Source organism: Ruegeria sp. BG6 (genome assembly GCF_056538465.1).
This window is the reverse complement of the sequence record NZ_JBQFTB010000007.1, coordinates 1-230,686: the sequence shown is the minus strand read 5'-3', so window position 1 is coordinate 230,686 and position 230,686 is coordinate 1. Positions and strand designations below refer to the sequence as shown.

The 230,686-nt window shown below is 57.3% G+C and carries 214 protein-coding genes, 2 tRNA genes and 1 pseudogene; 108 read left to right on the top strand and 109 right to left on the bottom strand.

Annotated elements, in window-relative coordinates; translation table 11 throughout:
* Positions 1 to 166: 166 nt before the first annotated feature.
* Both ACR0JW_RS14495 and ACR0JW_RS14490 read left to right on the top strand, forming a co-directional pair.
* Positions 167 to 457, top strand: coding sequence for a hypothetical protein (locus ACR0JW_RS14495; RefSeq protein WP_170681515.1), 291 nt, complete (start codon positions 167 to 169; stop codon positions 455 to 457).
* Positions 458 to 490: 33 nt separating this feature from the next.
* Entirely contained in the window at positions 491 to 1,033 is a 543-nt protein-coding gene (locus ACR0JW_RS14490; protein ID WP_321251002.1) for a hypothetical protein, read from the top strand.
* A gap of 4 nt (positions 1,034 to 1,037) precedes the next feature.
* Here the strand turns inward: ACR0JW_RS14490 and ACR0JW_RS14485 are convergent, their stop codons facing one another.
* On the bottom strand, positions 1,038 to 1,802 hold the full coding sequence (locus tag ACR0JW_RS14485; RefSeq protein ID WP_480714108.1) for a sulfite exporter TauE/SafE family protein: 765 nt from the start codon (positions 1,800 to 1,802) through the stop codon (positions 1,038 to 1,040).
* Positions 1,803 to 1,946: 144 nt separating this feature from the next.
* On the opposite strand from ACR0JW_RS14485, the gene ACR0JW_RS14480 reads away from it, so the two are divergent.
* The 3 genes from ACR0JW_RS14480 to ACR0JW_RS14470 all read left to right on the top strand — a co-directional run bounded on the left by ACR0JW_RS14480 (position 1,947) and on the right by ACR0JW_RS14470 (position 4,890).
* Positions 1,947 to 3,638: an acyl-CoA dehydrogenase family protein gene (locus tag ACR0JW_RS14480; protein ID WP_170681517.1), complete on the top strand. Its 1,692-nt coding sequence runs from the start codon at positions 1,947 to 1,949 to the stop codon at positions 3,636 to 3,638.
* A 254-nt stretch (positions 3,639 to 3,892) separates the two neighbouring features.
* Positions 3,893 to 4,447: a hypothetical protein gene (locus tag ACR0JW_RS14475; RefSeq protein WP_170681518.1), complete on the top strand. Its 555-nt coding sequence runs from the start codon at positions 3,893 to 3,895 to the stop codon at positions 4,445 to 4,447.
* Between the two features lie 50 nt (positions 4,448 to 4,497).
* Positions 4,498 to 4,890 carry an META domain-containing protein gene (locus tag ACR0JW_RS14470; RefSeq protein WP_170681519.1) on the top strand — a complete coding sequence of 131 codons (393 nt, stop codon included), beginning with the start codon at positions 4,498 to 4,500 and terminating at the stop codon, positions 4,888 to 4,890.
* Here the strand turns inward: ACR0JW_RS14470 and recO are convergent.
* A complete protein-coding gene (recO, locus tag ACR0JW_RS14465) occupies positions 4,874 to 5,599 on the bottom strand; it encodes a DNA repair protein RecO (RefSeq protein ID WP_170681791.1) in 726 nt (241 codons plus the stop codon). The genes ACR0JW_RS14470 and recO overlap by 17 nt on opposite strands.
* Before the next feature lie 126 nt (positions 5,600 to 5,725).
* Here recO and ACR0JW_RS14460 point away from each other — a divergent pair, with 126 nt between their 5' ends.
* A complete protein-coding gene (locus ACR0JW_RS14460) occupies positions 5,726 to 6,031 on the top strand; it encodes an antibiotic biosynthesis monooxygenase family protein (RefSeq protein WP_170681520.1) in 306 nt (101 codons plus the stop codon).
* Positions 6,032 to 6,059: 28 nt separating this feature from the next.
* Here the strand turns inward: ACR0JW_RS14460 and ACR0JW_RS14455 are convergent, their stop codons facing one another.
* The 3 genes from ACR0JW_RS14455 to era all read right to left on the bottom strand — a co-directional run bounded on the left by ACR0JW_RS14455 (position 6,060) and on the right by era (position 7,731).
* A complete protein-coding gene (locus ACR0JW_RS14455) occupies positions 6,060 to 6,383 on the bottom strand; it encodes a SemiSWEET transporter (protein WP_170611911.1) in 324 nt (107 codons plus the stop codon).
* 113 nt (positions 6,384 to 6,496) lie between these two features.
* Positions 6,497 to 6,826, bottom strand: coding sequence for a DUF1491 family protein (locus tag ACR0JW_RS14450; RefSeq protein ID WP_170611913.1), 330 nt, complete (start codon positions 6,824 to 6,826; stop codon positions 6,497 to 6,499).
* Positions 6,823 to 7,731 (bottom strand): GTPase Era, encoded by a 909-nt coding sequence (gene era / locus ACR0JW_RS14445; protein WP_170681521.1) that lies wholly within the window; start codon positions 7,729 to 7,731, stop codon positions 6,823 to 6,825. Before era ends, ACR0JW_RS14450 begins: the two co-directional genes overlap by 4 nt.
* A 158-nt stretch (positions 7,732 to 7,889) precedes the next feature.
* Here era and ACR0JW_RS14440 point away from each other — a divergent pair, with 158 nt between their 5' ends.
* The gene (locus tag ACR0JW_RS14440) at positions 7,890 to 9,266 is read left to right on the top strand and encodes a multicopper oxidase family protein (RefSeq protein WP_480714107.1); all 1,377 of its coding nucleotides are present in this window, start codon (positions 7,890 to 7,892) and stop codon (positions 9,264 to 9,266) included.
* A 114-nt stretch (positions 9,267 to 9,380) separates the two neighbouring features.
* Here ACR0JW_RS14440 and rnc read toward each other — a convergent pair whose 3' ends face one another.
* The 10 genes from rnc to folK all read right to left on the bottom strand — a co-directional run bounded on the left by rnc (position 9,381) and on the right by folK (position 17,112).
* Positions 9,381 to 10,061, bottom strand: a complete 681-nt coding sequence (rnc, locus tag ACR0JW_RS14435; protein ID WP_170681524.1) for a ribonuclease III — start codon at positions 10,059 to 10,061, stop codon at positions 9,381 to 9,383.
* Positions 10,058 to 10,897 (bottom strand): signal peptidase I, encoded by an 840-nt coding sequence (gene lepB, locus ACR0JW_RS14430; protein WP_480714106.1) that lies wholly within the window; start codon positions 10,895 to 10,897, stop codon positions 10,058 to 10,060. Before lepB ends, rnc begins: the two co-directional genes overlap by 4 nt.
* Before the next feature lie 57 nt (positions 10,898 to 10,954).
* Positions 10,955 to 11,374 (bottom strand): holo-ACP synthase, encoded by a 420-nt coding sequence (gene acpS / locus ACR0JW_RS14425; protein WP_170681528.1) that lies wholly within the window; start codon positions 11,372 to 11,374, stop codon positions 10,955 to 10,957.
* Complete coding sequence (locus tag ACR0JW_RS14420) at positions 11,371 to 11,862, bottom strand: hypothetical protein (protein ID WP_170825210.1); 492 nt, start codon at positions 11,860 to 11,862, stop codon at positions 11,371 to 11,373. The genes acpS and ACR0JW_RS14420 overlap by 4 nt, the downstream gene beginning before the upstream one ends.
* Positions 11,862 to 12,485 carry a LysE family translocator gene (locus tag ACR0JW_RS14415; RefSeq protein ID WP_170681532.1) on the bottom strand — a complete coding sequence of 208 codons (624 nt, stop codon included), beginning with the start codon at positions 12,483 to 12,485 and terminating at the stop codon, positions 11,862 to 11,864. The genes ACR0JW_RS14420 and ACR0JW_RS14415 overlap by 1 nt, the downstream gene beginning before the upstream one ends.
* The gene (locus ACR0JW_RS14410; protein WP_170681534.1) at positions 12,482 to 13,228 is read right to left on the bottom strand and encodes a pyridoxine 5'-phosphate synthase; all 747 of its coding nucleotides are present in this window, start codon (positions 13,226 to 13,228) and stop codon (positions 12,482 to 12,484) included. Before ACR0JW_RS14410 ends, ACR0JW_RS14415 begins: the two co-directional genes overlap by 4 nt.
* A complete protein-coding gene (locus tag ACR0JW_RS14405; protein ID WP_170681536.1) occupies positions 13,221 to 13,919 on the bottom strand; it encodes a DUF2062 domain-containing protein in 699 nt (232 codons plus the stop codon). Before ACR0JW_RS14405 ends, ACR0JW_RS14410 begins: the two co-directional genes overlap by 8 nt.
* A gap of 16 nt (positions 13,920 to 13,935) precedes the next feature.
* Complete coding sequence (locus ACR0JW_RS14400; protein WP_480714105.1) at positions 13,936 to 16,068, bottom strand: RelA/SpoT family protein; 2,133 nt, start codon at positions 16,066 to 16,068, stop codon at positions 13,936 to 13,938.
* Positions 16,069 to 16,094: 26 nt separating this feature from the next.
* On the bottom strand, positions 16,095 to 16,448 hold the full coding sequence (gene rpoZ / locus ACR0JW_RS14395; RefSeq protein WP_170611935.1) for a DNA-directed RNA polymerase subunit omega: 354 nt from the start codon (positions 16,446 to 16,448) through the stop codon (positions 16,095 to 16,097).
* Positions 16,449 to 16,542: 94 nt separating this feature from the next.
* A complete protein-coding gene (folK, locus tag ACR0JW_RS14390) occupies positions 16,543 to 17,112 on the bottom strand; it encodes a 2-amino-4-hydroxy-6-hydroxymethyldihydropteridine diphosphokinase (protein ID WP_170681539.1) in 570 nt (189 codons plus the stop codon).
* 144 nt (positions 17,113 to 17,256) lie between these two features.
* On the opposite strand from folK, the gene ACR0JW_RS14385 reads away from it, so the two are divergent.
* The 5 genes from ACR0JW_RS14385 to ACR0JW_RS14365 all read left to right on the top strand — a co-directional run bounded on the left by ACR0JW_RS14385 (position 17,257) and on the right by ACR0JW_RS14365 (position 20,701).
* Positions 17,257 to 17,832, top strand: a complete 576-nt coding sequence (locus ACR0JW_RS14385) for a LabA-like NYN domain-containing protein (protein WP_170611939.1) — start codon at positions 17,257 to 17,259, stop codon at positions 17,830 to 17,832.
* A gap of 191 nt (positions 17,833 to 18,023) precedes the next feature.
* Positions 18,024 to 18,974: a 4-hydroxy-3-methylbut-2-enyl diphosphate reductase gene (gene ispH, locus ACR0JW_RS14380; protein ID WP_170619192.1), complete on the top strand. Its 951-nt coding sequence runs from the start codon at positions 18,024 to 18,026 to the stop codon at positions 18,972 to 18,974.
* Complete coding sequence (locus ACR0JW_RS14375; RefSeq protein WP_170681543.1) at positions 18,974 to 19,561, top strand: class I SAM-dependent methyltransferase; 588 nt, start codon at positions 18,974 to 18,976, stop codon at positions 19,559 to 19,561. Before ispH ends, ACR0JW_RS14375 begins: the two co-directional genes overlap by 1 nt.
* Positions 19,554 to 20,021 (top strand): ribonuclease HI, encoded by a 468-nt coding sequence (rnhA, locus tag ACR0JW_RS14370; protein ID WP_170681545.1) that lies wholly within the window; start codon positions 19,554 to 19,556, stop codon positions 20,019 to 20,021. The genes ACR0JW_RS14375 and rnhA overlap by 8 nt, the downstream gene beginning before the upstream one ends.
* Positions 20,022 to 20,098: 77 nt before the next feature.
* The gene (locus ACR0JW_RS14365; protein ID WP_170681547.1) at positions 20,099 to 20,701 is read left to right on the top strand and encodes a Clp protease/crotonase-like domain-containing protein; all 603 of its coding nucleotides are present in this window, start codon (positions 20,099 to 20,101) and stop codon (positions 20,699 to 20,701) included.
* On the opposite strand, the gene speB (ACR0JW_RS14360) is transcribed toward ACR0JW_RS14365, so the two are convergent.
* The 6 genes from speB (ACR0JW_RS14360) to def (ACR0JW_RS14335) all read right to left on the bottom strand — a co-directional run bounded on the left by speB (ACR0JW_RS14360) (position 20,698) and on the right by def (ACR0JW_RS14335) (position 24,029).
* Positions 20,698 to 21,519 carry an agmatinase gene (gene speB / locus ACR0JW_RS14360; protein ID WP_480714104.1) on the bottom strand — a complete coding sequence of 274 codons (822 nt, stop codon included), beginning with the start codon at positions 21,517 to 21,519 and terminating at the stop codon, positions 20,698 to 20,700. The genes ACR0JW_RS14365 and speB (ACR0JW_RS14360) overlap by 4 nt on opposite strands.
* Positions 21,520 to 21,582: 63 nt before the next feature.
* Positions 21,583 to 21,819: a GlsB/YeaQ/YmgE family stress response membrane protein gene (locus ACR0JW_RS14355; RefSeq protein WP_170611951.1), complete on the bottom strand. Its 237-nt coding sequence runs from the start codon at positions 21,817 to 21,819 to the stop codon at positions 21,583 to 21,585.
* 1 nt (position 21,820) lies between these two features.
* Positions 21,821 to 22,057, bottom strand: coding sequence for a hypothetical protein (locus tag ACR0JW_RS14350; protein ID WP_170681551.1), 237 nt, complete (start codon positions 22,055 to 22,057; stop codon positions 21,821 to 21,823).
* Between the two features lie 5 nt (positions 22,058 to 22,062).
* Positions 22,063 to 22,977 carry a methionyl-tRNA formyltransferase gene (fmt, locus tag ACR0JW_RS14345; protein ID WP_480714103.1) on the bottom strand — a complete coding sequence of 305 codons (915 nt, stop codon included), beginning with the start codon at positions 22,975 to 22,977 and terminating at the stop codon, positions 22,063 to 22,065.
* Positions 22,978 to 23,019: 42 nt separating this feature from the next.
* Entirely contained in the window at positions 23,020 to 23,514 is a 495-nt protein-coding gene (def, locus tag ACR0JW_RS14340) for a peptide deformylase (RefSeq protein ID WP_170611957.1), read from the bottom strand.
* Positions 23,511 to 24,029, bottom strand: coding sequence for a peptide deformylase (gene def / locus ACR0JW_RS14335; protein ID WP_170681554.1), 519 nt, complete (start codon positions 24,027 to 24,029; stop codon positions 23,511 to 23,513). Before def (ACR0JW_RS14335) ends, def (ACR0JW_RS14340) begins: the two co-directional genes overlap by 4 nt.
* Before the next feature lie 94 nt (positions 24,030 to 24,123).
* Here def (ACR0JW_RS14335) and ACR0JW_RS14330 point away from each other — a divergent pair, with 94 nt between their 5' ends.
* Together ACR0JW_RS14330 and ACR0JW_RS14325 are read left to right on the top strand one after the other, a co-directional pair.
* Entirely contained in the window at positions 24,124 to 25,296 is a 1,173-nt protein-coding gene (locus tag ACR0JW_RS14330; RefSeq protein WP_170681556.1) for a PatB family C-S lyase, read from the top strand.
* Between the two features lie 17 nt (positions 25,297 to 25,313).
* Positions 25,314 to 25,544 carry a L,D-transpeptidase family protein gene (locus ACR0JW_RS14325; protein WP_170681558.1) on the top strand — a complete coding sequence of 77 codons (231 nt, stop codon included), beginning with the start codon at positions 25,314 to 25,316 and terminating at the stop codon, positions 25,542 to 25,544.
* 163 nt (positions 25,545 to 25,707) lie between these two features.
* Here the strand turns inward: ACR0JW_RS14325 and ACR0JW_RS14320 are convergent, their stop codons facing one another.
* Positions 25,708 to 26,061 carry a hypothetical protein gene (locus ACR0JW_RS14320; RefSeq protein WP_170681560.1) on the bottom strand — a complete coding sequence of 118 codons (354 nt, stop codon included), beginning with the start codon at positions 26,059 to 26,061 and terminating at the stop codon, positions 25,708 to 25,710.
* Positions 26,062 to 26,271: 210 nt separating this feature from the next.
* On the opposite strand from ACR0JW_RS14320, the gene ACR0JW_RS14315 reads away from it, so the two are divergent.
* The gene (locus ACR0JW_RS14315; RefSeq protein WP_170681563.1) at positions 26,272 to 27,261 is read left to right on the top strand and encodes a glutathione S-transferase family protein; all 990 of its coding nucleotides are present in this window, start codon (positions 26,272 to 26,274) and stop codon (positions 27,259 to 27,261) included.
* Here ACR0JW_RS14315 and ACR0JW_RS14310 read toward each other — a convergent pair.
* Positions 27,243 to 27,605: a response regulator transcription factor gene (locus tag ACR0JW_RS14310; protein WP_170611970.1), complete on the bottom strand. Its 363-nt coding sequence runs from the start codon at positions 27,603 to 27,605 to the stop codon at positions 27,243 to 27,245. The genes ACR0JW_RS14315 and ACR0JW_RS14310 overlap by 19 nt on opposite strands.
* Before the next feature lie 183 nt (positions 27,606 to 27,788).
* On the opposite strand from ACR0JW_RS14310, the gene ACR0JW_RS14305 reads away from it, so the two are divergent.
* The 4 genes from ACR0JW_RS14305 to ACR0JW_RS14290 are packed head-to-tail and all read left to right on the top strand — an operon-like array spanning position 27,789 to position 31,676.
* Positions 27,789 to 28,754 (top strand): threonine-phosphate decarboxylase, encoded by a 966-nt coding sequence (locus ACR0JW_RS14305; protein WP_170681565.1) that lies wholly within the window; start codon positions 27,789 to 27,791, stop codon positions 28,752 to 28,754.
* Positions 28,751 to 29,671: an adenosylcobinamide-phosphate synthase CbiB gene (cbiB, locus tag ACR0JW_RS14300; RefSeq protein ID WP_170681567.1), complete on the top strand. Its 921-nt coding sequence runs from the start codon at positions 28,751 to 28,753 to the stop codon at positions 29,669 to 29,671. Before ACR0JW_RS14305 ends, cbiB begins: the two co-directional genes overlap by 4 nt.
* Positions 29,672 to 29,682: 11 nt before the next feature.
* On the top strand, positions 29,683 to 30,846 hold the full coding sequence (locus tag ACR0JW_RS14295; protein ID WP_170681568.1) for a lytic murein transglycosylase: 1,164 nt from the start codon (positions 29,683 to 29,685) through the stop codon (positions 30,844 to 30,846).
* Between the two features lie 44 nt (positions 30,847 to 30,890).
* Positions 30,891 to 31,676 carry a DUF1194 domain-containing protein gene (locus ACR0JW_RS14290; RefSeq protein WP_480714102.1) on the top strand — a complete coding sequence of 262 codons (786 nt, stop codon included), beginning with the start codon at positions 30,891 to 30,893 and terminating at the stop codon, positions 31,674 to 31,676.
* Positions 31,677 to 31,749: 73 nt separating this feature from the next.
* Here the strand turns inward: ACR0JW_RS14290 and ACR0JW_RS14285 are convergent, their stop codons facing one another.
* From ACR0JW_RS14285 to ACR0JW_RS14270, 4 genes are all read right to left on the bottom strand, one after another.
* Positions 31,750 to 32,100, bottom strand: coding sequence for a hypothetical protein (locus ACR0JW_RS14285; RefSeq protein ID WP_170681570.1), 351 nt, complete (start codon positions 32,098 to 32,100; stop codon positions 31,750 to 31,752).
* Between the two features lie 53 nt (positions 32,101 to 32,153).
* Complete coding sequence (locus ACR0JW_RS14280; RefSeq protein WP_170681572.1) at positions 32,154 to 35,609, bottom strand: AAA family ATPase; 3,456 nt, start codon at positions 35,607 to 35,609, stop codon at positions 32,154 to 32,156.
* Between the two features lie 141 nt (positions 35,610 to 35,750).
* A complete protein-coding gene (locus tag ACR0JW_RS14275; protein ID WP_480714101.1) occupies positions 35,751 to 36,137 on the bottom strand; it encodes a hypothetical protein in 387 nt (128 codons plus the stop codon).
* A gap of 42 nt (positions 36,138 to 36,179) precedes the next feature.
* Positions 36,180 to 37,373 carry an aminotransferase-like domain-containing protein gene (locus ACR0JW_RS14270; RefSeq protein ID WP_170681576.1) on the bottom strand — a complete coding sequence of 398 codons (1,194 nt, stop codon included), beginning with the start codon at positions 37,371 to 37,373 and terminating at the stop codon, positions 36,180 to 36,182.
* A 157-nt stretch (positions 37,374 to 37,530) separates the two neighbouring features.
* Here ACR0JW_RS14270 and ACR0JW_RS14265 point away from each other — a divergent pair, with 157 nt between their 5' ends.
* The gene (locus tag ACR0JW_RS14265) at positions 37,531 to 38,301 is read left to right on the top strand and encodes an FCD domain-containing protein (RefSeq protein ID WP_170611988.1); all 771 of its coding nucleotides are present in this window, start codon (positions 37,531 to 37,533) and stop codon (positions 38,299 to 38,301) included.
* Positions 38,302 to 38,383: 82 nt separating this feature from the next.
* Here the strand turns inward: ACR0JW_RS14265 and ACR0JW_RS14260 are convergent, their stop codons facing one another.
* The 6 genes from ACR0JW_RS14260 to ACR0JW_RS14235 form a co-directional block, all read right to left on the bottom strand.
* Complete coding sequence (locus tag ACR0JW_RS14260; protein ID WP_170611989.1) at positions 38,384 to 38,944, bottom strand: F0F1 ATP synthase subunit B; 561 nt, start codon at positions 38,942 to 38,944, stop codon at positions 38,384 to 38,386.
* A gap of 5 nt (positions 38,945 to 38,949) precedes the next feature.
* A complete protein-coding gene (locus ACR0JW_RS14255; protein WP_170611991.1) occupies positions 38,950 to 39,501 on the bottom strand; it encodes a F0F1 ATP synthase subunit B' in 552 nt (183 codons plus the stop codon).
* Positions 39,502 to 39,587: 86 nt separating this feature from the next.
* Positions 39,588 to 39,812, bottom strand: coding sequence for a F0F1 ATP synthase subunit C (locus ACR0JW_RS14250; RefSeq protein ID WP_005981269.1), 225 nt, complete (start codon positions 39,810 to 39,812; stop codon positions 39,588 to 39,590).
* A gap of 48 nt (positions 39,813 to 39,860) precedes the next feature.
* Complete coding sequence (locus ACR0JW_RS14245) at positions 39,861 to 40,619, bottom strand: F0F1 ATP synthase subunit A (protein ID WP_170611993.1); 759 nt, start codon at positions 40,617 to 40,619, stop codon at positions 39,861 to 39,863.
* Positions 40,620 to 40,621: 2 nt separating this feature from the next.
* Complete coding sequence (locus ACR0JW_RS14240) at positions 40,622 to 40,954, bottom strand: AtpZ/AtpI family protein (RefSeq protein WP_170611995.1); 333 nt, start codon at positions 40,952 to 40,954, stop codon at positions 40,622 to 40,624.
* Between the two features lie 184 nt (positions 40,955 to 41,138).
* The gene (locus tag ACR0JW_RS14235; RefSeq protein WP_480714100.1) at positions 41,139 to 42,050 is read right to left on the bottom strand and encodes a DMT family transporter; all 912 of its coding nucleotides are present in this window, start codon (positions 42,048 to 42,050) and stop codon (positions 41,139 to 41,141) included.
* A gap of 83 nt (positions 42,051 to 42,133) precedes the next feature.
* Here ACR0JW_RS14235 and ACR0JW_RS14230 point away from each other — a divergent pair, with 83 nt between their 5' ends.
* The gene (locus tag ACR0JW_RS14230) at positions 42,134 to 42,466 is read left to right on the top strand and encodes an ArsR/SmtB family transcription factor (protein ID WP_170619201.1); all 333 of its coding nucleotides are present in this window, start codon (positions 42,134 to 42,136) and stop codon (positions 42,464 to 42,466) included.
* A 6-nt stretch (positions 42,467 to 42,472) separates the two neighbouring features.
* On the opposite strand, the gene ACR0JW_RS14225 is transcribed toward ACR0JW_RS14230, so the two are convergent.
* From ACR0JW_RS14225 to ACR0JW_RS14215, 3 genes are read right to left on the bottom strand one after another with little or no spacing between them, the layout of a single operon-like run.
* Complete coding sequence (locus ACR0JW_RS14225; protein ID WP_170612001.1) at positions 42,473 to 42,886, bottom strand: universal stress protein; 414 nt, start codon at positions 42,884 to 42,886, stop codon at positions 42,473 to 42,475.
* Positions 42,887 to 42,946: 60 nt separating this feature from the next.
* Positions 42,947 to 43,885 (bottom strand): DMT family transporter, encoded by a 939-nt coding sequence (locus tag ACR0JW_RS14220; RefSeq protein ID WP_480440581.1) that lies wholly within the window; start codon positions 43,883 to 43,885, stop codon positions 42,947 to 42,949.
* On the bottom strand, positions 43,882 to 44,760 hold the full coding sequence (locus tag ACR0JW_RS14215; protein ID WP_170825216.1) for a LysR family transcriptional regulator: 879 nt from the start codon (positions 44,758 to 44,760) through the stop codon (positions 43,882 to 43,884). Before ACR0JW_RS14215 ends, ACR0JW_RS14220 begins: the two co-directional genes overlap by 4 nt.
* 119 nt (positions 44,761 to 44,879) lie before the next feature.
* Here ACR0JW_RS14215 and ACR0JW_RS14210 point away from each other — a divergent pair, with 119 nt between their 5' ends.
* Positions 44,880 to 45,461, top strand: a complete 582-nt coding sequence (locus ACR0JW_RS14210) for an FMN-dependent NADH-azoreductase (protein WP_170825217.1) — start codon at positions 44,880 to 44,882, stop codon at positions 45,459 to 45,461.
* A 160-nt stretch (positions 45,462 to 45,621) separates the two neighbouring features.
* Here the strand turns inward: ACR0JW_RS14210 and ACR0JW_RS14205 are convergent, their stop codons facing one another.
* Positions 45,622 to 46,152, bottom strand: coding sequence for a prolyl-tRNA synthetase associated domain-containing protein (locus ACR0JW_RS14205; protein ID WP_480714099.1), 531 nt, complete (start codon positions 46,150 to 46,152; stop codon positions 45,622 to 45,624).
* A gap of 86 nt (positions 46,153 to 46,238) precedes the next feature.
* On the opposite strand from ACR0JW_RS14205, the gene ACR0JW_RS14200 reads away from it, so the two are divergent.
* The 13 genes from ACR0JW_RS14200 to trmD all read left to right on the top strand — a co-directional run bounded on the left by ACR0JW_RS14200 (position 46,239) and on the right by trmD (position 54,269).
* Positions 46,239 to 46,757, top strand: a complete 519-nt coding sequence (locus tag ACR0JW_RS14200) for a hypothetical protein (RefSeq protein WP_170681586.1) — start codon at positions 46,239 to 46,241, stop codon at positions 46,755 to 46,757.
* A 160-nt stretch (positions 46,758 to 46,917) separates the two neighbouring features.
* Positions 46,918 to 48,423, top strand: a complete 1,506-nt coding sequence (gene ffh / locus ACR0JW_RS14195) for a signal recognition particle protein (RefSeq protein ID WP_170681588.1) — start codon at positions 46,918 to 46,920, stop codon at positions 48,421 to 48,423.
* Complete coding sequence (locus tag ACR0JW_RS14190) at positions 48,420 to 48,977, top strand: GNAT family N-acetyltransferase (RefSeq protein WP_170681590.1); 558 nt, start codon at positions 48,420 to 48,422, stop codon at positions 48,975 to 48,977. The genes ffh and ACR0JW_RS14190 overlap by 4 nt, the downstream gene beginning before the upstream one ends.
* Positions 48,974 to 49,525: a GNAT family N-acetyltransferase gene (locus ACR0JW_RS14185; RefSeq protein WP_480714098.1), complete on the top strand. Its 552-nt coding sequence runs from the start codon at positions 48,974 to 48,976 to the stop codon at positions 49,523 to 49,525. Before ACR0JW_RS14190 ends, ACR0JW_RS14185 begins: the two co-directional genes overlap by 4 nt.
* Positions 49,522 to 50,058: a GNAT family N-acetyltransferase gene (locus tag ACR0JW_RS14180; RefSeq protein WP_170681594.1), complete on the top strand. Its 537-nt coding sequence runs from the start codon at positions 49,522 to 49,524 to the stop codon at positions 50,056 to 50,058. Before ACR0JW_RS14185 ends, ACR0JW_RS14180 begins: the two co-directional genes overlap by 4 nt.
* Complete coding sequence (locus ACR0JW_RS14175) at positions 50,055 to 50,594, top strand: GNAT family N-acetyltransferase (protein WP_170681596.1); 540 nt, start codon at positions 50,055 to 50,057, stop codon at positions 50,592 to 50,594. Before ACR0JW_RS14180 ends, ACR0JW_RS14175 begins: the two co-directional genes overlap by 4 nt.
* Complete coding sequence (locus ACR0JW_RS14170; protein WP_039541590.1) at positions 50,591 to 50,887, top strand: chorismate mutase; 297 nt, start codon at positions 50,591 to 50,593, stop codon at positions 50,885 to 50,887. The genes ACR0JW_RS14175 and ACR0JW_RS14170 overlap by 4 nt, the downstream gene beginning before the upstream one ends.
* A gap of 66 nt (positions 50,888 to 50,953) precedes the next feature.
* Positions 50,954 to 51,343 carry a 30S ribosomal protein S16 gene (rpsP, locus tag ACR0JW_RS14165; RefSeq protein WP_170681598.1) on the top strand — a complete coding sequence of 130 codons (390 nt, stop codon included), beginning with the start codon at positions 50,954 to 50,956 and terminating at the stop codon, positions 51,341 to 51,343.
* Between the two features lie 13 nt (positions 51,344 to 51,356).
* Positions 51,357 to 51,992, top strand: coding sequence for a 5,6-dimethylbenzimidazole synthase (gene bluB / locus ACR0JW_RS14160; protein WP_170681609.1), 636 nt, complete (start codon positions 51,357 to 51,359; stop codon positions 51,990 to 51,992).
* A gap of 16 nt (positions 51,993 to 52,008) precedes the next feature.
* Complete coding sequence (locus ACR0JW_RS14155; protein ID WP_170805713.1) at positions 52,009 to 52,146, top strand: hypothetical protein; 138 nt, start codon at positions 52,009 to 52,011, stop codon at positions 52,144 to 52,146.
* Positions 52,139 to 52,642 (top strand): ribosome maturation factor RimM, encoded by a 504-nt coding sequence (gene rimM, locus ACR0JW_RS14150; RefSeq protein WP_480714097.1) that lies wholly within the window; start codon positions 52,139 to 52,141, stop codon positions 52,640 to 52,642. Before ACR0JW_RS14155 ends, rimM begins: the two co-directional genes overlap by 8 nt.
* Positions 52,642 to 53,457, top strand: coding sequence for a hypothetical protein (locus ACR0JW_RS14145; RefSeq protein ID WP_170681613.1), 816 nt, complete (start codon positions 52,642 to 52,644; stop codon positions 53,455 to 53,457). Before rimM ends, ACR0JW_RS14145 begins: the two co-directional genes overlap by 1 nt.
* Positions 53,454 to 54,269, top strand: coding sequence for a tRNA (guanosine(37)-N1)-methyltransferase TrmD (gene trmD / locus ACR0JW_RS14140; protein ID WP_170681615.1), 816 nt, complete (start codon positions 53,454 to 53,456; stop codon positions 54,267 to 54,269). Before ACR0JW_RS14145 ends, trmD begins: the two co-directional genes overlap by 4 nt.
* 322 nt (positions 54,270 to 54,591) lie before the next feature.
* Here trmD and ACR0JW_RS14135 read toward each other — a convergent pair whose 3' ends face one another.
* On the bottom strand, positions 54,592 to 55,542 hold the full coding sequence (locus ACR0JW_RS14135) for a GlxA family transcriptional regulator (protein WP_170681793.1): 951 nt from the start codon (positions 55,540 to 55,542) through the stop codon (positions 54,592 to 54,594).
* Between the two features lie 172 nt (positions 55,543 to 55,714).
* Here ACR0JW_RS14135 and ACR0JW_RS14130 point away from each other — a divergent pair, with 172 nt between their 5' ends.
* From ACR0JW_RS14130 to ACR0JW_RS14115, 4 genes are read left to right on the top strand one after another with little or no spacing between them, the layout of a single operon-like run.
* Positions 55,715 to 56,425 (top strand): GntR family transcriptional regulator, encoded by a 711-nt coding sequence (locus ACR0JW_RS14130; RefSeq protein WP_170681617.1) that lies wholly within the window; start codon positions 55,715 to 55,717, stop codon positions 56,423 to 56,425.
* Positions 56,426 to 56,432: 7 nt separating this feature from the next.
* A complete protein-coding gene (locus tag ACR0JW_RS14125; RefSeq protein WP_480714096.1) occupies positions 56,433 to 57,350 on the top strand; it encodes a dihydrodipicolinate synthase family protein in 918 nt (305 codons plus the stop codon).
* Positions 57,351 to 57,353: 3 nt separating this feature from the next.
* On the top strand, positions 57,354 to 58,850 hold the full coding sequence (locus ACR0JW_RS14120; RefSeq protein WP_480714095.1) for an aldehyde dehydrogenase: 1,497 nt from the start codon (positions 57,354 to 57,356) through the stop codon (positions 58,848 to 58,850).
* A complete protein-coding gene (locus ACR0JW_RS14115) occupies positions 58,847 to 60,187 on the top strand; it encodes an NAD(P)/FAD-dependent oxidoreductase (protein WP_480714094.1) in 1,341 nt (446 codons plus the stop codon). The genes ACR0JW_RS14120 and ACR0JW_RS14115 overlap by 4 nt, the downstream gene beginning before the upstream one ends.
* A gap of 6 nt (positions 60,188 to 60,193) precedes the next feature.
* On the opposite strand, the gene ACR0JW_RS14110 is transcribed toward ACR0JW_RS14115, so the two are convergent.
* The 4 genes from ACR0JW_RS14110 to ACR0JW_RS14095 all read right to left on the bottom strand — a co-directional run bounded on the left by ACR0JW_RS14110 (position 60,194) and on the right by ACR0JW_RS14095 (position 65,247).
* Positions 60,194 to 60,931, bottom strand: a complete 738-nt coding sequence (locus tag ACR0JW_RS14110; RefSeq protein ID WP_170681626.1) for an SDR family oxidoreductase — start codon at positions 60,929 to 60,931, stop codon at positions 60,194 to 60,196.
* A complete protein-coding gene (locus ACR0JW_RS14105; protein WP_480714093.1) occupies positions 60,928 to 61,659 on the bottom strand; it encodes an SDR family NAD(P)-dependent oxidoreductase in 732 nt (243 codons plus the stop codon). The genes ACR0JW_RS14110 and ACR0JW_RS14105 overlap by 4 nt, the downstream gene beginning before the upstream one ends.
* A 62-nt stretch (positions 61,660 to 61,721) precedes the next feature.
* On the bottom strand, positions 61,722 to 63,269 hold the full coding sequence (locus ACR0JW_RS14100) for a trimethylamine methyltransferase family protein (protein WP_480714092.1): 1,548 nt from the start codon (positions 63,267 to 63,269) through the stop codon (positions 61,722 to 61,724).
* Positions 63,270 to 63,423: 154 nt separating this feature from the next.
* Entirely contained in the window at positions 63,424 to 65,247 is a 1,824-nt protein-coding gene (locus tag ACR0JW_RS14095; RefSeq protein WP_480714091.1) for a BCCT family transporter, read from the bottom strand.
* 499 nt (positions 65,248 to 65,746) lie between these two features.
* Between ACR0JW_RS14095 and ACR0JW_RS14090 the strand changes: the two genes are divergently transcribed.
* From ACR0JW_RS14090 to ACR0JW_RS14050, 9 genes are all read left to right on the top strand, one after another.
* Positions 65,747 to 66,652 carry a LysR substrate-binding domain-containing protein gene (locus ACR0JW_RS14090; protein ID WP_170681634.1) on the top strand — a complete coding sequence of 302 codons (906 nt, stop codon included), beginning with the start codon at positions 65,747 to 65,749 and terminating at the stop codon, positions 66,650 to 66,652.
* A 99-nt stretch (positions 66,653 to 66,751) separates the two neighbouring features.
* Positions 66,752 to 67,906 (top strand): aromatic ring-hydroxylating oxygenase subunit alpha, encoded by a 1,155-nt coding sequence (locus tag ACR0JW_RS14085; RefSeq protein ID WP_480714090.1) that lies wholly within the window; start codon positions 66,752 to 66,754, stop codon positions 67,904 to 67,906.
* 11 nt (positions 67,907 to 67,917) lie between these two features.
* Complete coding sequence (locus tag ACR0JW_RS14080) at positions 67,918 to 68,178, top strand: hypothetical protein (RefSeq protein WP_170681638.1); 261 nt, start codon at positions 67,918 to 67,920, stop codon at positions 68,176 to 68,178.
* A 131-nt stretch (positions 68,179 to 68,309) separates the two neighbouring features.
* A complete protein-coding gene (locus ACR0JW_RS14075) occupies positions 68,310 to 69,773 on the top strand; it encodes a flavin-containing monooxygenase (RefSeq protein WP_480714113.1) in 1,464 nt (487 codons plus the stop codon).
* Positions 69,774 to 70,754, top strand: a complete 981-nt coding sequence (locus tag ACR0JW_RS14070) for an alpha/beta fold hydrolase (RefSeq protein ID WP_170681642.1) — start codon at positions 69,774 to 69,776, stop codon at positions 70,752 to 70,754.
* A gap of 72 nt (positions 70,755 to 70,826) precedes the next feature.
* Positions 70,827 to 70,903, top strand: a tRNA-Met gene (locus ACR0JW_RS14065).
* Positions 70,904 to 71,143: 240 nt separating this feature from the next.
* Positions 71,144 to 71,986 carry a cation efflux transmembrane domain-containing protein gene (locus ACR0JW_RS14060; RefSeq protein ID WP_480490423.1) on the top strand — a complete coding sequence of 281 codons (843 nt, stop codon included), beginning with the start codon at positions 71,144 to 71,146 and terminating at the stop codon, positions 71,984 to 71,986.
* 360 nt (positions 71,987 to 72,346) lie between these two features.
* Entirely contained in the window at positions 72,347 to 72,760 is a 414-nt protein-coding gene (locus ACR0JW_RS14055; RefSeq protein ID WP_480714089.1) for a c-type cytochrome, read from the top strand.
* A 62-nt stretch (positions 72,761 to 72,822) separates the two neighbouring features.
* Positions 72,823 to 73,278 (top strand): thioredoxin family protein, encoded by a 456-nt coding sequence (locus tag ACR0JW_RS14050; RefSeq protein ID WP_480714088.1) that lies wholly within the window; start codon positions 72,823 to 72,825, stop codon positions 73,276 to 73,278.
* A 60-nt stretch (positions 73,279 to 73,338) separates the two neighbouring features.
* Here the strand turns inward: ACR0JW_RS14050 and ACR0JW_RS14045 are convergent, their stop codons facing one another.
* Positions 73,339 to 74,184, bottom strand: a complete 846-nt coding sequence (locus ACR0JW_RS14045) for a universal stress protein (RefSeq protein WP_480714087.1) — start codon at positions 74,182 to 74,184, stop codon at positions 73,339 to 73,341.
* A 218-nt stretch (positions 74,185 to 74,402) separates the two neighbouring features.
* On the opposite strand from ACR0JW_RS14045, the gene ACR0JW_RS14040 reads away from it, so the two are divergent.
* From ACR0JW_RS14040 to ACR0JW_RS14025, 4 genes are all read left to right on the top strand, one after another.
* Positions 74,403 to 74,546 (top strand): hypothetical protein, encoded by a 144-nt coding sequence (locus ACR0JW_RS14040; protein WP_480714086.1) that lies wholly within the window; start codon positions 74,403 to 74,405, stop codon positions 74,544 to 74,546.
* Positions 74,547 to 74,665: 119 nt separating this feature from the next.
* Entirely contained in the window at positions 74,666 to 76,291 is a 1,626-nt protein-coding gene (locus ACR0JW_RS14035) for a winged helix-turn-helix domain-containing tetratricopeptide repeat protein (RefSeq protein ID WP_480714085.1), read from the top strand.
* 192 nt (positions 76,292 to 76,483) lie between these two features.
* Entirely contained in the window at positions 76,484 to 76,990 is a 507-nt protein-coding gene (locus ACR0JW_RS14030; protein ID WP_480714112.1) for a DUF6647 family protein, read from the top strand.
* A 310-nt stretch (positions 76,991 to 77,300) separates the two neighbouring features.
* Positions 77,301 to 79,496, top strand: coding sequence for an adenylate/guanylate cyclase domain-containing protein (locus ACR0JW_RS14025; protein WP_480714084.1), 2,196 nt, complete (start codon positions 77,301 to 77,303; stop codon positions 79,494 to 79,496).
* Between the two features lie 290 nt (positions 79,497 to 79,786).
* Here the strand turns inward: ACR0JW_RS14025 and ACR0JW_RS14020 are convergent, their stop codons facing one another.
* Together ACR0JW_RS14020 and ACR0JW_RS14015 are read right to left on the bottom strand one after the other, a co-directional pair.
* Positions 79,787 to 80,152, bottom strand: coding sequence for a DoxX family protein (locus tag ACR0JW_RS14020; protein WP_170777084.1), 366 nt, complete (start codon positions 80,150 to 80,152; stop codon positions 79,787 to 79,789).
* Between the two features lie 2 nt (positions 80,153 to 80,154).
* On the bottom strand, positions 80,155 to 81,180 hold the full coding sequence (locus ACR0JW_RS14015) for an AraC family transcriptional regulator (RefSeq protein ID WP_170777056.1): 1,026 nt from the start codon (positions 81,178 to 81,180) through the stop codon (positions 80,155 to 80,157).
* Between the two features lie 180 nt (positions 81,181 to 81,360).
* On the opposite strand from ACR0JW_RS14015, the gene ACR0JW_RS14010 reads away from it, so the two are divergent.
* The 11 genes from ACR0JW_RS14010 (at position 81,361) to ACR0JW_RS13960 (ending at position 91,730) form a co-directional block, all read left to right on the top strand.
* On the top strand, positions 81,361 to 82,752 hold the full coding sequence (locus ACR0JW_RS14010) for an amidohydrolase family protein (RefSeq protein WP_170777057.1): 1,392 nt from the start codon (positions 81,361 to 81,363) through the stop codon (positions 82,750 to 82,752).
* A 62-nt stretch (positions 82,753 to 82,814) separates the two neighbouring features.
* Positions 82,815 to 84,206 (top strand): amidohydrolase family protein, encoded by a 1,392-nt coding sequence (locus ACR0JW_RS14005; protein ID WP_170777059.1) that lies wholly within the window; start codon positions 82,815 to 82,817, stop codon positions 84,204 to 84,206.
* A 71-nt stretch (positions 84,207 to 84,277) separates the two neighbouring features.
* Positions 84,278 to 84,679, top strand: coding sequence for a hypothetical protein (locus ACR0JW_RS14000; RefSeq protein ID WP_010438197.1), 402 nt, complete (start codon positions 84,278 to 84,280; stop codon positions 84,677 to 84,679).
* 62 nt (positions 84,680 to 84,741) lie between these two features.
* Positions 84,742 to 85,965 (top strand): carbohydrate porin, encoded by a 1,224-nt coding sequence (locus ACR0JW_RS13995; protein WP_480714083.1) that lies wholly within the window; start codon positions 84,742 to 84,744, stop codon positions 85,963 to 85,965.
* A gap of 551 nt (positions 85,966 to 86,516) precedes the next feature.
* Positions 86,517 to 87,710: a site-specific integrase gene (locus tag ACR0JW_RS13990; protein WP_170777063.1), complete on the top strand. Its 1,194-nt coding sequence runs from the start codon at positions 86,517 to 86,519 to the stop codon at positions 87,708 to 87,710.
* Positions 87,620 to 88,372 (top strand): hypothetical protein, encoded by a 753-nt coding sequence (locus tag ACR0JW_RS13985; RefSeq protein ID WP_170777065.1) that lies wholly within the window; start codon positions 87,620 to 87,622, stop codon positions 88,370 to 88,372. Before ACR0JW_RS13990 ends, ACR0JW_RS13985 begins: the two co-directional genes overlap by 91 nt.
* An 11-nt stretch (positions 88,373 to 88,383) precedes the next feature.
* On the top strand, positions 88,384 to 88,644 hold the full coding sequence (locus ACR0JW_RS13980) for a helix-turn-helix transcriptional regulator (RefSeq protein WP_480714082.1): 261 nt from the start codon (positions 88,384 to 88,386) through the stop codon (positions 88,642 to 88,644).
* Positions 88,645 to 88,648: 4 nt separating this feature from the next.
* Complete coding sequence (locus tag ACR0JW_RS13975; protein WP_170777067.1) at positions 88,649 to 89,182, top strand: DNA-primase RepB domain-containing protein; 534 nt, start codon at positions 88,649 to 88,651, stop codon at positions 89,180 to 89,182.
* Entirely contained in the window at positions 89,169 to 90,728 is a 1,560-nt protein-coding gene (locus ACR0JW_RS13970) for an AAA family ATPase (protein WP_170777068.1), read from the top strand. The genes ACR0JW_RS13975 and ACR0JW_RS13970 overlap by 14 nt, the downstream gene beginning before the upstream one ends.
* Positions 90,729 to 91,050: 322 nt before the next feature.
* On the top strand, positions 91,051 to 91,428 hold the full coding sequence (locus tag ACR0JW_RS13965) for a hypothetical protein (RefSeq protein WP_170777070.1): 378 nt from the start codon (positions 91,051 to 91,053) through the stop codon (positions 91,426 to 91,428).
* 2 nt (positions 91,429 to 91,430) lie between these two features.
* Positions 91,431 to 91,730, top strand: a complete 300-nt coding sequence (locus ACR0JW_RS13960; protein ID WP_480714081.1) for a hypothetical protein — start codon at positions 91,431 to 91,433, stop codon at positions 91,728 to 91,730.
* Positions 91,731 to 92,054: 324 nt separating this feature from the next.
* Here the strand turns inward: ACR0JW_RS13960 and ACR0JW_RS13955 are convergent, their stop codons facing one another.
* The 3 genes from ACR0JW_RS13955 to ACR0JW_RS13945 all read right to left on the bottom strand — a co-directional run bounded on the left by ACR0JW_RS13955 (position 92,055) and on the right by ACR0JW_RS13945 (position 94,247).
* Positions 92,055 to 92,474: a DUF3010 family protein gene (locus tag ACR0JW_RS13955; protein WP_170777074.1), complete on the bottom strand. Its 420-nt coding sequence runs from the start codon at positions 92,472 to 92,474 to the stop codon at positions 92,055 to 92,057.
* Positions 92,475 to 93,045: 571 nt separating this feature from the next.
* Positions 93,046 to 94,044, bottom strand: coding sequence for an AraC family transcriptional regulator (locus ACR0JW_RS13950; RefSeq protein ID WP_170666162.1), 999 nt, complete (start codon positions 94,042 to 94,044; stop codon positions 93,046 to 93,048).
* Positions 94,041 to 94,247, bottom strand: a complete 207-nt coding sequence (locus tag ACR0JW_RS13945; RefSeq protein WP_170817140.1) for a hypothetical protein — start codon at positions 94,245 to 94,247, stop codon at positions 94,041 to 94,043. The genes ACR0JW_RS13950 and ACR0JW_RS13945 overlap by 4 nt, the downstream gene beginning before the upstream one ends.
* Positions 94,248 to 94,276: 29 nt before the next feature.
* Here ACR0JW_RS13945 and ACR0JW_RS13940 point away from each other — a divergent pair, with 29 nt between their 5' ends.
* Together ACR0JW_RS13940 and ACR0JW_RS13935 are read left to right on the top strand one after the other, a co-directional pair.
* Complete coding sequence (locus ACR0JW_RS13940; protein ID WP_170537956.1) at positions 94,277 to 95,341, top strand: aspartate/glutamate racemase family protein; 1,065 nt, start codon at positions 94,277 to 94,279, stop codon at positions 95,339 to 95,341.
* Positions 95,342 to 95,401: 60 nt separating this feature from the next.
* On the top strand, positions 95,402 to 96,712 hold the full coding sequence (locus ACR0JW_RS13935; protein ID WP_170623498.1) for a carbohydrate porin: 1,311 nt from the start codon (positions 95,402 to 95,404) through the stop codon (positions 96,710 to 96,712).
* A 455-nt stretch (positions 96,713 to 97,167) separates the two neighbouring features.
* Here ACR0JW_RS13935 and ACR0JW_RS13930 read toward each other — a convergent pair whose 3' ends face one another.
* The 14 genes from ACR0JW_RS13930 to ACR0JW_RS13865 all read right to left on the bottom strand — a co-directional run bounded on the left by ACR0JW_RS13930 (position 97,168) and on the right by ACR0JW_RS13865 (position 112,958).
* On the bottom strand, positions 97,168 to 97,695 hold the full coding sequence (locus tag ACR0JW_RS13930; protein ID WP_170825220.1) for a hypothetical protein: 528 nt from the start codon (positions 97,693 to 97,695) through the stop codon (positions 97,168 to 97,170).
* 125 nt (positions 97,696 to 97,820) lie between these two features.
* Positions 97,821 to 99,602 (bottom strand): thiamine pyrophosphate-binding protein, encoded by a 1,782-nt coding sequence (locus ACR0JW_RS13925; RefSeq protein ID WP_170602883.1) that lies wholly within the window; start codon positions 99,600 to 99,602, stop codon positions 97,821 to 97,823.
* Positions 99,602 to 101,011 (bottom strand): aldehyde dehydrogenase family protein, encoded by a 1,410-nt coding sequence (locus tag ACR0JW_RS13920; RefSeq protein ID WP_170681646.1) that lies wholly within the window; start codon positions 101,009 to 101,011, stop codon positions 99,602 to 99,604. Before ACR0JW_RS13920 ends, ACR0JW_RS13925 begins: the two co-directional genes overlap by 1 nt.
* The gene (locus tag ACR0JW_RS13915; protein WP_480714080.1) at positions 100,992 to 101,921 is read right to left on the bottom strand and encodes a sugar phosphate isomerase/epimerase family protein; all 930 of its coding nucleotides are present in this window, start codon (positions 101,919 to 101,921) and stop codon (positions 100,992 to 100,994) included. Before ACR0JW_RS13915 ends, ACR0JW_RS13920 begins: the two co-directional genes overlap by 20 nt.
* Before the next feature lie 139 nt (positions 101,922 to 102,060).
* Positions 102,061 to 103,251, bottom strand: a complete 1,191-nt coding sequence (locus ACR0JW_RS13910) for a Gfo/Idh/MocA family protein (protein WP_480714079.1) — start codon at positions 103,249 to 103,251, stop codon at positions 102,061 to 102,063.
* Complete coding sequence (locus ACR0JW_RS13905; protein ID WP_170681649.1) at positions 103,244 to 103,918, bottom strand: hypothetical protein; 675 nt, start codon at positions 103,916 to 103,918, stop codon at positions 103,244 to 103,246. The genes ACR0JW_RS13910 and ACR0JW_RS13905 overlap by 8 nt, the downstream gene beginning before the upstream one ends.
* On the bottom strand, positions 103,908 to 105,095 hold the full coding sequence (locus tag ACR0JW_RS13900) for a Gfo/Idh/MocA family protein (protein ID WP_480714078.1): 1,188 nt from the start codon (positions 105,093 to 105,095) through the stop codon (positions 103,908 to 103,910). Before ACR0JW_RS13900 ends, ACR0JW_RS13905 begins: the two co-directional genes overlap by 11 nt.
* Positions 105,085 to 105,900, bottom strand: coding sequence for a citryl-CoA lyase (locus tag ACR0JW_RS13895; protein WP_170681653.1), 816 nt, complete (start codon positions 105,898 to 105,900; stop codon positions 105,085 to 105,087). The genes ACR0JW_RS13900 and ACR0JW_RS13895 overlap by 11 nt, the downstream gene beginning before the upstream one ends.
* The gene (locus ACR0JW_RS13890; RefSeq protein WP_170681655.1) at positions 105,897 to 106,769 is read right to left on the bottom strand and encodes a shikimate dehydrogenase; all 873 of its coding nucleotides are present in this window, start codon (positions 106,767 to 106,769) and stop codon (positions 105,897 to 105,899) included. The genes ACR0JW_RS13895 and ACR0JW_RS13890 overlap by 4 nt, the downstream gene beginning before the upstream one ends.
* Before the next feature lies 1 nt (position 106,770).
* Positions 106,771 to 108,657 carry a TIM barrel protein gene (locus ACR0JW_RS13885; RefSeq protein WP_170681657.1) on the bottom strand — a complete coding sequence of 629 codons (1,887 nt, stop codon included), beginning with the start codon at positions 108,655 to 108,657 and terminating at the stop codon, positions 106,771 to 106,773.
* Positions 108,657 to 109,952: a TRAP transporter large permease gene (locus tag ACR0JW_RS13880; RefSeq protein ID WP_170328647.1), complete on the bottom strand. Its 1,296-nt coding sequence runs from the start codon at positions 109,950 to 109,952 to the stop codon at positions 108,657 to 108,659. The genes ACR0JW_RS13885 and ACR0JW_RS13880 overlap by 1 nt, the downstream gene beginning before the upstream one ends.
* A complete protein-coding gene (locus tag ACR0JW_RS13875; RefSeq protein ID WP_170429693.1) occupies positions 109,949 to 110,524 on the bottom strand; it encodes a TRAP transporter small permease in 576 nt (191 codons plus the stop codon). Before ACR0JW_RS13875 ends, ACR0JW_RS13880 begins: the two co-directional genes overlap by 4 nt.
* Positions 110,525 to 110,554: 30 nt before the next feature.
* Complete coding sequence (locus tag ACR0JW_RS13870; RefSeq protein ID WP_170681659.1) at positions 110,555 to 111,565, bottom strand: sialic acid TRAP transporter substrate-binding protein SiaP; 1,011 nt, start codon at positions 111,563 to 111,565, stop codon at positions 110,555 to 110,557.
* A 100-nt stretch (positions 111,566 to 111,665) separates the two neighbouring features.
* Positions 111,666 to 112,958 carry a Gfo/Idh/MocA family protein gene (locus ACR0JW_RS13865; protein ID WP_480714077.1) on the bottom strand — a complete coding sequence of 431 codons (1,293 nt, stop codon included), beginning with the start codon at positions 112,956 to 112,958 and terminating at the stop codon, positions 111,666 to 111,668.
* Here ACR0JW_RS13865 and ACR0JW_RS13860 point away from each other — a divergent pair.
* On the top strand, positions 112,957 to 113,610 hold the full coding sequence (locus ACR0JW_RS13860; RefSeq protein ID WP_170612103.1) for a GntR family transcriptional regulator: 654 nt from the start codon (positions 112,957 to 112,959) through the stop codon (positions 113,608 to 113,610). The genes ACR0JW_RS13865 and ACR0JW_RS13860 overlap by 2 nt on opposite strands.
* 335 nt (positions 113,611 to 113,945) lie before the next feature.
* Here ACR0JW_RS13860 and ACR0JW_RS13855 read toward each other — a convergent pair whose 3' ends face one another.
* Positions 113,946 to 114,068 (bottom strand): hypothetical protein, encoded by a 123-nt coding sequence (locus ACR0JW_RS13855; RefSeq protein WP_480714076.1) that lies wholly within the window; start codon positions 114,066 to 114,068, stop codon positions 113,946 to 113,948.
* A 451-nt stretch (positions 114,069 to 114,519) separates the two neighbouring features.
* Between ACR0JW_RS13855 and ACR0JW_RS13850 the strand changes: the two genes are divergently transcribed.
* From ACR0JW_RS13850 to ACR0JW_RS13825, 6 genes are all read left to right on the top strand, one after another.
* Positions 114,520 to 115,275 (top strand): DeoR/GlpR family DNA-binding transcription regulator, encoded by a 756-nt coding sequence (locus ACR0JW_RS13850; protein WP_480714075.1) that lies wholly within the window; start codon positions 114,520 to 114,522, stop codon positions 115,273 to 115,275.
* Between the two features lie 86 nt (positions 115,276 to 115,361).
* Positions 115,362 to 117,824: a GcvT family protein gene (locus ACR0JW_RS13845; protein ID WP_480714074.1), complete on the top strand. Its 2,463-nt coding sequence runs from the start codon at positions 115,362 to 115,364 to the stop codon at positions 117,822 to 117,824.
* Between the two features lie 267 nt (positions 117,825 to 118,091).
* Complete coding sequence (locus tag ACR0JW_RS13840; protein ID WP_170681667.1) at positions 118,092 to 118,931, top strand: DMT family transporter; 840 nt, start codon at positions 118,092 to 118,094, stop codon at positions 118,929 to 118,931.
* Between the two features lie 400 nt (positions 118,932 to 119,331).
* Positions 119,332 to 120,351, top strand: a complete 1,020-nt coding sequence (locus tag ACR0JW_RS13835) for a putative 2-aminoethylphosphonate ABC transporter substrate-binding protein (protein WP_170681669.1) — start codon at positions 119,332 to 119,334, stop codon at positions 120,349 to 120,351.
* A gap of 132 nt (positions 120,352 to 120,483) precedes the next feature.
* Positions 120,484 to 121,617, top strand: coding sequence for a putative 2-aminoethylphosphonate ABC transporter ATP-binding protein (locus ACR0JW_RS13830; protein ID WP_480714073.1), 1,134 nt, complete (start codon positions 120,484 to 120,486; stop codon positions 121,615 to 121,617).
* Positions 121,614 to 123,635, top strand: a complete 2,022-nt coding sequence (locus ACR0JW_RS13825; RefSeq protein WP_170681671.1) for a putative 2-aminoethylphosphonate ABC transporter permease subunit — start codon at positions 121,614 to 121,616, stop codon at positions 123,633 to 123,635. Before ACR0JW_RS13830 ends, ACR0JW_RS13825 begins: the two co-directional genes overlap by 4 nt.
* A gap of 29 nt (positions 123,636 to 123,664) precedes the next feature.
* Here the strand turns inward: ACR0JW_RS13825 and ACR0JW_RS13820 are convergent, their stop codons facing one another.
* Positions 123,665 to 124,549, bottom strand: coding sequence for a LysR substrate-binding domain-containing protein (locus ACR0JW_RS13820; RefSeq protein WP_170612114.1), 885 nt, complete (start codon positions 124,547 to 124,549; stop codon positions 123,665 to 123,667).
* Between the two features lie 120 nt (positions 124,550 to 124,669).
* On the opposite strand from ACR0JW_RS13820, the gene ACR0JW_RS13815 reads away from it, so the two are divergent.
* The 5 genes from ACR0JW_RS13815 (at position 124,670) to ACR0JW_RS13795 (ending at position 131,922) form a co-directional block, all read left to right on the top strand.
* Entirely contained in the window at positions 124,670 to 125,857 is a 1,188-nt protein-coding gene (locus ACR0JW_RS13815) for a 2-aminoethylphosphonate--pyruvate transaminase (RefSeq protein WP_480714072.1), read from the top strand.
* 20 nt (positions 125,858 to 125,877) lie between these two features.
* Positions 125,878 to 127,122, top strand: a complete 1,245-nt coding sequence (gene phnA / locus ACR0JW_RS13810) for a phosphonoacetate hydrolase (RefSeq protein ID WP_170681675.1) — start codon at positions 125,878 to 125,880, stop codon at positions 127,120 to 127,122.
* 3 nt (positions 127,123 to 127,125) lie between these two features.
* On the top strand, positions 127,126 to 128,589 hold the full coding sequence (gene phnY / locus ACR0JW_RS13805; protein ID WP_480714071.1) for a phosphonoacetaldehyde dehydrogenase: 1,464 nt from the start codon (positions 127,126 to 127,128) through the stop codon (positions 128,587 to 128,589).
* A gap of 106 nt (positions 128,590 to 128,695) precedes the next feature.
* On the top strand, positions 128,696 to 130,048 hold the full coding sequence (pbfA, locus tag ACR0JW_RS13800; protein WP_480714070.1) for a (R)-1-hydroxy-2-aminoethylphosphonate ammonia-lyase: 1,353 nt from the start codon (positions 128,696 to 128,698) through the stop codon (positions 130,046 to 130,048).
* A gap of 194 nt (positions 130,049 to 130,242) precedes the next feature.
* On the top strand, positions 130,243 to 131,922 hold the full coding sequence (locus ACR0JW_RS13795; protein ID WP_480714069.1) for a Na/Pi cotransporter family protein: 1,680 nt from the start codon (positions 130,243 to 130,245) through the stop codon (positions 131,920 to 131,922).
* A gap of 226 nt (positions 131,923 to 132,148) precedes the next feature.
* Here ACR0JW_RS13795 and ACR0JW_RS13790 read toward each other — a convergent pair whose 3' ends face one another.
* The 3 genes from ACR0JW_RS13790 to ACR0JW_RS13780 are packed head-to-tail and all read right to left on the bottom strand — an operon-like array spanning position 132,149 to position 138,212.
* Positions 132,149 to 133,474, bottom strand: coding sequence for an aspartate aminotransferase family protein (locus ACR0JW_RS13790; protein WP_170681681.1), 1,326 nt, complete (start codon positions 133,472 to 133,474; stop codon positions 132,149 to 132,151).
* On the bottom strand, positions 133,471 to 135,849 hold the full coding sequence (locus ACR0JW_RS13785; RefSeq protein ID WP_170681683.1) for an FAD-dependent oxidoreductase: 2,379 nt from the start codon (positions 135,847 to 135,849) through the stop codon (positions 133,471 to 133,473). Before ACR0JW_RS13785 ends, ACR0JW_RS13790 begins: the two co-directional genes overlap by 4 nt.
* Positions 135,846 to 138,212 (bottom strand): GcvT family protein, encoded by a 2,367-nt coding sequence (locus ACR0JW_RS13780; protein WP_480714068.1) that lies wholly within the window; start codon positions 138,210 to 138,212, stop codon positions 135,846 to 135,848. The genes ACR0JW_RS13785 and ACR0JW_RS13780 overlap by 4 nt, the downstream gene beginning before the upstream one ends.
* A 47-nt stretch (positions 138,213 to 138,259) precedes the next feature.
* On the opposite strand from ACR0JW_RS13780, the gene ACR0JW_RS13775 reads away from it, so the two are divergent.
* The gene (locus ACR0JW_RS13775) at positions 138,260 to 139,006 is read left to right on the top strand and encodes a sulfotransferase-like domain-containing protein (RefSeq protein ID WP_170681687.1); all 747 of its coding nucleotides are present in this window, start codon (positions 138,260 to 138,262) and stop codon (positions 139,004 to 139,006) included.
* On the opposite strand, the gene ACR0JW_RS13770 is transcribed toward ACR0JW_RS13775, so the two are convergent.
* Positions 138,997 to 140,526: a trimethylamine methyltransferase family protein gene (locus ACR0JW_RS13770; RefSeq protein ID WP_170681689.1), complete on the bottom strand. Its 1,530-nt coding sequence runs from the start codon at positions 140,524 to 140,526 to the stop codon at positions 138,997 to 138,999. The two genes, ACR0JW_RS13775 and ACR0JW_RS13770, sit on opposite strands and share 10 nt — an antisense overlap.
* Positions 140,527 to 140,606: 80 nt before the next feature.
* Between ACR0JW_RS13770 and ACR0JW_RS13765 the strand changes: the two genes are divergently transcribed.
* Positions 140,607 to 141,608, top strand: a complete 1,002-nt coding sequence (locus tag ACR0JW_RS13765) for a LysR family transcriptional regulator (protein WP_480714067.1) — start codon at positions 140,607 to 140,609, stop codon at positions 141,606 to 141,608.
* 114 nt (positions 141,609 to 141,722) lie between these two features.
* Positions 141,723 to 142,166 (top strand): hypothetical protein, encoded by a 444-nt coding sequence (locus tag ACR0JW_RS13760; protein ID WP_480714066.1) that lies wholly within the window; start codon positions 141,723 to 141,725, stop codon positions 142,164 to 142,166.
* On the opposite strand, the gene ACR0JW_RS13755 is transcribed toward ACR0JW_RS13760, so the two are convergent.
* A complete protein-coding gene (locus ACR0JW_RS13755) occupies positions 142,160 to 144,661 on the bottom strand; it encodes an adenylate/guanylate cyclase domain-containing protein (protein ID WP_170681693.1) in 2,502 nt (833 codons plus the stop codon). The genes ACR0JW_RS13760 and ACR0JW_RS13755 overlap by 7 nt on opposite strands.
* A gap of 38 nt (positions 144,662 to 144,699) precedes the next feature.
* Between ACR0JW_RS13755 and ACR0JW_RS13750 the strand changes: the two genes are divergently transcribed.
* The 3 genes from ACR0JW_RS13750 (at position 144,700) to ACR0JW_RS13740 (ending at position 150,344) form a co-directional block, all read left to right on the top strand.
* Positions 144,700 to 145,887 (top strand): YcaO-like family protein, encoded by a 1,188-nt coding sequence (locus ACR0JW_RS13750; RefSeq protein ID WP_170825232.1) that lies wholly within the window; start codon positions 144,700 to 144,702, stop codon positions 145,885 to 145,887.
* Between the two features lie 195 nt (positions 145,888 to 146,082).
* Positions 146,083 to 147,006 carry an SMP-30/gluconolactonase/LRE family protein gene (locus ACR0JW_RS13745; protein WP_170681697.1) on the top strand — a complete coding sequence of 308 codons (924 nt, stop codon included), beginning with the start codon at positions 146,083 to 146,085 and terminating at the stop codon, positions 147,004 to 147,006.
* 152 nt (positions 147,007 to 147,158) lie between these two features.
* Positions 147,159 to 150,344 carry an ATP-binding protein gene (locus tag ACR0JW_RS13740; protein ID WP_480714065.1) on the top strand — a complete coding sequence of 1,062 codons (3,186 nt, stop codon included), beginning with the start codon at positions 147,159 to 147,161 and terminating at the stop codon, positions 150,342 to 150,344.
* A 6-nt stretch (positions 150,345 to 150,350) separates the two neighbouring features.
* Here ACR0JW_RS13740 and ACR0JW_RS13735 read toward each other — a convergent pair whose 3' ends face one another.
* From ACR0JW_RS13735 to ACR0JW_RS13710, 6 genes are all read right to left on the bottom strand, one after another.
* Positions 150,351 to 151,748: a Dyp-type peroxidase gene (locus ACR0JW_RS13735; RefSeq protein WP_170681701.1), complete on the bottom strand. Its 1,398-nt coding sequence runs from the start codon at positions 151,746 to 151,748 to the stop codon at positions 150,351 to 150,353.
* Positions 151,745 to 152,461, bottom strand: a complete 717-nt coding sequence (locus ACR0JW_RS13730; protein ID WP_480714064.1) for a hypothetical protein — start codon at positions 152,459 to 152,461, stop codon at positions 151,745 to 151,747. The genes ACR0JW_RS13735 and ACR0JW_RS13730 overlap by 4 nt, the downstream gene beginning before the upstream one ends.
* Positions 152,451 to 153,479 carry a catalase gene (locus ACR0JW_RS13725; protein WP_170681705.1) on the bottom strand — a complete coding sequence of 343 codons (1,029 nt, stop codon included), beginning with the start codon at positions 153,477 to 153,479 and terminating at the stop codon, positions 152,451 to 152,453. Before ACR0JW_RS13725 ends, ACR0JW_RS13730 begins: the two co-directional genes overlap by 11 nt.
* A 137-nt stretch (positions 153,480 to 153,616) precedes the next feature.
* Positions 153,617 to 154,666 (bottom strand): patatin-like phospholipase family protein, encoded by a 1,050-nt coding sequence (locus tag ACR0JW_RS13720; protein ID WP_480714063.1) that lies wholly within the window; start codon positions 154,664 to 154,666, stop codon positions 153,617 to 153,619.
* Between the two features lie 162 nt (positions 154,667 to 154,828).
* A complete protein-coding gene (locus ACR0JW_RS13715) occupies positions 154,829 to 157,048 on the bottom strand; it encodes a CHASE2 domain-containing protein (RefSeq protein WP_480714062.1) in 2,220 nt (739 codons plus the stop codon).
* A gap of 69 nt (positions 157,049 to 157,117) precedes the next feature.
* A complete protein-coding gene (locus tag ACR0JW_RS13710; protein WP_480714061.1) occupies positions 157,118 to 158,017 on the bottom strand; it encodes a FecR family protein in 900 nt (299 codons plus the stop codon).
* Positions 158,018 to 158,416: 399 nt separating this feature from the next.
* Between ACR0JW_RS13710 and ACR0JW_RS13705 the strand changes: the two genes are divergently transcribed.
* Together ACR0JW_RS13705 and ACR0JW_RS13700 are read left to right on the top strand one after the other, a co-directional pair.
* Positions 158,417 to 158,506: transfer RNA gene (locus tag ACR0JW_RS13705), tRNA-Ser, on the top strand.
* Between the two features lie 401 nt (positions 158,507 to 158,907).
* Positions 158,908 to 159,078, top strand: a pseudogene (locus tag ACR0JW_RS13700) (IS6 family transposase); the annotation flags it as partial.
* A gap of 109 nt (positions 159,079 to 159,187) precedes the next feature.
* Here ACR0JW_RS13700 and ACR0JW_RS13695 read toward each other — a convergent pair.
* A complete protein-coding gene (locus tag ACR0JW_RS13695; protein WP_480714060.1) occupies positions 159,188 to 160,345 on the bottom strand; it encodes a M24 family metallopeptidase in 1,158 nt (385 codons plus the stop codon).
* Between the two features lie 595 nt (positions 160,346 to 160,940).
* Between ACR0JW_RS13695 and ACR0JW_RS13690 the strand changes: the two genes are divergently transcribed.
* Genes ACR0JW_RS13690 through ACR0JW_RS13675 form a run of 4 tightly spaced genes read left to right on the top strand, consistent with a single transcriptional unit; the run spans position 160,941 to position 165,393 of the window.
* Positions 160,941 to 162,776: an amidohydrolase gene (locus ACR0JW_RS13690; protein ID WP_170482704.1), complete on the top strand. Its 1,836-nt coding sequence runs from the start codon at positions 160,941 to 160,943 to the stop codon at positions 162,774 to 162,776.
* Positions 162,773 to 163,567 carry a DUF3299 domain-containing protein gene (locus tag ACR0JW_RS13685; protein WP_217352127.1) on the top strand — a complete coding sequence of 265 codons (795 nt, stop codon included), beginning with the start codon at positions 162,773 to 162,775 and terminating at the stop codon, positions 163,565 to 163,567. Before ACR0JW_RS13690 ends, ACR0JW_RS13685 begins: the two co-directional genes overlap by 4 nt.
* Before the next feature lie 55 nt (positions 163,568 to 163,622).
* Positions 163,623 to 164,513 carry an amidohydrolase family protein gene (locus ACR0JW_RS13680; RefSeq protein ID WP_170482701.1) on the top strand — a complete coding sequence of 297 codons (891 nt, stop codon included), beginning with the start codon at positions 163,623 to 163,625 and terminating at the stop codon, positions 164,511 to 164,513.
* Positions 164,443 to 165,393, top strand: coding sequence for an amidohydrolase family protein (locus tag ACR0JW_RS13675; protein ID WP_480714059.1), 951 nt, complete (start codon positions 164,443 to 164,445; stop codon positions 165,391 to 165,393). The genes ACR0JW_RS13680 and ACR0JW_RS13675 overlap by 71 nt, the downstream gene beginning before the upstream one ends.
* An 8-nt stretch (positions 165,394 to 165,401) precedes the next feature.
* On the opposite strand, the gene speB (ACR0JW_RS13670) is transcribed toward ACR0JW_RS13675, so the two are convergent.
* Complete coding sequence (gene speB, locus ACR0JW_RS13670) at positions 165,402 to 166,379, bottom strand: agmatinase (protein WP_170629990.1); 978 nt, start codon at positions 166,377 to 166,379, stop codon at positions 165,402 to 165,404.
* 112 nt (positions 166,380 to 166,491) lie between these two features.
* On the opposite strand from speB (ACR0JW_RS13670), the gene ACR0JW_RS13665 reads away from it, so the two are divergent.
* On the top strand, positions 166,492 to 166,992 hold the full coding sequence (locus tag ACR0JW_RS13665; protein WP_170482691.1) for a nuclear transport factor 2 family protein: 501 nt from the start codon (positions 166,492 to 166,494) through the stop codon (positions 166,990 to 166,992).
* Between the two features lie 17 nt (positions 166,993 to 167,009).
* Here the strand turns inward: ACR0JW_RS13665 and ACR0JW_RS13660 are convergent, their stop codons facing one another.
* Positions 167,010 to 167,462 (bottom strand): GNAT family N-acetyltransferase, encoded by a 453-nt coding sequence (locus tag ACR0JW_RS13660; protein WP_170482689.1) that lies wholly within the window; start codon positions 167,460 to 167,462, stop codon positions 167,010 to 167,012.
* Between the two features lie 834 nt (positions 167,463 to 168,296).
* Positions 168,297 to 170,093: a tetratricopeptide repeat protein gene (locus ACR0JW_RS13655; protein ID WP_480714058.1), complete on the bottom strand. Its 1,797-nt coding sequence runs from the start codon at positions 170,091 to 170,093 to the stop codon at positions 168,297 to 168,299.
* A gap of 218 nt (positions 170,094 to 170,311) precedes the next feature.
* Here ACR0JW_RS13655 and ACR0JW_RS13650 point away from each other — a divergent pair, with 218 nt between their 5' ends.
* The 4 genes from ACR0JW_RS13650 (at position 170,312) to ACR0JW_RS13635 (ending at position 173,862) form a co-directional block, all read left to right on the top strand.
* On the top strand, positions 170,312 to 170,590 hold the full coding sequence (locus tag ACR0JW_RS13650) for a hypothetical protein (RefSeq protein WP_170482717.1): 279 nt from the start codon (positions 170,312 to 170,314) through the stop codon (positions 170,588 to 170,590).
* A 75-nt stretch (positions 170,591 to 170,665) separates the two neighbouring features.
* Complete coding sequence (locus tag ACR0JW_RS13645; protein WP_170482715.1) at positions 170,666 to 171,259, top strand: hypothetical protein; 594 nt, start codon at positions 170,666 to 170,668, stop codon at positions 171,257 to 171,259.
* 98 nt (positions 171,260 to 171,357) lie between these two features.
* Positions 171,358 to 172,518, top strand: a complete 1,161-nt coding sequence (locus ACR0JW_RS13640) for an MBL fold metallo-hydrolase (RefSeq protein WP_170482712.1) — start codon at positions 171,358 to 171,360, stop codon at positions 172,516 to 172,518.
* A gap of 522 nt (positions 172,519 to 173,040) precedes the next feature.
* Positions 173,041 to 173,862, top strand: coding sequence for an ankyrin repeat domain-containing protein (locus tag ACR0JW_RS13635; protein WP_480442430.1), 822 nt, complete (start codon positions 173,041 to 173,043; stop codon positions 173,860 to 173,862).
* A 386-nt stretch (positions 173,863 to 174,248) separates the two neighbouring features.
* Here ACR0JW_RS13635 and ACR0JW_RS13630 read toward each other — a convergent pair whose 3' ends face one another.
* The 12 genes from ACR0JW_RS13630 to ACR0JW_RS13575 form a co-directional block, all read right to left on the bottom strand.
* Positions 174,249 to 174,563 carry a hypothetical protein gene (locus ACR0JW_RS13630; RefSeq protein ID WP_480714057.1) on the bottom strand — a complete coding sequence of 105 codons (315 nt, stop codon included), beginning with the start codon at positions 174,561 to 174,563 and terminating at the stop codon, positions 174,249 to 174,251.
* A gap of 230 nt (positions 174,564 to 174,793) precedes the next feature.
* Positions 174,794 to 176,701: a bifunctional DNA primase/polymerase gene (locus ACR0JW_RS13625; RefSeq protein ID WP_480714056.1), complete on the bottom strand. Its 1,908-nt coding sequence runs from the start codon at positions 176,699 to 176,701 to the stop codon at positions 174,794 to 174,796.
* Between the two features lie 192 nt (positions 176,702 to 176,893).
* Entirely contained in the window at positions 176,894 to 177,352 is a 459-nt protein-coding gene (locus ACR0JW_RS13620; protein ID WP_480714055.1) for a hypothetical protein, read from the bottom strand.
* Positions 177,349 to 177,543: a helix-turn-helix transcriptional regulator gene (locus tag ACR0JW_RS13615; RefSeq protein ID WP_480714054.1), complete on the bottom strand. Its 195-nt coding sequence runs from the start codon at positions 177,541 to 177,543 to the stop codon at positions 177,349 to 177,351. Before ACR0JW_RS13615 ends, ACR0JW_RS13620 begins: the two co-directional genes overlap by 4 nt.
* A gap of 83 nt (positions 177,544 to 177,626) precedes the next feature.
* Positions 177,627 to 178,352: a hypothetical protein gene (locus ACR0JW_RS13610; protein ID WP_480714053.1), complete on the bottom strand. Its 726-nt coding sequence runs from the start codon at positions 178,350 to 178,352 to the stop codon at positions 177,627 to 177,629.
* Entirely contained in the window at positions 178,353 to 179,471 is a 1,119-nt protein-coding gene (locus ACR0JW_RS13605; RefSeq protein WP_480714052.1) for a tyrosine-type recombinase/integrase, read from the bottom strand.
* 496 nt (positions 179,472 to 179,967) lie between these two features.
* Positions 179,968 to 180,096 carry a hypothetical protein gene (locus ACR0JW_RS13600; RefSeq protein ID WP_480714051.1) on the bottom strand — a complete coding sequence of 43 codons (129 nt, stop codon included), beginning with the start codon at positions 180,094 to 180,096 and terminating at the stop codon, positions 179,968 to 179,970.
* A gap of 172 nt (positions 180,097 to 180,268) precedes the next feature.
* Entirely contained in the window at positions 180,269 to 181,348 is a 1,080-nt protein-coding gene (locus ACR0JW_RS13595; RefSeq protein ID WP_170681733.1) for a sn-glycerol-3-phosphate ABC transporter ATP-binding protein UgpC, read from the bottom strand.
* A 3-nt stretch (positions 181,349 to 181,351) separates the two neighbouring features.
* A complete protein-coding gene (locus ACR0JW_RS13590) occupies positions 181,352 to 183,007 on the bottom strand; it encodes an alpha-amylase family glycosyl hydrolase (protein ID WP_170681735.1) in 1,656 nt (551 codons plus the stop codon).
* Positions 183,008 to 183,016: 9 nt separating this feature from the next.
* The gene (locus ACR0JW_RS13585; protein ID WP_170613678.1) at positions 183,017 to 184,165 is read right to left on the bottom strand and encodes a carbohydrate ABC transporter permease; all 1,149 of its coding nucleotides are present in this window, start codon (positions 184,163 to 184,165) and stop codon (positions 183,017 to 183,019) included.
* A gap of 3 nt (positions 184,166 to 184,168) precedes the next feature.
* Entirely contained in the window at positions 184,169 to 185,176 is a 1,008-nt protein-coding gene (locus ACR0JW_RS13580; RefSeq protein WP_170681737.1) for a carbohydrate ABC transporter permease, read from the bottom strand.
* A gap of 55 nt (positions 185,177 to 185,231) precedes the next feature.
* The gene (locus ACR0JW_RS13575; protein WP_170619181.1) at positions 185,232 to 186,590 is read right to left on the bottom strand and encodes an ABC transporter substrate-binding protein; all 1,359 of its coding nucleotides are present in this window, start codon (positions 186,588 to 186,590) and stop codon (positions 185,232 to 185,234) included.
* 209 nt (positions 186,591 to 186,799) lie between these two features.
* On the opposite strand from ACR0JW_RS13575, the gene ACR0JW_RS13570 reads away from it, so the two are divergent.
* Together ACR0JW_RS13570 and ACR0JW_RS13565 are read left to right on the top strand one after the other, a co-directional pair.
* Entirely contained in the window at positions 186,800 to 187,837 is a 1,038-nt protein-coding gene (locus ACR0JW_RS13570; RefSeq protein WP_170681739.1) for a substrate-binding domain-containing protein, read from the top strand.
* Positions 187,834 to 189,141 (top strand): GH1 family beta-glucosidase, encoded by a 1,308-nt coding sequence (locus ACR0JW_RS13565; RefSeq protein ID WP_170681741.1) that lies wholly within the window; start codon positions 187,834 to 187,836, stop codon positions 189,139 to 189,141. Before ACR0JW_RS13570 ends, ACR0JW_RS13565 begins: the two co-directional genes overlap by 4 nt.
* A 112-nt stretch (positions 189,142 to 189,253) precedes the next feature.
* On the opposite strand, the gene ACR0JW_RS13560 is transcribed toward ACR0JW_RS13565, so the two are convergent.
* Positions 189,254 to 189,832 carry a TetR/AcrR family transcriptional regulator gene (locus tag ACR0JW_RS13560; protein ID WP_480714050.1) on the bottom strand — a complete coding sequence of 193 codons (579 nt, stop codon included), beginning with the start codon at positions 189,830 to 189,832 and terminating at the stop codon, positions 189,254 to 189,256.
* 86 nt (positions 189,833 to 189,918) lie between these two features.
* On the opposite strand from ACR0JW_RS13560, the gene ACR0JW_RS13555 reads away from it, so the two are divergent.
* The 5 genes from ACR0JW_RS13555 (at position 189,919) to ACR0JW_RS13535 (ending at position 194,526) form a co-directional block, all read left to right on the top strand.
* A complete protein-coding gene (locus tag ACR0JW_RS13555; protein ID WP_170681745.1) occupies positions 189,919 to 190,392 on the top strand; it encodes a cupin domain-containing protein in 474 nt (157 codons plus the stop codon).
* 487 nt (positions 190,393 to 190,879) lie between these two features.
* Positions 190,880 to 191,206 carry a potassium channel family protein gene (locus ACR0JW_RS13550; protein WP_170612208.1) on the top strand — a complete coding sequence of 109 codons (327 nt, stop codon included), beginning with the start codon at positions 190,880 to 190,882 and terminating at the stop codon, positions 191,204 to 191,206.
* Between the two features lie 167 nt (positions 191,207 to 191,373).
* Positions 191,374 to 192,453, top strand: coding sequence for an AI-2E family transporter (locus ACR0JW_RS13545; RefSeq protein ID WP_170612210.1), 1,080 nt, complete (start codon positions 191,374 to 191,376; stop codon positions 192,451 to 192,453).
* Positions 192,450 to 193,514: an HlyD family secretion protein gene (locus tag ACR0JW_RS13540; RefSeq protein ID WP_170681747.1), complete on the top strand. Its 1,065-nt coding sequence runs from the start codon at positions 192,450 to 192,452 to the stop codon at positions 193,512 to 193,514. Before ACR0JW_RS13545 ends, ACR0JW_RS13540 begins: the two co-directional genes overlap by 4 nt.
* The gene (locus ACR0JW_RS13535) at positions 193,504 to 194,526 is read left to right on the top strand and encodes a DUF2955 domain-containing protein (RefSeq protein ID WP_170681750.1); all 1,023 of its coding nucleotides are present in this window, start codon (positions 193,504 to 193,506) and stop codon (positions 194,524 to 194,526) included. Before ACR0JW_RS13540 ends, ACR0JW_RS13535 begins: the two co-directional genes overlap by 11 nt.
* 272 nt (positions 194,527 to 194,798) lie before the next feature.
* Here ACR0JW_RS13535 and ACR0JW_RS13530 read toward each other — a convergent pair whose 3' ends face one another.
* Positions 194,799 to 196,283 carry a BCCT family transporter gene (locus tag ACR0JW_RS13530; RefSeq protein WP_170681752.1) on the bottom strand — a complete coding sequence of 495 codons (1,485 nt, stop codon included), beginning with the start codon at positions 196,281 to 196,283 and terminating at the stop codon, positions 194,799 to 194,801.
* A gap of 301 nt (positions 196,284 to 196,584) precedes the next feature.
* Here ACR0JW_RS13530 and ACR0JW_RS13525 point away from each other — a divergent pair, with 301 nt between their 5' ends.
* Positions 196,585 to 197,439 (top strand): Hint domain-containing protein, encoded by an 855-nt coding sequence (locus ACR0JW_RS13525; protein ID WP_170681754.1) that lies wholly within the window; start codon positions 196,585 to 196,587, stop codon positions 197,437 to 197,439.
* A gap of 184 nt (positions 197,440 to 197,623) precedes the next feature.
* Here ACR0JW_RS13525 and ACR0JW_RS13520 read toward each other — a convergent pair whose 3' ends face one another.
* From ACR0JW_RS13520 to ACR0JW_RS13490, 7 genes are all read right to left on the bottom strand, one after another.
* Positions 197,624 to 198,613 carry a HupE/UreJ family protein gene (locus ACR0JW_RS13520; protein WP_170681756.1) on the bottom strand — a complete coding sequence of 330 codons (990 nt, stop codon included), beginning with the start codon at positions 198,611 to 198,613 and terminating at the stop codon, positions 197,624 to 197,626.
* Positions 198,610 to 199,440, bottom strand: a complete 831-nt coding sequence (locus tag ACR0JW_RS13515; RefSeq protein ID WP_480714049.1) for a peptidyl-prolyl cis-trans isomerase — start codon at positions 199,438 to 199,440, stop codon at positions 198,610 to 198,612. The genes ACR0JW_RS13520 and ACR0JW_RS13515 overlap by 4 nt, the downstream gene beginning before the upstream one ends.
* Before the next feature lie 162 nt (positions 199,441 to 199,602).
* Positions 199,603 to 201,525: a DUF3604 domain-containing protein gene (locus tag ACR0JW_RS13510; protein WP_170681760.1), complete on the bottom strand. Its 1,923-nt coding sequence runs from the start codon at positions 201,523 to 201,525 to the stop codon at positions 199,603 to 199,605.
* Between the two features lie 228 nt (positions 201,526 to 201,753).
* Complete coding sequence (locus ACR0JW_RS13505; protein ID WP_170825302.1) at positions 201,754 to 204,162, bottom strand: FAD-dependent oxidoreductase; 2,409 nt, start codon at positions 204,160 to 204,162, stop codon at positions 201,754 to 201,756.
* Positions 204,163 to 204,867 (bottom strand): aspartate racemase/maleate isomerase family protein, encoded by a 705-nt coding sequence (locus ACR0JW_RS13500; protein WP_170825301.1) that lies wholly within the window; start codon positions 204,865 to 204,867, stop codon positions 204,163 to 204,165.
* On the bottom strand, positions 204,860 to 205,285 hold the full coding sequence (locus ACR0JW_RS13495) for an SRPBCC family protein (RefSeq protein ID WP_170681766.1): 426 nt from the start codon (positions 205,283 to 205,285) through the stop codon (positions 204,860 to 204,862). The genes ACR0JW_RS13500 and ACR0JW_RS13495 overlap by 8 nt, the downstream gene beginning before the upstream one ends.
* A gap of 356 nt (positions 205,286 to 205,641) precedes the next feature.
* The gene (locus ACR0JW_RS13490) at positions 205,642 to 208,110 is read right to left on the bottom strand and encodes a CoA transferase (protein ID WP_480714048.1); all 2,469 of its coding nucleotides are present in this window, start codon (positions 208,108 to 208,110) and stop codon (positions 205,642 to 205,644) included.
* 117 nt (positions 208,111 to 208,227) lie between these two features.
* Here ACR0JW_RS13490 and ACR0JW_RS13485 point away from each other — a divergent pair, with 117 nt between their 5' ends.
* Positions 208,228 to 209,166: a GlxA family transcriptional regulator gene (locus ACR0JW_RS13485; RefSeq protein WP_170681770.1), complete on the top strand. Its 939-nt coding sequence runs from the start codon at positions 208,228 to 208,230 to the stop codon at positions 209,164 to 209,166.
* 19 nt (positions 209,167 to 209,185) lie between these two features.
* Here ACR0JW_RS13485 and ACR0JW_RS13480 read toward each other — a convergent pair whose 3' ends face one another.
* Together ACR0JW_RS13480 and ACR0JW_RS13475 are read right to left on the bottom strand one after the other, a co-directional pair.
* Entirely contained in the window at positions 209,186 to 210,661 is a 1,476-nt protein-coding gene (locus ACR0JW_RS13480) for an aspartate aminotransferase family protein (RefSeq protein ID WP_480714047.1), read from the bottom strand.
* 187 nt (positions 210,662 to 210,848) lie between these two features.
* Entirely contained in the window at positions 210,849 to 211,304 is a 456-nt protein-coding gene (locus ACR0JW_RS13475) for an Lrp/AsnC family transcriptional regulator (protein WP_170681776.1), read from the bottom strand.
* A 116-nt stretch (positions 211,305 to 211,420) separates the two neighbouring features.
* On the opposite strand from ACR0JW_RS13475, the gene ACR0JW_RS13470 reads away from it, so the two are divergent.
* Positions 211,421 to 212,620: a methionine gamma-lyase gene (locus tag ACR0JW_RS13470; RefSeq protein WP_170681778.1), complete on the top strand. Its 1,200-nt coding sequence runs from the start codon at positions 211,421 to 211,423 to the stop codon at positions 212,618 to 212,620.
* A 14-nt stretch (positions 212,621 to 212,634) separates the two neighbouring features.
* A complete protein-coding gene (locus tag ACR0JW_RS13465) occupies positions 212,635 to 215,028 on the top strand; it encodes a transketolase (protein WP_480714046.1) in 2,394 nt (797 codons plus the stop codon).
* Positions 215,029 to 215,268: 240 nt separating this feature from the next.
* On the opposite strand, the gene ACR0JW_RS13460 is transcribed toward ACR0JW_RS13465, so the two are convergent.
* A complete protein-coding gene (locus ACR0JW_RS13460; RefSeq protein WP_170681781.1) occupies positions 215,269 to 216,174 on the bottom strand; it encodes a LysR family transcriptional regulator in 906 nt (301 codons plus the stop codon).
* 101 nt (positions 216,175 to 216,275) lie between these two features.
* Here ACR0JW_RS13460 and ACR0JW_RS13455 point away from each other — a divergent pair, with 101 nt between their 5' ends.
* Positions 216,276 to 217,466, top strand: a complete 1,191-nt coding sequence (locus tag ACR0JW_RS13455; RefSeq protein WP_480714045.1) for an NADH:flavin oxidoreductase/NADH oxidase family protein — start codon at positions 216,276 to 216,278, stop codon at positions 217,464 to 217,466.
* 200 nt (positions 217,467 to 217,666) lie between these two features.
* Here the strand turns inward: ACR0JW_RS13455 and ACR0JW_RS13450 are convergent, their stop codons facing one another.
* The 4 genes from ACR0JW_RS13450 to ACR0JW_RS13435 all read right to left on the bottom strand — a co-directional run bounded on the left by ACR0JW_RS13450 (position 217,667) and on the right by ACR0JW_RS13435 (position 226,588).
* Entirely contained in the window at positions 217,667 to 218,692 is a 1,026-nt protein-coding gene (locus ACR0JW_RS13450; protein WP_170681782.1) for a response regulator, read from the bottom strand.
* The gene (locus tag ACR0JW_RS13445) at positions 218,685 to 219,026 is read right to left on the bottom strand and encodes an Hpt domain-containing protein (protein WP_170681783.1); all 342 of its coding nucleotides are present in this window, start codon (positions 219,024 to 219,026) and stop codon (positions 218,685 to 218,687) included. The genes ACR0JW_RS13450 and ACR0JW_RS13445 overlap by 8 nt, the downstream gene beginning before the upstream one ends.
* A gap of 3 nt (positions 219,027 to 219,029) precedes the next feature.
* Entirely contained in the window at positions 219,030 to 225,500 is a 6,471-nt protein-coding gene (locus tag ACR0JW_RS13440; RefSeq protein WP_170681784.1) for a GAF domain-containing protein, read from the bottom strand.
* Positions 225,501 to 225,880: 380 nt separating this feature from the next.
* A complete protein-coding gene (locus ACR0JW_RS13435; protein ID WP_480714044.1) occupies positions 225,881 to 226,588 on the bottom strand; it encodes a VOC family protein in 708 nt (235 codons plus the stop codon).
* Between the two features lie 334 nt (positions 226,589 to 226,922).
* Between ACR0JW_RS13435 and ACR0JW_RS13430 the strand changes: the two genes are divergently transcribed.
* Both ACR0JW_RS13430 and ACR0JW_RS13425 read left to right on the top strand, forming a co-directional pair.
* Entirely contained in the window at positions 226,923 to 227,180 is a 258-nt protein-coding gene (locus ACR0JW_RS13430) for a YjhX family toxin (protein WP_170681785.1), read from the top strand.
* Between the two features lie 596 nt (positions 227,181 to 227,776).
* The gene (locus tag ACR0JW_RS13425) at positions 227,777 to 228,190 is read left to right on the top strand and encodes a CHAP domain-containing protein (RefSeq protein WP_480714043.1); all 414 of its coding nucleotides are present in this window, start codon (positions 227,777 to 227,779) and stop codon (positions 228,188 to 228,190) included.
* A gap of 616 nt (positions 228,191 to 228,806) precedes the next feature.
* Here ACR0JW_RS13425 and ACR0JW_RS13420 read toward each other — a convergent pair.
* Both ACR0JW_RS13420 and ACR0JW_RS13415 read right to left on the bottom strand, forming a co-directional pair.
* Positions 228,807 to 229,265 (bottom strand): DUF3291 domain-containing protein, encoded by a 459-nt coding sequence (locus ACR0JW_RS13420; RefSeq protein WP_170681786.1) that lies wholly within the window; start codon positions 229,263 to 229,265, stop codon positions 228,807 to 228,809.
* A 434-nt stretch (positions 229,266 to 229,699) separates the two neighbouring features.
* Positions 229,700 to 230,398, bottom strand: coding sequence for a hypothetical protein (locus ACR0JW_RS13415; RefSeq protein WP_170681787.1), 699 nt, complete (start codon positions 230,396 to 230,398; stop codon positions 229,700 to 229,702).
* Positions 230,399 to 230,686 lie beyond the last annotated feature (288 nt).

Here is a 230,686-nt window from a genome sequence, read left to right as displayed (position 1 = left end):
GCTCGCAAGAACTCACTCACCTTGGAAATTGAGCAGCCTAATCAGGGAACCAGTTTAGTCCCAGAGGGATGTGTGTCAATATGAGACATGCCAAATACAGCACCACACTGCATGTTTCTCATCACCACGGGTGACTGAAACCTGACTAAGGGGAAAACGGAAAATCATGACGGAAATTTCGAAACTCACTGAATTGCGCAAACTCATGCAGAGCATGGAACAAACGCTGGGCCTCGAGAAGCTCTCTCCTGTTGAGCGCGATATCTACTATGCCGCCGAGGAACTGTCCAAATCCGACGAGGAAGTGCGCACTTTTGGTTTGATCGAACACACCCTTGTCAAAAGCGTTTCGCGCCCGACATTCTTCCGCGCGCTGAAATCGCTGGTCCAGAAAGGGTATCTGTCACAAAGCGGCAGCGCCAACCGGGGGCGGTATATCGTTCATGCACCCAGATGAAGCCGCCGCGTTTCGTGACGACGGCTGATCGTCGTGCGAAAATGGGCTACCGAAACCTTCTACGCCTCTTTGGCCTATGTGGTGGTATCGTTCCTCACGTTTGAGGTTCTGATGCCCCTTCAGAACGTGTTTTTTCCCGAATACCCCAGCCGGGCCAGCCTGTTGTTTCTGCCGCATGGCGTACGGGTTCTGGCCGCCTGGCTGTTGGGATGGCGCGCAATATTTGCACTGCTGCCGGGTGTTTTCATCGTCTTCGCTTATGTCGGCGGATGGGACGTGTTCCTGCCCAGCCGCCTGATGGCAATGGTCATTGCCGTCGCAACCGCGCCTGCGGTGTTTTATCTGTGTAAAGGGCTTGGCTGGGACCTGTTTCCCAGGCCCGACAAACGGCCATGCTGGGCCTGTGTCATGGGTGTGGGGATTGTCACGTCGTTTCTGGTGTCGATCCTGACCAACATGGCCTTTGGCAGCGCCACGGCGGAATACATCGCCTTCTTGATTGGCGATATCTCCGGCTTGTTTTTCCTGATGCTGATCCTCTACTTCTCGTTCCGCTACGCGGACAGCCGGGCCTGACCCTTCAACCCGTCAGCCCCCGGCGAAGCAGATTCAGGCCGCCGATCAGCAACACGATCAACGTCACCTTGCGGAACCGAGCCTGATCAATCCGCGCCTGGAACTTCAGCCCTGCCCACAACCCAACGACCGCCGGTGCGATCAGAAAACCGGAAAATGCGGCCGTTTCCATGCGCAGGATGCCTGATCCCAGATGGGCAAAAACCAGCGCCACCGCACCCAGCCCGTAAACGACGCCCTGAACCCGCATCTGATCTGCCTTCGGCGTGTTGAGGGCCGTCAGGTACATCACGGTCGGCGGCCCCCAGATGCCTGACATGCCGCCCACGAAACCGGCAACCGAACCCATCGCCGCCTCAATCCAGGCTGAAGGTTTCGACAATGTCAGCTTTGATCCCAAGACCTGAATCAGTGCAAAGAACGTCACCGGTGCGCCGATCATCAGCAACAGCGTTCGCGCCGGAACGAGGCTGACCAGTTGTGCGCCCACCAACAAAAACAGCAGCCCCACGATCAGAAACACACGGAACCGTCGGATGGACGACACCGCTGCGGGGACACCTTGGCGCAACGCCTGAACTCCGTTTGTGACCAAAGTTGGCAGGATCAGCCCGGCCACGGCCCATTCGGGCGGCAGGAAGATGCTCAGCCCCGAAACCAGAACCATGGGCATGGCAAATCCGACCATTCCCTTGATGCACCCGGCAAGTAAGGCAATCGAAACGGCCAGCGCCAGATCCTGTGTCGAGAGTATTGAAAACCATGTCATGCCTCGTTGATACCACTCCCAGATTTCTCTGCACTGCAAAACTCACCGGGTAATTTTTGAACTTTTTACCTGCAAAATTCGTATTTTTGTTGCGCTGCACGTGCAGCATGATATGACCAGACGACCCAGAGAAGGACGTGATTCATGGCCCATGACGGACAGGATATGACCCAGATGACGACACCTGCGATTTTGCCCGATCTGCTGACCCTGACCCGAGCTGCCGTTCCGGCGGTCGAGGCGGTTTTTGAACGGGCGCGGGAATCCGTCCGCGATATGGTCAGCGCTGACGGAAAGATTTCGGGGGCACTGATCGAAGCCAACCAGACCGCCGCGCACGGCCTTGCATGGCTGGCCACCTATAACCAATCCCTGCAACAGATGCAGCGTTGGGCCGAAACGCTGGAGGCCGACGGCAAGTTCAGTGAAATCGAACAGCTGCTACACCAGATCGCCTTTGGCGAATACTTGCATCAGGTCGCGGGCGGCATTCCGATGAACCAGGGCGAGGTTGTGCGCCTGCAGGATCTGGGGCTGGGCTGGGACGCGCTGTCCGGGTTCCAGTGTTCCGAAGTTCAAACCCTGATGGCACAGGCCAATTCACAGGCCGCACGCAGCCGTCTGGTCGCGCTGATGCAGGATCAGTCCGGCGCCACCATGTTCGGCGCCTCGGGTCTGGACGAAGAGCTTGAAATGATCCGCGACCAGTTCCGCCGCTATGCGCAGGAAAAGGTCGAACCGAACGCGCATGACTGGCACCTCAAGGATGAACTGATCCCGATCGAGATCATTGAAGAACTGGCGGAAATGGGCGTATTTGGCCTGACCATTCCCGAAGAATTCGGTGGGTTCGGTCTATCCAAAGCCTCGATGTGCGTGGTGTCCGAGGAACTGTCGCGCGGCTATATCGGTGTCGGTTCGCTGGGCACCCGGTCCGAGATCGCGGCCGAGTTGATTATCGCGGGCGGAACGGATGAACAAAAGGCGCAATGGTTGCCCAAGATCGCCAACGCCGAGATTCTGCCAACTGCCGTATTCACCGAACCCAACACCGGCTCGGACCTTGGCAGCCTGCGCACCCGTGCGGTCAAGGACGAGAACGGTGATTACAAGATCACCGGCAACAAAACCTGGATCACGCATGCGGCGCGCACCCATGTGATGACCCTGCTGGCGCGCACCAATCCCGACACCACCGATCACCGCGGATTGTCCATGTTCCTGGCAGAAAAGACGCCCGGTACGGATGAAAACCCCTTCCCCACCCCCGGCATGACCGGCGGTGAGATCGAGGTGCTGGGCTATCGCGGCATGAAGGAATACGAGCTGGGTTTTGACGGCTTCCACGTCAAGGGCGAGAACCTGCTGGGCGGCGAAGAAGGAAAAGGCTTCAAGCAGTTGATGGAAACCTTCGAATCCGCGCGTATCCAGACGGCGGCACGCGCCATTGGCGTGGCGCAATGCGCGCTGGATATTGCCATCCAATACGCGCAGGACCGCAAACAGTTTGGCAAATCTCTGATCAACTTCCCGCGTGTGTCTGGCAAGCTGGCCATGATGGCGGTCGAGATCATGATCGCGCGGCAGCTGACCTACTTCAGCGCCTGGGAAAAAGACCATGGCCAGCGCTGCGACCTTGAGGCCGGAATGGCCAAGCTGCTAGGCGCGCGTGTCGCATGGGCGGCAGCGGATAACGGGCTGCAAATTCATGGCGGCAACGGCTTTGCGCTGGAATACAAGATCAGCCGCGTGCTGTGCGATGCGCGCATTCTGAACATTTTCGAAGGAGCTGCCGAAATTCAGGCTCAGGTTATCGCGCGACGTCTGCTCGGCTGACCGCTTTTCGGCATCTCTGTTTCCTCAACTGGACCCGGTCTTGCGCCGGGTCTTTTCTTGATCTGCCGGATTTGTTCGCGCATGGACCTTCCGGCAGTTCGTTTTGTACATGAGCAAACCGGCATTGGCCGGGTGCGGACCGGGATTTGCCACTAAATAGGGGCATGAAAATTTCCCCCTCTGATTCCGCGCGAAACTGGGGTAGAGCATCCCGTGGAACAGACGGAACCACACGGGCAGTTGGTAAACAAAGAATGACCAGAATACTCTTTGCACTTTGGGCAACCATCGCCGCGCTCGCCCTGAGCGGCTGCGCGACCACGCAGCCGACAGCGGGCCAAAGCGACATCGACGCGCTGGCGCAAGCGATCGGAGGCCTCGGGCCCGACGTTGACCCGGCCGAAGCGCAAAAGGCCGCCACAATCGCTTACACCTATTCGCAGCGTCTGGCGCGGGAATGGCAGGTCGAGGATCCGGCCATCATCCACAACGCCAAGGTCATCAACGGTTTTCGCGAATATGGGTTGTGCAATGACTGGGCCGAGGCCATGACGAAGCGGCTCCGGCAGGAGGATTTCCGCACGCTGGACCTGAACTGGGCCACATCTCCGCCGACGGCGTTCCGGATCATCCACCATTCGGCATCGATCAGCGCCACGGGGGCGTCGTTGTATGACGGCATTATCCTGGACCCGTGGCGCAACAGCGGCGCCTTGCACTGGGCACCCGTGCGTGAGGATACCAAGTATAACTGGCGGCCCCGAAGCGAGGTGCGCGCGGAATTGCTGAGCGGCGAGATACCTTATTGATCCGGACCGCGCAGGTTTCGCCACCGTCCGCAAAAGGATAAGACACCGTCATGACACGCCTGATCCTGACTCTGCCCCTGCTGGCCTTGCTGCAATGCGACCGGGACGAATCCGTGGCCGCCTATGGCGCGGCGGACCGCACATGGAACTTGCAGGAAATCGACGGGCAGTCTTTTGAAGCCAGCGCTCTGCTGCGGTTCCCCGAAGAGGGCAGGATCGAAGGCAACGCGCCTTGCAACAGCTACAGCGGCATCTTGAACGCGCCTTATCCGTGGTTCGAGGTCACCGACCTGAACGCAACCCGCGCGGCCTGTGCGGGGCTTGAGGCCGAAGGGTTTTATTTCGCGGCCCTGCTGGCGATGACCCAGTCCGAGGTGTCGGGCGACGTGCTGATCCTGCGCAATGAGGACGGGCACGAGATGGTGTTCAAAGCCGTCGAGTGAGCTGATCCAGAAACCGCGCCCGGGCCGCTGGCAAGGGGTGGTGGCCCAGTGCAGGCGCCACGCGGTGTTCCAGAAAATAGCCCGTTGTTTTTAACCCTTCGACGATCTCGGCATCCGGTGCCTGCCCTTCGCCTCGCAGGCAGGGGGGCAGCGGCAACAACCGGTCGGCCCATTCTCCGGCGCCGGCGGCACTGACGGCGCGGCCCGATTTAGGCGAGACATAGATCAACCCTTCGGTTGCGCCGGTCGCCGCACAGGCCGACAGGTCGAGGCCAAAACCCAACTCTTCCAGCAGGGCCAGTTCCCAGCGCAGATAGGCCAGTGGCCAGATGTCATCCTGCCCCAGCAGGTCCATCAGCTGTTCGGTTTGCTTGTAGATGCCCGGATGCGGTTCCCGCTCCGGCAAGCAGAAGGACAGAAGCGACAAAACCGTGTTCAGCCCGGCCAGCGCCAGACGTCCTGAAAAGGCCGCCGCCGCGCGCGATCGCAGGGGTTCGACCTGAAAGGTTCCGATATGTTCTTCAAGCCGCGCCCGCCACAGCACATCCAGCTGCGCACCGGGCTGCAGGATCGGCGCAATCTTGCGGCTGGCCCCGCCACGTACGACACCGGCATGCCGTCCATGGGTCTGGGTAAAGACCTCAATTATCGCCGCCGTTTCGCCGTGGCGGCGAGAGGTCAGAAGTATGCCGTGATCGCGCCAGTCCACATGGGCCCCGTGCCGTTTGCTGTGCCCATTTGACCTGTGGCGAGCCTGGACCGCAACCATGAAAGCTTGACGTGCAGGCGATATCACTCTCTAATTAACATTAGAGTTAAATAAGGATGAGATCCGATGCGCGGAATTACAATCACATATCGCTACGATGGCGATGAGACTGAATGGCTGGAAGCCGTAAACACGTTCATCGCGGCGATCGACGCCGACCCCAAGGCTGTGGGGAAGTTCACCTATCAGGTCGCGGTGGCCGATGATGGTGTGTCTCGATTTCACTGGGGACGCTGGGACAGTGCCGAGACATTGGCCCATGTGCAATCGCAGCCTTATTTTCAGGCGTTTGCGCCCAAGGTGAAAACGTTTGCCGGTGATACGCTCAGCGCCACCGGGCACGATATCACGCAGAAAAGCGGCGGGTGGTAAGGCCAGAGTGGTTCCACAGAATGCGAGGTCAGAACGTCACGCCCGCGTGGATCAGGATGCCGATGACCATGAGCAGATTCAGCACCATCGAGATTCCGTTGCCCACGTAAATCGGCAGTTTGCCTACCACCAGCCCGTAGGCGAACCACAGAAACGACAGACCGGCATAGAGCGACCACGAAAGCAGTGATTGACCGGTGGCGTGCTGGGAGTGAGTAAAGTAGAGCTTGATCAATTGCGGAAGGGTAGCGAATGGGCCAAAGACCCCGACGAAAACCATGAAGCCTTCGAACCGCTGCATCCAGTGGCCAAGCTCGGATTTTTCCAGTTTCTCAGCGAGTGTTTCAGCCACGCGAACACCTCATCGTCTTGTGTTGTTCCACGGATAGGCCAGTCCGTTCTGGCCAGGAGCAGGTTCAAAATAGACGCTTTGATCCGTGCGTCAAAGACCCTTCGAAGCAGGGATCATTCCAACCCCTCTTCCCCCAACAGATGCCGGCCCTGCCGGTCCTCGACCTCGATCACCCAGAGATCGGGGTCAAAGCTGCGTTGGCGCTGGATGGCGGCGTCCACGTCCGGCTCGGGGCCGCCGGACAGTTCGACCCATTTGCGTTCGCCGCTCATCAGATCAAAGCTGCGCTGGAAGGCCGTGGCCTGCCCGTCAAGCGTGTTCAGCTTGATCAGCACCGCGCCTGCCGTGTCGTCGCCATGGGCCACGACGAAGGCAGGAATTTCCTGAAAGCGAAGCCGCGCCAGATAGGCATGGACCCAGAATTCCGCCGTCAGTCGGGTCATGCGTTGCCGTCTTTGAAATCCAGACCCATTTCCGAATAGCGTTCGGATTCTTCCAGCCAGTTGGGCCGGACTTTCACCTGCAGGAACAGGTGGATCTTGCGGTCGAGGAACTCTTCCAACTCTGCCCGCGCGGCCTGGCTGACTGCCTTGATCGTCTCGCCGCGCTTGCCCAGCACGATGCCCTTGTGGCCATCGCGCATGACATAGATGACCTGATCGATTTTGGCGGAACCGTCCTTGCGTTCTTCCCAGTTCTCGGTCTCGACGGTCAGCTGGTACGGCAGTTCCTGATGCAGGCGCAGGGTCAGTTTCTCGCGCGTCATCTCGGCGGCGATCATGCGCAGGGGCAGATCGGCGATCTGATCCTCGGGGTAAAGCCACGGACCTTCGGGCAGTTCCGAGGCCAGCCATTTGCGCAGGTCATCGACGCCATGGCCCTTTTCCGCCGAAATCATGAAGGTTTCGGCAAACGGATAGCGTGCGTTCAGATCGCTTGTCAGAGCCAGAAGTTTCTCGGACGGCACCTTGTCGATCTTGTTGATGGCCAGCGCGACAGTGCGGCCCTGTCCGATCTCCTCGAGACCTTCGAGGATACGCTCGACCCCTTCGGTGATGCCGCGATGGGCCTCGACCATCAGCACGACGACATCGGCATCCGCCGCCCCGCCCCAAGCGGCGGCGACCATGGCGCGGTCCAGGCGGCGGCGGGGCTTGAACAGGCCCGGCGTGTCGACAAAGACCAGTTGCGCGTCGCCTTCCATCGCCACGCCGCGAATTCGGGTACGGGTGGTCTGCACCTTGTGTGTCACGATGGAAACCTTCGCCCCGACCATGCGGTTCAGCAGGGTGGATTTGCCTGCGTTGGGCTCTCCGATCAGTGCGATAAATCCGGCGCGTGTGGTCATGTTCAATGCGATCCTGTTTGCAACTGCGCATCCCTATAGCAGATTGGCCATGCGGGCCAGAGGGATTTGTCGCATTGCCGCCATGCGTCCGGGATGGCACGAATACCGTGCGCTCAGCCGAACCCAGCCAGGCGATCAAATCCGAAAATAAGGCACATATGAAACGCCGTGAGTTTCTTTTGGGCAGTGGGGCTGCCGCAGGCGCATTGAGTCTGGGTGGATTGGGACTGGCAGCAGGTACGCAGGAACTGGTCATTCAACCGGCCAGCTTTGCGCTTAAGGATCAGGTGACCACGGGCATGGTCAGCCTGTCACCCGACGCACCGCCGCCGGTTCTGTATGGCACGCAGGGTGAGGTGATGCGCCTGCCGGTGCGCAACACTCTGCCCGATTACACCGCCATGCACTGGCACGGGATGCGGATTGCCAACCAGATGGACGGGGTGCCTTATCTGACCCAGATGCCGATCGGAACGGATGAGGTCTTTACCTATGAGTTCACACCCCCGGACGCGGGGACGTATTGGTACCACCCCCATTGCATGACGATGGAGCAGATGGCCCATGGGCTGGCCGGGGTGATGGTCATCGCCGAGGCCGAAGACCCCGGCTTTGACAGTGAGCAGGTGATCAACCTGCGGGATTTCCGTCTGGGCGAGGACGGGCAGTTTCTGCCTGCCTTTAACGCGCGCGGGGCCGCGCGGGCGGGTACGTTCGGGAATGTTCAGACGGCGAACTGGCTAACAGGGCCAGCCTATGATCATGCGGCGGGCAGCCTAGTGCGGCTGCGGGTTCTCAATTCGGATACGACCCGCATCTACAAGCTGCATCTGGCCGGAGCCGAGGCGCGGATTATCGCCTGGGACGGTCATCCGGTCGAAATCGCGCTGCCGATGCCAAGCGTGGAAGACCCCTTGCTGGTCGGTCCCGGCCAACGGGTCGATTTTGCCGTTGTGATGCCTGCAGGTGAGGAGCGGACCGTCGATCTGATGGCGAAATTGCCGGGAAGTGCACCGGTTGCCATGGCGCGACTGCGGTCTGTCGGAGCCACGCTTTCGCGGGACTTGCGGGACCTACGTCCCCTGCCCATCAACCCGGTCGCCAGGCCGGATCTGGCGCGGGCCGAGGTGCACGAATTCGTCTTTGGCTGGACACCCGAGGGCGGCGCGCCCAATAACGGGTTCTGCGGTTCGCCGGGTTACAATTTCTGGTCGGTCAACAGGACCCCGTGGCCCGGCGATGCGGCCCAAGGTGTCGGCCCGCTGGCCACATTGGAGACGGGCAATACCTATGTGCTTCGGCTGCGCAATGAATCGCCCAATCTGCATCCGATCCACCTGCATGGGCTGGCCTTTGTGCCGCTGAAATCGAACCTGCGCCAACTGCCGCCCCTGATGACGGACACGATGCTGTTGCTGAAGGATGAGGTGGCCGAGATCGCGCTGGTCGCGGACAATCCCGGCGACTGGGCGTTTCATTGCCATGTAATCGAGCATCAGAAAACCGGGCTGACCGCGTATATCCGGGTGGTCTAAGCGTCGGATCGGCCGCGCCAATCCGACCGGTAGGGGGCCAGCCCCCTCGCCCGGATGTCGTCCGGGCTCACCCCCGGGATATTTTCGGCCAGATGAAGAATGATCCCTGTCGGGCTATTTCGCGAGGTCTTCAAGCAGCGCCTTGGCTGCCGCCTGTTCCGCCTGCCGTTTCGATCCGGCGGTGGCCTGCGCTTCGGTTCCGTCCTGCAGGCGGGCAGCGATGGTGAAGACCGGGGCGTGATCCGGACCGCTGCGCTTGACTTCGACGTAAGCGGGCGGTTTTTGACCGCGGGCCTGCGCCCATTCCTGCAACGCGGTTTTCGCGTCGCGGGCGTCCGCCTCGACCTTGTGAATACGATCGCCCCAGAGCGCGAGGATGACATCGCGGGCCGCCTCGAACCCCGCATCGCGGTAGACGGCGGCGATCACCGCCTCCATCGCGTCGCCCAGCAAGGCCTGTTTGCGGCGCCCGCCGGACAGCATCTCGGACCGGCCCAGTTTCAGGACCGCGCCCAGATCGATTTGGCGGGCCACGTCGGCGCAGGCCTCTTTGCGAACAAGTGCGTTGAATCGCGGGGCCAGTTGGCCTTCGGAGGCATTTTTGTCTGCCTCAAGCAAGGCGGTGGCCATCACTAGGCCCAGGACCCGGTCGCCCAGAAACTCGAGCCGCTGATTGTCGGGCCGGGTCGTCGAGGACACCGATCCGTGGGTCAGCGCGCGCAGCAGAAGTTCGGGGCTTTTGAACTCGTACCCCAAACGCTGCTGGAAGGCTTTTATTTCGGCTGAAAGCTTCAATTGACCGCCTTGAAGAAGCGGTCGCCCCGCCAGGTCCAGAAGAACAGCATCGAACGGCCAGCGGACGAGAACATGATCCGGTCGGCGCGGCCGATCAGGTTTTCATAAGGAACATAGCCGACGCCGCCTGCGGACTGTGGCACGCGGCTGTCGCTGGAATTGTCGCGGTTGTCGCCCATGAAGAAATAGTGGCCTTCGGGCACCGTGTAGATGCCGGTGTTGTCGGACCCCTGATTGCGGATGTTCAGCACCTCGTAGGAAGCACCGTTCGGCAGGGTTTCGATCAGGCGGCTTTTTTCACAGGCACCACCAATGCCGACAGGGCCGTTTTCGCAGCGCGGGCGCAGACCCTGCGGGCCTTGCGGTTCGGCGATTTCGGTGAACACGCCGTCGGGGGTTTGCTGCACGGGAGTGCCGTTCAGAATGATTACCCCGTCGCGGACCTGAATGAGGTCGCCGGGCAGGCCGATCAGCCGCTTGATGAAATCGCGCCCTGTGACGGGGTGGCGGAAAACGATGACATCGCCGCGATCGGGCTCGCCTCCCCAGATGCGTGTATTGTCATCCCCCTGCATCCAGCCGCAGATATCCTCGGCATCGATGTTCAGACCGACGCTGGGGATGATCACGCTGGGGCAGGACGCGTAGGAGTAGCCGTAGGCCATCTTGTTCACGAACAGGAAGTCGCCGATCAGCAAGGTGGGCTTCATCGAGCCGGACGGGATCCAGAAGGGCTGAAAGAACAGGGTACGGAAAATGCCCGCGATCAGCAGGGCATAGACGATGGTTTTGATCGTCTCCCAGACGGCGTTACCTGATTTGGCTTCCTCGGCCATACTGCTCTCCGGTCCTTGGCTTATTGGGTTGCTACATGCGGGTCGGCCGGGGGCAAGTCAAGGCTGTGCGGGGCGATCTTGAACGGGGCGCGCCTCGATCACAACAAAGGCCTGCGCCCAGGGGTGGTCGTCCGTCAGGGTGACGTGGATGATGGCCTCATAACCTTCGGGCGTTATTTCCTTCAGCCGTTCAGCGGCCCAGCCGGTGACGTGCATAATGGGCTGGCCGGTGCGCAGATTGGTCACGGCCATGTCTTTCCACGCAATGCCCATGCGCAGACCGGTGCCCAGCGCCTTGGAACACGCCTCTTTTGCGGCCCAGCGCTTGGCATAGGTGCCCGCAGTATCGGCGCGGCGTTCGGCCTTGCGCTGTTCGGTTTCGGTGAAGACACGGTTGCGGAACCGGTCGCCGAACCGGTCGAGCGTGCCCTGGATGCGGTCTATGTTTGCGAGGTCTGTGCCGATGCCGAGGATCATTGGCTTTGCTTTTCCTTTTTCAGAAAGGCCGAATATCCTCGCTTAACTCCGAAAACAAAAGCATAGCGGCACAGCACAAATGAAACGATCATACAAAGCGAGAACTCGGCACCTGCTATCAGGGCCACATTGCTCAGAACGTTGATATCTGAGGGGCCGTCGAAAACGAGTGCGAAAGTTATCAGCGCCACTACCGCCGCCAAAGTTGTGAGAACCATCTGACGTGCGATGATCCAACTTTTGTAGCTATCGCCAAGAGGCTTGCCGCGAATACCTTTGTCCATTCCGTAGGACATAGCTGCCAAAAACATCGCCAGTCCCAGTGGAAGGGTTGCGAATGGCCATTCGATTTCGAACCACCACTTTACTAGATACAGTCCAATCAGATCGACGAAGACGAAGCACAAGAAGCCGAGACGATTCAAGCCAACATCTTCATGAGATTTGAAAAGAGTTTTCAATGGGCTTGCTGTCTCGAGTTGTTTCATCACGACAACCGCACCGTCAGTATCTTGTAACTCGCCACGCCAAAGAACCCGGCAAAGGCGAAATCGAACCAGCGGCGGGCGCGGCGGTAGGCGCGGACCATGCGAGCGGAGGAGAACAGGAAGGCGTAGCCGATGAAGATGAGCAGTGAGCCTGCGTAGAGCATTGCAAAATAGCCCAGCAACATCAGAAGGCTGGCGTCATTCGGGGCGACGATGGCGTAAATCGAGCCCCAGCTGAGGATCGCCTTGGGGTTGGTCAGGTGGATGGCGGCACCTTTGGCGAAGATCGTGCGGAGCGAGCCCGTGACCGGGTTGCCCGGCGCGACCTCATCCGCGGACAAGGCGCGGCGCAGGGCCTTGAGAGCCAGCCAGCCCAGATAGGCCACGCCGATATAACGGATCACCTCGAACACCCAGACATTGGCCAGCATGATCGCCGACAGCCCGAGCGCCGCCGCGATGCCCCATGCAGCGGACCCGGCGCAGATGCCCAATGCAAACACCAGGCCCGCGCGGCGGCCTTCGTTCATGGCGGTGCCCGCGATGCCCATCGTCGCCGGGCCCGGAGAGTCCCCAGCCATCAGCCAGGCAAACCAGATCGCGACGAAGGTGGGCGTGATCATGCCCGCGCCTCATCCATCAGGCGGCGCATCTCGGCAATCGCTGGTGTTAGGCCTCGGAAAATCGCCTCGCCGATCAGGAAATGGCCGATATTGAGTTCGCGCACCTCGGGGAAAGCGGCAACGGGTTTGACCGATTCATAGGTCAGGCCATGGCCCGCGTGAACTTCAAGCCCCAGCGAATGGGCGTATTTGGACATCTCGCGCAGCGCTTCCAGCTCGCGCGCGGCGTCTTCCATGCGGCCTTCGGCGTGGAAATCACAGTAGGCGCCGGTATGCAGTTCGATCACCTCGGCACCAATGCGGTGGGCGGCGTCGATCTGGCGCTTGTCGGCGGCGATGAAGATCGACACGCGGCAGCCGACATCACGCAGGGGGGCGATGAAATGGGCCAGCTTGTTTTCCTCGCGCGCGACTTCGAGCCCGCCTTCGGTGGTGCGTTCCTCGCGCTTTTCCGGGACAATACACACTGCGTGCGGTTTGTGGCACAGGGCAATTTTCTGCATCTCGTCGGTCGCGGCCATTTCGAAATTCAGGGGCACGGTCAGAACCTCCATCAGCCCGTCGATATCGGCGTCCGAGATATGGCGGCGGTCTTCGCGCAAATGCGCGGTGATGCCGTCCGCGCCCGCCTCTTCCGCGATCCTTGCGGCGCGCAGAGGGTCGGGATAGTCCCCGCCACGTGCGTTGCGCACGGTGGCCACGTGGTCGATATTCACGCCCAGACGCAGATAGTTGTCAGACATCACGCGATTCCTTTTTCTGGTTTTGGCCCGAGCCTAGAGGCTTTGTTTCGTGAACGGCAGTCTTTGCGCCGGCCAGCCGTTTGATTTCTTCAAATTTCGCCTTGATCTTCGCCCGGCGGCGTTGCTGGTATTTGCGGATCAGCGGGAGACTGAGATACCCGCAGATTATCCCGGCCAGAAGGCCCAGGAGGACGCCCCCGATCATGTAGGGATAAAATACCTCGCTATAGAAGATACTCAGTCCGTCCCAGTCTGCGACCCGGTCGGTGAACATCGCGAAGAAATTGTCCTTCAGATCGCCCATGGCATCGGCGAACTTGCCCATCAGACCCCGGGTTTCGCTTTTTTCGAACTCGGTTCCCAGCAGGAAATGCCCGGTTTGTAGGCAGATCACACCGATGGGGACATAAGTCAGAGGATTGCCGAAAAACGTACCGCTGAGGGAGGCCAGGATATTGCCGTTGATCAGCCGCGCGCCGACCGCCGCGACCAGAAAGTGCAGACCATAGAAAGGGGTGAATGCGGCAAAGACCCCTGCCCCGATTCCGCGCGCAATGCGTTCAGGCGTGTCAGGCAGGCGACGGACGCGGTGTTTGACATAGTGAAAGGCACGGGTCCAGCCCCCACGGGGATAGACAAATTCCGAAGCGATCCGGGCAGGCGAGCGTCGGTCTCGGCGCTTGAAAACCACTCGTGATCACCCTCTCTCAACCAGCCGCCACTGCGGTTTTAGTCCGATCCCTGAAACGCTCCACCGCGGCAACGTCGCTTTCCGCTTCGAGCATCAGCATCAGCGAATGCAACTGCTCCAGATCACGCAGTTCGACATTGATCAGCAGGCGGTAAAAATCCGGTTTTCGGTCGACAAATTCCAGGTTCGAGATATTGGCCTTTTTCTCGCCGATCAATGTGCAGATTCGCCCCAGCACACCGGCATCATTGCCGATGGTCAGATCAAGTGTCGCGCCATAAACCGCCTGATGGGTGCCGTGATGCCAGTGCAGATCAACCCAACGCTCGGGCTCATCCTCGAATTCGGACAGGCGGTCGCAGTCGATGGCATGGACCACCACGCCCTTGCCACGATAGGTGATGCCAACGATGCGTTCACCCGGCAGCGGCTGGCAGCAGGGCGCGCGGTCGAATTTCTGCCCCGCCTCAAGCCCGATGACCGCGCGGCGCAGCGGGATAGCATCGCCGTCGTCCTGGGTCAGTTCGGGATAGACTGCGCTGACCACCTCGTGCGCGGTCAGTTCGGCGCTGCCGAGACGGGCCAGCAATTCATGGCGATCCTTCAGGCGCAGGTGTTTGGCGGCGGTGTCCAGCGCCTTGTCAGTGGCCTTGCGGCCCACATGTTCGAACCCGGCGCGGGCCAGTTCCTTGCCCAGTTTGATGAACCGCTCGCGGTCAACCTCGCGCAGGGCACGACGGATCGAAGTGCGCGCCTTGCCGGTGACGGCAATCTCCAGCCATGTGACCTGCGGCGTCTGGCCATCGGCGGTGATGATGTCCACCGACTGTCCGTTCTTGAGCCGGGTCCACAGCGGCACCCGGATACCGTCGACCTTTGCCCCCACGCAGGCATGCCCGATGCGGGTATGAATGGCATAGGCAAAGTCGATCGGTGTCGCCCCGCGCGGCAGTTTCACCACGTCACCCTTGGGGGTGAAGCAGAACACCTGGTCGGAATACATCTCGAGCTTGACCGCTTCGAGGAAGTCTTCGTGATCATCCTCGTTGTCGAACTGTGCGGTCAGATTGGCGATCCATTTGGCCGGGTCGACTGCAAACGGGTTTTCCGAGCGCACGCCATCGCGATAGGACCAGTGCGCGGCGACACCAGTTTCGGCAACGTCATGCATCTGGCGGGTGCGAATCTGAACTTCGACCCGTTTGCCGTCACGCCCCGAAACCGTGGTGTGGATCGAGCGGTAGCCGTTCGATTTCGGCTGGCTGATATAATCCTTGAACCGACCGGGCACCGCGCGCCAGCGCTGGTGAATGGCCCCGAGGGTGCGATAGCAATCTTCCTCGCTGGGCGTGATGATGCGGAATCCGTAGATGTCCGAGAGGCGCGAGAAGCCCTGATCCTTTTCCTGCATCTTGCGCCAGATCGAATAGGGTTTCTTGGCGCGGCCAAAGACCTCGGCCTCGATCCCGGCCTTTTCCAGTTCGTGGCGCATGTCGCCGGTGATGCGGTGGATCACGTCGCCGGTTTCGCGTTGCAGGGTGATGAAGCGGCGAATGATCGACTGGCGGCCTTCGGGGTTCAGGACGCGGAAGGCGAGGTCTTCGAGTTCCTCGCGCATCCACTGCATCCCCATGCGGCCTGCAAGCGGCGCATAGATATCCATCGTCTCGCGCGCTTTCTGCACCTGCTTTTCCGGGCGCATCGCCTTGATAGTACGCATGTTGTGCAGGCGGTCAGCCAGCTTGACCAGAATGACCCGCAGGTCCTTGGACATGGCCATGAACAGCTTGCGGAAATTCTCGGCCTGCTTGGTTTCGCGGCTGGAAAGCTGCAGGTTGGTCAGCTTGGTGACGCCGTCGACCAATTTGGCGACCTCGTCGCCGAACAGTTCCGAGACCTTGCCATAGCTGGCCTTGGTATCTTCGATCGTGTCGTGCAGCAGCGCCGTGATGATCGTTGCATCATCCAGACGCTGTTCGGTCAGGATGGCGGCAACGGCAACGGGATGGGAAAAATAGGGCTCGCCGGAATGGCGGAACTGCCCTTCGTGCATCTGCATCCCAAACTCATAGGCGCGGGCGATGCGATCAGCATTTGTCTTTGGGTTGTAGTTGCGGACCAGCGCAATCAGATCGTCAGCAGAAATCATCCGGTCCGCACCCTCATTCTTTGGGCTTACCCCTGACCCTGTGCCTCCATCAGAGCGCGCAGGAGCTTTTCTTCCGACATGTCGTCATCGGCAGGCTTGTCCGATTCCGCACCCATCAGCAGCGCCATCTGATCTTCTTCCGGCTCATCAACCTCGATCTGGGTCTGGTTGGCTTCGATCAGACGCTCGCGCAGGTCATCCGCGCTTTGGGTTTCGTCGGCAATCTCGCGCAGCGACACGACGGGGTTCTTGTCGTTGTCGCGGTCCACGGTGATCGACGCACCGGCGGAAATCTCGCGCGCACGATGGGCGGCGAGCATCACCAGTTCGAACCGGTTCGGTACCTTGTCTACGCAGTCTTCAACCGTCACGCGGGCCATTGAGCGCTCTCCGTTACTGAATCCATGTCAGGAAGGGGATTATCTAAGCGCGAATCCCGGCATTGACAAGCGGGAAATACCGAAAATGCGCGGATCACAGCGGCGTAACCTGCGCGACATCTTCAGGCGGCAGAGCTGCGACCATCTCGGTCACCGTCCGGTCCAGTACTGGATGCTGCCAGTCGGGCACCACATCCGCCATCGGAACCAGCACGAAAGCCCGGTCCTGAAGGCGTGGGTGCGGCAGGATCAGACGGTCGGGGGCCTGCCGTGCCTGGTCCTGCGTCGGCAGGGTGCGCCAGCGGTCATGTTCCGCCCGGTCCGGATGAACCTGGTCGCCGTAACATACCAGATCCAGATCCAGCGTCCGCATTCCCCAGCGTTGCGCACGTTCGCGACCGAACTCATGCTCGACCTCGTGCAGGATCTGAAGCAGGTCTTCCGGTGCCAGATCCGTTTCTATCAAAGCCGCGGCATTGACGTAATCCGGACCCGCACCGGCGGGAAAACAGGGGGTCGCAAAAAAGCGGCTGACAGAGCGAATCACCACACCCCGGTGCGCCAGCGCATCCAGAGATTGACGTAAGGTCATTTCCGGCACGGCTCCTCTCAGACTGAGATTGGCGCCCAGCGCTACAACCGCGATTAACGAAGAATTAACCATTACACCCCCTATATTCGGCGAATTGCATACTTGCGATACACATTAAAAGCACTAAATTATGGGGTATCGGGGTGCCCATAATTTTTCTCACTCGCTCACTCACGTAACAAGCGGCGCTCTGGATTATACCGGAAGGACCTATTTATGTTTTACAAGGACGAACGGCTGGCGCTGTTCATCGACGGCTCGAATCTTTATGCGGCCGCAAAAGCACTCGGCTTTGATATCGACTACAAGTTGCTGCGTCAGGAATTCATGCGCAGAGGCAAACTGCTTAGAGCTTTTTATTACACGGCGCTACTGGAAAACGACGAATACTCACCCATCCGCCCGCTGGTCGACTGGCTGCACTATAACGGTTTCACCATGGTGACGAAGCCGGCCAAGGAATACACCGACAGCATGGGGCGTCGGAAAGTCAAAGGGAACATGGATATCGAGCTTACCGTCGATGCCATGGAACTGGCACCGCGCGTGGATCATATCGTGCTGTTCTCGGGCGATGGGGATTTCCGCCCGCTGATTGCCAGCCTGCAACGCCAGGGCGTGCGCGTTTCGGTCGTCTCGACCATCCGTAGCCAGCCGCCGATGATCTCGGACGAGCTGCGCCGCCAGGCCGACAACTTTATCGAACTCGAGGACCTGCGCGACGTGATCGGCCGCCCTCCGCGCGAGATGCCCGCTGAGACGCGCAGTGTCGCGGTCGCTGGCGGGCACTGACCCGGCCAACGTTTTCTTGATGGGGAAAAAATATGCGCGGTCAGGATCTGGATCCTGGCCGCGCTTTCTTTAACTAGGAACAGGTGCTGAAACACCATCTTGGTAACATCGATTCATGTCAGATCGATGACGCGGTTCTGTCTGGACCAAGGCCAGGAAAAGAAATACCTGTGCCGTAAGGAGACCGCCCAATGACCAAGCCGCCCCTGACACTCTACCTTGCTGCCCCGCGGGGCTTCTGCGCCGGTGTGGACCGTGCGATCAAGATCGTGGAAATGGCGCTGCAGAAATGGGGCGCGCCTGTCTATGTGCGCCACGAGATCGTGCACAACAAATTCGTGGTCGACGGGCTGCGCGACAAGGGCGCGGTCTTTGTCGAGGAGCTGGACGAATGCCCCGACGACCGACCGGTAATCTTCTCCGCCCATGGTGTGCCGAAATCGGTTCCTGCAACAGCCGCCCAGCGCGAGATGATCTATGTCGACGCCACCTGCCCGCTGGTGTCCAAGGTCCATGTCGAGGCACAGCGCCACGCGGATGCCGGGCTGCAGATGATCATGATCGGCCACAAGGGCCATCCCGAGACTGTCGGCACCATGGGGCAACTGCCCGATGGCGAGGTGCTGCTGGTGGAAACCGTCGACGATGTGGCGCAGGTACAGGTGCGCGACCCGGGCAAGCTGGCATTTGTCACGCAGACCACCCTGTCGGTGGATGACACGCGAGATATCGTAGCAGCCCTTGAGGCGCGGTTCCCCGCCATTGTCGGTCCGCACAAGGAAGACATCTGTTACGCCACCACCAACCGGCAGGAAGCGGTCAAGTCGGTGGCGCCGAAATCCGATGCCCTGCTGGTGGTGGGCGCACCGAACTCGTCCAACTCGCGCCGTCTGGTCGAGGTCGCGTCGCGCGCGGGGTGCAATTACGCACAGCTGGTGCAGCGCGCAACCGAGATCGACTGGCGTGCGCTTGAGGGGATTTCCAGCATCGCCATCACTGCCGGCGCCTCGGCCCCCGAAGTGCTGGTCAACGAGGTGATTGATGCCTTCCGCGATCATTACAACGTGACCGTCGAACTGGTTGAGACCGCCGTGGAAAACGTGGAGTTCAAGGTGCCGCGCGTGCTGAGGGAGCCTGCGTGATGCCGGACCGGAAAACGATCGACGCCTATACCAGCCGGGTATCGGACTATCTGCAGATGCCGCTGCCTGCCGAACAGCTTGAGGCACGACAGGCTTTTGCCGATGCGATCAGCGCAGGCGGGTACGTGCTGGATCTGGGCTCGGGCCCCGGGTCGGACAGTGCGTTTCTGATGCGGCAGGGCCTGAAGGTCAGGGCGCTGGATGCCACGCCAGCCTTTGTGGACCATGCCCGCGAAAACGGGGTGGATGCGCATCTGGGTACGTTCGAGGACGTCACCGAAGAGGCTGAATATGACGGCATATATGCCAGCTTTTCCCTGCTGCACGCCCCACGCGCCGATTTCCCCCGGCATCTGAGCGCGATCCACCGGGCGCTGAAACCCGGCGGCCAGCTGTTTCTGGGCATGAAGCTGGGTACAGGCGAACATCGCGACGATCTGGACCGGTACTACACCTATTATTCGCAACCCGAGATCGAAACGGCGCTGGCCGATGCCGGTTTCACGCTGGATCGTTGCGTGACCGGGATGGGAAAAGGGCTGGCCGGGTCCTATGACGGGTTCGTTCTGGTTTTCGCCCATGCCTGATCTGTTTGCCTACACCGATGGTGCCTGTTCGGGAAATCCCGGTCCCGGCGGATGGGGTGTTCTTTTGCGCGCGGTGGATGGCGAACGCGTTCTGAAAGAGCGTGAACTGAACGGCGGAGAGGCCGAAACCACCAACAACCGGATGGAATTGCTGGCCGCGATCAGTGCGTTGGAAACACTGGAGCGTACGTCCGCGATTACCATCGTGACCGACAGCGCCTATGTCAAAAACGGCGTCACCGGCTGGATATTCGGCTGGAAGAAAAACGGCTGGAAAACCTCGAACAAGAAACCGGTCAAGAATGTCGATCTGTGGCAGCGGCTGGACGAAGCGCAGTCGCGCCATCACGTGACCTGGGAATGGGTCAAAGGCCATGCCGGACACCCCGAGAACGAACGTGCCGATGAACTGGCCCGTGCCGGAATGGCCCCGTTCAAGCCGAAAAAGGCACAGGCCTGAGCCGCAGTATCGCCCTGATCGGTGGACGGGCAATCTGCGCGCTGATACCTCATGGCCGTCACAGTGCGAGTATCCGGATGAAAACCAGCCCAGCCATTATTTGCACCTGCCTGAGCCTGCTGGCGTCATGCGGCACGTTCTACCAGCCTGTGCAGTTTGTCGCCCGGGATGATCAGATCATCGCAACCGGCACAATCGATGACACCACGCTTGCCGCCTTTGAAAAGGTCGTGGCGCGCAACCCAGACATCCGGACGCTGGTGTTGTTTAATATCGAAGGGTCAGCGGACGATGACGCCAATGTGGTGTTCAGCCGCGCGGTGCATGAAGCGGGGTTTGACATAATCGTTCCGTCAAACGGGCTGATTGCGTCTGGCGGAACGGATCTGTTCCTGGCCGGCAAGCGGCGCATTTTGCAGCCGGGCGCCTGCGTCGGCGTTCACAGCTGGAGCGGGGCAGGCATCGTTGCGACCGAAATTCCACCCACCGACCCCGAGCACGATCGCTATCTGGACTATTTCCGCGATATCGGCGCGCCCGAGGATTTCTATTGGTTCACGCTGGCCGCAGCCCCGGCCGAGGACATGCATTGGATGACCGCGGCCGAGACCGAACTGTTTGGCATGACGACCGGCACTGCCCCGCGGCTTGGATCCGCAGAGGTTTGTGACAACCGCTAGCAGCGCAGCAGGCGCGCGCCGATTTCCTTGACAAACTTGGCCGCGACCATGGCCGTCATGCCATAAGGGTCGCGATGCGGGTTCAGTTCCACAATATCCGCACCGACCAGCTGGCCCTGAAACCGGTTGATCAGGTCGATGACCTCGCGCGTGCTGAGTCCACCGGGTTCGTGATGCGAGACACCGGGCGCAAAGGCCGGGTCCAGCGCATCCAGATCCAGCGACAAGTAGACCGGACCTTCGAAAGAAATCTGCAGGTCGGATCGCCAGTTGCGCATGTCGATGACCTCGACCCCGAACTTTTCGGCCTGCTCACGCTGATGGGTGTTCATCGTCCGGATGCCAACTTGCACCAGACGGTTGATCCGGCAGCTTTCCATCACGCGAGCAAAGGGACATCCGTGTCCAAGCGGGCCGATATCCTGTTTGTCATACAGATCGGGATGTGAATCGATATGCAGGATGTTCAGCCCTTCGTACCGTTCGGAATGCGCCTTGATCAGTGGAAAGGCGACCGAGTGATCGCCGCCCAGCGACAACAACCGCGCGCCTGTGGCGATGCGCTCGGCTGCGCCCGTTTCGATCCGGTCAATGGGTTCCTGGCCGCGCATCTCGAACACGTCCAGATCGCCCGTGTCCCTGAACCGGTCAGTCGCACCCAGATCGGTGCCGTCTTCGGCGGTCAGATTGGCGGCACCGGAATGCAACGCCTCGCGGATGCGGCCCGGGGCAAAGGCCGGGCCTTGCAGGAATGAGGAATGCAGGTCCAGCGGGACACCCATCAGGGCGACGTTACCCGGTTTCAGATCATGCGGCATTGGACTTCCTTACGTTGCGGATCGGCCGTGATCTGGCCCTTAACGCACCGAAAGGTCAAGACATCAGCGCCGCAGGTAATTCTGCCACAGCCAGATCACCAGAAGCGCGCCCAAAACAGCGCCGACGAAGCCGGAAAGCCAGCCCATCACAGTCACCAGCATCCGCAACACAAAGCCGCCAATCAGAGCGCCAACGATGCCAATCAGCATGGTGGTTGGAATATCGGCCTCGATCCGCATCAATCGCGTGGCGAGGAAACCCGCGGCGGCTCCGATCACGATCAGGGCGACAACCGGCATATCATTTCCTCCAATGCGTCGGCACGATGATCAGTGCCCCGATGGAGGACAGCATTGCGTCCAGACCGGGCGGGCCAAAGCTGATGCCGAACATGATACGAACGAAATAGAACAGAAAAGCCCCGCCAACGCAGATGATGATCGAGGGCAGATATCCGTTATGCGTAAAGCCCGTCTTTTCAGAAAGATACCCTACGATTCCGGCGATCACGACGGTGCCCATCAGGATCATGAACATTCAGCTTACTCCGTAGACATCCGGGTGCCGGTTGGGATCGGCCAGCCCCGCAGAAAGGTTTCCCTATCCTGCGCGCCTTTGCCCGCCCTTTGCAAGCGCAGCAGTTCGACCGCCCCGTCACCGCAGGCCACGCGCAGGGTTGCATCCAAAACTTCGCCCGGTGCGCCCTGCCCTTCGGCCAGACGCGACGCCAGCAGCTTGATGCGCGCGCCGCTGATATCCGTCCATGCGCCGGGAAACGGTGACAGGCCGCGGATCTGGCGATCAACCTCGACGGCGGGCCGTGCCCAGTCGATGCGCGCCTCGGCCTTGTCGATCTTGGTGGCATAGGTCACGCCATCATCGGGCTGCGGCTCGGGTTTCAGATCAGGCAGTTTGGCAAGCGCTTTGACGATCAGCCCGGCGCCCATGCAGGACAGCCGGTCGTGCAATTGGGCCGTCGTCTCCTCGGACCCGATATCAGTTACCTGACGCAGCAGGACCGGGCCTGTATCCAGTCCGGCCTCCATCTGCATGATGCAGATACCAGTCTGCGCGTCTCCCGACATGATTGCCCGGTGGATCGGGGCGGCGCCGCGCCATCGCGGCAGCAGGCTGGCATGGATGTTCAGACACCCCCGCGCGGGCGCATCCAGAACGGGTTGCGGCAGGAGCAGCCCATAGGCGACAACAACGGCCACATCTGCCTTCAGTGCCGCGAATTTGGCCTGTTCTTCGGTTGATTTCAGCGAAACGGGATGGCGGACGTTCAGGCCCAGCGCCTCGGCGCGGTCATGTACGGGGGTCGGACGGTCTTTTTTTCCACGTCCGGCCGGGCGCGGCGGCTGGCAATAGACCGCGGCGATCTCGTGCCCGGCCTCGACCAGCGCATCCAGCACCGGGACCGAGAAATCAGGGGTTCCCATGAAGATTATGCGCATCGTCGGCTCCGGAGGTGCTGGGGTGCCGGGCTGAAGCCCGGCCTACGTGAGTTTCTTGGCCTTGCGCAGCAGCATGTCGCGTTTGACCTTGCTGAGGCGGTCGAAATACATCCGTCCGTTCAGGTGGTCGATCTGATGCTGAACGCTTGTCGCCTCGATCCCGACAAAGTCGCGGCGGTCGACGACGCCCTGTTCATTGATGTATTTCACCGTCACCGCGCGCGGACGCTTCACCTTGGCCGACACACCGGGCAGGTTCGGGCTGGCCTCATCATGCTCGCGCAGCTCAATGGAACTGTGCAGGATTTCCGGGTTCGCCAGCCGGATCGCCCGGCCGCGCTCGGTCGAGCCGTCGACTACCGCCAGCCGCAGCATGACGCCGATCTGAGGCGCAGCGAGGCCAACGCCCGGCATCGCCTCCATCGTGTCGATCATGTCGTTCCAGATGGCGCGAATTTCGTCGGTGATCTCGGTGACGTCATCGGCCTTGGTGCGCAGGCGCTTGTCCGGCCAGGGCAGGCAGGTGCGGACGGTCATGTCCGGGCCCGTTCACGTTTGAGCTTCTGCATCTTGCGGGTGATCATCTGGCGTTTGAGCGGTTTGAGATAGTCGATGAACAACTTGCCGTTCAGGTGGTCGATCTCATGCTGAACGCAGGTTGCCCACAAACCGTCAAATGTTTCGGTGCGTGCATTGCCGTTCTCGTCCATCCAGGCCACGTCCACCACCTTGGGCCGGGTCACTTCGGCATACTGTTCAGGGATCGACAGGCAGCCTTCCTCATAGACATTGGTTTCTTCCGAGGCGGCAATGACTTCCGGGTTGAACATGATTAGCGGGCGCGGCGCTTCGCCCTCTTCCTTGACGCAATCCAGCACGATCAGCCGCTCGAGCACGCCGATCTGCGGCGCGGCAAGGCCAATGCCGGGCGCATCATACATCGTCTCCAGCATGTCCTCGGCCAGCGTGCGCAGTGCGTCCGTCAGGTCGGCCACAGGCGCGCAGACCTTTTTCAGGCGGGGATCGGGATGGATCAGAATATCACGTTTCATGAGGCTGATTTAGGGCAACGCGCGCCCAGCCGCAACGCCCCCCTTGCGCTTGTGTCAATAGTGGCTAGCTTTCGGCGTGACAAATGGAGCAGACATGACTTTCAACGACCCGATCGACCGCCGCGAAACCAACTGTACCAAGTGGGACAAGATGGAACAATTGTACGGGGTTTCACCCCGGGACGGTTTGGCGATGTGGACGGCGGATTCCGATTATGCCACCGCGCCTTGCGTGATCGAAGCGGTGCGCGCGGCGGCCGATCAAGGGACTTTCGGGTATTCCTGGCAGCACCCGCAATACCTTGAGGCCATCGCCTGGTGGATGAAAACCCGGCACAACTGGCAAATCGACACCGACTGGGTGCTGTCCGCGCAAGGCCTGGGTAATGCCATTGCACTGTGTCTGGATGTCTGGAGCGAACCGGGCGACGGCGTGGTCATTTTCCCGCCGGTTTACCACGAGTTTGCCCATAAGGTGAACAAGACTGGGCGGCGCGTCGTGGAATGCCCGTTGGTGCGCGACGGTGATACTTACGCGCTGGATCTAGAAGATGCGCAGTCGCGGCTGGACGGGTCCGAGAAGCTGCTGCTGTGGTGTTCGCCGCAGAACCCGTCGGGCCGAGTCTGGACGCCGGATGAACTGCGGGCCGTTGCCGAATTTGCCGAACGCAACGGGCTGCTTCTGGTTTCAGACGAAGTTCACCACGATCTGGTCTATCCTGGAAACACCTTCGTGCCGATGGATGTCGCCGCCCCCGAGGCACGGCCTCGGACGGTGACGCTGACGGCGGCGTCAAAGACGTTCAATATCGCGGGTCAACGCACCGGCAACCTGATCATCCCCGACGACAAGCTGCGCGCCACGATGCGGCATCGGCTTTACACGCTGGACTATGATCCATCCGCTCTGGGTGTTGCCATGGTTACCGCCGCCTATTCACCCGCCGGGGCGGAATGGGTCGATGCGCAGATCGCGCATCTGATCGACAACCGGAAACTGTTCGATGCCGCCATCGCCGAAATTCCCGGACTGTGGTCGATGCCGTTGCAGGCGACCTATCTGGCCTGGGTCGATTTCTCGGGCACCGGGATGGATCACGCCGAATTTGTCCGCCGCCTGCGCGAGGATGCAAAGATCGCGACCTCATCGGGGCCCGGTTTCGGTACGGGCGGCGAGACGTTCGAGCGGTTCAATCTGGCGACCCAGAAATCACGGATCGAAGACGCCTGCGCCCGGCTGAAACGGGCGTTTGGCGACTTGCAGTAACAGGTGCGCCGGGCCTTTTGATCGAGAAATCTGCCCGGCGCCTGACCGCTACTCTGAAGGGCGCGGTGGTGATGCAGCCCGATATCGCGCCGGGGTTTGCAGCGGACGGCAATAAGGTACGGGGAGGCGACGGCAATACGCCCGAGGGTACTTTCACCGTCAATCGCGACAATCCGCAAAGCGCATTTCACCTGTCCATTGGGATTGATTATCCGCAACCGAAGGGCATCGCCCTTGCGCGGCAGTAGGGGTTGATCCCCGTGGCGATATTTTCATCCACTGGCAACCCATCGGCGTTGTCGGGCCGACCTTGCCCGACGATTGGACAGCGGGCTGCACTGCGACTTCCAATATCGAGATAGCGCAGTTTTTGAGCCTTACGGAACACGGTAGGACGGTGGAAATCCGCCCCTAGTCCTCATGCCCCAGAAGTGCGATCGGCGCATCGGGGGATCGGTAGAAATCCAGCGGAGCGCTGTCGGCGGCAACGGTGTTGCGCTTGAATTCATAGCGCATTTCGCCCGCTTCCTCTTCATCGGCGATGATCAGGCATTGGTACAGGTGGGTTGCTCCGTCATATATGTCGACCAGCCCGCGCAAGCGCGGGGTCGTCGCGGCCTCGACCGAGAAACCGTCTTTCCACAATTTGAGGATCTTGAAGTAATTGTCGCCCATCTCCACCCGCAAACGGCTGGTTTTCTTCAATGTGGCGATTCGCGCGGCGTCCAACTCGGCGCGCATTTCCTTTGAAACATACGTACTCATACAAAAATTCCCCTTCGGTGCCCTTTATTGTGAGGGCATGGATGTAAAAATCCAGTGAACCGGTTCACATGGCGCGGCTTGCCAATGATCTGTTGCACGAAAATCCCAGCGCCGGATGTGCACGGGCGCAGACCGGTTGCGCGCTTGGTGACGTAGGAAGGTCCGGCGCGGCACCATATGTTCTGGGGAACCGCAAACGGAGGAGCCGATATGGGCCTGTTGATCGACGGCACGTGGCATGACACCTGGTATGAAACCAAATCAACCGGCGGAGCTTTCAAACGCTCGGCCGCGCAGTTTCGCAACTGGCTGACCGCTGATGGCAGCCCCGGCCCGTCGGGCAGAGGCGGGTTCGCGGCGGAAAGCGGGCGCTATCACCTGTATGTCAGCTTTGCCTGCCCCTGGGCGCACCGCACGCTGATCTTTCGGGAACTGAAGGGTCTTCGCGATCATGTCTCCGTGTCGGTGGTCAACCCGGACATGCTGGATCAGGGGTGGACATTCGAACCGGACGCGCAAGGTGCCACGGGCGACACGCTTTATGGTCTGACCCATGCGCATCAAATCTACACCAAAGCCGATCCTGCCTATTCGGGCCGTGTGACGGTGCCGATCCTTTGGGACAAGGCGCAGGAGACGATCGTGTCGAACGAAAGCTCGGAAATCATCCGGATGTTTAACAGCGCCTTCAACGGGATCACCGGCAATACCGATGACTATTGGCCCGAGGCGATGCGGGATGAGATCGAAGCGGTCAACGCCCGCATCTATTCCGACGTCAACAACGGTGTCTACAAATCAGGCTTTGCCACCACACAGGAAGCTTACGACGCGGCCGTGCATCCGTTGTTCGACACGCTGGACTGGCTGGAGGAGAGGGTGACCCGGAGCCGCTATCTGATGGGCGACCGCGTGACCGAGGCCGACTGGCGTCTGTTCACCACCCTGATCCGGTTCGACCCGGTCTATCATCTGCATTTCAAGTGCAACAGGCGCCGTCTGATCGATTACCCGAACCTCTGGGCCTATACGCGCGAACTTTATCAGTGGCCGGGCGTCGCGCAGACGGTGAACATGAACCACATCGTGCGCCACTATCACTATAGCCACGACAGCATAAACCCGCATCGCATCATTCCCGTGAACCCGTTGCTGGATTATTCAGAACCGCACCGGCGCGATCAGCGACCTGCCGCGTAATGCTCGATCATCGCCGCCAGATCCTCTGGCGGCGTTTCGCTTTGCACATAAGCGCAGGCATTGGGACTGTGGGCAAAGATCGAACCGTCCGAGAAGAACGTTGTGTTGGTGACAAAGATCACCCGCGCCTCGGGGCGGCGATAGCTGGCAAAATCCGCGACCGCCAGCGCGCTGCCGGTTTCCAGAACCAGGTCAAGAACGATGACGTCAAAGGCCGTTCCGTAAAGCGCAAGGATCGCAGCCTCCTGGCCGGCGACGAGCGTAACGATCGCGCCTTGTCTTTCCAGATGCCTTTTCCAGACCCGACCAAGGTCGGGGTTACTCTCAACAATCAGAACATTCATTTGCAACAACCTCGGCACTTGATAAGGTGAACGGTGCCGACCCCCGTAATTCGTGATCACGCGATTTCCTTAACAAAGTGTTAATGGCACCCTTGAGGGACCCCGATCACGCGGATTTGCTTGTCAAAAAGGCAAAAATCCGCTTGAAGCGGGCTGAATCGGGCGTTTTGGGGCAAAACTCATATGATCGGCGGCGAAAACAACCTGAACCCGCGCAGCAACCGGGATCACGGCGGCGGGCTGGACGGGGCCATCCGGTGCTATGGTGGCACGCGCAGCGACTGGATTGATCTTTCGACCGGGATCAACCCTCATCCCTACGATGTTTCCCGGCTGGTGCCATCGGACTGGACCGAATTGCCCGATCACGGCGCGTTCGAGCGTCTCACTCAGGCTGCGCGCCAGTTCTGGTCGGTTCCCGATGAGGCCGCGATTCTGCCCGCGCCCGGCGCGTCGGCCCTGATCGCGCGCATTCCCGCGCTTGCAGCAACAGGGCGGGTCCAGATCACGATGCCCACCTATAACGAACACGCGGCGGCGTTTGCCGCACAGGGCTGGACGGTCACCGGGGACGGCGCGGCCGAGGCCCGGGTGATCGTGCACCCCAACAACCCGGATGGCCGGATCTGGGCCGAGCGCGACGCCGATTCTCCGCTGACTGTGATTGACGAGAGCTTTTGCGACGTCACACCCGGCGCCTCTCTGATCAGTCTGTCGAACCGTCCCGGCACAATCGTTCTGAAAAGCTTTGGCAAGTTCTGGGGGCTGGCGGGGTTGCGGCTGGGCTTTGCCGTCGGTCCGAAGGACATGATCGCCCGACTGAACGATCTGACCGGGCCATGGGCGGTATCGGGTCCGGCCCTGCGTATCGGAACCCGGGCGCTGCAGGACACCGGCTGGGCCGAGGTTACCCGTGCAAGGTTGAGTGACGAAGCCGCACAGCTGGACAGGCTGATCACGCACAAGGGCGCAAGGCTGGTCGGGGGAACGACCCTGTTCCGCCTCTACGAGGTGGACAATGCCGCCGCCTGGCAGGACCGTCTGGCCCAGGCCCATATCTGGAGCCGCATCTTTCCCTATTCCGAAACCTACCTGCGTCTTGGTCTGCCGCCCGCCAACGGCTGGGACAGGCTTGAGGCCGCGCTGTGACTGGCGCGTTCGTGCTGATCTGCGCCATGTCCCTGGACGCTGCGCTGGGTGAACCGGACTGGCTGTGGTCGCGGTTGCGTCACCCTGCAGTGGTAATCGGCAATGCAATCGGCTGGCTGGACAAGCGCCTGAACCATGGGGCCAGACGACGGCTCAAGGGTGTCGGGGTTGTCGCCCTGCTGGTTGTTGCGTCGGTCCTGATTGGCTGGGCGCTCTCGCTTCTGGGATGGATGGCCGAGGTCGTGATCTGCGCGATCCTGCTGGCGCAGAAATCGCTGGTGTCGCATGTGAAGGATGTGGCGGACGGGTTGCGAGTATCCCTGCCCGAAGGGCGCGCGAAAGTCGCCATGATCGTGTCGCGTGATACGCGCGACATGAGCGAGGCGCAGGTTGCACGCTCGGCCATCGAAAGCGCCGCCGAGAACCTGAGCGACGGGGTGATCGCGCCGGCCTTCTGGTTTCTGGTCGCGGGGCTTCCGGGCCTGCTGATCTACAAGGCCGTGAACACCGCCGACAGCATGATCGGCTATCGCAACGAGAAATATAGGGAATTCGGCTGGGCCGCGGCCCGGTTCGACGATCTGCTGAACCTGATCCCGGCCCGGCTGACCGGTCTGATGATCGTGGCGTTGTCGGGACAATGGAACCGCTGGCCTGAAATTACAGGGGATGCGCGCCAACATATCTCGCCCAATGCAGGCTGGCCCGAAGCCGCGATGGCGCGGGCGCTGAACGTGGCACTGGCCGGCCCGCGCAGCTACGACGGGCAGGTGCGCGATCTGGCCTGGGTCAATGGCGAAGCCCCGCGCGAGATCGGCGCGACAGAGGTTTTCCGCGCATGTGACATGCTTTGGCGGGTTTGGGGGCTTGCACTGGGCCTCGTGTCGGTGTGGGTTGGGCTTAACTTTATTTTCTGACGGACACACTCATGCGTTTTCTTTCCGGCCTGATCGCCGCCACCCTGTTTGCCGCCCCTGCCTTTGCCCAATGCGGCGGCGGGTTCAATTCCTTTGTAAAGGGCCTGAAAGACGAAGCCATCCAGCAGGGATTCGACACATCCACCGTGGACGGCTTTTTCAATGGTGTTCAGCAGGATGGCGCAGTGCTGAAAGCCGACCGGGCTCAGGGCGTGTTCCAGAAACCCTTCATCGAGTTTTCCCGCCGCCTGATCTCGCAGAACCGGATCGACCGGGGCAAGGCCATGTCAGGCAAATACGATGCTGTGTTCGACCGGATCGAACGGGAATACGGCGTCTCACGCGGCGTGTTGTTGGCGTTCTGGGCGTTCGAGACCGACTACGGCGCGTTTCAGGGCGATTTCAACACCCGGAACGCGCTGGTGACGCTGGCCCATGACTGCCGCCGCCCCGAACTGTTCCGGCCGCAAATCTTCGCGGCAATCGAGCTGTATCAACAAGGCAATTTCGACCCGGCCCGCACCACCGGGGCATGGGCGGGCGAGATCGGAATGGTGCAGATGCTGCCGCGTGACATTCTGGAAAACGGTGTCGATGGGGACGGCGACGGCAAGGTCTCATTGAAGACATCCGCGCCCGATGCGCTGATGTCGGGGGCAAAGATGCTGTCGCATCTGGGCTGGCAACCGGGTCAGCCGTGGCTGCAGGAAGTCACGGTGCCTGCGCAGATGGATTGGTCGCTATCCGGCCCCGGCAAACCGCGGCCCGTGTCAGAGTGGCAGGCGATGGGCGTTCAGGCGCGCGATGGGACGTTGGCGGATTTGCCCGCCTCGCTGATCCTGCCGCAAGGTCACAACGGCCCGGCCTTTCTGGCCTATCCGAATTTCGACGTTTATTTCGAATGGAACCAGAGCTTTGTCTATGTTCTGACCGCCGCCTATTTCGGTACACGTCTGGAAGGCGCGCAGATCTACAATGCGGGCAATCCGGCGCAGGGGCTGTCCGGTGCTCAAATGAAGCAGTTGCAGGGCAAGCTGCAGGCGCGCGGGCACGACGTGGGCAAGATCGATGGCATTCTGGGCGCTGGGACACGCGCTGCGGTGCAGGCCGAACAGGTCCGGTTGGGGCTGCCTGCGGATGCGTGGCCAACGGCGGAGTTGCTGGGGCGGTTGTGATCAAATCTCTGCTTTGAGCCCAGACCGGAACATATCACAGAAGGATGTTCCGAAGCTTCAAGTGTTCTGGCAACGCCGATTCTGACGAATCCCGGGCGATATGCTATCGTTCTTTCATCAAACACGTTGCAAAGGAGCGCTTCACGATGATCCCTTTGGCACGCATTGCCCTATTGGCGCTGCTGCCGACCTGCCCGGCAACAGCAGAAGAACCAGAATGCTCGACTGCCCTTGCTTTTGCACTCGATGTTTCGGTCAGCGTGGACGATGCCGAACACAAAATGCAGCGTGAAGGCCTCGCTGCCGCACTGTCCGACCCATCAGTACGAAGCGTGATCCTGTCCAGACCTGATGCTGTTGCGCTGATGGCCTACGAATGGAGTGGTTACCACCAGCAAACGATCATCTCTCCCTGGAAATTTATCCGCAACGAACAGGATTTGTCCGGGTTCATTGAGCGCTTGTTCGTCCATCAGCGCGGAGCGGCCGAATATCCGACTGCAATAGGGGCTGCGCTTAGTTTCGGAGCGACTAAACTTAGCGAGGTGTCTTGGTGCGACCGGCTTGTTCTCGATGTTTCCGGTGATGGCATCCACAACCACCGCTACCCGCCAGAAAGCGCCTACCGACACTTTCCTTTCGAGCGCGTGACTGTCAACGGGCTAGTGATCGAAGGTGCCGAGACAGAGGTTCAAGCCTACTATGCGAACCATGTAATTTCTGGGCCCGGCGCATTTGTAGAAATCGCGAACGGCTATGCGGACTACGCGCGGGCCATGAAGAGAAAGCTGCTACGGGAACTCCAAGATCAGCTGCTTGCAACGCGATAGCAAATAAAGCGCCAGGCAGCTTAGCCCCGCTTGCAGCCAGTGGATGAAATGATCGACGGTGCACGCCTCGCTCTCACTCCGGCCGCACCGGATAGCGGTTCCCTTTCTGATCAATCAGGATCAGCCGTTCACCACTGCGGACATACAGGTCACAGCGGCTGAAGCCGTTGCGATAGGCGATGCAAACGCTGCCGTCCTCGGCGATGGAATAGGTGCCATACGCGGATTCGCCGCTGGCGTAGGTGTAGGAATAGGCCCCACCCACCGAGTATTTCGATTTTCCGTCGTCGTAGAATGTCAGCGTGCGGCCCGCCAGTGCGTCCAGTTCCTGCGCGCTCAGGGGGACGTCTCCGGGTTTGGTGGGCCATTCTGCAGCCGCAAGCGGGCTGGCGGTCAGCAGGGCAATGATCAGAAAACGGGTCATGCCCCACCCTACCCTGCGCGGGTCTGAAATGGGCATGACATTGCAGTGATGGATCAGGCGACCATCTGCTCGGCTTTCTTGAGGTCGACCGAGACCAGTTGGCTGACGCCCTGTTCCTGCATTGTGACGCCAAACAGCCGGTCCATCCGCGCCATGGTCACCGCATGGTGGGTGATGATCAGGAAGCGCGTGTCGGTCTGGCGGCACATCTCGTCGAGCAGATCGCAGAAGCGCGTGACGTTGGCGTCATCCAGCGGCGCGTCGACTTCGTCCAGCACACAGATCGGTGCGGGGTTGGCGAGGAAGACGCCGAAGATCAGCGCCGTCGCCGTCAGCGTCTGCTCACCGCCCGACAGCAGGCTGAGGGTCGAGAGTTTCTTGCCCGGCGGCTGGCACATGATCTCAAGCCCCGCGTCCAGCGGATCGTCGCTTTCGACCATGACCAGATTGGCCTCACCGCCGCCGAACAGGTGCTTGAACAGCATGGCAAAGTTCGCGTTCACCTGTTCGAATGCGGTCAGCAGCCGTTCGCGTCCTTCGCGGTTGAGGCTGGCGATTCCGCTGCGCAAAGCCTTGATCGCCTCTTCCAGATCGGCCTTTTCGCTGTTCAGGTTGTCGAACTCCTCCTGAACCTCCTTGCTGTCCTCTTCGGCACGCAGGTTCACTGCGCCCATCGCGTCGCGTTGACGCTTGTGGCGATTCACTTCGGCCTCCAGCGCATCTGCGGCGGGCATTTGGTCGGGGTTGGTGTCCAACCGGTTCAGCAGCTGGTTCGGGGTCAGTTGCTGATCCTCGGCAATGCGTTCGGCCGCGGCAACGACGCTTTCCTTCGCCGCTTCACAGCGCGCCTCGGCGGCAGCGCGGGATTCCCGGGCCTCCGATGCATGGCGTTCCGCCTCGCGCTCGGCCAGGACCACCTCGCGCTGCTGGGTCTCGGCCTCAGCCAGTTTATCGGCGGCCTCGGTCCGGCGGGCCTCGGCCGCCTCGATCAGTTCGTTTAACTCCTCGCGGGCCTCGGCAATCTCGCCGGGGGCGGCCATAGCATCGGACAGTTCCTCTTCCGAGCTTTCCTTGCGTTCAGCCAGTTCCGAGATACGCTTTTCCGCCGTCTCCAGACGGTGCTTCCAACCGCTGAGGTCTTTCGTCACTTCTTGCGAGCGTCGGGTCCGCGCCTCGCCCTCTCGGCGCAATTCGTCATGGGTCGAGCGGTGGGTCAGCATGGTGATCCGCGCCGCCTCGACCGTCTGCTTGATGTCCTCGACCTGCGCTCGGGCACTGTCGAGGTCGCCCAGACCACTCAATGCGCCTTCGGCCTCGCGCAACTGGACCCGGGCGGACATGGCGTCCTCTTTATGGCGATCCACTGCAAGGGACAGGGTTTCCAGCTTGCCCTGCGCCAGGTTGCGGTCGGCCTCCGCCCGGCTCAGCAGGCGGGCGGTTTCGGCCATGCGCTGATCGGCGGCACGGCGGGCTTCGCGCGCGCGGCGATCGGCTTCGGTCACATCCGCCAGTTTCCGAGACAGTGCCTCGTGCGCGGCGCGGGCACCATCGGCCTGCGCTTCGGTACGGGTCAGTTCCTGCTTCAGCGCCTCCAGCTTGTTGAGCTGTTCCAGCCGCAGGGCCGCGGCGCTTGGCGCATCCTCGGCCCAGGCCCGGAACCCGTCCCAGCGCCACAAATCGCCCGACCGCGACACCAACCGCTGACCGGGCTTCAGAGAAGCTTGCAGTCGCGCGCCCAGATCGGCATCCACCAACCCGATCTGTGCGATCCGCCGGCTTAAGCGATCCGGCCCCGAGACATGCAGCGCCAGCGGTTCCGCACCGTCAGGCAAGGGCTGGTCATTGTCATATCCCGCAACCTGAACCCAGCCGGAAGGACCGTCGCCTTCGACCAGGGGCGCGCGCAGATCGTCGGCCAACGCAGCCCCCAGCGCCTTTTCATAGCCCGGCGCCACACGCAGCAGATCAAGCACCTGCCCGCCTTCGGCCGTATCCCGTTCGACCAGTTTGGCCAGCGCCATGGTTTCCGCGCGAATGGCCCCCAACTCCCCTTCGGCTTCGGACCTTTGCGCGCGGGCTTCCGCCTCGCGTGCCTGCGTGTCGTTGCGCAGCTCGTCAGCGGCGGCCAGAGCTTCCTCGGCGGCTTCGGCGGCTTCGCGGGCTTCTTCTTCACCGTCCTGCGCGGCCTTAAAGGCTTCGCTGGCACGGGTCAGTGCAGCTTTGGCCTCATCCACGGCGGCGCGCGCCTTGTCTTCTTCGGCCTCAGAGCGGGACAGGGTCTTGCGGCTGTCCTCGACCAGCCGCTGCGCCGACTGGTGGCGGGCGACGAGGCGGGCCATGTCCTCGGTTTCCTGCGACAGGTGATCCTCGCGGTTCTGCAGCACGGATGCGGCTTCGCGCGCGATTTCGGCAGCCTCGGAGACTTTGTCGTCATGACCTTCGGCCGCTTTGGCCAGCTCACGGGCTTCCCATTCCAGACGCTCGATCATCTCGCCTGCGTCGCGGTTCAGCCCGGCTTCGCGCTCGATATCGTTGCCGAGTTGCTTGATGCGGTTGGTCAGGGTTTCGATGGTTTGGCGTGCGCGGGATTCCTGATCGGAAAGCTGGTCGCGCTGAACCTGCTGGCGCTGCAGGACGGCGGCGGCGATGGCTTCTTCCTCGCGCAGCGGTGGCAGGGTTTCTTCGATCGCGGCGCGTTTGGCGGCAGCCGCGCGGGCTTCGGCCTCGGCGCGCGAGGCTTCGGTGATGCGGTCGCGCAGTTTTTCCTCGGCCTGCTGGCGGGCCATGTCGGCCTCTTTCCAACGACGATACAGTAACATCCCTTCAGCCTGCCGCAGTTGTTCGCCGATCTCGCGATAGCGGGCGGCCTGGCGGGCCTGACGGGCGAGTTGCGCCAGTTGGGTGCCCAATTGTTCCAGCACATCATCGACCCGGGTCAGGTTGGCTTCGGTGCCTTTCAATTTCAGCTCGGCCTCGTGCCGGCGCTGATACAGGCCCGAGATACCCGCCGCCTCTTCAAGAATGCGGCGGCGCGCGCGGGGTTTGGCGTTGATCAGTTCGGCGATGCGGTTTTGGCCGACCAGCGCCGGTGAATGTGCACCGGTCGAGGCATCGGCGAACAGCATCTGCACGTCACGGGCGCGCACGTCCTTGCCGTTGGTCTTGTAGGCGCTGCCCACATCGCGGGTGATGCGGCGGACGATCTCAAGCTGGTCGCTCTCGTTGAACCCGGATGGCGCCAGACGTTCCGAGTTGTCCATGGTCAGGACCACTTCGGCGAAATTGCGGGCGGGGCGCGTGGCAGCGCCGGCAAAAATCACATCCTCCATAGCGCCGCCGCGCATGGATTTCGGGCGGTTTTCCCCCATGACCCAGCGCAGTGCCTCGAGCAGATTGGACTTGCCGCATCCATTCGGACCCACCACACCGGTCAACCCGTCCGCGATGATCAGATCGGTCGGATCAACAAAGCTTTTGAAGCCGGTCAGTTTGAGTTTGCTAAAGCGCAATGGCCGCTGGGTCCCGTGATTCCTATGAGTAGGAAGTCTGCGCAACCGAAGGGGGAGGTGTCAACGGAGATACGCAGTATATGGACCAATGATCCGAGTTATCCACAATATCTTGCCAAATCTCGCAACAATCCGCGCGTTTCAATAAGGGGTGCATTCATACACCGCATAGTCGAATCCCCCATAGCTGATACATTCATAGTTCGGACGCGAGATCGCCGTCAGCAATAGCCGCTCGCCCATTTCCCGGTCGCAGCCCAGAACGCCGACCGTCACTGCGGCATCGCCCAGCACGTCCAGGATCGGGCAGCCCGATACTTGCGCCATGGCCAGCGCCGCGCGATCGCGGATCGGTCCCAGACGCGGGGCGTATTGCGTGTTCACCCGCACCGCCTCGGCCAGTTCGTTGCGCACACGCACATCGAACACGCTGCCATTGACGGCAACACGGGTGGCCGGGAGGTTGCGAAAATAGGACGTGCCAGCCGAACAGGCCGCCGGCAGCAACAGGGCAAGCAAACGGATCATGCCGCAGTCTTGCGGCAATCTGGTTAACGTTTCCTTTCCGGATCAGGCGCGCAGGGCCTCGCCCAACCGGCGTACGCCTTCACGGATGGTCTCTTCGTCCGAGTTCGAGAAGCTGAGGCGGATGGTGTTTGTGCCAGAGCCGTCGGGGAAAAACGCGTGCCCCGGCACAAAGGCAACCTTCACCGTCTCCAATGCCCGCGCCAGCAGGTCAGCGCCATTGATCTCTTTCGGCAGGGTCAGCCAGATGAACATGCCGCCTTCGGGGCGGGTCCATGCGACACCCTCAGGCATGTGCTCCTTCAGCGCCGCCAGCATCGCATCGCGACGCGCGCCATAGACGCGGCGCAGCAAGGGGATATGCGTGTCGAAACAGGCTTGTGCCACCTGGTGCACCGCCATTTGGTTGATCGTGGCCGAATGCAGATCGGCGGCCTGTTTCATCAGCACCAGCCGTGAAATCACCGGTTTGGCCGCCACCACCCAGCCCATGCGCAGGCCCGGCGACAGGGTTTTCGAGAAGCTTCCGCAATAGATGGTTCGGCACGCTTCGATCGACCCTTTCCGAGCCAGTTCTAGCGCCAAAACGGGCGGGATCGGATCGCCGTCATAGCGCAGGGCCTGATAGGCGCCGTCCTCGATTATCGCGCAGTCCAGATCCTCGGCCAGATCCAGCAGGGTTTCGCGCCCACGCAGGTCGACCGTTTCGCCGGTGGGGTTGGCAAAATCCGGGGACAGGTAGGCAAACTTGACCGCGCCCTGACCTGCTGCCGCTGCATATTCGTCGGCCCCGCGGTTGCCATTGATGCTGAGTTGGTCAAAACGCGGCTCGTAGGCATTGAAAGCCGCCAGCGCGCCCAGATAGGTGGGCCACCCAACGAGGGCCGTGTCCCCGGGCGACAGGAACAGCTTACCCAGATAATCCAGCGCCTGCTGCGACCCCGAGGTGATCAGGATGTTGTCGATGCCGCATTCGACCCCGATCGCACGCATATGATCCGCCAGCCACTGGCGCAGCGGCACGTAGCCTTCGCTGACCGAATACTGCAGGGCCTGCGCCCTTTGTGCGGGGGACAACGCCGCCTGAAAGGCTTGTGCAAAGGCGTCCGCCGGGAACAGCGCCGGGTCCGGTATGCCGCCGGCAAAGGAAATGATGTCCGGCTGATCCAGCAGTTTCAGCAATTCGCGGATCTCGGATGCCTTCATCCGGGATGCGCGGGTGGCATAAAGCTTGTCCATGGCAATCGACCTCCTCAGCCCTGTTACGGCGGCACGCTATTCACGTTTGCATTAAAGTCAATATTACTGACCTATTATTTCAATCATCGTGATGCGCATTCTTGCACAAGGGCCGAATACGTGGTCATGTTAGTTGACCAATTTCACGTGATAACCGATGCCCTTTCACAAAGTTCAAAGCGAAAAACTGTCTCTGGCCGTGGTCCGGCAGATCGAATTGCTGATATTGCGCGGAATCCTGCGCCCCGGAGAGCGCCTGCCGGCGGAGAGGGAACTGGCCGACCGGATGGGTGTCTCGCGGCCGTCTTTGCGTGACGCGATATCGGAATTGCAGGATCAGGGGTTGCTGACGGCCAAAGCGGGATCTGGCATTTATGTTGCCGATGTTCTGGGCTCGGCCTTCTCGCCGGGTCTGATCCGTCTGTTCGGCAGCCATGACGAGGCCGTGTTCGACTATCTGTCGTTTCGGCGGGATATGGAGGGGCTGGCGGCCGAGCGCGCGGCCCGGCTGGGATCAGAAAGCGATCTGAAGGTGGTGCAGGCGATCATCGACAAGATGGAAGCCGCCCATGCCCGCAACGCCGCCGAGGAAGAGGCAAATCTGGACGCGCAGTTCCACATGGCGATCATCGAAGCCAGCCACAACGTGGTCATGCTGCACATGATGCGGTCGATGTACGATCTGCTGCGTCAGGGCGTCTTCTACAACCGGCAGGTGATGTTCCAGCAACGCACCAACCGAGAGGCCATTCTGGAACAGCACCGCGCCATCAATACCGCGCTGCAGGACCGCGATCCGCAGGGCGCGCGGCAGGCGGTCGAGCAGCATCTGAGCTTTGTTGAACAATGTCTGGCGGATCAGCAGAAAGCGCTGCGGAACGAGGCAATCGCCCAACAGCGACTGGAGCATGAAACCGGCAAGCCCTGACGGCTTAACTCGGGACTGTACGGAAACAAAAAACCCGAAGGCCAGCGGCTTTCGGGTTTTCCTTGATCACAATGTGATACGGTTAGTGAAGCTTTTCACCAACGTCGGCAATGGATGCGTCGATCAGCTTGTTGGCCTGCGTCGCAGTCATCTGCTTGGCCAGAACGGCGTTCGCTGCGGAAACCGCAATCGTAATGGCCTGATCACGGACTTCCTTCACGGCCGAAGCTTCAGCCGATGCGATCTGATCCTGTGCAGCCGCCAGACGACGGGCAATGGATTTCTCCAGATCGACCTTGGCCTGTTCCGCCGCCAGTGCCGCATCGTCTTTCGCAGCCGCTACAATCGCGTCTGCCTGAGTCTGCACCTCGCGCTGCTTGCGCTCGTACGAGGCCAGCAGGCTGCGGGCTTCTTCGTGCAGGGCGCGGGCTTCGTCGAGTTCCGACTTGATGCCTTCGGCCCGTTTGTCCAGGGCACCGCCGATCAGGCCGGGAACCTTGAAGTAGAACAGGACCGCAATGAAGACAATAAAGCCCAGAAGGACGACAAAGTCGGTATTGCCAAGCGAGAAGAACGGGCCGCTCGCGGCCAGAGCCGGGCTGGCGGCACCGAGGGTCAGGATAAGAGCAAGAGTGTTGCGCATGTCACTTATCCTTTCATCTGTGCGTCAACTGCACCGTCGATGGCTTTGGCATCCGCCTCGCCGCCCAGTGCGGTAACCAGTTCGGCTGCCGTATCCTTAGCAACCACTTGAATGCTTTCCAGCGCACCGGCACGGATGTCGGCAATTGCCTTTTCCGATTCAGCCGCCTTTGCAGCGATTTCCGCGTCCGCCTTGGCAATCGCGTCATCCAGATCGGCCTGGATTTCGGCGCGTGCTTCGGCAGCGATACGCTGCGCTTCGGCACGGGCATCGGCCAGCGCCTTGTTATAGGCCTCTTCAGCCTCGACCGCTTTGGCCTTCAGATCTTCGGCCGCAGCCAGGTCATTTGTAATGGTCCCCTGGCGTTCAGCCAGGATTGCCGCGATGCGCGGCAAGGCCACGCGGGACAGGACCAGAAAGATGACGACCAGCGTAATGACCAGCCAGAAAATCTGGTTGGGGAACCAATCGAAGCAGAGCTGCGGCATCCCGATGGCTGAGCCATAGGAGTCGACGCACGAGCCAACTACTTCTTCGCTAATGGGTTCAGTCGCCATGATGTCCTCCGTCGGAACGTTGTCTTTACAACAGGTGGGCCGCTATGGCTTGGACCCACCTGCGCGTAAGGATCAGGTTCCGCAGATTAGACGGCGAACATCAGCAGCAGCGAGACCAGGAATGCGAAGATCCCCAGGGCTTCTGCGAATGCGATACCGATGAACAGGGTTGCGGTCTGCGATGCAGCCGCCGAAGGGTTGCGCAGGGCGCCGGCCAGGAAGTTGCCTGCAACGTTGCCCACCCCGATTGCGGCTGCGCCGGAACCGATTGCTGCCAGGCCTGCGCCGATGTGTGCGAGATCGCCTTCCATGATGTATCTCCTTACGAATTGGAAGTTTCGATGTTGGGGTATCGGACCTTAGTGCGAAGGATGCAGCGCATCTTTCAGATAAACACAGGTCAGAATGGTGAATACGTAGGCCTGGATGAAGGCCACCAGGACCTCGAGGCCGTACATTGCGGTGATCGCCAGAACGGACACGGGCGAGATCACGGCAACCGCGGCAAAGCCCGCGAACACCTTGATAACCGCGTGGCCGGCCATGACGTTACCGGCAAGACGAATGGAGTGGCTGACGGGGCGCACGAAGTACGAAATCAGCTCGATGATCGCCAGAATGGGGCGCAGTGCCAGTGGCGCGCTCGAGACCCAGAACAGGCCCAGGAACCCGGCACCGTTCTTGACGAAACCCAGAATGGTCACGGTCAGGAACACGGCCAGCGCCAGCGGGATGGTGACCGCGAAGTGCGACGTTGTTGTAAACGAGGTCGGGATCAGGCCCAGGAAGTTCGCGGAGACGATGAACATGAACAAGGTCATGACATAGGGGAAAAACTTGACGCCTTCCTTGCCGCAGATGTCTTCCAGCATCTTGTAGATGAAGCCGTAGGTCAGCTCGGCAATCGACTGCATCCGGCTGGGCACAATCGCGCGTTTCGATGTAGGCAGAACCAGCAGAGCCGCAACAGCCAGCACCGCGAAGAACAGCCACAAGGTCACGTTGGTGACTGTGAACATGCCCACCGCACCGTCGCCGAACAACGGCTTGACGATGAACTGGTCCATCGGGTGGAATACCAGGCTGCTGCCTTCTGCTGCGGTGGTCTCAGTCGCCACGTTCAGTCCCTCTCGTCCTTCTCGGCAGCCGTCGCCGCCGCTTGTTTCTCTTGAGCCTCTTTCGCGCTGCGGAGCATAACCTTCACGCCCGCGACAAGGCCCAGCAATGTGAACAGCACCAGAAAGATCGGGATCGTCCCGAGCAGGCTGTCCAGCCCGTATCCGATGCCAAATCCGATCCCCAGACCGGATACCATTTCGATGACCATCCTCCAGGCAAGCTCGCCCCCGGATATGTCAGCATCTGCGCGGGCCTTTGGCTGTTTGGCCTTTTTCGCCGCATCGATCTTGGCCTCCAGCTGCGCCATACGCTGCTTTTGGTCGTCATCGGTCACGGGCGTTTTCCTCGCACAGTCTTGGGCATGGTGCTAAGGCGCACGGGGCGCAGAGTCAACGATCTTGAAGGGTCAGCATTTTGACAATCAAGTTACTGTTATTATTGATAATATTTTCAAATTAGAATCCCGCATGATCGTCACGAATTGCCCAATCCCGGGTAAAATGCCGGATTCCGCATATTCAACCTGTTGGTTGATCTTTGTTCTGCACCCCGGACCGCCAGCGCCGAACAATACGCCCGTCGATCAGCAACAAGCCCAGCAGGATCGCCACCATGCCCATCAGATGCTCAGGGAGCAGCAACTCTCCCAGCACCCGTGTTCCCAGCACCAGCGCCGAGACCGGTGCAACCAGTGTCACGGTCGACATGTTGGTAGGCCCGACCTTGGGCAACAGCCAGTAGAAGGTAATAAAGGCGGCCGAGGTCAGAACAAATCCGATCATCATCAGCGACAGCCATGTCTCGGTCCGCGTCACATGTGGCAGCCCTTCCTGCCACAGCGCAAGCGGTGTGATGGCCAGCGTCGCACCTGTCAGGGCCAGCGCAACCAGCACCACGGGTTGCATGTCGCGGAAAGCCCGCGCGAGATTGAAGGAGAACGCATAACAGATCGGGGCGCAAACGGTCAGCAGGATGGCCCAGAACTCGGACGTCGCCCCGGCGCGCAGTACAGGCAATGACAGCAGCACAATGCCAGAAAAGCCGCAGACGACCCCGAGAGATTTCAGCCATGTCGCGCGTTCACCACCCGGCCAGTAATGCGAGACGATGACCGCAAAGGCAGGTGTCGTCGCGTTGACGATCCCGGCAACGCCTGAGGCGATATGCTGTTGCGCCAGTGCGTAAAACGCGAATGGTCCGGCATAGCTGAGCGCACCAAAGCCCAACAGCCCAAGCGCCCTCCTTGCGGTCAGATGCACCGGCAGGCGGGCGCCCGCGACGTAAACCCAGCACCCCAGCGCACCGAAGGCGACCCGGCCCATCGACACCGAAAGCGGCCCCAGTTCCCGCAGCAATATGGCGTTGAACATGAAGGACATGCCCCAGCCGATGCCAAGGATGCTGATCACCAGCCAGTATCTGAGTGCCATTGCATTCCCCCGTCCGGTCGCCGGGGCACAGTGACGGTTTGGCGGAAATTGTCAAACCGGATGCGGCGTATTAGGAAAGACAAATGTCCGACCAACTCGACACCGTATTTGCTGCCCTCGCCGACCCGACCAGGCGCGCCATTCTGGCGATGCTGCTGGAGGATGATATGGCGGTCACAGACGTGGCTGAGCCGTTCGAGATGTCGCTGGCCGCGATCTCGAAGCATCTGGTCATCCTGACCAGGGCCGGGCTGATCTCGCAGGAAAAACGGGGCCGCGTGAAATGGTGCAAGCTGGAACCCGATGCGCTGCGGGCGGCATCCGTCTGGATGCAGGGCTTCGGGCAGTTCGAACCGGTCAACCTGGATGCGTTCGAACGATTTCTGGAGATTGAACTGCCCACGCCCGAGGACTAAACCAGCTTACCGGACGACAAACACCGACACGCTGGCATGTTTTGCCAGATAGCCGGCGTGGCTTGAAAAGATATAGTCCATGATCCGGGGGGCATGGGTACCCACCACAATCAGGTCCGCGCCGATCTCGTCGGCTGCACGGGTCAGATCACCGTCAAGTTCAGCGCCGACATCAACGGAATGAATATTGCGGAACGCCACTTCGGCACCGCTTTTCTCGGCCAGTTCACTGGCGAAATCCTGCAGGTCCTGATTGATGGCCGCCTCGGACTGACCGGGTTCGCCCGGTTGGGTTCCGGTCACGCTGACGATGGTGATCCTGGCCCCTTGCCACTGGGCGACCTGCGCGGCGACGTCAGCCGCCTTGCGGACCTCGGGCGGCAGATGCAGATCGACGGGGAACATGATGTGGTTGTACATGATGATTTCCTCCTTGCCCAAAAGCATGGAGAAATTCGAATATATGTACCTTGATCTACCTCAAGGGCCGGTTTTGCCCGGATTTGCGTCCGTGTCCGTCGCAGGCACCGCGCCAGCGGGTTCTTCCGGCCTCAGCAACATCAAAAGCGCAACACATGTCATAACCACGCCCACAAGGATCAGTGCCACCGGGGCGCCGTTGCCCAGCGCGATCTCCCACAGGATGACCCAGCTGGGTGTCAGATAAGTATAGGCCATTACCTTGGCCGAGGGCAGATGCAGCGTGGCAAACTGCACCAGCACAAAACTGGCGGCAGTGGCAAAAAGCGAGACATAGAGCAACCCGATCCACACAATGGCAGGCAGGTTTGCCCAGTCGGTCGCCCGTATGTCGGACCAGCCGTAGACCGTCAGGATCAGGCAACCCGCAACAAGGGTGCCAAAGGTGAAGACCACGGCGGGTTCACCCCTGTTGAGGCGGCGTATCATCGGGGTGTAAACCGCATGTGCGACGCAGCCCCAGAAATAGATGATCTCTCCGCCGCCGATCTCGAAGGCCCGGAACGCCTGCCAGTCAGCCCGGAAAATCACCCAAAGCGCCCCGACGGCCCCAACCGCCAGGGCCAGCGCCATGCGGGGCGTGGTGATCTGGCGCAACAGAAACCAGCCCGCGATCGCGGACAATACCGGTGTCAGGGTGAACACCGCAGCAGCACTGACCGGCGGTGCGGTTTTCAGGCCGTAAAACATCAGCACGAAATAGGTGGCGAACAGCCCGCCCAGCACGAAATACCGCCAGGGTGCCCGCGCGGCGCTGCGTGGCAGGCCGGTTGTCGCCATCGCCACGGCACCGATCACCAGTGCCGCAATAGCGAACCTGGCCGCCGTGATCGCCGAAGGCGCAATCTGGTTGGCTATGAGTGAGCCCAGCGAGAAACTGCCGGCCACCAACATGGAAAACACAAGCATCGCCAGATGGCCGCGGGCCTGAAACGTCACGGCTGCCAGCCTTTGGCCTGCTCCTTGAGGAAGGACAAAAACGCCTGCACCTTCGTTGTGCGATGCAGGTCGACATGCGTGACCAGCCACAGCTTGCCCGACCATTCGGGCAGCGGTTCCATAACTTCGACCAGTTCCGAATCGCGCGAAGCTTCCCACCGGGCCATAAAGCCGATACCGGCACCGGACAGAACCGCCTCGCGCATGCAGAAGTTGTTGGTGCAGCGAAAGGTGATCGCTTGCGCTGGAGCTGTCGCGCGCAACCATTTCGAAAACGGAGCACGGCTGTTTTCATCGTCGGTGCTGACAAAAAAGTGGTCAGCGAAATCCTCGATACCTGCCGGTTTGCCATGCCGCTCTACGTAAGACTTGCTGGCATAAAGCCCCACCTCCTGCGTTATGAAGGGCTGCACCACATTGTCTGGCTGATCCGGGGCGGCGCCGGCACGAATGGCCACGTGCGCTTCGCCGTATTCCAGCCGAAACAGCCGGTCGCCGGTGAGGTAACGCACGATCAGGCCCGGATGGGCAGTCTGAAACTCGGTCAAGGCGGGAACAACCAGCGGCGCCAGCGAGGCCAGTGACGTCACCACCAGCTCTCCCGATACGTCGTCGCCACGTCCCTTCATCCGCCCGACCAGCTGATTGAACTGATCTTCGGTCGCCTGTGCGACGCGCAGAAGATCCTCGCCCGCATCCGTTGCCGTATAGCCGCGCGCGTGACGCTGGAACAGTTTTACACCCAGCCGCGCCTCGATCGCGTCGATGTGACGGATGACGGTCGCATGATGCACACCCAAAACTTCGGCCGCGCCACTGACCGTGCCCATGCGTGCCACCTGATAGGCGGTTCTGACTTCGTCCCAATTGTCCACTGCATCAAATCCACTGTGCAAATTCCAACAATGACTGTTGGCTTATCAGAGTTTTGTTCACCCACGCAACGCTCATATTGGCGGCAGACGCGAATTCCACATCAATAGGACACCCTGACATGACCAAGACCATCCTGCATATCGACGCCTCGGCCCGCCGCGAAGGATCCGCCACCCGCGACCTGTCAAACCGGATCGTCAACCACCTGAAGGCCGGCCGCATCATCCGCCGCGACCTGGCCTCGCCGCTGCCGCTGCTGACCGAAGACTGGATCAATGCCAACTTCACCCCCGCCGATCAGCGTGACGCGGTCCAGCGTGACCAATTGGCCCTGTCGGACGAACTGGTGAACGAACTTCAGCAGTCCGACATCATCGTGATTGGCCTGCCGATCTACAACTTTTCGGTTCCGGCCGCTTTCAAAGCCTGGATCGATCTGGTCGCCAGAGCCGGGCTTACTTTCTCGTACTCCGAAAACGGTCCAAAAGGCCTGCTGGACGGTAAGCGCGCCATTCTGGCCATTGCTTCGGGCGGTACTGCCGTCGGCTCCGAGATCGACTTTGCCACCGACTACGCCAAGCATGTGCTGGGCTTTGTCGGCATCCATGACGTCGATGTCGTTGCTGCCGACCAACTGGCTCTGGACGCCGAAACATCGCTTAGCAACGCCCACAAGGCGGTTCAGGAATTGGCAGCCTGACCGGCCGTCGCCCGCCGCAAACGAGACGTCCGGCCTTCGTCCAAAAAGCGCAGGCCGGACATTTTTTGATGGGCAGAAACCGCGAGCCCGCCGCAAGAAGCCCTTAGCTTTTTCTGTTCCCTAGTTCCTTTGCCGGAAGCCCGCGCCGTCGGGCCTGCGCTCAGGGCAGCCAGGTGACCTGGCAGCCGATCCTGTCGAAGAACGCCATCAGGTCGGGGCGCGCCACGGCCACAGTCCGGTCGTTTACCAGCGGGTGCAGGTAGATCACATCGGCCTGCTGCGCGGCGCCATCCATGAAAAACCGAACGTTGTTCTGAACGCCATTGATCATCGCCAGCGGGCTGACCGCGCCGGGGCGGATGCCAAGGTTCTGCATCAGGCGATCCGCCGAGCCAAAGGACAGGTTCCCGATACCAAGCTCGGCGCCCAGCGCCTTGAGATCAATCTCGCGGTTTTGCTCCAGCGTCACCAGATAGTTCCGCTTTTTCTTGTCGCGCAGATAGAGGTTTTTGAGCCGCAGTGCATTTTCACCCGGCATCATGAACTGGTCCTCGACCGCCTGAGACTCCTCGACCGTGCGCAGTGGCACATGGGTATGCAGGCGGTAGGACAGCCCCCAATCATCCAACTGCGCCAGCAACGCGTCAGAGCTGAGCGGTAGCGTGTCCTGAAAGGCGGATGATGCGTCCATGGGAACCTCCTGTTTGGCGCTCATCGCGCAACACGAGGGCAAATTCAAGCCACGACAGTGCCAGAATCCGGTGTTAGCGTGCCGCCATGAAGGTGACGCGCAATACACCCGACCAATTGATCCTGTCCAACACGCCTTGGTTCATCGGCATCTCTCTGGTCTTCTTCATCCTCGTCTTTGTCGGTGTCGGCCTGTTCATGGTCAGCGAAGGCGGCGAGGGCATTTTGTTCGGCCTGTTCTTCGCCCTGTTCGGTGGCGGGATGGGGTTCGGTGCCTTTTGCGCGTTTGTCCGCCGCGTACAGGTCATACTGGACCGCCGCACCAACAGTATCCTGATCCGCCGTCAGTCCGTCTTTGGCTATGACACTGTCGAGCACAAGCTGGCGGACCTGTCCCACGCAGAGATCGAAACCACGCGATCATCCGGCAAAAACGGGTCTTCCAACCTTCACCGACCGGTGCTGATTTTGAACCAAGGAATGAGCGCTGGACGCCACCCGATTGTCGAAGCCTATGCCAGCGGGCGCGGATCACACCGAATGGTTGACGCCGTCAACGATTGGTTGCCGACCAGCAAGGTTGACTCTGCCAGCCAATCGGCCTAAATCGCCGCAAACATCCGGAAGCGTCTGATCTTCCGGTCCCTTGAGTCGTTCAGGGATCGCCCCCCACCAGCGTGTTACGCCCGTGGGGGCAATTGTGCATTTAACCGGTGCTTCCTACTTTGGAGGTGCCACCAGATAAACGGCATAGGAGGCCGAAGGCATGTTTGAAAATCTATCCGAACGCCTTTCCGGCGTCTTTGACCGGCTGACCAAACAGGGTGCTCTGTCTGAAGAAGACGTCAAAACCGCCCTGCGTGAGGTTCGCGTTGCGCTGCTTGAGGCCGACGTCTCGCTGCCGGTGGCCCGCGAATTCGTCAAGAAGGTGCAGGAACAGGCGACCGGGCAGGCAGTGACCAAGTCGATCACCCCCGGTCAGCAGGTCGTCAAGATCGTGCATGACGCACTGGTCGATACCCTGCGTGGCGAAGAAGACCCCGGCAAGCTGAAGATCGACAACCCACCTGCCCCGATTCTGATGGTCGGTCTGCAGGGCTCGGGTAAAACGACCACCACCGGTAAGCTCGCCAAACGCCTGAAAGAGAAAGAGGGCAAGAAGGTCCTGATGGCCTCGCTGGACGTCTATCGCCCGGCGGCGATGGATCAGTTGGCCGTTCTTGGCACTCAGGTCGGCGTCGATACCCTGCCGATCGTTCCCGGTCAGAAGCCGGTCGATATCGCCAAGCGCGCCAAGCAGCAGGCGACGCTGGGCGGCTATGATGTCTACATGCTCGACACCGCGGGCCGTCTGCACATTGACGAAGTCCTGATGGACGAGGTCGAGCAGGTCCGCAACGTTGTCGATCCGCGTGAGACCCTGCTGGTGGTTGACGGCCTGACCGGCCAAGTCGCGGTTGAAGTCGCCGAGGAGTTCGACGCCAAGGTCGGCATCTCGGGTGTGGTCCTGACCCGTATGGACGGTGACGGGCGCGGCGGTGCGGCTCTGTCGATGCGCGCAGTTACCGGCAAGCCGATCCGTTTCGTCGGTCTGGGCGAGAAGATGGACGCGCTTGAGACCTTCGAGCCGGACCGGATCGCCGGTCGTATTCTGGGCATGGGCGACATCGTGGCCCTGGTTGAAAAGGCCCAGGAAACGATGGAGATGGAACAGACCGAGCGCATGATGAAGCGCATGGTCAAAGGTCAGTTCAACATGAACGACCTGAAAATGCAGCTGGAACAGATGATCCAGATGGGCGGCATGCAGGGCATGATGGGCATGATGCCGGGCATGGGCAAGATGGCCAAGCAGATGGATCAGGCCGGTCTGGACGACAAGATCCTGCGCCAGCAGATCGCCTTGATCCAATCCATGACCAAACGCGAGCGCGCCAACCCGCAATTGCTGCAGGCGAGCCGTAAAAAGCGAATCGCAGCTGGATCTGGGATGGAGGTCAGCGACCTCAACAAGCTGCTCAAAATGCACCGGCAGATGTCGGACATGATGAAGAAGATGGGCAAGATGGGCAAAGGCAAGATGCTGAAACAAGCCATGAAGGGCATGTTCGGCAAAGGTGGCCCCAGCCCTGAAGAAATGGCCGCTGGCATGGACCCCAAGGCGCTGGAACAGGCCGCCAAGGCAATGGGCGGCAAGATGCCCGGAATGCCTGGAATGGGTGGCGGCATGGCTCTGCCCCCGGGTCTCAGCGGGTTCGGAAAGAAAAAGTGACGCCAGCACGCTGCACCCAGCCCCCGTCCGGAAAGGCGGCGATGGCAGCAGCGCGGTATCGCGCGGCTCTGCCGGTCCTTGAGACCCGGCGGCTGGTTCTGCGTGCTCCTACCCTGAATGATCTGCCGGTATGGACAGCGATCTGCAAGGAAAGCTTTGGCGATACCGACCAGGAAGCCTGGACCGAGTTCTCGTACTATTCATCCGGTTGGCTTCTGCATGGCCATGGCCTGTTCACGGCCGCATTGAGAGATCAGGAAGTGGCCATTGGCTTTGTCGTTCTGGGTCTCGAATGGGACGATCAGGAACCCGAGCTTGGCTATCTGTTTTCAGCCGATCATCGCATGCAGGGCTATGCGACCGAAGCTTGTGCCGCGGTTCGCGATTTCGGCTTTGATCTTCTCGGATCGGGTTGCTTCGTTAGCTATGTGTCGGCATCCAACACCAGATCAAATGCACTTGCCAAACGGCTGGGCGCTGTGCGGGACGTGAATGCAGAGCACGCGTTTGGCGCGGACCAGCATGTCTGGCGTTATGGCGAGGTGCAGGCATGACACTTGCGTTGGCCATACCCACCCTTGAGACTGAGCGCCTGATTATGCGCGCGCCGTCAGAAGCGGATCTTGACGCCGATACAGCGTTCTTCGCCAGCGATGCCGCGCGATATGTCGGCGGTCCGCTGCGCCGGGATGAGACATGGCGTCTGGTCACCTCGCTTCTGGGCCATTGGGCGTTGCGCGGCTACGGGTACTGGAGTGTCGATGAAAAGGACACCGGCACCTATGTCGGGCGGATCGGTCTTTGGTGTCCGGAGGGCTGGCCCGAGCCCGAGGTCGGCTGGACGCTGATGAACCACGCCACCGGCAAGGGCTATGCGACCGAAGCCGCGCTGACCGCTCGGGCATATGCCTATGACGTGCTGGGATGGGAAACGGCGATTTCGCTGATCGATCTGGACAATGACGCCAGCAAGGCGGTGGCCATACGTCTGGGGGCGCAGTTCGAATATCACTGTGACCACCCCAAGTTCGGCAAAACCGAAATCTGGCGGCACCCTGCCCCGGCTGATCTGGTGAATGGCGGGATGGAGGCCTACGCATGATAGACCTCTGCATTCCCACCCTGAAAACCGAACGCCTGATCCTGCGCGGACCCGAGGCGCGGGATTTCGACAATGTCGCAGATTTCTTTGCCGACAAGGACCGCAGCTGGGGCTTTGGCGGACCGCTGGACCGCAATCAGGCGTGGCGCTGGTTTGCCAGCATGATCGGCCATTGGGTTCTGCACGGCTATGGCTTCTGGACCGTTGAAACGCATGACGGCCAGCCCGTGGGCTTTGTCGGGCTGTGGTCGCCGGAAGGCTGGCCCGAGCCGGAACTGGGCTGGGTCATGTTCGCCGGAAGCGAAGGCAAAGGCTATGCCCATGAGGCCGCTCAAGAGGCGCGCCTCTATGCCTATGAGGTTCTGGGGTTCGAAACGCTGAGCTCGAACATCTTTCCGGGTAACGAGCGCTCGATCGCACTGGCCGAACGGCTGGGCGCGCAGTACGAGCGCAGTTTCGAAAACGTCTCGCACGGCACCGAACTGGTGTACCGCCATCCCGGCCCCGACCAGATTTCGGAGGGGCTCGCATGACGACATTCACCATCCCTTCGATTGAAACCGAGCGCCTGATCCTGCGCGCGCCCGAATTGGATGATCTGCCCGCAATGACCGCATTCTTTGCGACCGAACGCAGCCATATGGTTGGCGGACCCAAGGATGAATTTGCCTGCTGGAGCTCATTGGCACACCGGCTGGGGCACTGGGCACTGAGAGGCTATGGCCTGTGGCATCTGACCGAAAAGGCCAGTGGCGCCTTCGTGGGATGGGCCGGTATGATCGATGTCCCCGGCTGGGCCGAACCCGAACTGGGTTGGACCCTGATGGCCGATGCCGAAGGCAAAGGTCTGGGTTATGAGGCTGCGAACGCGGCCCGGGCATATGCGGCGCGGCACCAGGGCCTGAACGGCGTCATTTCGTACATTGCCCACGCGAACGACCGCTCGCGCACCCTGGCCGGGCGGCTTGGGGCCACCTACGAGCGCGACGGTGAATTGCTGGGCAAAAAGGCCCAGATCTGGCGCCACCCGCAGATTGACCCAATGACCTCCGAAAGGACCGGCCAATGACCAACCCCGTGACACAGGCTGCTGCGTTGCTGAAGGATCACCGTGAGAGCATCGACCGGCTGGACGCGATCCTTGTCTATACGCTGGGCGAGCGGTTCAAGCACACGCAGGCCGTTGGCAAGCTCAAGGCCGCACACGACCTTCCCCCGTCCGATCCCTCGCGCGAGGCTGCGCAGATCGCACGGTTAGAAGACCTGGCGAAAGAGGCCGATCTGGACCCCGATTTCGCCAAGGCTTTCCTGAACTTCATCATTCAGGAAGTCATCCGACACCATAAGAAACACCAGAACTAAACCGGGATTGTCCCGGCTTTCACAAGACACGCCTTTGGCGTGATGCCATTCAAAGGAGATACCACCATGGCAATGAAAATTCGTCTCGCCCGCGGCGGCTCGAAAAAGCGTCCTTTCTACCGCATCGTGGCTGCTGACAGCCGCATGCCCCGCGACGGCCGTTTCATCGAGAAACTGGGCACCTATAACCCGCTGCTGCCGAAAGACAGCGAAGAGCGCGTGAAAATGGACATGGAGCGCATTCAGTATTGGCTGGACCAGGGTGCTCAGCCCACCGACCGTATCGCACGCATGCTGGAAGCAGCCGGCGCTCGTGACAAGGCCGAGCGCAACAACCCCAATAAGGGTACCCCGGGCAAGAAAGCCCAGGAGCGCGCGGAAGAGAAAGCTGCAAAGGCTGCTGAAGCTGCCGAAGCCGCTGCCGCACCGGCTGAAGAAGCTGCTGCTGAAGAATAAGCAAGGCGGGCGCGTGCAGGATCAGACCTTCAGTGATGATTTCCGCACGCAGTTCGATCTGCTGATGCGGCTCCGGCGTGATGTGCGCCGGTTCCGCACCGATGCCGTGGACGAGGCAGTGCTGACGCGCTGCCTCGACACGTTTCGGCTGGCCCCATCGGTGGGGCTGAGCGAACCCTGGCGCGTGATCCGCGTCGAAAGCGATAAAGCCCGCACTGCGGCGCTTGAGAATTTCCAGACCGCGAATGCCGAGGCCCTTGCCGGGTATTCCGGCGAGAAGGCGCAGCTTTACAGCAGCCTCAAGTTGTCGGGCATGCGCGAGGCCCCTGTGCAACTGGCTGTCTTCTGCGACGATGCCACGGACAAGGGTCTGGGGCTGGGCGCAGGCACGATGCCCGAGATGCGCCGCTATTCCGTGGTCACCGCGATCACCTTGTTCTGGTTGTCCCTGCGGGCCGAGGGGCTGGGGTTGGGGTGGGTGTCCATTCTGGACCCCGACCGGTTGACGCAGGACCTGAAAGTGCCGGGCAGCTGGCGCCTGATCGGGTATTTTTGCATCGGCTGGCCCGAGACGTTGTCAGACACGCCGGAACTGGAGCGTGCCGGTTGGGAAAATCGTCAGGACAGTCTGACCGTCGAGGTGCGATAGACTTATGTTTGGGCTGATGCGGCTTCCCATCCTGCTGATGATCGCTTTTATTGTCGGCGTGTTTTTCGAACGCAGCAATCAGCGCGACGCCTGTGCCACGCGCGGAGACTGGCAGGACGGAGTTTGTGTGACGGTGGAAGGGTCCAATGACTGATCTGATCTGTGTAGGCAGTATCGCCGGGTCTTACGGTGTGCGGGGCGAAGTGCGGCTGAAAAGCTACTGCGCGACCCCCGAAGACATCGAATCATATTCCCCGCTGACCGACGAAAGCGGCACGGAGCGGTATCCGCTTGTGCTGACCCGGACGATCAAGAACGGCTTTGCCGCGCGGCTGGGTGGAATTGAAACCAAGGAGCAGGCGGATGCGATCAAGGGCCTGCGCCTGTTTGCGCGGCGCGACCAGTTGCCCTCGCTGCCGGATGACGAGTTTTATCATACGGACCTGATCGGGCTTGAGGTCTATGACACCGGCGGCACGCTTCTGGGTCGGGTGAAATCGGTGCAGAACCATGGCGCGGCAGACCTGTTGGAACTGCAGGGGTCGGGGATGAACACCACGGTTCTGCTGCCCTTCACGCTTGAGGTCGTGCCGACGGTCGATCTGGATCAGGGGCGTATCATCGCCGACCCGCCGGAGGGTCTGCTGTAATGCGGCGGATAATGCTGCATCTGGGCCTGCACAAAACAGGCACCACTGCGGCACAGTCCTTCCTGTATGAAAACCGCGAGTTGATCTGGCCCCATTTCGCGCTGGTGCTGCCTTACAAGACCCGCAAGACGGGGCTGTCCGGTGCGGCCACGCGTCACTCGGTCTATGGGACAGTGGGAACGCTGGCCGAGTTTGGCGGCCAGATGCGCGAGTTTCTGGATACACTGGAATTCGGAACCAAACGCGGGCTGATCCTGAGCGAAGAGAATTTCAGCGGCCTGCGCCCCAGTCGCAACCTGAGCCAGGGCTACGCTGCGGCCCCGGATCTGGCCGCGTGTATCGTCGACTCGATCCGACAGCGGCTGGTCGGAGAGGATCTGGACATAACGCTCTATCTGTCGCTGCGCCAGCGCGGCGCGTGGCTGCGCAGCCTGTGGGCGCATGATTTGCAACGCACGCGGATGGTGCAGGATTTCGAAACCTTCCGTTCCAACCTTGATCAACTGCCTTCGCTTGAGGACACGGTGAACAGCATTCGGGACAAGCTGCCATCGGTCACCGTGCAGTCGGAATGGCTGGAAGACATGCTACAGCGCCGTTTTGGCCCCGGTGCGCCATTTGCAGAGTTCCTCAGGTTGTCACGAGACAAAACCGCCCGGATTGTACCGCCGAACAAAGTCAATCCCAGCCTGCCGGAAGACACATTGACCGAGCTACTGGCGTTGAACCGGTCACGACTGGACGAGGCCGCGCTGACCCGTCAGAAAGCAGCGATCATCGAATCTGTGCAGGACGAGATCTACGGGACCCCATGACTGACAAGCCCAACAAATCCCATGGTCGCAAGGCGATCCGGCCCACTCTGAAACCACGCGAATTGATAACGCCGACACCCGATCTGCATGGCGTGTGGAAAGCCAGGATCATCACGCTGTTCCCGTCGGCCTTCCCCGGCGTGTTGGGCGAAAGCCTGACCGGCAAAGCCCTGCAAGAGGGGTTGTGGCAGTTGGAAACGATCGATCTGCGCCGGTTTGGGGTCGGCAAGCACCGCAATGTCGATGACACGCCGGCCGGCGGCGGGGCCGGAATGGTCCTGCGCCCGGATGTTCTGGGCGAGGCGATTGAACACGCGACGGCGGGCGTTCAGGGTAACTGGCCGCTGATCTACCTCAGTCCGCGCGGCCGGCCGATGAACCAGGCCATGATGCAGTCGCTGGCGCGATGTGACGGCATGACCTTGCTGTGTGGCCGCTTCGAAGGTGTCGATGAACGGGTGCTGGAGCATTACGGCGTTCAGGAGGTTTCGCTTGGTGATTTCGTCATGACCGGGGGCGAAATTGCAGCACAGGCCCTGATTGACGCGACGGTCCGGCTGATCCCGGGCGTGCTGGGCAATCAGGCTTCGACCGAGGATGAGAGTTTTTCGTCGGGCCTGCTGGAACATCCACAATATACCCGCCCCGCCGAATGGAAAGGGCGGCCGATCCCCGACGTTCTGATGTCCGGGCACCATGGCCGGATCGCTGAATGGCGGCACAGCTTGGCCGAAAAGCTGACCCGGGAAAGGCGGCCGGATATCTGGGAGAGCTACAGCAAATCCAAGAGCGGCGATTCTGAAGCGGAGTAACCCGTCTCACCCAACTGCGTGCGCGAAACGAAGGTCATTTATTCAATTTCTGACTGCATTTCTTAAGAAGATGCCACAGTTCGAAGAAATACGACAAAAAATTACATAGAACTGACACGATCTGGCAATAGTTGCGCCCCTTTCCTGAGACAAAAACAATCAATCCTGCCTGCCATTTGACCAGTACAGTTTTAACGAGGGGGTAACTGGGCAGGGTCAGGGGGTGAGCGCCTGACCGGTCTGATTGTCATCTGGTCATGAGGCTCCCCCCGCCCAATTATCCTCTCCATTCCGTCCGAGGCGCACCGGCCGTTGTTTGTAATCAGTTGATTTTTGTCCTTTGCATATGCGGGGTTACGCCAAAACTGGATCGGTACACGCGCGAAAAATGCCCGGGGCTTTCGAACCCGCAGGCCAGCGCAACCTCGGTGACCGAGGCCTCGGTCTGAAGGAGCAGATTCTGGGCCCGTTCCAGACGCAGCTCCATGTAGTACTTCTTGGGGGACGTGTTCAGGTATTTACCAAACAACCGCTCCAACTGGCGTGCGGAAATCCCGATTTCTCCGGCGATTTGCGAGGGCGAAACCGGTGCATCGATGCTGTCGCGCATGATCCGTATTGCTCTGGCCAGATGGGCGTTTCGCATCCCGTTGCGCGACTGGAGCGAGACGCGCTGTCTTGCGGTGGCATTACGCACCGCGTTGTAGACCATCTGATCGGCAACGGCGACTGACAGTTCCCGGCCATGTTCCCTTTCGATCAGGTGCAGCATCAGGTCCGCAGTGGCGGTGCCACCCGATGCCGTGATGTGCTTTTCGTCAGCCGTAAACACGCTGCGCACCAGATTCACCTCGGGAAAGGCTTCCATGAACGCGTCGTGGTATTCCCAGTGAATGGCGGCCTGCATTCCGTCCAGGAATCCGGCCTCGGCCAGCACCCAGGCGCCTGAACACAGCGCGCCGATCCGCGTTCCGCGGGCACGCTCGCGACGCAATGCAGCCAGCAACGGGCGCGTGACGTGTTTGCGCATGTGAATACCGGATAAGACGAACAACTGATCAGTTTTGGGCAGTTTATCCAGCCCGGAATGGACCAGCGTTACGGACCCATTTGAACATACGGCCTGTTCGCCATGTTCCGAGGCAAAGGACCATTCGTACAGGTCTTTCCCGCTTTCCAGATTGGCGATTCTCAATGGCTCGACGGCACATGAAAACGCCAGATGCGAAAATTCCTCAACCAATATGAAGGTGATGTGCTGCGTCTGCTGCATGTCGGTTTCCGTTTGCTGGGCGTCGGCCTGCGACCCCGTGGCGAAGTTTAGGTGATGCTGCACTATTTTTTATTGTATACAAGTTGTATTTTTATCGAATACAAATCGGTCAGCTACTCGGCGCCCACGCGATTCGCAAGGGTATGCATCGGGGATTGGCAAAGGATTTGGGATGAAAGAAGACGGCAAATCACGCAAGGCAGACCTGAGGGAGCACCTGAAGGTGTCCATTCTGACCCTGCGCCTGCGTCCCGGTGCCGATCTGGACGAGGCGCATCTGTCGGATGCCTTTGGCCTGTCCCGGACCCCGCTGCGCGAGGTGTTCAGGCAACTGGCGGGCGAAGGGTATCTGGATTTGCGCACCAACCGCAGCGCGCGCGTGTCCGAGATGTCCTATACCACCCTGCGCGACTTCTTTCTGGCCGCGCCGATGGTCTATGGGGCAATTCTGCGTCTGGCGGCCCTGAACGCAACGCCCCGGCAGATCGATGACCTAAAGGTGGCGCAGCAAAAGTTCAAAGAGGCATTGCGGACCGGGTCGCCCGAGGATCGTGCCCTGGCCAACAACCGCTTTCACGAAGTGACTGGCGAGATGTCGGCGAATGTCTATCTGCTGCCGTCGTTCAACCGGCTGCTGATCGATCACGCCCGCATCGGTATGACCTTTTATCGCCCCCAAGGCGTTGAAATGACCGAAAACCTGTCCGAGGCGAGCCGCCAGCATGACGCCATCATCGCCGCAATCGAAGCGCGCGACGAAGCGGCCGCTTCGCAGCTGGCGACCGATCACTGGAACCTGTCGCGCGATCAGATCGAACTGTTTGTGATGCCTGAGGCGCTGAATGTCCCGATGGGTGCCCCGCCCCTGTCGAAACCTGCATGAGGACGGAATGAACCCGATTTTCAGATTTGAGGGGATCTACACCCCTGTCGTAACCCCCTACCACCCAGATGGCCGGGTCAACTGGGATGCCCTGTCCGAAGTGATCGAATACCTGATCGCCCATGGTGTGCACGGGCTGATCTCGGGCGGCTCGACCGGCGAGAACTATGCGCAGACTGTCGAGGAACGGCTGGAACTGGCGAAGTTCACGCACGAACAGTTGAAAGGCCGGTTGCCGCTTGTGGTCGGCACCGGTGCGATGCTGACACCGGATTCCATTGCGTTGGCCGCGGGCGCGCGCGAGATTGGCGCAGATGCCATCCTGCTGGCCAGCCCGCCCTATTCGGTACCGACCGACCGCGAAAACGCGCTGAACGCATTGGCCGTCGACAAGGCGGCAGACCTGCCGGTGATGCTGTACAACTATCCGCATCGCACCGGCACGATGATGGGCGAAGAGTTCCTCGACCGCGTCGGCCGCAGCCGGAATTTCTGCGGCATCAAGGAAAGCTCGGGCGATATCAACCGGGTCCACCTGCTGGCGCGGGACTATCCGCATATCCAGCTGGGATGCGGCATGGACGATCAGGCGCTCGAGTTCTTTGCCTGGGGTGCACCGTTCTGGGTCTGTGGTGGGTCGAACTTCCTGCCTGCCGAGCATGTGGCGCTCTACAACGCCTGTGTGATCGAAGGCAACTTTGCCAAGGGCCGCCGGATCATGTCCGCGATGATGCCGCTGATGCGGGTGCTGGAACAGGGCGGCAAGTTTATCCAGACCATCAAGCATGGCGTGACCATGAACGGGATCGACGCGGGCGCAATGCGGCCTCCGCTGAAGGGTCTCAACAAGGACGACAAGCGCGCGCTGGAACAGGTGACGCGTGTTCTCAGACAAAAAATCGCAGACATTGTGGCGGAGGGTTAAGGCATGGGATTGCTCACTAAGGACGAATACAAATCCATTGCTACCAATCTGGAGCTGCCGACCGGCGCGTTCATAGATGGCGCATTCCGCCCGGCGATTTCCAGCAAGACATTTGAGACTGTAGACCCGGCCACCGGCGAAAAGCTGACCGATATCGCGGCCTGCGGAACCGCGGACGTGGATTTTGCCGTCGAAAAGGCGCGCGAGGCGTTTGACGATGGGCGCTGGTCGAAACTGCACCCGTCCCAGCGCAAGGACGTGCTGATCCGGCTTTGCAAGCTGATGACGCGCAACGCCCGCGAACTGGCGGTGATGGAGAGCATCGACAGCGGCAAGACCATCTATGACTGCGAAACCGTGGACGTGCCCGAGACCATCCACTGCCTGAAATGGCACGCTGAGGCGATCGACAAGATTTACGATCAGGTCAGCCCCGCCAGCGAAGATCACATTGCCATGGTCGTGCGTGAACCGATTGGCGTTGTGGGTCTGGTGCTGCCGTGGAACTTCCCGCTGCTGATGTTGGCGTGGAAGATCGGGCCTGCTTTGGCGGCGGGCTGTTCGGTGGTTGTGAAACCAGCGGCGGAAACCACGCTGACCGCGCTGCGTCTGGCCGAACTGGCGATGGAGGCCGGACTGCCACGCGGTGTTCTGAACATCGTTCCGGGTGGCGGCGCCGACGTGGGCGAGCCCATCGGGCGGCATATGGATATCGACATGGTGTCCTTCACCGGCTCCACCGTGACTGGCAAGCGGTTCCTGACTTATTCGGCCGAAAGCAACGCCAAGGAAGTGGTGTTGGAGATGGGCGGCAAAAACCCCGCAATCGTGATGGAGGATGCCGAAAACCTCGACCGCGTGGCGGCGCACGTTGTCAACGGTGCGTTCTGGAATATGGGCGAGAACTGCTCGGCCTCGTCACGTCTGATCGTGCACAAGGAAGTGAAGGCCGAGCTGCTGGAGCGCATCGCCCATCACGCCAAACAATGGAACATCGGCGACCCGCTGGACCCGGAAACCCGCATGGGTGCGCTGGTCAGCGAAGGCCATTACAACAAGGTTTGCAGCTATCTGGATCAGGCCGATAGCGTCGTGATTGGCGGCAAGGCGGACAAGGGTTTTGTCGAAGCCACGGTCGTCGAAGTCCCCGGCAACGACGCCACCCTGGCACGGGAAGAAATCTTTGGCCCGGTTCTGTCGGTAATCGAAGTGTCGGGCTTTGATGAGGCCATCAAGATCGCCAACGACACCGATTATGGTCTGTGCGCTTCGATCTTCACGGCCAATGCCAAACGTGCCATTCGCGGCGCGCGGGCAATCCGGGCGGGAACAGTCACGGTGAACAGCTTTGGCGAAGGCGACATCACCACACCATTCGGGGGATACAAGCAGTCGGGCTTTGGTGGCCGCGACAACTCGGTCCATGCACACGACCAGTACACCCAGTTGAAAACAATCTGGATCGATCTGGCCGACGATGCGGACGAGGCAGTGGATTGAGCCGGTACGAAGCAAAACGGCTGCCGCGCCAAACCGGCGCGGCGGGGTGGAATGCCATTCTGCCCGCTCAGACACCGCTTCCTGAGCTGCAACAGGACCTGAGCGCTGACATCACCATCGTTGGCGGCGGGTTTGCGGGCCTCAGCACGGCGCGACGCCTGCACCAGCTTGATCCTTCCCTGAAGATTGCCGTGCTTGAGGCCGGGCGGTTCGCGGAAGGGTCAGCCGGGCGGAATTCGGGCTTCATGATCGATTTGCCGCATGATCTGGCCTCGGACAATTACGCGGGCGACGGGCTTGAGGCCGACAGGGCCACCATCGCGCTGAACCGAAAGGCAATCGCTTTTGCGCAGCAGGTGGCCGAGGACTGTGTCCTGTCCGACGAGGTGTTCGATCCCTGCGGCAAATTCAACGTCGCTGCCACCCCGTCAGGCGATCTGCACAACCGCGAATATGCCGCGCATCTGGAACGGCTGGGCGAACCCTGCACCCTTTTCGATCAGCAACAGATGCAGGAACTGACAGGCAGTCCACATTACACCTCGGGCCTGTTTGCGCCGGGGACTGTCATGATCCACCCCGCAGCCTATGTCCGGGCCTTGTCAGCACATCTGGCCGGGCAGGTTGATGTGTTCGAAAACTCGCCGGTTACAGGCTTTGAAAAACAGGGAAACGGCTGGGTTGTCACGACCCCAAAAGCCCGGGTGACGACCGGACGGATTGTGTTGGCCAACAACGGGCATGTCGAAAGCTTTGGGTTCTACCAACGTCGGTTGATGCATATTTGCCTTTACGCGTCACTGTCAGCGCCTCTGACCGACGCTCAGATCAAAACGCTGGGTGGGCAATCGCGCTGGTCGGTGACACCGGCGGATCCGATGGGAACATCCGTGCGGCGCATCTCGGGTAGTTATGGCGACCGGATCCTGATCCGGACCTGTTCCAGCTTTCATCCTTCGATCGAGACGACAAACATGCGCCTGCGCAATGCGGGCTGGGTGCATGACCGCAAGTTCCGCGAGAGATTTCCGCATTTGCCGGACGTAAAAATGGAACACCGCTGGGCCGGAATGCTGTGCCTCAGCCGCAATGGCGCGGCCGCTTTTGGCGAACTGGACGACGGGGTCTATTCCGCCTGTTGCCAGAACGGGCTGGGCATTGCCCGCGGGACATTGCAGGGAATGGGCATTGCCGAGCTGATCCTGCAGGGCGGGTCGGACATTGCCGGTCATTTTCTGGCCCAACCGGAGTTGCCGCGCCTGCCGCCCGAGCCCTTCGCCTCGCTGGGCGCCAACACCTACCTGATGTGGAAGGAATGGTGGTCAGGCAAGGAATGATCCGCCCTATCCCGGCAGGCTGAGCTTTGCCATGCGTCCGCCGTCGACGGTATAGACCTGTCCGGTGACAAAAGCCGCGTCGTCTGATGCCAGAAATGCGACAAGGGCCGCAACCTCTTTCGGTGCTCCGGTTCTGGACACGGGGTGGATGCGCCCGATATTCCGGCGAAATGCTTCGGGATCCGGCATCGAGGCGATGAAATCCACGTTCAGGTCCGTGTCGATCCAACCCGGCGCGACTGCGTTGCACCGGATGCCTTCGGGCCCGTGATCGACCGCGACCGCGCGGGTCAGCCCGTGCAGTCCGGCCTTGGACGCCCCGTAGGCCGCGTGTCCGGGGTTGCTGCCCAAACCTTCGATCGAACCGGTATTGACGATATTGCCGCGCCTTTCACGCAGGTGCGGCAAGGCGGCCTTGATCATGAGAAACGGTGCCGTCAGGTTGACCGCCAGGGTTCGCTGCCAGTCGTCCAGGCTCATGTCCTCGACCGAGGCTTCCTGCATCATTCCTGCATTGTTGACCAAAACATCAAGGCGCCCGGCCTTCGCAATCAGTTCATCGATCACCTGCGCCGGGCTGTCAGGTCTGGTGAAATCCGCAGCGATGCCTTCAAATTCTGTGTCCGCCCCACGCTGGGCCGTGAAGACGCGCGCGCCTTCTTGCTGCAGCCTGACCGCGATGGCACGGCCGATACCGCTGCGGCCGCCTGTGACGAGGGCAACCTTGCCTTGGAATCGGTTCATGTGACTGGCTTACCTCCGTTGACCTCAACTAATGCGCTGCAGACATAACGCGCCGCGTCCGAGACAAGAAACAGAACGACATCTGCGATGTCATCAGGCTCGGCAATCCGTCCCAGGGGAACCGTCGCCCCCAATTCGGCCACGGCAGTATCCGGATCGAACCCGCGTTTTGCAAAACCGGACCGCAGCATGGGCGTGTTCACTTCATTCGGGCACACCGCGTTGATGCGAATGCCCTGATGCGCGTGGTCCATTCCCATGCACTGCGTCAGCGAGGCGATGGCCGCCTTGGTCATACAATAAACCGCATGGTTTGGCCCCGGCCGCAAGCCCCAGCACGATGCCGTATTGACGATTGCCCCGCCCCCCGATTGGGCCAGGATCGGAATCGCGGTCCGACAGATTCTGAACGGTGCTTCGACATTGACACCCAGGGACAGTGACCAGTCATCATCCGTGGTTTCGGTGACGGTGCCCCGCGTTATCACGCCCGCATTGTTGATCACGATGTCCAGCCCGCCCAGAAGATCCGCGGCCGCTTGGGGAAGCGCGTCGCTGTACGAAGCGTCCCTGAGATCACCGGGCAGGTGCGCTTCGGCCTCGATCCCGTCAACTGATCTGTCCGCCACAGCAACTTGCGCGCCGGCTTGCCGCAATTTGCGGACAATTGCTGCGCCGATCCCTCCGGCAGCGCCAGTAACCAGCGCCTTTCTTCCATTCATTTCCATTTCAATTTCCCGATCAAAAAAAGACCCGCCAATTTCAGGCGGGCCAGTGGGGGGAGAGATCATCAATACGTCTGGTTCAGTTCGTCCGCTGCCGGTATTTCCCGTTCGCGGCGCGCGATGTAATCCAGCAGTTCCTCGTTCTTGGCCAGATCCAGCGTGGGCTCCTGATACTCGGCCAGCAGCTTGCGGGCGTGGTTCAGAGCGCGTTCGGTGATCTCAACCTCGCCCTCAGCCGTCCATTGCTCGATCGAATTGTTGTCGAACATTTCGGGCATGAAGAACGCGGTCTGAAAATTGTCCTGTGTGTGCGGATGACCCAGATAGTGACCGCCCGGCCCCACATCCGGCACCGCGGCCAGAGCCTGATCGAAATCGTGCCATTTCGGACCTTCGGCCATGCGATAGGCCATGGCGCATTGTTCAGCATCCACGATGAACTTGGCGACCGAACAGTGCATCCCGGCCTCGTTCCAGCCTGCCGAGTGCCAGATGTAATTGGCCCCGGCATGGATCACAGCCTGCAGGGTCGTGGCAGATTCGTAACCGGCCTGCGCATCGAAGGTCTTGGCCCCGCCAAGCGTGTTTGAGGTACGCCACGGCACGTCGTAGTACCGCGCCATCTGACCGATCATGAAATTCATCAGACTGATTTCGGGCGTGCCTGCCATAGGCGCGCCGGATTTCATCGACACGGTTGACAGGTAGTGGCCGTAAATCGCGGGCGCGCCCTTGCGGATCACCTGTGTGTAGGCCAGCGCGCTTAGCGCCTCGGCGTTCAGCTGCGCGACGGTCGCGGGTACGCTGGCGGGCGTGTTGGCACCGCCCAACACGAACGGCGAGCACAGTACCGGCTGCTTGCGGCGGCAGAAGGCACGCATCGCGCCCAGCATGGTTTCGTCCCAGACCAGTGGCGAGTTGCCGTTGCAGTTGCCGGTGGTGACGGGGTGATCCTCAAGGAACTCTTCCCCGAACAGGATTGCGCACATGTCCATCACGTCCTCGGCGTTCTTTGGGCTGGTGGTCATGCCCATGAACGTCTTGTCCGAATGTTTCATCGAAGAATAGGTGATGCGCAGGTGGCGCTGACTGATCGGGTGATCGTAGGGTTCCACGATATGATGGGCCGACGAATGCAACGCGGGCATCATGTGGCTCAGCTTGTGGAACATGGCCAGATCATCCAGCGTCGGATTGCGGCGCACGTCGTCGAGATCGCGCAGGAACGGCGCGCCGGTCATCGGCACGAAGATCGAGTGCCGGCCACCCAGCCGCACGTTCTTTTGCGGGTTGCGGGCATGGTAGGTGAAATCCGAAGGGATTGTGGCAATCAGTTCACGAACCAATCCGCGATCCAGATAGACCAGCTCTCCCTCGACCCTGGCACCGGCCTTTTTCCAGTCTTCCAGCGCAATGGGGTCGCGGAACTGCACGCCGACATTTTCCAGAATGTCCATCGAGGCGTTGTCGATGCGCTCAACCTGGGCGCCGTCCATCACCTCGCATAGCGGGATGCCCCGGGTCAGTCCGGGCAACATCTCAAAGTTTGGCGCGGTTCGCTTGGCGCGGCGGGCCGAGCGTCCGCCCGAGCGGGTCGCGGTACGAATGTTCATGGGGCAATCCTCCAATCTTGTAAGACAGAATGGGGGATTCGCAGGTCGCGCACCTCACTGATTCCGAAATCTGTTTGCAGGAACCGACACCGTTTCAAAACCAAAAGCGCCGCCCCTGTCGGGGCGGCGCCTGAACTTGTCTGTCGCAATCCGATTATTCGGCGGCTTGGGTAGAAACACCGTGCTTTTCACGCTGTCCATCGCGGAACAACGCCTTGCCCAGCGCGATGCACATCAGGCCCATCACCATGGTAAAGGGCAGTGCACCGATGATCATCGCGTTGCGCAGCGCATCCATCGGGTTGTTTTCCCCCGCAGCGAGGACCAGTGCGCCGATCACGGCCGTCAGGATCACACCCCAGATGATGCGGTGCTTGATGCCGGTTTCCTGGCTCCCACCCGACATGATGGTGTTCATCACCAGAATGCCCGAGTCCGCCGAGGTTACCAGGAAGGTCATGATCAGGATCACGCACATGACGTTCAACATGGACAACAGCCCACCGTCGATCATGTAGGACAGTGTCACGAACAGCTTGTTGGTGTTCGACGCACCGATGATCGCGCCTTCCGCCGCGCCTGCCAGTTCCAGATCGATCGCGGTGCCGCCCAGAACGGTCATCCATGCAAAGCAGACCAGTGCCGGAGCGAAGACGCAGCCCAGGATGAACTCGCGCACGGTGCGACCCTTGGAGATGCGCGCCAGAAACAGGCCCACGAAGGGCGAGAACGCGATCCACCAGGCCCAGTAGAACGTGGTCCAGCCTGCCTGCCAGCCAAACTGACGGCCCTGCTCGCCTGCTGCATAAGCCGCAGTCAGAGTGGCTTCGTCCAATTCGGCGGCTGCACCTTCCAGACCGCCCTTGAAGCCGTCAAAGCTGCCCCAGGCATTGGTTGCGCCGCCCATCAGGTCAGCCGCATGCGCCTGCGCCTCGGCGGGCAGAGCTGCTGCAAAAGCTTCCGCCGACAGCGGGCCATAGGCATTAAAGCTGAGCGACAGGAAGTGCAGGATGTAGTCCACCATCGCCGAGCCGTAGGTGGTCATGGCGAAGACAAATGAGCCGAAGACGATGAACGTGCCCAGCAGGATGATCGACAGCACAAGGTTCAGGTTCGACAGGTACTTGACGCCCCGGCCGACACCGGAAACCGCCGAAATGATCGACAGGCCCATGATGACGACCAGGCCCGAAATCAGACCGACCTTGCTGGGGGTCGGCACCTCGCCGCCCATATCCATGATCCACTGCATGCCGGTGATGGCATAAAGACCGTCGATGAACTGGCTGACGCCGTAGCCGATGGTGACCGAGACACCCAGAATGGTCGCCACAACACCCAGAACGTCCACGGTATGGCCCAGAAACCCGTTCATCAGGCGGCCAAACAGAGGCGTCAGCGCCGAGCGGATCGTCAGGGGCATGTTGCGCGTATAGGCGTAATACGCCAGCGACAGCCCGGTTACCACGTAGATTGCCCAGGCGTGGAACCCGTAGTGCAGGTATGTGAAGCGATATGCGGATTGCAGCGCCTCAGGCGAGTTGCCCTCGACCGCGCCCGAGACCACCACGGGGTTCGAGCCCCATAGACCCAGAGGTTCGGCGGTGGCAAACACCATCAGGCCAACACCCAGACCCGCGCCGAACATCATCGAGAACCACGAGAAATTCGAGAATTCGGGCTTCTCACCCGGTGTACCCATGATCCGCCGGCCGGTGGATGGCAGGATCGCAACGATGGCAAGGAAGAAGAAGAACAGCCCGACGATGATAACGTAGAAGCTGTTGAATACTTCAAGCAGCCTGCCGTTCCAGCTGCCGAGCGTGCTGTTCGCATTGGCCGGGAACACCAGCGCCCAAAGTACAAGCGCGACCATGATCCCTTTGCTGATCAGGGCGATCGGGACGCTGTAGTTCTCGTAGAAACCGGCATCCGCCGTTTCTATCTCGAGATCCGTGAACGGTTCGGGTACTGACATATTCTCTCCTCCATGGCGATGTCATTAATTTGGGGGTCTGCGTGGTTGCGTATGCGCCTTCGCGCCGACGTCCTGGTGTAGCTGACGACCGGGCATGCGGCCGGGGTACACATGAAACCCTTTCAACCCCGGGAAGTGCCAGCGCGCGCTCCCATACGCACAGATTTCAGCGCAACCTGGTCCGAAAACATATGCTGCGCCCTGGCCTTCCAGTTTTTTTCATACGGGTGACGCCCAGAGTTGGCACGGAACCCGAAACTGTCTGCGGACCTGTTCAACGGCGTTTTTTGCAGCCCATTGTACTCGACCCTCATTGGTTCGTCTGCATACAAGGTCGATTTCGGTCGTATTCGGCGTTTACCGACACTATCCGACCCATTGCCGACCCCAGCCGCCATTTGTGACTGACAGATGCATCTATTATTTAACAAAATCAGTTCTACAACCGAGAAAATTCTATTATTCACTTGAATGATCCTAAACCGAGTACTGATTACGCATGTCCAGACGCCATTATAAACTGCCGCCTTTGACCACCCTTTCCGCCTTCGAGGCAGCCGCACGGCATCTGAGCTTCAAGAACGCCGCAGAGGAATTGTCAGTCACACCCGGTGCAGTCAGCCATCAGATCAAGGCGCTGGAAGGCGATCTGGATACAGCGCTTTTTCAACGCAAGCATCGCGGTGTGGACCTGACCGAGGACGGAAGGGCATTGTACGAGGCATTATCCACGTCCTTCGGGCGCATCTCAAAGACGCTGGCGACGATCCGCGACCGCACGTCTGGCGGCAAGGTGACCGTCGGATCGACAACGGCCGTCGCCGCATTGTGGCTGTCACCCTCCATCATCCGGTTCTGGCGGGAAACGCCTGAAGTCAATGTCGATCAGATCTCGCAGGATCGTCCCTTCAGGAACCGGCCCGAGATTGACTTCTTCATCCGATACGGCAAGGACAATGACCGTACGCTGTCGCATACCCCGCTGTACCGAGATCAACTGATCGCGGTCGGCAGCCCGGACATGGCCGAAAGACTTGCGGGTGCGGATTTGGAACAATTGGCCGCCCAGCGGCTTATTCATCTGGATTCAGAGGATCAGACCTGGACGACATGGCCGGACTGGTTTCAAATTCTGGGTTATTCAGGAAGCATCCCGGTGGAAACACGCGTCAACAGCTACTCGGTTGCCTTGCAGCTTGCGCGCAAGGGCGCAGGACTGGCGCTTGGATGGCAACGCCTGATCAGGCCTATGTTGCAATCCGGGAAACTGGTTCCGATCGGGCCGCACCGCCTGACTGCACCCAACCAGTTCTACCTGGTCGGCCGACCGGAAGAGGAACTGACCGAGAATGCTCGCGCGCTCAAGAACTGGATCATTCAGGAGGTGCGTCAGAATTCGGATTAGATCAGGTCAAGCTGTGATGAGGATTTCTGATATTGAAGCGGGGGCAGCGGTTCCGTCAAAACGATTGAAATGCATCCAGCCAAGAGTCAGGAGAGCCCGATGAACAAGCATAGTGTTCTGTCATCCGTTCTGAACGATGTGAATATCGCAAACGGCCTGCCGAACGAACATTATATCGACCCGGTGGTTTTTGCCGAAGAAAAACAGTCGGTCCTGTTTTCGAATTGGTCTGGTATCGGGTTTGGCAAGGACGTCTCCGAGGAAGGAGACGCCAAACCAGTGGACTTTCTGGGTATGCCTCTGTTGATCGTGCGCGACCGCGACGGCGAGATCGGCGTGTTTCAGAACACCTGCCGGCATCGCGGTATGATACTGGTGGATACGCCCAGAAAAATCGGCGGTGCCATCCGCTGTCCCTATCACAGCTGGTGCTACAGCCTGAAAGGCAAGCTCCACGCGACGCCTCATGTGGGGGGGCCGGGACAGAACAAGCATGAAGACATCGACAAGGACGATCTGGGGCTGGTTCGGATTCGGTCTTACGTCTGGCGTGACGTGATCTTCGTCAATGTCAGCGGCAACGCACCCGATTTCGAAGAGGTCCACGGCCCACTGATGGAACGCTGGGGCGAATTTGAACAGCCGATCTTTCACGGCGGCGAGACATCGTCCTTCAAGCTTGAGGTCAAGTCCAACTGGAAACTCGCAGTCGAGAACTATTGCGAAAGCTATCATTTGCCGTGGGTGCATCCTGGTCTCAACAGCTATTCCCGCCTGGAAGATCACTATAATATCGAAGCGCGCAACCACTACTCGGGCCAGGGAACGCTGGTTTACCGTCAACTGACAGATCAGGACGGTGCCACGCTGCAGGATTTTGCCGGCCTGAGCGACAAGTGGGATGAGGGCGCGGAATATGTCGCGCTGTATCCCAACGTGCTGTTGGGCGTCCAGCGCGACCACAGCTTTGCCATCGTTCTCGAGCCTGTCGATCAGGAGAACACGGTGGAACATATCGAGCTGTATTACGCCAAGAGCGAAGCCGAAACGCCCGAGCATGACGGGTTGCGCGCCTCGAACGCGCAGCTATGGAAAACCGTTTTTGAAGAGGATGTTTTCGTCGTGGAAGGTATGCAGAAAGGTCGGCACGGCGTTCTGTTTGACGGCGGGCGGTTTTCGCCGGCGATGGACGGATCGACCCATTGCTTCCACCACTGGGTGGCCACGCAGATCGAAAACGGCCGGACAGTCTGAGGAACGGCTGGGTGACGGATCGGACAGAACAAGATCAACGGACTACGCTGGATCGGCTGCTGCTGGATGCACATTCCCGTGGCGACCACGTAGACCTTATCCGCTATTACACACAGGCCGCGGACGAGCGTGAAGCCGTTCGCGACCTGGACGCGGCCTGCTTCTATCTGACCCATGCCTTTGTCTTTGCGCTGGAAGCCGGCGTGCCCGAGGCCGATGTTCTGAACTACCGGCTGTTTGAACATGGGCGCACGGAACGGCTGGAGTTCTGAGCCAGCGGTCGACGGTGACGTGCCCCGCCGTTACACTGCCCTAACGTCGTCCTGTTCACACGCGCGATAAAACTTCTATCCTGCCCGGGGCTTCAATCGGATCGTCACGGGAGGGGCAAACGTTGGAAAACGTGACTGACATGCTGATCGTTGGCGCCGGGTTTTCCGGGCTGACCATGGCGCTGGAGGCGCGAAAGCGCGGCGTTGCCGACATCGCCATCCTTGAAAAAGCAGGCGACATCGGCGGGACCTGGCGCGAGAATACTTATCCCGGCGTTGCCTGTGATATCCCCTCGCATCTCTATTCAATGGCCACCCACCCGAACCCGGACTGGAGCCGGGCCTATGCGGGCGGTGCCGAGATTCAGTCCTATCTGCAGAAGATCGCCCGCGCCGAGGGCCTGTACGATCTGTGCCATTTTCACCAAAGCCTGAAATCTGCCAGATGGGACGGCACAAGCTGGCAGGTCGAAACACATGAAGGCCAGCACTGGACCGCAAGGTTTCTGGTCTCGGCAATTGGTGCGCTGCATGTGCCGAACATTCCGGATATCCCCGGCGCCGAGAGCTTTCCCGGCCCTTGCTTTCATTCCGCCGAATGGGATCACGACGTCCCATTGGTCGGCAAACGCGTCGCGGTCGTGGGCACTGGCGCATCCGCGGTTCAGTTCGTGCCCGAGATCGCCAAATCCGCGGCGGATGTCACCGTTTTCCAGCGCAGCCCGCCTTATGTCCTGCCGCGCCCTGACGGCCCGATTGCACCATGGGTACGTCGCCTCTACCGTCACGTCCCCCTGCTGCCACGCCTGCGGCGCAAGCTGATCTACATGATTTTTGAATACCGCCACAAAGTATTTCGCGGCGAGGCGCGCATGGTGAATTTCGCAATGAAAATGTGGCGTAAATCACTGACTGGTGCGATCCCGGATTCTGCCAAGCAAGAGATGCTGACGCCCGGTTATCGGATCGGGTGCAAACGCATCCTGAGCTCGAACGACTGGTACCCGGCACTGGCCCGCGACAACGTCCATCTTGTTGCGCAAGGGGTGGCATCCATTGAGTCCGACCAGATCATCGCAACAGATGGCAGCACGGTTCAGGCTGACGTTCTAATCTGGGGAACCGGCTTTCACGTCACGGATGTGGTGCAGCGGCTGGACATCTCGGGCGTCAACGAAATTACACTGCACAAAGCCTGGGCCGACGGAATGCAGGCCAATCTGGGGACTGCAATCGCCGGTTTCCCGAACTTCTTCATATTGCTGGGGCCGCATACCGGGCTGGGGCACAACTCGGTTGTTCTGATGATTGAAGCCCAGGTGAAACACATTGGCCGCGTTCTGGCGCAGATGAAGAAAAAAGGGCTGAAGGCCATCATGCCGGATGCCGCGAAACAGGATGAGTTCACCCGCGAGATGCGCGAACGGCACACCGATAGCGTCTGGCAGACTGGCGGCTGCACATCGTGGTATCAGGATGCGCAAGGGCGCAACACCACGCTGTGGCCCGGCACCGTGGCGGAGTACGAAAAGAGGATGGCGCAGGCGGGTTTGGAACAATACCGGCCAGTGCCCGTGCCGAATGGAGAATTGTAGATGACGACAATCCTGATTTTGCTGGGCGCTCTGGGCCTCTTTCTGCTGGCCATGAACCTTTGGACGCGGCGGCTCACCAAAAAGGGTTTCGAAAGGGTGCCTCAACCGGGTCAGGTGGTCGCGGTTGATGGCGGCAGCATCCACTATGTCGAGCGTGGAGATCCCGCCAACCAGACCATCGTGATGATCCACGGTCTGTCGGGGCAGCTACAGCATTACACCTATGCGCTGATGGACGAATTGACGGACGATTTCCACGTCATTGCCATTGATCGCCCCGGCTGCGGGTATTCCACCCGGGACGACCCGTCGTCGGGCACCCTTCCGGAGCAGGCCCGGATGATACAGGAGTTTCTGGACCAAAAATCGGTCACCGACGTCATTCTGGTCGGGCATTCTCTGGGCGGGGCGGTGTCGCTGGCGATGGCCCTTGAATATCCCGACCGGATTGCGGGGCTCGCGTTGCTGGCCCCGCTGACACAGCAAATGCCCGCGCCGCCGCAGGTGTTCAAACCGCTGGAAATCCGGACTGCCTGGTTACGCAACCTGATCGGAAATACGATCGCCGTGCCGCTGGCGGCAAAGACAGCGCCCCATGTTCTGAGCGCCGTTTTTGAGCCCGAGCCCGCCCCGGCGGATTTCCTGGACCGGGCGGGCGGTGCCCTGGGGTTGCGCCCATCGGCCTTCATCACAGCCTCGCAGGACGTGGTCGGAGTGGATGCCAGCATCGGGGACCAATGCCGCCGCTACCCGGAACTGCAAGTGCCGGGCGGTATTCTTTACGGCGCTCAGGACGCCATCCTCTCAGCCGCGCAGCACGGCCCTCCGATGACAGAATTCGGTCTGACCTACGAGGAAACTGGCGAGCATGGCCATATGATCCTCATCACCATCCCGGAAATTTGCGCATCGTTCATCCGAAGAATTTCCGAAAAATGCGACGCACCCCGGTTGGACCCGGTAAGTCAGAATATTGAGTGAAAGATTCCGCCAGGAACCGCCATTTCCCTCTTGACCCTGCCGGACCCCTCCCTTAAATCGCCTTTCACTCGTGGCGGAGTAGCTCAGTTGGTTAGAGCAGCGGAATCATAATCCGCGTGTCGGGGGTTCAAGTCCCTCCTCCGCTACCAAATTCCCTTAACAATATCAGAATACTGGATGCATTCTGGCATCACTAGTAGCGATGTTTCCCTGTTCTGGGTGACATTTTGGGTGACAGCTGACGATTTTTGCACCTGGTTTTCTTGTAAGCGGACATTGATGCACACCGCAGCGAAGGACCGCACCGAGCCCATTTTGCCAATGCTGCGCTCGCGACCAATGGCCGCTCACGGGTTGGCTGTGATACCCGCCGCCTCTACTGTAGCACTATGACGGGTGCCCTGATTTCTGAAGCCTTACCAATTCGCTACCGTGTCTCGGGCATGGACTGCGCCAAGGATGCAGCGCAGATCGAACGCGCGGCACAGACCGCGGGCATTGCGCCGGACGCAGTTAAGGTGTCGGCAGCCACACATATCATGACCCTCACAGTCCCTGAGGCGCGTTTGCCCGAGATTGAAGAAGCGGTCGCGACAACAGGCTACGGATTTGATCGTATCAAGGATGGCGAGGACGCTCAGCCCGGGGCGGTGCATCAAGACCCGGCATACCGTCGGGCGCTCTGGATCGTCGTGTTGCTAAATGTCGGCTACGGCGTGATTGAAATGATCGGTGGGTTTATTGCGGGGTCGCAGGCAGTCAAAGCCGATGCGCTCGACTTCATTGGCGACGGTCTCATCACGTTTCTTGGCCTGCTTGCAATTGGCTGGAGCCTTGTCTGGCGGGCGCGCTCAGCTTTGATCCAAGGCGTTTTCCTCGGCACGCTCGGATTGGGTGTGCTCGCAACAACGGTTTGGCGCGTGTTCACCCAGACCATGCCAGACCCGACCCTGATGGGGGTATTCGGTATCGTTGCTCTGGTCGTGAACATTCTCGCGGTACTGCCGCTCATGAAGTTCCGCAAAGGCGATGCTAATATGCGGGCCGTTTGGCTGTTTTCACGCAATGACGCTATCGGCAATGCTGCGGTCGTTGTGGCAGCGGTTTTTGTCGCGTGGCTCGGCAATGGTTGGCCGGATTTGCTCGTAGCCTTTGGGATTGCCGGACTGTTTCTACACTCATCTTGGTCGATCATACGTGACGCTAGGGCCGACATGGCGACTGCCGGTTAAACACACCAAAACGGAACACCAGTACGTATCGGCCAAAGGCGGCTAAGTCCGCAGTGCAGACGTTCATGCAAGCTGCAGCGAACGGCGGCATTGAGCCCAAAGCGGTCTTTTTATTATCGGATCACTAAAGGGTGATCGACAGGAAAAACTGAGCTGGGAATTACGGGCGGCTTCAAAATGAAACGCCAATACTGATCGCAAATGTCGGAAGAAGACGTGGGTTTCCGCCAAGAGTCAGGTCGAAATCGAATAGCAACAGTCTCTCAATGCTTAAGCTATGATTAGTCAATTGACAGGGATCAAAGTAATGGTTGAAAAGAAACGTTAACTTTGCCGCACCGCTTCGGAAAGATAACTCGTATGAAGTATTGGCTGCTTTTGGCTCCGCTTTTTTTGATGGGAACCACTATAGAAAAGACAATCACCGGAAAAACGCTGTACTCGCAAAACTGCGTGTCCTGTCATGGTGTTAATGGGAAGGGCGATGGGCCTGTAGCTGCGCGTTTGAGCACACCGCCGCCAGACTTGACGAGAATTGCAGCGCGGCGCGACGGGGTGTGGCCCGCTCTTGAGATCATGGAGATACTGAGTGGGTATTCCCGAAACATTCTCCCGCGAGAGGATATGCCGATTATCGTCGACCTTTTGGACAATGAAATGAGTGAATTCGATACAGGCAATGGTGAACCAATCCTGATGCCCACCAAGCTGATCGCGATCGCAAGTTACCTTGAGTCACTGCAGGACCCCACTCCAAAGTCTTTTCTTCCCTGAAGAAATATGGAGCTGAGCGGAAGGCAAATTGTTTATGATAAAAGGATAGTGGGGATTGGAGAATGAGTTTGAAGCTTGCCTGTCTCGCCTGCGGTCAGGGAAACAGGGTTCCGGAAGGCCGTCTGCGCGCTTCTCCCAAATGTGGAAAATGTGGTGTCCTGCTCGTGCCCCAGGCTCCCATCGATGTCTCTCTCGACGTTTTACAGAAGGCGGAACGGATCGACGACGTTCCATTGCTTGTGGACTTTTGGGCCGCATGGTGTGGGCCTTGCCGCATGATAGCGCCAGAGTTCGCCAAGGCCGCTCAGGCGCTCAAAGGTCGCGCGCGCCTCGCCAAGCTCGATACTGAGGCATTTCCGGCGGCCGGGGCCCGGTATGGCATCCGTGGCATTCCACTTCTGATTGCCTTTCAAGGTGGCAGAGAGATAGGACGGCGGACAGGCGTGATATCCGCAAGTGACATAGCAGACTGGGTCGGAACAAGCACCGGCACGACACTTGATGAACATGCGCAATGAGCGATGATCCCTACTAGGTTTTTTCAGAGGAACTTAGATTGAGGCGGAGCTGGGGGCTTTTCAGTGGGCGAGGAAGACCGGCAACTTGGTCTGCTCGACCATCGACCGGGTCGTTCCGCCCAAAACAGTCTGGATCATCCGTGCCTGACCATATGCGCCCATCACGATCAGATCTGAGCCGGCTTCCGCCGCGCGGTCCTGAATAACATCGGCGACGGCGCGTCCACCGCTGGGATACTGTGACAAGGTGACCAAGCATCCATGATGGCTGAGCCATGCTGCCACGTCGGTCCCGGGATCCTGCCCGTCACGGTTAACCGTGGTTACAGGGTCGATACATCCTATAATCACCTCGCGCGCGTCCAGCAGATGCGGTAGGGCGGCGTGAACAGCCGCAGACGCGGCCTCGCTGCTGTCCCAGGCGACAAATATGCATTCGGGATTGCGTTCTAGGTTGGCATTGATCCGGAATCCGATCGGTGAGTGGAACAAAACGCCGGATGCCGCTTCGGTCATCAGATCGCGGGTTTCCCGCAGACTTTGAGAAAAGATCGCCTCATCGCTCACACGGGCAAATCGCGCAACGACATGTTTGGCATCCATGCTTGCAGTAAGGACGGCCTGAACCTCCCCCGACGCATTTCTCTGGGCGAGCAGCTGTTCAATGGTATCACATCTGGATTTGAGATTAGCTTGCGTGGAGGCTAGGGTCTCCTTCCAATCGTCCGGAATATTCAGCCCGCCATATGGTGGAACCGAGTAGGAATATGCAGGCAAGGCAGGGGCCATATCAAGCATAAGACAAAGCAAATGATGGTCCTCTCTTGCGGCCATTTCCGCAACTTTACCGATCTCGCGGTCTTCGGTTTGAACATTCATAACGAAAAGTGTGGTGCGGCGTTCCATAGGTGCCTCCGTTGAAGTTTGGTGCTGGTCAGAGGCCCGCAACTGTCTAATGAGCTCTACATCGGCCACTCACCATTCATCGTCTCATAAAATTCAAACCTGTCAATTTTTGCATATTTTTCAGGCGGGAGTAGCCGACACAGAAAGTGGCGGCTTAGTCCGCATTGCGGTCGCTCGCGGCATTTCAGCGAATGACCGCACCGAGCCCAATTTGACCGATGCTGCGCTTCGAACAGATGTCGGCGATCGCGCAGAAACCGGACTTTGCAAATCCGCTTAAAGTCGGGCTTAAACGCCCTTGGGCATTTGCGTTGGGGCTGTTGCAGGGCAATCGAGTTGAACGCCTAAAAATCTTACACTGAACCCAAAGCACGTAGTTCATCGCGTTCGCAATGCGTCAACACTGAACATCATTCTCATATTTTTTTGCAATGCAGTATAATCCGGTTACGAGAAACTAAGATGCTTGCCGGTGGCTCACATGACCGAGAATGATATCGCGGTTAACCCGTCCACAGTTCAAATTGGTGATCTTTGTTTCGATGTGGAGTCTCACGATCTATTGGACGCGTATGGCAATCGGGTCAAACTACGGAACAAGAGCTCGGAAGTTCTTGCCTGCCTTGCCAAGAGGCGCGGCCAGGTCCTGACCAAGTCGGAAATCATCGATTCCGTGTGGCCGGATGTGACTGTGTCTGACGAGAACCTTACCCAGTGTGTGGCGGAAATCCGGCGTGCCATTCGTGACCGTGAACAAACCTTTCTGACAACACATATTGGAAGGGGATACTGCCTTGAAGCTGACCAACTAGCCTTGCAAAAGCGGTATTCTTGGAAACGGGTCATAGCCGTGGGCATGGCAATTGCAACTGTCGCTGTTGTTGCAGCTTGGCTCATGTGGCCAACATCTCAGACTGGTGGGCCTCCGAGGATCGCAGTGCTGGCATTTGATGACTTGAGCGCGAGTGAAGACAGCGGATACCTTGGCGATGGCGTTGCAGAAGGTCTCTTGACGGAATTGTCACGATATCGCGAGCTCGCGATCATCGCCAGGAACTCCAGTTTCAGTTTCCGTGGCAGCGGGCTTAGCATTTCGGAAATTGCTCAGAAGCTTCGCGCCGACTACGTGATCGAAGGCAGCAAGCAGAAAGCAGGCAATCGGTTCAAGATTACAGTCCAGCTCATAAATGGGCACGATGGGACGCATGTCTGGGCTGAAGACTATGACTCAGACATTGGCGATCTGTTCGATGTGCAGAATCGGATTGTGCGCGAAGCCACCAACAAAATCGGACGCGAAGTGACCCGCAAGCCCCCATTAAGGGGGGGGCGCCAAGCAGTCGGAGCCCTTCACAGCTACATCAAGGGCATGCAGCACTTTCAACAAGACACGATTGCCGAAACACTGGCGGCGCGTGATCTGTTCGACGAAGCCGTCAAAAATGACCCAACTGCGCCCTTTGGCTATATAGGCCTGACGTGGGTTCACTGGCGCGACCTCTGGTCAAATGAGGTTGATCCAGATCTACCGAGGAATGAAAAACTAGCGCAGGCCGAGGCCCTTGCCGACAAGGCCCTGGCACTCGACCCAGAATATCATTTGGCCCACGTTGCGCGGGCAGATGTGCACGTCGCCGCAGGAGAACTGGAAAAAGCCGTAATACGATATTCGGTCGCGGGTGAATTGAATCCAAACGACGTTCTGGTCATGGTCGGCGTGACGGATCCATTGGTGTTTCTAGGGCGGGCCGAAGAGGCCATCGCGCTTCTTGAGAAAGCTATCGATCTCGATCCGGTTACGCCCGGTTGGTATTTCCATCAGCTCGGCTGGGCGCAGTGGAGTGCCGAGCAGTGTGATGATGGTCTCGAAACGATGACGCGGATGCCCAACATACCCAACAACGCCCTCAGGGTTCTGGCAGCGCTTCAGGTTTGCAGTGGCGATATCGAAGCTGCGAAACAGACGATGCAACGGTTCAGGAAAGAAAACCCCGGACGGACAGTTGCTGAAGAGGTTGAATTTTTTGGTGAGAGTTGGCGGGACCCGGCCATGATGGAACGGTGGGCTGACGCCATGCGCTTGGCTGGCATGCCCTCCGGTTCTTGACACGTTTGCCGAAGCCAACCTGAAAGCGGTAAGTACACCGTTTCTCACTCAAATTTTAGACTAATTTCACACTGATCTCACGACTCCCTTGATCGCCGAACCTATTGGTTGCGAGTGTCCGCGGCCGTGTGCGCGACCATGCTTCAGTTTATTCGCAGGTCTCGGAGACAGGTGATCTGCGGGGTGACATTCATGGGTAGGTTTGGACAGAAAGTCCCATTTTTGGCGACTGCTTTGGTCATATTTTCGCTTGTATCTCATGATGCCATAGGTCAGTCAAAACCGCTGTCCGGTGTTGTTGAAGCACTGGAGGCGTGGATAGACCGTGAAACAGATTTGCCAAGGCGCAATAACGCGCCCAACATAATATTTGCTGACAGCCTTTCCGCTGTAGACGCAAATGAACCAGCAATGGCTATTGGGCGCATAACGCGTGGGCTCTATGACCCCGACACTGCAACGATCACTCTGGTAAATCCATGGAGTGCCGAAAGCCTGAACGACCAGTCTGTTCTTCTGCATGAGTTGATACACCACCGGCAAGCAACGGCGTACTGGGCGTGCCCAGGTGCGATGGAACATCCGGCGTACAAACTGCAGGAAAGATGGCTGAACCAATTCAATTTAGCGCTGGATGTGAATTGGATCGCAATCGTGCTTGCGGCCAACTGTTCACCACGCGATATCCACCCCGACTGAATTCACTGCGTAGGTCTGCATCGGACTGTTCGTTGCTTGATCTCACGCTTTAGGTTGGGATGCTGCACTTTCGCGGATGGCCGCAAAGAGACCAAAACAGCCAAGGTTCAACTGGCGAAAACTCTACCTTCGGCGTTGAGGAATAAAGGCGGAGAGTTTCCAGTTTCAAAAATGATCCGCAGGCGGGCATCTCCTCTGATTCCGCGTACAGAGAGACGAACCGAATTGGCTGTCCAAACGAGTGTCTGGTCCGGAGCTCAACGTAGAAATTTCGTCCGAAAATGGATAAGGTAGCAGCGGGAGACAGCTCGTGAACCGTCGGCTCGCAGCCATTTTGTTCTATGATGTGGTCGGTTTCAGCCGGGCCATGGGCGAGGATGAAACGGCGACACTCGACTCTTTGAAAGACACCTACAATAGCATTGTCAAACCGCTGTCCCAAAGCCACGACGGCCGCATGATCAAGGCCATGGGTGATGGCGGCTTCATGGAGTTTTCCAGCGCGGTTGATGCGGTCCGGTTCGCATTATCCATGCAGCACGCTGTTTCTCAGGCTAAACATATCCTGCCAGAGCGGCAAAGGCTGACTTATCGCATCGGAATCAATATCGGCGACGTCTTGGCCGACGGCAGCGATATATTCGGAGATGGCGTGAATATCGCCTCGCGACTGGAAGGCTTGGCTCAACCGGGTGGCATTTGCATTCATCAAAGCGTACGAGATCAGGTTGGCAACAAACTGGACCTTAATTTCAAGGATCTGGGGCAGAAGGCCCTAAAGAACATCGACCAGCCGGTTCATGCTTACAGTATCGTGATGAATGAAAAGGCCGAAGTGGCCGCAAGATACGCGGATCAGAATGCTGCCGGGGAACGGCGCATGCTGGTAACCGGACGACTTGTCGCCGGACTCGCCGCGTGCCTACTGGTCCTTCTTGCAATTTTTTGGTGGAAACCCTGGGCGCCTGACTTTGCACCGGCATCGGTCGAACGCATGGCTTACCCGTTGCCGGACAAACCCTCCCTAGCGGTTCTGCCGTTTACGGACATGTCCGAAAATCAGGGGCAGGAGCATTTCGCTGACGGAATGACCGAGGACCTGATTACCGACCTGTCCCGGATATCGGGGCTTTTCATCGTCGCCCGAAATTCCACCTTCGTTTACAAAGGTCAGCCGGTAAACATCGGACAGGTCGCCGAAGATCTGGGGGTCAGATATATTCTGGAGGGCAGCGTCCGCCGGGCGGGCGACCAGGTGCGGGTCAACGCTCAGCTGATAGACGCCACAACCGGAGGGCATGTCTGGGCAGACCGGTTCGATGGCGACGCAACCGACGTTTTCTCAATTCAGGACGAGTTCATCCGCAAGATCGCCAAAGCACTGGCCGTCAACCTCACCGAAGAGGAAATGCAGGAGATCGCGCTGGGGCAGACCACCGATCTAACGGCCAGAGCGGTATTCCAGGATGGCTGGGAGAGCTATCTCCGTTACTCGGCCATCGACAATGCCAGGGCCGTGGACCGGTTCAAGCAGGCCCTGGAGATCGATCCAGACTATGGCCGGGCCCATGCCGCTCTGAGCTTGGCCTATTTGCGAGGATGCCAGCAACGGTGGAACGAACCTCTGGGAATGTCTGTTGGCGCAGCAAACGCCAAAGCTCTGCAGGCGCTTGCGGAAACCAAATCCCGGCCGTCCTCGCTGGCCAATGTCGCGGCATCCAGGGTCCATCTTTACAATGAGCGTTACGATATCGCTCAGGTCGAAGCTACGAAGGCAATTGCCAAGGACCCGAACGATCCAGAAGGTTATGTGGCCATGGCCTGGGCAATGATCACCACAAACCAACCGGAAGTGGGTCTGGACCTGATGGAACGTGCCATTCGCCAAAACCCCGCCTACCCTAATTACTACATGCTAGCCTTGGCGATGGCGCATTACACATTGGGCGATCTGGAACAGACGGCTGACATCTTGACTGATGCCCTGGAAAAGGACCCCAAGGCGAGCGAATTGGCAGCGGTTGCAGCCTCTGTCTATGCGAGACTGGGGCGCCAGGAAGACGCTCATTCCTACATAAAAAAATGGCTACCGGATGCAAGTCAGGCAGAGTTACGTGCGGCCCCCTACACGTATCATTTTCCTTATGACTGGCAGCAAGGCCCAGAAACCGTAGAAAGCATAGTTGACGGATTGCACATGGCGACAATGCCCGCAGATGACCCGATTGGCGCCCTAGTCCACGACCTCAAGACCGGCGACAAGAGAAAGAGGATTCGGGCGGCGACCATATTAGGCAAATTTGGACCGCGTGCTTCCAGTGCTGTACCGGACCTGATCGATGGCCTGCAAGACGACGTGATTACAGTGCGCAAGGAAGCCGCAATTGCCCTGGGTAAAATCGGGTCTGCCGCCATGGACGCTGTGCCAGCTTTATCGTCCCTGACCGAACAACGGATTGTTGGCCATCGGGCAAAAAAGGCGATCAAGCAGATAACCGGCGAGTAGGCGCCCTTGGCACAAATCAAAAATATAACCAACTGGCTACTATTGGCGAAGGCCTTGGTTACGTGTCGGAGAGGCAAGCATGGGTGACGAAAGTCAGCTAAGTCCGCAGAGCAATCACTAAGACTGAACGCAGCGAACGGCTGCTCTGAGCCCAAAGTTACCAGGTGCTGCAGTCCGCGCTAAGGACGGCAATGCGCAGAAAGCGGACTTTGCAAAGTCGAGAATAAAGGCCCGTTGTGCACGTTCCATCGCTGTCCTGGGGCTGCCTGGCATCGGTCGGGTGGCTGTCGTTACAGCACGTTTAGAAGTTTCGAATACCCAGCGTTCAAAACAAGAGCCGCAAGCGTCCCTGTTATCGTCGCCGGTATACCGTGCTTCCAAGAATCGAACACTAGATGGCAGAATATCGCTCCGACAGATGTGCAGAGCAACGCTAGTGCTCCTAGCGGCCCGATCCAGGACGATTGAAACCAGATGGCGATTGCCCCGAAAAGTTCCCCGCATCCGACGAGGAACATAATCTGCCTGTTGAGGCCGTAGCTTTCGAACATGCCCAACTGGATTTCAAAGACCTTCTTTTGCCACCCAAAAATCTTGAAGGATGAAGCAAAGAGAAAAAATGCAGATAGAAGACCGATGGCGATGTTCAGGAGCAATGCTAGTCCTTCCGGTTTGATTTCTTGTAGGCTGCTGGAGATAGGCCCGTCCATTTACGGAAAGCTCTAGAGAAAGCTGTTGGGTCGGCATAGCCAAGCCGTTGCGCTGTCTCGCCGACGGATTTATTGTCATTTGCTAGCAGGCGTTCGGCTTCTTCCTGCTTAATGCGCGCGATCACTCGGGACGCCGTTTGACCGTAGGGTTCCAATCGGTTGTTCAGTGTTTCCTGATGAAATCCGCAAAGGTCCGCAAGCTCATCCACACCAAATCCTGAATCCGCAAGATGGACCCTGATCAGGCCTTCCAGTCCCGCAAGGAAATCCTGCGGGGCGGCCAGGTCCTCATCCATCACCCTGTAGTCTGGTGGGTTTTCCAGTGCCTCTGCTCGTAGTCTGTAACTTAACCAGCTGGAGGGAAACCTGATCGAAAAACCTTGAGGATTGCACTTGATTGCCCGAACGCCGTGAAAATGACTGGGCAGCGCATCCGGGTCATTGACGCGAAGAATGACTTGGTTGGGGTCCCACCTGAAATCCAGGACACGGTGCAACAGGGATATCCATATACTCGTCAGAAACGCATCGGTTTGGCTGGGAGAAACCGAAATTTGGAAGTTCCTTTTGGCACTGAAATATGCGTGCTCTCCTTCGACAAAGAGGGATTGCGTAACGGCATTGGATTCCTTGGAAACCGCTTGTGTGAACCTGGTAAAAAAGTCTCCCAATGTAAGGGCTTCTGCCAGCATATCGCCAAGCGGGAGAAATTTGACAAGATCGACGGATTGCCCGACCCGTGCGCAAAAATCCGGTGAAGTGGCTTCTGCCACGGCCTGATAGATCTGGTAGACGGTATCGTGGCGCAGGAAATTCTTCGGGTCCATTACCTGCGCTTCGTTCAACCCCAGAGGATCAAGAACAAACGCGGGTTCGACCCCCACTCTGCGAAGCGCTGCGACAATCGGACCCGCAACTGAAGCCCTGACGAGTGGCAGCGACTGATCCGTGTTATTACCAAGTCTTCTTGTCATCTCTTCTCCAGAAATTCGCAATATTCCCGAGTGTAGGAAATTCCCACAATAAAATTATGAAACCTTGCAGTTTCCCAAAACTATTTTTCTCGAACCGGAAATCTGTCAGGCATCAAGTTATTCGAATTCTATAATGACTCCTAATTGTGCCTTTTGCGATTCTTGATGATAGGAGCCCAAATGAACGAATGTCTGATGCGCATACTTGTTCCCGCAGTACTGGCTGCGAGCCATCTGTTTCCAACGCATGCCGCTTCACAGGAAGAAAGTTTCCCGATCCTTTTCACAAATGTTCATGTCTTTGACGGGGTGAACGAGGCGCGGATCGAGAACGCAAATGTTCTGGTCGTCGATAACCTGATCGCCGAAGTCTCAACTGAACCGCTGGCTGTCGCCAACGCCCAAATCATTGACGGTGGTGGGCGCACGCTGATGCCCGGAATGCACGACCAGCACGTTCATCTCTTGGTCTTCAATCCGCTCAGCGACGGATTGCGCCAAAACATCACTCCATTCCATCTTGGCGGCGTCGCCACTATCCGGTCCGAGCGCATTCTTATGAACGGGTTCACAACCGTGCGCGACCTTGGAGGACCGGCCAAGTCCATCGCCCGCATCATAGATACCGGAATGTTCCCCGGCCCGCGTATCTATTCCTCGGAAGCGTTTATCACCCAGACATCTGGCCATGCCGATTTCCGCAAGCTGAACGACCGACATCCCATATTGTCGGGTCAGGGGCCGTCGCATTGGGTCGACACCGAAATGAGCTTCATCGCCGACGGACCTGAGCAGGTCCGTATGGCCGTTCGTGAAAACCTGCGTCGCGGGGCAACCCAGATCAAGATCATGGTCAGCGGCGGGGTTACGTCCGAGTTCGACCCGCTGCACTCACTTCAATATCAGGCTGACGAGATCCAGATGGCGGTCAAGACCGCCGCGCAATGGGGCACCTATGTCACCTGCCATGTGTTCACCGAACAGGCGATCCGCAACTGCATCGACAATGGCGCCAAGACGGTTGAACACATCCCGTTCCTGACCAAAGAGGCTGCCGAGGTTATGGTCGAAAAGCAGATCATGTTCGCGACGGCTGTGGCCCCGGTCTACTCGGTGACCACCGAACAGGCGGAAGCCTTTTACACGCCGGCGTCCTTCAAGAAATGGAAAAGTGTGCGGGATGCCGCGGCCAATATGATCGAAGTGATCCAGACAACGCCGGGTATGATCGACCTGTACACACTGGGTACAGACCTTGTGAACAACTGGGACCAGACGCTTGAGCAAGACAAGAAAATGAACGACGAAATCGGGTATCTGCACGAAGCGGGCTTCAGCCCGTATGACGTAATGCGCATCGCAACTTCAAACGGCGCGCGCATGAACCGCCTTACAGGTTTGAACAATCCTTATCAGGACGGCCCACTGGGTGTGGTTGAAGAGGGTGCGTACGCCGATCTTCTATTGGTCGATGGGAACCCGCTGGAGGATATCCTGCTGCTGTCCGATCCCGACACCAATCTAAAGATCATCATGAAGGATGGCGTGATCTACAAGAACACACTCGACTGAGTGTCGCGTGGGGTGAACTTACCTCGGCACCCCGCGCACCAAATTTTAAGGGAGAGAAGGACATGAGTATTTCGACAAATACAGCTGCCGTCGCGAGCCTGGTTTTTTGCACGGCCACTGCCGTGTTTGCACAGGATACCCAGCCGCAAACCCTGTTCACTAACGTCAATGTCTTTGACGGTGTGAATGAGGCGCGGATCGAGAACGCCAGCGTTCTGGTTGAAGGCAACTTGATCAAAGAAGTTTCCACCGAGGCCATCGACGCGCCTGGCGCGACAGTTGTGGATGGAGGTGGTCGCACATTGATGCCCGGGCTGATCGACAGCCACGTCCACCTGAACCTGACCGGTCTTTTCACAAGCTTTGGCGGCGCGGAGTATGCGAATTGGGACGGCGTCGGCGCGATGGCGGTCGCGAACGCGCGTGATTACCTTATGGATGGTTACACAACGGTTCGCGATGCCTGTGGCCAAGGCGATGCGATGAAAAAGCTGATCGATCAGGATATCCTTGTCGGGCCACGGATTTACCCGAGCGGTGCGTGCATCGGTCCACAATCTGGTCACACGGACTGGCGCAGCCCTCGTGCCCGGGCTGAAGGTGGCCCCGTCGCACAGGTGGAAGAACTCAATCTCGCGGTCGTTGCAGACGGCGTAGACGAAATCAGAACGGCCGCGCGCAGGAACCTCAGCTATGGGGCCACGCAAATCAAGCTAACCGTCGGCGGCGGTGTTTCCTCGGAATTAGACCCGCTTTGGTCTGTGGGATACGGCGTGGAAGAGATCAGGGCGGCCGTAGAGGTCGCAGCCTTTTTTGATACTTACGCCTTTACGCATGCATACACGGACGAAACTGTCCAAATGGCACTGGATGCGGGCGTCAAGGTCATTGAACACGGCCAGATGGTCACAGAAGAAACCGTGAAGCGCATGGCTGATGAAGGAATATTCTGGTCCCTCAACACCGCCGGGTTCTCACCGATCCTGTTTGAGCACCCCAACTTTGCACCGGGTACGCCGGCAGGCATCAAGCTTGCGGTTGCACATGACCAAAGCAAGGATCTCATCGCGCTTGTCAAGAAATACAAACCCAAGGTCGTGCACAACGTTGATACAGTACTGTCAACGCTCGATCAGGGCCGTGCCCATCGCGATTTCGAAAAGTACCAGTTTGCTGATTGGTTCGGCAATCATGCCATGCTGGTCTCCGCTACGTCGACCGCGGGCGAACTGGCGCAGCTGACTGGCCAACGTAATCCTTATCCGGAGCAGTTGGGGGTGATCCAAGAAGGAGCCTACGCCGATATCCTGATCGTCGATGGCAACCCGCTGGAAGATCTTTCTGTCTTGGGCGCCCAACCGAAATGGTTTGACGCGGAACCGCGTGAAGAAGGTTTCGACACCATCCGTGTCATCATGAAGGACGGCAAATTCTACAAGAATACGCTGGAATAAAAGGAAAGTGGGGTGGTCTATCTTTGATAACCCACACTTCAGCCAAGAAACCTTCCCTGAAAGGAAAGACTGTGAAACATCTCAGCCTTGGCGTCTTTATGGCGATCTGTGGTTCAATTGCCGCAGCTGAAGACGCCGAAAGCATGCGTACGTTTTTGTTCATTGGCACGTCCAATAGCACCGCTTGGGAAATGCAGATCGCCAATCCGGGGGATCGCGCAGCCTCGGTGAAGGGAGGGATCGAAGCGCTCGGTGGAGAGCTTTTGAGCTATTACTGGGGACTTGGGAACGGGAAGAACTACATCACCGTCTCCCTGCCAGATGACCCTACCTTTATCCAAGCCTTCTATGTCAGCCGCCTCGGCGATGGCCTGCTTGATGATTACCAGATGATCGAGTTGATGAGCAGCGCCGACATGGCTGCGGCGCTGGAACGTGTTTCCGAAATAAAAGCTGTGGATGATGTAAAGTGATTGGAGTTTTGTCGCACCAGAGATCGTACCTTCCATCACGACCGACCCTTTCCACCGCGTTATTGAGCGCCTTTGCACTATTTGCCGGTGCTGCTGACGCACAGGAAAACGCTGGTCAGGCCAAACTGGAGGCCGCAGCCCAGGTATCGTTGGGTGGTCCGGGATCAGCCAGCGCGCAGCAGGAGCAAGACAGGTTGCGCCGGCTGGAAGATTCGCGTTGGCCCGGTTTGGACCGTGCCATTGATCCAGCCGAGAACGCTTTGGGTCGATTTCGGGAAAACACCGGATTAGCCCTCAGCTTCGACTATCAGGCGCTATACCAGCGCAGTTCTCACAGCCTGACCGGGCAAGACGGATCTGCATCCGGTCAGCTCAGGATGATCGGGACGTGGGAATTGGCAAACCGGGGTGGTGAAAACCCGGGTAGCCTTGTCTTTATTCTGGAGAACCGACACCGGTTGGGCCAGTCCATTGCACCCTCCGCACTGCCTGCGCAAATTGGATATCAAGGGGCAACTGCGGTCACGTTTGGGGACACAAACACGACCTTGTCGGTAGCTTACTGGCAACAAGCCTTCGCAAACGGACGCGGAGGAGTGGTGGCGGGTCGGATCGATCCGGGCGACTACTCTGACATTCTGGGTTACGTGAACCCACGAACGACCTTTTCGAACTATTCAATCCTGTTTAGCCCGGTGCTGCCAATCCCCGATCCCGGCTTTGGTGTCACGGTCGGCGGCTATCTGACGGATCAGATTTACGCGTTAGGGGTGGTGAGCGATGCCAATGGGTCTCTCACAGACATTGAGTGGTTTTCCGGGGGTAGCGAATTCTACAAATACGCCGAGATCGGCTGGACGCCCGAAAAATCAAAACGATTTCTGACAAACGTTCATCTGGGGATGTTTCACACGGATGCGCGCCAACAAGTTGGCGTACCGGAAACATATGGAGCCACACTTTCTGCCAACCATACATTCGACAACCAACTGATGATCTTCGGACGGCTGGGATGGTCCAATGGCGGCGGTGCGTTGGCCAGGCGTGCAGTCAACGCAGGCTTGATGTGGCGACCTGGCACCTATGATGATCTCCTTGGCATAGCGGCCACTGTTGCCGACCTGACGACACCAGGATTGCCCAATCAAACGACACTTGAAGCTTTCTACCGTTTGGACCTGGCCGACAATCTGGCACTGACGGCAGACGTGCAATACCTGAAAAATCCCGGATCAAACTCGAACGACCCGCTGGTCTTGGGACTGAGACTGAGGGTCAATCTTTGATGCATGCCGGGTAGCAAATTCCGTTCGGGCTTCATTTTGGCCGGAACGGGCGGGGGCGGCAAGTGAGTGGGTCGCCCCCAACTATTAGGGCAATCGTAGGCTCGGCCGTAGCAAGCAGAACAGTACGAAATCTCCGCATCTCGAAAATTGCAAAGTCTAGTTTCGAATGTCCGGTTTGGGCTGACGGCAGTCATTCCGAAGCATATTCCAAATGGCAGCTTCGTCCGCAGAGCAGCCGTTCGGTTGCGCTGCCTTGAATGTCCGCTTCCGGAGTTTTGATGGCTGATCTGGAAGCCCAGAAAGTCCGATGAGGAGAGCCTGTCGACTTCTCCATTGGCGTCTGAAGGAATTTCCATACTTTGAGAATCAAGGTGGCCTAGTCGCATAAGTGAGCGGATGTCACCCAAGGCACCCGAAGTCTTGCCGCTCCAACAAACCGCCACATACTCACACATTCTGCCACATCTGTGACGCAGACAATCTTATGATTTTCTGCGATAATTCTAGCTGTCACCCATGAGATTGGTCGACTGTCAGAATATATATCTTGTATGAAAAAGAAGCTCACATCCCGCTACGTCGCCGCCGTGACTGCGCCCGGCCCAAAACGTCTTGAGGTTTACGATCAGACCTTGCCGGGGTTTGGCATTCGTGTGTCGACCTCTGGCGGCAAGACCTGGTTTTGTTCACCGCGTGTCAACGGGCGCATCAAGCGGATCAAGATCGGAACTTACCCTGCGCTGGCGCTCTCAGAAGCGCGCGACCGTGCGAGAGAGTTGCTACGCGACATACAGCTCGGCGTTGCCCCTGCTGAAAAACTGACCACTCTCGGTGAGGCCGTCCCCCAATTTATTGAGCTTTGGGCAATACCACGCAATCGCGGCTGGAAGGAGCAGGAACGTCTGCTGAATCAGAAATGGGCCCGGCTCTTCGACAAGCCGTTGGAAGATATCGAACGCAGTGAAGTTGTTCGTATCCTGGATGAGATCGTTGCGAACGGGACGCCGGGCAGAGCCAATCATGCACTGGCCGTTCTGAAGAAACTTTTGAACTGGTGCCTGGATCGCGGGATGATCAAAGCCAACCCGATCGCTGGTCTCAAACCTCCTACTAAACCGAAGGCTCGTGATCGCATTCTAACCGATGCAGAGCTGAGTTCGCTTTGGTCGGCCGCTGAAGACGAAGGGTATCCTTTCGGTATGTTGACGCAGGTATTGATCCTAACCGGACAACGCCGTGGCGAGGTCTCCGAGATGCGCTGGTCACAGGTCGATTTTGCGACGGCGACATGGACGATACCCGCCGAGCGTGCGAAGAACGGCATCGCGCATGATGTTCCATTGTCGCCAGCGGTCATGGACATCCTGAATGTAATGCCGCGCTTTGCCAGGTCCGATTTCGTGTTCACCACCACCGGCACGACGCCTGTTTCAGGCTTTGGCCGCGCCAAGGACCGTTTCGATCAAGAGATCGGCGCTAGCGACTGGTGGTTTCATGACCTGCGCCGCACCGCAGCCTCAGGCATGGCCCGCATCGGCGTTGCGCCACACGTCATCGAAAAAGTGCTCAACCATAAATCAGGAATCATCTCCGGCGTCGCCGCAGTCTATAACCGCTATTCTTATGCCAACGAAAAACGAGAGGCACTTGGGCAATGGGCACAACAGCTAACAAAGCTTTCAGCGCATTATGGCGTGACATCAAATCTTACCACGCCGAACAATACCGCGTACGCCTGCGAGTAGCCGCAAACATAATTGGGTTCTATTATTTTCCCTTTGGATGGCGCTGGGATGAGTACACGGCGCTGACTATTGGGGACAGCGTTCCGTACGAGAAACGTGCTTTAGAAAAGCAAAATCACAGATTGCTCACTAATTCGGATCGGACCGAAAATCAGCGGCTCTTGCTAAACGCGTATAGGTTTCGCCGACACAGGGTGGAAAGCACATTTCAGCGTTTTTTTGAGAAAGAGATTGTTAGAATTTTTGAGGGGCCGTTGGCGGTTCCTGATGCACTCATCGAGTATGGTAAAATCGAAAAACCGTTGGACCGCAAAGACATTTGCTTTCCACGTGTCGAAGAATCGCAGATAGGATTTCGGATGTATTCGCGCCGAGTTTGCCACGTTGATGCAACTGACTTAATGAGATCACTTGAAGAAAGCGTGGATAAGCGTGGATCAAAGCCGAAGTTTGATCGCCATGCGATAGAGAGTTGGTTTCGTTGGTCTATTGAGGTGAATGGCCTGCCGCACAACCATAGTCAGCGGATACGTGAACTAAAGTCTTGGTGTATTGAAACTTGCACCGAAAATGAGCCGCCAACAAAGTTGTGCCAAGAAATTCTTGCAAGTCTTGTCACTGAATACACTTACGTCAAAAAAAATCGCGCTATTCGACTTTGATTTGACCACACATGTCGCGTCATCACTGCACAACACGTGCACGAAAAGGACGCATCATGACTTCCAGTTCACAATCACCCGAAGTGAAGCGCATCATCGCTGATGCTAAAACTCTAAGAGCTATGGGTATACCGTACAGCGGAGAGCACTTACGCCGAATGGAGGCGGCCGGGCTATTTCCAAAGAGAATTCGCCTGAGCGCTGGCCGTGTGGCGTGGCGAATAGCAGACATAGAAGAATGGCTTGCTTCACGCCCTACGGACGCGATCTAGAGTCATGAGACACCTTGCGGATACACCCATCAACCTGGACTTAAAATGCGCAGCCAAACATGTTGAATGGCTCGTTGAAAAACAAGGTGAGGGATTGTTTTGTCTTCGTCTTGTCGAAGACACCGCTGACGGTAAAAAAAATCCTCGTAAGACGCATTTTTTTCCAAATCGAAGTGATCAAATTGGATTGGAGATCAGGCAGTTTCTTCGCCGGGAATTTCGCACCGGCGACCATGCCTTCTACAGCGTAAGCGCTTTTTCAGAACCAGTTGCTAAGGCCATCCATGCTGTGCCGGGTCGGCTTTTGCACGTAGATGCCGATAGTGTTGCGCTACCACCAAACGGCCCGCAACCATCGAGGATCGTGCAAAGCAGCCCTGGAAACTATCATTTTTTTTATGTTCTCAAAGCACCGGTCGAGCCACCAATCGCACAGGAACTTAGCCGCGGGTTGACGCACCTCGTGGGCGGCGACATCGGCGGTCACAGTTCCGCCAAGCTTCTTAGACTGCCGGGGACAATCAATGCAAAGTACTGATATGAAACGTGTCCGCGTGATTGAATCAGACGATCACATGTACGACGCGGCGGAAATAGAAAAAGCTTTGATGAACAAGGATGAGCAAAAGCCAACCGAAGTCAAAAGCAAGACCACTAAACAACCTCCACGGCGAGCCGGTAGTCTGCATACATTCACGCGCCTAAGTCTTCGTCAGAAGAGACTTATCGGACCGTTTACCATCTATATTGATGGAAAATCCTACACTTACAAAGGCGATGATCGTTCAAGAATTTATTTCAACTCTGCACTCGATATGGCTCGAGCCGGGTACTCAGATGATGAAATTCGGGGAACAGTCACTAAGAGTTTACATTGGGTCCTTCGCGAAATGGACGGCAAAGGGGAGGATTTTGATACCTTCATTGAGACGGTCCGAAAGCGGCTGCATGAGGACGTCGGCTGGGACGTTACTAATGAGAGCGACGGCAAAGGAGAGGATGCTCCCAACCTTTTTGCTTTGAGCGACGATCCTGCCGATTGGGCGGGTGAGGCAATGCCAGAGCGAGAGTGGATCATCAAAGACTTGATCCCGAAGGGCAAAGTTACCGCGCTCTATGGAGTCGGGGGGGCAGGCAAGACGCTGCTACTTCTGCAGTTGGCCGTCGCCTGTGCCACGGGACGCACGTTCATCGGTGAATCTGCTGCACCCGGGCGCGTCTTCGCGCTGCTTGCGGAGAATGAAAAAACGGACACACATTTGTCTTTGAACGCCATCTGCAGGTCGGAAGGCATCGGACTAGAAGAACTGCGCGGTCAAATGCGTATCGCCTCCCGAGCAGGAGAGAACAGCCATTTCGTCGATTATCACTTGGGTGTCGAGTACTCAGAATTTTGGAAGAAATTGTGCGCAGAGATCGAGCGGTTCGGTCCTATCTTGATAGGGCTTGATCCGGTCGCAGAGATCTTTTGGGGCAACGAGAATGATCGCGGTCAAGTCAGCGATTTCATCAATCGGTTTGCAACGAAGTTGGCCATACAAACAGGCGCAGCGGTTGTCATACTAGCCCATCCCAGTAAGAGCGGAAAAGAAACCGGTACCAGCGGATCAACTGCATGGAACAACGCGGTACGAAGCCGCTTGAACTTGCGCGAGCGCGACGGCAATGAGGACCCGAGCTATAGGACATTAACCGTTGAGAAATCCAATTTCGCACCGCGTGGGCAATCGATCGCTTTGGTGTGGCGCGACGGCGTTTTTTTACGAGAGACACCCGACGCATTTCGGGATCGCAAAGAAGAGGAACTACAACGGTTCGTCGTGCGCGTGTCACAGGCCTTCGAGAGTGGTGAATATCTGTCGCCACATCACCAAGCGGGTATACGATACGTTGCGAATGCGCTCGCAGACGAATTCGGAAAGTCCGAAGACTACCTGAAAACCTTGTTGACGTCAGCGATCAAGCGGGGGGCGCTCGTCGAAATTCAAGTGGATACCAATACTCGAAAAAAATCACTGGCGACACCAGAACAAGCGCAAGTGTTCAACGCCAAGGCGGCACGCAAGAATACGCGGCAAAAATGACGCAAGCTATTGAAATCATGCACAAATATCGCGATCGCGCGAAACAACGTTGCAACTGCGTTGCACAACACGTTATCACATTGATTTTAAATGAAAATGATGCATGCGTAACACAAACATATACTATGTATATGTGTGCGTCACACGATGTGACGCCACATACATGTCGTAGTGTATATTTCAATCGAAATGCGATGTGCCGTCTGCACCATGGCATTCATATTTATTTCCAGCGTCGACGGTTTAGCGCGCGTTGCGTTTCGCTTATAATGCAAGCGACAACCCAATGTGATCACAAAGCAAGGACACACGGGAAATGGCAATGCCGGCGCACGAACCGACCGACGATCAACGGCACATTGTCGAAGTGTTGGTTGCAGGCGGCACACCCAAGACGATCATCGCGAAGGCGCTTGGCATCGGCATGAAAACGTTGCAGCGGCACTATGTAGATGAACTGGAAACCGGTCTCGAACTTGCCAACGCCAAGGTCGTGCGTCGGCTGTTTAGGCTGATCGAACAGGGGTCAACGCCAGCGACGATCTTTTGGTTGAAAACACGCGCAGGTTGGAAAGAGGGGCAGACGGTGGAGATCGAGCAGAAAGAAACACCGCAGGCGTACGATTTCACGAAGCTGTCGGACCAGGAACGCGCTGACCTGCGCGCGAAACTAGAAACTGTTGTCGGGCGGAGGCACTGACCATGAAACCACATATCCGAGAAGTTGAACTGATGCAGACCTACGACGCAGAACTCGACTGCTTTGTGCGCGACATTAGGATATGCCCAGATACTGGCGTTGGTGTGTTGTCCACTTTCGGTGACCGTAGTCCGGACATGTCCGCTTGTATCGAACGGTTTGAGGAGCTCGACCGCGAGTTAGAAGAGATCCAGGTGGTCAATTGGTTCGGAGACCAAGCAGTGCTAGACGGTTGCTTTCTTCGCGTTGATGGATGCTGGCAAGCGTTCGTGTACCCCCACAAACGCCGCCAGACACTCTGAGATCGCCGCTGGGGCGCTTCTAGGCAATTTGACGACGTTACCCCCGCGAAACAGGGCTCCGGCGGTCCTGGGGGCATCCTGGTAGCGCCAATCAAGAACGCCAGTGGCCAACGTTCGAAGCATTGTGTTTCCAATGACACGCAAACTCCGTATGCGCGTGTCGATCGGTGTTTCATCTTTGATCTACATTCAAGATCAATGACTTAAAGACAGCGTGCGGGTGCGCGCCAATAAGCCTGGGTGACACATGGGTGACAGTCTCTGGATTTCAGTTGGTAGCATAACAAACCACAATACCCCCGAACGCCTATCCCAGATCTGACATCAGCCCTTTGCCAATGTATAAGCACCAGAAAGAAAGGCGTTCTTTAAATAGACCGGCAGCTTCTCGGGATACTCTTTCACTTCCTTCTTGGCGAAATTGGACAAAGCCACCGGATTGACGAACCTAGTGTGACATTCTTCTGTGAGTTGGATCAGAGTCTCGATTTTGAAAGAGACCGCACCGCCTGCCATACGGCCTTTCTTTGCGCGCGTTTTGATCGCAAATGTTCCAACCTCGTTTTCGCGAGCAAACTCATCAAGCTTGGCCATGAATGAACGCAGATCTGCCTCGGATGTGTCATCCTCGAGTTCAATCCTTGTGGTCTTCGGTCGGAGCATCTCTACCTTGCCCTCGTCATCCAGGTCGACAACGGCAAGCCGAACTTCCTGTGCCGATATCTCGCAACCGCATACTCTCATATGTCGTTCCTTTGTGTGACAGTTCCTCACTAACATCTTTCGGACCAGAATATATGCCACCTATACCGCTGTTTGCGCCTTATCGCAGTCAACAAGCTTAGTCATTCAGATCCGAAATGCTGGCATAGGCAAGACGGTTGAAGGCGGTCATGCCGCGCCTAAGTGCCCAAAAAGTCCAGCCAAGTCTCTCTGTGAGGTTGTCCGTAGGCGTCGGCAGGGATTTCTAAATTTTGAGTTTTGATCTTGCTTAGCTTAACAAAGCGGACATTCACTCGGCTCACATCGAACTTCTGCTCCGCGGACGAAGCTGCCATTTGGAATATGCTTCGGAATGACTGCCGTCAGCCCAAACCGGACATTCGCCCTAGACTGTGCAGTTTCGTAGAGCGCAACAAACCTGCCGTTCAACGGCCTCGCGTCAATGCGAGCAAGGTAACTTGAAGCCGTCACTGTTCTGAACGGCTAATCAGCTTAGCACTGACCTTCAATATCCCGAGCCGACTATTTGTCTTTCGGACTGAACGACCTCTTCCTGCTCGATCTTGTCCTAGTTTGCAATCAGTAAGGGCACCTAGTTTTCACGCTGCTTTTTTAGGTCACTCGGTGCCTTACCTGTCCAGCCACGAAAGGCATGAGCGAAACTGGTTGCGTCGGAATACCCTAGCACCTCTGCGACTTCTGCAACGCTGGCCTTCTGCTGAGAAAGAAGCATTTCTGCATGTTCACATTTCAATTCAGCAATCAACTTGCCCAAGCTTGTGCCTTCCTTGCGAAGTTTACGTGACAGTTGCTGCTCTGAAAGACCACAGATACCTGCGGCAATTTCATTGTTTAATGGCTGCACGCCAATGTGTGGTTTGAGAGCTTCTCGAACACTGACAATTACTCGCTTCGGAGGTAGCGACGTGCCAGATCGTTCAATTGGCCCTTTGAAAAAGTCATCGGAAGAAAATGGCTCCGTTAGCCAGATTGCTGGGAAAGCGACGCGATGACCACGTCGATCTCCAGCCAAAACCGAACATCCAAGAAATTCGGACGGAAGTGCGTTTGGGTCGCTTATTGTGACCATCACGTCATCGGGGTTCCATTTTTCGCCGATGGATCGCTTAATAATTTCTCCGAACATCGCTGCAAAGAAACCATCTATCTGAGCTGGTACGAACGGTGTGTCGTAGTATCTGCGACCAAACAGGAAGCCTGATTTTCCGCTTACATCCAAGTGATGCTCGGTGGAACTCGAATGATCAGTTGCCACCACAACCAGTTTGGTGAGGAACGATCCCAATGTAACAGCGCAATCTGCGGCCTCAATCAAGGGAGGCCACTTTGATCCTGCTATCATTTTGCCGATCCTTGCCAAAAAGAATGGGTCTTCAGCTGCGGAAGCTGCCTCCTCAAAGAACTGGTACATGACGATTGCATGAACGAATATCTCCGGATCATCGAAGGACTCTCGGGCCAAACCAATCCGCGTGAGTAATTCGTCAGAGCAATCATAAACGGCGTCCAGCGCGGAAAGCGCTGGCTTACCCGTTGAAAGCCGGATCAGGGGTTGCGTTGGGCCGCTCATGCCTGATCCTCGAAATATGCAAGGTCCATGATCCACATAGCCATTATGACATCAGAATAGGATTTATTGTCGCCGCCCTGATGATTTCCGTCAATAATCGCATCGCCTTGATCGAAATCGTCAGACTGAAAACGATCAGAACTGTCAGAGTGAACCCCATAAAATGTCTCGTTGCGGCTAACGCCAGCAACCCATTCCGACACCGCGCTATTCGCCAAATGGAGGGCTCACTGTGACCGAGAATCCCAACAACGACAGCGACAAAAAAGTTCGCTTCCAAGAAATCAATGAGACCCCCGACGCGGATATTCGACCAGACGATGGGGCACCAAGTTCGCTCATCCGGCGCGATATTCTTAAGGCGGGAAGCGCCGCTGCGCTAGCTGCTGGGTTTGTCGCCGCTACCCGTGACGCTCAAGCACAAGCGCTCTATACCCCAGACCCACCGGCAGAGGCACCCGACTGGTACACCACCCCATCCGAACAATTGTCGCCACCGGCAGAACGTACGAGTGACTACTATGTTCCAGAGTTCACCGCTGGCAAAGACGCCAATATTGACTGGTGGTTCGGCAGGAATGTAGGGGGTGTAACAATTGGCCTTATTCAGGCACGAGCGTATTTGCCGATGGCGCCGGGCAACATGGGCAATGCAACAACATTCGATTTTCCGATGTTGTACCGGGAAGCCGTTCCCCCAAATGTCTATGACATTCTTGCCCCCGTTCCGACCGAGTCTTTTACTGCTGAAATGGTTAAGGCCGCGAAGTGGCTGGAGCTTCAAGGCGTTCGTGCGATCATGGCGAACTGTGGGTTCTACGGAACTTACCAACAAGCAATCGCCGAGCAAATCGATACGCCTCTTTTCTCCTCCAGCCTACTCCAACTGCCTGCCATGATTGCGAGTTTACCGCCACGTTCAAAAGTTGGCATCGTGACTGCCAATGGCGAGGCTCTTGCTGCTTCACCGGCGATTGAGAACTGTGGCGTCACCCCCCAGCAGAAAGCGGAGCGGCTCGTTATCCAAGGGCTGGAAAATGGTCCAGAAATGCAAAACGTGCTGCAACTCACCGGTAGTTACAACATGCTCGCGCTTGAGAACGAGATCGTGGAAGGCGCAAAGGCCCTGGTTGCCAGTAACCCGGAAGTTAAGTGTATCCTTTTGGAATGCACTGAACTGCCGCCTGCTGCTTATAAGGTTCAGGACGCAGTGCGCATGCCTGTCTGGGATTACACGACACTGACTAAGTGGGTCTACGAGGGTACGCTGCGCAAGCCTTTCCTCGGAATTATCTGATCAAAAAAAATGCCCCCGGCGGTCGATTTGGTCGTTGGGTACAAAAGCAGGTATCTGATCGTGACCGAACTATTGCGTACACAAGAGCCAAATTCGAAAAGTGCAAGTGTGGCTTCCTCGCGCATTTTCACACTTCTAACTCTGTTCACACTTACCTTGTTAGCTTCACCTTTTGAATTGAGAGCGCAGGATGCTGGAAACACCACCGATTCAGCACCGGTTATTCCAACTGCTCCCACCTCGGTAGAGGGAACGCTGGAGGAACTTGAAGCAGTCAGAGAGGCCGAATTCGATTTTCCTGCAATCGATAGTGCGCTGAAACCGTGGTTGGATTGGAAAGCTCGTTTGGCCGAACGTTATGGCTTCAATCTGGGTTTTGACTACAGCTTCAACACTCAGTGGTCCGACAATTCTGTAGGCGAGACTCACGCAACTGGTGGGATTTTCCGGGCCTTCTTTTCGTGGGACCTGTTAAACCGACACGATCCCTCCAGAAAAGGTACTTTGGACTTCAGAGTTGAAAACCGCCACCGGATTGGTACAGCCTTGCCGCCAGAGGCGCTGGCAGCCAACTTTGGTTGGGTCGGAACGAGCGCACCGGATTGGTCTAATCAACAATGGGGGATCACGGTCTTGAAATGGCGTCAGCGATTAGACGCTGGCGATGCCCCAATTGAGGTCAATGTAGGCTACATGAGTGCCTTCTCGCAGTTCGACATTACGCCATACTCCGACAATCTTACGTCGTTCCAAAACAACAGCATTATCTTGAACCCTACTATTGGCTATCCGTCGGCCGGTTCGTTTGGAATCTCTGGGTACATCGGTATTCCACGCACCAATTTCTATGTTCTCGGCATGGTCATGGATGCCAATGGGCAATACGATAGCCTGAGCTTTGATACTCTTGGGGATGGCGACTACTTCAAAGCTCTTGAGTTTGGTTGGACCGATCAAAGCGTGTCCGATGCTTCGTTTTTATTTAACAACGTTCACGTAGCTCTTTGGCACACCGACGATGACAACTACGGTGTGGGGCTAACAGGGAGCTACACCTTCGAAGACTCGCGCATTGGAACTTTTGCCCGACTTGCATGGGCAAACGAAGATGCCAGCACACCGTACCAAAGATACGCAGCCGCTGGTATTACGAAGGGCGTTTTCCGAGCGAGTGAAGTGGGGCTTGGTGCCAGTTGGGGCCGCCCACCGAATTCAGATGAAGACCAGGTCGCAGTGGAAGCATTCTATCGCTGGCAGGTCGCTCAGAACTTCGCGATTACGCCAAGTATACAGTACTTGGATAATCCAGCATTTAACTCAAGCGACGGAGCCGTGACCGTTCTTGGATTACGAGCGCGACTGACATTTTGAATTGGTGAAGGCGCAGCATTCGGAAGTATGACCTCGGAAATTCCGAATGCACTCGCTCCATCCAGCTCTCAAGGCAACTGTAGATCGGGACGAGTTTTGCCAATGCCGTTCAGTGAATGATGGTCTGCTCTCGTGAAACGACTTGAACTTTGCAAAGTCCGCTTTCTGCGCATTGCCGTCCTTAGCGCGGACTGCAGCACCTGGTAACTTTGGGCTCGAAGCGGTCATTCGCTGCGGTATGCATGAACGTCCGCTTTCGGGACTGGGTAGCGTATGGGTGACACATACCTCTGTGGTTGAATGTGGCGGCGTGTGGTCCGATGTGGCGGCCTGCACACCTTAATCCTAACAAAGCCAAATAGTTAATGTGGTTGGCTGGGGCAGCTTGTGGCGTGGTGTGGGGCAAGCCGGACTGAATCATAATCCGCGTGTCGGGGGTTCAAGTCCCTCCTCCGCTACCACCAAACCCCCACCTTTTTGGAACGGTTTGAAATCAAGGCACTAAGACGGCCCTTCACCTCGACCGGCACGCTGTCTTCCTTGGTCGGAGACACAACGATCTCTGAAGTCAAGCCGCGCACCGCGTCAAGTGCCTTTGGGTTCGGGTTGACGTCATGTGCTTGCATATAAGAGATCATTTCATCCAGTGCCGTGACATACTTGGAAGCTGTCGCCGGATTGAACTCGAACGCCTGCTCCTTCTCGTCAAAGCCGGCCAACAACTCCAAGGCAACCGAAGCGCGCTCTTTGCCAATAGTGAACTTTTCCTCACCTTCGACTCCTTCAAGAATACCCATCTCGAAAAGTTCGATACGATGCGGTTGCAGCTTGTTGGCTTCTGATAACGCGCGTTCAAGTTTCTTTCTGTCTGTTTTACCTGCTGAGTTGAGTTCGCGGCCTTCTTGATTGTAGGCGCGCTTGCCGTTGCCATTCAGCGTTGACGCGTTCCACTTCGTCCCACGGGGCGATAAGGCGTGAGCCAAAACGATATGCTAGGGCTATAAACCCAGTCAGATCTTCTTTGGGGTGCTACAGGCTCTCAGAAGGGTTGGCTGACTTGGGCCTATTGAAAGTAAAAGACTGGCGCGGCTTACCGCGCTCAGTATCGTCAGGTCGCGACGTGAGAAACATCTTTGTCCGGCGAATAAATGTCCAGGATGTTCCAATGACCGGTCGTTGGTGTCGGGTTGTTGATCATTGGCACATCCAGCACGGTTGGCTTGCCACTGGCGATTGCCGCTTCCAATGCGGGCAACAGTTCGTCGGCAGCGCTAAGTCTGTGCCCTTCTGCGCCGTAGGCTCGCGCTATGTCGGCATAGCCCGGTCCGTTTGCGGGTGCGGCGGCTGATCCGGGGAACGTGGTTCCATAGGTCAATCCGTAATGCGCCTTTTGAAGGCCCGCGATAGTGCCGAAGGCGTTGTTGTTCATAACCAGCCAGATGATGCCCAGATCAAGCTCGACCGCGGTTGCCAGCATCGACGGATTCTGACCGAACCCCCCATCGCCAACAAGACTTATCACCACACGGTCAGGGGTTGCCAGTTTTGCGCCGATCGCTCCCGGAGGGCCAAAGCCCATCGTCGCGAACCCGCCCGGAGTCAGGATCGAACCAGGTGTCAGGATATCGAACTGTTGCCCAACACCGTTCTTGTTCCAGCCAACGTCCGTGGTGATGATGGCATCCTCAGGCAGTGCCTTGCGGGTATCCGCCAGAATACGCTCGGGCATCATCGGAAAGGCCGATGAGGTCGCCATTTCCTCGTTGCGCGCTTTGAAGTCCGTCCGGAAGCCAGCGATCTTCTGCTCCAGCGTGGGGCGCTTGAAGCCGTCCGGATACATCTCGCGGGCGACCCGGTTGAGGACGCGCAATGCGGCCTTGGCGTCAGCAACGGCTCCGATCTCAGTGGGATAGTTCCGACCGATCTCCTGCGGCTCAATGTCGATATGAATGACCTTCGATCCGGGAATATTGAACGTGTAGCCAGGGTACCAACTTGAACAATCAGCCTCTTTGAACCGAGTGCCCACGGCAAAGATGTAGTCCGCATTCAAGCAGGACTGGTTGACCAACTCCGTGCCCCAAAACCCGGTCATTCCCAGCACAAGCGGGTGGTCGTCTCGCAACGCGCCTTTACCCATCAGGGAATGCGCGACGGGCAGGCCCATATGCTCAACAAATTCTCGCAACTCCTCGCTGGCCTGTGCCAGAAGAATACCGCCTCCGACATAAGCGACTGGGCTTTCGGCTTTAGCCAACGCTTCGACAATCTCGCCCGCTGTCTCGTCGTCAATCGACGGTTTCTTGAGAGCGCGCGTGTTGTCCCGAATACGGTCGAAACTGTCCGAGGGGATCACCTCTGAAAAGATGTCCATGGGAACATTGACCAGTACCGGCCCGGGCTGGCCGCTTTCAGCCAGATGGAACGCCTTTTCAAGAATCTCGGCCATTAAATCTGCACGGTCGACCCGCCAAGCGCGTTTTACGAAGGGTCGATAGATCTCCCACTGGGCGGCGTCGGCATGGAGGTTCACTTCCTGATGTGGATGTTTGCCGTAGTAGTGCGTAGGAATATCGCCCGCGATCACGACCATCGGGATACAGTCCAGTGCGGCGTTGGCGACCCCGGTGGCGCAATTGGTCAGACCCGGGGAGAGATGGGACAACACCACCGAGGCCTTGCCCGTCACGCGGGCATAAGCGTCCGCCGCGTGGCTGGCTATTTGTTCGTGCCGTACGGTGACGAAATCGATGGGGCTTTCCGCCAGCGCGGCCAGAACCGCTATATTCGTGTGACCGCATAGACCGAACACATGTTTGACCTCACGACGCTCAAGGAAATCGACGATGTGCTCAGCAACGGTTTTGCCTTCCAATTTAGCTCCGTCCATCACGCGACCTCCTGTCCGTAGAACTCACCGAACAAGTCCGGCTCCGACGGGCGATCCTCGGGGATGGGACGGCTGACCCAGGTGTAGTTCATCATGTGTTTCATGGTGACGTTTTCATTGGTGATGTTGCCGCCCCAGATGCCGCAGCCCAAGCTGCTGGTCATAGGCATGCCGTTGGTCCAGGCACCTGCGTTGGCCTTCGATTGTGGCTGTCGCACCATCATGCGGCTTACCGGGGCCAAGCGCGCTAACCGATCGATGTGATCGTCGTTGTGGCTGTAGATGCCGCAGGAGTGACCTTTGCCCCCGGTGTTGTAGATCTGGCTGACCGTTTCCAGCGCGTCATCGAACGTGTCGAAGTGATAAAGCGCCATCAGAGTGGTCAGTTTTTCCTTAGAGAACTTGTGCTGCGGGCCGATTTGCCCCTGATTTTCAACCATCAGAAACTTGCGATCTTCGGGGATGCTAAAACCGGCGACCTTGGCCGTTTGCTGCGGCGGACAAGCGATGGTCGGAAACGTACGGTTGCCCTTTTCGTCCCACATGGCCGCTTCGAGCATGGCCTTCTCTTCATCCGAACACAGGTAGCCGCCCTCGGCTTGAAGTGCCTTGACCATATCATCGTAAACTGAGCGCTGGATGATGATGTTGCCATCGGCTGAGCAACCGGACCCAAAATCAGAGGTCTTTGAAATACGCGTATTCTGCGCGGCGATGTCCAGATCGGCGGTTTCATCGATGACGATGGACGAATTGCCCGCGCCGACGCCATAGGCCGGGCGCCCAGAACTGTACGCCGCTTTGACCATGGGTTTGCCACCCGTCGCCAAAGTCAGGTCGCAGATCTCCATCAGATGTTGCGTCAATGGGATCGACGGTTTGCGAATGGATTGGAACAAGTCCTCGGGGGCACCGGCAGCACGACAAGCTGCTCGCATAACCTCGACCATTTCGAAGGTGGTATGGGCGGTTCGCGGGTGCGGGCTGAAGATGACCGCATTCCGTGCGTTCGCGGCGGACACGCCGGTCACCGGTGGCGTCATCGCCGGGTTGGTCATCGGGATCAGGGAGGCGATCACACCGGCAGGTTTGGCGTATTTCACGAGCCCCTTTTCCTCATCAACCTCGACGATCCCCGTAGAGGGCGTGCGCAAGACATCACGCAGCACCATGTGAATCTTGAAACGCTTCGCAGGACGCCCTTCGCGATCTCCGATACCGCTTTCGTCCACGCCTTGCTGAGCCAAACGCGTGAAGGTTTTCTCATTCCCCGCATACCACGCAATGGCCTGAGAAAGGCGGTCCAGCCTGTCCTGATCCCAATCCTCGATCTCGGCCATGGCAGCGCGGGCGCGTGCCAGCATATCGGCCGCCATGTTGCGGTCGTTTTCATTGAGCTCTTTGCCCATGATGATCCTCTTGGTGTTTTAGAATTGCAGCATTGGGCACACGACGCTGTGACCGCGCCGCGCCGAATGTTCGCTTGGCGTGGCTGAGACAGCGACGCGCGTGTTCTTCATATCCCAACTCGGCAACGCGGCTTTGGTTGGGTAATTCAATGGAGTAGTCGACGGGCGGCATCCGTTCGATGATGCCGGTGAAGTCAATCCAGCCTTCGCCGGGATAGAGCCGCGCATCGCGGGCCAACTGGATCATGCCCTCACGCGTATCGGCGATGCCAGGCAGGCAATCAGAGATATGCAGGAAATGAAACAGATCCGAGGGGACGTGTAGCAACTCTCCCAAATCCACGCGGCTGAGGTGCAGGTAAAGCGTATCGACCAGAATACCGCCGTTGGGCTGATCGGAGGCACGCACGATATCAAGCGCCTCATCCAGAGTGCGCAAGCGGGAGAAGCTTGGAAACTCAAGGTCCACTGTTAGCCCATACGGAGCCGCCAGTTCGCAGGTCTCGGAATAGACGTCGATCAAGAAGTCACGATCATCGCGGGTGTTGGTCCACGCGCTCATGATCATACGCTTGGCGCCCAGTTCCCCGCCGATCTCCAGCGACGGCTCGAAACTGCGCGGATCGACATCTTCGGTAATGCGCGCCAGCTCGACATCGAGGACTTTCAGACCGGTTGTTGAAAGCGCAGTTTTGGTAGCCTGCACCTGAGCCTTGTCGATCGGGGACTGGGTGAACTCTCCAGGCACATGCATCGGAATGAACCGGGGGCTGACGGCATCGTAACCGGCCCGTGCGGCGATATATACCAGCTCGGGCGGCGTACAGCCAATCAGCGTCAGATGCGCCAAGGAATAGAGAGAGGGGCGTGTGCCAGCCTCTTCGGGGTTCACCATGAACGACAGCTCCACGTGTCTGCGAATCTCAATTTCATCACACGTAGTAAAAAATATCTGATATTTTGTAAATTATCAACTTTTAATGCTGAGAAGGAAATGAAAACGCCCAGGCAATGGCCCGGGCGTGATCTAAATTCGTGTTGGCAGAGCCTTAGAGAGTGACCCATTCCCCTCCGGACTGGTGAGAGCGCACAGAGGCTTCAATGAATCGGACACCGTCTGCGCCTTGTTCGACACTGGGATAAGTAAGCCAATCGGCCGGAACGGTAACGCCATCCCGACGCGCAGCTACGGCCATGGCAAATTCCGTATAGAGGTTGGCCCAGGCTTCGATAATCCCTTCAGGGAAGCCGCGCGCGGTACGGATCAGACGTTCTGCGCCGGGGCCGATGCCATGCCCGTGACCTCGGCTGATGATACGATCCGGCTCTCCAAACCGATTGAACTTCAGCTGTTCCGATTTCTCCAGGTCCCACTCGAGACCTCCTTCGTTCCCGAATATGCGCAACCGCAACCCACCCCGGTTTCCGGGGGCAAGGCGTGTTGCCATCAAGGTTCCGGGGACTTCATTTTGGTAACGGGTGAACATGAACACCGTGTCTTCTAAAGGCTTTGGCGCGCCGCAAACATGGAACTCGGCCCTCAGGTCGGTTATCGGTAGGCCCGAGACAAAACTGGCGAGATGCGCGGCATGGGTTCCGATATCGCCGACACAGCTAGTCGGACCAGAAATCTTTGGGTCCAGCCGCCATTTGACATGGGGTGCATCAGCCACATCTTCGGGCGTCATCCAGTCCTGCATGAACTCAACATGAATCTGGTTGACTTTACCGATGCCACCTTCGGCCACAATCTGCTTGGCCTGTCGGATCACTGGAAAACACGACATCGCATAGCCGACAGCAAAGATCTGCCCTGTGCGCGCGGTGGCCTGTTCCAACCTTTCGGCCTCGGCGACTTCGTTGGTCAAGGGCTTATCGCACAGCACGTCAATGCCCGCCTCCAGAAAGGCTTTGGCCGCGTCGAAATGAACGTGGTTCGGGGTAGTGATCATGACGGCATCTACGCCATCCGGGCGCGCCGCCTCGGCCTTTGCCATCTCGTCGAAGGACGCATAGCACCTGTCTGCTGGCAAGAACCACTCAGCTCCGCGCGCCTTGCTGCGCGCGGCATCTGAACTGAGCGCGCCTGCGGTGACCTCCAACCGGTCGGTCATCCGCGCGGCCGTTGCTTGCGTAACAGAGATCCGTCCTCCGCCAACAACGCCCAGCCGCAAACGGCGAGACAGGCGAGGGAATGGACCGTCAAAACTCAGGTTTTCGGGTAGAAGTCTCTCAGCCATTCTGAACCTCCATTCCGGGAACCCACGCGCCTTCTGGCAGTATTTCCACCGCCATGAAGATGCTGGGGGTAATCGTCTCGTACTGATGCCAGGGATAGTTGCCTTCGGCGTCATACATCGGTTTGTGCGTCGCGCCCGGAGCCATGAATTCTTCGAGGTATAGGGTTTCAACATCCCGCTCACGGCATTGCTGCATTTTGCCAAAGCCTACGATTTGCGTATGCACTTCGCGAAACCCAGGTACCGGGCAGAACGGATGATCCTTGTGCAATCCGACATTCAATGGGACCGAACCGGAATGGTACATGGTCAGTCCAACGTTACCCACGAAGACCTTTGACGACATGTAGTGGCTGACACCGCGCAGACGCTCCTCTTGGCGAACATCAAAAGCAGATGGCCATGTATCTTTCACCGATGCGAACAACTCGTTGTCATCGGCATGGGCGTCGAAACCGTGAACAATGACGGCACGTTCCACGCCACTAATCGTGCTGTCTTGCACGATCACGGAGGAAAGCGGCGCAATGGTCTGATCCTCGACCGACGGTTCCAGTCCCCCAAGGTTAAGAACAATGGCGCGACCCTCGACAGAAATTCTGTCTTCATCAGTGATGTGCTGGACGCGAAAAAATGGCTGGGCAAAGTCGAGTGTCTCAATCGGCATGGACCAACTCCGTCCTCTCATCATTCAGGAAATCGACCGGCAGAGGCGTCGGCACCGCGCAACAGCTTTCTATTGTCTGATAGGCACCAAATTTCGGCGCCCGTTCGATCGCGTCCATGACCTCAAAAACGTGGTAGGCCAGCGCTCCACTTGCACGGGGTTGGCGTCCTTCTTGCGCCGCCAGGGCCAGATCCAAAAGGCCGAGCCCACGACTATCTTCATTGAACCCGTGTTTGTTCTCAACAACCTGCCAGTCCTCGCGACCAGTTGGACGGGGCTGATGAGACCAGCGCGAGGTCTCCCGCGTTTTCAGCCAGACATCCCCTTGAAAGATATTGGCACCATGAACCGGGTCAGGATCAGGAATGCTGATGGTGCCGTTTTCACCGTAGATCTCGAACCGCGGAGTTTCGCTGTCCCAGACGTCGAAGCTCATTGTCATCGACCCTATAGCTCCGGAAGAGAACTGCAGCAGGCTAAGGGAGTGCGTGTCGACCTCGACGTCCATCCATTCGCCGTTGCGAGGGCCGTTTTCGATCATCCTTTTGTCGAACGTGCATCGCGCCATTCCGGCAACCCGGTCAACGGGACCAAGGCAGCAGATCATGACGGTCAGGTAGTATGGCCCAAGGTCCAGCAAGGGCCCGCCACCGGCCTGGTAGTAGAAATCCGGGTTGGGATGGTGGCGTTCTGTCCCGTGGGTACCAACATGGGCAAAAACCCCAGTCGGTTTGCCAATGGCACCCTCGTCGATCAAGCGCCGAACGGTTTGCCAACGACCGCCCAGAAACGTGTCGGGGGCGCAACCGACCAGTAGCCCCTTTTCAGAGGCCATGTGCAGAATCGCCTTGCCATCCGTTCGGTTCATGACCAGTGGCTTTTCGGAATAAACGTGCTTGCCCGCCTCCAACGCACGCAAGCTGATTTCGGCATGCGCCGCCGGAATTGTCAGATTCAGAACGCAGTCAATCGTCGGATCATCGTACACTTCATCGGGCAAGCAAGCCTTTGCGATACCGTATTGTTCCGCCTTGGCACGGCTTTCCGAAGGATCGAGACTAGCACAAGCCGCAACCTCGACGTTCGAAAATTTTGACAGTGTTTTTAGATAGATATCGCTGATACGACCACAGCCAATAAGGCCGACCCGGAAGGATTTCGATGTCTCACGTGTCATCATTCCTGTCTTCGTAGAGGGGTAAGTAATTCGGGGGCATCGGTCCTTTGTTCCGACCGCCCTGGTTCATCTGCTCCCAGGCGTGGGCGAGTATTCCGACCGAGCGGGACAGGCAGAATAGCCCTCGCGACAAGGGCGCAGGAAAGCCAAGCTCGCAGAAGATCACAGCTGTCGCGCCATCGATATTCATGGCAATCGGCCGACCGCCGCGTTGACGGCCGAGTTCGGTCTGAACCTCTTCTCCGATATCGGCAAACCGGCCAGAAACTGTGCTTTCTGTCGCCGCATCACGAACAAGTTGCAACAATCGTGGTGCGCGTGGATCGACGGGTTTGTGGAACCTGTGACCAAAGCCCGAGACGATCTTGCCATACGTCTCGCGCCAGCTGTCCAAGCCATCCCGAACAGCGTCATTCAGCAAAGCTCCCGCATCCATGCGGACTGCGATATCATAGTACAGCTCTGCGCACTGCTCTCCTGCACCGCCGTGCACGTCGCCCAGCATGTTCACCGCAGTCGCCATCGCGTTATTGAGACCTACCCCGCAGGTGGCGGCCATACGCGCCGCCGCGATTGAGGGAGCCTGTGGGCCGTGATCCACGCCTGCGACCAAAGCGGCCTCGAACAGACGTGCCTGCGCGTCGCTGGGCAGATCACCCCGCACCATCAGCCAGATCATCTGCGGGAAAGATACGTTCCCGATCAGGTCCTCTATGGCGTTCCCACGAAAAGCGATCTGACCGGGCTTCATGTCGATGATGGAGGTACGCCACCATTGGCGGATAGCTTGCTCGTCGTTTGTCATACCTTTGCACCTCTAAACTCGCTCATGCGCTGCTGACGAAGTGAATCGAAAACGCTTTGAAGACGACTGATTGAGGCGGTGCAGCCGGTGAAGATTTCAAAAGACGCTGCAGCCTGATGAACTGCCATTCCGGCACCATTCATCACTTTCAACCCGATTGTGCGGGCGCTGCTCAGAAGGTGTGTCTCGAGCGGGAAATATACGATATCTGCCACCCAAGCACCCGGCCTCAACAATGATGGATCAATTACCGACCCGGGGTACTTGTCCATCCCGAGCGGTGTTGCGTTGACCACTCCGTCCACAAATTTGACCCGATCCAACGAAATCGAGGGGGAACCCTGAAGCTTTGCATACGGGCGCAAGACCTTTAGTCGACTGACCAGCGCCTGCGCGCGGTGGAAGTCAGGATCGATGATCTCCAGATCTCGAACACCTGAATCAAGTAAAGCCAAAGAGACCGCACTGCCCGCGCCGCCAGCACCAAACATGAGAACCGTTTCAGTCTTCGATGATCCCAAAAAATCTCCGAAGGCACTGTGGAAACCTATGTAATCGGTGTTGTGGCCAACCATTCTGTCGTCACAAAAAACCACCGCGTTGACAGCTTGAAGCTCCTCAGCAGTCTTGGAAAGCTCATCAAGATGATCAATGACTGATGCTTTGTAGGGGTGTGTCACGTTGACCGCCGCACAGCCTAATTCAACGGAATAGCGCAGTAAATCAGCGACCGACATTCCACGAAATGGCTCTTTTACAGTGTCGATCCTACCGTAGCTCAGATCGATACCCTGCGCCCGGCCCTCCGCCTCGTGCATCTCAGGCGTCATGGAGCCAGAAATCCCTTGTCCGATTAGAGCGGCCTTCATATTAGGGTGTTCCTTCCGCCAATTGGTGTCGCGTTTGCGCCGCTAATCGAAACGCAGCGTTACGCGCGCCATAGCCGGCGTAACCAGTTCGGCGCTCAACAATTTCAAAGAAAAAGCCGTTAAAGATGGGGCGGCTGTATATCTGAAAATACTCGGAACCCGCTGCCCGATCGTAGAGAATGTTGCCTCGACGCAGTTGGGCAACCAAATCGTCATCCAATCCGAATGTCGCTTGCAGATCAGCGTAGTAGTTTTCAGGGATAGACAGGCTGGGAAAGCCGGACTTGAGCAACTGGGCAGAAGTTTCAAAAATATCATCGGACTGGAAGGCGATGTGCTGAACACCGGCCCCAAATCCATCTTCAAGGAATGACGCCGCCAGTGTTCGGCGCCCAACGGCCCCGTTCAGGTTCAGGCGCACTTCGCCCTCGGGGCTTTCAATAGCTTGGCTTTGCACGACGCCGGACGGGTCGGCAACGTTCACGATCGGGGATTTTGCCATCTCAAAAGTCGAAATGTAATAGAGCAGCCAGCTTTGCATCTCATCGTTACGCATCGTCTGTGCCAGATGGTCGATGCGGCGCAGACCGGCGGGCTGGATCGCTTTGGTCTTGGCGACTGGCTCGAACTCGATGTCCCAAACCCGATGCAGATCGGATTTCTCATCTATGAAATGGACAACATTGCCACCAACACCTCGGATGGCCGGGATGTCCAGTTCCCCGGTCCCTACCGGCTGTGAGAAATTCGGAGCGCCCAACGCAGTCGCGCGCTGAACCGTCTGATCCGCATCTTTGACACGCAACCCCATATCACAAACGGAGGGGCCGTGACCCAGGAACGCCGAATGGGCAAACCCTTCTTTTTCGGTATTCACAACGATGTTTATCGCGCCCTGCCGCCACAGCTCGACGGACTTGGATACGTGTTTTCGCTCCATTCGAAAACACATTGCTGACAGCATATCTGCCAGCTGCGCGCCGCTTGTTTCGTCGGCTGTGAATTCGACGAATTCGAAGCCCGACGCATCGACGCGTTCCGGCAGGTCCGGGATGCCGAAATCTGTTCTTGGCTCGGTCCGCGACACCTCATCCAGAAGGTTTACCAGCGACCTGTAGCTGTCTCGGGCCAGTGTTCGGCCGCCGGGTTGAGGAGCTGCTTCGTTGACGCGCGCAATGGACCAAGGCCCTTTGTACCCGGCGCGGGCAAGCACGCGCACAAAGCCCGCAAGGCTCAGCGACCCAAGCCCCGGCAGAAGCCCAAAGTGCCGTTTGAGCCGACGTATGTCCATCTCAAGTCGGGGCGCATCGGACAGTTGCACATGGAACAACCGCTCTCCGGGAATGTCCCGAAGGCGGGCTGGTTTGGACCCGTCGGCAAGCGAGAAGAAGGAATTCAAGGCCAGCCCCAAATGAGGGCTGTCGATGGCTTCAACGATGCCTAGCGCTTGCTCATCCGAGTGAATAAGATCCGACCATGGCAAGCCCATATAGGCCAGACGCAACCCCATTTCCTTAGCGATCTGGGCCGCCTCGCCAAGATCTGCGATTACCTGTTCTTCGGTCAAGGCGACATCGACCTCGAATGCGGACCCGATTAGTAGCAATTCCGTTCCCAACTCGCTCATCAGGTCGAGTTTGCGTTTCAGCCGATCAAAGGCGCGTTCCCGTCCACCGCCGGACTGTCCTTCAAGGTTGTGAAAGGGTTGCAGCAGGCAAACCTTCAGGCCGAGGTCCGATGCAATTTCGCGGACTTGCGAAGGCGGCCCGTCAAAAGCGGTCAAATCCGGTTCGTGTAGTTCGACACCCCCGAATCCCGCTTCAGCGATAGCACTTAGTTTTTCGACCAGATCACCGGGGATCGACGTTGTCGAAACCGAGAGGCACATTATCCCTGATATCCAAACATACGCGGCAACCACAGGACCAGATCCGGCATCAGCATCATGATCACCAAGGCGAAGATGAGAACCGCGAGGAAGGCCCAGATTTCCGAGATGATTTCGCGCAGCGGAATGTCCGTCACGGCGTTGATCACAAAGAGCAGAATGCCATAGGGCGGCGTGATCAGACCGATCATCGAGTTCACGACGACCAGCACCCCGAAATGCACCAGATCAATCCCAAGCGCTTCGCAGGTGGGAATGAACAGGGGCACGATCACCAGAATGATCGTTGTTGCGTCCAACACGCAACCCAGCGCGAGGATCAGCAGGTTTACGAGGATCAGGAATACAATCGGGCTGACATCCGAACCCTCCAGAAGCGCCGAGATCGACTGAGGAATCTGCTCCTGAATGACGATGAAGTTCAGAATGAACGCACCCCCAATGACCACCCCGACGGCTGCGGAAGAGCGCGCGCTGTCGACGAAGACCTGATAAAGGCCACGGAAGGTCAGCGCGCGGTAGAACAACGCTGCCAGTAGCAATGCGTAGAATGCAGCGACTGCGGCGGCTTCGGTCGGAGTGGTGACGCCGCCATATATGCCGTACAGCAGGATTGCGGGCATCAGCAGTGCTGGGAACGCGTTGGCGGTTTTAGCCGGCAACTCGCGCAGCGGAACTGGTTCTTCCAATGCAAAGTTCCGCTTGCCGGCAAGATAGTAGTTCATCGCCATGAGGACGACGCCCATGATCAGGCCGGGCAGAATACCGGCCAAGAACAGCGACCCGATGGAGGCCTTGGAAACGAGCGCGTACAAAACCATCGGAATCGAGGGCGGAATGATCGGGCCAATCGTCGCCGACGCCGCCGTGATTGCAGCTGCGTAGCCTCGGCTGTAGCGGCCATCCTTGGTCATCATCTCAATGATGATCTTTCCGATCCCCGCGGCATCCGCGACAGCCGAACCGGACATGCCGGAGAAAATCAAAGACGCAACCACGTTGACGTGCCCGAGGCCGCCCTTGAAACGACCGACAGCAGCGACGCAGAAGTTCAGCAGACGGTCCGTGATCGAGCCCGCATTCATGATATTCGCGGCGACAATGAACAACGGCACGGCAAGCAGGATCGTGCTTTTATAGAAGCCTTGTAGGATCTTCTCGCCCGCAAGGGCGACGTCCAGTCCAGCCGTGCCCAAGTACACCAATGAGGCCAAAAGGATGGAATAGCCAATAGGTGTCCCGATGCCTGCCAGAAGAAAGAGAGCGAGCAGGCAGGAAAGAAGTTCAAAACTCATTTCTTAACTTCCTCGTCCTCTTCGACGTCGACACGGGGATGGTCGTCAACCACGTTGTACCCAACAACCAGTTCCAACTCTGTCTTTGGTGGGCCATTACGCATGACGTCAAAGAACAGCCACGCGTAGCGCGCTGCGACGACCAGCATGAATACCGCGTAAATCGAGAATACTGTGCGCAAAGGTATCTTCTCGCCGGAGAACGGATTGCGGACAGTCGATGTCTTGCGGATCTTCATCCAATCGATGTAGTCCCACGTTGGAAGGAAGCTGTAGAGCATACCGACCACGATCGCTGCGGCCGCCAGCATCGCAAAGACCTGCCGCACGCGCATCGGCACGGAAAGGTAGATGATGTCGAACTTCACGTGATCCCGTTCGCGCACTATGAAAGCGCAACTGAAGAAGATCACCCAGACCCACAGAATGCCGATGAGTTCAAGTGTCCATCCGGCGGGGGTAAAGAAGTAGCGCAAGAGAATTTGCAATAGGAAGATCAGGAAGATTGCCGCCAGCATCCCGCCGGCAATCGCTTCGGTCAGTCGGGAGAACCCCTTCATAAAGGCTTTCATTATGGTTCTCCCTCCCTAGTCTTGCTGGGCTCAGTTGCCCAGAGCGTTTATCTGATCCAAAACGCCTTCGGGCCATGAACCTGCGAACTCGCTGTCCAGATACATAGTCTGTACTTGATCGCGGAACGCCGCGAGATCGGGTTCATAGATCTCCATGCCTTGCTCTTTCAGGAAGCTGACAAGATCTTCTTCTTTCTGAAGCTGCTTCTGGCGACCGGATTCAGCCGCTGCATCCGCAGCTTCCTGAACCTTGGCTTGCTGTTCCGGCGTCAACCCGTCCCAAACTTCTTTGCCGATGGCGATATAGTTCAAGTCAACCAAGTGCGATGTCAGGATGATCTGATTGGTCACTTCGTAGAATTTGGCATCAACCACGGTTGGCAATGGGTTGTCCTGACCGTCAACGGCACCGGTCGACAGAGCTGTGTAAACCTCTGAGAACGCCATTGGTGTCGGGGCAGCACCCAGCGCTTTGCCAAGGAACTGCCACGCATCTGTGCCCGGCATCCGCAGGTTCACACCCTCCAGATCAGCCGGAGTGCTGACGGTCAGTTCATCCTTGGGCTGGCGCAAGTTCACCTGACGACGGCCCAGATACATGACCGACAGCAGTTTGACGCCCAGTTCTTCTTCGGCCTTTTGCTTGAAGGCATCCATCAAGGGATCGTTGAAGACAGCCACCTGATGCGCAGCGTCCTGGTGGACATAGCCTGCGGTAAAGATCGAAAACTCGGGGAAGAACTGTGCCAGTTCCTGCGCCGAGGTGATCGACATTTCCAAGTTGCCCCGGCTGATGGCGTCCAACTCCGTACCTTGGGCGAAGATTGTGCCGTTATAGCTGGGCTCATACGTCGCAAATTCAGCGACCATGGGTGCGAAAACCTCGGCCATAGCGACCGAGCGCTGGTCGGTCTCCGATCCTGATGTTGCGAGCCGCAGTTGCACTTTGTCTTCCGCCAGCGCACCACTTGTTGCGCTAAACAGAACACCGGTTGCGACCAAGGCTGATACAGCAGCCCGGCGAGTAAGTTTGGTAATCACTTTGCTCCTCCCTGAGACATCATGATGCTTCTTTTTTGCGATTCAGAGTTTTGACCTATTTTGGACATTTTGCAAGATTTTTTACAAAATATCTGATATTTTATATTGCTGTCATATCTACCATTGGTGTTTTTTGTGAGTTTTTGATCCTGACCGTCTCACCTGTTCTGCAGGAATTCTGAATAGCTTCAATAACTTGAAGCGTTCTGAAACCCTCCCATCCAGACACAATCGGTTCTGCTTCGTGTCGAGCTACTTCAACAAAGTGCCTAAGCTGATTGACCAGAGGGTCAGACGCACCCTTCTTCAGCGCGGTTGATGTGATTGGCGTCCACCAGTCCCTTTGCTCACTCTGGTAACTCCACAATCGTAGATCGGGAACGGACAACGAACCATGAGAGCCACCTATCATGTAGCTACTCTCAGTGGTTGAAGGATAGATTGGATATTCTTGAGACGTCATCTCCCAGCTCCACGGGGCGACGATGCTGTCGGACACACTTATGGTCCCTATCGCCCCGCTTTCGAACGTCAACAGAGCACCGGCAACATCTTCGTTGTCGTAACCCCGCTGCGATGCAGCCGACTGAGCCTGTACGGTCATGACTTCTCCGGCCAGGTACCGCAGCAGATCAACATCGTGGACAAGATTGACCGAGATGGGCCCTGCACCGGGTTTCTTTCTCCAAGGCGCAGCATCAAAATACTCGTCTGGCTTATAGAACCAGCAATTCGCATGGACAGCGCGCACATCTCCAATCTTCCCATCGACAATGGCCTCCTTAGCCGACCGGATCAGAGGATTGTGTCGACGATGATGTCCGACCATCAGTGGCACATTGGCCTTCTCCGCTGCTTGAACAAGCTCAAGTGCAGCAGTGGCTTCTACGGCGATCGGTTTTTCGACAAGAACGGGACACCCATGTCGAACACACGTGAGGCCTTGTTCAACATGAAGCGTGGTCGGGGTCGCCAGAACAGCTCCGTCCGGCGACTGATTTGCAAACATTTCCTCGAGGGTCTCGTAACATGCGACCCCGTGCTCAACGGCGTAAGCACGACCTTCATTGCTGGGGTCGACCACCGCGACGAGATCAACATGGCGCAACGCTCGGATAGCGTCTGCGTGGCGGCGTCCAACAAGACCAATGCCGACAATGGCAATGCGAAAGTTCTTAGACACTTTGTTTCCTTCCGGAGGGTCCGGAAAATCCCGAAACCGATGATTGCGATCGAGCCGCTTTGCCCAACTTGGCCACGACCGTATTGGGGTTTTCGCGATTCCGCAATAATGTATGATATTTTTATTTTTACCATACATACGTTTGGATTGCTGGTGTCTCTGAAAAATGCTAATTGAACGAGGAAACTGATAATATCGGGTGAAACGCATGGCGAAACAGCCATCCACGATAGGTGCAAGCACCTATCAGCGCATCAAGCGGGACATCATCTTCGGAGAGCTGCAGCCCGGCTCCAAACTGAAGCTGGACGCCTTGAAGGAACGCTACTCGGCAAGCCTTTCGACACTTCGTGAAACGCTAAACAGGCTCGCCAGCGACGGATTTGTCGAAGCTCCTGAGCAACGGGGATTCCTGGTTACACCGGTCTCCCGTGAAGACCTGATCGAGATATCAGAGCTGCGTGTCCTGCTGGAGTGCCACGCATTGGAGTTATCCATCGAGAATGGTGACACGGATTGGGAGGGGAACCTCGTCGCCGCGCATCATAAGCTGCATTTGATGGAGCAACGGCTTCTCAAAGGAGATGACTCTGAGAAAGAAACCTGGAAGAGGTACGACTCGGAGTTTCATCAAGCAATGATAGCAGCCTGCAACTCCAAGAATCTTCTATCCCTTCACTCAATCATCTATGACAAATATCTTCGTTACCAGATGCTCGTACTGACCTATCGAGGTGAGGTAGCAGCCAAAGAACACAAACACATGTTCGATGCCGCATTGGCCAGAGACGCGAATATGGCCAAGAAGTTGTTGGAAGATCACATCCGAAATGGCCTCGCCCACACGTTGGAGGCTATGTAGGCCATTCCGCCGTGCCGCAATTGCGGCGGCCTCCAACTCGGAGCAACGCGGTGAAGTCCAATATCTTTTGATCGAATTCGCCAGTCAGGGTACCGCTACGACAATTGACCTTTCAGCTTACCCCTCGAAGGTCGCGGCACCCGTATTTTACAGAGTGTTAATGTGTGGGGTTTGTGTCCAAGACGGACCTCCGCTACCACTAGAATCAGTCACTTGCATCAAGGTTGAACCAGCCCGTCGCTCCGGACATGATTCCAGGGGACAAATTGTGGGGCAAACTGCGCCGGAATCCGTCAAATCGGGCGAACGGTCGTGATGCGCGCGCGCCCTACAGATCAAGCTTCTGACACCCGCGCGGTATCCGATCCGAATGACCAAAACTCACTGCTGAGCGAAAACACGCCGCGCATGTAGCAGCATTCCGCTGCGTCAACAAAGGCTCTCTTTTTGAATCTCATGAGATGCTTTAAGTCGAGCGGGGCATTTGGGCAGGGCAGAAAAATGAAACTCAGCGCATTAGAAGTTTTTTGTATTGTACTCGCAAGCGTCGTGGCCGGCGCTGGATTTGTTGGAGCAGCGAGCGCGTTGATTTCGGGTATTTGAAACACCTGAACAGCACGCTTTCCCTGAATTGAGGAAAGTCAGTCCGCCCAATTGCGCACGAAGCGTATTGGCGGGGACCGTCCGCTCTTGCGGCCGCGCGGCTGGTCTGGGCACTGCTGTGACAAGCGACAGAACGTTTGACTTATCGCGACACGTTTCGATGAACAGCAGAGAGCTATCCGGGATCCACGAACGCCGCGCCCCGAAGCCCTTTAACAAATCGCGCAGTCGCTTTTGCAACTCCGGGCTGGATTTTTTTGCGAAATTTGGCATTCTGTAGCCCCATGCGATCATTGAGGATCTCTCGTGCTGCCATCCGAACGTCATGCAATCATTCTCGAAGAAGTTTCGCGCCAGCCTGCGGTTTCTATTCGTTCTCTGACTGAACGTCTTGGCGTATCACGGGAAACCGTGCGCAAGGATATCGAGCAGTTGGCCCAGGAAAACAAGCTCAACCAGGTGCGTGGCGGGGCAACCAGAGTGCGCAGGCATGAGCCTCCTATGACTGACCGCACCCAAACCAACCGTGCGGGCAAGGAGCGCATTGGAGCCTATGTCGCCAGCGCGATCCCGGACGGGGCCAGCGTGATCATTGACAATGGGTCGACGACGCTTGCCGCAGCTCAGGCCCTGGCGGCCACTCGCCGTGAATTAACGATATACACGAATGACTTAACAATTGCCTCGGTTCTGACACCGGCAGCGGCAGAGATCACATTGCTGGGCGGACGGCTGGATTTTTCCGAGAATGCAACAATGGGTCTGGATACGCTGGAACACCTTTCCAGATACAACGCGGAATACGCGCTGGTCGGGGTTGGCGGGATCAGCGCGCGGGCCTTGCTCACCTATTTCTCGCTGGAAGGCGCCAACTTGCGCCACATGATGATGGAACGGGCACAGCACCCTTTCCTTTTGGCGGACAGCAGCAAGTTCGGGGTGGTTGGGCAGATCGCCATGAAAGCTTTGCCCTTTGACGTGACCCTTGTTGTTGACGGTGAATTACCCAAGGACATTTCCGAATCGCTGGAAACCCAACCAATGGATATTGTGCGGGCATAACGCAAAGAAAAGAATATATTTGCCAAGTTTTGCAAGCTAACGATAAGGTGAGTGCAGATCCGATTCCTTCTGCACGGAGCAAGGCAATGGCCAGCACCCAACTTCCACACAGCGCGCAAACTGTCATTGTCGGGGGCGGTATTGTCGGCTGCTCGGTCGCGTATCACCTGACGAAGATGGGGCATCGTGATGTGGTGGTGTTGGAACAGGGACAGCTGAGCTGCGGCACCACTTGGCACGCGGCGGGTCTGGTTGGTCAGTTGCGCAGCCAGCCTGCCATGACCAATCTGATCCGCTATTCGACCGAGCTGTATTCTCAACTTGAGGCCGAGACCGGACTGGCCACAGGCTGGATGGAATGCGGTTCCGTTACCGTGGCACGCACGGAGGACCGCATGACAATGCTGCTGCGCACGGCGGCCGCAGCCCGCGCGCAGGGGGTCGAGGTTCAGGTCATCACCCCGCAGGAGGCGCAGGACAAATGGCCTGTGATGCAGGTGGATGACGTCAAAGGCGGGCTGTGGATGCCCGGCGACGGCAAGGCCAACCCGACCGATCTGACACAGTCTCTGGCCAAGGGCGCGCGCATGGACGGCGCCAAAGTCATAGAAGGCATCAAGGTTACCGATATTCTGACCAAAGACGGGGCAGTCAGCGGTGTCGTGACCGACCATGGTACCATCGAAGCCGAGATTGTGGTGAACTGCGGCGGTCAGTGGGCGCGCCAACTGGGCAAAATGTGCGGCGTCAACGTACCGCTGCATTCGGCCGAGCATATGTACATCGTGACCGAACAGATCGAAGGCGTGAAGCCTGGCCTGCCGGTGCTGCGCGACCCTGACGGCTATATCTATTTCAAAGAGGAAACCGGCGGTCTGGTGATGGGCGGGTTCGAACCCGAAGCCAAGCCATGGGCAATGGACGGCATCCCCGACAAGTTCTTCTTCCAGCTTTTGCCCGATGACTGGGACCAGTTTGAGATTCTGCTAGAAAATGCGCTGATCCGGGTTCCGCAGATGGCCGACGCCGGTGTGCGCAAATTCTACAATGGGCCTGAAAGCTTCACCCCCGACAACAACTACCTTCTGGGCGAGGCACCCGAACTGAAGAACTTCTTTGTGGGGGCCGGGTTCAACTCGATGGGAATTGCCAGCGCCGGTGGGGCGGGGCGTGCTTTGGCTGAATGGATTGTCGAGGGGGCTCCGACCTCGGATTTGTTTGCTGTCGATATCCGGCGGTTCGCAAACTTCAACAACAACCCGACGTGGCTGCACGATCGGGTCAAGGAAACGCTGGGGCTTCACTATGCCATGCCCTGGCCCAATCGCGAACTGGACACCGCGCGCCCGTTCCGCCGCTCGGCCCTTTACGACCGCCTGGCGGCAAAAAATGCTGTATTCGGATCAAAGATGGGCTGGGAGCGGGTGAATTTCTTTGCGTCGGAAGGCGAAACACCCGGGATTCAATACAGTTTTGGCCGCCAGAACTGGCATGACGCAGTTGCGGCCGAGCATAAGAACACCCGCGAGGGCGTGTCGATCTTCGAACAAAGCTCGTTCGCGAAACTGCTGGTTCAGGGCCGGGATGCCTGTGCACAGTTGAACCGCATTTGCGCGGCAAATGTCGACGTCCCCATCGGAGGCACGGTCTACACCGGTCTGCTGAACGAACGCGGCGGGTACGAATCCGACCTGACAGTGCTGCGCCTGAAAGCGCAGGAGTTCCTTCTGATCACCGGCTCGGCCCAGGCGGTGCATGATGCGGACTGGATTCGCAAGAATTTCGACGCGGATGCCCACGTGTTCCTGACCGATGTCACGGCCGCCTGGTCGGTTCTAGCGGTCATGGGGCCGAAAGCCCGCGCGGTTCTGAAGAAACTGACCAAGGCCGACCTGTCCAACGCGGCCTTCCCGTTTGCCACCCATCAGGAAATCGATCTGGGCTATGCCACGGTTCTGGCCAACCGCATGACCTATGTGGGTGAACTGGGCTGGGAACTGGTGGTGCCGGTCGAATTCACCGTTGGCGTATACGAGGATCTGATGCGCGCCGGGGCCGAGTTCGGCATCCGCGATGCGGGATACTACGCGCTGGAAGGGCTGCGCCTGGAAAAGGGTTTCCGCGCCTGGAGCCGAGAGTTAACGCCCGACATCACTCCGCTACAGGCAGGGCTGAGTTTTGCGGTCGATTTCGAGAAGCCCGGCGGCTTTATCGGGAAAGACGCGCTGCTGGCGGCAAAAGAGGACCCCGATCACCTGAAAACACGCATCGTGCAATTGGTGCTGGATGATGGCTCGGCACAACTGTGGGGTGGTGAGGCCGTGTTGTATGACGGCGTCGAAATCGGCGAGGTCCGCTCGGCCGCTTATGGCCATACGCTGGGCGCGGCCGTTGCACTTTGCCGGTTGGACGCGCCCCGCCCGGTAACGGCCGTTTTTTTCCGCGACGGGACCTTTGAAATCGACCTTGCCGGAACCCGGTTGTCGGCAACAGCCTATATGCGAGCCCCGTATGATACCCAAAGCGAACGGCCGAAGATGGACGGCTAGTCTTGGATGACCCCCTGCCGAAATGAACCTGGATGAAACACCGTTCGGTTATCGGGCCCGAAGCAAACCAAACCTCCAAATTCGGTTTTCTGCGTTGCGATAGTTTGCCATTGGACCAGCTTGTCCTTGACGAACAGACTTCCGGTTCGGTTCTGTCGGTCGCGTGCCACGCACTTGCGCTGGCAAACCAAACGCGCGCGCGTATCAGCGCATTGAGGTCGGAGTTCTGATGCACGCCAACAAACCAAACCATTTCATCGGCTCGCAATGACGACCTCGGCGCTTCTTATCGTTTTGACCGCTGCCTTTTTGCATGCGCTCTGGAATGCGGTTGTCAAAGGGGCGCCCGACAAAGCAATCGTTTTGGGGCTGGTATCACTCGGCCACGCGGTCCCTGCGCTGTTTGCGTTGCCGTTTTTCGGGCTGCCGGTTTGGGCGGCTTTTCCCTTTATCGTTGGCTCGACCCTGATCCACTGGGGGTATTACTGGTTTCTGAACACCGCATATAAACATGGCGACCTGTCGATGGTTTACCCCATCTCTCGCGGGATCACGCCTGTTCTGGTCGCGCTGGGCGCAATTTTGTTTGCGGGAGAGCTTCTTTCGACGGTCGCATGGATCGGCATACTCTGCATCTCGGCAGGTATAGCGTGCCTGTCCCTTGCCGGGTTAGGCAGACAAACGAACTGGATCGCCATAGCGGCAGCCCTTGGCACGGGCCTGATGATTGCGTCCTATTCGATTGTCGACGGTGTCGGCATTCGGCTGTCCGAGAACGCATTGGGATACATCGCGGCCTTGTTCGTCGCTGAAATATTTGTTGCTGGATTCATCTTCACAACACGATGGCAGCGCCTTGTGGCACTGCCCAGACGCTTTGTCTGGGCAGGTCTGGCGGGCGGCGTCATTTCTGGCCTAGCCTACGGACTGGTGCTGTATGCCAAGACGATTGCGCCTTTGGGCGTGGTGTCGGCACTCAGAGAAAGTTCCGTGATCTTTGCGTCGACAATTGGCGTCATGTGGTTTGGCGAAGGGCCCAAATCCAACAGGCTTCTTGCGGCGACAATCGTGGCGCTCGGCATCTTGGTTTTGGCAATGGCGAGATAACGAAATCTGAGGGCGGATTTCGGGCGCAGAACCCGGCAACACGCACGAAAGAAGTACTGATCTTCATCACAAATCCCGGCGAGATGCCGGACCACCGCAGGAACAATACCGATCCCGCCTGTGTTCAGGCTCTGGTCCGCGTCGGGGACGACACTGCTGGACGGCACCAAATGTATGCAAAACAAGCGGCTTCAAACGGTTAGGCCCTGCCGCTCCGTTGCCAGAATTGATCGCAACCGTCGGCAATCCATAGCTGCTTTTCCATAGGATGCGCTTATGATGTTGAAGATATAATCGATTTTTCTTGAAGTTTTTATCTGTCAAACTGTTGATACAAATCTGAATAGAACGCCGCGCAAGAATGGCGAACCCGTCAAGAAATCACCAACAGAGGATAACAATGAAACACACGACATCATTTCTTGCCGCTCTGGCCGTCAGCGCAATGACCGCGACGGTTGCGGCATCGGAAACAGAATTGACAGTGTACACCGCCGTCGAGGCGGAAGATCTGGCCCGTTATGCCGAGACGTTCAACCAAAGCAATCCTGACATCAAGATTAACTGGGTTCGCGACTCGACCGGGATCATCACTGCTAAACTGCTGGCTGAGCGGGACAACCCACAGGCAGACGTCGTATGGGGTCTGGCGGCAACGTCGCTGCTGCTTCTCAAATCGGAAGGCATGCTGGAACCTTACGCACCTGCCGGCGTCGAGAATCTGGATCCCAAGTTTGTCGATGGCGACAATCCACCCGCGTGGGTTGGCATGGACGCCTGGGTTGCATCCGTCTGCTACAACACGGTCGAGGCCGAAAAAGCCGGGCTGAAGCCACCCACCTCGTGGAAAGACCTCACTGACCCGATGTACAAGGATCAGGTTATCATGCCGAACCCGAACTCGTCAGGCACCGGGTTCCTTGACGTTTCAAGCTGGCTGCAAATGTTCGGTGAAGAAGGCGGCTGGGAGTACATGGACGCGCTGCACGAAAATATTGCGCGCTATACACATTCAGGTTCCAAACCCTGCAAGCTGGCGGCAGCGGGCGAAATCCCGATCGGTATCTCGTTTGCCTTCCGCGGCGCCAAGTCCAAGGCGGATGGCGCGCCTCTTGAGATTATCGTCCCGTCCGAAGGCGTAGGCTGGGACATGGAAGCCACCGCAATTGTCGCCGGAACGGCAAATCAGGAAGCCGCTCAGAAACTGGTTGATTTCACGGTCACCAAGGAAGCCAACGAAATGTACAACACCGGCTACGCGGTTGTGGCCTATCCCGGCGTCGCAAAACCGGTTGAGCACTTCCCAGACGGTCTTCTGGATGCCATGATTGACAATGATTTTGAGTTTGCCGCGAATAACCGTGCGGCAATCCTGAAGGAATGGCAGTCTCGCTATGACGGAAAGTCGGAAGCGAAATAAACACGATAGCAGGAGAGGTGCTTTTGCCTCTCCTGCGCGCCCTTCTCTTTTTCCCAAAAACGTGACCTGCGCACCTGGCAGTGCCCGGCCCGGATCAGCCATGCCCGAGGTGCAGATGTGAGGACCTCTCCCGTGCTTCAGAAAACACCTCCCGGTGAACTGTATCTCAGCATCCAGAAATTGTGGAAGGCGTTCGGCAGCTTTCTCGCTCTCAAGGATATTTCGCTGGAAATCAACGATGGCGAATTCGTTTGTTTTCTGGGCCCGTCGGGTTGCGGGAAAACGACCCTGCTCCGCGCCATCGCCGGTCTGGATTTGCAGACCAAGGGGACGGTCATGCAGGACGGCAAGGACGTGTCCAACCTGCCCCCGTCCGAGCGTGACTTCGGGATCGTGTTTCAGTCCTATGCGCTGTTTCCGAACCTCACGATTGAAAAGAACATTGCCTTCGGCCTGGAAAATTCGGGCCACAGCAAATCTGAAATCGCTGTGCGTGTGAATGAGTTGCTTAATCTCGTCGGCCTGCCGGATCAGGGCAAAAAATATCCGGCACAGTTGTCGGGTGGACAGCAGCAAAGGATTGCCCTGGCCCGTGCCATTGCAACCAAGCCCGGCCTGCTGCTTCTGGACGAACCCCTTTCGGCGCTTGATGCAAAAGTACGCGTCCATTTGCGTCATGAAATCAAAGAGTTGCAACGCAAGCTGGGCGTGACCACCGTGATGGTGACGCATGACCAGGAAGAGGCGCTGGCCATGGCGGACCGGATCGTGGTCATGAACCATGGCGTGATTGAACAGGTGGGATCGCCCACCGAGATTTACCGCCATCCAAGGAATTTGTTTGTCGCCGATTTCATTGGCGAGATGAATCAGCTGTCGGCAGTTGCCGGTGGCCCTCAGACGATAGAACTGGGCGGGTCCGTGCTGAAATGCACGCGGCATTCGCATCAGAAAGGAAGCCGCGTCATAGCTGCTGTCCGACCCGATGATGTCATTCCACATGGCGAAGGTGCGCGGTCTCCGGGTGCGCCGGATACAATTACCACCCCGGAAAACGCCTTCGAAGTACTGATCACCGAGATGGAGTTCCTTGGTTCGTTCTGGCGGTGCCGCCTGAGCAATGAGCGGTTCGGCACTTCGGAGCTGATCGCGGATTTCTCGATCAATGCCGTGCGTCGCCTTGAGCTGGAAGAAGGGCGGACGATGATGATCGAGCTTCCCGAAGACCGCCTGATGGCCTTTGACGTACCGGAGGCCGGGGCATGAGTACAGCTTCCACCAACAGTAACACTTTGCCCCCCGGCCCAATCATCAAACCCAAGCTCAGCCGCGACGACATCCTGATGCGCGGAAGCATGATGGTCATCGTGCTGTATCTGATCGTGACGCTGGCGCTTCCGCTATACACGATGCTCTCAAAGTCGTTTTCCACCTATCGGGTGGAACTGTCCCAATACGAGTTTCAGGTCAGCGATGACGCAGGGAGTTTTGATGGAACGATCCTGTCGGGCGATGCGCTGAACCGCGAAACCGGAGCATTTGCCGACACCGATCTTGTGACGGGTTCGGACGGGCGCTTGCCTGTTACAGGTTTCTTCCCGGATTTCAGTTTCCGCAGTCCGGTGATGTATCAGATCCGGAACACGACGGATACCGGGCGGTTCCTGGTCGGATCGACGCTGCAGGAAGGAACCGATTGGGTCGAGCTGGATTCCAATACCTTTCGGCGGGTTCAACTTCGGCCCGTCCAGTCCAGGGGATTGGATAACTTTGTAAACTACTTCTCGACGCCCGCGCTGTTCAATTCGATCAAGAATTCACTTTGGATTTCCGTTGTCAGCACGATCGTCACCGTGACGCTGGCCTTCTGGTTTGCCTACGCGCTCAACCGCAGCTGCATGCGGTTCAAAGGTGTCTTTCGCCTGATCGCAATGGCGCCAATTCTCGTTCCCTCGCTGCTGCCGGGTATCGCCTTGGTATACCTGTTTGGTAATCAGGGCATGATCAAAGAACTTCTGTTCGGCGCCAGCATCTATGGTCCGATCGGCATTGTCATAGGTTCGGTGTTCTTCACCTTTCCGCATGCCTTCCTGATCATCTCAACGGCGCTGGCGATTTCGGATGCGCGGCTGTACGAAGCTGCGGCAAGCCTGCGGTCAACCCCATGGCGCACGTTCTGGACGGTGACCGTTCCGGGTGCCCGCTACGGCCTGATCTCTGCAGCCTTTGTTGTGTTCAATCTGGTAATCACCGATTTTGGCCTGCCCAAAGTCATCGGCGGGCAGTTCAACGTCCTTGCGGTGGACATCTACAAGCAGGTAATCGGCCAGCAGAACTTTGAGATGGGCGCGGTCGTGTCCGTGGTTCTGGTGATACCGGCGATCCTGGCTTTTGCGATCGACCGCATGGTTCAGTCCAAACAGGTGGCGTTGCTGTCGGCCCGGTCGGTGCCGTATCAGCCAACCCCGAACCCGAAAGCTGATCGCCTGTTTCTGGCCTATTGCAGCGCGGTCGGCCTGTTCATCGTTGGCCTTCTGGCAGTGTGCCAGTTCGCTGCCCTGATCAAGTTCTGGCCCTATGATCTGAGCCTGAGCCTGAGGAACTATCAGTTCGACAAGATGGATGGCGGCGGCTGGGGGTCTTATTTCAATTCGATCCGGCTGGCCCTGCTGACTGCAATCATCGGCACGGCGGTTGTGTTCTTCGGGGCCTACCTGGTTGAGAAATCACAAGGGTTCCGCACCGGCAGATCGATTTTTCAGATGTTCGCGATGTTGCCGATGGCCATTCCGGGCATGGTGCTGGGGCTGTCCTACATCTTTTTCTTCAATAACCCGTCAAACCCGCTGAACGGCATCTACGGCACAATGGCGATTTTGGTGATCTGTACGGTGACGCACTTCTACACCGTATCGCACCTGACGGCGGTGACGGCCCTGAAACAAATGGACCGCGAGTTCGAGTCCGTGTCAGCGTCGCTCAAGCAACCGACGATGAAGCTGTTTGCACGGGTGACGGTTCCGGTCTGCCTGCCAGCGGTTCTGGACATATCCATCTATCTGTTCGTCAACGCGATGACGACCGTGTCGGCGGTGGTGTTTCTGTACTCCCCCAAGACCACGCTCGCCTCAATCGCTGTCCTGAATATGGATGATGCCGGAGATATCGCACCGGCGGCGGCAATGGGGATGATGATCTTCTATACAAATGCCGCGGCCCGGATCATTCATCAGATAGCGTCCAAGGGCATTCTGAAACGCACTCAAGCCTGGCGAAGTCGCTAGCAGCCATTTTTGACTCCCTGCCCCGCCAATCAGCTATTGGCGGGGTTTTCTTTCAAAGTCCGCTGCACGAACTCCATGAAGGCGCGGATGATCTTCACCTCGCGGCGTTGCGAAAGCGAAATGATGCTCTCGCCCATTTGCAGGTTGATCCCCTGCAACTTGATCTGCCGCAGCCGGTCATCATGCCCGTATTCCGCCTGCGAAACAAAACCGATGCCGGCGCCGGAGGCCACAAGTTCCCGAATAGCTTCACGCCCTTCGGCAACGATCGCCGGTTTAAGCATGATCCCGTGCTTTTTGGCCTCATCTTCCAGTTTCTGGCGCGTTTTTGACCCGGTCTCGCGAAAGATAAGCGGCAGCTTTGACAACTCTTCCAGGGACAGGGTCGGTTTGGACGCCAAAAGCAAACCCTGGGCCGCAAAGGCAACGATCTCGGTGGATCCAAGGCTCAGAATTTCCATGTCCTTGCCCGGCGACAGGCTGCCGACAACGCCGATCTCCGCATTATAGGACCGGAGTTCCTCCAGAATTTCCTCGGTATTGCCCGAGCGCACGGTGATTGTGACGTTCGGATTCTTCTTCTGAAAAGCCCCCAGAAAGGCTGTCAGGTGGTGCGCTGAGTCGGCGATGATGCGCAGCTCTCCATCAACCACGGCCTTGGTCTCGGAAAGGTAGTCCTCGATCTGATCTTCGATCTCGAAATATTGTTTGGTGTATCTGTAAAGCTGCTCTCCTTCATGGGTCAGGGTCACACGTTTCCGTTCGCGCTGGAACAACAACAAATCGTGATCCTGTTCCAGCTTTCGCACCTGCTCGGAAATGGCCGGCTGTGTCAGATACAAGGCTTCTGCTGCACGCGAAAAACCACCGTGTTTAGCCACAAAATGAAAGGCTTTAAGCTGACTGTGCCGCATCGCGTATCCCCGTTTCCCAGTACATAGGCTGAGCTTATAATTAGATCGATAATTGCAATTTCACATATAGCAACCGTTGCTGCAATTGTGTTCTTGAAAACGCTTTTCTGGAGCATGGATATGACGCCTTCCAACGAAAAAATCGAACCTCCTCGCCTCGGTGAACCATATCTTCTGACACCCGGTCCTTTGACAACGTCCTATGCTGTAAAAGAAGCCATGTTGAAGGATTGGGGCAGTTGGGATGACGACTTTCGTGCCATGACGCGCGAAGTCCGATCCAGCCTTCTGGCGTTGCTTGGCGAAGGGGCTGACGACTACGATTGCGTCCCCATGCAGGGCAGTGGTTCGTTCTCGGTCGAGGCGATGCTTGCGTCGTTTATTCCAGCCAATGGCAAGGCACTTGTTCTTGCAAATGGCGCCTACGGGCAACGATCTGCGCAGACCCTGGAATATCTGGGGCGCGACCATGTCGTTCTGGACAAAGGGGATTACCTGCCGCCCAGGGGCGAGGAAGTTGCCCGCATTCTTGCCGAGGATCCCGACATCACCCATGTGGTCGCTATTCACTGCGAAACCAGCTCGGGAATTCTGAATCCTGTCGAGGAGATATCCGAAGTCACCTATGCCGCCGGGCGCAAACTTCTGATCGACTCGATGTCGGCGTTTGGCGCGGTGGAACTCAAGCCCTCCGAAATCCGCTACGAGGCGATGGTGTCTTCGGCCAACAAATGTATCGAAGGCGTGCCCGGTTTCGGCTTCATCGTCGCCCGTAAATCCGAGCTTGAAGCCGCGAAGGGCAACAGCCATTCGTTGTCTCTGGATGTGCACGCACAGTGGGTGCACATGAACAAAACCGGCCAGTGGCGGTTCACACCGCCAACACATGTGGTTGCCGCCTTTATCGAGGCACTCAGGGCACACGCCGCCGAAGGGGGCGTACCCGGCCGTGGCGGGCGTTACACCCGAAATCGCGATGTGATGGTCGCCGGAATGCGCGAGCTGGGCTTTGAGACGTTGTTGGACAATCGTTGGCTCAGCCCGATTATCGTCACCTTTTTCTGTCCCGCGGACGAAAACTTCGTGTTTGATCAGTTCTATAACCTGATGAAGTCCAAGGGCTTCATCATCTACCCGGGCAAACTGACGGTGGTCGACAGCTTCCGCGTCGGATGCATCGGCCAAATGGACGAACACGTCATGCGAATGGTCGTGACCGCCGCAAAGGAATCATTGGAGGAGATGGGCGTGACCAACGCGGCACCTCCCCTCCGGGCACTGCAAGAACGCGCCAAACTGGCTGCCTAACTATCAAGGAACATGACAAGATGACCATCCAAACCCCCGTTGTAGCAAACGAGCGCGTCTATCCGACGCCCAAGGTCCCCGCAATCGCCATCTGCCTGGATGGGTGCGAGCCTGAATATCTGGAGGTTGCGATTGCCAAGGGCCTGATGCCCAACCTCAAGCGGATGCGCGAAGAAGGCACCGACCGGCTGGCCCATTCCGTGATCCCGTCCTTTACCAACCCCAATAACCTGTCGATCGCCACCGGACGCCCGCCCATCGTGCATGGCATCTGTGGCAACTACTTGATTGACCCGGACAGCGGCGAAGAAGTCATGATGAATGACGTGCGTTTCCTGCGTGCACCGACCATCTTCTCGCAATTCTACGATGCCGGGTTCCGCGTCGCCATGGTAACCGCCAAGGACAAGCTGCGCGCGCTTCTTGGTGCAGGGCTGAAGTTCGACGAAGGCCGTGCAGTCGCCTTTTCTTCGGAACGTTCGGGCGAGACGACTATGGCTGAGCACGGCATCGACAATGCCAGCAAATGGTTGGGCATGGACGTCCCCGAGGTTTACTCGGCCGAACTGTCCGAGTTTGTCTTTGCTGCCGGCGTCAAGCTGTTGAAAGAGTTCAAGCCCGACGTGATGTATCTGTCGACCACAGACTATATTCAGCACAAGTTTGCGCCCGAACAGCAAGGCGCGCTGGATTTCTACGCGATGTTCGATCGCTATCTGGGCAAACTGGACGCGTTGGGTGCCGCCATCGTGGTGACCGCCGACCACGGCATGAAGCCAAAGCACTTGCCTGATGGCTCGCCCGCCGTTGTCTATGCGCAGGATCTGATGGACGAATGGCTGGGCAAGGACGCCGCGCGGGTCATCCTGCCGATTACCGATCCTTATGTCGTGCATCACGGCGCATTGGGGTCTTTCGCCACCGCCTATCTGCCCGAAGGCGCGGATCAGGATGACATCATTGCAAAACTCAGAGCGACCGAGGGAATAACCCACGTGCTGACCAAGGCCGAAGCCATCGAGCAGTTCGAGTTGCCGGGCGACCGGATTGGCGACATCGTGATGGTCTCGGGCGAGAACATCTGCATTGGCACGTCCGAGCACCGTCACGATCTGGCGGCCCTGAAGGAACCCCTGCGCAGCCATGGCGGTTTGACCGAGCAAGAGGTTCCGTTCATCGTGAACCGCGTCATCGACCTGCCCAACCAACCGGTTTTGCGTAATTTCGACGCCTTCTTCTACGCAACCACAGCAGCGGCACAGTAAGTCATGAAAGATCAGACCATGTCGAACATCGGAATACGAAACGAAGGAATGCGGATCGGCGGTGAAATTGTCTTCACCGACGAAACCGTTCCGGTGCACTACCCCTACACCAACGAAGTTGTGGGGTACGTTCCGGCCGGAACCGCCGAGCATGCGCGCAAGGCTTTCGAGATTGCGGCGAACTACAAACCAAAGCTCACCCGGTATGAACGCAGCCAGATCCTGCAGCGCGCGGGTGAACTGATCGGAGAAAAGCGCGAATATCTGGCCAAGTGGCTGACGCTTGAACTGGGCATCTGCCACCAGCACGCGATCTACGAAACCAAGCGCGCGCAGGATGTCTATCAGTTCGCTGCCGCTGAGGCGCTGAAGGATGATGGCGAGATTTTCTCGTGCGATCTGACCCATAACGGCAAGGCCCGCAAGATCTTTACAATGCGTGAGCCGGTAAAGGCGATCAGCGCGATCACGCCGTTCAACCACCCTCTGAACATGGTCAGCCACAAGATCGCGCCGTCGATTGCCACCAACAACTGCATGGTCTGCAAACCGACGGAATTGACCCCGCTGACCGCATTGACCTTGGCGGATATTCTGTACGAGGCGGGGCTGCCGCCCGAGATGTTCCAGGTTGTCACCGGTTGGCCCGCTGACATCGGCGACGAGATGATCACCAACGAGCATATCGACATCATCACCTTCACCGGCGGCGTGCCTGTGGGCAAGATGATTGCCGAAAAGGGCGTCTACAAACGTCAGGCACTGGAACTTGGCGGTAATGATCCTCTGATCGTCCTCAACGACCTCAGCGATGCTGATCTGGACAAGGCTGCCACGATTGCGGTTGCAGGTGCCACCGGCAATTCCGGCCAGCGCTGTACGGCAGTCAAACGGATCCTCGTGCAGGAAAGCGTGGCCGACAGATTTGTGCCGCTGGTTCTGGAGAAGGCCAAAAAGATCAAGTTCGGCGATCCGCAGGATCCTGAAACCGAACTGGGCTGCGTGATCCACGACAAGGCGGCGGAAGTCTTTGAGAACCGCGTTCATCAGGCCGAAAAAGAGGGCGCGGAAATCCTTTATCATCCGGGCCGTCAGGGCGCGCTTCTGCCGCCGATCGTGGTCGACAAGGTGCCCCATGGCAGCGAACTGGTGATGGAGGAAACCTTTGGCCCGATCGTCCCCATTGTACGTGTGCCCGACAACGACGAAGAGGTGATGGCAATCTCGAACTCGACCGAGTTCGGCCTGTCCTCAGGCGTATGCACCAACGATCTGAACCGCGCCATAGCCTATATAAACGGGCTGAACGTGGGCACATGCAACATCTGGGAACAGCCGGGTTACCGGATCGAAATGTCGCCCTTCGGCGGAATCAAGGACAGCGGAAACGGCGTGAAGGAAGGCGTTATCGAAGCTATGAAGTTCTTTACCAACGTGAAGACTTATTCGCTGCCCTGGCCTGGCTGACGTCCCTGCCCCTTCTGCAAACAGGAGGGGTCCAGGAAATTTCTCCCCGGAACTGGCGGACCCTTCGGGGCCCGCCCCTTTTCCAAAACGACAGTGAGAAACGGATATGCCACAGATTGTCCATACAGAAGGGGAATCGAATACCTCGGAAGCCCGCAAAGCCTGGCTGAAGAAGTCCATCGGGCCCAAATCATCGCCGCTGCTGAAACGCGACTCGGATGTGTTCCTGCATCAGTCCCTGTCCAGCCCCTGCGTCAGCACGATTGCCAAAGCCGAAGGTATCTGGATCGAGGATCTCGACGGCCGCCGCTACATGGATTTCCATGGCAATTCGGTACATCACATTGGCTATGGCCATCCCCGTCTGGTGCAGGCGATCAAGGATCAGCTGGACGACCTGCCCTTTGCCCCACGCCGTTTCACCAATGACCCGGCGGTGGAACTGGCCGAAAAGCTGGTGGCCATCACCCCGGGCGATCTGGGCAAGGTACTGTTCACCACCGGCGGTTCGGACGCCAATGAAGTCGCGCTTAAGATCGCCCGCGCCGCGACGGGCCGTTTCAAGACGCTGAGCTTCTGGGACGCCTTCCACGGAGCGGGCTTTGGCGCGGCAAGCGTTGGCGGCGAGGCCACTTTCCGCAGCCACATCGCCGGGCCGCTTTTGCCGGGAACCGAGCATGTAGCACCCTTTCACCCCACCCGATGCCCCTATGGGCACACAACGCTTGAAGCCAGCGCCGAAGCCTGCGCCAACATGATCGACTATGTGCTGGAACGCGAAGGCGACATCTGCGCCGTCGTGGCCGAGGCGATGCGTGCCGTGCCCATCGTGCCGCCACCGGGTTTCTGGAAGCGTGTGCGCGAAATTTGCGACAGGCACGGCGCATTGCTGATCCTGGATGAAATTCCGACCGGGCTGGGCAAGACCGGGCAGATGTTCTCGTTCCAGCATGATGAAATCATCCCCGACATTGTCACCATCGGCAAATCGCTGGGCGGGGGTATCCTGCCAATTGCCGCCTGCATCGCACGGAAAAATCTGGATGTTTGCGGGGACTTTGCCATTGGGCATTACACGCACGAAAAGAACCCCGTAACCTCTCGCGCCGCTTTGACGACACTGCAAATCATAGAAGACGAGGGCTTGGTCCAGCGCGCGGCTGAGTTGGGCGAATACGCGATGGGGCGCCTGGTCGACGCCCTTCAGAATGTTCCCATCGTCGGTGACATCAGGGGCCGCGGCCTTATGTTCGGTATCGAGATTGTCGCGGACCGTTCCAGCAAGACGCCCGGAAATGCGCGCGCGGAACAGATCTACTATGCCTGTCTCGAAGCGGGGTTGAGCTATAAGATCAGCCAGGGTTGCGTTCTGACCCTGTCGCCGCCGCTGACGATTTCGCAAACTGAACTGGATCGTGCCATCGACATCGTTGTTGCCGCAATCACAGAGGCAAACTGAGCCGACTGGCCATAGCGGCGGGCAAGATCGCCAATTAGTTCGGTAACGGGCGCACTTGGCGCAACCCAATAAGATGCTGCAAAATAGACCGGATTTCCCGTCCTTGTTTGCCGTCGCCTAAGGCTCAAAAGCCATCTGCAGCGGATCGCAAACAAACTGCGGTGCAAAAACCTGTTTTGAAGCCGGAGTGAAGCATGGCAATTATCGCCTTCGTTATCAGTTTGGCCGGGGCAACCATGCTTCTGCTTTACGCAGTACGCATGGTACGCACTGGAATCGAACGCAGCTACGGCGCGTTTTTCCAACGGGTGATGACGCGACAGCGCAGCTACCTGCAGGCCTCGGTGGTTGGGTTGATGATGGCGGTCGTGTTGCAAAGCTCGGCCGCCGTGGCTTTGCTCACGTCCGGGTTTGCCGCCAGTGGGATGCTGAACTTTCCAGCCGGTCTGGCGATTGTACTGGGTGGCGATCTGGGCTCGGCGTTGATCATTCAGATCCTGTCCTTCCGGCTGGACTGGCTTGTGCCGCTGCTTCTGGCCATTGGCGGCTATCTGTTCGTCAAGACCGAAGCCAAGAAAGCACGGCAGCTTGGGCGCATTCTGATGGGCGTGGCATTTATCCTGATCTCGCTGAGGTTCCTGCGCGAGGCGATGGACCCCATCCGGGACAGTGCATTTCTGCCCGCCGCCGCCGATTATCTGGCGCGCGATTACATCACGGCCTTCCTTGTCGGGGGTGCCCTGGCTTTTGTCATGCACTCGTCGGTCGCGGCCATCCTTATGTGCGTGACGCTTGCACAGATCGGCGCAATCCCTTTTGCCGCCGGTATGTCATTGGTTCTTGGCGCGAATTTTGGCTCGGCCTTCATTCCGGTCTGGCTGACCCGGGGAATGCCTGTGACGGCCCGACGTATCCCATATGCAAACCTGGCGCTGCGGGGCAGTTGGGCTTTGGTGACCCTGTTTGTGGCGAACCTGGCCCTGCGAACCGGGCTATTGGGAGAACCGCAGGGGGGACAGATGCTCGTCAATGTGCATCTTGCATTCAACCTGTCACTGCTGGTTATGGCGCTTCCGTTTTGCGGGCGCTTGCAGGCACTGTTCGAAACGCTTTTGCCAGACCCCCAAAAAGAACAGAAGCCGCAACCCGCAAGGCCGGTCAGTGCGTTGGACATCAGATGCGTTTCGAACCCAAACCAAGCGCTGCCGAGCCTGAAGCGGGAACTTCTGCGGATGAGCGATCTTCTCGAGACCATGTTCCGCCCGGTGCTGGAACTGTACCGACACGGTGATAAGGAACAGATCCGGTCTGTTCAGGCGATTGACGAGGAAGTGAACCAGTGCCTCTCGGGTATTCGAACCTTTGTTGCAGCGATACCGGCTGAATTATACGAAAAACAGGATGCCAAAACCGCGCGCGATCTGATGGAGTTCGCTATTCGGCTTGAAACGGCCGGGGATGTTGTTGCCAAACGCCTGACTGTTTTGGCGGGCGAAATGCGCGCCAAGGGTTCAAGTTTCTCGCAAGAGGGCTGGTCGGAACTCGTCCACATGCACGAGAGCATTCTGTCGAATATGAAACTGGCTTCGAATGTGCTTATTTCAGACGATCTGGAAAGCGCGCGGCTGCTGAGCCTTGAAAAAACCGAAATAAAACGGGTGGAACGTGACAGCCGCAAGCGGCACCTGCGCCGATTGCAACATGGGACAACGGAAAGCTTCGAGACCAGCGATATGCATCTGGAGACTTTGCGTGCGTTTCGAGAGTTCAACAGTCACATCGCCTCTGTCGCCTACCCGGTCCTGTACCGCTATGGGCAATTGTTGGAGACGCGATTGATCAAGGAAATTGCCGACGAGCCAAGCGGTCCGTGAGATCGTCTCAACTCGTTTGCCTTTTTGATAGCGGTGTTCGCAAAGTCTGACGGTGGCCTTGCGCTGGTTCCGACCCCGGATACAGATGCGCACCCTTGTCGGTCAGAGCTTGCCTGAACCAATCAACATCCTAGGCTCGAACTCCACCTAGCCAATCGACATTGGCGGGTCCCTCAAAAGGGCCCTTGTCGCGCCACCGCTTTCAGCAGTTTCACAGGGCTATCCTTTATCCATGGGCAGTACCTTCAGCCATTTCGAGCGCCTGGTCGAGGCTGTTTGCCACCTGGTCCACATCTTCCAAGGACAAACAAAGTGGCGGCACCATCCGTAGGCATTGCTGGAAAGGACCGGACTTTGACAGGATGATCCCCTGCGCGCGGCAGGCTTCGAAGACCTCTGCTGTCATCTCCTTGTCAGGCGCTTTGCTGTCCCGGTCTTTCACGAATTCCAGCGCCAGCATAAGTCCCTTGCCGCGAACATCACCGATGGCCTTGTACTTGTCTTTCAAGTCATTAAGCCTTTCCAACAGCGCCGCGCCCACAATACGGGCGTTTTCCTGAAGCCCTTCGTCTCGCATAACGGCCAGAACGGCACGGGCTGCGGCGGCCGAGGTCGGGTTGGCGCCGTAGGTGTGGAACATGAACCTTTCGGCCATCGGCGCCGCAACTTGTTTTTTGGCCACAACCGCTCCGATCGGAAAGCCGTTTCCAAGGCCCTTGGCCATGACAATGATGTCGGGGACAACGCTGTCTGCCTCGAACCCCCAGAAGTGTTCGCCGGTGCGGCCAAAGCCTGACTGAACCTCATCGGCAATGTAAAGACCCCCTGCCGCGCGCACGCGATCTGCTGCGCCGGACATATAGCCCGGCGGCATTTCGATGATGCCGCCATAGCCCTGCACGCTTTCCACAAAGATGCCCGCCACCTGACCGGATGTCGCTGTGGCGATGGTGCGGTCGATCTCTTCCAGATACGGCTGGGTACCTGGCCCGAAGATGCCGCGATACTGGTTGGGTTCGGGAACGAAGGCGACGTTGCCGGGCATACCCGGGTGGCGCCACCCGGCAATACCTGTGATCGACTGCGCTGCGGCAGTGGGCCCATGATAAGCAGTGCGCAACGCCAGCAGGTCCAGATTGCCGGTATAGGTACGCGCCATGGTCATCGCCAGATCAATCGCCTCGGACCCGGAGTTGGTCAGATGCACCACCCATTCATGGCCCTTGGGCATGGTCGCGGCCAGTTCCTCGGCCAGATGTGCGGGTGTCGGGTGGTAGAACATTGTCGTGCAGTGGGTCAGTTCCTGCGCCTGCGCACTTGCTGCTGCCACCACGCGTGGGTGCGAGTGCCCGACCGAGATACAGACATTCATCCCCAACAAGTCCGTATATTTCCGCCCGTCCGTGTCCCACAGGTATTGGCCCTGGCCTTTTTTGAACACAATGGGCTCGCGGAAGGGCGTAAACCGCGTCAGCGAAGCGGCATAGTACCGGTCCCGTCGCGCGGCGGTATTCGAGAAGTCCCAGTCGGTGTGAAGGGGGTGGTCAGTCATTTGGAACCTCCGGTTTTCAGTCGATGGTTATTGGGGTCAAAGGGGGCTTCCGCCAGGATGGTCGCGGCACGGTGCTGACCCAGGATCGAGATGGTCAGCCCCTCGCGCTCGGTCGGGTCACGCAGGTAGGCCAAGGCAAGGACCTTGCCGGTGCGATGACCATAGGCCCCCGAGGTGGCGATCCCTACCGGCACCCCGTCTTTCCATATCGTGTGCGCGTAGAACGGATCGACCTGACCGGCTTCGACATCCAGCAGCACCATGTCCCACGCGTCGTCGCGGGCCAGCTTGGTGCGCAGGTCGTTGCGGACAAACGGGGTCAGCCCAGCCTCAAGAGGGCTGCGCTCGGTCGTCAGGTCACTGCCCCAGCCACGATAACCCTTTTCGAGACGCATGGAATTTGCGGCATAGGCCCCATAAAACCCAAGGTCATGAGGTTTCGCGGTCTCCTCAAGCATTACGAAGAGCCTTGCCGCATGCTTATTGGCGACATGCAACTCCCAACCGCATTCGCCCAGATAGGACACACGCAGAGCACGCAGGGGGATGCCCGCCACGTGGGTCTCGCGCGCGGTCAGCCAGGGCATATCGACCAATTCGGGTAGAGCGTCAGTAGACTTGGGTCCCATGACGCCGATGACCGCCAGATCCTCGGAGACGTTTCGAACCATGACGTCAAAACCTTCGGCGACATCTGTCAACAGATCATAATCGATCTGCTCCGCCGCTGCGGCACTAGTGAGGTAGGCATGGTCTTCGGTCAGACGCGTGACGGTGAACTCCGACAGTACACCACCCGCAGGTGTCAACGCGTGGGTCAGCCCAATGCGGCCAGGCGCGGGTGCGCGGTTTGCGCCCAGCGCTTCCAGAAACGGGACGACATCCGGGCCGGTGACGTCGAATTTCGAGAAAACCGACAAATCTGCCATCGCAACGCGGTTATGCGCGGCGTCGACCTCTCGCGCCACATGTTCGAACCAATTGGCGCGGCGGAAGGTTTCATCGGCCACAGCCCCGGGCATGTCCGAAAACCAGTTCGGACGCTCCCACCCATAGGCCGCCCCCATCACCGCTCCGCGCTCGACCATCAGGTCGTGCAGCGGAGACAGGCGCAGGCCGCGCCCGGCGGGACGTTCCTCGTGCGGGTAGTGCACACCGAATTGCAGACCGAAACATTCGATGGCCTTGGCCACGCGATAGTCACGATCCGCCCAGACGCCAAAGCGTCGGCTGTCCACTGCCAGCGCATCCATTGGCGGCGCGCCATGGGTCATCCAGTGGGCGAGGAACCAGCCTGCGCCGCCGCCCTCCATCACGCCCATGGACGAGCCGGTCAGCAGCCAGGCGTTCTCCAAGCCATGCGCAGGCCCGATCAGGGGGTTGGCGTCCGGCGTGAATGTAATGGGGCCGTTGATCACCGATTTCACGCCACCCGTTTCCAGCGCCGGAATACGCTGCATCGCGGCCATGATGATGTGTTCGACACTGTCCAGATCCGGCGGCATCAGGTCCGCGCCGAAATCCGGCGGTACACCGTCCACCGACCAGACCTTGGCGTTCTTTTCATAGGGCCCAAGGATTAACCCGTCGCGTTCCTGTCTGACGTACCAGCTTTCCTCGGGGTCTCGGATGATCGGCAACTCGGGCAGGCCCTCCTGTATCCGGGACGACACGGCGTCGACCGTGTCTGTCACCAGATATTGGTGCAGCACAGGAACCGAGGGGATGTTGAGCCCCATCATGCGGCCAACCTCCCAGCCCCAAGTGCCTGCGGCGTTGACCACGTGGACAGTCTCGATCGTCTCTTTCTCGGTTTCGATCCACCAATGATCCTGCTGGCGCTTAACCGCGATGACCGCGCAATTGCGCAGGATCCGGGCACCGCCACGCCGGGCGACCTCGGCCATCGCGTGGGTTGCAAGCGTTGGGTCTACGTGGCCGTCATCGGGTTCATAAATCCCGCCGATCAACCCATCCAGTTTTACCAAAGGGAACAGTTCGGCGATCCGTTCCGGTGTCAGCACCTCCAGCGGATAGGCGGTGAACTCGGACAGGCCGGCCACGTGGCGAAACTCGTCCATCCGGTCGGGGTTGCGCGTTATCCGCATCGCACCCGAGCGATGAAACCCACAATCGCGCTCGGTTTCCTGCGGTAAAATATCCCGGTAAAGCCGGACAGAAGTTGCACGCAGTTCCTGAATCGTGGGATTGTGCGCGAAATGGGTGCAAAGCCCGGCCGCATGCCAGGTCGACCCATGGGTCAGGTCGTTCTTCTCGACCAGCAAAACGTCGGACCAACCTGCCTTGACCAGATGATACATCAGCGAGACGCCCATGGCCCCACCGCCGATGATCGTTACCTGCGCCTTGTTCATGCGCGCATCCTTTCGCCCGACGGATCAAAGGGCGGGCGGCGCAGGGGCTGCGCGGGATAGTCCTGCCCTGCGACCCGAATTGTGAAAATTCGGCCGCATGTCTCGTCCAATGTCTCGCCCAGCCGGACCGATACCATGGCAAAACACAGGTTCAGCCCCGTTCGTAGCCCGCGTCCACCCGAAGTTGTCAACCCGACATAGGTGCCGTCCTCGAACACCGGTTCGTCATGCAGCAGCAGGGCCGCGCCCTGAACCTGCAGCAGGACAAGACGTCGATGCAGCCCCTGGTGTTTTTGCTGTTCCAACACCGCTTTACCCACAAACTCTTTGGACCAATCGATGGTGAACCCCAGACCGGCTTCAAGCGGAGTGATCTCGGGGCCAAGCTCATGCCCCCAATGTTTGAAACCCTTTTCCAATCGGCATGCATCCACGGCGTAATGACCCAATGGGGTTGCACCTGCGTTTCGCAACGCATCGAACAGCTTGGGGGCATACGCATTGGACACTGTCAGTTCCCAGCCTAGCTCTCCAACAAAGCTGACACGGGTCGCACGGCATGAAGTGCCCGCCAATTCGGCGGTGGCGGCGTGGCCAAAGGGTATCTCGGGAAGGTCTCCCAGGCTTTGCAGAACAGACCGGCTGCCTGCCCCCATCACACCGATGGTGCAGAGCGCCTCGGTCAAGTCCTGAACCATGACGTCGCCCTTCAGGTGGCGGCGCAGAAACGTCAGGTCGCGTCTGCGTGTGGCCGCGCCCGAGGTCAGGTGAAACGCATCCCCGCGCAGCCGCGTGATGGTCACGTCCATCTCGATGCCGCCGCGCGCATTGAGTATCTGGGTGTAGACAGCCCGACCGAAAGGCACGTCCATCTGCGCGGTGGTGAGGCGATTCAGCGCCACCAGAGCCTCCGGGCCGGTGATGTCCAGTTTGGTAAACGGGCTCAACTCGATTAGGGCGGTGCCATGACTCATGACAGCCGCTTCCGCCTCGGCCAGAGGCCACCACCCCTGATCGGCTATGGAATAATCCTGTGCCGGGCCGTAATAGAGCCCACGCTCCCAACCTGCTGTCAGCCCGAAATGTGCCCCGGCCCCAGCCCAGCGGTCGTGCAAGGGGGTGGTCCGCAAACCCCGCCCAGCTTGGGGCTGCTTATACGGCCAGTGCAAGGCAAAGAGATCCGCAACAGCCTCTTCCATGCGTTGCGCCATGTGCCCGGCAGTCGCCGTATCGGGGTCGACCCGGGCCACATCGACCTCCCACATATCCATGGAGGGGTGGCCGTCGATCACCCAATCCGCCAGTGCCCGTCCAATTCCTGCGGAAGACATCACCCCGACCGAATTCATGCCAGCGGCCACAAACAGGCCATCAACCGAGGTCTCACCTACAATTGGCCGGGTGTCCGCCGTAAAGCTTTCGGGGCCATTCATGAAATGCTGGATGCCCACGGTTTCAAGGCTGGGGCACAGCTCCAACGCGGCCTCCATGAAGGGGGTGAACTGGTCCCAATCTTCGGTCATCTCAAGAAAAGGGCGGTCGCCTTCGGGGCCATAGGCGTCCCAGCATTTGGCGTTGGGTTCAAAGCCGCCGATCACCAGCTTGCCCGCGTCGCCCTTAATGTAGATGCCCCGGTCCAGATCCCTGATCACCGGAAATGGGTTTGGCAGGCCGGCCATGGGTTCAGTGACCACATACATGTGTTCGACCGCCTGTAACGGCAGCGCCACGCCCACGCTGGCCGCCAACTCGCGTGACCAGGCACCGGTGGCGATGACCACCTGATCTGCGTCCAGTTCGGTCCCATCGGTCAGGGTTACGCCAATGATTCGAGTGCCCGACTTGCGGAGGGCCTGAACACCGGTGTGCTCATGGATCTTTACACCACTGTCGCGCGCACCTTTGGCATAAGCCATGCACAAATCGACCGGGTTCACATTGGCATCTTCAGGCACAAACAGGGCGCCGACGTGACCACTCAGATCAAGCTGCGTCAGGGGTACGTCCGAGGCCGAGACCATCTGCGGGCTCAATCCCAGCGTCTGACCCAGATCCGCAATCCGGTGCAACTCGTCCAGACGTGCGGGATCGCGTGCCAGCCAGTAGCCTGAGGTCTGGCGGTAGCCGGTCGACATTCCGGTTTCGGCCTCAAGGGCTGGAAATACCTCGAGTGCGGCCATCGCCAACCGCGTCATGTTTGGAGTTGCCCGCAAGGGACCAACGATCCCGGCCGCGTGCCACGACGTGCCCGAGGTCAGTTGGTTTCGCTCCAGGACGGTGACATCTTCAGCACCGCGCTTGGCCAGATGGTAGGCCAGGCTGAGACCAATCGCGCCGCCCCCGATGATCAGGATACGGGTCATGCTGCCCTCCATTGACGCGACAAAGGCACCGAACTTAGGGTCGGCGCATGACGATACATGCTTTGTGGTGCCATCCCCGCTCGGTTTCGACCGCTTTTGAACGTGTCATGCGCGAGCGCGGTGATCTGACCGTGCTGCACGAGCCGTTCATGTACCATCACTATCTGACCACCAAAGACCGGCTGTTTCCGGGTTTCACGCCCGAACCCGGGCACCCTGCGACATACGACGATATTCGGGCCATGATCCGCGCAAAGGCTGCAATCAACCCCTTGTTTTTCAAGGATATGGCTTACTATGTCACCGAAGCCTTGCCGCTGGATCCCGAATTTTCTCATCAGATTAGCCACGCATTTTTGCTGCGCGACCCGGCCGAAGCGGCGCTGTCTTATGCTAAACGGGATCCCGAATTCACCCGATTGGAATTGGGACATGAAGCCCAGTACCGACTGTACACTGCACTGAAAGAGCTGGGACTTGACCCTTTGGTCATCACCGCTGATCAACTGCGCCGCGATCCGCAAGCGACGCTGCGCCGTTATTGGGCGCATGTCGGGCTGCCCTATCTCGCGCATGCGTTTTCCTGGGACAGCAGTGTACCGGACGGCTGGCAATCGGTGCAAAGCTGGCATACCGAAGTACTGCAAAGCGGCGCGATCCAGGCGCCCGTGGTCACGGACGTGCGGGCGGAACTGGATGCGCTTGGCGGGCCATACACCGACCACGTGGCGCGTCACCTGCCGTACTACACTCAGATGCGTGAAATCGCTGAAACCCAGGCTCATCAGAAATAGTCCCGATCGGGTTTCTCGGCCTTTCGCCGCGCGATATAGTCCTGCAATTCCGTGTCAATGTCCGGGTCCAGACCAGGATCTTCATATGCGTCAAGCTGCTCTTTCCAAATTGCATTGGCGCGGGTTGCGGCATCCATCTCTCCCGCCGCGTGCCATTGTTCGAACGAATTGTCATCCGGGGTCCAGGGCCGGAACAGAGCTGACATGAAATTGGCCTGCGTGTGTTCGGACCCGAGGAAATGCCGACCCGGGCCTGTCGCCGCGATCGCCTCCATCGCCTGGGCATTCTCGCTCATGTCGATGCCTTCGAAGAAACGCCCGATCTTTCCGCACAGATCGTGATCCAGGATCGTTTTTTCGAACGAGGTCACCAACCCGCCCTCCAGCCAACCGGTGGCGTGGTTGATCAGGTTTGCGCCCGCGAACATCGACATCATCAGACCCCAGGTAGCCTCTTGCTGGCTTTGGGCGTCCGGAACTTTTGAGGCGCTGAGCGTACCAACCGTGTGCAAGGGTACATTCAGCCTGCGGGCAAGCTGTCCGGCCGCCAATACCATCAACCCGGCCTCGGGTGTGCCAAAAGTTGGCGCGCCGGACTTCATCGACATGGTCGAGGCAAAGCTGCCCATCATGCAGGGCGCGCCGGGGTTCACCAATTGGGTCAAAGTCATTGCAGCCATGGTTTCCGCCAGCACCTGCGCCAGCGTTCCGGCAACGGTCGAAGGCGACATGGCCCCCGTCAGAACCCAAGGCGTGCAGGCAACCGGCTGCCCGGCGCGCGCATAGGTTTTCAATGCACCCGACATATGGCTGTCCATCACAAGGGGCGCGTTGGTGTTTGACACGCAATAGAGGACGGCATTTTCGGCCACAAAATCCTCACCGAAAACGATCCGCGCCATGTCGATCGCGTGGGCTGCCCGCTCGGCCCCGATAAAGGCCCCCATGAAGGCCCGATCAGAATAGCGAATGTGTCCATATAGCATATCGAGGTGGCGTTTGTTGGCAGGCAGGTCCACCGGCTCGCACACCACGCCACCCGAGTGGTGAAGCCACGGCAGGCTATGATGCAGCTTGATCAGATCGATGAAATCCTGATGCGAGGCATAGCGACGACCGCGATCCAGATCGTGCACAAAAGGCGGCCCCCAAGCCGGACAAAGCACACTGGCTTCTCCGCCAAGCTGAACGCTGTTAGCCGGATTGCGGGCATGTTGCGTGAATTGCGCGGGCGCGGTTGCAGTGATTGTTTTTCGACAAAAGCCGGGTGCGAACCGCACGCGCGTTCCGTTTACGTCACAGCCTGCATCTGCAAAAATCTTCAGGATTTCCGGGTCATCCTGAAACTCCATCCCGGTTTCGGCAAGGATGGTGTCCGCATTGGCCTCGATCTGCTCCAGCCCCGCCTCGCTGAGCACATTGAAGGTCGAGAGCTTTCGCAGAATAAACGGCGCACGCATCTCGGCGGAGGTGCGGAGTTCCGTCGCCCTGCGACGGCGGGATGGGCGCGAACGTGTCATGGCAAAACTGTTGACCCGGCGCTTGACGGAAACCAAGAAAATCCCAACAGTATAATCATTATTTATACTAAGGATGAGCTATGCTGGATCGTCGCAAACTGTCGCCAAGCCTGATGCGCTCACTCGAAATCTTCGTTGCCGTTGCGGAAACAGGTCAAATGCGGGCGGGCGCGAAACTGCTCAATCTCTCGCAGCCGGCGGCATCCCAGCACATCACCGCGTTGGAAAAGGCCTTTGGCACCTTGCTTCTGGATCGCAGCACACGTCCGGCCCGGCTGACCTACGCGGGCGTGCGCCTGCACAGCAAAGCGCAGAAGATTCTGGATGCGTTTTCCGACATGGAAACCGAATTGCGCCACGTCGGCCAGAAATCCCTGACCCTGCTTCGGGTCGGTATTCAAGCCTCTATCGCCACGACCCTGACGCCTTCATTGATTGACCTGGCCCAACGTGTGTTCAACGTCGAAGATATCACCTTGCATGCCGGGCAAAGCGGCAACCACGAGCATTTGCTGAGGACCAAGCAAGCGGATCTGGCGATCACCTCAAATCCTTTTCTGGACATGGATGGCCTTGAGCGGCACCACGTTCTGACCGAAAGATACCTTCTGGTTCTGCCCGAAATATATGATGGCCCGACAGATAGTCTTGAGGCGATCCAGACGCGGCTGCCCTTGGTTCGGTTCGGAGATACAACAAACGCCGGCCGCCAAATTGCACAACACCTGCGCCGTTTGCGTTTTGAACCCGACAAGGTCATTCAGGCGGACCGCTCAAGCATGGTTACGTCCTGTGTTTCTGCCGGTCAGGGATTCAGCCTTTTGACACCAACTTTGCTGATTGACGGATTGGTGGAGAACATGAGCTTGCGATTGAATGAGCTTCCGGTCTCCGGCCTCTCGCGCACCTTGACGGTTGTCGCCAGAAAAGAAGAGCTTCAGAGTTTTCCAAAAGCGCTTGCTGAGATGTCCAAACAGAAGCTGACACAGCAAATTGCCAAGCATATGGGAGATGTCGGAACAACAAACGTGGAATATGACCCTGGATCCTCCCTCACTGAAGTGGTCCGGCCGGATTGTTAGAAAACCGAGGATCAAATATGGAATTCAAACGCCTCAGTCGAAATCCAATGCGCGAATAACACTAACTGATATAGTAAGTTTTGCTAACGAACCACAATAGTAAGGAGAAATAGTATGACACACATATTGGTCAAAGATAATAATAATGATGTCAAAAACGGAATGATTGATGCCGGTGACTACATCAATGAGTGGATGAAAGACCATGGTGGTCCCGGCAATGATATCAACGATTTTTTTGAAAATGTATTTGACGAAATGGAGGGCAAAGGCAACATAGTTGCTATTAAAGACGGCATTGACAAAAAATTAACAAAACAAGATAGGGTACACTACACATTTTCCGACGGTGAGCTTACGGTAAACTTGGAAGACGATAGAAAGATCGGAAACCGGTGCAAAAAGACAATTCCCGTCCCTGAAAAGAATCAGAATATGTTTGATGGTTATATGGGGACGATTGCAGATCATGTTGTCCAGTTGTCGGGCGGAGATTCAGCCTCTGATGAAGCCAAAAAATACCTACTTGCCGTGGTTTTCCTGAACCGCTGTCAATAAGCCGCCAATCGTGCCGCCTGAATTGCATCGCCAAGCTTTTGCTGGTCGGATAGCTCTTTGATCGGGAAGGCCTGGGCGAACCACGTGGCGACCCGTTTTGGCGTCGCCTCATCTTGTGCCGTCCAATGTTCCGAAACCTTTTGCCAAAAGGCCTGGAATGCACGTCCAGCTTTATCCATGTCACCCCTTCTGGCATGGACAGCAGCCAGCCAGCCTTGAGTGTCCGGGATACTGTCGCCCCCCAACTCGGCGGCCCGCAGGGCGTCTTCCAGTCTGTCGAGGAAGAAATACGTTGAGGCGTGGTAGGCCCAACACCAGGACGGCAATAATTCGGACAAGGCTTCGCATTGCGTCAGGGTCGACTTGGCTTTGTCATAGTCGCCGAACCAGGCGAAGCCCATGGCACAACTGGCCAACGTGGCTGGACTTGAAGGGTTGAGTTTGGCCGCCAGTTCCAGGTGCATCGATGCCCGTGTAAAAGCGCCGTTCATTGCGGCCGTCCAGGCGACCGTTCGCTGGACCCTGGCATCGAGCGGGTCGATGGCAACGGCACGTGCGGCAAAACTGTCCGCCTCTTCTATTTCACTTTGATCGCGCACCCGGCCGGGCCAGATCACATGCTGAATGTTCGAAATCGAGGCTATGCGATACAAAGACGGTGCGTGGTCAGGGTGGTTTCTGAGTATTTCACGAAAAATCGCATCTGCGCTTTCCGCCCCGTTTGCAGTCCACTCCATCAGCGCACGATCGGCGCGCAGCCACATGTCCGTGACGTCTTTGCCTCCGGCAGACGTACCGAGTGTCGAAGAAATTCGGTCGAGTGAAATGTAACTTCTTACTTTGGCAGCAATTGATCGGAGAATTTCGTGCTGTACATCGTGCCAGTTCTCTGAGGACAAGCAAAACTCCTCGGACCATATCACCCTGCTGTTTTCGGCCTCTTTCAGGACAAGAGCCATCATGGGCTGGTCTCCGGACATGTGGCGCCGTCCCTCGACATCGTAAATCATGTTTGTCGACGCTCTCGTTGAGTCCGATGAACTTGCCGACCCATCCAAAACCGACCAGTCGCGGAAACGGGAGAGGTTGGCAATTAGCTCGTCTCGAAATGAAGAGACTTCCCAAGCAGTTGAATCCACGCATTCGTCTTGGAATGTGTGTACGACTATCTTAAGTCCGATATTTGACGGAATGTCGCTTGTGCGTGGCTGTTGCGGTGCCGGTGCTTTCCCTCGTATCGCCTGTATCAACTGCTGAATGCGCTTACCCGGCGAGATCCCGTAATGCTCGAACAGGAACCTCTTGAGCCTTCTGAATTCCTCGAGCGCTCCACCCCGGTCTTCGTGTTCCAGGCGGCATTCGATCTTCGCAAGTGACGCACTTTCGTGCCCAGGCTCCTGTAATAGGATGATCTGGGCAACTTGCTCTCGCTGCTCGTTTCCGGGATAGGTGCGCTCAAGAAAACGCTCCATTTCACTCAGCAGCAACCATTTCCAGCGCTCGCGTGTAATCCTGAGCCAGCTGTCGAGGAGTGGGGTAATATCGTCCAGACCTGCAAGGATTTCCTGCGGCCAGTTGGCCTCCAGGATCAATCTTTCCGGAACCTTGTTTTGCCGAAGATCGCCAAGCATTCCCCCAAGGTCCGTGCGATCCAGTTCCACATCAAGATGGATCAACGCGCTATCGGGAAAAACCTGAACATCAAGACCAGTTTCGCTTTCCGCCAGCTCAGCAAGCGCGGCACTGACGACTTCCTTACCGCCAAACAGCGTTTCGATGCGTTCGATCGTCTCGTAGCCGCCCGAATTCAACGCAAGATATGCCAGAATACCGCGCGCCCTGGTCCCTAGCGGTTTCGATGTCGCGGCGGGGTCGGCACCGTCCGTTCCGATGAGATTGAGGCCGGCGAACCGGTGCAAATCAGCCAAACGATTGCGTTGCAACGGGTCCAGAACACGATACGCCGGGATGCGGGCTGTGATGTTCTTGAGCTTCGGAACGCCAATGGATTCAAACTGAAGGCTGCTCTTGTCCGATAGTGTGGAAAAAACGTCCTTCGATATTATGCACTCGCCGGGTTCTGCGATACTTTGAAGACGGGACGCAATATTGACGGTCTGCCCGAAGACGTCCCCATTTTTGAACCTTACTTCGCCGATATGTATTCCGACACGGAACAAGAACGGTTCAGCTTCCTCAACCTGCTGTTTGTCAACAATCCGGTGAAGTTCCAGCCCAAAATCAACAGCACATTCCACGTCTGAGAAGTACAGCAACGCGCCGTCGCCCATTGTCTTGACCAACTCACCGCGAAATCGGCGCGCAAGAATACGGATCGCATCGAAGCAGTTTGACATGAAGTCCAGTGTCTTGGCTTCGTTTTCAGCGACGCGACGGCTGTAGGACACCATGTCCAGGAAAAGTATGGACACATCCGCAGAGGCGCTGTTCGACGGGGTCAAAACAACAGGCGTTATGCGTTCAATCTGTTCCATTATGGCAGAAACACTACGGATTCTTTACAATTAGCCTCATGAGTATAGATGAACTTTCAAAGTATTTCGATGAAGTTCGCGTTTCGCCCGATGGCTGGCCGGCCTATTGCAATCTGGTCCACCCCAACGAAACATCACTGAACGCTTTTCCGCTTTGGCCTGAATCCGCGTTACTGGGTGCCGGGCGCGTGGGCTCTGGCAGGGGATTGACGCACGGATTTTCGATAGAAAGCGGGGTCGGGTCGGCAATCGAACTGGCAAGCGCATGCCGGTGGCCCGATCTGGTAACTGTGCGTGCCAGGGAAGATCAGCTTTCCGGCGAGGTTTGGAACCCCCGCATGCTTTGCGGGTTTTCTGAAACTCAGCTGTCGCGCCCTGACAAATTCAACGCGAACTATTCCGGTGTCGATGAAATCCTTGATACCCAATCCGAGGAAATTGATTGGATACAGGGCGTGGGATTGCAAGGCCAACCAATCTGGCTTCCAGCAGACTCGGTTTTCATCAATGATGTGTCCACACAGGTGTTTACCAGAACAGACACAAACGGTTGTGCGGCAGGACAAACCGACAACCAAGCAAGAAGTGCTGCCTTGTTCGAATTGATAGAACGCGATGCCACCGGGCGATGGTGGTACGGTTGCCGGTCGCGGCCCACAATAGAAGCGCGCCTGCTGGGAAGTGAAGTTGAAGCATTTATCGAGCGCTGTAAAAGCCACGACATGGTTCCGACGCTTGTGAACATAACCACCGACTTGGAAGTTCCCAGCGTGGCCGCGACGGGTGTCAGCGCCCAAGGGCATATCGCATTTGGTTTTGCTTCGGCACCAACGTATCGACATGCTGCGCTCAGCGCGCTGTGCGAGATGGCGCAAATGTTTCTGGTGGTCAAAAACGGCGCACAGGAAGCGCACAGACGACCGGGATTGGCGCGCTGGTTATCCGAGGTTTCTATCGACACGCCCCCAATATCATCTGCATCGCCGACCCCGTCGCCCTTGCCTACCGAACCACGAAGCATTGGAAACAGGCTGTCTGCCGCAGGGATCCGCCTTGCGTTTGTCGACCTGACCAGGCCGGAATTCAACCTGCCTGTCTGGCGAGCCGTTTCGCCCGACTTGTGCCACTGGAAGCCCCGCTTTGGAATTCCGCGCCTGATGCAAGCCGACGCATTGGACCTCTCCCCGGTCGCCAAGACCCCGAACAAGGTCGTCCTGCGGCTGTGAGCGGTACAGCCCTGTCTTGCCGGAAAGCCCTACCCCTTTGGCACGGCTGTGTGACGTCACGGACCCGTCAGGAAGGACCATCCTTGTGTACGGTTTGTCTTGACGTGCTGGCCTCGTAGATTGAAAAGTAACGTTATTTCATCGTCATACAATTTATGACAGTCGACAGAACTGGCGTGAACAGGGGGTTTGAGAATGTCATTGAAACTGGAAGAAGTATGCAGCGGACTGGGGTTTCCGGAAGGTCCCGTGGCAATGAACGACGGGTCGGTTCTGTTCGTCGACATCAAGGAACAGACGTTGGTTCGACTGGGCACGGATGGCAAAGTTGCCAAGGTTGCCGAAATTCCAGGCGGACCAAACGGCGTCGCGATCGGACCTGATGGGGCCGCTTATGTCTGCAATAACGGAGGCGTTTACAGTTTCGTTCCATTTGGTCCTGACCAGATCACGGTTCCCGCTCCCATTCGTCCGCACTATCAGGGCGGGTCGGTTCACCGCGTTGATCTGGAAACCGGTGCCGTCACGCAATTGTTCGATTCCTACGAAGGAGAGCGGCTGATCGCCCCGGACGACATCGTCTTTGATGAATCTGGCGGCTTCTGGTTCACCGATACCGGTATCGAGGATGAAGAGTCGACGCGTTATGGCGGACTGTACTATGCCTCAATCGACGGAAAAACCCTGATCAAAGCGGCGACAATCCCAATGCCAAACGGGGTCGGACTGTCGCCAGACGGCAAGACGGTCTATGTCTCGGACACCGTATTCGGCAGGCTTTGGGCGATGGAAATCACTGGACCGGGGCAAGTCAAAGCGGGACCGATTCCCGGCATGCCCGGCAATGTCGTGCAAACCTTGCCCGGATATCAGTGGCTGGACAGTCTGAGGGTGGAAGAAGACGGGCGCGTTTGCGTCGGCACGATTTTCAATGGTGGCATTACGGTGTTCAACCTTGACGGGACAACCGAGCATGTCCCGGTGCCGGATCTGTTTACAACCAACATGTGCTTTGGGGGGTCGGATATGCGTGATCTGTGGATCACGGCGTCCAGCACCGGCAAGATCTACAAAACCAGATGGCCGCGCCCAGGGCTGAAACTGGCCTTCACTGCCTGAAGGTTTCGCACGAAATCTGACCTACGCGCGCCGGACACAACCCACGGTAGCATTTCCCGTGACATTTTGGCTGTCAGCCACGCTTGCCTTAACGGCAAGGTGATGCCTAGTGCTGGCGAGAGATGCCAAGGTGTTGTAAACATTCTGTCAAAATGGGGGATGTCAGCAACATAAGAACGCGTCGACCGGTTGATCTGGGGGAACGACGCCAGGTCTGCGTACTGTTCGCGGACATGGTCGGCTATACCCAAATCGTTGCTGAGTTGGGCGAAGAAAAAGCGCTGGAGTTCGTTCGGCTGGTTTACGACATGCTGGTGAAAGGCGTCGAAGAGCATGGCGGAACAGCGCGCGAATTCGCGGGCGACAGCATCATGGCCCTGTTCGGAATCCCTGACGCGCTGGAAGATCCAGCGCTGCGGGCCTGTCGGGCGGCCAAAACGATCCATGCCTCGTTTCATGCCGAGGCTGACAGTATCGAGGCCCGGTTCGGCGTTCGCCCCCACATGCGCGTTGGTATCAGTTCCGGCAACGTCCTGATGGCGGCCGTTCAGGGCGACGATGGGCCAACAACCGCAGTGGGCAGTACGGTAAATCTGGCGGCACGGCTGGAAAACCTCGCCCCGCCCGGCGGCACCTTGCTGTGTGATACAACGCGGGGACTGGTCGAGTGGGTGACAGAGCTCAGCTTTTTCGGCGAACAAGAGGTCAAGGGGTTCTCGGCTCCGCAAAAGCTCTGGGAACTGCAGGGCATTCACGATGATGCCACCCGGTTCGACGCCTCAATGGCCAAGGGTCTCAGTAGCTATGTCGGTCGCACCAACGAGTTGAATGTGATGTCAGCGGCGCTGGCCCGGACGGAAGGCAAGCTTCAGGCGATCGATCTGGTTGCCGAGCCGGGGCTTGGCAAAACCCGCCTTGTGTTCGAGTTCCTGCAACGGATCGGCAGCGAGGGTGTGACGGTTCTGACGGGATACTGCTTTGCCGACGGCCAACATGTTCCGTTTCTGCCAATTCTGGAAATTGTCCGAAAGGCTTTCCTGATCAGCGACGGCGATGATCCCGTCAAAGTTGCCAACAAAGTGGAGTCGGGTCTCAGGATCTGGGATCAGTATAGCGATGAAAGCCTGGGACTTCTTCTGAACCTGTTGGGCCTCACGCCGCCTGCCGGATCGCTGGATGGACTGGACGGCGTTCTGATCGGATTGCGCACGCGAGAACTGCTGCCACTGTTGTTGAAGGCACGCTGCGAAAAGGAGCAGGTGATCCTTCTGATCGAAGACACCCATTGGATGGACAGCGCGACCGAGGATCTGCTGCGTGCTCTGATCCTGCGGGACGACCTGAAGAATCTACTGCTCATCCAGACCCGAAGACCGGAATACACGCCGCCATGGCTGGACGAAGTGTCCGTTACGACGGTTGCCCTGAAACCTCTGGATACCGAGGATTTCGCTCAACTGGCGCGACACCGGCTAGGTGTCGATGTTCTGCCGGACGGCTTTGCCGCGCAACTGGTGGAACGGGCCGGAGGAAACCCGTTGTTTGGCGAAGAGATCCTGGGCTTTCTGCTGGATCAGGGTTCGTTGCGTGTCGAGGGGCGCAAAGCCAGTTTTGATGCTGACATCAGCAAAAGCGGATTGCCCGTCACAATGCGCAGCCTGTTGACCGCCAGAATGGAGCGGGTGTTGGCTGAGGACCGACCGGTATTGCAGGCCGCAGCCGTCATTGGACGGCGGTTTGATCCGGGGCTGTTGTCGCAACTTGTCGAGAACTCGGAAGAAACGGGGGCGGCACTGAAGCGTTTGCAGGCACAGGATGTGCTGTATCGCGAACCTAATTCGTCGGACTACATTTTCAAACATGTGATGTTGCGGGATTCGGTTTACCAGAGCCTTGTCTCTTCGCGCCGGTCTGAACTGCATCTTGCGATTGCCGATAATCTGGCGTTACGAAACGCGAACAGGTTGCAGGAAGCGGCGGACACGCTGGCCTTTCACTACGGGCAGACCGATCGGACAGATCAGGCCTTCCGCTACAACGTGATGGCAGGTGACAAGAGCCTTGGCGTTTATTCACTGGACGAAGCCAATCGGTATTTCGATTCCGCGCTGGAGCTGTATCAGCGCGACCCCGATATAGCCTCGAAAGAGCATTTTGCCCGCTTTCTGTCCAGTTTCGCGCTTTGTTCGAACATCTCGTTGCGGGTCAAGACGATTATCGAACTGGCCGGGACAGTGCGGCCCATTCTTGCGCAGGTTGGTGACAACCCTCATCACGCGCTGTTCCTGCACCACTATGTGTCCTGCCTGGTGTGCAACGGCAAATACCGCGAAGCGCATTGGGTTCAGCAGGAACTGACCGCCATGGCGAAACGACTGGGAGACCCGGCCTCGCAGGCATATGCCATGGTGAACGAGCTTTCGGTTTCCATTTATTTTGCCCCCATCGAAAACACGGAATTCGACGCCCGCTCGCGCGAGGTGGAGGAGATTCTCAGCAAGATCGATGACGCGTATATTCAGAACTTCTTTCTGGCAACGATGGGCTGGAACGAACTGACCCGGGGCCGTGTTGCGCGTGCACATGCGGCATCGGACCGGATGATTGCGATCGGGACATCCAAGAATGACCCACGTTCGCTGGGTTACGGAACCGCGATGAAGGCGCTGATTGCGATGGTCACGGACGACCACGAACTGGCGCTTCGAATGGCCGAAGAGGCGCGCAAGGCTTCACAGGTGGAATTTGAACTCGCCATTGCCGAGGCGGCCCGGGTCGCAGCCATGGTGCCGCTGCAAAAGCCCGGGGCCATCGAGATTGTTCAGAAACACATAGACAACTGCGCCGAAAAGGGATGGACCCTGTTCACGATGGGCCCGGCGACGATGCTGGGCGTGGCCTACGCATTGAACGGCCAGGTGGCTGCCGGGCTGCAACAGGTCGAGAATGCGATCCGGAAGCGCACGGATGAAGGAACGCAGGTGTCTGCCGACTGGGCCCGGCTATTCCTGTGCGAATTGTATCTGGCCATACTCACTGGTGAAGGCGAAAGCTCGCTTGGCGTGTTCTTGAAGAACTTCCGCTCGGTTGTCTGGGTCATGATTTTTGGCGAGAAGAAGCTGATCCAGATGATCGCGGAAATTCGCAAAAACCCGCAGTTTGACGACAAGGGCCACTACATCGCCCGTTGCGACATGATCATGGGGCTTCTGTACAAGGCCCGAAAAAAGCGTCAACTGGCCTTCGAACACCTGACCAAAGCCCGCGTCATTGTTGAAACGGCCGGGCAGACGCCAATGCTGGCCCGAATAGACGCGGCATTGGCGGATCTTGGTTAAGACGGTTCAGGTGTTCAACTCGGACAGGTACTTGATCGCCGCGAGGCTTGGCAGGAACGTGTAGGCACCGCCCCGTGCAAAAATCAGGCGCGGAAAACCGCGCAGGCGGATCGTGTCACCATCCGGCAGGGTCATATCGAACCAGCTGGTTTCGGGCGTATTCGCACCCAGCAGCGGATCGTTTGCGCCGGTAATGTTCGGGTCCTGCAGGCCGAGATTGATCCAGTCGCACATGACGGCCTCGAATTGCGCGCCAATATTGGCACCAATGAAGCTGCCCAACAGACCGCGTTCCGCGGCATCGGGATTTTGGGGGTCAAAGTCCGGGCCATAAGACATGCCGCGTCGGACCAGTCGCCGCGTGTAGTTCGCAATGCGCTGAACGATCGGCCCGCCCCGCGGGTTGCCGCGCCGCAAATGCGATCCGGCCGGGCAGCGTGAGCCGTGCGAATAGTCGAAATTGGTTAGCGAGACTTCTTCCTCGGGAAATTGGGCGTTTGGCGACAATTCGTATGGGGTCCCGTTGCGCCAGCGCCCGCACATCTGCGCCGCGACCACTTCGCGAAGGGCGCCATGCATATCCGGGTCTTTGACGATGAGATGCAGTTTCTTCGGGTCCGCCAAAAGGTCCCTTTTGGGATGGCTCATCAGTTCCGTAGCGGCCCTGTCCAGATAGGCCTCGAATCCGGCGGCGTCCTGTTGCAGCACCCGGAAGGCATTGAAAGACCCGTTGAATCCCAGCTCGTGCGGGGACGGAACGCGGAACAGCACGCCTTCTTGTTTGGTGGGATATCCCAGCAGCGCCGTGCCAAGCGGATCCATAGGTTCATCCACACCCACCTGATCTGGATCGGTGACATGCCTGAAGCGCGGCTGCGAGATACCGTCGACATACCCGAAGAACACTTTCCCTTCGGGCAGATTCCGCCCATTGCGCACACCGAGAATGGTGAAGGCCTTGGCAACTTGCGCCTCGACCTGATCAAGATGGTCTTCGGTGTCGGAATGAACCGATGCAATCAGGTGTACCCGCTCGGGCTTGTCAAACGGAGCAGGCCAGTTTTCGGGCGCGCTTTTGCCGAAGTCCCCGATCTTGATCGCCCGTTTGGTCATCCCTTGAACGAATTCCGTCGGGAAGGTCTTAAGATGCTCAGCCGGCGTGCCCAGAGCGCGCAGCCCTTCAAAGGTAATTCCGATGTTGAAGCAGAACGGCGGCCTGACGGTCCAGGTAACATCACGGGTAATCGCCGGAACGTCGCCGTGGCTGTCATCCACTGCTGCTGCCAGAAACTGCCGGGCCGCTGCGCGGTCGCTGACCTCAAGAACCAGATGACGTACAAGATTGCGGCGATATCCACGCAGGATATTGCCCTGAATGTCTGCGAGGTTGAATTTTGTGTTCACCAGCCCTGTCCAAATTTCTGGCGCACCTGCGCGGCGGAAACTCCGGGATAGGCGCGATAGCCTCCTCCCAACGAAAGATTGCGGTTCGCGTGCAATTGCAGAACGAACTCACGCGGCAACGTCGCCAGTTTGTGCGGCGGCTGGTTCGGCGGCACCCCTTTTGCGGCGTCCTGCAGCCCGAACAGATCAGTCGGGAAATCGGCGGCCTGGAACAGGTCATGTTCCTGCACCCAGTCGATGAACTCCTCGACGTTGTGTTCCGTCGGAATCAGGTGTTCGGCACCGTCCACCAGCGAAATAACATCGTTGAAAACACTGCCGATGGTGGTGATGAAATCGCGGATGTAGTTGCTGAAATCACCGTCATAGACCGAGATCATGCAAATCTTGTCTTCGATCAGCAGGAAACGCGCGAAATGAACGGTTCCGACATTGTCCAGGCCGGCAAAGATCTCGTCCACATTCTGTGCAATCGCCAGCGTCGCATGCGCTCGTCCGGCCGGCGAAGGATCCTTGAGCGGCATGATCAGGTTCATCATGCGCTGGACGTTTTCACTGGGCTGTGGCGAAGGTCTGGGCCCGCCCGGAAGCTTGGGCTTGGGTTCTTTCCAGATCCAGAACGGCACCACGACGTAGCGCGACAGGAACTTGAACCATCCCCGCTCGGGCAGGCTGTTGACGTAGCGATTGAACCAGCTGTCCTTACGTGTCATCGGATGGCCTCTTGGGGAATGGGCAAGGAGTCGCGCCCCGCAGCTGGCTGGAGAATTCGTAGGATTCGATGCGGATCTTGAGAACCGGATCCTCTGAAACCTCGATCCCGGGCGTCAATAGGCCCGGATTGAAGCTGAGCTTTTCCGCATTCTCGATCTGATCCTCGGGCACCGCGTCCAGCGTCAGTGTGCCCATCATGATGCGTTTGCGGTGCGGCGGCCATGGCCGGGCCGAATTTTCGAAATCGTCGCCCACCTCACCAATGGCCATCATCAGTGAAAACCGTGCGGGTTCGACGGCCAGCCGGTCTTTCAGCTCCTGCCGCAAATAGTCATCGTCCGGGGTTTCCGCGGGATCGGTTTTGAGAACACCGGCGATCGGTTGCCATGAAAAACGGACCCAGCGCTTTACGTCATCCTCGCCGGTGACAATAAATGTATGAACCGCATGATAAGCCGCGCGAACATAGCTGACGGGCGCGCCGATGGCTGCCGCCTGCAGAACGCCCAATTGTGCCTCGGCATTCTCGTCCGCAAACTTGATAGCACCGTCATCCGGGCTGATGGTTTCGTTCGGGTAGGGATCCCGTTTTGGCAGGATCAATTGCAGCAGGTTGATGATCTTCCGCCACGGCGACTCGCCATAGTACATTTTGGGTTTCGCCGCCTCGGCGAAATCCAGAAAGTTCTCGGGCGTCGACGAAAAGAACTCGGGCAGCGTCATGGCGATCAAGTCGGTGTCGGTGCCATCCGACAGATGAAACCGGACCGCCATACCGCGCACATCGGACCATCCGTCATGTACGGCGGCACATCCCGAGCCGTTCGAGAACCGCACGATGACATCCGACTTGTCGGAACGGAAATGGTCGGCGGCGCAGAAGTTCCGGGCAATTGGAGAGGGCTTGAAGAAACCCGTCGCGCTGATGCCTATTGTGTGAACCGGTCGCAGCTTGGGATCGCCATCTGGTCGATGCAATACATGAACCAGCTGCTCGGCAATGCCGGGAGCGCTCATATTTCCCCCCTGAGCGTTAATTAATCACTAATACCTATGTGTTAACCTTAACGGCTGCGGCCCCAAAGGCAATAAAAACGTCACATGTACACGCGCTTGGGTCGCGGTTCCCTGACGGCAGGGACGTGATGCAACCCTTACCAGCGGCGCGCCATCTCGACGGCCTTGGCCCAATCCCTGCCTTGATTGCTGGCCTCGAATGCCTGGTCCATCAGGGTGTAAGACGACGGTTTGTGCGTCGCCAATCCGACCATTTTCGGCAGAGGCGGGTTTATGCGGACCAGACGGTCTTTCAAAACCAAGTGGGCCATCCAGTACAGGTTCTCAGCCGATGTCGTCAGCAGCAATTCGATCAAGGCACCCTTGGGCGCGTTGGAAGTGACGCCAAACCACTTGAGCAGACCCCAGTCGTCGGGATCCCGGATCATCTGTTCCGAGATGTCGGTGGGCTGTTGCCCGGTGCCGATCGACAGGGCCTCGATCTGGTCCAGCCCGGGCGCCCGGCCCGCAGCGATGGCAACGTTAATTCCGTTCATCACCGGGTTGTTGGCAAAAGCGCCGCCATCGGCAAAGTAGCCGTAGTCAACCCCCTCAGCCCTGATCAGGTGCGGCGGAAAATAGGATGGCGCTGCGGAACTGGCCATCGCCACGTCCAGCAGTTTGACGGCACTCATATCCAGCCAGGCGTCGCGCTCGACGTCATGGTTTGTGATGGTGAACGGCGCCCAGCCTACCTTGTCACTGCGATGGAGGCACACAGTGTTGACCGCCAGAACCAGATCGCGTGATAGCGAAGATATGGTCCGGTCGCCGACAAGCGACAGCCCGATTTCCGCCAGACCCGAGGCGTTGTATTGCGCTGCCGTAATGCCCGGCCCGCCGCCCAGCTTGAACTTCTGCAATACCCTGTCCGCCGCCCTGTCCAGCAGGCTGCGTTCGTTTTCGCGAAAAATCGTGGCAGCGTCGTCCCTGTAGTGTGCGGCCAGCTTTTCGATCAGCGTCGCCATATCCTTGCCCTGGGTCCGGCCGTCGGCCAATGCCACCGCGATCAGTCCACCGGTCGACGTGCCCGCAAAACCATCCGCCTTGTCCAGAAGCTGAGTTTCCTCGTGCAGACTCTGCAGAATACGGCACGTCAGATATCCACGAATTCCGCCACCGTCGCAGGAAACCAGTTTGAATGGCATCCGATTTACCCCGTTATTGTTTTCAGAGAAGGGTTGCGGACCGGGTCGAAATATCACCCCTCCGCGAGCCTGTCTGACTGCTTCGTTTTCGTTCTTTCCCATATCATCAGAAAATTGTCACCGGGGTACAAGCACCTGGCAGACAATGGGCGCGTCGGGAAATCAGGCGCGGTCTTTGTGCGAGAACAGAATCTTGTCGGTAGGGAAATCAAGCCGGAAGTCTGCTGCACGCCTTGGAAGCGCGCGGTAGAAACTCAGCAATCCTGGCTCAACGGGTTTCGCAAGCGTCGCGCATTTATCGCACATTTCCATGATCCTGAGATGCGGCTGCCGGTTGCGAATGGCTTCCAGCAGGTTCGAATGCTCTGCGCTGAGTTTCTGAAATTGTTCGCTTTCAAGCAGTTTCTGATCGCCCACCAGCGCAAATACGGGTTCCGGGTGGGATTTGCCTTTCAGATCGACAAACCCGGCCCGCAGAGTGGCAAGGGTCGTTTCTGTCGCTTCCTGTACCGAGTTCGAGACCAGGATATCATAGTCGACATTGCGACAGCTCTGTTCGATGCGCGCCGCAACGTTCACCACATCGCCAATGACGGTGTAATTGAACCGGCTGCGCGACCCGATATTGCCGACACAAGCCCAACCTGTCGCACATCCGGTTGCCAGGGCAAGCGGAGGACGATCTTTCATGATGTCAGATCTGTTGAATTCAGCCAGTGCTTTGCGCATGTTCAATGTCGCCAACGCGGCGCGATGCGGGTGATCCTTGACCGGCAGGGGCGCATTCCAGAATGCCATGACGGCGTCACCGATGAATTTGTCGATCGTCCCACGCTCGAGAAGGATCTGGTCCCCGATTTCAGAGAACAGCTCATTCAGAAGGGCGACAAGGTCGGTGGCGGTCACCCCTTCGGACAGCGGCGTGAACCCGCGGATATCCGAGAACATAACGGTTATTTCCTGAATTTCACCGCCCAGATGCAACTGATGGCCGGTTGCTTCCATCTCATCCAGAATTTCGGGCGCTACATAATGCGAAAACACTTTTCGAATGGCGCGTTTTTCCCGCTCAGTCGAAATGAACATGTAGCCCGCCAACAACCCGAAATTGGCCATTCCGCCAATCATCGGGAACGTCACATCGAAAAGGATCTGCTGGTTCTGGAAGACCAGCCAGCCAACCGCCATCACAACCGCTGCCGCAATACCGCCGGCGACAAAAGATGCAACGGCTCCAAAGCTCGACATGACTGCCGTGACCACCAGCCCAAGAATGACAAAGGCGATCAATTCCAGCGCCGCGATGACATCTGACCGGTTCAACATATCGCCCGTCAGGATCTGTTCCAGAATCTGCGCATGAATGGAGACCCCGGGCACCGATTCCCCAAGAGACGTCTGGTGAATGTCGAACAGACCAGCCGCCGAGGTGCCGACAAGAATGATGCGGCCTTGGATTTTTTCCTGCAGATCCGGATCGTCGGCCGAACGCATGACGCGGTCTGCCGACAGATAAAGATCTGGATTGTCGCGCCGGTATTTCACCCAGATCTCACCGTGTTCCGTTGTAGGCACCGCGTAACCCCCAACATCGATGCCCAGCATTATTCCGGGTTCGTCCTGAGACCCCTCTGCCAGAATGATGGGTTCATCCAGTGCAATCCTCAGCGCCTCGATTCCCAGCCCCGGCATCACTCCATCAGGTCCGCGCCAAAGTGCCGGAACGCGCCGGACCACCCCGGTTCCGCCCAATGGCGAGACATTGACCCCTCCGATGCCAGCCGCGGCGCGATCCAGCGGCTCGGCGGGGGGCGCCCAGTGTGGAACCGAGATCAAACCGGTCGTCGGCGAGTCGCCAATTTCGACAATGCCCGTTTTGGGTGGCACCTCGCGGTCGCCACCTGTCAGGCGCGCCGCGACGCCCAGCACGACTGGCCAATGGGCCATTTCGAACCCGAACAAGACATCGTTATCAAGTGCCTTTGCACCTGGTTCGATATCAACCAACCCTTCAAGCGCCGGGTCATTGAGAAGACGGGAAGGCGAAAACCGATCCGGCTCGACAAAGAGCATGTCGAAGGCGATGACCGCCGCGCCATATTCACCCAGGTTTTCCACCATTTGCGCCAATAACGTGCGTGGCCAGGGCCATTGCCCCCAATTGGCCAGGGAAGTTTCATCGATATCGACCACGCGCACCGGCAAGTCGGGATTGTATTCGCGTGGAGACAGTCTTTGCAGGATGTCGAAGTAGATCAGACGGGACATCTGAACCGGATAGGGGTCCATCGAACGAACCAAGCAACCGAACAGGATCAAAACAATTCCGAATAGACGGAATGCCCATTTTCGGCTGTTTTTCTCCCTTGTTCTTGCTGTCACCTCTGCCTCCGGGCGCAAGGGGGTCACGTTGTTCCGACAATACGGTCCGAGTCGTTTTCCCAGGAGACCCTATTCGACTTCAGGATCACGCTCGGGTTCTGGTTCAGGCTCAGGATCGTACTCAGGTTCAGGATCGTACTCAGGTTCAGGATCGTACTCGGGTTCAGGCTCCGGCTCGGGTTCAGGCTCCGGGTCACGGTCCGGTTGGGATGGCGGATCCGGGCGGTTGTCTGGCGGGGTGGGATCTGACACAGCACGCGCCTCATTGGTACTCGTTTCACCGGGCGGCGCAGGGCGGGGTTCAGACCGACCGGGTGATGCAAAGAAGCGAACCGGCCTGGCGTTTTCGGAACAGCCGCCGAATTCGACCTGAAGCGGCGGAAGCAGCCCTTCCTGCGACCGCGCGAACGGGAAACCGCTTTCCAGCGCCTTCCTGTATTGCTCGCGATCCACCGGCCGTCCGACGCCGCCACCCTTACTGTTCGCAAAAAGGCTGCATTGTCTCCCGGTGGATCGGCACGACCCGCTTAGGCTGCACATTCGAACAGTGCCTTCCAGAACCAGCATCGCGCTTTGGTCGCCGGAGGCAATCCAGAGATCGAAAGTCGTTCCGCGCACCGCCATGGTCGCTGATGGCGTCGAAATGGAGTAAGCCCGCTTTCTGCTTTTTCCGGAAATGAACCGGAAGCTGCCACCCAGTGCCTGTACCGCAAAGGACTTGGCCTTGCGGTTGTTCCGCAGCATTTTGACATCAATGACCATACGCGCATTTGGGCCGATGGCTATTTTCGTGTCATCGACAAACACAAGCTGAACCACGCCTGATCCGTCAGTCGCGATCGCATCACCCGAGTCGACCTCCATCCCCGTCCGCAACGCTTGTGTTTCTCCGGCACGCGTCACCTGAGCGCCTTGCTTGGCGCTGACGACTTTTCCGATATTTGCGACGACCTGCGACGGCAGAATCACAATAAGGCAAACTGCCAAACACACTTTTAACCAAGCCAATCCAAGCCCCTTTCCCCCAAAGGTTCCTGCCGGGTACACACCACCCCAAGCCCGATTGATGCCTCACAACAAACAGAATAAATCTGCAGACTAAATATAGGCAAATATGCAGTAATGCTTATGTTTTTGGCAAGTTTAATATCACAGCCCCAAAAAACGACTGTGGTCAGATGACGGCGGCCTCGTGTTGAACCGTCGTTTTTGTCCGGCACTCCCTGCCAGGAAAACAGCTGCTATTCGACGAAGACTGTCACATGTACGGCCCCCCGGAATTCTGATTTGCAGCGGTTTACAGAATTTTGCCATTTAGCAGGAAAATCGCCTTGTATCTTGGTGACAGGCACGGATATACCCGTCGGCGGAGACGTGGCCGAGTGGTCGAAGGCGCTCCCCTGCTAAGGGAGTAGGCGGGAAACCGTCTCGAGGGTTCGAATCCCTTCGTCTCCGCCACTTAATCTGTTTAATGATATTTTTTTCAATGGCTTGAGTCATCCGTTCGCATCGACACCCACCAAAAAACCCACCAATACCGATCCCTAAGTACTTGTATCTGAATTCTCGATCGGATTAGGCGACTTGGACATCCTAAGATGCCGATAGTTCTGGGCCCACGTTGATCTCGATTGCGATTCTCAAGTATCGAAGTCAACTAATCAACTGGCAGGCAGTGATCGCTCCTTGCACGATTGCAACGCGGCATGAATCGCTGCACCTTCGGACCGGGTGTTTTCGATGCGATCGCACGGACCTCCAACATTGACGTAGAACTCTAGAATGTGGAACGAGCAGTCACGCTGTTTCATCGTAGTTTCTGGTATGTCCTTGCTGAACTTCCGTGCTTAATGGTCACTCGACGACGCGAACGCGCTATGCAACGTTTCAGGCGCATGCGGAGTTTGCAGAAATTCGCCTCCGTCTATTCCTCCGTCTACAACCACTTCAACCAGGAAACATCGCTGGCCAGCCGAGGCGCCTTTAAGCTGACGCGCACCGCCGATTTTGCCGAGTGGCGCGAACTTGGCGGAAAAAAAGACAGTGTCACTAGCCTACCAGAGACGAGTTCGAATTCGTGTGACAGCATCGCACAGCGTATCAGTTACTGCCGCCCCGGTAAGAACCTGCGCTCCATCACTAATCTTCCGTAACCAAAAGTTCACGAGGGTAGTTCGTGATGTATTCAAACCCAGATTCCGTCACCACGATTGAATCCCCGATGCGCCCTGCCGCGACCCCGTCGATGGAAATCCCCCCATCGACCGCAAAAGTCATACCTGGTTGTAGAATTGTCGTATCACCGGCTTTCAGTTCTGGCGCTTCCAGATAGGCCAGGCCGATGGATCGACCTGTCCGATATCCGGTCTCATAACCTCTTGAAGCGTACACTTCGTTTGCAGCTGCGGCGACTTCTTGTGCCTCGATGCCCGGGCGGATTGCAGCGATTGCGGCTTGTTGGGCATCGATCGCCGCTTGCTGCACTTGCGCGGCTTCATCACTGACCTCGCCGATGTGAAACATGCGATCAAATCCAAGCTTGTACTGCTTGAATTGCGCCATATTGCAAAAGCAAACATACACCGGGTCGCCGCGGCGATAGTGACGCACCGAGGCACGTCGATGCACCATGGAGGTGTCTTGACCGCTTTGCAAAATTTGGAGGTTGTGAATCATGGGTGAAACAAACCGATCCCAGCCCTCATCCGTCAGAAATGAGACTGCGCGCCGAGTACCCGCGTCAATCACGGCCAGTGCGCTTTCATATTCTCGGGCACCTTCTCGCAGGCTTCGATGCGCCGCAGCCATCATCGCTCCGGCGATTTGACCGGCCTCTTTCATTACTTCGATTTCAAATGGAGACTTGATCATTCGCATTTCACCGAGAACCGGTGATATGTCTTTGGTAGGCACGTCCGAATAGGTTTCGTCCAAATGGTTAAGCACGATTGCTGGAACGCTGCCACGCTCGATCCAAATCTCCGTCGGCGTTTCTCCGATAGCCTTCGCAAGAGCTCGCCCCCATGTTCTCTGACCCATGTCTTCCCAAGTACGCACATCTTCGACCCATGTCATGGCTCCGACCATTTCGCTTTCCATAAGTGGCGTTATGACTATGGGAGCTTCATCGGCTTTCACCACCAGCATGGTTGGGCGGCCAAATTCAATGCCCAGATAACCCCAAAAGCCGGCAAGATAGGCGATTGAACTCTCGTCTGTGAAAACGGCGCAGCGGATGCCCAGTTCTTTCATTCGAGCCTGAAGGGTCAGCGTGCGGGTTTTGGCTTCTTCAAGCATGATGACTGTCCTCGGCCGTTACTCAGCGTGTTTGAAATGCTTTTTGACGATGAAAGGATTTGGCCACTTAATCAATTGTCGACCGTGACACGCCAACCGAAAGCGGACATGCGTAGAAGCTGCAGAAAAATGCTCCTTGGGCTTAAAATGGTCATCTGAGTCTTTTGCTCATATGACAGCTTGCCGGTATTGAGCCACCATTCACTGCTTGTGGCTCGATGTTACGGCAGGGAGCGGCCGCTTTAGCCAAGAACGGACACTCGTAAAAGTTTTGGTTATGGCCGGCTTGCGGACAAAACGGTCATAACTCTAGAAACCGGAAAGGCGCTTGTCGCGGGTTGCGAGCGCGATAGGAAGAAACCGGGACTTTCGGTTTGTGACTTTCGCACTTCTGCCGCTAAGTGAAGGCAGTTCGCGTCCAACCAAACCAGTGTTGCTCGCCCGACGGGAACAATCATGCAGTTGTGATGCGCTGCATCAGGCTGCCAGAGGTATTGACCCGGATCCTGCGTCCATTTGGCTGAAAAGTCGAATTGACGCAAAATCAAATCTTTTGCCATTCTCAAATCAGCCTATACGAAGGGAACCCTTGAGAATGAAAGCTGCATACAGTGCATTGGCGTTAGCCATCGGCGTGACCGGGTCGCCGTTACTTGCTCAGCAAGCCGACATCGTTTTTCTGAGTGAAAACATCATCACGTCCAACACGGAGATGCCACTGGCAAGATCGGTTGCGGTTGCGGGCGACAAGATCGTTTGTGTGCGCGTCGATGACAGTTGCCGCGAGCTTGCCGGCGATGGCACCGAGATCGTCGACGCGGGCACAAATACCGTCATGGCTGGTATCATCGACACGCATTTGCACACACGCATCTTTGGACAGACACATTTCGTCATGCTCAACCTTTTTGGTTACAACGATGCGTCGCGTGAAGAGGTTGTCGAAGTCATCCGGGAATACGCGGCAACCTTGGGGCCGGATGAATGGGTGATTGGCGGCGGTTGGTCAGACGCGCATTTCCAGAACCCAACCAAGGAAGAATTGGACGAAATCGTTGGTGGGCGCCCCGCATTGATCTCCGACAACACCCAACATAACGGGTGGTATTCGACAAAAGCCCTCGAGTACCTTGGGATCACTGCCGATTGGGAGCCACCGAAAGGCGGGTACATGCCACTTAACGAAGCTGGCGATGAACCCTCCGGACTTTTGCAGGAGAAAGCGCATCTTTCGACAGGGTTTGTTGAACAGCACAAACTCTACTCTTTTGAGAAACAGGAAGAAGCGATCGTTGGAGCCGCCCGTGTTCTCAACGCCGTTGGAGTCACCGGTGCAACTGAGGCAGCCGCCGGTTCCAAGGAAGGTGCAGACGACGTTTACGTCCGTCTGGCGCAAAAAGGTGAATTAACGCTCAGGCACGAGTTGGCCATGGTGTTCTGGGGCACCGGCACGCCTGAAGGTGATACCGCAATGATCGAACAGTTAGAGATGCGACGGGCCGCAGTCGAGGATGCGGGCGTTGATCCCAGCATTCTGCATGCGAACACTGTGAAGTTCGCGATCGATGGCACGCCGGGGCGCTTTGCCTACATGGAGGGTCCGTATCTGGACGGCACACGGCCGGATATGAATTTCCGCCCAGACAACCTTGCAGAGATTTTCGATGCGCTTACAGAGCGTGATTTTTCCCTGATGCTGCACGTTGAAGGGAACGCTGGGATCCGGCGCTCGCTCGACGCGCTGGAGTATGCCCATGAAACTGGCGAACCCGTGCGTGACGACATCCCGCAGATTTTCACGCATGTCGACCATTTGTCTATCGACAACGCGCGGCGCATGGCCCGGCTCGGGGTTTCGGGGCAGCTTCAACTTCACTGGGCTGATCCCACCGAGGAGTACTTTCGCAATGTGACCAGTCAGAACCTTCCAAAAGAGGTGCTGGAGCGGATGTACCAGTTCAAGCTCGTGACCGAGTTTATGGAATATGGATTTGGGCCCGACGCGCCGACGTCCCCGGTGTTCTCGCCGTGGGAAGGTATGGAGATCGGCATGACACGGCAGGCCATGGGGACACCCGGTGGTCTTGTCATGCCCGGTGTGCCATTAACCTTTGACGAGGTTATCCATGGCTCAACGCTGGGCAGTGCGCGCCTTCAGGATCGAGGCGACATTTTGGGCAGCCTTGAAGAGGGCAAGCTCGCAGACATCATCGTACTCGACCGCGACATCCGCAAGCAGGCCAAAGAGAACATCTTCGATTTTCACAAGACTGAAGTGCTGCAAACCTATTTGGGCGGCGAACTCGTCTACGATATAGATCGCGACGGCGAACCGGACAAGCTGCTGACCGAGCCGGTGTGGGAAGAAGGCGACGACGAGAAACTGCGCCGTGGCGTGGCGGTCACAAGCGTGAAGGTGCCCGAGGGATGAACAAGCCACTTTCTGTTTTTACAATTGCCACTTTGTTCGGCCTGATATCTCTTCCGGCAGCAGCGCAAAGTGTCGAACAAGCGTGGCCGAGTGCGATTGCAGGTCAGCAACACGGTGGCGTGCCGATAGACCCGCTTGCAAACCCGCTGGATTTATCGCGCACGCCTGTGAGCGCCGCGCCGCAAAACATGTCGACGGGCGCCCGTGTGATCGGCTGGCAGGACTTGCGACCGGCGCATGTCCCGAGCGAAACGCCTTTCGCCGACCTGCGACCCTTTCTGCGCGACGCCATGCGCACACATGTTGAATGGCGCACATCCACACCACGCGAGCGAGAAGATACGGCATTTATCGAACGACATGACGCTGCCCTGACGCTGCTTTCGATGCATCAGGTCGATGTTGATGGCCTGATGAAGGAGCGGCGGAAGATCATTGCTCAGAACGGCAAAGCCGGACGCGGTCCCAATCCGGAGGTTCTGGGACAGTCTGTTCGACTGCCCGGCTATGTCGTTCCGCTAGCCTTTGATGAGACAAAAGTGACGGAATTCCTGTTCGTGCCTGTCGCAGGAGCCTGCGTTCACACGCCGACCCCACCCGCAAACCAGATTGTCCATGTGAACTACCCGCAAGGCCTCGCCTTCAGCTCGATCTTTGACGCGTTCTGGATTGAAGGCGAGTTGGTTGCCGAAGACACCAGAAGCGATGTCGTTTTCTATGATGGCGCCTCGAACGTCGAGGCGCAGTACCGTTTGACCGCAAAAGCTGTAGAGGTCTACAAAACTTGGTGAAGGAGATCGCTCGCCACGATCAATTCCTGCGCAATTTGATAAAGAGGAAGCCCAAATGAAACTCATGAAACTATCGCCTCTGGTTTGTGCGACGCTGATCTCGTCTGCTGCTATCGCTCAAACAGCGGACCGCGTCCTTTTGAACGGGATCGTCGAGACGATGAACGCCGCGCAGCCGAACGCGGAAGCCCTTGCCATCAAGGATGGACGCATCTTGTTCGTAGGCGCCAGCAATGACGCGCAGGCATTCGTAGGTGACGAGACGGATGTGATCGATCTAGAAGGGCGCTACGTGACGCCCGGCATGATTGAATCCCACAATCATGTTGTCTCCAGCAAGTGGATCACGACGGGTGTCGACGTCAGTGGAGCGCGCTCTGTCGATGATGTCGGTCGCTTGATGAAAGAGCATGTTGACGCCAATCCGGATGAGGCGGGTCCGCTGATCGGCTTTGGCTGGATGCCTGCCAATCTGGGCAATCAGCAACCGCGCGCGGCGGATCTGGACAAATGGGATTTGGGCCGCCCGACAATGGTTTTTGGCAATGCCTCTCACGACGCAGTGCTCAACACCCTCGCGCTTGAAGCGGCAGGTATCACAGCGGACACGCCTGACATTCAGCCCGGTGTGATCTACTGGGAGAGGGATGGAGACGGAAATCCGACGGGCCTTGGGATCGAGACCATCTTCTTCGAGGCTTACGTCGATATGGGCGCTTGGGATCCGGATGTCGTGGTCCCACAGTCTGCAGACTTCCTGCAGGATTTCCTCGCCGGCAAGGGTGTCACCACAGCCATGGTTCCCGGACTGGTCACGCCGGGCTTTTCGATCAGCGCCGAACACGTAAGACGATATGCGCAGTATTATGGCTGTGATGAAGAAGCGCGAAGAGAACGGCCAGTTGAAAATGCGATTCAACATCATGCCGTGGTTCAAACTGCCTGATGCAGATGCGCAGGATGTCGTCGATTTCGCGCTTGAGATGCAGACGCTTTATGACACAGACATGTTGCGCACGGACCGGATCAAGATCCACCCCGAAAACGCTTGGTTGTCGCGCGGTGCAACACAACTCGTGCCGTACATACCAGAGAATGAAGGCGACCCGCTGACGTGGGGTGCCTACGGCGTCAATCCCGAACGATTGTTTGAACTGGTCAATCGGGCGAATGCTGCCGGTCTAGACACTGTGACACATGCGGATGGATCGCGTCTCATCAAACGCATGGTGGATATCATTGTCGAGGCGCTGGAGTACTATCCGGACGCGCGCAACAGGCTAGATCACCTCACGTCGATGGACAATGCGACACGGGACAAGATGGTGCTCTACAATGTGGCGTCGAACGCCAGCCCGCTGTTTTACAACGAATTGGATAGCGGACGTGGCGGCGTCGAACTCTTCAAGGTCATGCAGGAAGCTTTTGCGCGCGAAGCTCATGGGCAATACACCGAACTCGCCCAAATGTACGACAATCTGTCCTTGTCAGGCGACGCGCCGGGAGCGCCCATCGAACGCGCCTACCCAGCCTATTTGTTCCAACAGGCGATGACTCTGGTGGAGCCTTCCATCCTTGATGCCGAGCCGTTCCCGGATTGGCGTCCGAAGATGACAATTGACCAGGTTCTGCATGCGTACACGGTGGCCCCGGCGTGGCAGATGCGCATGGAAGATGTGATCGGTACGCTTGAGATCGGGAAGTACGCGGACATCGCAATCTGGGAAAAGAACCTGCGCGAGATTGCGCCGGAAAACATGATCGAAGAAGCGAATGTGATTGGAACGTTGCTCAACGGCGAGTTTACCCATCGCGAGGGGATGTAAGCTAAAGATCAGGATGCGGCCCGTGCACCTCTGGCCCAGGCTTTGAGGCAAAGCAGCTCGGCGGCGATCATTGCCGCCGCGTTGGAGGTCATCTCCGCGTGATCAAATGGCGGAGAGACTTCAACCACGTCCATGCCAACAGGATCGAGCCCCTTAAGGGCCCGGATTATGGCGAGCGCCTCGTAGCTGGTAAGTCCACCCGGGACCGGTGTGCCCGTCCCCGGTGCCGTGGATGGATCGAGACAATCTATGTCGAAGGTTAGATAGGTCGGACCATCCCCGACGGTGGACAAGATGGTTGCTGCGATCTCTTCGGCAGGAGCCGCATGAACTGCGTCTGCATACATGATCGTCATGCCGTAGGTCTCTTCGCCGTCGAAACAGGTTCGGATGCCCACCTGAACAGTCCGTTGCGGATCAATGATACCCTCGCGCACTGCAAGATTGAACATGGTGCCGTGATCCATCCGCCCGCCCTCGTCAGGCTCGACATCCCGATGGGCATCAAACTGGACAAGACCGATCGGGCCGAACTTCGCAGCATAGGCCTTAAGCACCGGATAGGTGATGAAATGATCGCCGCCCAGAACCAGGCTGGCGGTTCCTGTTGAGATTACCTCGGATATGTGACGCTCGATCGCCAACGGGGCATCCTGCGGCGCACCCCAGTCAAAAACACAGTCACCATAGTCAATAGCTGCGAGCGTATCGAAGGGATCAAACCGCCAGGGCCAGACGGGACCCCAGGCATGTTGGGCGCTTGCCTTGCGAATGGCTTCTGGGCCAAAGCGGGTGCCGGGACGGTTGCTCACAGACAGATCGAAAGGAACTCCGGTAATCGCGATATCAGCACCCACAAGATCCTTAGTGTATTTGCGGCGCATGAAACTCAGAGCACCGGAATAACTGGGTTCAATCTGCGAACCTTTGAGAACGCTGCGGGTAAAAGCGGCGTCGATGCCGTGAGATTTGGGTTTTGTAGCCATGATTTTGTTCGGTTTCCTGCGACAATATTCGCGTGTCTTTTTATTCCTGTTTCTGGCTGGATACCATCGGGCGGTGACCCTTTTGCTTATGTGATGAAAAATGGAGATCCCGATGCGTGAAAACACTAAAGACAAGGTGCGGCGCTGTGCCCGAAGCGCGCCCGCGCTTCTTCTTGTTTTGGGTGGTTCGCTTCTCGGCGCGCCTGCCATAGCTCAGAGCCAGCAGCAAACTGAGGTGCAACAGGCTATTGATGCGTTGTGGGTGCAGGCGGGCAAACTTGACGTCGACCAGTCTTTTGGCGTCTCCGTGCCCAATGAAGCAGGATTTTATGTGCTGGACGGTCAGGTCGTTTGGCGGCGTGAGGACACGCTTGCGCTTTATCGCGAGACCTTTGGTGCGGCGTCAAAAAACGATATCAACATGACGGATGAGCGCATAACCGTCCTCGCAGAAGACCTTGCACTCTATGTCGCCGCCGGCAGTTATAACATGGAAGATGCGTCCGGCGCCTCTATGGGAAGCGGGCCTATGGCACTCACGATTATTATGAAAAAAGACCACGATGTGTGGAAGATACTCCACTTGCATCAGTCTTTTCCAGCTATGAACTGACGGCCCTTCGGGTGCCATCAGTCGTCTTTGTGATAGACGAGGAAGGGTGTTTTTGTGGCGACCTTATCGTAGAGCATGCGGCCTTTGTAATTGAATTCCTGAGTCATCCAATAAGTGGTGGGCACGCCGTCCGCTTTAGCTCTAGCATGAACTCCCTCTATCAGTGCGCGAGCCACGCCCCGGCCTCTGACGTCCACGTCGCAGAAGAGATCCATCAGGTAACAGGTATCCTCAACAGACCACATTGAACGATGATACAGAAAATGAGCAAGACCCACGGGACGGCCAGACATCTCTGCGATCAAGCCACGGTATTCCCCTGTGTTCCCGGACAACAGGCGTGCAAAGGACGTGTCATAGACCTCTTCGCTGACGCTGGTGTCATAGAAATCTAGATAGGCAGTCCACAACCGGCGCCACTCCGACGCATCTGTTTCTCTCAGGGGGCGAACGATCAGGTCATGGGTCATTGCGCGTGTCCTTGTCTGTGACGTGTCTCACTCAGCGAACAACACGGGCGTCTATGGTGTCAACGTGCAGGTCTGCTGGGCGCTCGACGATAGAAACATGTTTTCGTGCACATCTATAAGACATTAACAATAACGTAGGTTGCTACGCGATTTACTGTTCCGCGCCATTCGATCGCATTCGTTCAACACCTAATTTCGACACTTTGTGCGTCTCCCCTCAGCGTGGATGTGTTTGATGTTTTTCGACTGTGTCTCTTTTTCATTGTGGCTCCTTTGGGCTCAAGGCGGTCATCTGAGTCTTTCAGTCAGATGACGGTTTAGGAACTGATAGCGGTCATCGTTGGTGGTCATTCCGAAGAATTTCGTCTGAAGGTCTGCATTGAACGGCAGCGGTTGTTCGCTGAAATCTTGTGAACGGCAGAGTTACGGACAAAACGGCCATTCGCGTTCATCGTCGTGAGGTCCGGTGGCTGCCCGAAGCGGACCTTACGATGACGCCTACTTTATCAAGCCGAGTTCCAATAGTCTCTGCAGATTGCAACTGAAATCTCATTTACATTGAGTACATTGAATGATGTTCCATCCTGGAACCACTTTTCGGAAGATTTGCTTGTCACTTTTTGGAGCACAATATCACCTGCTTAAAGTCAGGTTCTTCAACATATAGGAAGGGTGTAAACCACGCTTGAGATACCGCGAGCAATTTGAGTTGCTTCGTTAGCACATTTTTTAATCCATTCTCTACACGAGCTGGCTGCAACGTATAAGATATGCAAGCAAACCTGAACAAATGCGAGCGCTCTTGAATCGATCAGAGCCGGTAACCGCAAGTCGTTATCGAGTGTCGGCCAGCGATTTGGCCTTTTCGTACTCGTCCAGCAAAGGTTGCATCATTATTGGATCATGTATTACCTTTTCGAGCCACCGTCGGAGCGGGAAGGTTTCGCCTTCGGCGATCATGGCCGCGAGGCTTTCGAGAATTTCCGTTTCTTGGTCGATTTTCCCGATCGCAGCATTTCCAGCGGCTTGGTAGACCATCATATGGGGACCGAACGGCCCTTCGAGATCCAGGTTTTCCTTCAGTGTGGCCAGACTCTCTGGATAGTTTCCAGCGTGGAATTGAGAAACGCCCAGAATGTTCCTATAGGGTCGTCGAATACTGAGGGGATCAAGGCTTAACGCTCGCTGCAACGGTGTTATTGCCTGCTCTGGCATGCCTGCGTACAGAAGGAACATGCCCAAATAACCATGAGCCAAACTTGAGCTCGGCTCTTGCTCGACTGCGCGTTCACCGAAATCAATTGCGGGTTGCGGCTTGCCCATCAAGATTTCGAGAATACCCAAGGTCAAAAGTGCGCGAACATTTGCCTGATCCTTTTCCAACGCGCTTTCAGCATATTGTTTGATCAGACCCCGCGTTTCATCCGTGTTTGCAGCAAGTCCAAACCAAGTTCTGTGCGCTTCCGCAAAGGCCAGACCGGCATAACCGTGCGGGGCGTCCGGTTCCAACCGCACTACACGCTGCAACAAGGTGTGTGCGGCGTCAAAACGCGATGGGTCGCTTGGCGGGTGAATGATGTCCAACGCTTGCTGGTACAGGATACGGGCATCCCGGCGGGTCCACCGCGCATCCTCCATTCTCGAAGTCAGTTCGGGGAACAATTCGATAGAAAAGGTCGAACTGATCTCGCGCGAAATCTCGGTCTGAGTTTCGAACCGTTCTGTCGTTTTATAGTCGAACCGTTTGGCCCAAATTTCGCCCCGGCTGTCTACGTCAACGAGGCCGATGTTTAGCCGATAGCCATCCGTCATGGTCTGCAGGCTGCCCCTTAGAACATGGGTCGCACCCAGCTTGCGCCCCTCGTCGATCAGATCGATGGCTCCGTCGGACAGTTCGGCTGTCGATGCGTACGAGATCACGCGCAAGCCCTGCACCCGCGCCAGATCTGTTGTAATATCCTCGGCGATACCACGGGCCGCTACGGATGTAACAGCGCTGTTTCCCAATGGATTGAACGGCATCACGGCAACGACAGGTAAATCCCCCCAAAGGTCATTGTCCGTGGTCGTCTGATCGGTAGACAGGCTTTCAGTTTCGAAACTTTGGAACAGCATGAAAGCTGTCACGGCCATCAACAGCGTCAACAAAAGCAATACGACCCAGTTCGGAGCCCGCCAGCCGCTTCTGCCGCGCTGGCCTGTCCGATCTGGCTTTTCGGAAGGCGCCGAAATTACATCCCGAAATTCGAACGACGGCACATAGGACCCTTTGGGAATGGTAATCACCAAGGGATCGTTGCTTCCATCTGTCAGGTAATAGTGTTCCAGCTCGCGCCGCAAGCGCCGCGCTTCAAGGCGTACAACCGGATCTGAGGTCGCGTCGAAATCCTCGGATCGGCCCAGAACGGAAACGCCAATCGAATAGCCCTTCAGCCGGTCAGCATGTCCGGCCAGTGTTTCATCAATGATGTATTTGAGGAACGCGCGTCGGCGATCATTTGCACCAAACTGAGAACTCTCAAACATACGGTCGAGCTGTTCGTCTATGGCCGCCTGTTCCGGAGGCGGCGCTGACTTCCGCTCGGATAACTGACTTTCCATCGCAGTATCTGCCGGCTGTGTTCGTTCCATCCAAACTAACCTAACGATACCCGGGTTATTCGGATCACGTCCAGTATTACATTCATACAAAAGAATTTTTAAGGTTCAGAACACGTTCAGAACATGTTCGTTACCCCAGTCCACAGACCTCGGATGTTAATTTGGTGTCTCCAGGGAGTGTCTGGGCAGACAGACCGTGGAAACAGATTCTCACTGACGGCCAATGGCCTTTGACGGGAGGGGAGCAAGTGGAAAACTTTCTTGCTGCCGGATGTTTCGAATTGGTGAAAAAATCGCCCAGCGATGAATTCACAATCGTTTTTTTGTCGCGGAGCGATCCAAAGTTTCAGGCGATTTGCCGTGACTTCGGCGAGGCAGTGACCGCCTTTCACAGCTTTCAAGCTGAAGGAGAAAACGGGCGAGCCCGCGCGACCGAATACAATCAGATCTGCGAAGATCTGAGGCTCGAACTGATGGAATACGTAAGCTTGGCCAAGGTCAGACCCAAGGCACAAGATCACCACTGAAGCGGCACGATGGTCGCCCGAACAGGCAGCTTGTCCGACGCCGTGACCTGAATTCCAACAAGCAAGGAGACGGGAATGATTAAACGAACCTGCCAGACGCTATTCTTCGTATTTCCCATGGTTCTCGGCTTCATGTCCATCGCACAGGCGCAAGACGATGATGGCCAGGATTGCAAGGCATTGTTCGTGCACAATGCCCGTTCAGTGTCGATGACCGCTGACACGATAACGATGACAGATGTCAACCCGATCGTCACATTCTTCTGTGACAGGCCGGTGCGGTATGCGGGCGTGCAAAGCATACAGGGCTTTCTGGACATGGTGTCCGAAGGCGACGACAGCTTTGCTGTGGACCCGCCCAACGCCTTACTGACCATCGTTGCGGATGGTGAACCGCCTGTTGATGTGGTCGTGGAGTTGTCGCAACGGCCACTGAACGATCAGGGAACGATGACCTATCCCGGCGTCAAGGTCATCAAGGGTGACATACCACAAGCAACAGGCCCGGGCACGTTGTTCATCGACCACTTCGGTCGACCAATGTCGCCGGGATCGGTGGCAGGCGTGCATCGCCGGCACGAGCGCCGCGAAGTTCGTCATTGCGCCGCCGACAATCCCGATAATCCGAACGATCTTTGCAACTGCGGGCCCGGCCTCGTCTGCAACTGAAACGCGAAGGACAAATCAAGAATTCTGAGAGGAGGCTTACATCAGTGGATCCGAATCCTCTGGTCATAAGCAAAACATCAAAAAATAGGGAGGAAGTTATGTTTTCAATTCTTGGCAACTACCCGCGAAAACTGGTCCGGGGAACCGCTGTCGCATTCGCTGCCAGCGCCGCGTTGTGTACCGCTGCCTGGTCTCAGTCCTATGAGGAAAATCTTGCTGCGGGCGCCACCGAAACGGAACAAAATTATCTGAACGTTCCCTTCGTAAAACCCGAAGATTTCAAAACTCCCTATACGAGTCCGGCCTACTGGCCGACTAATTACCCACGTGGTCCGATTGACCGGTCGCCAGCGGATTCCTCAACCAAAGTGATAACCCTTGGAACGGGCGACCCGCCACCCAATCCCTACCGTTTTGGTCCAGCTCACGCGGTGATCATAAACGGATTTCCATATTTTGTTGATGCCGGCGAAGGCTGGTTCAGGTCACTTGGGAAGGCCGTCCTTTCTCAGGGCGCAATGGATCTGGCAACCGTTTTTGATCTACAGAACATCAAGTATATGTTTCTGACCCATCTGCACGAAGATCACACGGTGGGATTGCCATCCTTCATATCGGGCCCGTTCAAGTTTGGCCCCGGCCCCGACAAGAAGATATATGGACCCGAGGGCGTTGACGAGATGATTGCCAATATCAACGCCGCTTGGCGGCTCGACAGGAACGAAATGTTCCAGGGCTCGACAACCCAAAAGGCCGACGGAGCAACCGCAATCGGCGTGCCGGTCTGGCCATCGACCGATCCCAAAGGGCGGCTAATTTACGAGGACGACAACGTAACGGTCGAAGCATTCCCAACAGAGCACGGTTTTCTTCATCATACCTATGCTTATCGGTTTACCGCCAAGCCGGACGGGCGCGTTATCGCGTTTGGCGGCGACGGGCACTACTCTGAAGGCCTTGTCAACGCGGCAAAAGACGCTGACGTTCTGGTCATTGAAAGCATAACGAGAAAGAACATCATGTTTGTGGTCTGGGGTGGCGACACGGAAGACGAAAAAGTGAAGATTATTGGTGCCTACCACATGTTTCCAGAAGACATGAAAAAGGTTCAGGACGACAGTGGCGTCAAACAGATCGTCATGACGCACGTCCAAAACTATAACGACCCCGAGCATTTCGACCGTCTGAGTGTACTGAAGGAAATGCAGGATGCTGGCGTCACGAACATCCTCATGGCCGAAGACGGCGACATTTACTGAACGGACGGCCAGCACAAAGGGAAAGCCCTGTCGGGCTTTTCCGTCAAAAGTACCAAAATGAAACCTTTTATCACAGACGTGATCTTTGCATCCGTCAGTGTTCCAAGCCTACGCCGATCCAGACCTCTGTAATCTTAGGCCGATACACCAAATTTCGCAAATTCCGTTTTATGCGCATTGCGGCCATTCAAGCATTTTGCAGCATCGATCAAAGTGGGCTCGAAGCAGACGATCGCTGCGCTAGTACGAATGTCCGCTTTGCGGAAGAAGCTGACGTTCAGTTCGAACCAGCAGGTCCGTGAATTTGGCTCCGAACCGACGTCCATAAGTGGACTCAAATGCTGCGGACGCAGCCGACATTGCCGTCATGCGTTGCGATGGCGAAAATGCTTCTTCTGCGAGCGACCACAAATGAGACGAACTGCCCCGAGTGTCGCACAGGAGCTCATTTCTACCTTAGGATTTGGTACAATGGTTCCATCTGCTTATGGTTGGCTTAAGCTGTTGAATTCGGAGGCCCGTATGTTTCGGCTGATTGCTGTAGCTCTGTCGCTGTTCATCTTTCCGCTTGAGAAGGCATTGGCGGAAATCATCCATCTCCACGCTAAACGTGGAAATATTGAGGGCGTTCTCGCGGAACTAGATAAGGGTGTACCGCTCGAACTTCGCAGTACGAACATGACAAGCGCACCGGGCGTTACACCGCTTTTTGTAGCCGCAAAATTCGGCCATACCGAGTTGGTTAAACTTCTTCTTGCGCGGGGTGCCGATCCAACAATTTTTTTCTATCAGGGAAATGATACTTATACGGTTGGAACCGCTCTCCACCATGCGGCCGGGTATGGCCACATCGAAGTGGTAAAAGTACTCATTGAGGCTGGGGCGGACCCAGCCAGCTATGAACCATATATCTCAACTCCTTTGCATCAGGCGCTGAGAGCGGGGCACATCGAAATCGCCGAGGTGCTCATCGAAGCGGGAGCGCCTCAGCGAGTAGAGCGCCAACCGATTTCCGATAAGTTGCAGGGTGCCGATATTTCAAATGGTGAGTTTCTAGCCAAGGGGTGCGAAATCTGCCACGGTAAACCTTCGTCGATGGGAATTGCCGGCGATAATGGGCCCAATTTTTGGGGAGTATTCGAACGACCCTCTGCGTCCGATCCCGAGTTTCCTTACTCAAGTTACTTGCGCGAATTAGGTTTGGTTTGGGATGCGGATACACTGAATAGCTATCTCGCTAGCCCGTATCAGTTTGTACCCGGGACGACCAAAGTGATGCTCGGAATTGAAAATGAAAATGATCGCGCGGATCTCATTGCATATCTAGCAACTTTGAAAGATTGAGGGCCGAGCTGAAATCGCTTGGGCGACCAGTTTGTCCCGCTTTGCTGTGAAGTGACAACAAGCAGCGAATGTCTTCATAAATGTCCGCGTAATTCACCTGTTCCGGCAATTACTAAAGCGTCAGCTATGGGCTCGATACGGTCATCTGAGTCTTTCTGTCAGATGACCGCTTTGGCATGCAAAGCGGACCTTGGCTCCACCGGTCTCAAAGCTTGCCTTAGTCAGTTTCTGGCCGATCCGTGGAATTAGCTGACTTCGAATTTCTACCAAGCGAAAATCTGTCTATCCCACGCGGTTGTTTTCTCTTGCTGCTGATCTTTAGACCCGCCCCTCACGGAAAGAGCACTCAGTGCAGCTAGAGTCCGACCCTTCAAACGCTTCGTACATCATACGAACCCTTGCCCAGATCCGTATTGCATCCAGTGTTGCAAATGCTCCCGATCCTCGAAGAGCTCCCAATCACCAGATCCACGGGAGGGAGTGCCCTCGAGATCGACCATCGGATAAATAGCCATTGAGGAGTCTTCACCGATTACCCAGTCGAAGAATTGCACTAGTACGCGATCACCGGGGATGTAAGCCCTTATTATACCTTGTTGCTTGATCTTGGGTCTTCCTTGCTCAGTTGTTTCGTTGCCGAAGATTACAAAGCACAGGCCTACGAGGCCGTAGCCCTGTTCACTTGAAGTCGTTGTATGCATCTAACTTACCTTTCGTATTGATGCTGCATATGTGTTGCTCTTGCTCCCTCCGCCCCCGTTCTAAAGAACGGGGGGACGGAGTAGGGAATGTACATTGCTCCGTTAAGCGCTCCGTCGCACATTCCTCAAGTACATGAATTTACGTGATTTTATCAGACATTGCTCCATTGCTCCGTTTTTTTGCTCCTCGAGGAGCGAGCGATACGCGCGGAGCAATCACGGAGCATATTTCACGTTGCAATGACTTTTGCTCCGTCCGTTGTTAGCACTAGATCGCGTCCTTCGGCTTTGATCCATTTCCGCTCGAATAAACGAGACTTGATGCGGTTGGCGGTCGACGGGCTGATCCCGAGCTCTTGTGCGAGAGCGCGCTCAGAGACTTTGGGGTTGGTAGCTATGATCTCCAGTACGCGGTTTTCTCGCTGCACTGTTTCGTTTGCCAAAGCCATTCCGCGCTGCATCGTTAATGGTCGAGCGTGCACAGTCGGCATATGGCGACCCTTAGAATCAATTAGCTGGTCGCATGTACAGCTAACTAATTCGAAGTGCATGGGCTCAAATGGAGCACCTCTAAACTTGCCCTGCCAATGCACCGTGATGGTCGTGTCAGTTCGCCATGCGGTCAGGTTTCCATCAACTTGGTTGAGCAGTGCGGAGCCGCCCATTGGTACGAGATTCGATTTGCTCGCATTCTTCACCGGATGCGAGGGAACGATGACTGTTGGATTGCCTGGAAGGCGCGTTAGGCTGCGCAACACCGTTGTGGCGAAATGCTGCTGTTGTGCGTTATTGTTTAAATCGTCTCCGTCGAAGTAAGCAGCCAGCGTGTCTACGACAACGAGTGCGAGCTCAATCCCTCCAGCCTCGAGGTCAGCCGCCAGCTGCGAAAGGTTTTCACGGATTGAGAAAACTCCATCGACGAAAAAAATCGGTGTATCGTTTGGGTCAATGCCCCTTTCAGCGAGGCTGGCGATGAAGCGTGATCTCACATCGTCGGGGTTTTCGCCCGCCAGATACAATACGGCACCTTGTGCTATGTCGATGTCGAGTAACGATTCACCTAGACCGACCGCTTCAGAAATACGCATTGTTACGGCCGTTTTTCCGCTGCCTGTCGGCGCGGTTAAAGTATAAAGCCAACCTCGGCGCAGGATACCATCAAGCGTGTAATCGGGCGACGTGAAACCCTCAATGAATGACTTAGAGTTCAGCAGGCGATACCTTTTGCTACTGAACGGATCGGATGCGGAGCTCCCACTGGGGAGGAGTGTCGAGATGGTTGAAGGAGACGATGCCGCTGTTGACTGGCACCCGTTGTCACGGAGCAGCTGGAACGCAGTGCCTAAACCAACAGAGCCGTCTGGTTGAGCAGTATCCCAAAGCCGCGCAGCGGCACTCGGATTGATGTCACCGTTCCAACGAGCCGAGAAATCTAAAAAGGCGGTACGCGTTGCGCCATCGTTAATGGCCCCTTTGATTGCAAGACAAAGACGCACCCATTCGTCGCGATCGAGATCGTTCGACGCGCGGCTAAGCGCAGTTAGAATGCGTACGCGCTCATTCTCGCCACCAATTAGTTGAGGGCCCAGACTCAGTGCTGTGCAGAGCGAGCTTGATACAGGTGCGAGGTTATGCCGTCGTGGCAACCATTCCGGGGCTGGCGCCGGCTCTGCGTCGGATACGATGCGGTAGGATCCGCCATCGAAAGTCGACGGCTCAAGCAGAATGTAGCCACGATGCTTTATGTCTACACCGAGGCATGGCGAGGCGATGAAGCGCTCCTCCGGTCGTGCCTTGAATATCCAGTGTGTACCGCCTCGAGCGCTAGTTTGCTTAAATGTATGAGGGATCTCCTTAGTCTTAATCCACTCATCAAACTGGCAGTCTTCTTTGTAGATGTCGGCATCGAGAGCGACGAGCCCAGAGGCCTCCAGTGACAGCGCTATGTTCGCGTCTGGATAGGCGGTCCACCACGCACGTATTTGATCGAGGTTGGTCGTCGCTGCTTTGTATCCGCTCTGAGGAATTGGTTCCTTTCGTCCCGGGCGGCACGGGAATACATGCAAGTTTTTGCGCGCGTAGTTTACCGCCGCTGTCCCGTTAGGAGAGAGCGGCGCATTCTGTAGCACCGTTTTCATCGTCTTACTCAAACCCTGTTTAGGCGATCTCGGACCAAGCATTATGCTTCAGGAGATCTTTCCGGTCGCGAGGCGTGTCTGGGAGATTGTTGATTAGATTTTATTGGGCGAGCAGTTGCTCGCCCCCTCGAATTTTGGGGCTACGTGAGTCAGAAAGCCTCATGCATTCAGCCAGAACAAATCTGATCTCGATCATTGCGGGTTCTCCGGGGCACCTAGCAGTGAACCCGAACTCGTTGCATGAGCCCAATCGTAAAGACCCTTCCGGAAGGTCAGGCTGATTAGCGGGATCTCTTCCTCGACTGCGAGTTCCCCTGGCGTCCAAATGACCTTCCACTTTAGCGCGCCGCTTTCGCATAAGAAAAAGGAAATATAGCAACGCCGATAGCAAGATGAACGATAATCCCAAGTTGGAAGTCCTTGAGCAGATTTGCCGTCAAGGAGATACGTTCTTCTTCGGCAGTCCCCCTCAAAGAAATCGATCATCAATTCACGAATTGAAGAGAGAGTCCTGGGGCTATTGATTTGCTGATGCGACCCTAGGAACGGATCATGCTCAAAAATTCCGGCGTCTATGAAACTATCCGAAAATTGAGCGGCGTTTTCCCGCAAGAAAGCACGAAAGGATTGTGCCGTCGGCGCATACGTCATTGCTCGTTCCTTTCATCCGATAGGTGATCCACAAGTGCTTCGATTTCATCGAGCCGCCACCGAACCATTCGACCAACCCTGATTGGCTCGGGCAGCCGTCCGTCGCGAAGCCAACGCCACCACGTCGGACGCGATATACTGAGGAGTTCGCATCCTCGATTTGTGTCAATAAGTATTGGTGTGTCCTGCATGAACTGATGCCTTTCGATGTTTCTGGGCGCTTCTTGGCTCCCCCTAAAACACCTAGAGATGTCAGTTCCTGCGGTCTAAGGCGCTAAATCCGGAGGTCAGGGTCTTTTTCTGACAGAGCCATTTCTGCCAGCACCCGAAACCCGACGGGAAGGTCAAACGCATCTGTTAACCCGTTGAGAAACATTGTAAAGCGGCAGTTCGGGCGGCCGTCGGGATCTCGGCTGGCTGTTACAGGGATATTATAGCCAATTGCTGTATCGACTGCGCGCTGTACCAAAAGCTGATAATGTCGGCTGCTCTTAGGACGGCCCCTCCCGGCTTGTTGTGGACCAGGCCAAAGCACGCCCTGCAGTTTTCGTTCGATTGGTTCTAGGAGACTGAGAGTATCCTGCAATACGCTAACCTCTGAGCGCAGTTCCAATTTTTCTCCAAACTCGCGGCTGTGAGCATCAATATTTGAAGAAAGGTTTTCGAGTTCCTCAATCAGCTCCTTGTACTCAGAAATTGCTTTCGACAGCTTTTCGGCACCGGCCTCCTTAGCGCGTCTACCATCGGCGTGCTCTAAAGCCGTTGCCGCTACTCGTGCGTCAAAATCGCCTAACGGAATATCACTGATATGACCGCCGTGCGCTGCCAAGACGTAGGAAGCCAGCCGCGCAACAAACTGATCTTCGGAGCTGCCCTTAGGGAATGGTGGAGTAGCTGCTCGCAGAGCTTCGAGATCGAAGCCGATAAATGCTGCAATCTCATCAGCAACGGGGTGCGCAATTAAAAATTCCTCTTGAGATTTGGTAAGCCCAACAACCATCTACTGTTTATCTCCTAAAAGGTATCGATCCCACTCCAGCATCATCTCTCGTCGCTTCTCGAAAAGATCAGTTCTCCGATACGCTGCTTCGACCCTGTTTCGAACGGAATGCGCCAACGCGGCTTCCTTGACCTCATGTGGAAAGCTGACAGCTTCTTCAGCCCAGTCGCGAAAGCTACTACGGAACCCATGAACGGTCGCGTTTACCTTCAATCGCCGGAGCACTGCCGATAGGGTCATATCTGACAGCGGGCGTCCTTTTCTTTGGCTTGCGAAAATAAAGTCGTCCACTCGTGGCATCGCTTCAACTAATGCCAACGCTGCTGGCGCCAGAGGTACACGATGAACTCGCCCAGCTTTCATGCGCGCTTCGGGAACTGTCCAGATCCCTGCCTCTAAGTCGATCTCCGACCAAGTTGCTCCGCGCACCTCGCCGGAGCGAGAGCATGTCAGTATGAGAAATCTTAGTGCAATTGCGCCGGCTCCTTCGACATCCTCGATGCGCCTCATTAGTTCGGGAAGCTCCCGCCAAGGAACCGCAGGAAAGTGTCTTACACGATCGCGCTGCTTTGGCAGCGCTTTCTCTATACCTTCTAGAGGATTTACGCCTTCAAAAAGACCTGAAGCGCGTGCCCAATCCATCACGGTTTTCATTCGTTGTTTCAACCGCCGAGCTGTCTCAGGCTTCTGTGTCCAGATTTTGGCGATGACACCAAGAAAATCGGCCTGCGTAACGGTAGCAATTGGTTGGCTGCCGAGCGAGGGAAACGCGTAGGTTTCCAACGAGCTGATCCACTGTTTTCGGTGCTTGTCGTTTCGGGCTACACCGTCCACTTGATCCGCCCAAACTTGTCGGCAGGCTTCCTCAAAGGTAGTGGACGATCCGTGTTGGCGATCACGATGTTGAGCTGGATCGCCACCTGTGCGTGCGATCTGGTGCCATTCAGCAGCTTTTTCTCGAGCATCAGCAAGAGACAATGTAAAGACTGATCCCATACCAATCTCACGCCGGCGGCCGTTAACCGTACCGCGCCATTGCCACCACCGGGAGCCATGCTGTGAAACGACCAAATAGAGACCGCGACCATCTGCATGGCGGCCTGGTTTCTTCTCTCGCATTACGCGTTGAAATGTGAGTTGGTTGCGAACTACTTTGGGCAATTTAGATGTTCCTGTGCAAGTGACACCCACCTAACAGACCCACCGAACATTTGAAAAGTGGGGAAGCAACAAGAAACATTCAGAAACTCAATTTGTCGAGAAAATTCAGGTTTTCAGTGTGTTATGACACTCGCAGATACCCTGTGAAATCTAAGTACGTCGGACTTCGTCTCCGCCATCAACCTGTTTTTATGGCGGTAATCAGTGCAACGCTGATAAAACGCTTGGCTAGAATATCGGTCCAACTTGGAAGGGTGATAGGAGCGGCCTGTACCCAGTTGTAAACTCACCCGCGCGCGACGTTGGACCGCTGGCGCATCGGTCAAGGGATGGAAGAATTGCAATGGTGTTCCATTGCCAAGGGTTTCGTTTGAGTTGGTCAGATGAGGCCATTCCGAACAGTGTCCGTGAAAGAGCGCTTGACGACAGGCGAGCAGTGAGATTCCAACCAGACTTAAAGATCAACCCATAGCGTGAAATACCTATCTTTGAACGACGTACCCGCCGTGATTGCAACGGCGGCCTGCCGAACTTGAAGTGCGACAATCACGATCAGAATAGGCGCAACTCCTTGCATGTTCATCGGCGTGTCTTTCGGCAAGGCAATTTGGCAAAGACCCCACGAACCGTGACTCTCTGAAGGCCGAAATCACCGAGGGCATGCTTAAGAAGCGGGCGACGCCTCGATTTCCGGCGTTGGACAAATTGTATCGAGCGGAAAGACTCTCAAACCTGATTGGGCAAATCTGAGGTCATCACCGCAAAGACAGGCCATTGTGAAATAGATGCACCTTGCCCGGATCAGCGTTCAGTTTGACATTTTGTCCACGCAGACTTCGTTCGACACCCGGAAACTTGGCGACGATGCCTTCGGCCCCTGCCCTGCTGGCCAAATACAGCAGGGTGACTTCTCCCAAGGCTTCGATGAAATCGACATTGCCGTCGAGAAACCCAGAGGCTTCGTCGGCGAAAAAGTCCTCGGGGCGTACGCCAACGTTTACCGGCAGACCCAATTGATCGGGATTGGTTGGAATGGATGAAACTGCCGTGCCGCCCGCGTCAAGTTTGACCGATGTCTGTGCCCCGGTCCCGGATATTTTGCCGGGCATCAAGTTCATGGACGGCGAGCCGATAAACTGCGCCACGAATTCGTTGTCCGGTGTTTCGTACAGTTCCAGCGGTGTGCCCACCTGCGCAATGCCCTTGTTGGCCAGAACCACGATCCGACTGGCCAGGGTCATCGCTTCGACCTGATCATGGGTCACGTAGATCATGGTGCTGTCGGGCATTGCCTCTTTCAGTCGCGCGATCTCGATACGGGTTGCAACGCGCAACGCAGCGTCAAGATTTGAGAGCGGCTCGTCGAACAGATAGACCTTCGGGTCCCGTACAATGGCCCGCCCGATGGCGACACGCTGGCGCTGACCTCCGGACAGGGCCTTGGGCAGTCGATCCAGAAGCGGGTCCAGCTGAAGGGTCTGAGCGGCGCGTTCAACGGCAGCATCGATCTCGGCGGCGGGCATCTTGGCGATCTTGAGCGCAAACGCCATGTTCTCGCGCACGGTCAGATGTGGATAGAGCGCGTAGGACTGAAACACCATCGCGATGCCTCGCTGGGCGGGCGGCACATCGTTCATGATCTGCCCTTCGATTTCCAGCGTTCCTCCAGTAATCTTTTCCAACCCGGCAATCATACGCAACAAGGTAGATTTGCCGCACCCCGAAGGGCCGACGAAGACGATCAACTCGCCTTTCTCGATGTCCAGATCGATATGCTTCAGTACATCGACGGGACCATAGGACTTCGCCACATCTGTAAGCTTGAGTTCCGACATGGTTTACCCCTTGTCCTTAACCATCAGGCAGAATTGCGAAGGTTGCAGCGTCACGACGCGTTCGCCATCAACACCCCCCAGGTCTTTCCCGATGACCCGCCAGTTGCCCTCAGGCAGGTCGATCTGTCTTGCTTCTGTTCCAAGGTTGAATGCGCAATACACCGTTTCAGAAGCGTCTTCGCGGTAGAACGTCAGGGCCGGACCGACCTGTTTCATATCGGATTGCGTACCCGAGGCGAGCGCAGGATGAGCATGGCGCAACGCAATTGCGCGGCGATAATGGTGGAGCATCGATTGGTCGTCCACCTCCAGCCGATCCACGGCCAGTTCGGATTGCAAGGTACTGACCGGTAGCCACGGCTCACCCGTACTGAAGCCCGACTGTTCGTCTTGCGCCGTCCAGACCATCGGCGTACGGCAGCCATCCCGGCCCTTGAATTCGGGCCAGAACTCGATGCCGTAAGGGTCTTGCAGTTTTTCAAACGGAACATCGGCCTCTTGCAGGCCCAGCTCCTCACCCTGATACAGACAAGCGGAACCGCGCAGGCACATCATCAAGACTGCGTGCTGTCGAATGGCCGCATCGTCCAGGCCCCAGCGCGAGGCGTGGCGAGGCACGTCGTGGTTCGAGAACGCCCAGCACGGCCACGCATTCCCGGCTTTGGCCTGTAGCTGATCAAAAACCTGTTTCGCATAATCAGCCGACAGTGCGCGTTTTTCGAGAAACTCAAAGGCGTAGCACATGTGCATCCGCTTGTCGCCGGACGTGTACTCACCCATGATTTCCAACCCACGCTGCGCGTCGCCGACCTCGCCCAGGCAGGCGCGACCATCATATTCGTCTGTCAGCGCCCGCAAGCGTTCAAGGAAGGCAATGTTTTCAGGCCGACTTTTGGAATACAGGTGGTTTTGGTGGTTATAGGGGTTCACCGCTGGCGCGATTGACGCGTTGCGCTCTTCGATCGGAAGCGCCGGGTTGTCGCGCAACTGTTTGTCGTGGAAGTAGAAATTGATCGTGTCCAGACGGAAGCCGTCCACGCCCATCTCAAGCCAGAACCGGGCAACATCCAGCAAGGCGTTCTGCACGTCCGCATTGTGGAAGTTCAGGTCCGGCTGCGACGTCAGGAAATTGTGCAAATAATATTGCAAGCGGCGCGGGTCCCACTGCCACGCTGAACCACCAAAGATCGACAACCAGTTGTTGGGCGGTGTGCCGTCCGGCTTCGGATCGGCCCAAACATACCACTCGGATTTCGGGCTTTCCCGGCTGGCACGGCTTTCGATGAACCACGGGTGCTGATCTGATGTGTGTGAAAGCACCAGATCGATCATCACTTTCAGCCCCTTGGCATGGGCCTGATCGAGCAGTTCGCGAAAATCCTGCAATGACCCGAACATCGGATCAACGTCGCGGTAATCGCTGACGTCATAGCCGAAATCCTTCATCGGAGATTTGAAGAAGGGCGAAATCCAGATCGCGTCAACACCTAGCGAAGCGATGTAATCCAGACGCCGGGTGATACCTTTCAGGTCTCCGATGCCGTCGCCATTGCTGTCCTGAAAACTGCGCGGATAGATCTGATAGATCACTCCGCCGCGCCACCAGTCTGACGTGGCCTTTGTTGATTTGGAAAGTTCCACAGTGTTCTGCACGTTCATCAGACGCCTCTATTTAACGGACCCGGCCAGCAGGCCCCGGACCAGGTATTTTTGCATTGCGAAGAAAACGACCAATGGCACAAAGATCGACACAAAGGCTGCGGTCGCCAGAATTTCCCAGTTGCCGCCACGGGTGCCCAAAAGCTCTACAATGCGGTTGGTCATCACCGTGGTCTGGCCGGTTGCGTCGATCAGGAAGACCTTGGCCACCAGAAGATCGTTCCACGTCCACAAGAACTGGAAGATTGCGAAGGACGCGAGCGCCGGGAAGCTGAGCGGCAGGATCAGCTTGGTGAAGATCTGGAACTCGGTCGCCCCGTCGACCCGCGCATTCTCGATCAGATCACGCGGCAATCCAGCCATGTAGTTGCGCAGAAGGTAGATCGCCAGCGGCATGCCAAAGCCCGTATGCGCCAACCAAACGCCCAGATAACCTTTCCCAACCCCGATACTCAGGTGGAATTTCAACAGCGGAATCAACGCCAGTTGCAACGGAACCACCAACAGGCCAACCACAGCGGCGATCAGCAAGGCCCGGCCCGGAAACTCCATCCACGCCAGGGCATAAGCTGCAAAGGCTGCAACAAGGATTGGAATGATCGTCGCTGGGATTGTGACCGTCAGCGTGTTGAAGAACGCCTTGGCCATACTGTCCGTACTGCTTTGGTCCAACAGAACTTTTTTGTAGTTATCCAACGTGAACTCGGGCGGCAATTCAGCCGTCACAAATACACGCGCGCCGCGCTTGCCGCTGAATTCTTCGGTATTCTCCATCCGATAGTTGCCGTCTGCATCGACTGTGATTGTGCCGCCTCCGCGCAGCTCGGCGGTTTCACCGGGGGCAAAGGCGTCAATTTCGCGCGCGCTGATGCCCCAGCCTGAAATCCTGATTTGCTCTTCATCGCCAAACAGCTGCCCCTGGATTACGTAAAGCTCATTCTCAAGCACCTGCGTTTCGGGTGCCGCGCTGCGCAGGGTCAGATTCTGCTCGGACGGGAAGAGTGACCGCCACCAGCCGCTGCTGGAAATCTGGTCCGCCGTCCGGAAGGATGAGATCAAAAGACCAAGCGTCGGAATGATCCACAGGACCACCAGAAAGACGACCGAGGCATGAACGACCCAGCGCAGCGCTGGTCTGGTTCCTGCAATATCGTTCATGGCCTACTCCAACTCCTTGCGCGCATTGCGCACGTTCCAGATCAGGATCGGTGTGACCAGCAACATGATCACCATGGCCGAGGCCGAACCCACCCCCCAGTCGTTGGCGCGAAACAGCTTGTCATACATGTAGTTGGCCAGAACCTGTGTCTCCCACTGGCCGTTGGTCATGGCAAAGACGATGTCGAAGACTTTCAGCACGGTAATGGTGATCGTCGTCCAGACGACCAGAATCGTGGTTTTGATCTGCGGCACCTTGATCTTGAAAAAAATCTGAAACGGGTTCGCGCCATCCAGGATGGCGGCCTCGACAGTTTCTTCGGGGATGCCGCGAAGGGCGGCCGACAGGATCACCATGGCAAACCCGGTCTGAATCCAAACCAGAACAATCATCAGGAAGAAACTGTTCCAGAACGGAACCGTCAGCCATGTCTGCGGTTCGGTGCCGCCAAAGAAGATATAAAGCGCGTTCAGGATGCCGATCTGGTCCTGTTCCGCCGGGCGCGCGTCATAGACGAGTTTCCAGATCACCGAAGCGCCGACGAATGAAATCGCCATTGGCATAAAGATCAGCGATTTGGCAAAATTGCCCCATCGGATGCGGTCGGTCAGTTGTGCAACCAGCAGGCCGAAAGCGGTGGACATGGCCGGCACAACGATCAGCCAGAACATGTTGTTGCGCATGGCCTCCCAGAATTTCGGCTCTTTGGCCATCTGGATGTAATTATCAAGGCCTACCCATCTGTACCCACCGCCGGGCACGCGTTCAGTGAGCGACAGGCGCAGCGTCTCGACCACCGGGTATGCCAGGTACAAGCCCAGCGCAGCAAGTGCCGGGAACAGGAACAACCAGGGCCGGATCATGTTCGCCCGGTTGATGTTGCGCCCTGCGTTGGGCCCGCGCGGCGGGAACAGGACTTTGTCCAGAAACTGGTTGGAGAGGTAGAAGTAGCCCACGCAACCCGACACACCGATGGCGATGGTCAGCAGGCCCTGAAGTGCCGGTGTCATGATGCCCTCGTCGGTTTGGAAATTGGGGCGGCGTCAGGGCCGCCCCAGCCGTCACTTACTTCGCAGCATCCCACGAAGACTGGATTTCTCCGGCAATTGTGGCTGCGTCCTTCGCACCCGAGGAATAGTCGACCATACCCGTCCAGAACGTTCCCGCGCCGACGGCGCCCGGCATCAGGTCCGACCCGTCAAAGCGGAACGTGGTTGCATTGGTCAGGATTTCACCCTGTCCCCGCTGGGTGTCATTGGCGTAGTTCTCGGGATTTGCCCCCAGATGCGGCGTCAGGAATCCGTCCTGAGACATCATGATCTCATGCGCGAAGGGCGTTTTGAGGAACTCCATGAACACCTCGGCCGCCGGGTTCGGGTTTGTGATCGTGAACAACGTGCCCGCACCCAGAACCGGAGTTCCCAGATCTTTCTCGGCATAGGCCGGGAAGTAGAAGAAATCGGCATCTACACCCAATTCGGTCCCTTCCGGAAAATAGGCGGGAATGAACGACGCCTGACGGTGCATCATGCAGGCAGGCGGGCTGTCGAACAGACCCTTAGGGCTGTCGCGGAAGTCAATCGCGGCGGTGTCGTCGGCGTTGCCCACGACATAGTCGTCGTTGCGGGTAAAGCTGCCGTACTCCTCAATCGCCGCGATCACACGCGGATCATCGAACTTCATCTCATTCGAGACCCACTGGTCGTAGACTTCGGGCGGCTGTGTACGCAACATCAGGTCCTCGACCCAGTCGGTCGCGGGCCACCCTGTCGCACCGCCGGATGCAAGCCCCACGCAAAGCGGCGTCTCGCCATCCTCGACCATCTGATCCATCAGCGCCTTGAACTCTTCCATGGTCTGCGGGACGTCGTAACCGAAGTCTTCGAAGTTTTCCGGTATGTACCAGACCAGCGACTTGACATTGACGTTGAAGAAAAAGCCGTAGAAATCTTTGGCGCCATCGGCGTTTTCAAAGGTTCCCAAATCGACCCAGGACTGGCCGGCAGCGAAATTGTCCTTGATCCAGTCCGCCGACCCTTCGGCAAGCGGCGTCAGGTATCCGTTCTTGGCCATGTTCGCGGCGAGACCCGGCTGAGGGAAAACCGTCAAGTTCGGAGCGGAGCCAGCGGCCGCATCAATCAGGATCTGCTGCTCCAGCGAGTCCGATCCGACATAGCTGGAATTCGCTCCGGTGGCTTCATCAAAATAGGCGACCAGATTTTCGAATGACTTCCCTTCGCCCGCAAGCCACGGCCCGAAAATGGTAAGGTCCTGACCGGCCAGGTCATGGGCGTCCGCAAAGGCCTGAAAGCCGTCCCAGTCAAAGCCGCCCTCGCCCACGGCGTGGATCATCTCGCCCTGCGCCTGGACGCCTCCGGACAGCAAAGCAAATGTGGCCACACCTGCATAAAGCGCGTTTCTCATGAATTTTCCTCCCAACAGTTCCTTGCGCCACAGAGACTCAGTATCCAAAGCGCTTTGGATAAGCAGTTTATCCGCTAACATTTCTCGCCTGTCAACATTCACGTTGCAGATCATCAATTTTTAAAAGGCCGATTGAAACGGGTTGACGGAACGAGCATTTGACCACACAACAGGTAGCAGCCAAAACTTGAAGGCGCTTTGAAGCAATCATGAACCTGAAGCAGCTCTCGGAAATTCTTGCCCTTTCGCAAACAACGGTCAGCCGCGCTCTGAACGGCTACCCCGAAGTGAGCGAGGAAACCCGGATGCGCGTTCAGGCTGCTGCTGCCAAACATGGCTATCGCCCGAACATCCGCGCCAAGGGGTTGGCGACCGGCAAATCCATGGTGATCGGGCATGTCATCCCCAGTTCGTCCCAGCACGAGATGGTGAACCCGATCTTCGGTGACTTTGTTGCTGGTGCCGCTCGGACATACGCGGCGCATGGGTATGACATGATGTTCACCACCGCTGATGATACGTCGATCGAAGGGGCTTATCGCAGTTTGTTTCAGCGCGGTGCCGTGGATGGCGTCGTTTTGCAGGGCCCCAAAGTCAAAGAACACCGAATTGATCTGCTGTCGCGGATGGCGGTGCCGTTCATCGTGCATGGGCGTTCGACGGGGGCGGATGTGGAATATGACTGGATTGACGTAAACAACAAAAGCTCGTTCCTGCGCGCCACACAGTTCCTGATCGATTTAGGGCATCGCCGGATCGCCCTGATCAACGGGCTTGAAGATATGGATTTCGCGCAACGACGCCGTACAGGGTACCAGCAGGCCTTGGAACAGGCAGGCTTGACCTCGGACCCGCAACTGATGCGAAGCGCCGAGATGACCGAAGTCTACGGCCACCGCGAAACCCACGACATGCTGCAATTGGATGAACCGCCGACTGCCATTCTGGCGTCATCGATGATTTCAGCGATCGGAGTACGGCGGGCGCTGGACGAGGCGGGCCTCCGCATCGGTCGGGATGTCTCGGTCATCGCTCATGACGATGACCTTTCTTACTTAAAGAATGGGCAGGACGTCCCCATTTTCACAGCCACGCGCTCTTCAGTGCGACACGCAGGAGAGCTGGCCGCCGAGATGCTTATCGAGCGGATCAAATCGCCTGAGGACCCGGTCAAAACCAGATTGCTTGAGGCGGAGCTGGTTGTCGGCAAGTCAACCGGCCCTGCACCCGACAGGTTCCGACGATGAACTTTACGCGAAACGATTTTCCGTCTGACTTCCTGTTTGGGGTCGCCACGTCGGCCTATCAAATCGAAGGTCACGCCCAAGGCGGAGCAGGGTCCACCCATTGGGATACCTTTTCAGCGACGCCCGGCAACGTCGTGCGGGGGGAAAATGGGGATCGGGCCTGCGATCACCTGAACCGGTTTGAACAGGATTTCGATCTTGTGCGCAACGCAGGTTTTGATTGCTATCGCTTCTCGACCAGCTGGGCACGCGTGATGCCCGAGGGGCGCGGACTGATCAATCAAGAGGGTTTGGACTATTACGACCGGCTGACTGATGCGCTGCTGGAGCGTGGCATCCGCCCTTGCGCGACGCTTTATCACTGGGAACTGCCGTCAGCTCTGGCTGACCTGGGCGGTTGGCGCAACCGAGATATCGCCAGCTGGTTTGCCGATTTCACCGAGGTCATCATGGGACGGATCGGCGACCGAATGTACAGCGTTGCCCCCATCAATGAACCTTGGTGCGTCAGTTGGCTGAGCCATTTCGAAGGACATCACGCCCCGGGATTGCGGGACATTCGGGCCACGGCTCGAGCCATGCATCACGTCCTGCTGGCCCATGGCCACGCGATTCAGGCAATGCGCGGACTGGGTATGTCCAATCTGGGCGGTGTGTTCAACCTTGAATGGGCCGAACCCGCCGATGACAGTCCGCAAGCGCGGCAGGCCGCTGATCTCTATGATGGAATCTATAACCGGTTCTTCCTGAGTGGCGTGTTCAACAAGGCCTATCCTCAAAATGTGCTGGAAGGGCTGACACCCCACCTTCCGCCCGGCTGGCAGGATGATTTCGACATCATCGGCGCTCCTGTCGACTGGTGTGGGTTGAACTACTACACCCGCAAACTGATCGCCCCTGCGGACACCGCCTGGCCCGGTCTGACCGAAATCCCCGGGCCCTTGCCCAAGACCCAAATGGGATGGGAAATCGACCCAGCCGCGCTGAGCCGGTTCCTGATCCGAACAGCGCAAGAATACACTGGCGACCTTCCGATCTATGTGACCGAAAACGGCATGGCCAGCCCCGAGCGCCAACAAGACGATGATCGTATCAGCTATCTGGATCAGCACTTTGCCGCCGTTCAGGAGGCCCTAAATCAGGATGTTCCGGTCAAGGGGTACTTTGTTTGGTCTCTGCTAGACAATTACGAATGGGCCTTGGGGTACGAAAAACGCTTTGGTCTGGTTGATGTGGATTTCGATACGATGAAGCGTACACCAAAGGCTTCCTACTTCGCCCTGCAGGAGATGCTGGCGTCATAAAGGCCCATTTTCGGACCCAAATCCAACAGCATCTCCCGCCAAATGCGACCCTGTGCCAAAATTCGCGCGATGTCCGGATCGCGGACAAAGCAGTCATCTGATGCCAGCTTTTCTATTCCGGTAAGTATCGGTTCAAAAGAGCGTCAACCAGCCCTTCTTGAAGGCGGTAACCTGTTCTTTGGTCAACACGCAGGATGTCTTCAAGGATGATGAATTGCTCCATGCCGGTCGTCATAGACAATCGCCGTGCAAGGTCTTCGAGTTCTTCTGGCTTCATCAATGACCGTGCTGGACCAAGCGCCTCGGCAAAGGCAGCAACCCTTCTTGCGCCGCGCATTTTCGTTGTACCTTTTTCCAGCGATGCTTTCAGAGACTCCGCAAGAAACTGCCGGAAATAGGCTTCATGTTCGCGCGAGAAATCCAGATAGTACCGGGCCACCGCGTGCACACGAACCCGGACATCATGAACCCCCTGAAGCAGCTCAGACGTTGGTTTGACTTCAATGTCCAGAGTCGCATCCAAAGCCAATACGCCCGGATCGGAAAAGTACCGGTAGACCGTCGCACGACTGATTTTGGCATGTTCAGCCACTTTTGCCAGCGTCACTTCCTGTCCCTCCGACATCAGTTCACGGGCGGCCGACAGAAGCGCATCACGAGTTCGTTTGATTTGGTTTGTTCGGCGCGCCACGTTAACTCCTTTTATAATACACTTGTCTCATAAGTGGATTTATGTATCATAATGGTATTGGATTTCGAGTAAAGGGAGTAGCTGCAATGACTGAACCTCGCCCTCGGGTTTATCATCTTCTTGGAAATCTTTTGACATTCCATGCTTTTCCCAGCGAAACAGGAAATCGATGTACTATTGTCGAGATCAAAACGGCGCCGGGGGCCGGCGCACCGCCCAACCACCATGCCGGTGAAGATGAGAGCTTCTATGTGCTTGATGGTGAATTCGAGTTTCTTGTGAACGGCGAAACCCACAACGTAGGGAGTGGTGATTTTGTAAAAGTGCCGGACGGTGCCGTTCACGCCTTTACATGTACCGGAGCGAGGCCCGGTCGATTGCTCTGCATTAATGCCCCTGGCGCTATGCATGACACGTTCTTCACTGAAGCTGGTGAAGCCATGCCCGACGGAACAATAGATATCCCTGCCCCGGATGGGCCACCGGATATTCCGGCAATTATGGCAGTAGCCGATAGGGCTGGAATGACAATATTGGTGCCCACCGAAGTCCCCAGCTAACGGGTGCGCAGTGCGGAATGCGAGGCAGACTTTCATCTGCCTCCGTTTCAAATCGGTCAGATGAATTGGACTCCGAGCAGCCTGAAAGATCGGAAGGTCAATTGTCTCTCTTCGCAGAGGTCACCTGCACTATGTGCACGCTGAACGTGATCCGGAATGCTCGGTCCTAATCAACTTTGACGGCTCGACACGCCCACCGCCAACGGACCAACTGCCTCATTTAGGAAAACCACGGCTGGCCGGAACCGTTGTCCATATGGACCAAAGGTTAAACGATCACTGGAATGCAATTGGATCCGGTCAAATTTGGCTGACTACCAAAACCTGACGAACACCCATTCCGAGCCCATTGCGGAAATTGCCTTCGCGGCATGTTTGGGAAGAACCTGAACGCATGTTTTGAACTGTCACAGGCCAATACCCATCAAAATTTTGTATTTCATTCCAATACTGTTATGTATGAATTTATTTTGCGGGCGGGGGCGTAATGAACTCACTAACCAGAATAACACGCGGGATAGGCGTCGCCTTGAAGGACGGCAGGGTAAAGAGTCTTTTGGCCTTCACCATAGGCATGATCCTTTGGGCGTCTGTTTTTTATCACTATGTAGAAGGCTGGAGTTGGCTGGATTCCATCTACTTTTCCGTAGTGACGATTTCGACTGTGGGGTTCGGTGATTTCTCACCCGAGACCGCGTTAGGTAAGATTTTCACCATGGTCTATATCATTGTCGGACTGGGTGTCTTTGTGACTGCGGCAACCACGATTGCGGACACGATCCTGTCTCAGGATGACAAAAAAGCAGACGAGTGAAACGACCGTAGCCCTGACGCTGCGCTCAAAAAACAACTGCAGTGCTAAAGCCGCAGTTCGTTTTTTTGACGCTTCATCAAACCCATACCAAGCGGCAAAATTTGAAAAAATGTACATATCACGTTTTTTGAGTGTAAGGTTTGGAAAACGGATAATGGAGGGACGGTATGGAAAAGACACAAGACGCAAGAATTGTGGATCTGGCAATTCGCTTGCTTTTTCTTGGGTTATTCCTTTACAGCGCATTGGTCATGATCGCGCCGCTGGCAAGCGTGGTGATCTGGGCGACGATACTCTGCGTCGCGCTTTATCCGGTTTTTGATTGGCTTCAGTCCAAGTTGGGCGGGCGCAAGTCGCTGGCCGCAACCATTCTGGTTTTGCTGGGTCTGGTTCTGACATTGGGGCCCGTCGCAACTGCAGTATCGGGCGCAGCAGAGCTTGGAGGCGAGTTTGCGGAACAGGCGGACAGCGGTGAATTGAAAGTCCCACCGGCGCCTGAAGGCCTCAAAGAGCTGCCCCTGGTCGGGAACAAGATCGCCGAAGTCTGGGGGATGTTCGAAAGGAACCTGGACGGTGCGCTGGCCAAATATGGCACACAAATCCTGGAAGTGACCAAATCCCTCTTTGGTAAGGTTCTGGGTATCGGGATTGGGCTTTTGGGACTGGCCCTTTCGGTTTTGATCATGGGAGCCCTGTTCAGCCCCGGCCCGAACCTGGTTCAGGGTCTGCAGCGATTTGCCAACCGCGTGTTTGCGCCACGCGGGGGTGAGTTCGTGACTTTGGCGGGCGCAACAATCCGAAATGTCACAAAGGGCGTCATCGGAGTGGCGGCGATTCAAGCTGTCGTCGTGTGGTTGCTGTTGGTTCTGTTTGGCATTGGTTCCGCAGCGACGCTGGCGTTTATCTGCCTGATCCTGTCCATCATTCAGATCGGGCCCGGTCTGGTGCTATTGCCTGTGGTTATCTACGCATGGAGCTCGATGTCCGGTGGTGCGGCTTTGGTGTTCACCATATTGGCCATCCCTGTCGCCATCATGGACAGCTTCCTGCGTCCGGTATTCATTTCAAAAGGTCTTGAGACACCAATGCTGGTGATCCTGATTGGGGTTCTCGGTGGCATGATGGCCTACGGCTTGATCGGTATTTTCATGGGACCGGTTCTGTTCGCTGTCTTCTACGAGCTGTTCAAGGTCTGGATCGACGCCTCACCCGAAACGGAAGACGCTGCTGAAGGAGCAGCAAAATGAGAAAAACAATATGGACGACACTTGCCGTCATTCTTGTTTTTCTTGTGTGGTATCTGGTTGCCGACCGGAAAACTCCGTTTACGGGAAATGCCAGAGTCAAGGCCGTGGCAACGCAGATCGTGCCGCAGGTCACTGGCACGGTGACCGAAGTTCTGGTCGAAAACGGTCAGGTCGTCTCAGCCGGCGACGTGCTGGTTCGGATTGACGCCAGACCCTATGAAATCGATCGCGCAAAGGCAGAAGCGGATCTGGAAGCTGCAACACAGGAAGTGGGCGCTTCCTCGGCCGAGGTGAGTGCGGCACAGGCCAAACTGGCTAGGGCGCAAAGTGACCTCGACACGATGCGCATACAGACAGAGCGGGTTTTTGCGCTTGAAAAGAAAGGACTGATCGCGGTTTCAAAAGCGGATGACGCGCGAGGACAACTGGCAGAGTCAGAGGCGAATTTCGAGAACGCCAAAGCGGATCTGGAGAAAGCCAAGCAGAGGCTCGGCAGCGAGGGAGTGGAAAACCCCAAGATTCAGCGCGCACTGGCGGCACTGGCAGATGCAGAGCTTAATCTTGAATGGACCGAGCTGCGCGCGCCGGCAACAGGTGTGATCTCCAACTTGCTGATCGCGCCCGGAACATATGCGCGCTCCGGGCAGGACCTGCTGACCTTTCTGGATGCGACCGACGTCTGGATCGAGGCGTATTTTACCGAAAACAACCTTGGCAGAGCGTCTGTAGGCTCACCCGTCGACGTGGTGCTGGACATGCATCCCGGCAAGATTGTCCCGGGAGTCATCGAAAGCTTCAGCGCGGCTGTTTCCCTGAGCGGTGGTGATGAGCCCGGCCAATTGGCAAGCCCGCCAAGCACCAAGGGTTTTCTGCGCGAGCCGGAACGGTTCCCGGTTCGGATCGTTTTGCCCGGGTATGAGGCTGGAAGCGCCGAGGACGACCTGCGTTTTCAACTCAACGGGCAGGCGGACGTGATCATGTATCTCAGCGAAAACTCGATACTGAACGTGGTTGGCCGCACCTACATTCGTTTGGTTTCGATCCTGTCTTATGCGTACTGAGGACATAAACTCGGTCATCCGGCTTGCATTGGGGGTAACAGGCGTCTTCTCGTTGGGCCTGTTCCTGGGTTGGCCCCTTGCGGTTGTTGGTGCCGTGTTCACGGCCTTGTTTCTTCAAGCACCGGCCGCGTTGCCTTTGGCGGCGTTTGCAAAGCTGTTTGTCTTCTCGATCGGGTTGATGTTTCTTTCGTTTCTGCTGTCATCGGTATTCGCGCCATATCCCGTCGTATTTCTGATCCTCGTTGCGATCGGAATAATCCTGTCGTTCATGTGGTCGGTGTCAGGCGCGGGAGTATTGCCCGGGGTCATTGCCCTTATGGGGGCATTGATGATCCCGAACCTTGTACTGCAATCGCAGGATTTGGCCTTGGTGCTGGTGTTCTGGATCCCACTGAACCTTCTGTTTGCGGGGTTCGTATCCACACTGATGTTTGTTCTGATCCCCGCTGAACCCCCAACGCCTGCTGAAAAAAAAGCAGCGTCATCGCCTGAATTTGACCCGCATCGTCGGATCGTCAGGATGTCGCTTGTCACGGTTCCGTTTGCTTTGGCGTTTTTCGTGTCCGGCGCGTCGGCGTTGTTGGTGTTGTTCTTTGTGGCGCTTCTCAGTCAGCAACTGGCTGCGATGCCCGCGGCGGGGAAGACCGTTGCCAAGGCTATGCTGACAGCAAACCTGCTTGGAGCGGCGGTGTCGATCATCTGCTATGAAATCAACGTGATCGCCCCGGTCATTCTGACGCCAATACTGCTCTGTCTGTTCTTTTGTCTGACGCTTGGGGCGCTCGGCAAATCTCAGGTTCCACTGGCTGCCGCTGCCGGGTCTGCAATAACAACAGCATTGATCGTGTATGGCGGGTCGATTGCACCGTTTTCAGACGAGGCCGACGTCAAAAGCATCACGCGTGTTCTGCAGGTCGCCAGCGCTGCGTTTTTTGTGATCATGGCCTACGTCGTGGTGGATGAGTTCTGGCCGGAAAAGCAACGCCAGACCAGTCAAAACAACGCGGCCTGACGGGAACATGCGTCACGGCCGACAACAAGCCCGCGCAGGGTCACATATGTGGTCTGCCCAAAACTCTGGATGTCGGTAATGCCCGCAAAACACCCAGATAGCAATTCAGCGGATACCGAAACTCGGCCTATGTCGAACGCACCCCAATCCGCTTAACCGACACTGTTTTCTTACCTCCGCACCGCGCTAAACGCGGTACAGGGCAAGCCAAATCAAAAAGCCGATATAGGCGAAAACTGTTACATTCAGCACCGTATCGACGATTGATCCCGTCATTTCGTGACCTCCTTCATCAGCGACTTGAGAAGGCAAATAACAAGGACAGGCACAATAAAGACAAACGCGATGGCTGACAGCGCGATAATGGATCGAACGAGCGCCACGTCGTTCACAAAGATCATCGCCAGCCCCAGGCCGCCAAGCACCACGCCCCAGATGGTACGCACGCCAGGGGAAGGGTTTTCATCTCCGCCTGTTCCAATCATTGCAAGCGTGAATCCGGCGCTGACAACACTGGTGACCACAAACAGGAACGCGGCCGCGATGGTTGCGATCTGTGTCACGTATTGCAGAGGAAACTCTTGCAACAAAGCAAATGTCGTCGCATCGAGGCTTTCGGCGTTCACCTCCAGAAGATGGCCGCTTCCATCCAGAACGTCAAAGATACCAATCCCGCCGAAAACGCCAAACCAGAAGATCGAGAACAAAGTCGGCGCGATGATGACGCCGGTCAGAAACTCGCGGATCGTGCGGCCGCGCGAAATTCTTGCAATGAAAATCCCGACGAACGGGGACCATGCAAGCCACCAGATCATGTAGTTCAGCGTCCAGTCCTGAAACCATGTGGAAACGGTTTCGTCGAAAAACTCGGTTGTCGAAAACCCGGCGGGTATGACGTGGAAAACGTACCGGCCAAAACCGGAAACGATGGAATTCATCGCGAAGGACGTGGGACCAACAAGCAGCAAATAAACCAGCAGGGCAATTGCGATACTCATGGCCAGATTTGACAGCCTGGACATCCCCTCACCCAGATCGCGCCGAAGTGGGATAAGAAATGCAATGCACATGACGACAAAGATAATCGCGGTCAGCGAATACGAGTTTGGTATTCCCAGGACCCCTGCCAATCCCGTTTGAATCTGGAAAACCCCCATCGCCAATGAGCCTGCCAGCCCGACGGCGATGGCAACAACCGACAAGAAATCGAAAACCCACGCCAACGCCCGGGTCCAGGCTTTGTCCCCGTAAACGTCCAGCAACGGTGCACTCAACAGCAAGGAGCGCTCTCTCCGAAATGCAAAATACGCAATAATCAGCCCGACGACGCCATAGATCGCCCAGGCATGAAAACCCCAGTTCAAATAGGTGACAAATATGGCCAGGCTGGCCGCTTCCGGGTCGGCGCTGAAGTTGCGAATAACCGAAAAGTGCGTGAGAGGCTCTGACGCGCCAAAGAACAGCAGTCCAACGCCCATACCCGCCGCAAACAGCATTGCTATCCAGGCGATAGTGGAAAACTCGGGCTCCGATCCTTCGGGACCAATTCGTATCGAACCGAACCTGGACAGCGCGAGATAGATCGACAGCAACAAAAGTGCACTGGCTTCCAGCATAATGAACCAGCCCCGGCTTTCGAATTGAATCGAAACAACTGTGGAAGAAACGGATCCCAGGCCCTGTGGGTCGACAATGCCCCAAATGGCAATGCCGCTGCTGACCAGAAGGGCCGATACCAATAGCGCGTTAACTTTCATCGCTCGCCAATCTGAAGAAGTGCGTCTGCCTTGGCACCGTAATCACAAAATACCGTCACACAAAGTCGCAAACGTGGATTGCCACGAGAAGCCGATGCTTATCCTGCCCTCGCAGTGGCCATTTTCGTCCGCTCCCTGCCGCATGGTGACCGACTTCGTCTTGGTCCGCACAAAAAAACGATCAAAAACCGATGGGTGGCTGTGTCGCGCTCGAATTGTGCAAACAATGCTTTTCAAAAAATTACTATAAGTGAATATAATGCCCTAAAATAGCATTGAACGGCATGTACAGGGGAAGTCGGTGGCGTTTGATATATTGGCGCATACTGTCAATGAGACAGGCCAAGGTGATCTGATTGTTCAAAACACCACGATGCCTGCGATAATCAGCGGCTCGACCATTTCTTTCGACGGTGGGCAGACGTTCCAAGCCTACACGTATCTCGGTCAGGGCAACTATCGCGGCACCGGTGAGTCCGGCGAATTCATCAGAGTTGGCGGACAGGTCTATGCCTATAACACCACGGATCCCACTGGCCCGATGCAGACGGGCAACTGGAAAATTACAGAAGGCGACCTCGATCCCAGCAATCCTCCCTGCTTTGTTGGCGGCACGTTGATCCGGACACCGCAAGGCGAAGTCCTGGTTGAACACCTGCAAGCGGGAGACTTGGTTACAACGGCATCAGGCGGACACATGCCAATTCTTTGGATCGGCGGCCGACAGGTCGTGCCCTCGATGCTGCTTCGCAATCCGTCATTGCAACCGTTGAGAATAGACACCGGCGTCCTTGGGAACGACCGGCCCCTGGTGATTTCCCAGCAACACAGATTGTTGGTATCTGGCTACAAAGCGGAACTGCTTTTTGGTGAGCGAGAGGTCCTGATGCCCGCCAAGGCGCTTGTTGGATTTCCGGGTGTCACATTGGATTACTCCCGTACAACGTTCACCTACTACCATCTGTTGCTGGAAACACACGAGGTGGTCTTCGCAAATGGAGTTCCATCGGAAAGTCTGTTTCTTGGTGACCAGCTTGGGCGCAGTGAAACCGATGAAATCAAACTCCTGTTTCCGGATTTGTTCTGCGAGTTAAGAACTGTCAGAGCAGCAAAGCCCATGGTTTCTCGTCGCGAAGCAATGGTGATGTTTGCCTGACCCGTTTTGCGCTAGCAGGAAAGACTGGCTTCATTCTATCCTTGGTCCTGCTGACTTCGTATTGTTGTTGAAGCAGTTTTCGCTGCGACTGAATGAAGGACTACGATGAGCCCAAATCAGGCTTCATTTCCAAAGGTGGATGCAACGCGCGTGATAGCCTGCCCACACACCGCAGCCAACATATTCAGAAGCCACTTACGCGTTCTATGAGCCAGTACATCGAAACTGAGCCAATGCCATAAGCGGTAACAGTTGTCGCCGTTTGACCAATCGGAACCGCTATGAAGCGCCCGGCGGCTATGAGAAGAGCCAAAGCGCCAATGAAACTGAGCTGGCCTGCCTCGACGCCGACATTGAAGGCAAGCAACGCCGCCGGAATATCGCTTGAGGGCAGTCCGATCTCAGCCAATGCTCCCGCAAAGCCAAGGCCGTGCAAAAGCCCAAATCCGAAACATACGATCCAGGGCTTCTGTTTTGACAACCGGAACCGACCTTCGCCGCCCTTCACAATCTCCATGGCGAGGAAAACGATTGAAAGCGCGATTACAGCCTCGACCGGCGGACCGGGGACATTCAGGACACCGAAAGTTGCAAGCGCCAGAGTTATGGAGTGCGCAACTGTAAAAGCCGTTACAGCGCCAACCAGCCTCCACGGGTCACGAACCAGAATGAACAGCGCAAAGACAAACAGCAGGTGATCCCAGCCTTCCAGTATGTGTTCAAACCCCAACAGGAAATACGCGGAAAAGACTGACCACGTCGTCTGTTCGGTAGGTATTTTCTGGATGGCGGCATCAGGAGTGAAACGAAGGGTCGTCGGCTCGGCTTGCAGAGGGTGCAAACGCACCAATACGTCGTTCTTTTGAGTCTCTAGCCCCTCAATCGCAATGGGTTGGCCAGCTATACCTGCCCCGCACTCGACAACCCATGAAGATACCCAGGCTCTGCCGTCTGAAACCGGGTCCGGGCCCCGCGCCGGGGCGCAGCCCTCCGGTAGGACCGCATCAATCGCCATCGGTCGACCGTTCACATCCGGCTTTCGCCAATGAACGCTCCACGTGCCTGAAGCGATTTGGCGAATTTCCAAATAACCCGGATCAAGCGCATGTGCGGTAGCCTTACCTGCCGACAAGGCAAACAGCAGAGCAAAAACAAGACAGACAACCGCTTTCATTTGGTCGGGCCTGCAAGATCGGGAGCTACGATTTCATAGTTTCGGGCAAGAGCCTCATATTGCGCCTGCGCCAGATCTTCGCTCGCAGCGCGACGCCAATCCCGCATTACCACACCGTGGATTTCTGCCAACGGCGGCAGTTGGCTGGGTTCGATGGCGACAACCTTGACCAGATGCACCCCATATCCCGACCGGATCGGTCCGGTCCATTCACCCACATCCAGCGTTGTCAGACCTTCGGAAAACCCATTTCCAAACACCGAGTCGATGACTCTTGTCGCGGTCATGGGCATTGAAGCGGGCAGCAATGTCGAGCTTCCAAGGCCATCAGGCTCTTGCTCGGTCCTCAGCGCGGTCAGAGCCTGCTCGATTTCTGCGTCGCCTGGCTTTTCACCCAGAAAAACCTGAATGAAGGCCGCTTTGGCAGATGTTGCGTAGCGTTCAGAGTTCTCCTGCAGAAAAGCCTCTAATTCTTCGTCATCCGGAACAACCGATGTGGCGATCGCTTCAGACAGAAAATCCATCTTTTGGCTCAGCCGGGACCTGATGACGGTATCGCCGCGATCAAGGCCAAGCTTTCTCGCTTCTCTGACCAGCACCTCTTCGCGAATGGATGCATCGACCAAGGCTTGCAACTCAGCGTCGCTTGGTCTGCGTTTCCACCTAGCTTCAAACTGAGCTGACAGCAGCGCAACATCATTTTCGTCGATTGCTATCGTGTCAATGTCTTCAACAGCCTCGGCTTCCGGCGCAACCAAATGGAACCAAACGAAAATCGCCGCTCCAATCAAGAAGAAATGGAACAGAGGTTCTTTCAATAATCGCATGAAGGCTCCTGCAAGAAAAACACGATCCGGTTCTATGTATCGATGCTGGCATCACCCGGTTGGGTTTTGCAAGAAACGAACACCCTGTGTGTTTCAGAAAGTTGGTGACAGCACCGGGGCAGAGGTCCCTGCCCCGGCTTCCAATTCCGTCCCCAGATTGGATCACTCTTCCGGCGTGTACCAGATCGGAGAGGAATACGCGCGCTCCTGATGCGTCAGAACCGCGTCTTCCGGCAATTCGGCACCGAACCTCAGCTTGTCGTACAGCACCCAGCGTGGTGTGGGGATTTCGATGGCGCGCACGTAGTAAAAGGCCCGCGCATTCGGATCGAAATCAGGATCAGACCAAACCGTAACCAGTTCGGCGGTTCCGATTGTGTTGGTCCAGCTTGCGGTGTCTACATCCACGGTGTTTCCAACCGCGGGAACCTTGCCGTTTTCATCAGCAACACGATCACCCGACCACGCCACATCGTAGACCTTTTCCTGCAAAGCTCCGTCGGAATCGAGCCATCCCTTTACCACTTGCACGCGGTCCAGATTGGCACCAACCGGGTCGCGCAGAGCAGCGATCAGGAATGCGGGCGCACCATCACCTTCGCGGGGGCGCAGGTCCGAACCCATCGGGACCCCTTTGGTATAGCCGACATCTGCTAGGAAACGCGTTTCAACGTCCGCGTCATTGAAATCCCATCCGCCAAAGAACCGCAGGCCGATCCGGGGGCCGGTTGTTGCATAAGTCTCGCGCCGCTTGAACGCATCAAAGATCGCAGCGCGTGTGTTTTCGGTCGCCCAAACGGCCGTGTAGCCGGAAGCGACCAGAAGGTCGCCGGGAATTTCACCCAGATCATTGGCAATGAAAGGATGTTTGATCCGCGTGGCCGAAGGTTCAACACTGACAGATTTTCCAAAGAAGTTGTCTTCTTCGGCAGTGGCCAGTGACGTATGGCTGTCCGTCGCGCCGCCCATGCCGAACTTATAGGGGTTTACGCCAAACTTTTCTTCCAGCAACAGACCGCGCTTCAGTGCTTCTCGGGCGTATTCACCGGCCAGCATATCATCGGTCTTCAGCTCGGTGATATCCAGATTGCCTACATCCCAGTTTTCGTAGTCTGCAAATTCGTCATCCGGGCTCAGGAACGGATGCGCTTCGCCGTCACCCTTGATCTGCGTGACTTCGTAGTGGGGTTCCCATTTCGCACGGGCCGCCACGTACTCTTCGTCCACCTTACCGCCGTGATACGTATCTTCGGTCGGGAACATCCACCCGTTTGACAGGTTGCCGTTATGGGCAAAGGCAACTGCACGCCCCCCGGTTTTTTCCTGATACTCTTCAAGCCACGCGTAAAGCGCCTTTGGGTCTGTATCGCCGTAAGGCGGCTGCGTCACCGGGGGCACCATCTGAAGCGCTCTGATCGGCCCATCGCGCAGCATGACGTTCCGATGCAAATTGAAACCCTTCGGTACCGAGGTCCACTCGAACCCGATGAAAGCGGTAAAGTCGCCGGGGTCGTTATGCCGCTCGGCCGCCAAGACAATGTTCTCCCAGGTGAAGGCGAAAGCGTCGGCACCCGGGCTATAGGACTCGAGAAGAACTTCCGGCAACGTCATTTGCGAGAAGTTGGTAATAATGTCGAACGCCGTTTTCCCGGCCTCTTCACCGCCGGCTTTGTAGCCCTCGTACCATTCCAGACCTTTTGGATCGGCAAGAACACCGGGCTTGCCAGCTTGCAGATCCGGGGCAAATCCCATCAGGTCCGTATGATCCGTCAGAACCATCCAATCCAAAGGCCGGGCCAGCCGGACAGGCTGGCCGGTGGAAGAAATGACCTGCTCACCCTTGGCGAAACGCCATGCGTCGTCCGGCAGCAGGGTGTTCCCAAAGGCACCCGCATCCAACGAAAGCCCCGTGTGAAGGTGCGTGTCCCCCCAAAGCGGGCGTTCGGGAAAAGTCCGGTTGGCATATGGCGAAAACGGTCGGTCCGAGAACAAGTCTTCGGCCGCCTCTTTGCTTGGCACGGCGTCAGAAAGAACAATTGTCGGCGCAAATACCAATGAGAAAAAACACGCGGATATCCGAAACATAGTGACCTCCCAAATCAACTATACCAACAGAATGGAGGAACTTTTCGCAGCCCCTTAACATTCGATTTTGTTTATATCACAGCGTGTCGATTTCCGTGAGGAATTTTCCGGACCACGGTTCTCGTGGTGCTGGAAAGGCAACCGATCCGTTTCCAATTCGAGGTTTCCACCTGCGAACATTTTTCGGTTTCGCCCATGCTCGTGACCAGGAACCAGTGCTTGCGGAACTCAGGCGCGCAACCGCTTGTTCTCTGGGTCATAGACGTGGTGGTTGTGACGAACGGCAGATCGAAGTGCGCCAAATGCTTGAACGTGGCAGCTTTGGCCAATGTCCAGAGTTCCCGTTTCCACATAACCCAGCGCGATAAGACGACCGCTTCGGAACCCCATCGACACGGATGTTAGGTAACCGATTACTCGATCGCCCAGGACAATGGGATCAGACGGCAACGGATCTGGGCCAGGGTCTGTAATTTCAAGTCCGATGAATTGCCAGGTTGGCACCTCGCGCTTTTGCTGCATGACAGCTTCGCGCCCTGTGAACGGCCCCTTGTTCAGGTTGGCAAAGCTCGCCAGCCCCGCGTCAAAGAGTGTGTATTCCGTGCCAAAATCAGCAGCCCAGCCGTGATATCCCTTTTCAACCCGCATTGCGTTTAGCGCGTAGGAGCCGAAATTTCGAATACCTTGGTTTTGCCCGGCCTCCCAAATGGCCTGGTAAAGCTTTGTCAGATGCTCGGAAGGGACATGAAGCTCCCAACCCAATTCGCCTACGTAACTCACCCTGAGGGCGGTGACTGGTACGCCGGCGATCGTCGTCTCGGTAACGCTCATCCAGGGCCGGGTCAGGTCGCCGTCTGTCAAAGGCTCAAGAAGCGCACGGGATTTCGGCCCCATGACCAGAAGTGCGCCATCCCGTTCGTACTGCCGGGTGAGCGTGGCATCGGCGTCGCCTATCTGTCCCGCGATCCAGTCGTAGTCACGGTCCACGGCAAGTGTCGGACCGCAGAGCAGAAAGCGGTCATCGGCCAGCCGGGCGATCGTTGCCTCGGACCAGATCTTTCCGTTTGGTGTCAGCATGTAAGACAGGCGCACCCGCCCAACGTCCGGCAGGGAGCTACAGAAGACCCTGTTCAAAACCGCGGCCGCATCCGGACCTTCGAGCGTGAATTTGGTAAAGCCGCCATGATCCATGATACCGACCGCATCCCGAACGGCCTCGCATTCATTGCGGACCGGCTCATTCCATGCTTCTTCGCCAAAGCTTAGATCATGAGCCTCTGAACCAGGTGCCGGATCAAACCAGAAAGCACGTTCCCAACCGCCGATCTGCCCCATGACCGCGCCCTGTGAAACCAGATGGTCGTAAAGCGGAGACTGCCTGACGGGTCGCCCGGAGGTCAGAATGCGGTGGGGGTAAGGGATCGCATATTGCAGATCGTAATGCTCCGACGCCCGGCGCGCCGCATAATCCCCGCATGCCCAGTCGCCAAAGCGTCGCGGATCCCAAGCGCTCAGATCCCATTCGGTTTCGCCTGCGGTCAACCATTCGGCCATCGCCTTGCCGATCGCGGCTGAATGCGTGATTCCTATCTGAACACCTGTCGCGTGGAAGAAATTTCGTACGCCACTTGCCGGGCCGACAAGCGGCAGAGCATCCGGCGCATAAGTAATGGGGCCATTCACGAAACGTTGTGCTCCGGCTTGTTCCAGCAGCGGGACATGGCTGCATGCGGCCTCGAACACCGCCATCATCCCGTCGACATCGTCAGCAAAAAGCTGATGGTCAAAATCCCCGGGAACACCATCCATCCAGACCGGTCGACCTTCATGCGCGTAAGACCCCAGCAGGAACGCGTTCCGTTCCCGGCGCAGGTAGAACCTTAAATCCGGGTCCCGGATCAGCGGGAAAAGATCACTGTCCGTGTCCAGCTCAGGCAAAGCGCTCGTAACCATGTATTGGTGTTCCAGGGTCACGACAGGCAGTTTCATTCCGGCAAGCGCGGCGATCTGCGCGCCGCTCGATCCCGCCGCATTGATTACGGTTCCCGCAATCAGGCTGCCAGCCGATGTTTCGACCTCCCAGTCTCCGCTGCTGCGCTGTCTGAGGCCGGTGACTTTGGTATAGCGGCGCACCTCGGCTCCCATGTCCCGCGCGTGTTTGGCCAAGGCCTGCGTCAACTGGCTGGGATCAATATCACCTTCATAGGGGTCCAGAATGCCGCCCAGAACGTCATTCCCCGCCTTCCAGTAAGGGTGCATCTTCTCAATGTCCGACGGTTCCAGCATCGAAAGCTCGAACCCCGCGGATCGCGACACGCCACACAAATGCTGAAACAGCTGCATCCGCTCTGGCGTGTGTGCGGGCCAGATTGCCTTGGTGTGGCGGTAGGTAATCGGTGCATCCGGGTGGGTTGCGAGTTCCTTGTAAAGACGCCAGGCGTAGTTGCCCGCGCGCATCCCCAGCCACGAGTTGGCGTAAGTGGGAATGTTGCCTGCCGCATGCCAGGTCGAGCCAGCCGTCAGCTCATTTTTCTCGAGCAGCAGCGCATCGGCAATGCCCGCCTTGGCAAGATGGTAAAGGATAGCCGCCCCTACGGCGCCGCCACCGATGACGGCGACCTGCACGTGGTCCTGCATTCAGTGTTTCTCCAGCAATGTGCCGTAGCCCGGGATCGCATCCTTGATGCCGATGGCGCGAAGCGCTTGCCAATACACGGCCGCATTGCATGCGACGATCGGTTTTTCATAGCGCTCTTCAAGTTCCGCGATCAGTGAGATCACAGGCAATGCGGTGCCAACCTGAAGGATGACATCGCAGTCCGATGCAGCCACCTGAGAGAAGACGGCGCGAATATCGTCAAGCGGTGTTTCGCAAATCTCGGGGAGTGTCGGCGCCGCCGTTCCCTTGATCGCGGCAACCTCAAATCCGGCGGCCTCGGTATTGGCTTTTACAACCGCATCCACTTCTGCGCTGAACGGAGTGACAACTCCGACCCGCACCGCCCCAAGTGCGCGAAGCGCCGCGTAGTTGGCTTGCGAAGCGCCCAGCAAACGCACGCCTACCTGATCAGAGACTTCCGAGCACCGGGCCGCCAGCTTGTCCGGCCCACCCGCCCCTGCATCCGTTGTCAGCCCCACGGCAATTACCCCGGGGTTACAATCCATCAGCTTGGCCGCTTCTTCAGGCAGATCATCCGACACAGCGTCCCCACCAAGGCGAAAGCGCTGCATCTGGTTGGTCACACCGTTCGGCCGCAAAAGCTCCAGCTCCGGCTGCACGACGGTATTCATCGCCGGTGTCATCACGCCGACAATGGCGCGGGGCGCGAGCGTGTCAGTCATGCTGGTTCTCCCTGAGATATCGGTTCAAACCTTCCATGCCACCAATGTAGATTGCGTCACCCACGATACTGTCCATCTCGTTTGCGACATCAGGCGCACAGTTAAATCGGCTTTCCCAAATGCCCAGGGTCTGATCGGTATGTGATATCGGGATAAATCGATGCGTCGAAACGTATCCTTCGACGGGAAGCGGACTTTCGAGAATGTCGTAGGTATAGAAGTGGTCGATATCGGAATGCGCAAGCAGGGTCTCGCGAAACACCGTCCCGTCGCGAATTTGCAGGCTGCGAATTGACCCGGTCGCGGTCGGCGCTCCATTTTGCAAAGTGGCCTTATCCACTCCTGGGTTCCAGGCTGCTAACCCGTCAAAGTTTCGGACGGCCTGCCAGACCCGGTCGATATTTGCATCTATGATCATACTGCGAAAAACGTGCATCTTTTCCCTTTCAGTGATCCAAGCGAGTGGTAAATCGCGTGAATATCCCTTGTGTCGTTCAACGGAGATGTGAGGGCGCGATCCCATATTGATTGTGCACCAACTTCGCGCCAATCGTCCACGCTCGGGCGGTCTGCGAGGCGAAGACGACAGTCGTGGAACTGGACACTCATGGGCCTTACGCTTTCGCACCACGATCATGTGACACTTTCCTTGGTCGACAGGTTGCTGGTCCGAAAGCGCTGCGTCGAGCGCGCATCGGACCGATGTCCGTTAGATGACCCAATAGCCCACTCCGCTTGCCCGAGGTCAGTCCGACCTTTTGGGATTCTCTGCCCTTATTCGGGAAGGTATTTGTCGGACCACTGCATTGCCGCTGCCCCGGTCTTGATCATGTGATCAATTGCATCTTCGGCCAACCCGATCCGCGCCAGGATTTCGCGCGTGTGGGCCCCATATTTTGGCATGTGCGAAGGCACGGTGATACGGCCCTTTTTCGGGCGCACGGCATTTGGCGCCACCAGATCAGTCCAGCGGCACATCGGATGCCGGTCGTGGCGGATCACGCGGAATGTCGCCTGTGACAGATCAACCTCTCCACCGCTTTCCGGTTGCAGGGCGGCATCGCGGGTTTCGTGCAGCGACCCTAATGGAACAACGGCGCTGGACGAAGCGGCGAATGCTGCTTTCCAAAAGGCCACGGGACGTTCGCGGAAGCGCGATGCCAGGCCGGCCTTCACTTCACACTCCGGCAGATTTGCAAGGTCGGCAAGTTCGGGGATATTCGGCAAAGCCTTCTCTCGCTCGGTTGGGGCGGCGAAGAACATCCACCCGTCCGCCGCTTTATAGCAATGATAGAACGGCCCCCAGCCAAGCGCCTGACGCCCCGAAGGTTCGTCAAACAACGCCCGCCTGTCATAGTCATACATGAACTGGGCCTGAATCAGGTTGCCCGCAGCCGCCAGCGAGGCGCGCGCAATGCCGCCCTCTCCTGTCTGGTCCAGCCGCATCAGCGCCCCGCCAAGCGCCACGCAGGCACAGTACCCCGTCAAAACGTCGATCGTGCCAAAATGCGCGTGCTCTTCCGGCGTTTCCATGCCGCCGCCAAAACGCACCATGATACCGGTGGCCGCCTGGGCCAGATCGTCATAGCCAAGGTGGTTGGACTTCGGCCCGATCTTCGGCCCGCCAAATGCGTCTAGCTGAACCAGGATCAGCTTAGGATTGATACTTTTTAGCCGGTCCGGTGACAAGCCCAGCGTATCGCGCTGCGCATCGGTGCCGTTCATGGTGATGACGTCGGATTCAGCGATCAGGCGCGCCAGAGCCTCTTGCCCTTCGTCGCTGCGCAGGTTCAAAAGGATGCTCTTCTTGCCGCGATGCGCGTGCATGCCAAACACAACCGCATTCCAGGGGTCTACCGACGGATCGACCGGTTGTACCAAAGTGACTTCGGCACCGAACCGTGCAAGGGTCGAGCCGATGGTGGGGCCGGCGATGACATTGGTCAGGTCCAGAACCTTCAGCCCGTCCAGCCAGCCCTGTCCGGCGGGGTCAGTGACCGCCGAGGCCCGGGGCTCTTCGGCCAGAAGCGCGGCAAGGTCGGCAGGCTTGGCCGCGTGCTTGACCGGAGCCTCGGCATCTTCTGCCAGCCACGCGACATTGCCCATCTGACGCATCCTGCCGTGCACGGGATGTTCGACCTCCAACACAAGACCCGAAGCCAGCGCGTGCGGATCATTCAGCCATTCCTGTGAGGATCGCTGGGACGTTGCCGGTGCTTTCGATGCCCCGAACAGCGTCTCCCACTCATGGGCCGGACGGGTCAGAAAGGCCGCTTTCATCGCGGTGGATACGCGGGCGCGGTCCGAAACGCCGACCGGATAGTTGCGTGTAGACCATTCCGCGGGCCAGTCTTTCTGATCCAGATAGGCGTCGAAATCTGGCAGGCTTTCAACCATATCGCCAAGCCCAAGCGTTCGAAGCGCGCGTTCAGGATGACCCTTGATGCTGCATGCCACAACATAAAAACCCCGGCCATCTGCGCAGGGGTAGGTCCGGTAGAACGGGTCGAGGAATTCCGACAATTCCGAAAACTCCAGATTCAGCGGCAGACCTTCTGCCGCGCGCCGTTCCAGTTCAACTTCTCGCGGGGATTTGTAGCGATCCGGATAGTCCTCGATTTGCTGGCAATTGTAGACCAGCCCCTCCAAGAGGGCTGAGGCCAGCGGAACCTCGATATGATCCCCGCCATTTCTGCCCCGCGCGCGAAGTGCAAACAGCACCGACATGGCGCCAAACGTTGCCCCGTAGGCCGAAGCCAGCCCCAGCGGAGTGAAGGAAGGGTTGATCCCCATAAGCCGGCGGTTCAGGCCCATATCCGTGAACTGCCCTGTGCGCGCAGCGATCACTGCCTCCCACGCAGCAATATCGGCCAGTTCCGGATCGGTTGAGGCAAAGCCGGGCATCGATAGCGAAACAATGGCGGGATTTGCCTGCCGCAGGGCGTCCGGTCCCAGACCAAGACGTTTCATCACACCCGGCCGGAAATTGTCGATGACAACATCGGCGCGCTGAACAAGTTGCAGGGCTGTCTGAAGACCGCCTGGCGATTTAAGGTCCAATTCCAGGTTGGACTTTCCACGTGACAGCATATCCGATGCGGGTGATTTCAGGCGCGGTCCGCCCGGAGGATCGATGCGGATCACATCCGCCCCCATATCGGCCAACATCATCCCGACCAGCGGCCCGGCCAGATATTGGCCGAAATCAAGAACCCGAATGTTCGAAAGCGGTCGGTTTCGCATGGTGGTCAGGCCCTTTTGCCGGTGTGGTTGGTTCGACTGCAAATTGGGGAAAGCGTAGTCTTGAATTTTCTGCGGGTGTTGTCCTAATTTGCCAAAAAACATCCCAAATCAGACGAAATGCTGGCACTCAAAATCAACGTCCTGCTGTTTGACAAATTTTCCAACATGCTGCTGGCCTGCCTGTTGGAGCCGCTGCGCGTTGTTCGGGATCAGACCGGCGCCGACATCCACTGGTCTATTGTGACGCCTGACGACGATGCAGTTCGCAGCTCAAGTGGTCTGCGTCTTTCGCCGGACGTCACCCTGGTTGACGCGGGCGCCTGCGATCTGTTGATGGTGGTCGGCGGAGACGAGTTCAGGCAGAACGCCTCGAAACCGGCCAGCAGAAAATGCGTCGCGCTGACCAGACAGGCGGAGACGGTCATCGGGGCGGATACCGGGGCGTGGTTTCTTGCTTCCTGGGGATTGCTGGACGGGCGTCGGGCAACCCTGCACTGGCAAACGCTGACTGAGTTTTCGGAGGCGTTTCCAAATGTCGAAACCCTGCCGGACAGATTTGTCCGCGACGGTCCGATCTGGACCTGCGGCGGCGCCTCGACGGCCATGGATTTGATGATCGCCCTGATTTCGGAACGATACGGTGACGCGCTGGCGCATGATGCGGCCAGCATGTTCCTGCATGACGGTGCGCGGTTCGATGGGCTTGGCCACAGCGCCATGCAACCCAAAGGGTCGGAAAATCTGCGGCGCTGCATTTCCATAATGGCGGAAAATGTCGAGGCTCCGATGCAAATCGTGGACCTCGCGCGGCGGGCCAACCTTTCGGTTCGGTCCATGTCGCGCATCTTTGTCAAAGAGCTTGGGATGCCGCCCCAACGCTATTACCAGTTGATGCGCCTGTCGCGCGCCCGCGATCTGGTTGCGCACACGAACCTTGTTCTGGACGAGGTTGCGATGCGTTGTGGCTATTCCTCCGCACAGTCTTTGTCCAAGGCGTTTTCGCGGCAGTTCGGCGTCAGCATCGGATCGACGCGCAAGCACAAGCAAATGTGGTGATCGGCCCGGTACGGTGACGCTACTGCGTCTCGTTGAGAACCGGCTTGATCTCTTCCAGTGCGCGGTCGAACGCATTCAGGGTGTCCGTGACATCATCGTCACTATGCGCAGCCGATGTTACGGCGCTCATCGCGGACATCAGGTCAACTCCGTTGCGGTTCAGAGCATCCTGTAACCCCGCGACCAGCTTGTTTGTGGGTTCGCGAATGGTCGCGGCGGGTATCCCGTCCATCGTCCCTTCGTGCGGCCCGAACCAGAGGTGGAACGTCGAGCTTTCGCCATAGCACAGCCCTTCGATGCCGTGATTGGAGAACAGCTCGTTCACGCCACTCCGAATATCCGCCGCGATCCTGTCCGCATGGGCCTGGGCCGAACCATCCGCCAAAAGGTCCATCATCACCGATCCGGTTGCGGCCACGATGGGCGCTCCGTTGAAGGTTCCCTGGTGCAGCACAGCCGGGGTATGTCCCCGGGTCGTGACGGACGGGTCGAGCATCGCCATGACGTCGGCCGTGCCGCCGACGGCACCTCCCGGCATACCGCCGGTGACGATCTTGGCCATGGTCGTCAGGTCGGGCGTGGTACCGGCCAGGGCCTGACGCCCACCGGGGGACCAGCGGAAACCAGTGATGATCTCATCCAGGATCAGCAGGCTGCCATTTCGATGCGCGGCGGATTGGGCGGCTCCCAGAACCGCCTGCGCCATCGGCACTGCGCCGTAATTGGCGCCCGAGGCTTCGACAATCACCGCAGCATAGTCCTTGGTGGCGAGCATCCTGTTCAACATGTCCGCATCAGGCGGGCAGATGTCGGTCAGCGCTGCGACGGTTGCGGGAACACCCAGTGATGGCGGCACATCCGATCCCGGTTTTGACCCCTTCAGAACGTGATCATGCCAGCCATGGTAATGCCCGTCCACGCGAAGGATCTTGTCACGGCCAGTGAAGGCGCGTGCGATGCGCAGGGCCAGCATCGTTGCCTCGGTTCCGGACGCTGTGAAGCGGACCCGCTCTACCGACGGAATCAGATCGCAGATCTTGCGTGACCAGTTGACCTCGCTCGGGTTGCAGTCAGCCGCAAAGATCGCTTGCGCCGCTTGCGCCTGCAGGGCTTTGACAATTTCGGGGTGGCAATGGCCCATCATCTGGCTGGCCGCACCCATCTTGAAATCGATATATCGATTGCCGTCAGCGTCCCACTTATGCGCGCCCAGCGTGCGGGTGATATAGATCGGGTTCGGCAAGCGCCAGCGATAGCGGTGTGAGATGCCCCCGGGCATCGTTTGACGGGCTTGCTGAAACAGGTCGCTGGATTTGGTCATCTGTCCTTCTTGCCCTTCACCAAATTTGCCCGCCGCGGGCCGAGTGGCCCCGGCAGTCAGCACGTTTCTTTCCAGCAGCGTCGGCCCGCGCGGCCTCAGCCAGATGCCGCGATGTCGAACATCCGACACCACCCGCACCAACGATCGCATCGCATATGTGACCAGCCACGCCACCCTCCTGCTTTTCAGCCACTCTGGCGACAAGGAAACAATCGGGCAAGACGACTTTTCGGTAACGGGTTCTCCGGCCTTCCGGTGCTGCAGAACGGACCAGGCAGGCTTGGCTTACAAAGCTCTTGGCCACAGCCCGATGTGAGGCGCGTGCATCTACGTGGGCGCGAAACGGACGGAGCATTGCCGATCAGGTGGATGGGAAAACGGCTGTTTTCTTTACCGTTCCATAGACAAAGCTGGTATCGATGGAGGCGATACCGCCAATCGGGTGTATGCGATTGCGGATAAAGTCTTCGTAAGCATCGAGATCCGAAACAAGAACGCGCAACTGATAGTCCATGGCGCCGGTCAGCACATGGCATTCGAGAACTTCCTCGATCATCCGAATCCGACCTTCAAAATTCTGGACATCCGTTTCGTTGTGCCGCTCCAGCCGGATACGCACAAAGACGGTAATGGCCATCCCATATGCGGCGGCGTCCACATCTGCGCTGTATCCCTTGATGATCCCACTGGCCTCAAGGTTCTTGACCCGGCGCAGGCAGGGCGACGGCGAGAGGCTGACCGCATCCGCAAGATCCTGATTGGTCATGCGCCCATCCCGTTGGAGGGCACGGATGATCTGTCTGTCCTTGGCGTCCATTTTCCTTCCCACGATTGGCAGATCCTGCCAATTTGGACCTCTATGTTGGTATAATTCGCAACCCATCACCCAAAGTAAAGGCGCAAAATGGCTTCAACTGGAATCAGGAGTTTGTCATGACCCGCTCAACCGGCTTTGCTACCCGCGCCATCCACCATGCTTACAACCCGTTGGAAAATGACGGCGCGCTGACCCCGCCGCTGCATTTGACCTCGACCTTTACCTTCGAAACGGCCGAGGCCGGCGGCGAGATGTTCGCAGGTGAACGCGAAGGCCATATCTACAGCCGTATTTCGAACCCCACATGCGATCTTCTGGAACGCCGGATTGCGGTGCTCGAAGGGGCAGAGGCCGGGCTGGCCCTTTCCAGCGGCATGGGCGCAATTACCGCAGTGCTTTGGACCCTGCTCTCGCCAGGCGACGAAGTTATCGTCGACAAGACACTCTATGGCTGCACCTTTGCGTTCATGCGCCACGGGTTGGCGAAATGGGGCGTCACGATCACGCATGTCGATATGACGGACCCTGAAAACCTGCGTGCCGCTGTGTCGGACAAAACGCGTGTGGTCTATTTCGAAACGCCGGCAAACCCGAATATGCGGCTTGTGGATATTGCCGCCCATGCAAAGATCGCGCACACGGTCAGTGCAAAGGTCGTGGTCGACAATACTTATGCCAGCCCATATCTGACCCGACCGATTGAACACGGTGCCGACATCGTTCTGCATTCCGCCACCAAATACCTTGGCGGGCATGGAGACGTGGTTGCTGGCCTGGTTGTGGGCACGGCGGAACAGATTGCCGAGATCCGCCTGGTCGGGATGAAGGACATGACCGGCGCGGTGATGGCGCCCTTCAACGCGATGCTGATCCTGCGAGGGCTGAAAACCCTTAATTTGCGGATGGACCGCCACTGCGCGTCGGCTGAAGTTGTCGCTGAATATCTTGAGGCCCACCCCGCTGTCGGTGACGTATCTTTCCCTGGTCTCAAGAGTTTTGCCCAGCACGATGTTGCGCAGCGCCAGATGTCGCAGCCCGGAGCCATGATTGCGTTTGAAATCAAATCTGGTCTGTCCGGTGGGATCGAATTCATGAACCGACTGACCATGATCCAGCGCGCAGTCTCGCTGGGTGATGCGGAAACCCTGATCCAGCACCCGGCCTCGATGACCCATTCGACATACACCCCGGAAGAGCGGGCCGAGCATGGAATCAGCGATGGCCTGATCCGCCTGTCAGTCGGGCTTGAAGACGTCGAAGACATCCTTGCAGACCTGGAGCAGGCTTTGCCCTACCCTGCCCGCAGCGCCGCCTGAACCCGGAGACCTCCATGCACATTGATCCCACCCAGTTGAAAATCGTTGAACAACGCCTGCTGTGGTTGTCGCATTGGATGATCCACCATGCCAATCATGTCCGGCCCAAGGTGGATGGGATCAAGATCGGTGGTCATCAGGCTTCGTCCGCCTCGATGGCATCGATCATGACGGCGCTCTATTTCTCGGCCCTGCGGCCGGAGGACAGGGTCGCCGTCAAACCCCACGCGTCGCCGGTCTTTCACGCGATGCAGTACCTCATGGGCAACCAGACCCGCGAGAAAATGGAAAACTTCCGCGGATTTGGCGGTGCTCAGAGCTACCCCAGCCGAACCAAGGATATCGATGACGTAGACTTCTCGACCGGGTCAGTGGGCCTGGGTGTCGCAATCACCTCGTTTGCCTCGATCATTCAGGATTACATCAAGGCCAAAAGTTGGGGCGCCGACGCCCCGTTGGGTCGCATGGTTGCACTGGTCGGCGATGCCGAGCTGGACGAAGGCAATATCTACGAGGCGTTGCAGGAAGGGTGGAAGAACGACCTGCGCAACACTTGGTGGATCATCGACTACAACCGCCAGTCACTGGATGGGATCGTACGCGAAGGGCTGTTCGAGCGGATCGAGAAGATCTTTGATGCTTTTGGCTGGGATGTCGTACGCGTGAAATACGGCGTCCTGCAACGCGCTGCATTCGAAGAGCCCGGAGGGGACCGGTTGCGGAACTGGATCGACGCCTGCGCCAATCAGGACTATTCGGCCCTGACGTTCATGGGAGGTGCGGTGTGGCGCCAGCGCCTGATGGACGATCTGGGCGATCAGGGAGACGTCACGGCGCTTATCGAACGGCGCACGGACGCGGAACTGGCGGCCTTGATGGAAAACCTCGGTGGCAACTGCGTCGAGACCATGTCCCGGACATTTGCCGCGATCGACCATGATCGCCCGACTTGCTTTCTAGCTTATACGGTAAAGGGCTGGGGCACGCCCATTGCCGGTCACAAGGACAACCACGGCGGGTTGATGAACAACAGTCAGTTTGCCGCGTGGCAGGCCCATATGGGCGTGCTTGAGGGTGAGGAATGGAATCCGCTCGCTGCAGTTGAGGATCCTGAAGCCCTGAAAGAATTCCTGTCCAAAGTGCCATTCTTTGCCAAAGGTCCTCGGCGCTATCTTGATGACAAGCTGGATGTGCCACCAATAGGGATCGCCACCAGCCGCGAGATTTCAACCCAGATGGCTTTCGGCAAGATTCTGGACGCCTTGTCCAAGGGCGACAGCCAACTGGCCGAACGCATTGTGACAACGTCGCCTGACGTAACCGGCACCACCAATCTTGGGCCATGGGTGAACCGTCGCAAGCTTTTCGCGCGTTCCGAACAGACCGACGCCTTTGTCGAACATCGTATCCCCTCGACGGCCAAATGGGAGTTCACACCGGAAGGGCAGCATATCGAGCTCGGGATCGCTGAAATGAACCTGATGCTTTTGCTGGGCGCGGCGGGTCTTTCGCATTCCCTGTTTGGAAAGCGGTTGATCCCGATTGGAACGGTTTATGACCCCTTTGTCAGCCGCGGACTCGATGCATTGAACTATGCCTGCTACCAGGACGCGCGCTTCATACTGGTGGGCACGCCGTCGGGGGTTACGCTGGCTCCGGAAGGTGGGGCGCACCAGTCCGTCGGCACCCCCCTGATCGGGATGAGCCAGGATGGGCTGGCCGCATTTGAACCCGCCTTTGCCGACGAGTTGGCGGTGATCATGGAATGGGCCTTCGACTACATCCAGCGCGACGGCGAGGGACAACCGGACGAGCGCACCTGGCTGCGTGATGAAACCGGAGGGTCGATCTACCTGCGCCTGACGACCAACCCGATCGAACAGCCCGGCAAACGCGTGGACGACGAATTCCGTCAGGGTGCGATCGATGGAGCGTATTGGCTACGCAAACCTGGACCCAATTGCGAGGTCGTAATCGCCTATCAGGGGGCAATTGCGCCAGAGGCGATCAAAGCCGCAGGAGCAATTGGTGAAGGCCGCCGGGACATCGGTGTTCTGGCCGTCACGTCCGCCGATCGGTTGAATGCCGGATGGACCGCCGCCCAACGGGCACGGTCACGCGGAAACAAGGCGGCGCTGTCCCACATCGAAGCCCTGATGTCTGACCTTCCGCGTCACTGCAAACTTATCACGGTGATCGACGGGCATCCTGCGACCCTGTCCTGGCTGGGGTCCGTGCATGGACATCCGACGATTCCAATGGGTGTCGAGCACTTCGGTCAGACCGGCACGATTGGCGATCTCTATCGTCACCACGGCATTGACGCCGATGCCATCATCGAAAAGGTGAGCGGATTGACAGTTGGGAAACCAATGCACCAACCGAGCATCGGCCTTGTTAAGTACTAACACCCTCTGATCGCAGCGTTTTGCAGGGTGAGGCCCCTTGGTCAAAGACGTCTCACCCCGGCACGAAATTGCGATCCAAGTATTGCCGGTTTGATTTCGACCAGCTTGCGCCGATCCATGCAATTTGGACCGGACCTCTGGGTCTTCTTCTTGATCCCGGAAACCATCTCCAATCCGACGGCAACCGGGCTGTTGCTGTTCGGAAATCAATTTGAAAAGGCCAGCCAAATTTTCAGCCTGCTATCCGCGACCGAATTCCTTGTCCGCGAAGCCATCCACGAGGAAGTCAATCAGGGTCCGAACGCGCCGTGGCAGAAAGGGCATTTCCGGGCGCAGTACGAAGACCCCACCGCCGGCGCTAGGCTCCGCGTGATCCGACAGAACCGGACACAGGCGACCAGTGCGCAAGTCGTCGGATATCAAAAACTCCGGCAACCACGCTATGCCGCGTCCCGCACAGCACGCCGAACGGAGCGCTTCCAGACTATTGCAGGAAAACCCCGACCCGAGCCGCGACATGCCGCCACCCGTTCGTTTGAAGCCCCAATCCGACAGATGTTTTTCCGGCCCGAGGCGCAGGCATCTGTGCGCAGTCAGGTCCTCGGGTTCCAGTGGAACTCCGCTCCGCTCAAGATAACCGGGCGCGGCACATGGGATCCGCTGATTGTCCATCATTTTCCGTGACACGAGGGACGAGTCCGGCAAGACGCCGCTGCGGATTGCGAGATCGAAGCCGTCGCCCACCAGATCAATGATCTTGTCCGTCAGCAACAGCTCGATTTCGACGTCGGGATTAAGCCCCATGAATTCGATCACAAGTGGGACGACATGTAATTGGCCAAGAGCCGCCGAGCTTGTCACACGGATCACACCGCGCAGGTTGCCGGCATCATCGGCAATGTCCTCTTCCAAGGTTGTCAGGCGGGCAAGAAGATCCCTCGCTTCCTCTACATATCGCTGCCCGGCCTCCGTCAATGCCATGCGCCGGGTCGAGCGGACAAGAAGCGGCACCCGCAGCCTCTGCTCCAACAGGTGCACCCGTTTGCCCACCGCAGACGGGGTGTACCCCAACACGCGGGCAGCGGCCGAAAAACTGCCATGGTCAACCACGGCCAGAAGGATTTCCAGTTCCATTTTTTGCGACATCTATTCCAAAAACTATTAAAAGTTGATCCAAGATACCGGATTATCGGCACAAACTTTCCAAATTATCTATGATGAAGGCCAATAAACCAAGGAGAAACACCTTGCCCATCGCTTCGAAAACCTCCCTTTTTAGCCCGCTCACCCTGCCGAACGGGCGTGTTTTGAAGAACCGGATCGTCAAATCGGCCATGTCGGACTCGCTGGCGGATGGCCGGGGCAACCCGACCGCCGCCCAGAAGCGTCTCTATGAACGCTGGGCCGAGGGTGGTTTGGCGGCGTCGATCATCGGTGAAGTGCAGGGGGATCCGCGTTACCCCGAAAAACCGGGTAATCTCGTGCTCGACGAGGCGGCCGATATGGCGGCTTTCAGGGATCTGGCCCGCCGTGGCTCGGTCAACGGTGCACAGCTTTGGCTGCAACTTGGTCACGCCGGGGCGCTCACGCATCGACCGATCGGTCATCCCAAAGGCCCAAGCGCAATCGATTTCCCTGATTTCAGTAGCGAAGAAATGTCGCTTTCCGAGATCAGGACCATTCCAGAAAAAATTGCCCGCACAGCCCGACGCTCTGCCGATCTGGGGTTTGGCGGTGTCCAGATCCATGCCGCGCACGGATTTTTGTTGAGCCAGTTCCTCTCTCCCCTCTTCAACCGTCGAACGGATGCCTATGGTGGCCCGATCCAAGCGCGGATGCGGTTGCTGATCGAAACCGTTGAGGCTGTACGGTCCGCGGTGCCGTCTGACTTCACAGTCGCGGTCAAACTGAACGCCACTGACCAGCTTGACGGCGGACTAACGGAACAAGACGCGCTCAGGGTGGTTGCCGGGTTGGACGGCAAAGGCGTCGATCTGCTGGACATCAGCGGAGGAACCTATTTTCCCGGCGCGCCATCTAGTTCCGAACGGGCAACCAAAGGTCCCTATTTTCTCGACTTCGCGCGCGCCGCGCGGCGGTTGACCAAGACCCCGCTCATGGTGACCGGAGGGTTCAAGCATCGATCAGAAGCAGAGGCCGCAGTCAAATCAGGGGATGTGGATGCGGTCGGCATAGCACGCGGCTTCATCCTGGACCCTGATTTGCCCAGCACTTGGCAGGCTGGGAAACGGGACCCTGTCTTCCCTCGCTTCGCCACTTTGCCGCCGGGTGGGATGACCGCATGGTTCACAATGCAAATGACGTACTATGGAGAAGATCGGGAAGGGCCGGTGGATCGGGATATTTTCCAGGCTATCGCCGAATATGAAAACCGCGACGATCAGCGTGTAGGGATTTGGAACGAGAAGTTTGTTTGACCCCCCCCTGCCTCCGAACACGCCAAACATAATCGACGAGGGCGCAGATGCTGTCGTGGCTTTTCGACGATCTATTCCGAAAAGCACCAATATCGCAAACCACTGTCTATCCGGAAGATGTTTTGGGAACTTCTATAATGTTGGCTTCACACCTCTGAAACCAATCAAAAAAAGCATTGGCCCCAGGTTTGCACGGTTGGTCATAGCGCGTGAATGTCAAACGGATCAGAGAAACCCTTGATCCTCGTTCCGCCGAATGTCCTTTCCACATGGGCACCATCCAACAGCCTCAGTGTTTCCTGATCTATCAAAATCCGGCTACCGGTTCGCTGGGTTTCCGCTTCAAGACGGGCCGCAAGGTTTACGGTCGATCCGATGCAAGTATACGTCGCCCGGTTGTCCGTGCCGGCATATCCGGCAACAACCTCGCCGGTTGCGATTCCGATGCCGATCTTCAAGGCATCTTTCCCTTCCGCGCGCCTTTCGAGATTTAGCATTTCGATCATGTTGTGCATCTCATGTCCCGCCGTAACCGCACTTTGCGCAGAGTTGGGCAGGTGTTGCGGAACCCCGAAAAGCGCCATCAAACCGTCGCCCAGCATCAGGCTGACAATGCCGCCATTGCTGGTCACAGCCTCGAACATCAAAGTGTAGAAGGTATTGAGCAGATCAATAGTTTCCTCCGGCGCGAGGTTTTCCGACAACGTCGTGAAGCCGCGGATATCGCAAAACAAAACCGACGCGTTGGCACGTTTGCCGCCGATGGCGAAGCCGGACGCTTGCAGGTCCTGGGCCACTTCGGTGGTTGCAAAGCGTTCAAGCAGACGTTTCTGTTCGTCCCGCAGTCTTTTCTTTTCGAGGCCACTGGAAACGCGTGCACTGAGAAGCGTCTTGTTGACCGGTTTCGGCAAGTAGTCTTCGGCCCCCAGTTCAATGCAGCGCACCACATTGTCGAGCCCTTCGACAGATGAGGTCACAATCACTGGCAGATCGCGCAGGTCGGTGTCCGACTTGGTCGCCTCCAGAACCTGGAACCCGTCCATTTCCGGCATTTCGATATCCAGAAGAAGCAGGTCGAAAGGCTGACTGGACAGCATCTCCATCGCAACCCGACCGTTTTCCGCCACCGAAGCCTGGTGACCCAAAAGCTCGACATTCCGGGACAACAGCAAGCGATTGACCTTGTTGTCGTCGACGATGAGCAGATGTCCGGGGGCGTCAGTCATCAATCAAGTTCCGAAGGGCCGCTGCTGCGGTGTTAAGGGCCGCCTCCAACGCGTTCGCATCCATAAGATCTCCGGCCACGGGCGGCTTTCCGAGCTCGACTTTCCTGGCCAGTTCGGCAAGCGCCGTTGCACCAAATGTGCTTGCATTGGATTTGATGGAATGTGCAGCCCGACGGTATCTGTCGGCATCGGCCGCACCCGCAGCTGCTTTCAATTCGCTAATCATTCCCGGGGCTTCGTCGAGAAAGGTGTTCACAAGCTCGGCAGCAAAGTCTTCGCCTGTCGCGTCTTTGAGTTCCATGAAGATTTCATGATCAATTGGGCTATCTGTCATGGATCACCTTCTTGTTCGGGGGGAGTTCAAAAGGGCTTCAATTAAAACGGGGACTCGGATCGGTTTGGTGATGTAATCGTCCATACCGGCGTCCAGACACATCTCGCGATCGCCCTGCATCGCGTTCGCAGTCATGGCAATTATGCGAGGACGGCTGCCATCGGGGAACGCCTTGTTGATCCGGCGGGACGCCTCCAACCCGTCCATTTCGGGCATCTGCACATCCATGAACACGACGTCGTATGTTTGTCGGTTTACGCTTTCAACGGCCTCAGCGCCGTTGCTGGCCAAATCCGCGCGATACCCCATCTGCTCCAGCAGGCGGAGGGCGAGTTTCTGGTTCACCAAATTGTCTTCCGCCAGCAATATGCGCAGGGGGTGGCGCTTTGCCATATCGGAGTCTGTTTGGGGTTTGTCCGGGGGTTTGGCCACTTTCAGTTGCACCTTTTGGGTCGCAAACAATGTGACCAACGTATCAAATAGCTGCGATTGACGTAATGGTTTGGCAAGGTTGGCGGCAAACAACCCGTCCTCAAGATCCATGTCGCGCTGGCCGAGTGAACTGAAGAGGATCATCGGCAGTGTCGGCTGCTTTGTGCGGATCTTTCCTGCAAGTTCCTCACCATCCATTTCCGGCATATGCATGTCGAGGATGGCCAGATCGAACCGGTCGGCATTTCCCAGCAGGCCCAGCGCTTCGGACGGAGTTTCACACGTCGTGGTTTGGGTGCCCCACTTCTCGGTTTGGAGAGCCAGGATTTTGCGATTGGTGGCGTTGTCGTCCACCATCAGAATACGCTTGCCCTCAAGCTCGGGCTGAACGCCAACCAGATTGCGAGATGATGACTTCACTGGTTTCGCCGCTTTGGCCCGGATCTTGAACACAAAAGTAGAACCACGCCCTTCGCCTTCGCTTTCCGCCCACATTGTCCCGCCCATAAGCTCTGCAAGACGCTTGGAGATCGCAAGACCCAGACCAGTGCCACCATATTTGCGGGTCGTTGAACTGTCTGCCTGACTGAAAGATTGAAACAGACGGCGCATGCCCTTGTCAGACAGGCCTATTCCGGTGTCGCGAACTTTGAACGTGAGTTCCAACGCGCCCTGCTCCTTGGCTGATCGCTCAACGGACAGAACCACTTCGCCGCTTTCTGTGAACTTCACGGCGTTAGACAGAAGGTTCAGCAGAATTTGCCGCAGTCGGGTCAAGTCGGCGCTGATCGCCGGGGGCAGAGCGTCGTCGAACTCATAGGCCAAATCGAGCTGTTTTTCGGCAGCTTTGCCGCTGATTAAATCCAGCGCGCTTTCTATGCATTCACGCAAGTCGAACGGATGGTTCTCGATATCCATTTGCCCGGCCTCGATTTTTGAGAAATCGAGGATTTCGTTGATGATACCCAGTAGCGCATCGCCACTGTCGCGGATCGTATTGGCATAATCGCTCTGCTCCGCATCCAACTCGGTGTCCATCAAAAGCCCGCTCATCCCGATCACGGCGTTCATCGGGGTTCTGATTTCGTGGGACATGGTGGCAAGGAAAGCGCTTTTGGCTTCGTTGGCCTCTTCCGCGGCCTTGCGCGCTTCTTCAGCTTCTCGGAATAGGCGCACATTCTCAATTGCTATGACAGCCTGGTCGGCGAAAGACTCCGCCATGGCGATATCATCATCCGAAAATGGCTTTTTCGTTTTCCTGATGAACACAAGGCCACCCAGGCAGGTGCCGGCACGCATCAACGGAACACCCAGGTAAGCCTCTGTTCCGTTTTCCTTATGCAGTTTTTTCGCCAATCTCGGCAGTTCATGTAATGAAAAATCGGAAACATGCCGTGTTCTTCCCGACATTAAGACCGAAGACTGGAAATTGTCTTGTGGATCAAGCGGGTGACGGGACTGTCCGAAGTCGCGTATCAACCCGTGCGGTGAAGCCACGGCCACTTGCCACCAGGATGACTCATCGGCCAAGGTTGCTATCGCCATATCACACGAAACAAGCCGGATCGCGGACTCTACGATCATCTCAAAAACAGGCGTTGTATCCGTAGGCGATTGGCTGATCACCCGCAGTACATCAGCACTCGCCGTCTGGCGCGCGAGCGCAGTTTGCGTGTCATTGAACAATTGAGAATTCTGGATCGCGATAATCGCCTGCGACGCGAATGTCTCCATTTGCTTGATTTGCTTTTCGTCAAAAGCAGCAGCCGTTCGGCTGCCCATGCTGATGACACCAATTGTGGCGCCGTCACGTATCAGAGGCACGGAAAGAACGGATCGATACCCTTCGAGGTTCGACTTCAGAACCGGATCATAAAGAGGGTCTGCCTGCGTATCCTCGACATAGTCGGCCTGTCCACGAAGAAGTGCACGCGCGGTCGCCGATGAGTTCCCCGGTTCAAATGGGTGCGCCTTCAGAAACTCGGTAAATCCGTCTGACAGGTTGTGCCCTGCAAAGAAATGATACTTCCCGTCCTCTGGTTTCTTCAAGGCGACGAAGGCATCCTGGAGACGGCAGATACGGGACGAAACGGCCAGCAACGCTTCCAGCACGGGTTCCAATGCGTCAGGAGATCGGGAAATCACCTCGAGAACTTCAGTCGTGGCAGTCTGGTATTGCAAGGCCTCTTCGACTTCTGCAGTGCGCGCCTGCACTTCCTCGAAAAGCTGCGTGTTGTTGATGGCGATCAGTGCCTGAGACGCAAAGGTTTCCAAAAGGCTGATCTGTTTGTCGTTAAACGCCGAAGCCTGCCGGTGCGCCATGACGATGACCCCAAGCGTCAGACCATTTTTGACAAGCGGAACGCCCAAAGTGGTCAGGTAATCGCCCATCTCGGCCGCTTGTTTCCATGTGTAAGTCGGATCGTTGCGCGTATCCTCGATGTAGACTGTTTTTCCATGCAACGCCGTTCGCCCGATGCACGAGCCTTCTTCGGGAGCTATGGGGTTGTCTGACAGGAACTTCAGAAACGCATCGCTCACGTTGTGGGACATGACCACCCGGTACAGCCCGTCGTCTGGGTCCCGCATCGCGAAGAATGCATATTCCGGCGAACATATGCGCGAAGAAACCTCGAGGATGGCATCCAGCACCGGCGGCAGATCGTTGGGCGAGCGGGAGATGACATCCAGCACTTCTGACGTGGCCGTCTGGTACTTCAGTGTCTCTTCCACTTCGGCCGTACGTGCCTGAACTTCTTCGAACAACTGGGTATTGTTGATCGCAATCACGGCCTGGGCCGCAAAAGTCTCTAATAGAGAGATCTGCTTTGAATTGAATGGCGCGACTTTATCGTGGCAGAGCACGATCACGCCGACCACCACTTTGCCCTTGATCAGCGGGACACCTAGCAGCGAACGGTACTTTCCGATGCGAGCTGCCTCTTTCCATGCGTATTCGTCAGCTTCCGTGTCCTTGTAATAGACTGTTTCCCCTCGGGCTGCTGTTTGGCCAATTCCGCTCCCGTGGCCGGCCGGAACAGGGTTGGCCTTCATGAACTTCATGAAAACACTGTCAAAATCGAGCATGATGTCCGTGTGGTAAAGGTTATCTTCCGGATTGAGGATCGAAATCGCTGCGTATTTTGGTTCGCAGATCCGGCTTGCGACCTTCAGGATTTCCTCAAGTACCGGCTCCAACTCGTTCGGAGAGCGCGATATGACCGACAACACGTCTGACGTGGCGGTCTGGTATTCCAGCGCTTGCTCTACTTCCGCAGTGCGTTTCTCAACCTCACGGAATAGGTTCGCGTTTGTGATGGCGATAATGGCCTGGTCTGCGAAAGTTTGAAGCAATTGAATCTGTTTCTTGGAAAACCCGGAAACTTCCGGCGACCCGAGCGATAATACGCCCACGACCTTGCCGTTCTTGACCAACGGCACCCCAAGCAGTGATTTGTATTCACCGACGCCGCTTTCTTCCATCCATGTGTAGGACGGGTCCGCTTCGACATCTTCGATATAGATTGTGCGTTTGGACAGAATGGCCCGCCCGCTTACACCGCTCTCACTGGGCGAAATAGGGTGCGATTTGACGTAGTCCGCAAAAACCGTGTCCTGAGTGAGTGTCGAGTGAACATGGAAAAGCCCGTCGTCCGGATCCAACATCGCAACATAGGCATCCTGCAATTCGCAGATGCGCGACGCCTCTTTGAGGATGGCATCGAGAACGGGGGACAACTCGTTTGGTGACGCCGAAATAACCCGCAGCACTTCAGATGTGGACGTCTGGTATTCCAGCGCTTGCGTAACTTCCGCCGTGCGGTCCTGGACCTCCCGAAACTGGCGAACATTCTCCATTGCTATCACGGCCTGGGCCGCAAATGTCTGGACCAGTGCGATGTCGTCATCCGAGAACGGTGCAACTTCACGGCGATAGAGCACGATCACCCCAAGTCCGGTGCCGCCTTTCATCAACGGAACCGCAAGAACCGAGCGGGCTCCTTCGATCTCGACCATCTGAACCCGTTTCGGGTCGCGGTCCCGGTAATAAAGCGGATCATCGGCGATGTTGTCCCGACGAATGACCTGCCCATCGACCATGGGCCTGATTGCGATCAGTTCCGTACGTGTCAAAGGCTCGGTGAATTCCCTGAGCGCTTCATCAAAATCGGTTCTCGCGCCAATATTGGCCGGGATCGTCGCAAGCCCGCGTTCGTGATCAGCGACACACAAGAAGGCCAGCGGTGCCTTGCACAAACGGCTGGCATTTTCGAGAATGCTGTGGAAGACCGGCTTGTCGTCGTCACGGCTGCGACTGATGACTTCAAGGATTTCTCGCGACGCTTTCTCCCGCTCAAGCCGTTCCTGAACTTCGCGAAACTGGCGCGTGTTCTCGATTGCAATCACCGCGTGTCTGGCGAATTCATCGATTAGCTGCACATCTGGGTCGGCGAATGGACGCACCTCGCGGCGGCTGACCGCGATGGCCCCGATGGCCTGCCCCCCCTGCAACAACGGAACTGCAACGCGGGACCGAATGCCTTCTACCTCAACCATCGCAACCGCCGTTGGATTGCCCGAGCGAAAGTAATCTGTGTCAGCTATATCGTCGACGCGAACTACCTGACCTGTTCGTATCGCGATAGCGGCTGTAAACGAACCTTCGAGAGGCCACTCCGTTCCTATTTCAGCCCCTTCTTTTTGGTGACCCCAAGCCGCCACGAGCCTTCCGCAGGTTCCAGCAGAGTTTACCAGAATGAGTGCGGCCTGATCCGCACCACAAACCTTGGTGGCCTGCTGAAGAACTACCTCAAAGACCCGCGCATCGTCGTCCCGGCTTTTGCTGATCACTGTCAGAACTTCCCGCGTCGCCGTTTGGCGTTCCAACTGAGTGTGCAGCTCTGTCATTTGGCGTGTATTGTCGATGGCGATGACAGCCTGAGCTGCAAAGCTCTCGACCAAAGCAATCTCGTCATCGGTGAAAGGGCGTACTTCGCGCCGATAAATCCCGATGACGCCAACCGGGTCGCCGTCCACTGAAATCAGAGGGACTGTCAGAAACGAGCGGACACCTTCTTCATCAACCAACTGACGGCGCCAAGGGTCCCCGTTAATGTAATGGTCTGTCAGGCGTAAATCGACGTTGTGAATAACCCGCGCTTCCCGCACAGACTCGGCAATCTGAAGATTTGAGTCCAACGACCAGCGATCAACACCGACCTCGTACGTGGCCAATTGATCGCCGTAATGGGCGGCGTATTCTAGATGCGTTCGCGCTTCATTCAAAAGGCTCAGCGTCGCGACATCGGTTTCACACAGCCGGGCGGTGTTTTCGAGGATCGTTTTAAAGACCGGAGCTTCATCCTCCCGAGAACGGCTAATTACCTCAAGCACTTCGCGCGTGGCGCCCTCGCGCGCCAGACGGGTCTGCAATTCGCGGAATTGGCGAACATTCTCGATTGCGATCACGGCTTGCGCGGCGAATGTTTCCATCAGCCGAACCTGATCATCGGTGTATGGGCGCACTTCGTTGCGCGCCAACATCAAACACCCGATTGCCGAGCCATCCAGTTTCAATGGAACAAACAGATTGCTGCGGCAACCATGTGTGTCGACAATCAGCTTAAAACGCTCATCAACGGACTTGTGAAAGTCGGTATCTCCCATATCGACAACGCGTTTGGTCTCGCCGCTGAGAATGGTATCGGTCACAAGGGAATTGCCCGGCTCCATGGTGTACTTACCGTCGAGCCAGAGCTGTTGAATGTCCGGGTGCAGATTAACGCTGGCCACCAGTTGCTGAAGGGCATCCCCTTCTCGCCCCAGAACCAGACCGGCGAAGAAAGCGTCGCAGAGATCTTTTGCCAGCGTTACAATCAGATCGCAGACCGGTTGCACGTCATCCTTGGTTTCGGAGATTGCCTGCATAACCCGCGCGGTCGCTTCGAACCGCGCCTGCTGATCAGCGACGCTGAGCCCCTCATTTTGCGCGGATGACGACGCAGGACCTGCCGTCTCTCCTGATGGTCTTTTTTCACCCACGTGAGGTTAAGCTCCCCAGTCAACTCATGAAAAGTACCAGGTTCGAGTTTAGAGAGCATGAGATAGAAGTCACTGAGTTTTCTTTGCAGCCGCTGGAATCAGCGTTGCCCCGCAAACAGCCCAATGCCACATGGTCCGATCATTTCAGATGAGCCGTGCCAAAACACACATGACGAAGCGAGCTGCCGTCCGTACCTTTTGCAGGTGTTCTGTTAGCACTTCACTGAGAAATCTGGATTCAACAAAGAAGGCTTTTGGGACCTGTCGATGCGTGTGCTCGAAGTGAGCGCAATGCATTACGTTGGCAACAGCGATCCCATCATCGTCGGGAGAGAGGTATTCCGTCGTTCGCGATTGTCACAATGTGATCCGCTCGAGCCTCAGGAGGACGCGACGTCTTTCATTTGGATGAGCTGAATGAGATTTCCGCACGTGTCATCAAAAACAGCCATGTGAACTGCCCCAGCGTCCATCGGTTCGGTGACGAAATCCACGCCCAGATCGCTCAGCCTCTTGTACTCAGCATCAAGGTCCTGGACCTGAAATGAATGTGCAGCGATGCCGTCTGCAACAAGGGCTGCTTTGTAAGGCCGCACCGCCGGGTGGTCGCTTGGTTCAAGCAGCAACTCGGTCCCCTCGGGATCTTCCTTTGATACGACCGTCAACCAACGGTTTTCGCCCAATGAGATATTGTGCTTGACCTTGAACCCCAGGGTTTCAGTGTAAAATTTCTCAGCTTTGCCTTGGTCATCAACAAAGATGCTGGTTACGTAGATTTTCATGTCTTGGATCCGTTTTGTTTTGTAATTTGTGAGCCATGATGCAGCCGCGATGTGCTCATCGCTCACGCGCAAGGAGTGCGTTTTTGTCCGGCCCTTCCATTCAACTTCGATCAAGCCTGCCTTCTCCAACACCGCCAGATGCTGGGAAACCGTCTGCCGGGACAACGCAACACCATCCTCCGCAACCGATGCGGCGCAAACTTCGAACAGCGACTGGGCAGGTTGCCTGCTCAGACGGTCGATGATGCGGCGGCGGGTGCTGTCGGAAAGTGCCTTGAAGATTAGGTCGAGCTGATCATCTTTCATGACTTCAATATGCAGTAATATTACAGCATGTAAAGTGCAGCAATATTACTGCATATTTCTTGCGCCGGAAGAAACATTCACGAGTCCTGCGAAAATGCCAGAAATGGGCGCACCAGGACTATTTTTCATACGGCTTGACACATGACGGACGGATGGCTAAGTCGACAACCGCCTGAGGCATACCGCCTCGTGCAACGGAGATTTTATGAAAGAGACCCGGGCCTAACGCCCGTTCCTGGCGACCCAAATTCAGGAACACCAACATTGATAGGCACACTCACGCGCGATGCTGAGTGATCCTGTTTCTGTGCTTTCGTAAGATCGAGACATCCCAATGAATATATCAAAGCACGAACAGCGTGTTTTGCACGAACTCGCCCTTGGCGGGTCGATCCATCATGAGCGCCTGGAAAACGGCAAAATCCACGACGTCATTTGTTACACGCGCGACGGTCATATCCTGACCGACTGCAGCCTTGGCGTCTTCAAGCGCCTTTTGAAGCGCCGCTTCATTCGCTCGAAAAACGGCAGTCCTTACCGCGCATCCGCGTTGGGGATCAAATCCGTGCGTGCGCAAATGAACCAACGATAGGAAAGAAAAAATGAACCATATGAAAATCGAGGTCATTGGGTTTTTTATCCAAGATCAAGTTAGTTTCGACAAACACGCAGACACCGTACTCCTGAGCTTTTGACCCTGTCGCAATTCTGGATGCAGCTTGAACAGAGGCCCGGAACCGCAAAGCCGCTCGATGGTAAGGCGATTGCGGTCGCACTGATCATACAGCCGGAGATGACAAAGTAATCTTCGGTTAGGCTCTGTAGTCTGCTCATACCCTTCGCCATCCAATTGGCGGAGGGTTTTTTCGGCTACACAGTGCTCAATCTTCTTTTGGGAAATACGTCTTCCACCTCGGCTCTTGGCCTAAACTCGGTGCAGGGAACTGGCAAAATCTTGCCGGGGAATTGGCAACCCTCTTTTCATTTCGGATTGGATCACCGTAAAAGCCTCGAAAGTCTTCGAACAGGCAAAGAAGCGATTTGCACACCAGCGCCCGCAAAACGAATACGAACCGGCCGATTTTGCTCGGCACTGCCCGAACCGCGATTGCGTTGGGGCTTTTCATTCTTGTTTCTGCCTGTGCCCAAAACCCATCCGAAAGGGAACTCAATCCGGAACGTCAGTCAATGGCGTTGCGCGAGGTTTCACAAAAGCAGGCCCGGGGGCAAAGGGTGTGGTGCGTACCTTATGCACGAAACCTCAGCGGCATCGAAATTCGCGGCAACGCCAAGGACTGGTGGGGCAAGGCGCACAATATTTTTCAGCGGGGCAATGAACCGGTTGTCGGTGCGGTGATGTCGTTTAGGGCTACCCGAGGGATGCCGTTGGGCCATGTAGCTGTCGTGTCCGACATTGTAACCGAGCGGGAAGTTATCGTGAACCACGCGAACTGGCACCGCAATAAGGTATCATTGAAAATGGGCGTCAGGGACGTATCCAAAAAAAATGACTGGACGCTGGTCCGGGTCGAAAGTCAGCCGGGCCGGTATGGCAGTTTCTACCCGGTGAACGGATTCATATATCCGATCGCTACCAAGTAGCCCAACCCAATTTCTCTTCTCGTTCGCCACAAACCCGTTGAATGCCCCGCGGGCGTTTTTCGCCCCGTTTGCCAAGCGCGGTGACTGACCGCCATCCCAAGGAAAACGAACGGTGGCGTCGTTCGACATCTCGAAAAATGCAAAGCTTGATTTGTGAACATACGGTTGGGGCTGGCAGTAGCAATCGGTACGTTTTCACCCGAACGACCACAATTTGAATTGAACCCAACAAAGTTCCAATCGACAGTTATTGAGCTTCGATCTCCGAAAAAAGAGGTTTCTGCGCCCAAAGTTTTGGGCCAAAGATGCAAGCCTTTAGGCGGTATGCAAAGCTATGGGCGCACCTACAACTGTGTAGGGACGCGTATAACGCTGCATTCCTATCATTGATTTTGTTCAAAACAATTTGGGTGTCATCGCCCATAATTCCGCGCGATGTTTGCGCATAACTTTATACGATTTGCCCAAAAATCTGCGCCGTTCACGATGCACGCTCAATTGGCGATAGTCGTAGCGTGACTCGATCAACTTCAACACACCGATAATCAATCCAGAAAACTATATTTTTGGAGAAAATCAAACCATAGTCGAGACAGCTTTGAATTCGCTAAGTTGATTATCTTACAACTATATCTCTACCAGTTGCAAAGTCATAAGCCGCGGGACTTGGCCCATCTTTTCTCAACCGAAGGAGTCTTTCTTTTCCTTCTGTCAGGCTCGGAATATGGCCCGCCTGGATCGGCCAGATGACATAGCTTGGCTCACAAACATGTTCAAACCACTCCGCCCTGCGATCAAGAAATTGACCATGGACGGTCTTGTGAACAAAGTGTTTCAAGTATTCAAAGTTCTGCCAAGTTGACAGTGTCGCCAGAGCGACGTGTGGCCGAACAAACAATGCACCCGTATCGTTTTCCGGGAGATCATAGCCTTCTCCTTGAAGGCGCCAGATAAAGCCCTTGGATCGATCTGCGACCGCGTTCAGACGATCTGAGTTGTCCTCGAACCCAGCAATACGGGGATCGCCTGGAGGGTGTAGCAAGTACCCCATGTTCAATTGTGCAATATGTTCCACAGAATATCTCCGCCGCTGAAAGTGGCTATTACAGTCACCAGCAGTTCTGACTCTGTCCAGTGATATTAGATCTATGGCATACAAACCGGCAAGTAGGTTCAAGGCCGACGCTGATCGCTCAATTCGTCCTCTGCGGTTTATTCATTTGTCAAATAGCGAACGAATTGATCGTTCTCGGATTGCCGCTGACGTCGGCTTCTTCAGGCGTTCCCAAACCAAAATGCCCCGTCCCTGCTTCCCCCCGAAAACGACCTTTTTCGCCGTCAATTCCAAACACTCGCAGATTGGGGCCATGGTTCGCAATTTGTCCTGCCCGGCCCAAGATGCTTCGGTCTCAGCATGCACCCAAAAAAACGCTTCCAGAACGCGCGCCCAACAACTGACCTGGCAATACCAGGTGCAACACGGACGACGCGCGTACCAATGCCGCCTGATCAGTCAGTTGCAAAGCAATAAAATAGGCCCGCCCCGCCAGAACGCGGCAAATGCTCTTCTCCGCATCCACGCGAGCCGTGCGATGAGTTCCAGGACACCATGTTTCGAGCATCATTGAGACCGATACGGTCATGATGCCCAACAATCGCAGACCCGTCCTCGCTATTGGAAGTCCAGTTACTGCAAGTCGTGTCACCACCTGCCGTCGAGAAGTATCCAGCGGAATCGGAGCCGGTCAGAATGTCATGTTTATTCGGCTGACTGCCACGTCCATTGACGGGGTTACCATTTTCGTCAAGCGCGCTCTGTAGACTAATGTTCACGCTGTCGCTGTGCAGGTCTTCAACACTGTTGGCGATGAGCTCTCCATTGGCATTGTGCCAGGGGCCCGATCCGATCCGGTCGCGTGCAGAAATGCCATTGGTGATTGTCATCGGGTCGGTGCTGCGATCAATGGACATTGAGGTGCTCAGATAGGCCGCAAATGTTTTGGAAGAACCGGCCGCGGAAGCGAGTGCATTGCAATGGGCATCGGCGCCTTCGAGGCCGCCTAGATTAGCTCCGTCCCCCTTGCCCACACTAGTGATGAAAAACGACATCTCCTCACCCGCCGATTGCGCCTGTGCAGCCGTTGCGAAACTGCAGATTAGGAGTGCAGCAACCCCATGGGCAGTTGTTCGTTTGGTGAACTTCAACATTTGTGTCTCCCTTCGTGCTGTGTAATCACTGATGCTAGTCGCAAGCTCCGTTTGGGTCCACGGAATAGCGCTCACGAATTAGGGAACATGGCAGCGCAGCAAATAAAACAAAGAACGCGTAACCTCCTAACGACAACGCGCATCAATTTGCCTGATCAGAGAGACTGAGAACACGAAAAATCTGCACGGGGTTACCAATCAGCCCCACTTGTGTGGTCTAATTTGATTGTTAGTGCAAGGCCGGCCTTTGGTCCATCAGAACGATGGTTTCCGGGGCCGGTGGTTAAT

Coding starts and splice junctions, on each gene's coding strand:
- ACR0JW_RS13565 (WP_170681741.1), top strand. CDS start 187,834: ATGAACTTTACGCGAAACGATTTTCCGTCTGACTTCCTGTTTGGGGTC.
- ACR0JW_RS14255 (WP_170611991.1), bottom strand. CDS start 39,501: ATGGCGACTGAACCCATTAGCGAAGAAGTAGTTGGCTCGTGCGTCGAC.
- ACR0JW_RS14055 (WP_480714089.1), top strand. CDS start 72,347: ATGAAGTATTGGCTGCTTTTGGCTCCGCTTTTTTTGATGGGAACCACT.
- ACR0JW_RS13860 (WP_170612103.1), top strand. CDS start 112,957: ATGGCGAAACAGCCATCCACGATAGGTGCAAGCACCTATCAGCGCATC.
- phnA (WP_170681675.1), top strand. CDS start 125,878: ATGACCATCCAAACCCCCGTTGTAGCAAACGAGCGCGTCTATCCGACG.
- ACR0JW_RS13415 (WP_170681787.1), bottom strand. CDS start 230,398: ATGTTGAAGTTCACCAAACGAACAACTGCCCATGGGGTTGCTGCACTC.
- ACR0JW_RS14495 (WP_170681515.1), top strand. CDS start 167: ATGACGGAAATTTCGAAACTCACTGAATTGCGCAAACTCATGCAGAGC.
- ACR0JW_RS14135 (WP_170681793.1), bottom strand. CDS start 55,542: ATGCAGCAGACGCAGCACATCACCTTCATATTGGTTGAGGAATTTTCG.
- ACR0JW_RS14090 (WP_170681634.1), top strand. CDS start 65,747: ATGTCCAGACGCCATTATAAACTGCCGCCTTTGACCACCCTTTCCGCC.
- ACR0JW_RS13795 (WP_480714069.1), top strand. CDS start 130,243: ATGGCAATTATCGCCTTCGTTATCAGTTTGGCCGGGGCAACCATGCTT.
- ACR0JW_RS13550 (WP_170612208.1), top strand. CDS start 190,880: ATGAACTCACTAACCAGAATAACACGCGGGATAGGCGTCGCCTTGAAG.
- ACR0JW_RS13760 (WP_480714066.1), top strand. CDS start 141,723: ATGACACACATATTGGTCAAAGATAATAATAATGATGTCAAAAACGGA.
- ACR0JW_RS13660 (WP_170482689.1), bottom strand. CDS start 167,462: ATGACCCATGACCTGATCGTTCGCCCCCTGAGAGAAACAGATGCGTCG.
- ACR0JW_RS13745 (WP_170681697.1), top strand. CDS start 146,083: ATGTCATTGAAACTGGAAGAAGTATGCAGCGGACTGGGGTTTCCGGAA.
- ACR0JW_RS14100 (WP_480714092.1), bottom strand. CDS start 63,269: ATGAACATTCGTACCGCGACCCGCTCGGGCGGACGCTCGGCCCGCCGC.
- ACR0JW_RS13505 (WP_170825302.1), bottom strand. CDS start 204,162: ATGCAGGACCACGTGCAGGTCGCCGTCATCGGTGGCGGCGCCGTAGGG.
- ACR0JW_RS13865 (WP_480714077.1), bottom strand. CDS start 112,958: ATGCGTTTCACCCGATATTATCAGTTTCCTCGTTCAATTAGCATTTTT.
- ACR0JW_RS13775 (WP_170681687.1), top strand. CDS start 138,260: ATGACGATACATGCTTTGTGGTGCCATCCCCGCTCGGTTTCGACCGCT.
- ACR0JW_RS13960 (WP_480714081.1), top strand. CDS start 91,431: ATGAAACCACATATCCGAGAAGTTGAACTGATGCAGACCTACGACGCA.
- def (WP_170611957.1), bottom strand. CDS start 23,514: ATGACCGTCCGCACCTGCCTGCCCTGGCCGGACAAGCGCCTGCGCACC.
- ACR0JW_RS13855 (WP_480714076.1), bottom strand. CDS start 114,068: ATGAGATTCAAAAAGAGAGCCTTTGTTGACGCAGCGGAATGCTGCTAC.
- acpS (WP_170681528.1), bottom strand. CDS start 11,374: ATGATCCTCGGCATCGGCACAGACCTCGCAAACATAGACCGCATCCAG.
- ispH (WP_170619192.1), top strand. CDS start 18,024: ATGACCAAGCCGCCCCTGACACTCTACCTTGCTGCCCCGCGGGGCTTC.
- ACR0JW_RS13590 (WP_170681735.1), bottom strand. CDS start 183,007: ATGAACGTGCAGAACACTGTGGAACTTTCCAAATCAACAAAGGCCACG.
- ACR0JW_RS13475 (WP_170681776.1), bottom strand. CDS start 211,304: ATGGACGCCAAGGACAGACAGATCATCCGTGCCCTCCAACGGGATGGG.
- ACR0JW_RS13770 (WP_170681689.1), bottom strand. CDS start 140,526: ATGACACGTTCGCGCCCATCCCGCCGTCGCAGGGCGACGGAACTCCGC.
- ACR0JW_RS13675 (WP_480714059.1), top strand. CDS start 164,443: ATGAAGAAGCGCGAAGAGAACGGCCAGTTGAAAATGCGATTCAACATC.
- ACR0JW_RS13980 (WP_480714082.1), top strand. CDS start 88,384: ATGTCGCGTCATCACTGCACAACACGTGCACGAAAAGGACGCATCATG.
- ACR0JW_RS14270 (WP_170681576.1), bottom strand. CDS start 37,373: ATGGACAAGCTTTATGCCACCCGCGCATCCCGGATGAAGGCATCCGAG.
- ACR0JW_RS14365 (WP_170681547.1), top strand. CDS start 20,099: ATGAAAACCAGCCCAGCCATTATTTGCACCTGCCTGAGCCTGCTGGCG.
- ACR0JW_RS13630 (WP_480714057.1), bottom strand. CDS start 174,563: ATGCATACAACGACTTCAAGTGAACAGGGCTACGGCCTCGTAGGCCTG.
- ffh (WP_170681588.1), top strand. CDS start 46,918: ATGTTTGAAAATCTATCCGAACGCCTTTCCGGCGTCTTTGACCGGCTG.
- ACR0JW_RS14475 (WP_170681518.1), top strand. CDS start 3,893: ATGACCAGAATACTCTTTGCACTTTGGGCAACCATCGCCGCGCTCGCC.
- ACR0JW_RS14415 (WP_170681532.1), bottom strand. CDS start 12,485: ATGATCACGCCCACCTTCGTCGCGATCTGGTTTGCCTGGCTGATGGCT.
- ACR0JW_RS14010 (WP_170777057.1), top strand. CDS start 81,361: ATGAACGAATGTCTGATGCGCATACTTGTTCCCGCAGTACTGGCTGCG.
- ACR0JW_RS14200 (WP_170681586.1), top strand. CDS start 46,239: ATGAAGGTGACGCGCAATACACCCGACCAATTGATCCTGTCCAACACG.
- ACR0JW_RS13885 (WP_170681657.1), bottom strand. CDS start 108,657: ATGTGCCTCTCGGTTTCGACAACGTCGATCCCCGGTGATCTGGTCGAA.
- ACR0JW_RS13820 (WP_170612114.1), bottom strand. CDS start 124,549: ATGCGGCACAGTCAGCTTAAAGCCTTTCATTTTGTGGCTAAACACGGT.
- ACR0JW_RS14320 (WP_170681560.1), bottom strand. CDS start 26,061: ATGAGTACGTATGTTTCAAAGGAAATGCGCGCCGAGTTGGACGCCGCG.
- ACR0JW_RS14105 (WP_480714093.1), bottom strand. CDS start 61,659: ATGGAAATGAATGGAAGAAAGGCGCTGGTTACTGGCGCTGCCGGAGGG.
- speB (WP_480714104.1), bottom strand. CDS start 21,519: ATGCCGCATGATCTGAAACCGGGTAACGTCGCCCTGATGGGTGTCCCG.
- ACR0JW_RS13875 (WP_170429693.1), bottom strand. CDS start 110,524: ATGAAAGCCTTTATGAAGGGGTTCTCCCGACTGACCGAAGCGATTGCC.
- ACR0JW_RS13815 (WP_480714072.1), top strand. CDS start 124,670: ATGACGCCTTCCAACGAAAAAATCGAACCTCCTCGCCTCGGTGAACCA.
- ACR0JW_RS13880 (WP_170328647.1), bottom strand. CDS start 109,952: ATGAGTTTTGAACTTCTTTCCTGCCTGCTCGCTCTCTTTCTTCTGGCA.
- ACR0JW_RS13685 (WP_217352127.1), top strand. CDS start 162,773: ATGAACAAGCCACTTTCTGTTTTTACAATTGCCACTTTGTTCGGCCTG.
- ACR0JW_RS13500 (WP_170825301.1), bottom strand. CDS start 204,867: ATGACTGACACGCTCGCGCCCCGCGCCATTGTCGGCGTGATGACACCG.
- ACR0JW_RS14450 (WP_170611913.1), bottom strand. CDS start 6,826: ATGACCCGACTGACGGCGGAATTCTGGGTCCATGCCTATCTGGCGCGG.
- ACR0JW_RS13575 (WP_170619181.1), bottom strand. CDS start 186,590: ATGAGAAACGCGCTTTATGCAGGTGTGGCCACATTTGCTTTGCTGTCC.
- ACR0JW_RS13665 (WP_170482691.1), top strand. CDS start 166,492: ATGCGTGAAAACACTAAAGACAAGGTGCGGCGCTGTGCCCGAAGCGCG.
- ACR0JW_RS13950 (WP_170666162.1), bottom strand. CDS start 94,044: ATGAGCGGCCCAACGCAACCCCTGATCCGGCTTTCAACGGGTAAGCCA.
- ACR0JW_RS13680 (WP_170482701.1), top strand. CDS start 163,623: ATGAAACTCATGAAACTATCGCCTCTGGTTTGTGCGACGCTGATCTCG.
- ACR0JW_RS13535 (WP_170681750.1), top strand. CDS start 193,504: ATGCGTACTGAGGACATAAACTCGGTCATCCGGCTTGCATTGGGGGTA.
- ACR0JW_RS13835 (WP_170681669.1), top strand. CDS start 119,332: ATGAAACACACGACATCATTTCTTGCCGCTCTGGCCGTCAGCGCAATG.
- ACR0JW_RS13900 (WP_480714078.1), bottom strand. CDS start 105,095: ATGACACGTGAGACATCGAAATCCTTCCGGGTCGGCCTTATTGGCTGT.
- ACR0JW_RS14265 (WP_170611988.1), top strand. CDS start 37,531: ATGCCCTTTCACAAAGTTCAAAGCGAAAAACTGTCTCTGGCCGTGGTC.
- ACR0JW_RS13425 (WP_480714043.1), top strand. CDS start 227,777: ATGGCGTTGCGCGAGGTTTCACAAAAGCAGGCCCGGGGGCAAAGGGTG.
- fmt (WP_480714103.1), bottom strand. CDS start 22,977: ATGCGCATAATCTTCATGGGAACCCCTGATTTCTCGGTCCCGGTGCTG.
- ACR0JW_RS14355 (WP_170611951.1), bottom strand. CDS start 21,819: ATGCCGGTTGTCGCCCTGATCGTGATCGGAGCCGCCGCGGGTTTCCTC.
- ACR0JW_RS14110 (WP_170681626.1), bottom strand. CDS start 60,931: ATGAACCGATTCCAAGGCAAGGTTGCCCTCGTCACAGGCGGCCGCAGC.
- ACR0JW_RS13925 (WP_170602883.1), bottom strand. CDS start 99,602: ATGGACGGAGCTAAATTGGAAGGCAAAACCGTTGCTGAGCACATCGTC.
- ACR0JW_RS13625 (WP_480714056.1), bottom strand. CDS start 176,701: ATGAAAACGGTGCTACAGAATGCGCCGCTCTCTCCTAACGGGACAGCG.
- ACR0JW_RS13430 (WP_170681785.1), top strand. CDS start 226,923: ATGAATATATCAAAGCACGAACAGCGTGTTTTGCACGAACTCGCCCTT.
- ACR0JW_RS14250 (WP_005981269.1), bottom strand. CDS start 39,812: ATGGAAGGCGATCTCGCACACATCGGCGCAGGCCTGGCAGCAATCGGT.
- ACR0JW_RS14420 (WP_170825210.1), bottom strand. CDS start 11,862: ATGAAACAACTCGAGACAGCAAGCCCATTGAAAACTCTTTTCAAATCT.
- ACR0JW_RS14385 (WP_170611939.1), top strand. CDS start 17,257: ATGTTTTACAAGGACGAACGGCTGGCGCTGTTCATCGACGGCTCGAAT.
- ACR0JW_RS13530 (WP_170681752.1), bottom strand. CDS start 196,283: ATGAAAGTTAACGCGCTATTGGTATCGGCCCTTCTGGTCAGCAGCGGC.
- folK (WP_170681539.1), bottom strand. CDS start 17,112: ATGGTTAATTCTTCGTTAATCGCGGTTGTAGCGCTGGGCGCCAATCTC.
- ACR0JW_RS14480 (WP_170681517.1), top strand. CDS start 1,947: ATGGCCCATGACGGACAGGATATGACCCAGATGACGACACCTGCGATT.
- ACR0JW_RS14015 (WP_170777056.1), bottom strand. CDS start 81,180: ATGACAAGAAGACTTGGTAATAACACGGATCAGTCGCTGCCACTCGTC.
- ACR0JW_RS14295 (WP_170681568.1), top strand. CDS start 29,683: ATGCGTTTTCTTTCCGGCCTGATCGCCGCCACCCTGTTTGCCGCCCCT.
- ACR0JW_RS13540 (WP_170681747.1), top strand. CDS start 192,450: ATGAGAAAAACAATATGGACGACACTTGCCGTCATTCTTGTTTTTCTT.
- ACR0JW_RS13955 (WP_170777074.1), bottom strand. CDS start 92,474: ATGAGAGTATGCGGTTGCGAGATATCGGCACAGGAAGTTCGGCTTGCC.
- ACR0JW_RS14120 (WP_480714095.1), top strand. CDS start 57,354: ATGGGATTGCTCACTAAGGACGAATACAAATCCATTGCTACCAATCTG.
- ACR0JW_RS13985 (WP_170777065.1), top strand. CDS start 87,620: ATGGGCACAACAGCTAACAAAGCTTTCAGCGCATTATGGCGTGACATC.
- ACR0JW_RS14375 (WP_170681543.1), top strand. CDS start 18,974: ATGCCGGACCGGAAAACGATCGACGCCTATACCAGCCGGGTATCGGAC.
- ACR0JW_RS14290 (WP_480714102.1), top strand. CDS start 30,891: ATGTTCCGAAGCTTCAAGTGTTCTGGCAACGCCGATTCTGACGAATCC.
- ACR0JW_RS13640 (WP_170482712.1), top strand. CDS start 171,358: ATGTTTTCAATTCTTGGCAACTACCCGCGAAAACTGGTCCGGGGAACC.
- ACR0JW_RS14045 (WP_480714087.1), bottom strand. CDS start 74,184: ATGGAACGCCGCACCACACTTTTCGTTATGAATGTTCAAACCGAAGAC.
- ACR0JW_RS14170 (WP_039541590.1), top strand. CDS start 50,591: ATGACCAACCCCGTGACACAGGCTGCTGCGTTGCTGAAGGATCACCGT.
- ACR0JW_RS13825 (WP_170681671.1), top strand. CDS start 121,614: ATGAGTACAGCTTCCACCAACAGTAACACTTTGCCCCCCGGCCCAATC.
- trmD (WP_170681615.1), top strand. CDS start 53,454: ATGACTGACAAGCCCAACAAATCCCATGGTCGCAAGGCGATCCGGCCC.
- ACR0JW_RS14260 (WP_170611989.1), bottom strand. CDS start 38,944: ATGCGCAACACTCTTGCTCTTATCCTGACCCTCGGTGCCGCCAGCCCG.
- ACR0JW_RS13785 (WP_170681683.1), bottom strand. CDS start 135,849: ATGAACAAGGCGCAGGTAACGATCATCGGCGGTGGGGCCATGGGCGTC.
- ACR0JW_RS13510 (WP_170681760.1), bottom strand. CDS start 201,525: ATGTTTCGGATATCCGCGTGTTTTTTCTCATTGGTATTTGCGCCGACA.
- ACR0JW_RS14030 (WP_480714112.1), top strand. CDS start 76,484: ATGGGTAGGTTTGGACAGAAAGTCCCATTTTTGGCGACTGCTTTGGTC.
- ACR0JW_RS14315 (WP_170681563.1), top strand. CDS start 26,272: ATGGGCCTGTTGATCGACGGCACGTGGCATGACACCTGGTATGAAACC.
- ACR0JW_RS14305 (WP_170681565.1), top strand. CDS start 27,789: ATGATCGGCGGCGAAAACAACCTGAACCCGCGCAGCAACCGGGATCAC.
- ACR0JW_RS14235 (WP_480714100.1), bottom strand. CDS start 42,050: ATGGCACTCAGATACTGGCTGGTGATCAGCATCCTTGGCATCGGCTGG.
- ACR0JW_RS13845 (WP_480714074.1), top strand. CDS start 115,362: ATGGCCAGCACCCAACTTCCACACAGCGCGCAAACTGTCATTGTCGGG.
- ACR0JW_RS13450 (WP_170681782.1), bottom strand. CDS start 218,692: ATGACTGACGCCCCCGGACATCTGCTCATCGTCGACGACAACAAGGTC.
- ACR0JW_RS13555 (WP_170681745.1), top strand. CDS start 189,919: ATGACTGAACCTCGCCCTCGGGTTTATCATCTTCTTGGAAATCTTTTG.
- ACR0JW_RS13610 (WP_480714053.1), bottom strand. CDS start 178,352: ATGGTTGTTGGGCTTACCAAATCTCAAGAGGAATTTTTAATTGCGCAC.
- ACR0JW_RS13750 (WP_170825232.1), top strand. CDS start 144,700: ATGAGTATAGATGAACTTTCAAAGTATTTCGATGAAGTTCGCGTTTCG.
- ACR0JW_RS13755 (WP_170681693.1), bottom strand. CDS start 144,661: ATGGAACAGATTGAACGCATAACGCCTGTTGTTTTGACCCCGTCGAAC.
- phnY (WP_480714071.1), top strand. CDS start 127,126: ATGAAAGATCAGACCATGTCGAACATCGGAATACGAAACGAAGGAATG.
- ACR0JW_RS14350 (WP_170681551.1), bottom strand. CDS start 22,057: ATGTTCATGATCCTGATGGGCACCGTCGTGATCGCCGGAATCGTAGGG.
- ACR0JW_RS13655 (WP_480714058.1), bottom strand. CDS start 170,093: ATGGAACGAACACAGCCGGCAGATACTGCGATGGAAAGTCAGTTATCC.
- ACR0JW_RS14400 (WP_480714105.1), bottom strand. CDS start 16,068: ATGATTTCTGCTGACGATCTGATTGCGCTGGTCCGCAACTACAACCCA.
- ACR0JW_RS13740 (WP_480714065.1), top strand. CDS start 147,159: ATGGGGGATGTCAGCAACATAAGAACGCGTCGACCGGTTGATCTGGGG.
- ACR0JW_RS13840 (WP_170681667.1), top strand. CDS start 118,092: ATGACGACCTCGGCGCTTCTTATCGTTTTGACCGCTGCCTTTTTGCAT.
- ACR0JW_RS14145 (WP_170681613.1), top strand. CDS start 52,642: ATGCGGCGGATAATGCTGCATCTGGGCCTGCACAAAACAGGCACCACT.
- ACR0JW_RS13490 (WP_480714048.1), bottom strand. CDS start 208,110: ATGCGAAACCGACCGCTTTCGAACATTCGGGTTCTTGATTTCGGCCAA.
- ACR0JW_RS13690 (WP_170482704.1), top strand. CDS start 160,941: ATGAAAGCTGCATACAGTGCATTGGCGTTAGCCATCGGCGTGACCGGG.
- ACR0JW_RS14035 (WP_480714085.1), top strand. CDS start 74,666: ATGACCGAGAATGATATCGCGGTTAACCCGTCCACAGTTCAAATTGGT.
- ACR0JW_RS13790 (WP_170681681.1), bottom strand. CDS start 133,474: ATGACTGACCACCCCCTTCACACCGACTGGGACTTCTCGAATACCGCC.
- ACR0JW_RS14180 (WP_170681594.1), top strand. CDS start 49,522: ATGATAGACCTCTGCATTCCCACCCTGAAAACCGAACGCCTGATCCTG.
- ACR0JW_RS13695 (WP_480714060.1), bottom strand. CDS start 160,345: ATGCTTGAAGAAGCCAAAACCCGCACGCTGACCCTTCAGGCTCGAATG.
- ACR0JW_RS14050 (WP_480714088.1), top strand. CDS start 72,823: ATGAGTTTGAAGCTTGCCTGTCTCGCCTGCGGTCAGGGAAACAGGGTT.
- ACR0JW_RS13515 (WP_480714049.1), bottom strand. CDS start 199,440: ATGCGATTATTGAAAGAACCTCTGTTCCATTTCTTCTTGATTGGAGCG.
- ACR0JW_RS13780 (WP_480714068.1), bottom strand. CDS start 138,212: ATGACCCGTATCCTGATCATCGGGGGCGGCGCGATTGGTCTCAGCCTG.
- ACR0JW_RS13645 (WP_170482715.1), top strand. CDS start 170,666: ATGATTAAACGAACCTGCCAGACGCTATTCTTCGTATTTCCCATGGTT.
- ACR0JW_RS14275 (WP_480714101.1), bottom strand. CDS start 36,137: ATGATCCGTTTGCTTGCCCTGTTGCTGCCGGCGGCCTGTTCGGCTGGC.
- ACR0JW_RS13990 (WP_170777063.1), top strand. CDS start 86,517: ATGAAAAAGAAGCTCACATCCCGCTACGTCGCCGCCGTGACTGCGCCC.
- ACR0JW_RS13465 (WP_480714046.1), top strand. CDS start 212,635: ATGCACATTGATCCCACCCAGTTGAAAATCGTTGAACAACGCCTGCTG.
- ACR0JW_RS14330 (WP_170681556.1), top strand. CDS start 24,124: ATGACTTTCAACGACCCGATCGACCGCCGCGAAACCAACTGTACCAAG.
- ACR0JW_RS13615 (WP_480714054.1), bottom strand. CDS start 177,543: ATGCAGGACACACCAATACTTATTGACACAAATCGAGGATGCGAACTC.
- ACR0JW_RS14285 (WP_170681570.1), bottom strand. CDS start 32,100: ATGACCCGTTTTCTGATCATTGCCCTGCTGACCGCCAGCCCGCTTGCG.
- ACR0JW_RS14225 (WP_170612001.1), bottom strand. CDS start 42,886: ATGTACAACCACATCATGTTCCCCGTCGATCTGCATCTGCCGCCCGAG.
- ACR0JW_RS14125 (WP_480714096.1), top strand. CDS start 56,433: ATGAACCCGATTTTCAGATTTGAGGGGATCTACACCCCTGTCGTAACC.
- ACR0JW_RS13920 (WP_170681646.1), bottom strand. CDS start 101,011: ATGGGCAAAGAGCTCAATGAAAACGACCGCAACATGGCGGCCGATATG.
- ACR0JW_RS13905 (WP_170681649.1), bottom strand. CDS start 103,918: ATGCCGATTGAGACACTCGACTTTGCCCAGCCATTTTTTCGCGTCCAG.
- ACR0JW_RS13975 (WP_170777067.1), top strand. CDS start 88,649: ATGAGACACCTTGCGGATACACCCATCAACCTGGACTTAAAATGCGCA.
- pbfA (WP_480714070.1), top strand. CDS start 128,696: ATGCCACAGATTGTCCATACAGAAGGGGAATCGAATACCTCGGAAGCC.
- ACR0JW_RS14040 (WP_480714086.1), top strand. CDS start 74,403: ATGCTGCGCTTCGAACAGATGTCGGCGATCGCGCAGAAACCGGACTTT.
- ACR0JW_RS13600 (WP_480714051.1), bottom strand. CDS start 180,096: ATGAACATGCAAGGAGTTGCGCCTATTCTGATCGTGATTGTCGCACTT.
- ACR0JW_RS13445 (WP_170681783.1), bottom strand. CDS start 219,026: ATGACAGATAGCCCAATTGATCATGAAATCTTCATGGAACTCAAAGAC.
- ACR0JW_RS13495 (WP_170681766.1), bottom strand. CDS start 205,285: ATGATCATAGATGCAAATATCGACCGGGTCTGGCAGGCCGTCCGAAAC.
- ACR0JW_RS13470 (WP_170681778.1), top strand. CDS start 211,421: ATGACCCGCTCAACCGGCTTTGCTACCCGCGCCATCCACCATGCTTAC.
- ACR0JW_RS14130 (WP_170681617.1), top strand. CDS start 55,715: ATGAAAGAAGACGGCAAATCACGCAAGGCAGACCTGAGGGAGCACCTG.
- ACR0JW_RS13585 (WP_170613678.1), bottom strand. CDS start 184,165: ATGAACGATATTGCAGGAACCAGACCAGCGCTGCGCTGGGTCGTTCAT.
- ACR0JW_RS14470 (WP_170681519.1), top strand. CDS start 4,498: ATGACACGCCTGATCCTGACTCTGCCCCTGCTGGCCTTGCTGCAATGC.
- rnhA (WP_170681545.1), top strand. CDS start 19,554: ATGCCTGATCTGTTTGCCTACACCGATGGTGCCTGTTCGGGAAATCCC.
- ACR0JW_RS13730 (WP_480714064.1), bottom strand. CDS start 152,461: ATGACACGTAAGGACAGCTGGTTCAATCGCTACGTCAACAGCCTGCCC.
- def (WP_170681554.1), bottom strand. CDS start 24,029: ATGAAACGTGATATTCTGATCCATCCCGATCCCCGCCTGAAAAAGGTC.
- rpsP (WP_170681598.1), top strand. CDS start 50,954: ATGGCAATGAAAATTCGTCTCGCCCGCGGCGGCTCGAAAAAGCGTCCT.
- ACR0JW_RS13965 (WP_170777070.1), top strand. CDS start 91,051: ATGCCGGCGCACGAACCGACCGACGATCAACGGCACATTGTCGAAGTG.
- ACR0JW_RS13460 (WP_170681781.1), bottom strand. CDS start 216,174: ATGTCGCAAAAAATGGAACTGGAAATCCTTCTGGCCGTGGTTGACCAT.
- ACR0JW_RS13605 (WP_480714052.1), bottom strand. CDS start 179,471: ATGCGAGAGAAGAAACCAGGCCGCCATGCAGATGGTCGCGGTCTCTAT.
- ACR0JW_RS14310 (WP_170611970.1), bottom strand. CDS start 27,605: ATGAATGTTCTGATTGTTGAGAGTAACCCCGACCTTGGTCGGGTCTGG.
- ACR0JW_RS14460 (WP_170681520.1), top strand. CDS start 5,726: ATGCGCGGAATTACAATCACATATCGCTACGATGGCGATGAGACTGAA.
- ACR0JW_RS13570 (WP_170681739.1), top strand. CDS start 186,800: ATGAACCTGAAGCAGCTCTCGGAAATTCTTGCCCTTTCGCAAACAACG.
- ACR0JW_RS13545 (WP_170612210.1), top strand. CDS start 191,374: ATGGAAAAGACACAAGACGCAAGAATTGTGGATCTGGCAATTCGCTTG.
- ACR0JW_RS13635 (WP_480442430.1), top strand. CDS start 173,041: ATGTTTCGGCTGATTGCTGTAGCTCTGTCGCTGTTCATCTTTCCGCTT.
- rpoZ (WP_170611935.1), bottom strand. CDS start 16,448: ATGGCCCGCGTGACGGTTGAAGACTGCGTAGACAAGGTACCGAACCGG.
- ACR0JW_RS13580 (WP_170681737.1), bottom strand. CDS start 185,176: ATGACACCGGCACTTCAGGGCCTGCTGACCATCGCCATCGGTGTGTCG.
- ACR0JW_RS13970 (WP_170777068.1), top strand. CDS start 89,169: ATGCAAAGTACTGATATGAAACGTGTCCGCGTGATTGAATCAGACGAT.
- ACR0JW_RS14095 (WP_480714091.1), bottom strand. CDS start 65,247: ATGTCAGTACCCGAACCGTTCACGGATCTCGAGATAGAAACGGCGGAT.
- ACR0JW_RS14060 (WP_480490423.1), top strand. CDS start 71,144: ATGACGGGTGCCCTGATTTCTGAAGCCTTACCAATTCGCTACCGTGTC.
- ACR0JW_RS14410 (WP_170681534.1), bottom strand. CDS start 13,228: ATGTCTGACAACTATCTGCGTCTGGGCGTGAATATCGACCACGTGGCC.
- ACR0JW_RS13765 (WP_480714067.1), top strand. CDS start 140,607: ATGCTGGATCGTCGCAAACTGTCGCCAAGCCTGATGCGCTCACTCGAA.
- lepB (WP_480714106.1), bottom strand. CDS start 10,897: ATGGCCGAGGAAGCCAAATCAGGTAACGCCGTCTGGGAGACGATCAAA.
- ACR0JW_RS13595 (WP_170681733.1), bottom strand. CDS start 181,348: ATGTCGGAACTCAAGCTTACAGATGTGGCGAAGTCCTATGGTCCCGTC.
- ACR0JW_RS13895 (WP_170681653.1), bottom strand. CDS start 105,900: ATGACAAACGACGAGCAAGCTATCCGCCAATGGTGGCGTACCTCCATC.
- era (WP_170681521.1), bottom strand. CDS start 7,731: ATGACCACACGCGCCGGATTTATCGCACTGATCGGAGAGCCCAACGCA.
- ACR0JW_RS13520 (WP_170681756.1), bottom strand. CDS start 198,613: ATGAAAGCGGTTGTCTGTCTTGTTTTTGCTCTGCTGTTTGCCTTGTCG.
- ACR0JW_RS13890 (WP_170681655.1), bottom strand. CDS start 106,769: ATGAAGGCCGCTCTAATCGGACAAGGGATTTCTGGCTCCATGACGCCT.
- ACR0JW_RS14175 (WP_170681596.1), top strand. CDS start 50,055: ATGACGACATTCACCATCCCTTCGATTGAAACCGAGCGCCTGATCCTG.
- ACR0JW_RS13620 (WP_480714055.1), bottom strand. CDS start 177,352: ATGACGTATGCGCCGACGGCACAATCCTTTCGTGCTTTCTTGCGGGAA.
- ACR0JW_RS14485 (WP_480714108.1), bottom strand. CDS start 1,802: ATGACATGGTTTTCAATACTCTCGACACAGGATCTGGCGCTGGCCGTT.
- ACR0JW_RS14155 (WP_170805713.1), top strand. CDS start 52,009: ATGCGGCTTCCCATCCTGCTGATGATCGCTTTTATTGTCGGCGTGTTT.
- ACR0JW_RS14185 (WP_480714098.1), top strand. CDS start 48,974: ATGACACTTGCGTTGGCCATACCCACCCTTGAGACTGAGCGCCTGATT.
- speB (WP_170629990.1), bottom strand. CDS start 166,379: ATGGCTACAAAACCCAAATCTCACGGCATCGACGCCGCTTTTACCCGC.
- ACR0JW_RS14085 (WP_480714090.1), top strand. CDS start 66,752: ATGAACAAGCATAGTGTTCTGTCATCCGTTCTGAACGATGTGAATATC.
- ACR0JW_RS13910 (WP_480714079.1), bottom strand. CDS start 103,251: ATGGCTGAGAGACTTCTACCCGAAAACCTGAGTTTTGACGGTCCATTC.
- ACR0JW_RS14205 (WP_480714099.1), bottom strand. CDS start 46,152: ATGGACGCATCATCCGCCTTTCAGGACACGCTACCGCTCAGCTCTGAC.
- ACR0JW_RS14440 (WP_480714107.1), top strand. CDS start 7,890: ATGAAACGCCGTGAGTTTCTTTTGGGCAGTGGGGCTGCCGCAGGCGCA.
- ACR0JW_RS13435 (WP_480714044.1), bottom strand. CDS start 226,588: ATGAAAGATGATCAGCTCGACCTAATCTTCAAGGCACTTTCCGACAGC.
- ACR0JW_RS13720 (WP_480714063.1), bottom strand. CDS start 154,666: ATGCCATTCAAACTGGTTTCCTGCGACGGTGGCGGAATTCGTGGATAT.
- ACR0JW_RS14210 (WP_170825217.1), top strand. CDS start 44,880: ATGACCAAGACCATCCTGCATATCGACGCCTCGGCCCGCCGCGAAGGA.
- ACR0JW_RS13725 (WP_170681705.1), bottom strand. CDS start 153,479: ATGAGCGCTCCCGGCATTGCCGAGCAGCTGGTTCATGTATTGCATCGA.
- rimM (WP_480714097.1), top strand. CDS start 52,139: ATGACTGATCTGATCTGTGTAGGCAGTATCGCCGGGTCTTACGGTGTG.
- ACR0JW_RS14005 (WP_170777059.1), top strand. CDS start 82,815: ATGAGTATTTCGACAAATACAGCTGCCGTCGCGAGCCTGGTTTTTTGC.
- ACR0JW_RS14070 (WP_170681642.1), top strand. CDS start 69,774: ATGACGACAATCCTGATTTTGCTGGGCGCTCTGGGCCTCTTTCTGCTG.
- ACR0JW_RS14230 (WP_170619201.1), top strand. CDS start 42,134: ATGTCCGACCAACTCGACACCGTATTTGCTGCCCTCGCCGACCCGACC.
- ACR0JW_RS13485 (WP_170681770.1), top strand. CDS start 208,228: ATGCTGGCACTCAAAATCAACGTCCTGCTGTTTGACAAATTTTCCAAC.